The organism is Pseudomonas sp. UF-293 (assembly GCF_058245595.1).
The window spans coordinates 230687-393053 of the sequence record NZ_JBSICA010000003.1; the positions used below are offsets into that span (position 1 = coordinate 230687).

Consider the following 162367-nt stretch of genomic DNA (forward strand, 5'->3'; position numbering starts at 1 on the left):
GTTGTGGCGGCGTGTTCTGTGCGGAAGTCGCCATCGTTCACTCCATTGCGCGCTGCAGAGTTGATGTGGGCACGACGCCTGCTGGATCGTTTACTGCTGAATCGAAACCTGCAGCGGGGCGGGTTATCCCACCTGATCCAAATCGAAGTGTGTTGTTGGGCCGCCCCCGCTCGCAGTCCACCACTGTCCCGCCTGCGCGTTGTAGGCGGCCCGCATCCGTTGAGTGAGTTCCTGCAGGTCTTTGGGCATGGCGTCGTCGTTGGAGGGTTTAGGTAAAGGCATGCGGACTTTCCAGAGCTGCCCACCGGCCTGGAAGGAGAACATTTGCCCCTTGGGCAAACTGACGATGTGAGCAGGCTCGATCAGCGGCACACTGGTGCTGCTGACACGGTCTTGCGAGGAGGAGGTGAAGTCCGTGTTGGCTTCAGGGTCGGAGGTGTCGGTCGCACCCGACACCAGGGTCTTGGTCAGCACGTTAACTTTGGGCAACTGCTGGGTGAGCAGTTCCGCAGTGGCGGTTTCGCGCACCCGCAGCATCTGCAGAGTGTTGAAGTTACCAATGACCTGGCCAGCTTTGGCGCGGTTGCCGATACGTGCTTCGATATCGCTGAGGGTCTGGGTGTAGGCGGTTACCTGGATACCGGCACCGCCGCCCTTATTGATCAGCGGGATGAACTCATCGCCCATCAACTCGTTAAATTCATCAGCGTGCAGGTTGATCGGCAGCTTGCCGCCGGTGCCGCCCGATTGGGGTAGGCCATGGTCAATGCCATGTTTGTAGATATGGCCTGCGACTGAGACCAAATCGGCGAACATGGAATTGCCCACAGCAGCGGCGACCTCTGCATCGGTCAGCGCGTCCAGACCAACGTAGACGATGCCGCGTTTTCGGATGATCTGCATCCAATCGAAGATTGGCCGCGGGTCATCTAAATCGGTGTAGTTGGGAGCCAGTAGCTGGGCGGTCTTGCCGGTGGTAAGTTTCTCCAGTAGCGGTAATAGCGAGGCAACGATTTTGTCGAAGTAAGTACGGTCATATCGCACAGCCGAGCGCAATCCGTCCAGCACCGGATCAAACACCCGTTTCGCCGCCAGGTATTGCTCGATGGCCACCACCCGTTTTTCGCGTCCCACCATATGCCGGGGGATGTTCTTCTCGGTGAGCTTGCCTTCAAGCTGGACGATCACTTCCCACGCTTTCGGATCGGTTCTGGCGAAAAACTGCTGGGCGTATTCGATGAACAATGCATCGATGTTGACCACATGTCGTTGGATCTGTAGGTAGTCTGGGCGTCGGCCCAACTCAATTAGAGCGCGGGCGATGATGTTGACGAAACGCCAGGCGAACTCACGAAAAGCTGCAGAATTACCTTCACCACTGAGCTGTCCGGCGATGCGTGACGCCACTTCCGAAATGCGCCCGAAACGTCCCACGGCGTTGTAACGAGCGGAGATCTCTGGCCAGCCCAGATGGAAGACATAAAACTCCTTCTCTCGGCCGGCGCGTTTGGCTTCGACGTACATGCGCTTGAGCAAGTCGGCATCGCCCTTAGGGTCGAAGACGATGACTACCTCATGGTCGATGCGGTGAATGTCCTGGGTGATGTACACCTCAGCGAGTCGCGTCTTACCGACACGAGTAGTACCGAGCACCAAGGTGTGTCCGACTCGTTCACCCAGCGGCAGACCGACTTCAGTTTCATCGGGCTCGACCCCATGCAACAGCGACGAGCCACCGACCGGTGCTAACGGGCGCAACGGATTGAAAGCGCTGTCCCAGGCCGTGACACGCGCCAATGTCGAGAGTGGAAACGGTGCATGTTCCAGCCGACGTTCGAGTCCGCGGGCCAGGCGGTAACGGGGAGGTTGGTCGACATAGTGCGCGACAGCCGGATCCTGCGCCTCGACCAAGCGCTGGGTGTGCAGGCGGGTCCAGCGAAAGCCGCGGCCCATGAACAGACGCTTGCGGCTGACCGGAATCTGCCGGCTGGTCAGTTCGTAGCGGGGCAACCGACGGATATTGCGCCGATAGCGCAGCACCTCCCAGGCTTGTCGCAGTCGGATCAGGCCGAACAAGGCATAGGCCAGCGCAGCAACCAGACCGATCTCGGGTGATAGAGCTACAGCCCAGGGCGAGTACACGCACAACACCGCGGCGGCGATGCAGATCGCTACGGTGTACAGTTCTACCGCTGGCCGGAGCTTGGACTCCATCGCATGCTCAGCCATGACCTGTACTCACTGTTCCAGTGAGGTGGCGGTGATCAAGACGGGGTAGTGCTCAATCTGCAGGCGGGAGGCAATGTCGTTGCCGTTGACCGGCAGGATAGTGATGCCCGGAGCGGCTGCTCGAATCCGGGCCAGGGCTTCAGCGTCGGTCACTTCGACGGCGAGACCAGCGGCCCCCATTTCCTGCAGTTCAGCCGCACGTTGATGCAACCAAGCCAACGATTGGGGATCCTCACCGACCAGGAAAAATGGTCGTAAGCCCGGCATGTTCAGGGCACGAGACGTGATCTGGCCGGGGCTCAAGTGAGCGCTGCGGATGGGCAGTACCCAGGCTTCATCGGCATAGGTGGACAAGTCTGCATGTATGGCCCGATCAAGCTGGATCTTGTGGTTTATTGGCAGCCCGGAAACTTGAAAATGGAGGCGGGTGAAGTCGCTAGGCTGATCCTCGGCTACGGTCAGTACCGGCTGGGCGAAAGTAGCCAAGAGCAGGATGAAATAGCAGATAAGGGGTATTCGCTTCATGGTGGCGTGCCCTGTTTGAAGGAAACCTGCAATCGTTCGAGTTGTCGCGAAAAGCCGGCGCGGTAACGCGCGGCCGGCGTTCCTCCTGCCGGGCGGTGGTAGCGGCCGGCAGCTGACACCCAATCACCGGTAGCGGCGTGATGCTCCTGCAACAGCGCGGCAGTCACGGCGAGATTTCGGTAGGGATCGAGGGCTTCGCAAGGGCTGGGGAAACGTTGTCCGTGGTAACCCAGGTTGGTTTGTCCAAGACCGACATCAACTCGCTTGGCGTCATGCCGGGCGAGTGCTTGAAGCAAGGCGTGACAGGCGGCCGCTCGGGTGGTGAATCGGTAAGGTATTCCTGCGATGTTCAGGGTCCAGGGCCAGGGCAGCAGTTGATCACGGACGCGGATACCACTCTCCTGCAGCGCAATCGCGAACAGCACCTTTGAAGGGATGCTGGCGTCATGCGCCGCTAGTTGATAGGCAGGCGGCGGAAGTTCGTCAGCCTGGGCTGCGAGCATCGTCAGCATGAGCGCAAGTCCACTCAGTCTAAGCGTTGCCATTGTCCGTTCACCTGTTGAAATGTGGCGGGCAATGGCCCCGCAGCACCCAGGCTGAACCAGCGACCTCGGTCATGGTTCAGGGTAATCTGCCGGCGCTGAACCTTGGCCGGATCGATGTCCGCTTGCCGAGCCCAGCGACGGACGCGTTCATCCTCGCCTTGGCTGCCCACCAGATAAATATCAAACGCCGTATCACTGCTTTGCAGACGCTGCGCTTCGGTGGTACACGCTGGGCAATGGTCCTCGACAAACAAAGCTCGGCGCGGCTCTACCGGTGAGCTAGCGGTGGGCGGGGATGCCATACCCTGAATCGGCAACAGCCCAGGAAACAGCTTGGCCCAAGCCGCGGTGTAAGCGTTTTGGTAAGCCAACTCGCGCTCGGCGCGTTTGGCTTCCAACGCCACCTGCAATTCGGCATAGCGCTGGCGTTCTTGGTCGGTCTCTGCCTCGACGCCGAGCGCAGTCAGCGGATCGATATTCGGGCTCCAGAAACCACGTGGGCTGGCTTGGATCTGTTCGAAGCGTGTCCACTCCTGCTCCGTGAGACCCCAGCTTGTCGCCTGTTCAGGGTGCGAGCGCCCCAGCGGAGTGGACTGTGTGTCCTGGACCCGTGACGGTGTCGTGACAGGGTTAGCCATCGCAGCGGCCGTGCTAAGCAGTGAAACGAGACAGACGACGGGGGACAGTAGCGCTCGGTTCATGATCGTTTCTCAAGGGAGTTGCACGGTCTGGTCTGGCTGAGTGGTCACCGCGAAGATGGCCGTGTTCGGCTCCAGCACCTTCAGGTGCCATGTGCCTAGCTGCTCGCCGCTGTGCAGCAACTGGATATCCTTGAGCGAACGGCTATGAGGAGGAGCGACGGCCAGAAAGCGCTCGCCACCGCGAGATTCGACACCCAACACGGAGAATGGCGGTGAGAGCGGGGTAGGTTTGGCGCGAGCGGCTTTATTCGGCTTGACCGAGGAGGGCGTTGGTGGTGGGAGTGGTGGCTGGGTCTTGATGTCCAGGAGTTGCTGCTCGACGTGCTCAAGTCGTGCGCGTAGCGCGATCATGTCGGCTTCGGTGGCGCGGTCTGCCAGACCGTCGCGTAGCTCCTGTATCTCTTGCGCCCATTGATCCAGCATCGGATCGAGGGTATTGGCCTGTTGTTCACCGGTATCGACCATCTGCTTCAGGTCTTTCAGTGCGTACTGCAGCTTTTCCTGTGCATCCATGAGAGTGCTTGAATCACGTTGCAGGGTGTCCAGGGCCTGTAGGTGTTGGGTGTTCGCACTTTCCAGCTCGGTCACGCGTTGATACTGGTTATACAAACCACCACTCAGCCCGGAGACCGCCAGGCAAAGTGAGCCGACAATGAGGGTTTGAAACGTCGAGGCTTTCATGGGCGTGCCTCCGACTGATGGGACGAGGTTGGTGTGATCTGCACGGTGCCAGCGTCATTTTTCTCCCGTTCGAAGCAGACCGAACGGCTGACCTCATCGGTCGTGAGTTGCCATGCGGGGCCTGCCAGCACTTGTAGCGCGTTGCGTAATGAGATCGGGCCGAGTCGGTAATGGGCGGCGGGCAGAGCCCGGGTAAACAGTATTTTCACTGGTTCCTCGGCAGGGCAGAGCGAATAACCCGAGCGCTGCAGCACGTAGTGCATTGCTTCCTGTACCGAAGGATTCAGGTTGGACGGAATGCTCACGTCAACGATTTGAGCGAGAAGATCACGTTGTTCCGTGGTGGGCTCGGTGCTGACCAGCGTATAGCGGCCATAGCGGAGCTCTGACGGATGGCTTTCGTCGGCTGGGCTCCTCGATAACTGGGGTCGATTGGAGCCACCGTCAATCTCTGGATGAGTCGGCAATGGGGTTGGGATTGGCGCGGTGCAGGCGCTCAACAAGCCCAGCAGGCAGACAGGCGTGAAAAAACGCTCCATGGAAAAAACCTCATGTCAGATTCAGTGCAGAACCTGACATGAGGTGAAGGAGCGATTCAGTGAGGAAGTTGATTCAAGGTGGATCGTGTTAACGCTGAACTCGTTGCTATTCATCAAAAATCGCGAGCCCATCCAAGACGGCGGCGTCGGGGTCGAAGATCAACAACCTCACATCCGCCAATGCCGCTAGATACAGTACGTTGACCAAGGCTTCCGGCGTTCCGGCGTCGAGCTGTTCTTGCCTCAGCGACGAGTAAGGATTGCCCTCGATCTGCACTAAGTTATCGTCGGCCCAGGGCGTGCCGATTAGCTTACATCCGACGCCATTGCAGTCTGGCAGGGCAAAGGGTTCAAACAGCAGTCCGGTTGGCTTGGAGTCGAAATTGCCAACCCAGCTTTCCAGGTGGCGCAGCGCTTCGTCAGTGAGGTGTGCGGTACTGATCTCCCAGGCTCGACTGTAGTGTCCTGTGTCGAAGCTCAAACGATGGACCATGGCTTGGGCTTCTTCCAAGGAGTACAGGTCACCGACATGATGTCGTTCGTTGAGCATTTCGCCAGTCACGGCATAGATCACTTGTCGCACCAGCCCGATGGACTGGCAGCGTTCATTCAATTCATCCGGAATGGATTGACCCTCGCTGATCAGAGCGAAGTCGTCATTGAACAGGCAGGGAAACAGTTCTAACGCATCGTCGGGCAGGTGGGCTTGTGCATCATGTACGGGGCGAAAGCAGGGAGGGCAGTCGTTTGCGTAGGTGATCTGTAGCAGTCGTTCAATATGCAAGTAGTCGTAGCCGCGAGCAAATGGGTTTGATGTTTCCAGCAGAGCTGGGGGTTGGGGTGAAGGGTTCATGAGGGTGCTCCAGAAGGAAATGAACAAGGCGTCCGAAGACGCCTATTGGGGGGTTAAAGCCAGTCATGCTCGGCAAGGGAGAGAGGACGACCTTCGCCTACGATGAAGTGATCCAATAAGCGCACTTCGATCAAGTCCAAGGCCTCTTTCAGTCGTGCGGTCAAGGCGCGATCCGCCAGGCTAGGTTCCGTGCAACCGGAGGGGTGGTTGTGAACGACAATGGCAGCGGCTGCGTTATGTGCGAGGGAGCGCTTGACGACTTGGCGGGGGTAAACACTGGCGCCATCGATGCTCCCATGAAAGAGGATCTCGAATGCCAGAACGCGATGGCGGGCATCGAGAAAAATCACACCGAAGACTTCATGCTCTTGTTGCACAATATGAAGTTTCAGATAAGAGGCCACGGCGTCAGGTGACGTCAGGTTTGGGCCGCGAGTGAACAGCCGACGATCCAGAATATGCAACGCTTCTTTGATCAGCCGGTTTTCTTGGGCAATGCGATCAGCCTCGACATCCGAGGTTTCAATCAGTGTGAGTTGGGTGCTCATGAGGTACCTCCGAAGGGAGCAATCAGGGGCACACGCCCGAGGGGAGTGGTGTCCCCAAGGTGGATATAGAGTGACCGGCATTGCCCGACGGCGCGCCGTTTATAGCCGTGTGAATCGATGGCGTTGTCCGCGAAGATGGGAGTCACAACCGTCGCAGGGCAACGGGGAGAGGGGTCTTATTCCCCAGCCAGTTTCGGGATCGAAGTCGGCACTGAAGGGCATTAACCGAACCAGTCCGCGATGGAGACCGGCGATGCGTTTCTCGATCTCATCCGTCGAGTAGTAGAGCGATAACGTGCTGTAGTCCTCGTAAGCCGCAGCGAAGAGGCAGTCATCGCAAAGCCAGAAGGATTCCATATTGGTTCTCCTGTGCAAATTGAAGAAAAGGCGCTCGATTGAGCGCCTTGATGTAACACCTCGTGGATTGTTCAGGCGGACTGAACAGCACGTGTGGCGACACGGCGAGCTGTGCGGGGAGCGAGTGGAGATTCAGGTTCAATCCTGGACTCCGTTGGGTTGTCGGTATCCTCAGCGTCGGCATCAGCTGACGTTGGGGATGGCTCACTGTTCGGCGCTTGCTCAGCAGGTGCTGTTGCCTCCTGCCTGGCAGGTGCTTTGTACTCGAACGTGCCATTGACCTTGATCCAGTCGATGAACAGCAGACGACCTTTCAGGCTGGCACCCGGCAGGCCTTGTTTACCGCCTTTCTCATAGAGAAATGGGTCAATCCACAGGTCGCCGATACGGAACGACAGCAAGACCTTTTTCTCGGCTTTGACGGCGTCCATGTAGAGACGAATTAAGCGTTCAGCTTCACCTCCAGCGACTTTGCAGTCGAAGCGGGTGTACTCGACCGCATCGGTTGCACCGTGCAGGGCGGCGATATCGCAGGCCATGAACGGCTGGCCGCGCCGGACTTGTACTTCACGAACACGGTTGAGGTAGCCGATACCGACGGTGTGCAGATTGAAGTAAGAGGTCGCTTCTTGGGATTGGTTGGCGTGGGCCATGGTGGTTCTCCTTTCGAGGGAAAACGGCGACGCACAACCCCTGACGGGGAAGTGAGCCCCGTCAGGGTGGGTTAAGGTGAAGGCAAGCGATGACGACACGCCACCGGCAAGCCGATGACAAACAGAACGATGCGCCTGGGGAATAGCGGTGCAGCAGAAGAGAGTCCGCAGCAGTGGTCTGCGGACCTAGGGTAGTGGGCATTCATCACCGCTGAAGCGGTAATCGTGCGAGCCTCCGAACGCTGATCGCACTTGGGTAAACCACCACAAGCGTGGCGTAGCCTTGAAGGTTAAAGCTACCTGGGCTGGGCTGTCGACGACAGCAAACCACGCCCTTTGTATAAGCCTGTCATAGGGGAGCGTCAAGACGCTACAACCCGATTTTTTATGGTCGGAGTACAGTGGTAGTCACTGGACTGAAGAAAGTGAAGAGTGGGCCTGGCGGGGGGCCAGGCTAGGAAGAGAAAAGCCACCTTTAGTTGTCTGACGCAATCGGCAAGCGCCTCGCAATACTTGGCTTGACTGCGCCATGATTCACCAACCGACCCTTGTCGTGGCCTGGGTCGGAACCTGCTGGCACGCATCCGCGCACAAAAGGTACCCAGTGTTTCCCCGGCGGGCTCCGGGCCTGAATACGATCGCCGAAGCGGATGACCGCTATTGCCTGGCAGAGGCAACAGTGGTCATCCGCCACCACGATCAGGTCGAGCACAAACAGGAATGAAATTCCGCAGAAGAGAAGGCTCCGAACTCGAAGAGTCCGACCGAGCTACCCGGAGCGCATCGGTCTTGGGCCGCCGTTGGCGGTGATCCGAAAGGCACTACAGCAGAGAGGTAAGGATGACGTCAAGACAGAGGGCAACCCTCAAGTCCTCTAGATCGAATACGAGTGAATGAGCTTATTTGTTGGCGAGATGAGCAGCCAATTGCTGGACGGTAGCCAGGACAAAGGCACGGTCGCTTTCTTGAAGGCCGCTCAGCAGGCCCGCGATCATCTGGCCCTGGTCGCTGGGGCGATTGCTCGACTCCGTCAGCAGTTCATCCATCCGGCAGTCGAAGATGTCCGCAAGTTGCATCAGCTTGACCACGGAAAGCTCCACCACACCCCGCTCAAGACGCGAAATGGCTTCGCTGCCGATCCCCAGACGTTCAGCCACCTCCTCCTGGGTCAGATTACGCTGAGTGCGGTGCTTCGCGATCATGCGTCCGATTTGGGCTTGGGTTGGATGTTTATGTGCCAAGTGATGAGTTCTCCAATTCAACCCGAATGGTTGAGCAAAGACCCGTTGACATGAACATCCTTAACGGTTGAGTATCGACTTAGAGGGTTGTTATATTGACTGAAATACCTGTTTGTCGCGACGTGACATGTGTTCCTGCAGGAATGAGAGCCCGTAATGACCAGTAAGACTGAGCGGTCTGATAGGACCAAATGGAGGCAAGGTTGAGCATGGATGAGCCGCGCGAGAACGTCACGGACCTGATCTGGGATCGAACACTGGAGCTGTTCATCAAGATCCATGATTGCCCTGATAGCCCCGAACATCTCGATAGCCTTGTTCATTGGCTAAACGAAGATCCTGCTAACCTGAAAGCGTTCAACGAACTGGGGCAGATATGGATCGCGACAGGCATCGCCTTGGCCCGTGAAATCGGACAACCGCTAGACGATTTGGAGAAGGATCAGGCGCCGTTGATGATGCACTGACGACTTCCCCCGTGGTTCATGTGAGCGCCAAATGGTGCCTCATGGACGACGTATACCTTTGTTGATCGGCACCGTGCTTTTGCAGTCTGGGTAGTGGGAGCATGACCAGAACGGCCCTGATTTTCCCTTCCGCCTGAGCATTGATGCGTTGCAAATGGGGCAGACCGGCCCGGCTTCGACCGGTACCGACAAGGTAAGCGCTCCGCAGATTGCGATCAGCTGCGTAATCCAGTGCGCCTGCTTGGCAACGAATGCATCCAAGGTCAGACGTCCCGCTTCGATTTCATCCAGCGCTTGCTCCCAGATCGCTGTCATACCCGGATCGGCGACTGCAGCGGGTACCGCTTCGATCAGCGTATGGGCCGCTGCGGAGGCCGTTAATGCACGTTTTTTCTTCAGCAAGTAACCGCGATCAATCAAGCCCTTGATGATGCCGGCTCGCGTGGCTTCGGTGCCGATACCGGTGGTGTCCCGAAGTTTCTGTTTCAGACGCGGGTCATTGACCAGCTTGGCCACATTTTTCATCGCCCTGATCAGATCACCCTCGGTGAGCGGTTTGGGCGCAGCGGTGCGCATGGATTTGAGTTCGACGTTGTCCACTGCGCACCGCGTACCCCGCTGTAGGACGGGCAATACCTGGGATTTTTGACCGGGTTCATCGCCTTCGGCGCTGTCGGAGAGCAAGATTTTCCAGCCTTGGACGAGGATCTGTTTGCCAACAGCAGTCAAACGTTCGGCGCCGCACTCCAGTTCGATCTCGGTTCGATCAAACTCGTGATGCGGCAGGAATTGCGCAAGGTAGTGGCTACGAATCAGTTCGTAGACTTGGCGCTCTCGTTCTGACATCCGCCCAAGGTTCGCCGGCTCGGTGGTGGGGATGATGGCGTGGTGCGCGGTGATCTTGGCATCGTTCCATGCTCGTGAGCGCAATGATCGATCGATACTTCCGAGCGCTGGGCGTAACGCGGGATCCATTCTGAGCAGGGCATCGAATACCGCGGCTACCTCGTTAAACATGCTCTCTGGCAAATAGCGGCAATCGCTGCGCGGATAGCTGGTGGCTTTGTGGGTTTCATACAAGGCTTGGGCGATGTTCAGCGTTTCCTGAGCGCCGAGTCCAAACTTGCGTGAGCAGACTTCTTGCAGTGTGCTCAGGTCGAAGGGCAGGGGTGGCGCTTCGCGCAAATGCTCAGTCTGCAGCGAGACTACGGTGGCGGTCTTGCTGCTAGAAATCGCTTGGACGGTCTGGCTGGCAAGCGCCTGCTGCAGGCAGCGACCGGCTTCGTCACGTCCTGAGCTTGGCGGTATCCACGACGCGATGAAGGATTGCCCCATTGAAGACAGGTGCACCTCCACCACCCAGTACGGCACAGAGACGAAGCTGGCAATCGCGCGGTCTCGTTCAACCACCAAGCGCAAAGTGGGCGTTTGGACGCGTCCAACCGACAGCACGCCGGCATAGCCCGCCCGCCGTCCTAGGAGGGTAAACAAACGACTGAGGTTCATGCCGATAAGCCAGTCGGCACGGCTGCGTGCCAGGGCTGAGTGATACAGCGTTAGGGTCTCATCGTTTGACCTCAGCAAGGACAATGCCTTGCGGATTGACGCCTCATTGAGTGCCGACAACCAGAGGCGCTGAACTGGGCCACGATAGTTGCAGAGCTCCAGTAATTCGCGGGCAATCATTTCACCTTCGCGATCGGCGTCGGTGGCGATGACGACGGTGGTAGCTTCGCTGAGCAGCTGTTTGATGATTTTGAACTGCGCGACAGTCTTGGGTTTGACCTCAACCCTCCACTGCGCGGGAATGATCGGTAGGTGGTCCAACGACCAGGTTTTGTACTGATCGCCATAGGCTTCAGGTGGGGCCGTTTCCAGCAGGTGACCGATACACCAGGTGACGGTTGTCTCGCGTCCGATGAAACAACCATCGCCACGTCGGCTGGCTCCGAGAACCTTGGCGATGTCACGACCCTGGGAGGGTTTTTCGCAGAGAAAGAGACGCATAGAACTGCTCCGGGTTGAGTTCGGAGCAGCGTTGTTTGAAACAGCTGTGGCGAGATATGAGAAACCTGAATGGCAGGTTCCTCATATTAGTCGGTGAGGGCGGTCTTGATTGGGGGTGGGCTACTACCTGGTAGTCACGTGAACAACAGTGCTTCACGAGCAGCGAGTAATGACAGACCAGGAACTTCGCGCAAAGGCGCAATTTTTATGCCTCAAATCAGTCATGCCGATGGTGGCTGCCCTCTGCGCTTTTTGGACTTCGACGCAGGCGAGCTGGCTTGGTCTGTAGCCTGCCCGACGTGAGCCGCAGGTTGGGCTGGTTCACTGGAGCGCTCCCGCATGGCCACGTTCTGCACGCGATGAGGCAGGATGCCGACACGACGCGCCTCGATCTTGAAGGTGACCCGCGCATTGTCTTCACTGTCCTCCCACTCATCGCGCACGGTGCGGCCCTCTACCAACACACGCATGCCTTTCTGGTACAGCGTGCTCCAGTGTTCAGCCTCGCGGTGCCAGAGCTCGACCGGCGCCCAATAGCCGCCTCGATCCTCATAGCTTCCATCGCGTGGCACGGGGTTGTCGAAGTACACATTCAGGCGCAGCAAACGCCGTGGCTCGTCATTGCCTGACGGGAACTCCTGGAACTCTGGCGCACTACCGATGTTGCCTTCGCCGACGAAAAAGGTACTCATTGTGATATCTCCGCTGCTGGTGTGAACTGGCGCAGCAGCCGTTCGGCGCTGGCCATTTTGATCGCGCAGGTTGAAGCCTGACGGTAGAGCGAATGCACCACGCTCATCTGCAAGTTCAGTGCGATACGCTCGCATTCGAAACGGTGCAGTCCCTCGCATACGGCTTGGGGCAAGGCCTTGTTGGAGACCTGGCGTTCCCAGACCGCAACCCCCATACGAGCGAAGTCTCGGGTGCGCCAACGCAAAAAGGTGCTGCCCGCACTGGTGTTCTGCAGCACCAATCGGGTATCCAGCAGTGAGTAAGGAGGTTGTTCGGTGTGCTGCGCCACAGCCTCCATCAGGCGACGTAACTGCGCCTCGATTCCCCTCGCCACCTGCGCCAGGTGTTCTAGCTCCCCCTTACCCTTAAATGGTTTTAAAAGGCCTTTTAGGGAGGCAGCGTGTTCGAGCTGTCGATAGGCATCCGGCGTGAGTGTTTCGAGGGGCATTGGTTGAGTCGGGATCACGGGGTTCATACTTCGTCCTCCGGCTCATCGACTGTCGCAGATGGCTCTATCGCGTTCTCCGCCAACGCTTCAGCGTCATCCACCGCCACAGCACCATGACGAACGATGGGTGGCGCGAACTGGGAGCGGCGATGCCCCTCAATGATGTCCATAGGGGGTAATCCAAACTTCTCCATAGCCGCAAGAGCACGAGCGTTATTCGCCGCCATATCATCACGGGTGACGCCGGCATGCCGATAACGCTGCGCCTGGCCAAACAAGCTGCGCAGCAGATGAGCACCGTCGTCGATCCAAGCTTCCATGTCCCTACGACCGATCAAGGCGGTGTGATGAGCCAACAGCGTATGTCGCACCAAAGTGTCGTAGTCAGTCAGCAGGTAAACGGCGAGGAAGCCCAGTTGGCTGCCGATGTACAACGGTAAGGTGACGGGATGGATGTTGAGGTTGTCGCCCATGTCGATCTGCGTCGGCAGCTCTTGTCTGATCCGGTCCAACTGCTGGGTCAGTTCCAGCATCCCATCCTTGGCCTGCATCAATTTTTCTTCGAGCTGCACGATCGCCCAATCGGCATAAGGATCGTCCTGCGCTGCGGCTTGTTTGATCTGGTTGGTGACGCTGATGTAGCCGGCCATGCCCATGATCGAATGGACGCCTTCGCGTGCGGTTCGACCTTGCCAGATTCGGGCGGCGTGGTGCGTGTGCAGGGTCAGCGTGATGCTGCTGCGCAATGAACCCAAGTTGAGCTGATAGTGATCGGCCACGGTGTTGTCCTCGCATAGGCTTGGACGGGAACGTTGCGACAGATGAAGGTCAAGGACAGCCGAAAAGCTGAATGCGGTCTGTTCGATTTGGTTCGAAACGGTTGATTTTCGAGACGATCAATAGTGATGCCAGTGGCATCAAATCTACTGACGTCCAGGGCGTTTGCTACGCAGCTGGCGCAGTTCATCCAGGCACGCTTGGGCGAGAGCAGAGGCGGGTTCGCCCTTTTTCCTAAGTTGGCGCGGGGGAGCGGGTGGCGGTTTTGCAATGGGTAACGATTCAGCCTGACCTGCCCAAGGGTGGAAATCGCCTTTCAGCGCCCGCTGGATCAGGCCCATCAGATACGCCGCAGGTTTGCGGATACCGCCGGCCGCACATCGCGCCCCCGCTTCGTTGAGCACCGCCTGTCGATCCGCTGGTTTAAGCTTGCCCAGCGCCACGGTGACCGCCTGACGTTCGCTTGGACTCAATTGCAGCGGATCGGGCCAGCGCAGGTTATCCACCGCTGGGGTCGCGCGCGGTACCGTACTGATACTTTCTTTTAATACTGTACAGGCAGCGTTCGGATTCCGAACGCTGCCGGAAACATTGGCGCTCGGACCCGGTTCGGAATCCGAACCGGGTCCCGCACGATTCCGAACGAGGTGGTCGCCACCCAGTTCGGAATCGTGCAGCGCTTCATCGGGCGCCTTATCCAATCCTTGTTTTGTCCAATGGTCGCCCCAACTGTCGAGCCGGGTGGGGAGCCGACCCAAATCGATATCGGTGTCCTGACGAATTTCTTCCAAAACATGCCGAGCGACAATTCGCACAGCCTTGGTTGCATGATCGAGGGCGTGTCCGACCAGCTCCAGGTAATCCTGATCCAGCTCCATGGCTTCGGCGGGGGTTAACGGTTCATCGTGCAGGATGTACAGAGAACCTTGTAGGCGCCCGCTGAGCTGATCGCGGCCACGACTTACCAAGCTGAGCCAGCGGGTCAGCCGGAGCATCGTCAAAACGCGAGCGATGGTTTCACGAGAGGCTGACGCACCGTAGGGTACGCTCGACAAGTAAGGTTGCAGATCTTCATAGCGCGGCGTGACCACGCCCTGGCCTTGCAGCATGAGTCGAAATACTTGCCAGGCATTCCGTTCCAATGGCGTTAGCCGACTATCCAGCAGCAGTCGACGCGGCACGACTTCGTGAGATTGGCCACTGAACAAAAAGCGCGCCTGCAGGGTCTGGTTGGAAGGATGCTCAGTGGTTGAGCGTGAGGGCCAACATTCACTTAATTGCTGGGTGCATTGCTGCAGAACACGCTGCCAGCGACTGGAAGGGGCAGTGTTCATGTTCCGTTGCTGTAATGGTCGATCTGCTGCCAAACGATGGTCAAGCTGATCTGTTGCTCCTCTGCCAACATCATCATGGCGTCGAGCTGATCCTCAGCACCGTCCTCAGCCCGTAGTTGGCACCAACGCTGCCAGAGCGCATGTTCCTGCGCTTCGCTCAAGTTCTGAGGACGGCCCTTACGGGTTTCTATCTTGAGCAGACGTCGGCGCAGGGCGGTTTCCGAATGCGCCAAGCCGAAGTGCTGATACATGATGGTACTGCTGGCACCGAGCTTGAGCGCTCGGTTGATCAGGCGCTCGTTCTGTTCGTCGCGTTCGGCCTGGGCGATCAATCGATGCAGCACCGGCGAATCAATCTTGACCTCAACCCAGGGGACGGTGGCATGGGCCAGACGTGACAGTGTGCTGGGCGGTAAGGATTGCAACAGGTAGATGTCGTCTTCACCCAGTCCGAGTGCTTTGCAGCGTTGCAGATTACCCAGACGCAACTCGTGAAGGACTTGAGTCAGCATGGCCTGGTTGAGCACATTGAAGGACAGGTTCATGGCAGCTCCCTTGGTGAATCGTCTTCAGGAGTAAGCGTCAAGTCGATCAGGCGCCGGGCTAAGCGAATGAGGCGATACAGTTTGATTAACAGATAGTCGGGCAGTCGCTCCAGTCCTACGTCCACGGCGGGACGATCGGCCAGCGGGAGTTGATAGACCCCCAATAGCAGTTGCCCGAAGAGGGCTGAGGGCAATTGCTTGCGATCCTCCCAGTTCACTTCGTCTTGTGCACGCAGCAGGGCCATGAGCAATAGGTGAACGCCGGCCGCACGAGGCTCTGAAAGATCAAGTTGCTCGATGCTGAGGGCGAAGCCCAGGCCATGCTTCTGGTCGATGATGCTCTCGGGATGTCCAGCATAGGCCGCCATTTCCCGAGCCAGGCCGCCAATGGCTAAGCGCAGTTGTTCGGGGGTATCCAGTGTTGGTGCGATGATCCAGATGTCGTCGATCGGACAGGTTGCGACGGTCTTTGCTGGTTCGGATGCAGTGGCGCGATCAATCTGTTCGCGGATCTGCTGAACACGTGACGGAGGGCTGACTGCTGATACGACATTCGTTACGGGCAGCGTGAGCGGTTCCTCTCGCTCTGTTTCGGTCTGCGTCCCGGTTTCAGCTGATTTGGGATGAGGCTCGGGTGGAGGAGGCCCGGCCGCGGGCTCATCAACGCTCGGCAGTAGGTTGTTCTGCGGTGGCGTGAGGACTACGCCGGGCGCCTGGATAACCCGTTGGGTGTCGCCCAGCTCCAGGGCCAACATGCGGTAGGACTGTCCGAGTAAGCGACTCATGCGTTCTAGCAGTTCATCCTGGATTTGCTCAAGGTCAAAGGACTCTGGGTCGGTATCGAATTGCCCTAGGGTGTCGAGCCAAAACTCGGGAAAAGCGACGGCGTCGGTTGGATAACGATTCCAGGTTCGTTCAGCCTGGCTACGCAGGCCAATCAGGCGTTCAATTTTTGGTTTTCCCAACCCGGCATACAGGGTTTGTGGAATGGCGGGCAGTAAATGTTCAAGGGTGTCCAGCATCCGGCTGATGTGCGACTGCGAAATCGGATAGCCTCCAGCGGCAAGACGTCGTGCCAGCTCACGTTGCGAGAGTGGTGCTCCATCTGATTCGAGCATGGCCTTAAGTTTGGTCACTGCCAGAGCACGCTCGATGAAGGTGAGTTGGCCGTGCAGATCGCTTTCAGCCAGATGGCCGAGTAGGGCGCTGATTTCATCGGTCCAGGGTCGGAACAGGCAATGAATGCGAAAGAAGCGCTCATCGTGGGTTTCCTGCCATAGCTCACCGAGAATCGCCAATCGCGTATTACCGCCGTTGCGGATAATGAAGTAGGTTTCACCCGTGCGGCGGGTAATCGGCGGCGGTTGATCCAGTCCGCGTTCACGGATCGAGGCTTTTATATCGTCATAAAGCGGATTGCGGATGAAGCGTGGGTTGTGTTCGTAGGGCCGTAACTGCTCCAGCGTGACCAGCATGGGGGTGTCGATGACTGGATCGGACAGTCGCTCCAGTTCTGGACCCCGAGGAAAATGGTCTTGGTGCAGTTTGTCGGTGATCTCCTCCTGATTGAGCTTCTTCATCGGAACAACCTCAGTTAACGCCGATTGTGCACATGGTCACCGACCGCAAACTTGACGATCTCGGCAGTCCCCGAACCTTCGAAGTGTCGGGAAAGTTCTGCGAGGAACAATCCCATGGCCGAGCGCCCACCCTGCAGACGAAAGACCACGGTGCAGTACTCCTCGCACGGTGGATGATGTGGTAGAACGGATGGCTGAGCGGTGATGGGAAGTTGATCCAGCATTAAAAGACTCCTGGCCAAACGGTGCCGGCCTCAAGGTCGATCAAACAAAATGATCGGGTGAGAAATACCGGTTTGGTGATTTTTATCATTAAGCCTCCGCGCACCTGCCCACCGTAGAGATCGCTTCGCCCCATTCCGGAAACAACTCGATGGCCAACGCCTGCAGGGTTTCCAGTGCTGAGGGCGAGCGTCGTTCAAGAGAGCGACGCGCCTCGATTCGGTGGACTGGTAGACCGAGGGAGGCGGCATTGAGATACGCCACTCGGTCTGGAACTACGGTGTCCAGAACCGAGATATTGGTAGCCTCCACGAAAGTCTCGCGCAGGCCTCGGATGATCATCCGAGTGTCCAGCCGAATGGCATTCACCTGATTCAGCAGCAATTGCAACGGTGGTGGTGGAATGCTGAGGTGGCGGAACGGTTCGAGTTCGCTGAGCAGCTTAAGGGTGCCGCAGTGCAGTTCGCGGGCGGCGAGCATTTCCGGCGTGATGGGAGAGAGGGCGAGATCGGAGGAGAGGAGGGCCATTTCTAACAGCACGCTACGTGCGCCCTGGGTGTCGATCAAAAGCACGTCATAGGTGGGACGGAAATTATCGAGCAAATTGCGCAGACGCAGTCGACCGTCATAAGCGTGCAGCAGCAAGGTGCTCAGTCGGCTTTGATCGTAGTTAGAGCTGATTAGATCATGCCCTGCAATCACTCTCCAGGAACTAAACTGGGCAGGTATAGTTAGGTTAAGTGCGGTGAACTCGTAGGCACCTGCAGCCTTGTGGTTCAAAGCGTAATAGCTGCAGAGTCTGGGTTGGCTAACCAGGTCCAGTAGCAGGACGTGAAGGGGGGCGTCAGCCAATAGGCCGCCGAGGTTGACGGTCACCGTGGTCCTGCCCTCGTCCACTTTAGTGGAAAACATCGATAAAACACGCATGACATCAGGCCTGCGGGTCTAAGCGCTCAGCGACCCACTGCTCAATTTCCAGTGAGTCCCAGCCAACCGCACGCAGGCCGATTCGTTTGGCTTGAGGGAAGTTACCTTCTTTCATCAGGTTGTATATATGCGCGCGTTTGAAGCCGGTTTTTCGCTCGACCTCGTCACGTCGCATGATGTGGCGTTCAATATTGTCTACGCGCCTAGGCGAGTTGTGGGCCAATTGATTAGTCATGTGGAGCACTCCATAGCGCTTTGCTGGGGAGTTGCCATTCAAGAACAGGATGGGTAAATGAACACCGAAAAATGCGATAGTGGGACTCGCGGTTTTCGGTATCTACGCTGAGTCATCAATGCTGCGCCTAGCTGCTGCGAACTTTTCTTCAAGAGTACGCTGGCTGAATCCAGCTTTGTTTCGATTGTGAGCCATCAGAGCACTGATGATGGACGCCTGGCTGGTGAAGGGGGAGTAGGGTTTGCCACTCGGTGTTTTCGCTAAAAATAGGTTAATTAGAGTGCCTATCAGTTGAAGGTAGGCTCGTTCATTCCGAGCGTTTGGTTTTTTATTTTGATGGACTAGGTCTGTAAGCTTGGTGTTGTCTCTGCGAAGGGCTTGGGCTTCTAATTCCAGATTTTCGCAATGGTCTTTTGCATTCTCGTAAAGTGCCTTTAGAGCGTTATTTTCTGTGATAAGTGCATTTACTAAATTAATATTGTTGCCGTAAAGGATTTTGCTTTCCAACGTACTGAATAAAAAATTTGGTTTTTCCAGAGGGTAAAATTTTATAAACCAGTTCTTTAGATCTACATGTCGTATTGTAATCAGAGAGGGTTCAATGACAGCTGCGGCGGGGGTTGTAATACCGTAGTATCCGTAAACTAACTCTCCATGAAGAATGGCATCCCAGAGAATATCAAGCTTTTCCTGAATGCATGCGGGAACCGCATGCTTCTTGGGCTGAAAAGCAGACAAGGACTCCTCACGTAGTATTCTAGATTCAAATTCTTCAAGGCCGCACCATCGCACCGCTACCTCGATAGGGCGGTAAAAAATTTTAGTGCTTGGGGGTTTAGGAATATTATCTTCCATGAGGGCTCCACGCCGTATCCACTGGCTGTCTATATTTTCTCGTGCTTTTAACTTTTCTATTAATTCGCCGGGATTTTTGTAATGCTTTTAATGGGGGTGTTGCTTCCACCTTGCCAAGCTCAGCCTAAGTTCAGAAATGCACATACTTACCCGGAATATCACTTTTTCTCATATGTGCTAAAAATAAACTCTGTTTGCTGGTTCTGCACTTACAAATTGGCGGTTCGGTGCTGTCTTACAACTAGGTCCTGCAGTTGCGCTCAGATATTGAATTAGTGGTTTTGCATATCCGAGCTCCACCGGAGGTCGATATAATTTTTTCTAATTAAGGGGCCGGTCTTCGATCTAGAGGCTTGGATGATTGATTTCCGCGCACGACGTTTAGTGCGGATGCTCACTTGAACTCAGTACCTCTCGATCATGTCAGCCGCTTGTTGGGTTGCTTGGCTTGTTCGGGTGGCCAGCTTCCGAACTTCGTCGGCCCCTACCGCAAAACCCCTTCCGGCCTCTCCGGCTCTGGCCTCTATGGCCGCGTTCAGAGCCAGTAGATTGGTCTGTTTGGCGATGCTTTGTATGGCGGCGACGATTTGCGTCAACTGATCGAGGTTTTCCTGCATAGCTTGATGCTGACGTTCCTGAGTCTGACGCAACAGGCTTTCTTCATGGAGGGTGTGCACGTCTGTGATCGCCCCTACAGTATGTAAGGGCGTGCCGTCGCTGCTTCGCTGGGTCTGTCCTTTGCCTGTGAACCAGCGATACTCATCGTTGCGGTGCCTGAGGCGGTAGGTTACATGGAAGGGTGTCTGGCCGGAGCGGTCGGCGACATGTTCGACAAACGCCTGTACGGCACGCTGGCTGTCTTCGGGATGCAGGCGAGACAACCAGCTTTCGAATACATTGGGAAACTCTTCGATGGTTTCGTAGCCGAGCAAGCGGCGCATCTGTGATGAGAACCAGATGACATTGTGCGGATTGGCTGGATCGCCTGCGACGATATTGATGTCCCAGAGTGCGTCCTGAATGCATTCGCGGAAAATATCGAAGCGGGCTGAAAGTATCGCGAACTCTAGTTCTCGCACGCGCTGGGTATGGATGTCACGCACAATACCGACGCTGACCTGTGGCATTCCCCGTTTGTCCCGGAGCGTATCACCGGCAACTTGGACCCAGCGGTATTCTCCCGAGTGGTTAGCGAGGCGCACATCCACCTGGTACACAGTATGTCCGTTGCGATCGGAAAGATGACCAGCCAGGGCATCCAAGTTGGCCTGTCGGTCATCAGGGTGGAGGCAATCGTTCCAAGGGCCGAGACATGTGGGGAGGTCCGTTTGGGCGGGCAGGTTGCCGAACCATTGCAGTACTGCATCGCGGGTGGGCTGCAGACTGCCATTGAGCTGCAGCTTCCAGAGCAAAGTCCCTGACCCGCATACCGCCAATTGCAAAAGTTGCTGTTGATCGTGCAACTGTGTTTCGTATTCACCTAGTTGACGCTTGATGCCTTGCTGCTCTGCATTAAGGTCGTCTACGTTGGCCCGGAGCGCCGTGCGATCGGCGAGCAGGCGTTCGATGCCGGCCAGAACCCGCCGCAGTGACGAATCCTTCGCCGCTACCGATACACTCTCGCCTTGCTGTCCCAGCCTGTCGCCAAGCAGCTTCAGTTCCTTGCGGATGTTATTTCTGAAAAACATCAAATACCTCTGGGGTTGCTCACGAGGATTCGGGGTGGTTTTTTCTCGATGGCGCCGGGCATTACGGTCTTCGAATGCCCGGGGGACAGTCCGCTATGGACGGAGTACGTCTACTCAGGCGGCTTGGTACAGTCGACGCTCGAGCAGCGTGCTACCACGAAGGCGATGGGTTGCCTTGACCCCGGCCAGCACGGCGAGGTCCAGCAGCGGTTCGAGAGCGATGACGGTCATGTAAGCACTGCCGAAGGTCAGAATTGACATGGCGTTTTCGGCTGTGAAGCCTTGTCCGTAGAAGGCCCAGAAGGCAACCCAGGCGACAATGCCCACCTGGAAGGCGGTCGACAGCCCCAGAGCTTGTCTGTAGCTCAGCGCCACATACGGCGTGTCTGGCGCGATGATGTGTTTCGCCAGGGCAGCGACTGCGAACAGTGGTACCAGAAGGGTGGTGACGTTCATACCGTATTGCGGTAGATCGAATGGAGCGAAGAACAGGCTCTGGATCAGCAGCCCCAGGGCGAGCCCCGCCGCTGCGGGGGCGGCGCCCAGCAGCAGAAACAGCGTTGATCCCAGGATGAGATGTACTTCGGAAACACCGACTGGATAGTGCGGTAATAGCTCGAAGAAGCTGAATACCAGGGCCGTGGCGGTGATTGTGCGAGCCAGCAGCGAAAAGACACCACGCTCACCGATGGCTTGCGCAGCGAGTTTGAGGGTGTAGGCGCCGACACCTGCGGCAGTGACATAGCTCAGCCAGATTTTTCCAGCTTCCACCAGATTCGGTTCGATATGCATGACGATTGCTCCTTGGACGCTTCGCGACCTCGAAAGTAAAAAATCGGCTGACTGCGGCGTCAGTTTGCGACACGGCTGATCGCTACCGGCTCGCGCCGTGGGAGGTGTTCGTGCTCGTGTCCATGAGGCGGTGGGCAACTCGCATTGAGCAGCGTGACCGGTTGTCCATGGGGGGTGTTCAAGTAAGCTTGGTGCCATTCCTCGCTGCGCTGGGTGATGTCTTCCATACCCGCTAAACCGAGTGTGGTGACCATTCTTTCCATGGCTGCGATCCATTGCCGGTAGTAAGTGTCGTTCACGCTTTCTCCGGCCTGCGCCGGGCTCGCCTTGATCTCGTCGCTGAACACCTGCACCCAGTCCTTCCAGGGAAACAGACCGATTTGGTGCAGGTGTAGCAGCAGGGAAAAAGCCTGGGCCTGCCAAGGTTTGTCGAACACCGGGCCTTCATCGTCGAGAGACAGGCCGGCTATTGGGGGGATGTGACGCATGCTGGCGTTCATACGGCCTCCAGATAGTTGTCCCAAAGATCAATGCAAACACTGTCCGGTCGCGCCACTCCCCACAATTCTGTAGCGCTGAAGCGAACGGCATAGACCTGTTGGGGTTGCTCGCCTAGACCGTGGGCCATCGTGTCTGGGGTGGCAAACGCGCCATGTGCAATCTCGATGGTCCCGACCTTGCCGCGCGCGTAGCGCGGCAGTCGGGTGTGGGTCGTTGGATTGAGGTTCTTCGTCCGCACCCGGTCACCGACCCGGAAGCGGCCGCTGACAGCTTCCTTTGCCCTGGATGAAGCGCCTCCAAGGATCACCGCCTCGACGATGTCCGGTGTGAGCACCGTTGGCGGCTGTGCCGGTAAGGTCGGCTTGACCGTACCCTGCAGTTCGGCAGCGCTGATCACGCCTTTTTCCTGCAGCAGGGTCTCGAAGGCGTGAAGCCAGTGTGCGTAGTAACTCGACTGCAAGTATTCAGCCGGTTCCATGCGTTCAATGGAGTGTCGGAACTCGTCGACATTGAAGTGTCCGCCGACGAAGAGCGAAGCGAACAGCGGAAAGATCCTGCGCTCCCAGTCGTGATGGAAGACGGGTTCATTTTCTTCAGTGAGCACTGGGCCGAAACCGTGCATACCGCCTAAGTCGTGTACACCGTTCATGGTTTTCTCCTTCTCAGGTTCAGGCTTCGTCGCCCGGCGTCTTCGGCAGGCCAGTGCCGATCATGGCGTCACGCGTCACCAGCTCGACCAATCGTTCCTCGCTCCAGCCGTCAGTGCCCGCCGGCGGTTCCGGCAGTACTAGGTAGCGCAACTCCGCACTGCTGTCCCAGACGCGAATTTCCTTGTCGTTGGGAATAATCAAACCGAATTCGGCCAGCACCCCGCGCGGATCGATGACTATCCGTGACCGATAGGGCGCGGATTTGTACCAGACCGGTGGCAGACCCAAGGTCGGCCAGGGGTAGCAGGAGCACAGCGTGCAGACCGTCACGTTGTGCACGGTCGCGGTGTTTTCCACCACCACCATGTCTTCGCCCTGCACGCCGGAAAAGCCCAGTTCGGCAATCGCCGCGGTGGCATCTTCCAGCAGCCGATGTTTGTAATCGGGATCGAACCAGGCCTTGGCGACCACCCGAGCGCCGTTGCGCGGGCCGATCTTGTGCTGGTAAGTGTCCACCAGAGCATCCACGGCGGTTGGGTCGACCAAGCCCTTTTCGATCAACAGGGATTCGAGCGCCTTGACACGCAAGGCGATGGATTCAGGAGGCTGGGTGTGATCGTGGTCGTGGTGATGTTCGTGGGTGTGGCTCATGTGTTGATTCCTCTGAAGTTGATACTCACTTTCAGTGCTACTTGCCGGTGTTTGCTCGCCAATGCGATACGCAGGTTCACAACGTCCGCCAATCAACAGAAGCCTCGAATGCTGCAGCAGCCTGATAGAGAGTGCCTTCGGCATAATGTTTTCCGACTAACATCAGTCCCACGGGCAGTCCGTCCACCAAGCCACAAGGAATCGACATGGCGGGGTGCCCCGTAATGTCTTGAGCGGCCGTATTTCCAAGCATCTCCAACGCCCGCGTGACGGTATCGATGATTGAAGCACCCGGTTCAGGGAGCGGCTGGGCGGTGATTGGCACGGTCGGCATGACGAGCAGGTCATAGGTGTTCAACGCCTTGTCATAGGCCGCTCGGGCAAAGCGCGCAATGTTCTGGGCCTTGGCGTAGTAGCGACCGTTGTAGCGCTCCAGACCGAACTGACCCACGAACATGCAAAGCTTGAGTGATGGCGACAACGCGTTCGCCTGATTGCGCCAACCGGCCTGTTTGTCCAGCAGGCCCACGTCGTAAAGCCCCTTCCAGTTAAAACCCGCTCCGTTACCGTGCATCATTTGCATGGTCAGGCCTTCACAGCCGATGGGGCTCCACAACGATCCCGCCAGGATGTGTTCGGGAACCGATACCTCCTCGACCCGCGCGCCCAAAGCCTCGAGCCGGGCGATAGCGGCGCGCACCTTTTCTGCGATACGTGGATCCTGGTTAGCGAGTTGGAAGCCTTCCTGGAGGATCCCGATCCGGAGTTCGGTCACGCCTCGTTCTAAGTAATCGCTATAGGCATCGATCTCGGGAGCGGTCTGGCGGGGGTCGAGTCCGTCCGCTCCAGCCATCGCTTCAAGCATGAGAGCGTTATCGCGTACGTTGCTCGTCATGGGGCCTACATGGTCGAAAGTTGCCTCGATCGCCATGACGCCGGTATAGGGAACCAGACCGAAGGTGGGCTTCATTCCGTAAATGCCGCACCATGCTGCCGGAATGCGGATGGAGCCGCCCTGGTCTCCTCCGACAGCCAGATCGACCTCGCCCGACGCCACAAGCGCCGCGCTGCCGGAAGACGAACCGCCGGTCGCGAAACCATGACGAAAAGGGTTGTGCACAGGCGCTGGGTCTGAGGTATGGCTACCACCGGAGAGGCAGTAATGTTCACAAGTAGCTTTGCCGAGGATGGTTGCTCCAGCGTCGAGCAGACGCGTCACCACGGTGGCATCAAACGACGGTACGAAGCCCTCCAGTGGTGCGGCGCCGTTCATCATCGGGACACCGGCCAGAGAGATATTGTCTTTGAGCGCGACTGTCTTGCCAGCGAGCTTGCCCGAACTGGCGCCCATCAACTCAGTTCGGTAATACCAAGCGTTCAGCGGATTTTCCGTGCTTGAAGGGCGATAACCAGAGCTGCGCTCGTAGCGCACTGGAGGGATGAAATCAGGCAACTCATCGACTAGGTCGTAGGCATCGAAACTGGATTGCATCAGTGCCAGGTATTCGCTGGCTTGCTCGGGTGTCAGTTGTATGTGCAGGCGGCTGGCGAGATCTTGCACTTGTTCGAGCGTCGGGCGAATGATGGCCATGGGGGTGTCCTGTTTCCTGTGCCAACCCGCAGGATTGGCAATGTCTGTTCAAACGTCATCTGGGGACGCCCGGGCACGGTGCGCACTGTCGGCGAAGTCGCGGCTGGGCCGGTATAAAGCTATCTCCGCACATTGAGCGGTGCTTGGCTGAGGAGGACATTCGCTTGGTTGAGCGGGACTCGGGTGCCCGTTTTTTTATAGCCACACCACGGTAGACGCCGGCTGCCAGAGCGAGCTCTCGGCAGCCTGGAGGGCATGTATACGCCTCAGGGGTGTGGCTCAGGTCGTTGAATAACGTATCAACTCCCTGATTCAGGCGTGGCCGGTTTCTCAGATGACTTCCCGGGTTTTGGCCAGACAACCCCAACGCTTCTCATGCCTTTGGCGGGGTCCATTTCCGGGTGCGCGAGTACGACGTCCCGATAGGAGGGGCTCCCGATCACGGTCGGTTTGAACTTGATGAGGAAGTCATTGACCTCTTTGCGCAGATCCGGGGCCAGCCTGTAGTCGTCGTAGCACGCCTCGAGACAATCGAGCACGGCTTGCCAGTGCACCTCGGTCAGACCCATCCCGCGATGCGCGGCGACCATGTCTCTACCCCGGTATTTGGCGCTTCCACCCCAATGCTCGGAAAGGAAATCGACAAAATTGATGTGTTCCTTTTGGAACGTCGATTCCGACATATGGGCCCAGATGTGCCCGATGGCGGGGTGCCCCATTGTTTTTCTCAACACTGCGCCGGCGAACTGATAAATAGCGTCGTAGCCGCCAAGACGGGTATAGAGGGAGGGTTGTTGTTCCAGGGTGGGTTGCTGGTCGGTCATTGTCTGGTTACTCCGTTTCGGGTGAGAGGCATCTCATTAGCCAACTGTCGCGTTGGCACGATTGATACGGGATGCGAGGTCTTGCGACGGATCCAGGTTGAATTCGCCGTTGGGCGCACGCTTGGTTGATAAGGAAAACGGGTGGTAGAGACGGGCGGGTCTAAAAGACCCTGACGTAGCGCAGGTTCATGCGAAAGTCCTCTTTGGGGCCGTTCTCCACCGCAAGGTCGCGTCCAAGTTGCACCTGGAGCTGGTCCTTGGCGGTGAAAAACTTTCTGGCCGTGACACGGAAGTTGGTGGTTTCCATCCTGTCGTCCTGGTTGACGCCATCGATCTGGTTTTCCCCGCCCCAACTGTGGCCGAAGCCAATAGCCAGCGCAGTGGTCTCGTCGGGCATGTAGCGCCCCATTAACTGAGCGCCGTAGGAAACGTCCTGCTCCCGGCGGGCAGAGCTGGCGCCGAAGTCGTTGTTGTCTCCGTACCAGATGGCGTCACCGACGAGGTCGATGGCCCACTTCTCCGTGAAGTGCTTGACGTAAGCGGCCTGGAGATCAACCTTCCAACGGTTCTCGCCAAGGTTGAGCGCGTCGTCTTTGTCATAGTCACCAGTCGGCACGTACAAGTAAGCAGTCGCGCCGAGGGTGTCGTTGGCGTCGTTGAGACGGTACTTGAGCGGCGCTGTAAGAATGAGGTCGCCGATGCCGCTGGCGTCGCCCAGACCAGAAGCGTCACCACCGCCTGAGACATGACCGAAGGGCAACAGGAATTGCGGCTCGATGGTCAGCCGCTCGCTCAACTGGTAGATGTGTAGCAGACGCAGGATGCCAACATCGGACGTCAGGTTGAAATCGGAACTGGTCTTGTGCCCCTGGGAGTAGGCATTGTCCGTGGTGGAGTGCTGGTAGTAGAGCACGCCGATGGTCGCTCCAACGGGGAGCGGCTCGTAATCGCCAGGATCCACCTCGAGAGCGTGAGAGGAAAGGCTGGGGAGGAGGGCTGCGAGCGACAGGTAGCGGAACTGTTTCATGATCGAAGAACCTTTTTTCGGGCAAAAAGAGCCCCGCTATCGCCAGTCAGGCAACGCGCAGGGCTAAAAGTGGAGTCAGCGATGAAGTCAGGTGGGCGACACTTGCGCGTCGCGCATCATTCCAGTCTGCGGGTGGCAGTTGATGTACTCGAACAGTTGCTGGCTACCGTCCGCTACCGAGACCTCGTGATACAGCCGCAGCTTCGAAAGGCCTCCGATCACTCGGAAAAAAGTGGTGAAAATACGTAAGTGAGTGGGATGGGATTCTGCCCAGCGCTCCAGTTTGTCGAGCGATCGCCAGTGACCGATGTCATAGGCGATGTCGAGGAGATTGCCATCAAGGTCGATATTGCGTACGAAGCGGTTGCTATAGCAGCCCAGCGCCTGCCCCTCGTCACGCAGGAAGTTCATGCCGTCTTGCAGTGGCGGCAGCATCTCGTTGAAATAGAGCGCGCGCTCTTCCTCGCCGGCCTCGACCCAGTCTTGCCCAGAGCGGATCAGCGTCAGGTTGTCGTGGCCGCGTACCACGACCCTACCGCCTTTGGCGGGATCGCCTGAAATGACTTGCAGTTCGCTGGTCGGCTGCATCCAGTCGGTCTGTGAGATAGCAAAGCGGTCGCGCGCCGAGCCCCAGTAGCCGTGCTCCTCAATCTCGCCGCTGATGCCGTCCATGACCGCGCCGACACCTGGCAAATCGTCCTTGAATGCATACAGCGTCTCGAACTGCTCGGCACGTGGTGCGATGACCTCGCGGAAATACCCCAGCCCCTCGTTCAGGCGTGCCTCGTCGCCCCACCAGTCGGCTACAGGTGCTGAAAGTAACCAGCGGTGATAGGCGGCGGGATCACGCCAGTAGCCCACGGCGATGAAGTTTCCATAACCCTGATTGTCGAGGTGGTAGGTCAGGTCATGATTCCCAGGGCCATCGGCGAGGGCAAAGCTGGCGTCTATGTAGCGCATGGCCTGCAGGGCGGCGGCGCGTTGTTCGTCGCGAAATTGCACCCCGAGGTAGGCCATCACAACTTGCTTCACGTTTTCGTCAGCTCGCCCCACAAACATCGGGAAAGGTGGCTTGTAATCGTCGTGAACACGACGGGACAAAGTCCGGGGACATTTGAGATGTTTATCGATTGCAGATTCCATGGGGGGCTCCTTTATTTCCGTCTCAAACGGACGGTTCGCTGTTCTACATTCCAGTGGCTGTTGTTGTTTTGCGGTGGGTATTACTCCATCGGCGTTGCAGCACCAAGGTCCCGAGCTGCACCAGGTAAGTGGCAAACTCTTCGGGTGCCATGTCCCATCGCTGTAAAAACCAGGATGAATCGGACAGCCGCTGCTGTTCTCGTAGTTGCATGACCCACCTCGTCATTCGTGTTTGTAGGGACTACGGCATGGAGTGAAAATTATCGAGGGGAGATGGAATGCGCTTGGCTCGAATGGACAACCGTTTGGTTAAAAAGGACAGGTGTAAATGGCCGGCATATCTATGCCCAGCAATGGTGCGGGGCTCGTGAAATAAGGGGCGATTCGCCCCGAGAAGTTGCAAGGAGACTGTCTAGGAAGATCTACCCACTCATACGCCAGCCAAGTATTTCGGTTGCCATCGTGTAGTGCGTCTGGCAGCTGGAATAAGGCCCTGGGGTGGCCTGCTAATTGCTTGGCTCGCAAAAACGTTACCCCGCTTTTTTGTTGAATCGCTGCCGATAGGTGAATGCAATGAGCCAGACATGTCACTATTCGACCCTTGCCGTAACGGCACCACTCCGCTTCGATTACTGGAAAGATGTGGTCTGTCATCACTGCCTGGACGCCGACAGCAAACTGCTGGCGCAGAGCGATTTCGATGGGGTGTTGGAGGTGCATAGCATGGGGGCATTGGACATTTGCACGTTGTCCGCACCCTTGCACTATTGGGAGCGGTCCGCCCAGCACCTACGCAGTGATCCTAATGACGATTTGTGGTTGGGCTTTACCAGGAGCGGTTATGGCGAACTGGAACAGGCTGACCGACGGACGAAGCTCACCGCGGACGATCTGTTTCTTTATGACGCATCCCAGCCGTTCAGATTCAGCTTTGGTGGTACCGACAACCACCTTGTGCGCATTCCGCGACAGTTGGTGAGTCAGCGATTGCCCGGCATAGCCGATTGCACAGCTTTGGTACTGGATGATCGTCGCCCTGGAGTGATTCCGTTACGCGAGATGTTACGTCAAGCCGCAGGTATGCCTTCAGGGTTCCCTAGCACGGGGGCATCCAGTCGTTATTCCAGTACGTTGATCGACCTTCTAGTGGTCAGCCTGGAACTCCAGGATTTAAAGCAGACTCATGATGAGCTGGACCTGTATGGCCGAATAATGAATTACATCCACCAACACATGACTGAGGTGGACTTGTCGCTCGAACGCATTGCTCAAGCTCACCATGTCTCCACGCGCACTGTGACGCGCGCTTTTGCTCGTCATCAGAAATCGCCGGTCGCGGAAATTTGGAAGGCGCGATTGCTCGCGAGCCGCGACGCTATTGAGCGCGGTCAAGTTCGCAGTATTTCTCAGGCGGCGCTGGATTTCGGCTTCTCCGACTTCTCTCATTTCAGCCACGCTTTTCGCAAGGCATTTGGCATTGCACCTCACACTCTCATGCGGCGAGAGTAACATCGGGTAGCCTTATCGTTTCTGAAATGACAGACAGTTGAAAGTGATCATTTACCGAAGCGTAGTACCAGCGCTGATAACAGCTTCGCATGCGCTGCTGCATGACAAACCAAGTGAAAACATTTCAACCTCGCTCGTGATTGACATTGGACACTCTTGGGAAACTGAATTAACGAGTATCTTGAGCCCCGCCTGCTGATCGAAGGCGGTACTCTATGCGAGCTTCCGCACTAGTGGCGCATGTGACTTGACAGCAAGTTGTTCACTTCTTCACGGCCAGGCGCGTAAGACCCTGCATGTGAGCAAGACACCGACGCACAAGCCGCGGAGAACTCCAATCGTGCACGCGGCTCTTGAAAGCCTAGAAGTGTCGAGGCGAGCCAGCCGGCCATACTCGAATCGCCGGCACCCACCGTATCAGCGACTTCAACGGCGATCGCGGGCTGTTCAAACTTTAGATCGGCGTCATACAACACCATGCCTTTCGCTCCACGGGTGAAAAGAATCTGGGCACGAGTATTCATTGTTCGCAATTCTCGAAGGGCCTGTTCTTCGTTCAATCCAGGGTATATCTGGCGAAGATCCTCATCCGAGAGCTTGATGATGTCTGCAAGCTCCACCATGGACGGGAAAGTCAGCTCGCGGTAGCGGGTGTCCATCAGGTTGCGCCAGTTCGGGTCATAGCTAATCAGCTTGCCTTCTTCCTTGGCCCTCCTGGCCACCTCAACAAGCCTGTCCCCCAATGGCTGACGGGCAAGGCTGATACAGCTGAAGTGACAGAGTCGAGCGGCATCCAACCAACCTGCCGGAAGTTGGTCGACATCAAAAAGAAGATCGGCCTCGCCCGCAAAGAAATACCGGGGAGGGTGGCTGGATGGCACGATCGCTACCAGAGGGTCAGCGTCAACTCTCTGGAGGAATCTCATGTCCAGGCCGGCCGCTTTCGATTGTTGTGCGATCTCATCGCCCAATGAGTCGGTACTGATCGAGCCGGCGAATGCAGTGGGCACGCCGAGGCGGCTCATCGCGCGGGCCACGTTCCAGGGGGCGCCACCCGGATAGCCCTGCCACCGTCCGGGCGAGTGTTGAACCACGTCGGTCAGTGCTTCACCAAACACCACTACGCTCGGCAATTGCATATTCATTCTCTCTTGTATCGGGCTGGGGACACTCTCGTGTGTCACATCGATAGACTTGGTCTCACCGCACCTGCGTGATCGGTAGCGGTGGGTGAGCACTGTCTCGGTTGAAGAGCTTCACGGTAGTGATACGCCGGTAGTCGCTCGGGGTCTGATGCATTTCATGACGGAAGTGGCGATTGAAATTGGAGACGTTTTCGTATCCGACCTCAAAGCAGATTTCGGCGACCGAAAGCTGTGTCTGGACGAGTAGCCTACATGCACGCTGGATACGCAGCTTGCGCATCAGGTCCATGAATCCGTGGCCAGTGATTCGTTTGAAAAAGCGCGAAAAACCGGCCTCACTCATTCCAACCCGCTCTGCGATGACGGTTAGCCGGACGTCGGACGTGAGCTCATTGATCAGGTAGTCGAATGCCTGATTGATTCGCTCCGAGCTGCGTTCGTTCAGTGAAGGCGAGTAGCAGGCGCTGGCCAATATCCGAATTTCGCGCTTTGGCGCTCTTGCGAGGGTACCTATCAGTTGCAGGAACATGACCAGGCGCTGAAGCCCCGTCGCCTCGCCGATTGCCTCAAGCAGCAAAGCCGCTTCGATGGCTGTCCTCCCAGTAAATTCGATACCGCGTCGTGCCATCTCAAACAGCGTTTTCAGCTCCGATAGCTCAGGCAATGAACCTCGGAGGTCGAGCAGGGCGGCGCCATCAAACTGCAGCACCACGTCGCGGCCTGCGAGCTGTTCTCCCGGCGCGATATCTCCCATCCAGTCATGGGGAAGACCTGGGCCGATCAGTGCGACATGACCTTCGGTGAAGGGTCCGATGTAATCGCCAGCCAAAAGCTTGCCGCTTCCTTTTCGAATCAGGTGGATTTCATATTCCGGATGGTGGTTCCAGCGGGCGAGGGCGTATGGATAGTCGTGCTCGTACCATCGGAAGCTCTGATCGGGTTCGGGAAGAATGACTTCAAGGTCGGCGGGTCGGTGCTCGAATAAAGCAGCGCGGTTATCAGGCATCTCGTGCCCCTTTTTATAGTTATGCGGTGGATCGAATGCGCCAACCATACGCCGAATTCGTCCAGGACTGCTAGCCCAGCTATTGCAGCTTGTTGATACTTTTTTAACCCTCGTGGCTGTCGGTTATCGCGATCAAAAAAGTATCGATCCGGCGTCCGCGATTCGTTTGAGGGCGGGGCGCGCAGGTGATCTAATCAATTCGCCCACCACTGCAATGCGGTCGTGTTTTGCTCACAAGTGGTGAACAACAACAATAATAGCTCCGGTCATCTGGCTTGGAGTGGAGAGCCCCATGAAGATTACGAATGCGCTAATTCTTTCTACTGGTCTGTCATTCGCCCTTGCCAGCCATGCCGCTGAGACGCTGACCATCGCGACGGTCAACAACGGCGACATGATCCGAATGCAACGGCTATCCAAGATCTTCGAGCAGCAGCATCCCGACATCAAACTGAACTGGGTCGTGCTCGAAGAGAACGTTCTGCGTCAGCGCCTGACCACTGACATTGCCACTCAAGGTGGCCAGTTCGACGTGTTGACCATTGGTACCTACGAGACCCCGATGTGGGGTGCCAAGAACTGGCTAGAGCCGATGAAGGACCTCCCGGCCGGCTACGAAGTCGACGATATCTTTCCTGCCGTGCGTCAGGGCCTTTCCGTTAACGATACGCTCTACGCATTGCCGTTCTACGGCGAAAGCACCATCACCTACTACCGCACCGATCTGTTCAAGGGTGCAGGATTGACGATGCCGGAACAGCCGACCTGGTCGCAACTGGGCGAGTTTGCTGCCAAGCTCAATGATCCTTCGAAGGATCAATATGGCATGTGCTTGCGTGGCAAAGCTGGCTGGGGCGAAAACATGGCCTTGCTTACGACGATGGCCAACGCCTTCGGGGCGCGTTGGTTCGATGAGAAATGGCAGCCTGAATTCAGTGGTCCTGAGTGGAAGGCAGCAGCGACGTTTTATATTGATACTCTGAAGAAATACGGGCCTCCGGGAGTATCCAGTAACGGGTTCAACGAAACACTGGCCCTTTTCAACAGTGGAAAATGCGCGATTTGGGTTGATGCAAGCGTGGCTGGATCTTTCACCACCGATAAGGAGCAAAGCCGGGTAGTAGACAGCGTAGGTTTCGCTCCTGCGCCTATTGAGGTTACCGACAAGGGGTCCTCGTGGTTATATGCCTGGTCATTGGCAATTCCCGCCACCTCCAAGCACAAAGAGGCTGCCAAATCGTTCGTCACCTGGGCCACCTCCAAAGAGTACATCCAACTCGTGACCGACAAGGATGGCATCACGAACGTGCCACCCGGTACACGCATCTCGACCTACAGCGACGCTTACCTCAAGGCCGCGCCGTTTGCTCAGGTAACGTTGCAAATGATGAAGCACGCTGACCCCTCGCAGCCTTCAGCCAAACCTGTTCCCTACGTAGGCATTCAGTACGTGGTGATCCCCGAGTTTCAATCGATCGGTACATCTGTAGGCAAGCTTTTCTCCGCAGCATTGACAGGACAAATGTCGGTTGAGCAAGCGCTGGCTTCTGCCCAGTCCACAACCGAGCGCGAGATGAAGCGTGCGGGCTATCCCAAAAAATAAATAGCCCCTTACCTCCGCCGGCTTAGCGCCGGCGGTCACAGCCGCACAGGTAAATAATCATGAACACTTCCATTATTCGAGCCCAGCTTGCGGCCTCGGCGCCATCACGCGCACGCCGTTTGATCAATCCAGGATGGTTTCTGGTGTCGCCATCGGTTGCACTTTTATTGCTCTGGATGATCGTGCCGCTGGCCATGACCGTTTATTTTTCGGTGATTCGGTACAACCTGCTCAATCCAGGGGAAAACGAGTTCGTTGGCCTGGAAAACTTTGCCTATTTCGTGACAGATTCGGGTTTTCTTCCCGGAGCGCTTAACACGTTGATATTGGTGGGCAGCGTGCTGATGATCAGCGTAATTTTTGGTGTCTTGATTGCAGCCTTGCTTGAGGCGAGCGAGTTCTTTGGACGCGGCATAGTCAGGGTGCTGCTCATTTCGCCGTTTTTTATCATGCCGACCGTGGGTTCGCTGATCTTCAAGAACCTGATCTTCCACCCTGTCTCCGGGATCCTCGCGACGGTATGGAAATTCTTCGGGGCACAACCCGTCGATTGGCTGGCTCATTACCCACTTTTCTCGATCATTGTCATCGTTTCCTGGCAGTGGTTGCCTTTTGCGATCTTGTTGCTGATGACCGCTATGCAGTCGCTCGATCAAGAGCAGAAGGAGGCCGCTCGCTTGGATGGGGCGGGTGCCCTGGCCATCTTCTGGCACTTGACCCTGCCACATTTGGCCAGGCCCATTGCCGTGGTGGTGATGATCGAGACGATTTTCCTGTTGTCGGTTTTTGCAGAAATCTTCACCACGACAAATGGCGGACCTGGGTTCGCTTCGACCAACCTCGCCTATCTGATTTACAACCAGGCACTGGTGCAGTTCGATGTGGGCATGGCCTCGGCCGGTGGCCTGATTGCGGTGGTGATCGCCAACATCGCGGCGATTGTGCTGGTGCGCATGATTGGCAGGAACCTGACCGACAAATCCTGAGGACAACGCCATGATGACGCTCAAACAATCCCGGTCCCTGCAAAGCGTACTGCTCGGCACCTTGGCCTGGGTCACCGCTTTGCTGTTGTTCTTTCCGATCTTCTGGATGGTGCTTACCAGTTTCAAGACAGAGATCGACGCCTTCGCTACGCCGCCACAGTTCATCTTCATGCCTACGCTGGAGAATTACTTGCACATCCAGGAGCGCAGTGACTACTTCCACTTCGCGTGGAACTCGGTGCTGATTTCCTTCTCTGCTACAGCGTTGTGCATGCTGATCGCGGTGCCGGCGGCCTACTCGATGGCGTTCTATGAGACCAAGCGCACCAAGCAGACGCTGCTTTGGATGCTATCGACCAAGATGCTTCCTCCAGTTGGGGTGCTCATGCCTATTTACCTTCTGGCGAAGGGGGCGGGGTTGCTGGATACCCGGATCGCGCTGATCGTGATCTACACCCTGATCAACCTGCCAATCGTGGTGTGGATGATTTACACGTACTTCAAAGACATCCCCCGCGAGATTCTGGAGGCGGCCAGACTGGACGGCGCGACCCTGGGGCAGGAGATGCTGCGCGTGCTGCTGCCCATTAGCAAGGGTGGGTTGGCCTCGACCATGCTGCTGTCGATGATCCTGTGCTGGAACGAGGCCTTCTGGTCGCTCAACCTGACGAGCTCCAGCGCCGCGCCTCTGACCGCGCTGATCGCTTCCTACTCGAGCCCCGAGGGGTTGTTCTGGGCGAAGCTTTCCGCGGTTTCCACGTTGGCTTGCGCACCTATCTTGATCTTCGGCTGGATCAGCCAGAAGCAACTGGTTCGTGGGCTGTCCTTCGGTGCCGTCAAATGATGACGTCGAGCATCCACTGAATTCGCGAAGGCTCAAATTTCATACAGGACTTTACGCATGGCCACTTTGAAAATAGAAAATCTCAAGAAGGGTTTCGAGGGACTGTCCATCATCAAGGGCATCGATCTCGAGGTTAAGGACAAGGAATTTGTGGTGTTCGTAGGGCCTTCGGGGTGTGGAAAGTCGACCCTGTTGCGCCTGATTGCAGGTTTGGAAGACGTCACGAGCGGTACGATCGAGCTCGACGGCCGAGACATCACTGAGGTGACTCCTGCCAAGCGAGACCTGGCCATGGTATTCCAGACCTATGCTCTATATCCGCACATGACGGTACGCAAGAATTTGTCATTTGCCTTGGATCTGGCCGGTGAGAAGAAGCCGGATGTGGAAAGGAAGGTCGCTGAGGCCGCAAGGATTCTCGAACTTGGTTCTCTACTCGACCGCAAGCCTAAGCAGTTGTCAGGTGGTCAGCGCCAACGAGTCGCCATTGGACGTGCGATTGTCCGAAATCCGAAGATTTTCCTTTTCGACGAGCCTCTGTCGAACCTTGATGCTGCCCTTCGTGTACAGACGCGCCTTGAGCTGTCCCGACTGCATAAGGAACTGCAGGCAACCATGATCTACGTGACCCATGACCAGGTCGAGGCCATGACGCTCGCCACCAAGGTGGTTGTGCTTAACGCAGGACGGATCGAGCAGATTGGCTCGCCGCTCGAGCTCTACCATCATCCTGCCAACCTATTCGTTGCCGGCTTCCTTGGGACACCAAAAATGGGATTCTTGCAGGCGACTGTGCATGCCGTGCATGCATCGGGGGTTGAGGTTGGATTCGCCTCTGGAACCACTTTGCTCATTCCACGCGACAGCAGTGCATTGTCGGTCGGGCAAACCGTGACGATCGGGATACGGCCGGAGCATTTAACCCTGGGCGCTGAAGGCCATGTGCCGGTCACGACGGATGTCACCGAGCGCCTGGGCAGCGATACTTTCTGCCACGTAAATGTCGATTCAGGAGAAAGCCTGACGGTACGTGTCCAGGGGGATTGCGAAGTGCCGTACGCCGCCCGGCGCTATCTCACCCTCGATGTCGCTCATTGCCATCTATTTGATGAGAGCGGTCTTTCGGTAAGCCCTGCGGCATCACGCGCAGCCTGACTTCCATCAGGCGCGTTCTTTCGATGAAGCGCGCCACGAACCACAAAGGTAGATTCAATGAAACGTCTCGAAGGTAAAAGCGCTTTGATCACTGGTTCCGCGCGCGGTATTGGCCGCTCGTTTGCCCTGGCCTATATCGGTGAAGGCGCTACGGTCGCTATCGCCGACATCAATCTGGAAAGAGCTCAAGCGACAGCCTCCGAGCTTGGGCCGCAAGCTTACGCGGTGGAGATGGACGTTACCCGCCAGGCGTCCATAGATGCAGCAATCGCCGAGGTTGTTGCCCACGCAGGAAAGCTGGACATCCTTGTGAACAACGCGGCGTTGTTCGATCTTGCACCGATCACCGAGATCACTCGAGAAAGCTACGACAAGCTTTTTGCAATCAATGTCAGCGGGACGCTGTTCACGCTTCAGGCAGCAGCGAAGCAGATGATCATTCAGGGGCATGGCGGGAAGATCATCAACATGGCCAGCCAGGCGGGTCGCCGCGGTGAGGCGCTGGTAGGCGTCTATTGCGCCACTAAGGCGGCCGTCATCAGCCTTACGCAGTCTGCTGGCCTCAACCTCATCAAGCACAATATCAATGTCAATGCGATCGCCCCGGGGGTTGTCGATGGCGAACACTGGGACGGTGTCGACGCGCTCTTCGCCAAACACGAGAACCGACCACTAGGTGAGAAGAAGCGGCTGGTCGGCCTTGAAGTTCCGTATGGGAGAATGGGTACGGCAGAGGATCTGGTAGGAATGGCTATTTTCCTGGCGGGCTCGGAGAGCGATTACGTCGTCGCACAAACGTACAACGTCGATGGCGGGAACTGGATGAGCTGAGTCAGAAGGAGGGGCGGGCGACAGGAGAGCAGCACATTTTCCGATCAACCGGCGGTTCGACTGATCATACTGCCCGACTCATGATAGCCGGGCAGTGTGAATCACCCACCGATAGATGCCATGTGTCATGTGCGCAATGGCGCCTTCGCAACGAGGTATCTGGCCCAGATGAAACCATCCTCGATTGTTTGCGTACTGATATGGCGTAGCGACTGGCCGGACGCAGGGCGTTCATCTGACTGGCCGTGGTATTCAAATATGCTGGGTACCCCGCTCAAGCCATCTATTCCAGGGTAAATCAAAAGGCTGATCTCATCGATCAGGCCGGCCTTCAAAAAAGTCCCGTTGGTCACGCCGCCGCCTTCGAGTAGCAGGGTCTTCAGTCCAAACTGAGTGCCTAGCATCGCTAACGCTTGCTCAAGGTTTATACAATTAGGGCCTGCGAAGAGGTAGGAAACGCCCTGATTTCGCAACGCCTGCAAATAGTCATCCGATACCGAGTCTCCGAGAATGGAGATAATCCGATGCCCGCCATCGATGGTATTCGTCTGGTAGTGCAGCTTCCCGGAGGGGTCAATCACGATTGCAACCGGGGCCCCTGGTTCATGCGCAATGGAGTGGCGCCGCGTGCCACCGCTGTGTTCCACAACTAGCGGTGGTTTTGAAGAGATGCCATCGAATGCTTCCATGGTCGTTCGACCTATGATGAAACCGTCGCCGCGCAAGCGGTCGGCAATGAACTCGTAGTGGTTGCAAATGGTTTGCTCGCTGCCCCCGTTCGGGAGAGGTGTCCATCGAGAAGACACGAGGCGGCCGTCCAGTGAGCTGATCATGTGGCATATGATTCGAGGGGGCATGAGTTGTAAATCCCATCAGAATTGATATGCGGTCTGCTATCAGGATAGGTTAATGACAGCGTGACCGTAGTTATTGTTGTCGTGTTACCGGGGTGTTTCTGATGACCGATGGAGACATGCTTTGTCCGCAAGGAACTTGCAGTTGATCAAGGTCATCAGGTTTGCGGCTTGAGGCTACATAGAACGTTTCAATATCCCGTCATCTCTTGCGCAATACATACACTCGCCACATGGCGTAGTACGGTATGAAGTCCAATGACTTTTGGATGCAGAAACCGGCCTGCTCAAACTCTGCCTCTACGGTAGCAGCAGGTAATACGAACCTGTTTTGATAACCGTCCTGTTCACCTTTGTTGCGACGGCGCACTTCGGCGCGTTTGCGTTTCCAAGCCTTGAAGTTGCCGTCCACCCATAGCGAGATAATCACGCTGTCGCGGGTGACACGGTGAAATTCACGCAATATCGCCATCCTGTGCTGGGCGTCTCCGATGTGATGCAGCAAGCGCATGCAGAATATGCTGTCGACCGAATTGTCCGGCAGATCGATATCAAAGGCAGACGTTTGCAACGGGCGTACCCGCTTCACCACATCGGCAGGCTGAGCGACAGTTGCGACTTTCAACATGGACGCTGAGTTGTCGGCACCGATGATCACCCGACTGGATTTCTGCGCCAGCAAGGGCCAAAAACGCCCGGCTCCACAAGGCAAGTCCAGGACCAGCCCAGGCTCACCCGCTAAGGTCAACGCCAACCTGGCCAGTTGTTCATCGCGTCTGTGGGATAACCGCCGAGCCAGATTATCCTGATGCTTGAGCAAATAATTCCGTGCGTGCTCATCGTCGTACTTTTCGGAAAATTCAAGCTTGATCGGAGATGGCATCAATGGGACTCCACTTGTTGAGAAAAATCTTTCACGGGACTGGAGCAGTAGATCCTTGTTCCGACATGGGGCAGTCAAGGCTTTGGAGGCACAGCCCGAGGGGCCGTGGCGTGATTTTACGACAGGGACAATGGAGCACTAGCGGCATGGATTGCATATAACCATGAGCTGGATTGATGGGTGGCCGCCCGGAGCACCACGGCAAGGCAGGAGAATTGATAAATCTCATTCATGGCTTCAATCGCTGCGCGGTATTTCAGTTTTATCGTCAGCTGATACCTTGGCAGGCATCAATTTTGGGGTGTCGGCTTAAAAGCAGGGCGGCTCGTAACGTAGACAGTGAAGCAAGCAAAGAGACCTGACGGATGAAAAGAAAGGTTTGGCAGTTGGGGTTTGGCACTCTGCTTCTGACCTTCGGGTTGTCCCCGGATGGAACAGGCCCGACATTGGCCTGGGCCGAACCGAATGCCGTGACGTTTCCACCGCTCGATCAATTGGAGCATTACACGACTGTACGACGCGGCGTGACCAGGGAGCACATGCTCACCAGCCAGGCCGCGCTTGATGCTCTTCAAACGGGTCAACCTGTCCCTGCGGGGTCACATGTCGTCTTGGTGGATTACCAGAGTGATGTTCTCGAGCGGTATCTGGTTGCGCAAAAAACGGGCGCCGGAATTGACGACTGGGCGTACCAATGGTTCTGGCCGGATCAAACGGTGAAGGTCGACGAGAAAGTGGGCCAATGCTATGCCTGCCATCAGCGGTCGCGCAGGGAACAGAGTTACATGTTCACCTTGGACGAGGCGCTGAATTTCAAAGTTTCTGCTGGACACGAAAAACTTCAGTCGAGCACTTCCCCTTGAAAATGGCCCTTATCAAACGCTTCGCGCTTCCGCTCGTGATGACCACGCTGCTGTTGTGTTCGCTCGCCTATTGGTGGCTCGATAATCTGGCACACGAGGTCTTTGGTGCTGTCCTGTTTTCACTGATCGGCTGGCACGTCGTCGGGAACCGAAAAGGGCTTATACGAATGTTTAAGGCCCCTTATGACCTAGGTGGCGTCGTCTCTCTTGTATGGCACTTATTATTAATCGTTGCTGTCGTTACGTTGCTGGTGACAAGTGCTCTGATTTCAAAATCGGTGATTACTCTTTTTACTTTCCGAGAAAACTTTTACATACGTGATGTTCATTGGTTCGTAGCTTACTGGGTGGTCATCTTGGTAGGCAGTCATGTGGGCGTGCACTGGGCGCGAGTCATGGCCATATTAGGTTCGGCTTTGAAATTGAATTATCAAAGCACGCCAAGAACAATGGCACTTCGTATTGCAGCAGTTTTGATGGCGGAGTACGGAATCTGGAGTTTCTCGGTACTGGGCGCGTGGACTAAATTAACGTTCAATCCCAGCTTGGACTTCTGGGATTTCACGGTCGCGGTTGCCCCGTTTTTCGAGCATTGGGTTGCGGTACTCTGCCTCGTCGCGATCACCTCTCATTATGTGATGGTGGTTGCGCGAGCGGTCGTGCGGCGCACCGCGTTAACGATTGAAGCCGATTCTCCAGCGAATAAAAAGTTATCCGTTGACCCTCAACTCACCAGTTTGAGAGAACGTTAACCACGGTGACCGACACGCGAGCATCCTGGTTTTTAACATTTCCGAAGGTGATCAATCCAATGCAGGTCACCGCAGGCGGTGCCCATCGGACCCAAGCAGAGCCATTATGAAAATACGTATCGATCACGCAGACGGTCCGGTTACGGCAACGCTCGACAACAACGATGTCTCCAAGGATTTCGTTAAGCAGCTTCCGATGAAGCTGACACTGGAAGACTACGCCTCGACCGAAAAAATCAGCGACCTGCCCAAGCCATTGTCGACACAGGGCGCTCCAGCAGGCTTTACCCCTTCGGCGGGGGACCTCGCTTTTTATGCGCCGTGGGGAAATCTCGCGATTTTTCTTAAGGGCTTCAAGTATTCGAGTGGCCTTATCAAACTTGGCAGGATTGATTCCGGTCTGGAAATACTCGCGCGACCCGGGCCTCTAAAAGTGACGATCACTCTGGTGCGTGATTGATCCATCCCCAAAACATCAAATCCACGCTGATAAAGCTGCCTTTGGTGTCTGAGTGGCGGTTCGGTCCTGTGTTCACACGTTTCACACTAACGGCAGAGAACTAATGCAGCTGACCCGTGCCAACTTTGGCGATTTTATCTACTTTCTAGCCGTCGCCCGCCATTTAAGCTTCAGCCGCGCGGGCGTTGAAGTAGGGATCAGCGCATCTGCGCTAAGCCATGCGATCAAAGGGCTGGAGGCGAGACTGGGTGTACGTTTGCTCAATCGCACGACTCGAAGCGTCACGCTGACGGCAGCCGGTCAGGAACTGCTGGCGTTGATAAGCGAACCGGTCGACAAAATTGATCAGGCCATTGAGTTGTTGAATAAGTTTCGTGACGAGCCCACGGGTCGCATACGCCTGAATGTTTTCAGTGACGCGGCGCTCCTTTTGTTGGCCCCCGTGTTATCGACATTTGCCCATCGTTATCCCGATATCGAAGTCGAAGTCTCAACGACCAACAGCATGGTGGATATCGTAGAAGGAGGCTTTGACGCCGGGATCAGGTATGGCGCTACAGTACCTGAAGGCATGATTGCCCAAAGCCTTTCGCCCCCTGTTCGATGGGTCGTGGTCGGAGCCCCCGATTACCTCGAAAGATGTGGCACGCCGCTGCATCCAGAGGATCTGAAGCAGCACAGTTGTTTAAGGTTCCGGCTAGGCAACGGTCGGATGTACAACTGGGAGTTCGAGAAGGAGGGGGAAAAATTAGAGATTCCAGTGTCTGGAAGTGTCGTGCTGGATGAAACGCGGATGATGCTCGCCATGGTCACCCGAGGAGCGGGGCTGACCTACTGTGCCGAACCCATTGTTGCGCCGCTGGTCGCGGAAGGGATTTTACAAATGGCTTTAGAGGATTGGGTCAGTGAAGGTCCAGGTTTCCATATCTATTACTCAAGCTACCGGCAAGTGCCCATTGCTCTACGTTTGCTGATTGAGTTGATCAAAGAGCTGCGCCCGCTTGGATAGTTGGCGGTGGCCAGTAGTTTTGACTGATTCGATTTGGGGAGAGAAGTCTGATATGTCCAGCTTGAACGCATTGCTTGACGTCATCGAATGCGAACAAATCGAGGCCCGGGAGTCTGTACTCGCCACTGTTGTGAAAGTCGAGGGTTCAGCTTATCGCCGTCCGGGTGCGCGCATGCTCGTGTCGCAATATGGGCGTCCCGAGGGCACTATCAGTGGCGGCTGTCTGGAGGGTGACGTAGTACGAAAAGCCTGGTGGTTGAGTGAGACGGGCCCGGTGATTCGTAGCTACAGCACTGCCGAGGCTACAGACGAAGAGGGTGGTGAAGACGCGCTCGGTTTCGGGCTGGGCTGCAACGGTAAAGTGTATGTCTTGTTTGAGCGAATACCAGCACAAAAGCAATGTGCTCTGCTTGATGCGTTGCGCAATGTCAGGAACAAGCAAATACCCGTGGCAATCGCCACAGTGATAGCGTGCTCGCGCAACAGCCGAGCAGATGTCGGAAACCGCGTGTTCCTGGAACCTGGTGCTGCGCCCCTCGGAGGCCTCCACCATCCTGGACTGAATGAGCGAATTGCCGCGGATCTGCGTCTCACCCTCGATCGGCAAAAGTCTTCGCTTCAGCACTACGCCGAGGGTCCTACAGAGATAGAAGTGTTTCTTGAGTACATCGCTCCCGCACCGAGAGTGATAATTTTTGGTGCCGGTCATGATGCGCAACCGCTGGTGCGTATGGCGAAAATCCTCGGCTGGCATGTCACAGTTATTGATAGCCGTTCCCATTTCGCCCGCCCGGAACGTTTTCCCGAGGCGGATTCGGTATTGAACGCCCATATCGGCGAATCTTTCGAGTTTCTGGAGTTAGTGGAGGGAGCATTTGTCGCGGTGATGTCCCATAGCATCAGCCAGGATGCTCATTGGTTGAAAGGCTCATTGCAAGGAAACCCCCGTTACATCGGTCAGCTTGGACCGCGTGCCCGGACCGAGCGTTTGCTTGATGAAATAATCAGACAGACAGATCAACTGCCTGCGCGTGACCGATTGCACTACCCCATGGGTTTGGACATAGGTGGAGACACACCAGAAAGCGTAGCGATGGCGGTGCTTGGGGAGATGCAAGCGGTCATGCACGGGCGAGCGGGGGCGAGTTTGAAGTTGCGGGCTTCAACGATTCACGAAAACGATCGGCTTGAATCGAGTTGTTCTCGGAGCACTTTTGCGTCTGAACAGCAGAGGTCTGGAGTTGACGGTCCTGCTGGTGTTGGGTTCGCATAAGTGTAACAAAGCACTTGAGTCAGACCTGACCCAAACTCACTAATTGCCATGCAATGATGTGCTGATTACTCGATATAGAGCATTGTCGAAATGCCGCAAAACATTGAAAACATTTTATTGCTGAATATCCCTCATTGGTGATTTCAGTAAAGGTGGGCTAATCCCCAGGCATCTCGATTGTTAGCATGGCCACATAACAATCCAATGCGCAGCGCATTGGCTCATCGGGTTATTAACCCGGCCAATAAGCTTGATCTCGCACCGCGCCTCTTGCGCGTACTTGCCGAACTCTTTCTTCCATTGCCACCAGCAGCTGTTTCAGCCTGTGCTGCGGCAGTTTGCAAACTCCTGCGCGCATTTTTTCAGCGCTGTGTTCGAGGACATTATGCCATTCAAGCCTATCTTTCCTGCTTTGGTAACCGCCATTGCTTTTGCCACGATGCTCAGTGGATGCAACAAGAAGCAAACTGCCGCTACCCCGGCGCAAGCACCTCAAGTCAGCGTGGTGACTCTGAAACCCCAGGCTGTGACTCTGTTTAACGACCTGCCTGGGCGTACCAGTGCCTATCGCCTCGCCGAGGTTCGGCCGCAGGTGGATGGCATCGTCTTGAAACGCTTGTTCAAGGAAGGTGCAGATATCAAGGCTGGTCAGCAGCTTTATCAGATCGATCCGTCGACTTACGAGGTGGCGCTCGCCAGCGCGCAGGCCAGTCTGGAGCAATCTCGATCGCTCAGCACTCGGTATCGGCAACTGATTGACGAGCAAGCGGTGAGCAGGCAGGAGTACGACACCGCCCGATCTCAGCAGATGCAGGCGGAGGCCCAAGTCAAGGGCGCCCAGATCAACCTGAGATACACCAAAATGTTTGCTCCCATCAGTGGACGGATCGGACGTTCCGCTGTGACCGAAGGTGCGCTCGTCTCCAATGGCCAGGCGGCTCCGCTTGCGATCATCCAACAGCTCGATCCCATCTATGTCGATGTCACTCAGCCGTATGGCGAGGTGCTTAAGCTACGTCGGGCTCTGGAAAGCGGGCAGTTGCAGAAATCCGCTGACAAGGCTGCGAAAGTCAGCCTGACACTTCAGGATGGTAGCCAATATCCCCTGCCGGGCTCTCTGGAATTTTCGGAAGTTTCGGTGGACGAAGCCACCGGCTCGGTCACCCTGCGCGCGGTCTTCCCCAACCCGGATCACTTGCTGCTTCCCGGGATTTTTGTACATGCACGGTTGCAGAAGGGAGTTGCCGAACAGGCCATTCTTGCACCGCAGATTGGCGTGACTCGGGATCTCAAAGGAACGCCGACCGCCATGGTCGTTACCTCAGATAACAAAGTCGAGCAACGTGAGCTCAAGGTGGGCCGCACCGTCGGTGCGAATGTACTGGTGGAAAGCGGTTTGAGCGCCGGGGACAAAATCATCGTCGAAGGGCTTCAGTTCATCAAGCCGGGCGTCACCGTAGTCGCTCAGGAAGCGATGACAGATGAGGCGAACAGAGCTCCTGTAGCGGTAAACACCAGCGCTAAGGCGGAGTAGACGATGTCGAAGTATTTTATTGATAGACCGATCTTCGCGTGGGTGCTTGCACTGATCATCATGCTCGTGGGGGCATTGTCGATCCTCAAGTTGCCGATCAATCAATACCCTGACATTGCACCACCCGCGGTCGCGATTCAGGTCTCTTACCCCGGTGCTTCCGCACAGACAGTGCAAGATACGGTCGTGCAAGTAATCGAGCAGCAGATGAACGGCATCGACAATCTGCGCTACATCTCTTCGGAGAGTAATGCTGATGGCAGCATGCGAATCATCGTGACCTTCAACCAGGGCACCAACCCGGATATTGCCCAGGTTCAAGTGCAGAACAAGCTGAATCTGGCCACGCCGCTGTTGCCGCGTGAAGTGCAGCAGCAAGGGCTTCGTGTCACAAAATTCCAACAAAACTTCATGATGTTCATTGGCCTGGTTTCAACCGATGGAAAACATACCAAGGAGGATCTATCCAACTACATCGTCTCAAATATCCAGGACCCGATTTCGAGGACTTCAGGCGTTGGTGACTTTCAGATCTGGGGTACGCAATACGCCATGCGAGTCTGGCTGGACCCGGCCAAACTGAACCAGTTCCAGTTGACGCCAGTCGACGTAACCGAGGCGATCGAGGCCCAGAACGTGCAGGTGGCTTCGGGCACGATTGGTGGACTTCCGGCGCGCAAGGGTACGGTGTTTACCGCAACTATCATCGGCAAGACGCGGCTGCAGACCTCCGAGCAATTCGGTGACATTTTGCTTAAGGTCAATAGCGACGGCTCCCAGGTGCGTCTGAGTGATGTGGCTGATATCAGTTTGGGCGGCGAAAACTACAGCATCAACGCCCAAGCCAATGGCAAGCCTGCCTCGGGTATCGCCATTCGCTTGGCCACCGGCGCCAATGCCCTTGATACCGCCAAGGCCATTCGCGCCACGGTGGACCGACTGAAACCATTCTTCCCGGCCGGGATTGAAGCTGTGTACCCGTATGACACGACGCCGGTCGTCACCGAATCCATCAGCGGGGTGATGCATACGCTGGGCGAGGCGGTGGTGCTGGTCTTTCTGGTCATGCTGCTGTTTTTGCAAAATCTGCGCGCCACCATCATTACGACTTTGACAGTGCCCGTTGTGTTGTTGGGTACGTTCGGTGTCCTCGCAGCGGCCGGCTTCTCCATCAATACCTTGACCATGTTCGGGATGATCCTGGCGATCGGATTACTCGTCGACGATGCGATTGTGGTGGTTGAAAACGTCGAGCGGGTGATGGCGGAGGAACACCTTTCACCCAGGGAAGCCACGCGCAAATCGATGGGACAGATTCAGGGTGCGCTGGTGGGGATTGCCTTGGTGCTCTCGGCGGTGCTGTTGCCCATGGCTTTTTTTGGTGGCTCCACTGGCGTGATCTATCGGCAGTTCTCGATCACTATCGTATCGGCGATGGCGCTTTCGGTATTTGTTGCCCTGGTATTCACGCCGGCGCTTTGCGCCACACTGCTCAAACCAATCGATCCGACGAAACATGGCCAGCCCAAGCGCGGTTTTTTTGGATGGTTCAACAGAAAGTTCGATGCCTGCATCAACGGGTATGAGCAGGGCGTAGGACAGATCATTCGGCATAAGATGCCGGGCTTTATGGTTTACCTGGTAATCGTCGCCGGCACGATCTGGATGTTCGCCCGGATACCGACCTCGTTCCTGCCTGATGAGGATCAGGGTTTGATCTTTACGCAGGTGCAGACACCGGCCAACAGCTCGGCTGAGACCACGCAAAAAGTGCTTGATCGCATGACTCAATACCTACTGGACAAAGAGCACGGAGAGGGTAAGGCCGTTGCTACAGTCTTCACTGTTAACGGCTTCAACTTTGCCGGACGCGGGCAGAACTCAGGGATCGCATTCGTCAATTTGAAGCCATGGGATGAACGAGACAGTGACAATACTGTGTTCAAGATTGCCCAGCGTGCCCAGCAAGAGTTCCTGAAGTACCGTGACGCCCTGGTATATGCAGTGGTTCCGCCATCGGTTCTGGAGTTGGGTAACGCCACCGGCTTCGATTTCTACTTGCAGGACCAAGACAGCGTAGGTCATCAAAAACTCATGGAAGCGCGCAGCAAGTTTCTTGAGTTGGCAGCCCAGAGCCCGGTCCTTGCCGGCGTTCGCCCCAACGGATTGGCCGACGAGCCACAGTACCATCTGACCATCGACGACGAGCGCGCGCGAGCGATGGGCATTTCTCTGACCGATATTAACACCACGCTGTCAGTGGCATACGGCAGCAGTTATGTGAACGACTTCGTTGATCGCGGCCGAGTCAAACGGGTTTACGTACAGGGCCAACCTGACTCGCGCAGCACCGCAGAGGATCTGAGCAAATGGTTCGTGCGTAACAATCAAGGTCAAATGGTCCCGTTCTCGGCATTTGCGAGTGCCGAGTGGGTCTTCGGCTCACCAAAACTGTCACGCTATAACGGCGTCCCTGCCGAGCAAATTCTCGGGACTCCCGCGCCGGGTTACAGCTCTGGCCAGGCGATGGCGGAAGTCGAGCGAATTGCAGCACAGCTGCCGCCCGGCGTAGGCATTTCGTTTAACGGGTTGTCCTATGAGGAGCGTCTTTCAGGTTCACAAGCGCCTGCTTTGTATGCATTGTCGATTCTCGTAGTGTTTCTTTGTCTGGCGGCACTCTATGAAAGCTGGTCGATACCGATTGCGGTCATCCTGGTCGTGCCTCTTGGGGTAATTGGCGCGCTGATGGCCACGGCATTGCGGGGACTTTCCAACGATGTGTTTTTCCAGGTGGGTCTGTTGGTGACAGTGGGGTTGGCGGCAAAGAATGCGATCCTGATCGTCGAGTTTGCCAAGGAGTTGAATGAAAAAGGTAAACCGTTGCTTGAAGCGACGATTGAGGCATGCCGTATGCGTCTGCGTCCGATCGTGATGACGTCCCTGGCCTTTATCCTCGGCGTACTGCCACTGACGATTTCCAGCGGAGCCGGCTCTGGCAGTCAACACGCCATCGGCACGGGGGTGATCGGCGGCATGATAACGGCCACCGTACTGGCGATTTTTTGGGTTCCGCTGTTTTTCGTTTCCGTTTCGACCTTGTTTAAAGGCAGCCGCAAGAAGCAGGACGAAACAGCTATGCGTGAGGAGGCAGGCCAATGACTCGCTCTCTAATCGGTCTCGCGATCAGCGCCGCTGTTCTGAGTGGTTGCTCGCTGATCCCTGAGTATCAGCGACCGCAGGCACCGGTTGCTGCGCAATATCCGCAGGGTCCTGCTTATCAGGCGACCTTCGCTGCCGACCAGGCCGCTGTGGAGCAGGGGTGGCGTGAGTTTTTCCACGATCCGGCACTGCAGCGATTGATCCAGACTGCCTTGATCAATAATCGCGACCTGAAGGTCGCGGCACTGAACATTGGTGCTTATCGAGCGCAATACCGGATCCAGAGAGCTGACTTGTTTCCGGCGATTGACGCCAACGCCAGCGGAGTACGGCAGCGACTGCCAAGCGCTCAGGCGCAGCCCGGTCAGGCCAGTATTTCCAGCCAATATGACGTCAATCTGGGAATGAGTTCATACGAACTGGATCTGTTTGGTCGCATCGCCAGTCTCAGTCAGCAGGCATTGGAAAATTATCTCTCCACCGCTCAGGCCCGACGCTCGACCCAGATCAGCATCGTTGCGAGCGTGGCCAATGCCTACCTCACCTGGCAAGCTGACCGTGAGTTGCTCAAGCTCACCGAGAATACGTTGGGCGCTTATGAGGAAAGCTTGCGTCTGACCACACGGAGCAATCAGGTGGGTGTGGCTTCGGCGCTTGATCTCGCACAGGCGAGTACATCGGTGCAAGGTGCGCGGGCGAGCCTGGCAACCTACCAGCGCCGAGTGGCAGAAGATGAGAATGCGTTGGTGCTTCTTCTCGGCACAGGACTGCCCGCTGATTTGCCCGAGCCCCAGCCCTTGAATGGCGATCTGCTCGCCAGCGTACCGGCCGGTCTGCCAAGTGATCTGCTCGCCCGTCGGCCCGACATCCTTGCCGCCGAGCATTCGCTCTTGGCCGCTAACGCTAACATCGGCGCGGCGCGGGCGGCGTTCTTCCCCAGCATCAGCCTTACGGCAAATGCTGGCACCTCGAGCGCAAATCTGGATGGGCTTTTCAAGAGCGGCTCAGGCAGTTGGACGTTTATCCCTAATATCAGTCTGCCGATTTTCAACGCAGGCGCGTTAAGCGCCAGCCTGGATTACGCGAAGATTCAGAAGGATATTGGCGTGGCCAACTACGAGAAAGCCATCCAGACGGCTTTCCAGGAAGTCTCCGACGGATTGACCGCACGCAAGACCTACGTCGATCAGTTGCAGGCACAGAATGACCTCGTCAACGCCAGTCAGGATTACTATCGGCTTGCCGAGCGTCGTTATCGAATCGGTGTGGACAGCAACCTGACCTTTTTGGACGCGCAGCGCTCGCTGTTCAGCAACCAACAAAGGCTGATCAACGATCGCCTTGCGCAGTTGCAGGCTGAAGTGAACCTGTACCGTGCACTGGGTGGCGGATGGAACGCGCGAGGCGCGCAAAAACTCTAAGAATGACGACTAAACAAAAACGCCCGGCGGTAGGCCGGGCGTTCTTGTTTTAGTGTTGACTGACACTACCATGATATTTACGTACTGATGGGTGGCGCCGCACGGTTATTTGCCGGGCGAATGATTACAAGCAGGGCACTTTGTCAGTTTGAGCCAAAGTGTTGCCTTTACTGTCGATCAATTCAATCTTTACTTCCCTGCCTGCACTGCTTTCCAGCAGCGTGTAATGTTCATTCGGTAAAAAATTATCATAGGAGAGGGTAGCGATACAGCGGTGTTGGCTTTCCTGATAGCTCTTGGTAACAATGCCGAGCTCCATCGTATGCGGGCCGGGCGATACTTTGAAATAAGTCAGGTTCTCTGCGCGTTGCGTATCCAGGCGCCGGGCCAGCATTTCATCACCGATCTGCTCTTGGAGATTGACAATGGATTCGCCATCCTTGAGCTTCGGAATTTCAGTCGCACAGCCAGCCAGGCCGGCGATTAAGATGATAGAGGCCGTAAGTTTTGCAATGTTCATAAGTGTCCTGAGTTCTCTGGGGGCGAGAATAGCTATAAGCTTGTTCTGAGCCGTTGAATAGATAAGTATTTAAGTAGGCTGTTTGAGTCTAATAGTGCATGGGCTTGGGAGCGTGCACTCATTAGTGTTATCTGCAGATAACGCAAGATTATCGAGGACGGCAAGGACTAAGATGCCTGTTCGATATCCAGAATGATTTTGTTGTCGGTATGAGGATATTCTACAGGCTATTTTTTAATTGATTAGCCGGTGAGCTATTGATGCAGTGCTGAGCTTTATTCACCAATGATGCGTCATCCACGACGCCGAAGGCCTGAAGCGCTCAGGTACCGCGCATTATCCAGGCGGCATTCATAACTGGATCACCCACTCCCTAAGCGCCTGTAAACAGCCTCAGTAGCCGTGATCGCGCTTGATCAGGCCTTGTAGCGGCTCGCCGACCTGATGACGTCTGATATTGGCCAACAGTCCCTCAAACGCGCTGTGCGGTGCCGTCATAGCGCCAATGTGCGGCGTCAGCCAAACTTGCGGGTGCCGCCAGAATTTGTGATTCGGCGATGGCGGTTCCTCGTTGAGCACATCGAGAATGGCGTGGCTCAGTTGTCCACTATCCAGCGCTTGAAGTAGATCATCTTCCTTGAGATGACCGCCCCGGCCCAGGTTTATAAGACTCGCACCTTTTGGCAGTGCGGCCAGTGCCTTGGCGTTTAGTATGCCGCGCGTCTTGTCGGTCAGGGGCAACAGGCAGATTAGAATGTCGCACTGTTTGAGAAATGTCTGGAGCTGGTCGTCTCCGGCGTGGCATTGCACGCCGTCGATGCATTTTTGCGAGCGTGCCCAGCCATGCAGCTGGAAGTTGAACGCACGCAGGCTTTGCAGCACCGCGACCCCCAGGTTGCCCAGGCCCATGACGCCGACGCGACGGTGCGCTGCCGGGGTCAGCGCATGGTCCCGCCAGCGGCCGGCCTGTTGCTGATGCAGGTAAAGCGGGATCTGGCGATGCAGGCTCAACACCGCGAAGCAGGCGTACTCGATGATGCCTTGAGCGATGCCGGGGTCGAGCATGCGCACGACCTGGATGTGGTCCGGCAACTCGCCGAGGTCAAATTGATCCACGCCCGCCGAGGTGGCGAAGATCACTTCCAGGTTCGGGAAGCGTTCATGCAGCTGCCGTGGCGGTTGCCAGGCGGCGAAGTAGCGCACTTGCGATGGGTCGCCGATGTCCGGCCAGAAACGTACTTCGATGTCCGGCGCGTGTTTTTCGAACAGCGATTTCCAGGCGCAGCCACGGGCATCGTCGACTTTGAACAACAGGGTCATGGGGCTCTCGCAAGCGCTGTAAAGGTGTTCACACAATGTCAAAGTCAGGCGCAACAATCTTCCGTTTTACGGCCCGCGAACGGAAGATTGCGCGTTATTGGCCGCGTCAGACAGCAGCGGCAATGGCCTTGCCCAAGGCTTCGGTGTTGCCTTTGCCGCCGATATCGGCAGTCAATGGCGCGTGTTCCGGCCCCATGGACAATACTGTTTCGATCGCGGTCAACACCGCCGCGCCTGCCTGCGGGTGGCCGAGGTGTTCGAGCATCATCGCGCCGCACCAGATTTGTCCGATCGGGTTGGCGATGCCCTTGCCGGCGATGTCTGGCGCCGAACCGTGCACGGGCTCGAACAGGCTCGGGAAATTGCGCTCCGGGTTGATGTTGGCAGACGGCGCAATACCGATGGTGCCGGTGCAGGCGGGGCCGAGATCGGAAAGGATGTCGCCGAACAGGTTGCTGGCGACCACCACGTCGAACCAGTCCGGGTGCAGGACGAAGTTCGCGGTGAGAATGTCGATGTGGTACTTGTCGACCTTCACATCAGGAAACTGCTTGCCCATCTCGGCGACGCGCTCATCCCAGTACGGCATGGTGATGGCGATGCCGTTGGATTTGGTGGCCGAGGTGAGGTGTTTCTTCGGCCGGCTCTGGGCCAGGTCGTAGGCGAACTTGAGGATGCGGTCGACGCCGACGCGGGTCATGACGGTCTCCTGCAACACGATCTCCCGGTCGGTGCCGGGAAACATCTTGCCGCCCACGCTGGAGTATTCACCTTCGGTGTTTTCCCGTACGACCCAGAAATCGATGTCACCGGGCTTGCGATTGGCCAGCGGCGCCTTGACGCCCGGCATCAGGCGGCACGGGCGCAGGTTCACGTACTGGTCGAATTCACGGCGGAACTGCAACAACGAATCCCACAGGGAGATGTGGTCAGGCACGACGTCTGGCCAACCTACTGCGCCGAAGTAGATCGCGTCGTAGCCCTTGAGAATCTCGAACCAGTCGTCGGGCATCATTTTGCCGTGGGCCACGTAGTAATCGGCGCTGGCAAAATCGAACCAGTCCCACTGCAGCTCCAGGTTGTGTTTGGCGGCCACGGCGTCGAGGACGCGCACGCCTTCGGGCATGACCTCCTTGCCGATGCCGTCGCCGGGGATCACTGCAATTTTGTACTTGGTTTTGCTCATGGATTCGACTCCTGGGATTGATGTGGACTGATTGCCAGTGTATGCAGTAGCCCTGTATTAATAATTAGCCTTGAGTGAAAGCCATTCTTAGTTTTAAGGAAACAATCCGTGGCGATGATCGATGACTTGAGCTTCTTCCAGCAGGTGGCGACGCGCGGCAGTCTGACCGAAGTGGCGCGCCACCTCGGCCTGTCGTTGCCGGCGGTGAGCAAACGCTTGAGCCAGCTTGAAGCACGGCTGGGGGTGCAGTTGCTGCAGCGCACCACCCGCCGGTTGTCGCTGACGCCGGAAGGGACCTTGTACCTGGAAGGCGGGCGACCGATCCTGCGGCAACTGGAGGAGCTGGAGAGTGCGCTCAACAGTCGGCAACCGACCTTGCAGGGGCGTTTGCGGATCAACGGCACCCTGGGTTTCGGCCGGCAGCACCTGGCGCCGGTGGTCTCCAGTTTCGCCCGGTTGCACCCGGAGCTGGAGCTTTCTCTGGAGCTGTCCAGCCAGCCTTCCAGCCTGCTGGACGATCAGTTCGACCTCAGCGTGTGCATGGGGGAGCCGCCCGATTCGCGTCTGATCGCGATGCGCCTGCTGGAAAACCCGCGCATTCTCTGTGCCTCTCCACAATACCTTGAAGCTATGCCTGAGCTGACAGGGGTGGGGGATCTGGTCCGGCATAACTGCATTGTGCTGCGTCAGTTCGGCAGTGATTACGCGATCTGGCGTTTCAGCAAGGATGGCCAGGATTACTCGCACAAGGTCAGCGGTACATTGTCGAGCAACGATGGAGAAGTGGCGTTACGCCTGGCCCTGGACGGGCATGGGCTGATCCTGCGTTCGCGCTGGAATGTTCAGGAACACCTGGAAAACGGGCGCTTGCGCGCGGTACTGAGCGATTACCAGGCCCCCAGGGCCGATATCTTCGTGGTCTATCAGCACCGCCGGCATATTCCGCAACGCATCTCGGTATTCGCCCGGTATCTCTCCCAGGAACTGGCCAGGCGCTTGCCGTTTGCCGCGCTCAAGTGAGCCTGTGGCACGGGAAAGCCACTGGCGGGTGCTCGGTGAAATAAGCATGATCTGAAGTTATGGTGGTCCTGACTATTCGTGCATTGCCCCCGGGTGTCATGCTCTTGTAACGTCGAAATGTCCCGCTCGGTCGAACAATAAAATCAAACCTGAGCAAAGCACATGGGTGCAGGGTGTTCAGTCGAGGTTTTAACGCTGCCGAATTAATCTACGTCCAGGATGATTTGCCATGAAAACCTTGTCTGTTGCTCAAGTGTTCGGTTCCGTCATTTCCCTGTTGAGTCTTTCGGTGGCGTGCGCGATGCCCGCCATGGCCGAGGAAATCACCTTCGTCTCCCAAGGCGGTGCTTACCAGGAGGCCCAGACCAAGGCCATTCTGGATCCGGCGGCCAAGCGGCTGAACATCACCATCAAACAGGACAGCGCCCCCGATGCCTGGCCGATGGTCAAGGCCCAGGGCGAGGCGAAGAAACCGGTCTGGGACGTGATCGATACACCACCGTCCAACTGCCTGCGCGGCGGCAAGGAAGGGCTCATCGAACCGCTGGACCTGAGCAAGCTGCCAAACGTGCAGAACATGCCGGCGGCCTATCGCACACCGTACTCGGTGGCCTACGAGTTCTATTCGTCGGTCATTGGCTACAACAAGAAGAACCTGAAAAAAGTGCCGCAGACCTGGGCTGAATTCTGGGACGTGAAGAACTTCCCCGGCGTGCGTGCCTTGCGTAACGACCCGATGAGCACCCTGGAAGCGGCGCTGCTGTCCGATGGCGTGCCTCGCGACAAGCTGTACCCGCTGGATGTCGACCGTGCCTACAAGCGTCTGGAACAGATCAAGCCGAACATCGCCGTATGGTGGACCTCGGGTGGTCAGTCGGCGCAATTGCTCGCCGATGGTGAAGTCGACATGTTGATGATCTGGAACGGCCGCGCCAGCGCCGTGCAAAAGAGCAACCCCGACGTGGCCTTCACCTACAACGACGGTCTGTTGCAAAACACCCAGCTGTGCATCCTGAAAAATGCGCCTAACTATGCGGCGGCCGTGAAGTTCCTCAACGAAGCGGTATCGCCTGAGCTGCAGGCCAACCTGCCGCTCTACATCGACTACGGTCCGGGTAACCCGGCGGCGTTCGCGACGGGCAAAATCACCGCCGAGCGGGCCAAGGAACTGCCAAGCTCGCCGGACAACGCGGCCAGGCAAGCCCTGATGTCGGAAGAGTGGTGGGCTTCCGCCGAAGGGATTGCCGCCAAGGATCGCTGGCTCAAGTTCGTTCAGTAAGGTGTCGGCATGATCGATTACTTGATTCTGGGCGGTGGGTCGGCCGGCTGCGTGCTGGCCGCCCGGCTCTCCGAGGACCCCGGCAAACAGGTGTGCCTGATCGAGGCAGGGCGCGATATTTCCCAGCAGACGATGCCCCCCGAGATACGCAGTCGGTATCCGGGGCGCGCCTATCTGGATGTCAGCAATATCTGGCAGCGCCTGACCGCGTTGATGGGCCAGCGTGCCAGCGCCGCGCGGCGCTACGAGCAGGCGCGGATCCTCGGTGGCGGCTCGGCGATCAATGCCCTGATGACCAACCGTGGCGCGCCGGCCGACTATGACGAATGGCAGGCGCTGGGCGCCGAGGGCTGGAGTTGGCAAGCCTGCCTGCCGTACTTTCGCAAACTGGAAAACGACACCGACTTCTGCCGCCCGCAGGACCAGGCGCTGCATGGCAGCGACGGCCCGGTGAGGATCCGGCGTACGCCATCGGAGCGCCTTTCACCTTTCGTCAAGGGTGTGATGAAGGTCCTGGGCGGGCGCGGTCTCGAGCACAAGGCCGACCAGAATGGCGCCTGGGAGGAGGGCGTGTTTGTCGGCGCCATTGGCGTCAGCGAGCAGGGCGAGCGAATCCCCACCTCGGTGTGTTATCTGACCGATGAGGTGCGCCAACGCAAGAACCTGAGCCTGCGCACCCGCTGCGTGGTGGATCGGGTGTTGACCGAGGCGGGCCGTGCGACGGGCGCCAGGATTATCGACCGTCAGGGCGTCGTCGAGACCTTGCTGGCGCGTGAGGTCATTGTCTGTGCCGGTGCGATCCACAGCCCTGCGGTGCTGCTGCGCAGTGGCATCGGCCCGGCGGATGAGCTGGCGTCGCTGGGCATCGCTTCGGTTGCGGACCGTCCCGGGGTGGGCGCCAACCTGATGGAGCATCCGTCGATTGCGGTGTCTGCGCTGCTCAACCGCGAAGGTCGCACGGCGTTTCCCGAGGAGCACCATGAACAGGCCATCGTGCGTTTTTCCTCCGGGCTGGCCGACACGGTGCCCTGTGATATGCACGGTGCAATCCTTTCTCGATCAGGCTGGCATTCGATCGGTTATCGATTGGGCACGATGTTTTTCTGGGTCAACAAATCCTACTCCCGTGGCCATCTGCGCTTGGCGTCCAGCGATCCCTATGACGAACCGCAGGTACGCTTTGACATGCTCAGCGATGGCCGCGACCTCGAGCGCCTAAAGCAGGCGTTGCGCTTTGGAGCCCAGACGTTATCGGCGCCAGCCTTGAACCGAGAGTGTGCCGTTGTGTTTCCATCGAGCTACTCGCCACGTGTGGCCAGGGTTGCGATGCCGGGCTGGATCAATGCCCTGCAACGCGGCGCCCTGAGCCTGTTGCTGGACATCGCCGGGCCCTTGCGGGGCTTGCTGATTCATGGCCTGGTGACGCACGGCGTCACCCTGAACAAACTCCTCGCCGATGACCAGGCCCTGACCGAGTTCGTGCAGCGCAATGTCGGCGGCACCTGGCACCCGTCAGGCACCTGCCGCATGGGGCGCGCCGACGATCCGCTGGCTGTCACCACCGGTGATGGCCGCGTGATCGGCGTCGCCGGGCTGCGTGTGTGTGATGCTTCGCTGATGCCTTCGATTCCCTGCGCCAACACCAACGTCCCGACCCTGATGATCGCCGAGCGCATGGCCGATCTGATCAAGGCCGAGGCGAAGGTGCAGGGCGGCGAGGCCGAGGTGGCAGCGCCGCTGTAGAAAGCGGCTTGCCTGTCCGTTTGGGGGCATCAAGCCCCCCAGCCGACAATTCCCTTGACCTCCAGAAATGCCTCCAGCCCCCATTCCGCGTATTCGCGACCATTGCCCGATTGCTTGTAGCCACCAAACGGCGCGCCGGAATCCCAAGCCGGATAGTTGATGTAGACGCTGCCGGCACGCATTTGCAGGGCGACATGGCGAGCACGCGCCCGGTCCGCCGATTGAACGTAGGCGGCCAGGCCAAACACGCTGTCGTTGGCCATCTCGACCGCTTGCGCTTCATCTTCGTAGGCCTGGATGACCAGCACCGGACCGAATATTTCCTCGCGGGCGATGGTCATGTCCTGGGTGACATTGGCGAAGATCGTCGGCTGCACGTAATAACCCCGGGGCAGGTGATCAGGGCGACCCGGTCCGCCGCACACCAGCTGTGCGCCTTCGTCGATGCCAATGGCAATCATCCGCTGGATGCTGTCGTACTGACGCTCGCTGATCACCGGGCCCATGGTCGTGGCGGCCGCATCGGGCGCGCCGACGATGTGTTTTTGCGCGGCGCGGCGGGCAATGTCCACGGCCTGATCATGCCGGGCAGCCGGCACCAGCATGCGCGTCGGCGCGTTGCAGGACTGCCCGCTGTTGCCAAAGCAACTGTCGACACCGCTAGTCACAGCAGCTTGCAGATCGACGTCGTCGAGCAGAATGTTGGCCGATTTACCGCCCAGCTCCTGGTGTACGCGCTTGACCGTCGGTGCGGCCAGGCGCGCGATTTCCGTCCCGGCGCGGGTCGAGCCGGTGAACGAAACCATGTCCACGTGCGGATGGGCCGAGAGGGCGGCGCCGACGCTCGGGCCATCGCCATTGATCAGGTTGAAAACCCCCGCCGGTACGCCGGCCTCGTGCATGACCTCGGCAAACAGCAAGGCATTGATCGGTGCGATTTCACTCGGCTTGAGCACCATGGTGCAACCGGCGGCCAGGGCCGGCGCGACCTTGCAGACGATCTGGTTGATCGGCCAGTTCCAGGGGGTGATCAGCGCCACCACGCCCACGGGTTCATGGGCAATCAGCGTGGTGCCACGGGACTTCTGGAACTCGAAGGTGTCGAGGGTGCGCAGCAGTTGCTCCAGGTGACGCCTGCCGATTCCGGCTTGCCAGTCGTGGGACAAGGCTTTCGGGGCGCCGACTTCCCGAACGATGGCGTCGGCGATGTCATCGTAGCGCGCCATGAACACCTCAAGAACCCGCTGTAGCAGTCGTTTACGCTGTGCCGGCGAAGTCCGGGCGAACGCTGGAAAGGCGCGTCGGGCGGCCATGACGGCAGACTCGACATCGGTCAGGTCGCCCATGGCAATTTCGCAGAATGCCTGCTCGGTGGCGGGGTTGATCACCGGCAGCCGATCGAAGCTGTGAGGCTCCACCCAGCGGCCGTCGATGTAAAACTTCAGGTTGTTGTTCATAGCAGGGAGGGTCTCGTGAGGGGAGGAGTGCCGCGCCGAATAGCCGTGGATCGCCTTGCGCAGGCGCTCACCAGAATAGGCGGGGTATTTTGTTCGGGACAATTTACTAATAGTTGTGCCAGGCATAAAATCAGGTTATGTCCAATCTTCGCCGCAAGGTCCCCAGCTCCAGCTCCCTGTTCGTCTTCGAAGCGGCTGCCCGATGTGGCAGCTTCACCCGGGCGGCGGATGAACTGTGCGTCAGCCAGCCGGCCGTGAGCCGCATGTTGTCGCGGCTCGAAGAGCACCTGGGCGTGCAGCTTTTCGAGCGTGTTCGCGGCGGCGCGAGGCTGACCGAGAGCGGCAGCATTTTGTATCGCCGCGTGCAGGAAGGCTTCAGTACCATCGAGTCGGCAATCAGTGAAATCGAAGTCCGGGCGACGGGGATCGAGACCGTGACGCTGTCGGTGTCCACCGCGTTCACCACCCATTGGCTGATGCCGCGCATGAGTCGCTTCAGCCAGCGATTCCCCACCGTCGACATGCGCTATCAATTGATGTCCGGGCGGATCGGCGGGCCCCTGGTGGACGTCGACCTGGGTATGCGCTACCTGGAGGCCGGCAGCCTGAAAGCCACGGATACACTGGTGATTCCGGAAATTACTCTGCCGGTGTGCAATGCCCAGTACCTGGCCGATGTCGTTCAGGGCAAAGGCAAAAAACAAGTGCCGACGCTGATCAGCATGGACAATCAGGATCGCGGCTGGGCCGCCGCTTTCGAGGCACCGGGGCGCGCCGACAATGCACTGGTGTTCTCCGATTATGCCGTGGTGGTCCAGGCCGCCTTGTTGGGCCAGGGCATGGCGCTGGGGTGGTTGAACGTGGTGTCGAACTCCTTGTGCAAGGGTGAGCTGGTGCCGGCGACGGACGCCTTTCGAGTCAATTCCCGGCGTTGCTGCCTGGTGGTTCCGGCCAACCGTCAGGTACGTCCGATCGTGGAAAGCGTGCGTGACTGGATCATCGAAGAGATGCGCGAGGACATGCTCAGGATTGACACGCTTTACCCGCATCTGGGGTTGCTCGCGACCCTGGAATCGACCCGTTGAGCACAGGTGCGTCACGTCGAGTAAAAAAACAGTAGGTTATGCCTCTGGGGTAGGGCATAACAGAATATTTCGCGAGAAGGCGGGCAGATAATGGGCCTGTCCAGTCAGTTTCACCCTTATGACTTTTCTTGCGGAGCGCCCTATGTCTTTCAAGCAGTTCAAAGCCCTGACGTTTGACGTTGTCGGTACCCTGATCGATTTCGAAGCCGGAATCCTGGCCCATGTCCGCGAAGTCGCGGGTGAAGCGGGCAAGGCTCGCAGCGACGACGAGATTCTCAAAGCCTATCGCGAGGCCCGCGCCTCCACCGATTCGGGCTGGTGGCCGGATGACCTGGAGCGTTGCTACCACGTCATCGCTTCCAAGCTGGGGCTGCCGGACAACGATGACTATGCCAAGGGCTTGGCGCAGGCGGTGAAAAACTTCCCGGCGTTCCCTGATTCGGTCGAAGCACTCAAGCGCCTGCGCAAGCACTTCAAACTGGTGGCCACCACCAACTCGCAGATCTGGGCCCTGAACTACATGGCCGAAACCCTCGACCGGCCGTTCGACGTACGGGTCACCGTCGACGATGTGCGTTTCGAGAAACCTGATCCGCAGTTCTTTGCCTACACCCGGGGTGTGCTGGCGACCCAGGGCATTCTGTTCGAGCACATCCTGCACGTTGCCCAGAGCCAGTATCACGACATCGGCGTGGCCATGCGCCTGGGTTATCAGACTTGCTGGATCGAGCGTCGTTTTGCCCAGAAAGGCACCGGTGGCACCCTGGAATCGGAACGCACCGAACCGCATTACCACTTCACCTCGTTGGCGCAATTGGCTGACGCGGTCGAGAAAGAGCTGGGTTGATCCCCTCGGCGCTCGGGCCCTGGCCACGAGCGCCTATCCCTATTGAGTCGAGAGGCTGGCATGACTGTTCAGAGCTTATGGGCGGCCACCGCCCAACCGGCACCTGCGCTGCAATCCCTGGAAGGCGAGCGGCAGTGCGACGTGGTGATCATCGGTGCGGGTTACACCGGCCTCTCGGCAGCCCATCACATCGCCCGCAGTGGTCGCGAGCCCCTCATCGTCGAGGCCAATACCCTGGCCTGGGGCGCCAGCGGACGTAATGGCGGCGTGGTGTCACCGAAGTTCCGGGTGGGCTTTCCCGCGCTCATGTCGCGCTTTGGTCGCGACACGGCGTTGCAGATGTACCACAGCGGTTATGCCGCGGTGGATAGCCTGGTGGAGATGGTAGAAACCCTTGGCCTGACCGGTGCCGAGCTGCACCTGGGTGGGCATATCGCCGCGGCGCACAACGTCCACGCGCTGGGTGCGCTGGAGTCGACTGCCGACTGGATCAAGCGTGAAACCGGCGGTACGTCATCACGGATGATCTCGGCCGAGCAGGTGCGGGAAATGACCGGCTCGACGATTTTCGCCGGCGGCCTGCTGACCCCCAAGGCCGGCGGTATCCACCCTTTGAATTACGCGCGCGGCATGGCTCGTCACCTGGTCGAGCATGGTGTGAAAATGTTCATCAACAGCCCGGCCGAGCAAGTGCGTCATGAAGGCGGCCGGGTGATCGTGCAGACCCCGCAAGGGCGGGTCAGTGCCCGGCAAGTGATCTACGCCACCAACGGTTATTCCGACCAGACCCGAGCCACCGATACCTTGCATCGACGGTTGATTCCGTTTCGCAGCGCGATCATCGCCACGCAACCCCTGCCGCCGGATACCCTCGCCGCGATCATGCCGGGCGGGCAGGTGTGTGGCGACACCAAGCGCATGTTGCGCTGGTTCCGCGTCATCGGTGATCGCCTGATTTTTGGTGGGCGGGGCGCGTTCGGCAAAGGCGATTCACAAAGCGCATTCGACGCGTTGCAGCGCAGCATGGGCGATGTTTTCCCGATCCTGCGGCACCAGCCCATCGCCTATCGCTGGTCGGGCCTGGTGGCCATGACCCTGGATTACCTTCCCCATGCCGGGCAGCTCGATGAGCGCAGCTACTACGCCATCGGCTACAACGGTGGCGGGGTCGCGATGTCGACCTGGATGGGCAAGCAACTGGCCGCCATGACGGCGGGCGAGAAGGTCGAGCTCGGCTTGCTCGCGGGCGAGCATTTCAACCCCATTCCTCTGCATGCCTTCCGGGCGCCGGGCGTTCGCCTGGCGGCGGGCTGGCAGCAATTTCTAGACATCATCGGCCGATGAGCGAGCGTTAAGCGTATGCCACCGATTCTGCATTACTCCCACCCCCACACTGATCGTCAATTGCCCTGCGCCGCGTTCGCCCTGCAGGGCGATCCACTGGCGGCCGGGCGGGTCATCAACTTCCACGACCCCGTCCAGGGCTATGCCGCCGGCAGCAGCGTCAGCACCGGTGCGAACCAGCTGATCGAGGCATTTCCCTGGGTTGAACTGGGTGTGGTTGAAGCCGGAGAACTGCGTTTGCAGGGGGAGGGTTTCGACCTGCAACTGACGGCGGGGGATTGCTTCGTCATGCCCCGTGGCGTCCGTGTGCGCTGGCAACATCACGGACAATTGCGCCGGCTGTTCGTGGTGTTTCCGGGGCTTTCAGCTTCTACGCAAATGCCCAGCCGTCCCCTCAAGATCGATTTGTCTCAGTCGCTTTCGCCAGCGAGCCCGCCGGCAGCCAGTGTGCTGTTGACCGCGACGCCCAGAGCCTGGAGTGAAACCCTGTTCAGCGCGGGTCACCTGCGTATCGGGCTGTGGCAATGCGAGGCGTACGCTCGCCAGCAGGTCGAGCCCGGTTACAGCGAGCTGATGTTTATCCTCGAAGGCTCGGTGACGCTGCAGGCTGAACAGGGCGACCGCCATCATGTGCGGGCCGGAGAAACGGTGATCGTACCGAAGGGCGCCACCAACGCGTGGGTCAGCGAGGAGACCGTGCGCAAGGTGTTCTGCATCTTGTCGTGAGTTCAGCAAAGGCGCTTGAGGATTCATCCGACCTGCAGCGGTGCGGTTGGCCAGCGACAGGGCCCGCCGCACCGCTGCAGGTTTTGTTTCAGACCGCCCGGACGAGACTGCGCAACGGCACGGTGCTCTTGACCACGGGGGATTTGATCACGATGTAGCTGAAGTACTTCTCGATGCCGATGTTCTTGTCGAGGATCGATTCCATCAGTTCCTGATAGTGCTGAATGCTGCTGCACAGGAAGCGCACCAGGTAGTCGTAGCCGCCACTGATCAAGTGGCACTCCAGCACTTCGTCGATGTTGCGGATGCTTGATTCGAACTTCACGAAGTCGGCACGCTTGTGGTCCGAGAGGGTCATTTCGGTGAACACGGTTACCGAATTGGCGAACTTGGCCAGATTGACGTGGGCCTCATAGCCGCTGATGTAGCCGGCGGCCTCCAGGCGTTTGACGCGTTGCAGGCAAGGGCTGGGCGACAGGCCAACGGCTTCGGCGAGGCTAACATTGGTCATGCGCCCGTCCTTTTGCAATTGGACCAGAATGTTGATGTCGATTCGGTCGAGCTTGGTTGCAGCGTCCATTGATCAGTCCTCGCAATATCAAATCAGGGCCGTCGCTCTCAGGCGTGCAATGCCCTTTGATGGGCATGGGCCAGGTCAGCGAGGCTGGCGTATTCGCAGCGCTTGCCGTCCATCGCCTGAGGCGAATGGTTCCACGGCTGGTCATGGCCGCGACGGATTGTGCAGACCGGAAAGTCCACCCGCTGATTCCACGGGTCATCGCTTTCCGTGCTGCGCACCGGTAACAGTTGCGAACGCTCCAGCCCCAGGCGATTCAACTCGCTGTCCAGACTGTTGTGCCAATCCGCATCGCTCGGTTCGACAATCGCATCGAATTCGGCCGGCAGGCGACGGACCAGGGCAAGTACATCGATACCCTGGGGTGGGGCGATCAGTATCAAACGGTAGAACTTGCCCAGGTACTGAAGGGCACCAGGGGCGTCTTCGAAAATAGGCCACAGGGCAGAGGAGCTACTGAATGCCACACTTTCATCCCAGCCCGGAATGATTTGCAATTGTTGCGCCACACGTTGGTAGAGCTGGCCATGAAAAGCCGCTGCGCTGATCTGCGGCGCTTGGCTTGCCAGCGCCTGCGCCACTTGTCTGTATGCGCTGAGCAGCTGCGCGTCGCTGGCGCTTGTTTCACTCTGCACCGCCAACGGTCGCAGGCCCTCGAGAATGCCCCGTTCGCGGTCAACCAGCGTGCCGAAGGACAGACCCAACGCGTTGTAATGGGTGACTCTCATGAGTTGCTCCTGAGTAGGCCATGCCGGCTCCATGATGATTCGACCCACGGCCCAACACTGCCGAGGCAGGCCGGGCCGGGTGTTACCGTCGGCGCGTTCAGCAGGCGACGGCCAATGCTTTTTCAAGCATCTGCAAGGCTTCTGTCACTTGCTCCGGCGTGGTCACCAGCGGCGCAAGGAACCGCACCACGTTGCGATGCACACCGCATTTGATCACCAGCAAACCGGCCTGACGGGCTTCATCGATAACCTTTTGTGCCAGTGCCGCATCCGGAATGTGAGCGGCATCGTCGGCGACCATTTCAATCGCCTGCATGAAGCCCAGGCCGCGCACGTCTCCGATCCTCGGATAACGTTTCTGCAGGGCTAGCAACCCGTCGCGCAGTTGAGTCGCCAGTGTCTCGCCCTGAGCCAGCAGATCCTGCTCTTCGAACAGGTCCAATACGGCCAGCGCTGCGGCACAAGCGACTGCGTTGCCGCCGTACGTGCCGCCCAGGCCACCCGGGGTCGGCGCGTCCATGATCTCGGCGCGACCGACCACGCCGGACAGCGGCATGCCACCGGCCAGGCTCTTGGCGACGGTCACCAGGTCGGGCTGAATGTCGGCATGCTGGAAACCGAACATTGTGCCGGTTCGGCCAAAGCCCGCCTGGATCTCATCGAGGATCAGCACGATGCCGTGCTGGGTGCAGCGGGCACGCAGGGCTTGCAGGAATTCCCTGGGCGCTGCCAGGAAGCCGCCATCACCCTGGACCGGTTCGATGATGATTGCGGCGACACGATCCGGTGCAACGTCGGTGGCGAACAGCTCATCAAGCTCGGCCAGGGCATCATCGCTGCTGACACCGCGATAGGCGTTGGGGTAGGTGGCGTGATAGATCTCGGCGGGGAAGGGGCCGAAGTTCTGCTTGTAGGGTTGGCTCATGCCCGTCAGGGTCACGCCCAGCAGCGTGCGTCCGTGAAAACCGCCGCGGAAGGAAATCACCGCAGTACGGTTGGTGTGGCTACGGGCGATCTTCACCGCGTTTTCGACGGCTTCGGCGCCGGAGGTGAACAACACGCTTTTGTAGTGGGCGTCGCCGCCGACCAGCTTGTTCAGGCGAGCGGCCACTTGAATGTAGTTCTCGTAGGCCACCACCTGGAAGCTGGCGTGGGAGATCTCGCCCACCTGGCGTCGCACGGCCTCGACCACTTTCGGATGGTTATGGCCGACGTTGAGCACGCCAATGCCGCCGACAAAATCCAGGTAGCGCTTGCCGTCGACGTCCCACAGTTCGGCCCCCTGCGCGCGCGCCGCGACCACCGGGTGGGCGGTGGCGATGCCACGCGGCACATGCTGTTCGCGCAGGGCCAGCAGACGTTGGTTTTCAGTCAGTGCAGAATTCATCTCGATCTCCGTGAACGCCAAAGGTGGCGGGTGGGTGTCATCAGGATAAGGATTGCCCGGAACCACAAGCGCTGAACTTGGGGTGCCAGGCGCTTTGATCGACTGTTTTGCAGGGGTGTGACGAAATATTTCGCTGCGCAGGGCTCTGGGTATCGTTTGCACCGGAAACGACAGCGGCCCGTGGCAGAGCGGTTGGTCGGCGTGACCCTGGATTGCTGATGCCGACAAACCGTGCTGCTACGGACCGAAATGTTCCGGGTGAATCAGACTCCGGCGCGGGGGACGACGATGGTGTCTTCCGGGTGCAGGCGCATCATCATCGGCGCGCCAATAGGCGGCAGGTTGAGGTTGCCTTCGTGATGGCTGGGCTGGCGCAGGCTGACCGTTGGCCCGCCTTCGAGGTCGACGAACACCTTCAGGCTTTCACCCTGGAACACGATATCGGCCACGCGGCCACGCAGACGATTCCACTCCGGTCCCGAGCTGCCGTTGTCCAGCAGCAGTTTTTCCGATTGCAGGGCCAGGAACACGTCGCCGGACGCCGGCACCGGGCGGGTGGTACGCAGGGTCGTGGCGCCCAAGGTCAAGCCGTTGTCCGAACCGCGTTGCAGCGGCACCAGGGTGCTTTCGCCGATGAAGCTGGCGACGAAATCGTCAGCCGGGTGATCGTGCAGACGACGCGGTGTATCGACCTGCACCAACTGACCGCCGCGCATGATCGCGATACGGTCGCTCATGGTCAGGGCTTCGCGCTGGTCGTGGGTCACGTAGATCATGGTGGCGCCCAGGCGCTTGTGCAGGGCACGCAATTCGATCTGCATGATTTCACGCAGTTGCTTGTCCAGGGCCGACAGCGGTTCGTCCATCAGGATCAGCTTGGGTTCGAAGACAATGGCGCGGGCCAGGGCCACGCGCTGACGCTGACCGCCGGACAGCGCGGCGATGTTGCGGTCTTCATACCCCGACAGCTCCACGGTCGCCAGGGCGTTCTTGACCCGGTCGCGGCTTTTGCTCGCGCTTTCGCCACGGGCACGCAGTGGAAAGGCCACGTTCTCGCCGACGGTCATGTGCGGGAACAGTGCGTAGTTCTGAAACACCACGCCGATTTCACGCTTGTGCGGCGGCATCAGAGTGACGTCGCGTTCACCGAATAAAATGCTGCCGGAGCTGACCCGGATGAAACCACCCAGAATGCTCAGCAAGGTGGTCTTGCCCGAGCCGGACGGTCCCAGCAATGACATGAATTCCCCGGCTTCGACCTTAAGGTCCACGTTGTTCAAAGCCTTGAGGTTGCCGTAATGCTTGCACACCTTGTTAACGCTGACCGATTCAAAACCTTCAGTGAAATTCATGAAGCGTCGTCCTCTGTGGAACCAGGGATTGCCCGATAAGCCTGTCGGTTATCTGAACACAGGCGCGGGCCTGATTCGTGCCGTTTTGGGGCGCCGGACCAACAGGATCTGCTGTCCGGCGCGAGTGGGGGATCACAGGCGGCTTTGGGCCGACCTCGATCAGCCCAGGCCGCCGATGTGCCAGGCTTTCACCTCGAGAAATTCGTCCAGGCCATACTTGGAACCTTCGCGACCGGTGCCCGATTGCTTCATGCCGCCGAAGGGCGCCACTTCCATGGAAATGATCCCGGTGTTGAGCCCGACCATGCCGAACTCCAGGCGCTCACCGACGCGCCAGGCGCGGCGCATGTCCTGGGTGAAGTAATACGCGCCAAGGCCATAGGGCGTGGCATTGGCCAGGGTCAGCGCCTCGGCCTCATCCTTGAAGCGGAACAGCGGGGCGACCGGGCCGAAGGTTTCTTCGGTGGCCAGTAGCATGTCGGCGTTGGCATCGCGCAGCACGGTCGGTTGCACGTACAGCCCAGCGCCTCGAGGTGCGCCACCGATGGCGATGCTCGCGCCTTTCTCCAGCGCGTCGTTGATGTGCCGCGCCACTTTGTCCACGGCAGCGGCGTTGATCAGGGGCCCGATGGTGACGCCGCTTTGCAGGCCGTCGCCGACTTTCAATTCGGCCACGGCGGCGCTCAGGCGTTCGGCGAAACGGTCGTAAATACCGTCCTGCACCAGGATGCGGTTGGCACAGACGCAGGTCTGACCGGCGTTACGGAACTTGCTTTGCATGACGCCGGCGATGGCCAGGTCAAGGTCGGCGTCGTCGAAGACAATGAACGGCGCATTGCCACCCAGTTCAAGGCTCAGGCGCTTGATGGTGCTGGCGCACTGGCTCATCAGCAACTGACCGATCCGGGTGGAACCGGTAAACGACAGCTTGCGCACATCGGGGTTGGCGGTCATCTCGCCGCCGACCCCGGCAGGGAGGCCGGTCAGGACGTTGAACACGCCCGCCGGGATGCCCGCGCGCTCAGCCAGTACCGCCAGTGCCAGGGCCGACAGAGGGGTCATTTCCGAGGGCTTTACCAATACCGTGCAACCGGCCGCCAAAGCGGGGGCGCATTTGCGGGTGATCATCGCGTTCGGGAAGTTCCAGGGGGTTATGGCCGCGACGACACCGATGGGTTGCTTGAGCACCAGAATGCGCCGGTCGGCGGCAGGCGAAGGGATCGTGTCGCCATAGATGCGTCGGGCTTCCTCGGCGAACCATTTGACGAAACTGGCGCCGTAGGCGATTTCGCCGCGGGACTCGGCCAGCGGTTTGCCTTGTTCAGTGGTCATGATCAGCGCCAGGTCTTCCTGGTTTTCCATGATCAGGCTGAACCACACCTCGAGATAGCGCGCGCGTTCGGCGGCAGGCACTTCGCGCCAAGTGACGAATCGCGCTTGCGCCGCTTCGATCGCACGGCGGGTTTCAGTGGCCTGCAACGCCGGGACACGGGCAATCAGGCTGCCATCGGCGGGGTTGGTCACGTCGATTTTCCCGCCGTCATCGGCGTCGATCCAGGCGCCGTTGACGTAGGCGCGTTCGACAAGCAGGGAAGGGTCACGTAGTTGGTTTTTCAACATGATCAGGGCCTTGAGGGTGCGAACGATGGGTCCATTGTAAAAGGCCCCGTCCAGTGGGCGATGCCGAGATGGGCCTGTGTACGGGTGATAGATGCTGAAATCAGGCGCGTGACGGCAGGCTGTGCTGGCACTGGTGATGGCCGGATGGAGTGTGATCGACAGGGGCGGGGCGATACCCGGAAATGGCTTTGCCCGCTTGGGCGGTGCAGCTCGGACTTGATGTTGTCCGGCGTACCGCCCAAGCGGGCAAAGGTGTTTTGAGGAAGGTTTACTGCTTGTTGCGTCCGGCGATCAACACCAGGATCAAGGAGGCCAGGATCAGGATCGAGCTGATCGCGGCAATGGTCGGATCGATCTCGTCACGCAGGGCCGTGAACATGCGTTTGGTCAGAGTCTGATTGTCGCCACCGGAGATGAACAGGGCCACTACGGTTTCATCCAGCGAAGTGATGAAGGCGAACAGCGTGGCAGACACCACGCTTGGTTTGATCTGCGGCAGGGTTACGGCCATGAAGGCCCGGAAGCGGTTCATGCCCAGGCTGCGCGCCACCATTTCCTGCGACATGTCGAAGTTACGCAAACCGGCCAGCAGCGCGATGATCACGTAGGGCAGCGCGAGCATGATGTGCGCCAGCACCAGCCCGGTCAGCGTGCTGATCAGGCCGACCCGGGCATACACGAAGAACACGCCGGCGGCGATCAGGATGATCGGCACCATCATCGGCAGCAGCAGAATGATCTGCAGCGTTCGCACTACCTTCAAGCTCGAGTTGTTGATGGCGTAGGCCGCTGCCATGCCGATCGGCAGGCTGATCGCCATGGTAAAGAAGGCCGTGATCAGGCTGACCCGTGCCGCCGACATCCACTCCGCGCTGTTGAAGAACGCCTCGTACCAATGGAAGGACCACTGCTTGGGCGGGAACTGTAGGAAGCGGGCTTCGGAAAACGACATGGGTACCACGATCAATACCGGGATGATCAGGTACAGCAGGATCGCCGCGACCACCACGGTGAACAGCACGTGGGACAGGCGCAGGTGACGCAGGTTGGCAAGCAGGTTCATTTAGCGTGCTCCCAGAATGCGTTCGATGGGTATGAAGCGGTTGATGCCCCAGAAAATCAGGAACACCACGAACAGCAGCACCAGGCCGACCGCACTTGCGGCGCCCCAGGCGTGATAAAGCTCGACGTTGCGTTGCACCAGCATCGACACCAGGATCGTGCGGCCGCCACCGAGCAGTTCAGGGGTGATGAAGAAGCCCAGGCAGATCACGAAGACCAGGATCGAACCGGCCATGATCCCCGGTGCTGCCATCGGCAGGAACACACGGCGGAAGGTGTAGAAGGGTTTCGCGCCCAGGCTCTCCGAGGCTTGCATGAGGTCCTGGGGGATTTTCTTCATGACCGAATACAGCGGCAGGACCATGAAGGGCAACATCACATGCAAGGTGCCGATCACCGTGCCGGTGGTGTTGTGCATCAGGGTCAGGGGCTGGTCGATGATGCCCAGGTCCATCAGCGTCTGGTTGACCAGCCCGCGGCGTTGTAGCAGCACCAGCCAAGCATAGGCCCGCACCAGCACACTGGTCCAGAACGGCAAGATCACGCAGATCAGGATCAGGTTGGCCCAGAAACCCTGCAGGCGCGAGGCGGCGTAGGCGATGGGGAAGCCCATCAGAATCGACAGGACGGTCACCATGAAGCTGATCTTGAAGGTCAGGACAAAGGTGTCCCAGTAGATGGTTTCCTGGAATATCCGGATGTAGTTTGCCAGGGAAAATCCGTCTTCGGTCTGGACCGACTGAAAGGCCAGCCAGCAAAGCGGCAGAATCAACAGCACTACCACCATCACCAGGGCGGGGGTTAGCAGCAACAGCATCGAGGTGTGTTCCTTGCGTTCCTCTCGGGCCAGGGCCTCTTCGCTGGTCAACGGCGGTTGGGGCTTGTCGCTGGAGTCGGGCATCGATTTAGCGAGATAGGCGTTTGACATAAAGACCTCTCGTCAATGCAGAGCGCTGGAGGGAACCCAGCGCTGGTGCACATTGCTGGTGGTGACGATTGTCCTCGCGGACGGCGAGGTGCGGTGCTCGGAAACTGTCATGTAAGGAACTCCCAATGGTGGGCACGTACTTAAGGCAAGCGCGAGGGATAGCACGGGTCGCTCTGCGGGCCCCTCAGGCCTAATGTACCGGGATGCCAACGAACGAAGCAGGTGGAATTGGCCGGTGCCGAAGCGCTTTATGTCGAAATCGGGGAGGCAGACGGCATGTCCTGCGCCGAGGCACCTGGCCCGCGGCGCAGCGCAAAGCGGCCGTTATTTTTTCTGGACGAAAGCCAGCCAGCGTTCTTCTGCCTTGATCCCGGCTTCCGACGCCCACCACTGCGCCGAGAGCAGGGCCTGGCGGGAGATATTCTCGGGAGAAGACGGTAGTTTGGTCTCGCGCTCGGCCGGGATCACCCCGGTCTTGAACGCCTCGGGGTTCAGCGGGCCGTAGTCGATGATCATCGGCAACGCCGCCTGAAGTTTGGCATCGATGGCTTCGTTGACGAACTTCATAGCTGCCACCTTGTGCGGGGAACCCTTGAGGACGCACAGCGAGTTGGTTTCCAGCACGCCCTGATTGTAATCGAACGCCACCGGCGCGCCGGCGGCCTGTACGGCGGTGATCCGGCCATTCCACGCCTGGATCATGTCCACTTCACCGTCACTGATCAACTGCGCCGACTGTCCGCCGGATGTCCACCAGGTGGCGATGTCAGGTTTGATCTGTTCGAGCTTCTTGAAGGCGCGCTCAACGTCCAGCGGGTAAAGTTTGTCCACCGGTACGCCATCCGCCAGCAAGGCGATTTCCAAGGTAGGGCGCGGCAAGTTGCGCAGGGAGCGTTGGCCCGGAAACTTTTTGATGTCCCAGAAATCGGCCCAGGTTTTGGGGACGTTGTTGCCCTTGAAAGCGTCGGTGCGATACGCCAGCACCGTGGAGTAACTGATGTAGCCGACGCTGTATTCGTCCTTGAGGCTGTCAGGGATCTGCGCGGCGTTGGGAATCAGCGACAGGTCGAGCTTCTCGAACAGTCCTTCGGCTTCACCGCGGATGCAGTCGCCGGTGGGCAGGTCGACCACGTCCCAGGTCACCTTGCCGCTCTCGACTTGGGTCTTGATGATCGGGTAGGCCTTCGGTGAACTGTCTTGCTTGAGCGTCAAACCGAGTTTTTTCGCGGCTGGCTCGAGAATGGCCTTGCTCTGGGCTTCCTGGTACGCGCCGCCTTGGGAAACGAATGTAATGTCCTCGGCCATGGCCTGGGTGGTACCACCTATGAACAGGGCCAGGCTCGCGAGTTTGAAAACTGTGATGCGCAATGTGCTCATGGAAAGACTCCGAATGGTTGGCAGATTTCTAAGGCGAGCTGTAGGTTTTGTTGTCGGTCGCTCTGCGGGACCATGGAGATCTACTGTACCGGCTTGTCCATGAACGAAGAGGCTACAAATGCGCCGCTGAAAAGTTGTTTGTTGCGAAATTCGAAACGGTCACGGTATTTCGTGCGTCTTGTGTGTGGGGTGGGGCTGGGTCCGCTCACGAGAACCAATAGCCCTTATAGCCGGTACCGTTATCCGAAACGAACGGTTATCAGCCAGTCGTTTCTGACTCTGAGCGGCTCAGCCGTGCGTGAAGATGCGCGAGTTTCGTTCATTGCGAAAGGCTCATAGTTAAGCGGTGTGCGAGGCGCTCAAGGCCGATCCAGTGACCACTTTGATTCATGGGAGCATTCACTGGCACGGGCGTTTCCCTATGCACCTTCCTGCTAAGGTCGGAATTTTTTTGATGCGCAAGGCATCAGTGCGCCTTCGCAAGAGCGCATCCGACTAAGGAGTCTGCCCATGAGTGCAAATAACGGTCGCCTGCCTGTCCTCGGGCTACTTGCCCTGTCCACTACGGCATTTCTCACCATTCTGACCGAGACGATGCCGGCAGCGGTTCTGCCTGCAATGGCGCAGAGCCTTGAGCAGCCCCCTGCCGGTATCGGTTTATTGGTTTCCATCTATGCATTGGCCTCCGCTGCGGCCGCAATCCCCATTGTGGCGCTCACTCGCGGGGTGCCTCGCAAATCGTTGTACATCATGCTCGTGCTGGGCTTTGCAGTGGCTAACGCTATTACCGCCATCTCGACGTCTTATGCGGTGACGGTCGCTTCACGGGTGGTGGCCGGCCTCGCCGCAGGGGTGGTCTGGCCAGTTATCTGCAGTTATGCCATCCGCCTCGTCGATCGCAAAGACATGGGACAGGCCGTCGCAATTACCCTGGCTGGGAGTACCGTGGCCATGGTCGCCGGTTTGCCTTTGGGGAGCCTGCTGGGCTCATTGCTTGGGTGGCGTTTCAGCTATGGACTGCTTTCGTTGCTAGCGCTGCTTGTCATCGTCTGGGTTCTGCTGGTCGTGCCGTCCATGCCGGGCGAACGGCACAAGGAGGGCACTTCGATTCGTGACGTCATTCGCACCCCGGGGCTGAAAGTGATCTTGCTGTCGGCTTTTTGCGCAATCCTGGCTCATTACACGCTGTACACCTACATGGCGCCGCTCGCGGAAAAAGCCAGGCTGTCAGGCGGCACCGCTCAGGGCCTGTTTTTGTTCGGTACGGGCGCCATCCTGGGTGTACTGATCGCCGGACGGTTGGTCGATACGAGGCTTCGGCTTATAGCGACCACCGCATTGACCTGCACAGCTGTGACGATGGTTGTGCTGATAGCGGCTCCGTATCAAATGATCGCTTCGGCTGCGATTTTTGTGTGGGGGGCTTCGTTCGGGGGCATGCCGACAGTCTTCCAGTCAGCGACGGGGCGAGTGGCGGAAGATAATGCTGAGCTGGCAACGGCGATATTGACGACCATCTACAACTTGGGGATTTTTGGTGGAGGTGCCGTGGGTGGTTTGCTCCTGAGCTACTTCGGAACCGTAAGTCTCTCGGGTTTTGCGCTGCTCATCGTTAGCGCTTCCCTCGTGGTGGTCATTAGAGGGAGACGTCACGCGTTTCCACGGCGGTAAATTATTGCGGGATATATCTCCTTGGAGGAACGCACGGTGTAGATGCAATCCTCACGACCGCGTTTCACTTCTGCCTTACTCTTGGTCGGCAGTCACCTAATCGCAAACCAGACGATGTTCGAATAATGCCGTTCTGTTCACCGCAATATCGGATAACTAATTGTTTTAAGTGGTTATTTTATATTTTTGCGACATTTGCATTTGCAGGACATGCTGTTCATGGCTTAGCCACGGTTGTTCAACGGTACTCGTGGTGGCGCGGTTCTAGTACAAGCATTGTTGAGAAATGCTCATGAGCGTATCAACCAGTTGCCGTATAGCCATGGAGTCATCGCAGGGCTAGGTTTGTCTCGCTGCTGCAGCACAAATGCTTTCGTTGGATGTGGAACTTGACCGCGTGCAACACAGGCATTGCACGCAGTTGTCATTTAATTTTATTACCCAAGCGAAGCAGGGCCGGATATGAATATCGCCGCAGTTAATACCTTGGAGATCCGAGTCATCGAAGAGGTTGACCAACACTTTGAACAGCGTTTAAAGGCGTACGCGGAGACTTTTGAAAAGGTACACGGATGCCTGGGCTATAGCTTGATTCGTAGCTCCCGCGATCCTGCTCTGTGGGTCTTCAGTGGCTACTGGAGCGCGGCATCGATGATGACTGAGCACTTTGAAAGCGAGTCGATGACGGCGTTGGTCAATCATTTGGTAGCATCATGTTCCAACTTGAGGTTCGCCAGTTTCACGCCCCAAATCGAAAGGGGGCCGCACGATGAAGCTTGATGAAGGGCTATTCACGGCGATCGATCTCAATGCCTTGTTCATTCTGTGGGTGGTCTATCGCGAGCGAGGCGTGACGCGGGCAGCCGAACGATTGAACGTAAAGCAGCCAGCGGTGAGCAACACGCTGGCGAAGCTGCGAGTCCACTTTAAAGATCCCTTGTTTATCCGACGTTCGAGGGAGCTGGTGCCCACGGCCAAGGCCAACGAAATAGTGCGGGGGTTGGCGCCAGCATTGATGAGCATCCAGGACGTTATACGTCCCTCGGAAGGATGATTGCGGCGCTGCGGTTGCCCGAGGTGCTGTCTGAAATCGAAACGAAAAAGTCGACAACCAGGTTTGCATTATTCTGTTACATTAATAGTTGGTGCAGTATATGTTTCTTTTGGTGAATGAAGGACAGGTCGATGAATCTTGTGGCGAGCCCCGAGCTGCTGCTGATGAAGTCATCACCGCGCCAGACCCGATCTCAGGCGATTCGATCTTTATTAATTACTTTTATGCATGGTGCCTTTCAATTGTATGTGGTGTTTTTCGGGCAGTGCCTCGAATACATTGACGTCGACGAATTGATCCTTCGTGGGCTTGGACGTAATGCCATAAGGGAAGTGCCCGGCATAGAAACCCAGCGCCTCGTTCTGCGTAGCTGACCACATGGATTGGACTCTACTGGCGTTCATCGAGCCTGGATCAGACCACAGTCGTTTCTGGACGTCTACACATCGGTTCTTAATCAGGAACAACATTATGAAGAAATTATTTTTAACGCTGGCCCTGCTGGCGAGTTCGGTTACTGCAATGGCCGCCGATATGTCCAACGGCGCGGACAACTTTTTCAAGAGCGATAAGGTGACTGAGCAGAAGGTATCCTTCAATAATCAGTACAAGATGAAAGTCGTCGGGAATCTTTTTGTTCCGAAGAATTTAAATAAGGCTAACAAAAATCCTGCGATTATCATTGGCCATCCTATGGGAGCCGTCAAAGAGCAAAGCTCAAACCTTTACGCTCAGAAACTCGCTGAACAAGGCTTTGTGACCCTTGCGATAGACCAATCATTCTGGGGCGAAAGCGAGGGGCAACCGCGTAATGCCGTGGCGCCCGACATTTACTCAGAAGCGTTCAGCGCAGCGGTCGATTACCTTGGCACGCAGTCGTATATTGATCGCAACCGCATCGGCGTGCTCGGCATCTGTGGCAGCGGCAGCTTTGTCATCAGTGCGGCAAAAATCGACCCTCGTATGAAGGCGATTGCTACGGTCAGTATGTATGACATGGGTGCAGCCAACCGCGACGCGCTCAACCATTCGCAAACACTTGAACAGCGCAAGCAGATCATCGCAGAGGCGGCTGAACAGCGTTATACAGAGTTCACCGGTGGTGAGACCAAGTACACCAGTGGCACGGTACACAAGCTGGACGCCAACACCCATCCGATCCAGCGTGAGTTCTACGATTTTTATCGCACCCCGCGCGGTGAGTTTACCCCAGCAGGGTCGTCACCTGATTTGACGACGCATCCAACATTGACCAGCAACGTGAAGTTCATGAACTTCTACCCCTTCAATGACATTGCGTCGATTTCGCCTCGCCCAATGCTGTTCATCGCAGGCTCTGAAGCGCACTCACTGGAATTCAGCCAAGAAGCCTTCAAGCTGGCTGGTCAGCCCAAGGAATTGGTCATCGTGCCAGGCGCAGGGCATGTTGACCTCTATGATCGGGTGAACCTTATTCCTTTCGACAAGCTGACTTCTTTCTTCCGGGCCAACCTGAAGTAATCAACCTTTGAAGCCGCAACTGGGTGTCCAAACACATTGCGGCTTCAAGACTGAGCGCAGGTCGTTGCGCGCATCGCTCGACTTGCGTTTTCCGGGACGTTCATCCCTTGAGTCCTCATGACTCCTTCAGGCTCTGCACATTGCAGGGCCTTTTTTTGTCATGACTCATGTCGCAAAGCGGCGATCAATAACGCCATAGCTCCCGACGGTTGCCGGCGGCTTGGGTAGTAGAGGTGAAGCCCTGCCCATAGTGGGCACCAGTCTTTCAATACCGGAATCAGGTGCCCTGCGGCAACGTACGGCTCCGCAATGTCTTCAGGCACATAGGCGATACCCAAGCCAGCAATGGCAGCGTCGAGACAATCATAGATGCTGTTATAAATGAGCTGGCCATCAACACGTACATTCAACTGTCGGCCGTCTTTCTCAAATTCCCACGGCCACAGTCCTCCGTGAGTAGGAAGCCGCAGATTGATACAGTTATGCTGCATCAAATCCTCCGGTCTCTCAGGTTCCGAGCGGTTGGCGAAGTAGCGTCTGGTGCCCACCGCAGTAAATCGCATATCGGGACCGATACGGACGGCGATCATGTCTTGGGCTACGGACTCGCCCAATCGAACGCCAGCATCGAAACGATCCGCCGCGATGTCGATGAGTCCATTGTCAGCGAATAGCTCAACCTTGATGCCTGGGTATTTAGGTAGGAATTTTTTCAGCTTTGGGGATATGACCGATCGGATAGGGTGGTCCGACGCCGTTATTCGAATCGTCCCGGTGGGGCTTTCCCCTAATTCTGAGAGCGCCAGCAATTCAGCATCGATCTCTTCAAATCGAGGGCCAATAGTTGCGAGTAGTCTTTCGCCGGCTTCCGTAGGTGAGACGGAGCGGGAGTTGCGTGCGAGCAAGCGTGTGCCCAGGTTTCGCTCGAGCGAGCTAACGGCATGGCTAACCGCGGACTGAGATAAGCCGAGATGCGCTGCCGCTCGAGTAAAACTCTTTTCCCGGGCAACGGCGATCAAGGCCATTAGTCCGCCAAAGGATTGTTTGAGGATGTCGTCTTGCATGGCTTCGATAATCAGTGTGGAGGCGCAGGAACAATAACATTCTGGTGCATTGTTCGCAGAGCTTACAGCGCCGGCCTTGCTATGCGCTGAGATGACCGTGGTTAGGCAGCAGGACTATTCCCGATCTTCGATATGGTCGATGTGTTTGAAGCGTTCAATCAGGAAATCGATCAGGTGCCGGACTCGTGCCGAGAGATGCAGTTGCTGCGGATAGACTGCGTAGACGTCAGCGTGGGTGGGCATATGGTTTTCCAGTACGAGGCGCAGTCGTCCGCTACGCACGTAACGAGCTATATCCCATTCGGCTCTGAGCAATAACCCATAACCTTCCAGGGCCCAGTTGAGGGCAACCTCGCCGTCATTGCAGCACAGGGCGCCGTGTACCTTGATATTTTCCGTGAGTTCACCGTTAGCGAATCTCCACACGCCATAGGGCGATTCATTCTGACGAATAAAGATGCAGTTGTGGTGTTGCAGATCCGTCAGTTTTTGCGGCGTTCCGTACTTTTCGAGATAGATAGGGGAGGCGCAAAGCAGGCGGCGGTTGGAGGCTATTTTACGTGCATGGAAGGCAGCGTCTGGCAACGTGCCGAAGCGAATGCCCAAATCAAAGCCATGAGTGGCCAGGTCCAAAGGATGGTCGCTGATCTCTAGCTGAATCTCCACTTCCGGGTACAGGGCGTAGAAGGCGGCCAAGGCGGGTCCGATGTGGCGACGGCCGAAACCGAGCGATGCATTCACCCGTATCAGGCCCTTGGGCGTAGCGCGGCGGCTGCTGACGAGCTGTTCTACCTCGTCGATCTGGGTCAGAATGCGGGCGACGTGGGTGTAATACAGCTCACCTTCTGCAGTAAGGCTCATCGAGCGTGTAGTTCGATTAACCAGCCGCACCCCCAACCTCTTCTCCAGCGCGGAAAGTCTTTTGCTGATTGCAGGAGGGGTAACGCCAAGTTCCCTGGCGGTTGCGACAAGGCTGCCTTGTTTCGCTAGCAAGTGAAAAAAAGCCAGGTCTTGGGCATTGTTCATGCTTGATTCCAAAGTGTCTTCTGACAAAGAACGGCCGCCACGGTGCCAGTCGCGGCCGATCTACCAAGTCACTTGATGAAGCGCACCTGGGCGTTGATTTTATCGATGATTGCACCTTTGCGTTCGTTAAATCGCGCTTTGTTTTGTTCGAAAAGGTTATTGCCTTTGGTGTCGATGGAGATGATCAGCGGACCGAACTCCCGGACCCGGTTGACCCAAAGGGTTTCCGGCATGCCAAGATCCTGCCACTCAGCCCGTTCGATCTCCTCTACTTTGGTGGCTGCAAGGACCGCACAACCGCCAGGGAATACGGCATGCACGGCCTTGTTCTCCAAGCAGCCTGCGGTGGTTTCGGGCCCCATGCCACCTTTGCCAATAATCATCTTGACGCCGGTTTCCTCGATGAACTGCTTTTCAAATTTCTCCATTCGCATGCTGGTAGTCGGCCCGATGGATACCATCTCAAAGCTGCCATCGTCTTTTTTACGCACGATGGGGCCAGCATGGAAGATTGCCCCACCGCGCAAATCCACCGGCAGTTCACGTTTGAGCTCGATGAGGCGTCGGTGAGCCACGTCGCGGCAAGTGACTAATTGCCCCGTCAGGTAAACCACGTCGCCGACGTTGAGCTCTGCGAGATCTTCATCCTTGATAGGCGTGTTGAGGACTTTAATCACAGGACTACTCCTTCATGGGAGAGGATGTCGTAGGACAGGTCGGCATTGATGCGGATTTTGCCGCGACGGTGTGCCCAGCAACCGGTGGAGACCGCAACACCGATAGTCGATGGGTGGCGTGCTGAAGACTCGATGTTTACACCCATTACACTGCTGTTGCCGGTCAGGCCTTGTGGTCCGATGCCGACCTCATTGAGGCCTTCCTCAAGGAGTCGTTCCATCAAGGCGGCATTTTCGTTGGGATGGCTGGAGTCGACTGGTCGCAGAATGGCGCGCTTGGATAAGCGGGCGGCTGTCTCTACGGAAGTGGACACGCCGACACCCACCAGCAGGGGTGGACAAGCGTTCACACCGCGGGAGGTAATGACGTCGAAAACGAATTCCGTTACGCCCTCATAGCCTTGACCTGGCATCAAAACCTTTGCGGAGCCCGGCAGTGTGCAACCGCCGCCAGCCATGTAAACATCGATCACTGCGTAATCGGCGTCCGGGATAATCTCCCAGTCAAGCCACGGAATTTTGGAGCCGGTGTTGGTCCCAGTGTTCTTTTCGACGAAGGTCTCTACGGCGTTATGACGTAACGGGCCTTTGATGGTTGCTTCCAGAGTTGCATTTTCGAGAATGTTTTCAAGTTCCCCCAATAACGGGAACCGGGCACCTGCTGCGATGAAGTACTGAATCACGCCGGTGTCCTGGCAGCTCGGTCGATCGAGCTTGTCAGCATAATCCTGGTTTTCCGCCATGGAGTCGTAGACGGCAATGGCCAGCGGATTGGTTTCCGCTGCGCGTAGTTGGGCAGTCTTCTTTTTTACATCAGTCGGCAAGCGTTTACCAATATAGGCAGTAAACTTGGCCATGACGTCAGTCAACGATTCAACAGCTGTTTCTTTTTCCACTTATATTTTCCTCATCGTATTACTAGGCTCTTTGGTTTGTATGGCAGGTAGGCCTATTGAAGAGTTCCTAAGTATCTTCAGTTGCGTAATTGAGAATTAAACCAGCGCGTTGTGCTGGTTTAACTCTTTCGTCTGGCTTCAGGTTTGGATTACAAGCTGGTCTCAAACTTCAGGCCTGCGACCCAAGCGTCCTTAACTTCGCTGACTCCCCCGGGGTTGCCAACAAACTGGATATTGGGGCGAACGGTCAACCATTTGGTCACGCCAAAGCCATAGTAGATCTCCATATTGGTTTCTGAACTTTGCGTTGGCGTGTAGCGAGGGTCGTCGTAATCGCTGACGCCCGCCCGGTCATTCAGTTGGCGCTGATGATCTGTGAAGCGGTTATTCACATGGAGACTGGCAATGGCGACACCGATCTCGTCATTCGGGCGAGATTTGAAGGGGGCCGTGTAGTAAGCGCCTACCTGTGCATAGCGATCGATCATATTGGTGGCTTTGTCATGTACCGTGGCATAGGCAAACACCGTCAGCCCGCGAGCGGCGAAGTCCGGATCTCTCCAGACTTGTTGTTGCCCCGCAATCCATGCGCCATGTTTACTGTCGCGGGATTTTGCTATGCCATTTTCTTCTGTATTGACGTCGTTAGCGTCACGGCTGCTGTAATACGCGCCCAGGCGGTATTCCCCTGGCAGCCGTCCTGCGCCCAGCGATGTGGTATGGACCAGCTCGACAGGTACCAGCGTACCCTCATTGCCGCTGCCGCTGAGTTTGAAACCGTTACCTATTTCCAGGTAGGAGGGGTTCTGCTCGTAAGCACCAATCTGCGCATAAGTGTCATCGCTCAGCGCGACCTTTGCACGGCCCGCCCATTGAGTGATTGGCCAGTTATAAATGATATCGCCGGCCCAGTTACCCGGTTGCGCGCCGCAGAACGCCAGGTTCTGGAACTTGCAGGGGAAACTGCCGAAATCTTCGCCAAAGTTCATCCGGCCTAACTTGATGTCTAGCCCACCATTAAAAAACTTCTGACGGTACCAGAGTTGCGTAAGGCGCCAAGTTTGGCCGCGGCCATATACCTCTTGCACTTGGCTGATCCCGCCCACCCGTGGGTCGGCGATTACATCATTGGTGAGGTTGCGTCCGTTACGATCTGTCACCGTGAACTGGAAGTCCGCGCCTTTCCAGCCGAGTATTTTCTCAAGGTCAAAATTGCTCATGAGCGCAAGTTGGTCGGTATACCGAGCTGTGGTATGCGAATCGTAGCCACCGACAAGATTCGTCGCCGCGTCGCCCGTGTAGAGCACGTTAAAGGTATAACCCTTTTCCAGTAGTTCTGAGCGTAGGCCGCCCCAATCTCCCAGCATCCAGGGAGACTCAGGATTGAAGGCTTCTTGCGCCTGACTGCTGTTCGCTCCGCAAAGCAGCAGCAGTGCCATTGGTATCTTGTTCCGGGTAGTGCGGTTCGAGTGAGTAATCATCTTGATCTCTGCTTTTATTTTTGTTGGTCAGATAATTGAGCGCACCCCGCTGTCGACCAAATACTGAGTATTGGCCTAAGGGTGTTGTGCAGCGGTATTGAGTAGTACGACGCGTCTGTTGTTTTTCGGCGATAGCGACCTCTAAGGTTATTAAATGGATATTTTTAGGGACGAAACGCTTGACTAGGCGGGCCACGGAAGAAAGGTGGGATACTTCAGAATTAGCTTTGATGGGGTAGGGGGCAACAGCTCACAGAGGTCGAAAGAACGTGTACTCGTGTTTGCTTTGATCATGTAGCGACTCTCCGATTCTGATTGTTATGGAGAAGATTCATTTATGACCTCTTTGTAACTACCTGTGAACTATCACGTCGTGCTGGGTAGCGTTATTAAAACTCCCAGGACAGTGTCTTTATTTCCGAGTTCTGCTGAATTCGCGCTCATGGACCCCTGGTGGTCGGGCAAGAACGGAGTGGATCAGTCGGCATTGGGCGTGCGCCCAGGCAGCATTGCTCGCTTTGCTAGATCGGGCTGTCACCAGTCATTTGCACAGGCTTGTTTTGCAAATATGCACATGGTGGGATTTATAGTCAATAAGATGTTTTTTGTCATGTTCGCGTTTTTTACGGATTTCCTGGGTTTTTTACTGACCGAATAGACAATAAAATATCGTAAGACATTGATATATATATCTAATATGGTAAGTATGGTGTGGCGGATGGATGTCTAAAAAATAACGCCTCTGCAATGAATATTTTGAATAGGGTCTTATTGTGGGATTTGTTTGATGAAACTTATGCGAAGATTGCTGAGCGGGACTACAAAGAGATAATTGTGCCGCGTCTTACCCAAGGTGCTCAGTCGTTGGCGATGCTCCGTCATCGCAAAGCGCAGCTTGGCACGCAGTGGCTGATACCTCGCCCAAACGGATTTTTCAATGAGGCGCAAGAGCGCTGGATGTGCGGCAGCTATGCGTTGCCATCTCTTGAAAAAGATCTGGAAGGTAAGACCCCCGGACGCTGGCTTCCGCGCTAGAGATCGTTGCAGTGGGGGGCTAGCCTATATCGTTATCCGACGGTAACTGCCCAAGCGAATAATCAATCGGGCCACAAAAGCCCCCGTCAAGATGACCGCAAACAGTCGTAGAGTCTGCATGGCCAATACCAGACCTACATCGGAGTGCGTTTCCACCGCGATGATTGCCATCGTATCGAGCCCCCCTGGACTTGTGGCCAGGTAAATCGAGAGGAAGTCCTTGTTCAACACGGCTGCCAATAGCCACGCAGACAATGCGCACAAAGCGATCATCAGGAGCGCTCCCAGTATCATCGCCGGTAATCGCCGCCAGACGTATTTGACGGTCGTTCGATCAAAGCGCAAGCCAACGTAGCAACCAATAACGCCGTAGGCGATAGCGAGTAACCAACTGGGCAGGGTGATATGCAACAGGCCGCTGATCTGTAACGCTCCGCCCAACATCAGCGGCATCAGCAGCGCACCGGCTGGCAATCGATTTCCCAACGCCACACCGATTAGTAGGGTGACGATTGTGAGGCCCAGATGCAGCAGGCCGAAGCTTTGCAACGCGACGTCTGCAGCATGTACCTCGCTTCCTCCGACCGGTGCTTCCAGCAAGTTGCTCACCAACGCACCGATCATTACCACGCACACCACGCGCACATATTGCATCGTGGCGACCACTCGGGAATCGGCGCCGTATTCGTCAGCCATCAAGACTATGGCAGAAGCTGCGCCTGGCGATGTACCCCAAGCTGCGGTACTGGCTGGGATGCCCATCCACACCAACGCAAGCCCGACCAGCGCGCTAAGGCTGACCGTCACCACTGTCGCAAACAGCATCATTGGCCAAGACTGTGCTATCGAAACGAGTACGGCGAGTGTCATCGAATGAGCGACAAGAATGCCGATGCAGCCCTGGCCAAGCTTGAAGGCGTAGCGGTGCAGTCGAATGCTCGCACCGCATACGCCGAACATGATGGCAATCAGCATAGGCCCCAGGAATTGGCCTGCTGGTACCTCTAGAAACATCAGCAACTGACCAGCCGCTCCAGCCGCTAGGGCAAGCGCCAACCATTGAAGCGGCGCGGGATAGACATGCAGGGAAAATCTGGCGGTAGAAGACAAGAGTCGTACTCCAAAACGCTGTTCGCCGCGAGGGCGTGGCATCGCTATCGATGTGCTGATAATTATTGATACCTAGTTTGATAAAGTCTATTTTCTAATATCGATTGATTGATAACTTTGGTTGATGGATATGGACCTGCGTGATCTTGCCTATTTTGAAATCATCGCCGAGTTGGGGCACCTGGGGCGGGCTGCGCAAAAGCTCAACCGCAGTCAGCCAGCGCTGACTAAAAGCATCCAGCGGCTTGAGGAGTCTCTAGGGACCCGGTTGTTCGAGCGCGATGGGCGGCGGATTAAGCTCACACCAGTGGGGGAGTTGCTGAAAGTGCGTGGCAAACAGCTGCAGCAGAGCGTTGCCGAAACCCAGCGAGAAATACGTGATTTTGCAAACGGTGTGATGGGAAACATCCGCTTGGGCTGCGCAGCCTCTATGGCTGATCACCTGCTTCCACACCTGACCGCGACGCTGCTTTCGCGTGCGCCGCAGATCACCTTGAACTTGGTGATCGGCCAAGACGATTTACTGCGCGAATCACTGTTCTCCGGGAGGCTGGATATGGTGATTTGCCCACAATACGAAGCGGATCCGTTATTGCAGTTTCATGCCTTGTTCGACGATGAGGCGGTGGTGGTCGCCAGCCGTCATCATCCATTATTCAGCGCCGGCTATGAGTTACGCGATTTGTGTCAGTATCAATGGGTGTTGCCGGCCTCCACTGTGCCGGCGCGGCGCTGGATAGACAATGCGTTCCAATCCAGGGACCTGCCTTTACCTCAGGTACAGATCGAAACCACCTCAATCTCTTTGTTACCACGCCTGATTGGCGAAACCAACCTGCTGAGCTTTCTAGCCAGGGAGACCCTCGAAGACGTCAAGGGGGTCACGCACCTTCGTGAGGTGAGACTGAAGGAAACCACGATGAAACGTACTATCGTCGTGTTCGTCCGCGCGGGCGCCTATTTATCGCCGGCCGCACAAATGTTGCTGAGCGTCCTTAAAGACGATGGAACCATTTTATTGGGCTAGCGGATGCTCTTGGCAACCGCTTGCATCGATCGGGCCTATCAAGCCGGCGAGGACTGGGTGAGCCGCTCACCGTTTCCAACCACCAGTGCTGCCAGGATGAGCAGCGCGCTGCCGCCGATTAGAGGGGCAGCCACCGACACATGATCCAACAGGCTCCCGCCGAACGCGCCGCCGACCATGATCGCCATCTGAATAGCTGCAACCATCAACCCACCGCCAGTTTCTGGCTCATCGCTCACTTCTTTGGCCAGCCAGGTCGACCAGCATACCGGGATGGCTGAGTACAGCATCCCCCAGCCAAACATCATGATGGCGGCGGCAGCGAAGATGTATCCGAGCTCGGCCAAAGCTACCGTCATGACAGCCAGGGCCACTGGCAACCAGCGCAACAGTTGAAAGAGAAACTGTTTTTCCAGCAGCCGACTGACGAGGTATGTACCTCCGAAACCGGCGATACCCAGGCTTAAGAGCAAAACCGACAGTTGGGTCGAGTCAACGCCAGTGACTTGTTCCAGAAATGGGCGCAAGTAGGTGAAGGCGGTAAACGTACCACCGAAAGTCAGCATGGCGGCCAGCAGACCGAACATTACATTTCTGCGTTTCAGTACGCCGAACAGCCTGGAAAGGGGAATGGTTTTTTCTGGCTGCATCTTGGGCAAGCTTTTGTATTGCCAGATCACGTTAACGATGACAATCGGCACCAGCGCAGCGAACACGAAGCGCCATCCCAAATGGCCTCCCACGTAAGCCCCAATCGGCGCGGCAAATGCAGCGGCCACCGAATGCCCCATGTAAATCATGCCTAAGGCTTTAGGCACCGAATCCTCGGGGACTATTCGCAGGACAGTGGCAGTGGATAGAGCCCAGAAGCCGCCGATGGCGACCCCCAAGAAGGCTCGGGCAATCATCAACCAAGTGAAGCCAGGCGCCAGAGCGATGACTACCAGCGAAACAAGCATCAGCACGGTCATTGAAATCAGGACATGACGTCTATCGAAGCGTCCGGCGATAGAGGCGATGCAGAGGCTTGCCACCACCGCAAAGAAACCGGAAATGGAAATCGCCTGCCCAGCCATCCCTTGGGAAGTATGAAGGTCGTTGGCGATTGGAGTCAGCAGACTCACGGGCATGAACTCTGCCGCGATCAACAGAGCGACGCAGAGTGTCAAAGACCCCACGGCGCTCCAGATCCGGCTATCGACCTGAGCCGAAGTAAAAGTTGAGGTAGTCATCGTTGTTCCCATGAAATAGCCAATACACAACGCCCCAAAGGATTGGGGCACTGCGCAATGGACGAATGAATGCAAGGAAATAAAAACGCCAGGAATTGACCCAGCGGGCGATGGGGCAATCCCTCATCGCGAATTGTTTGAGTTGGAATGATAGGGGGCTAAGGACGAACTGTAATGACCTGAAATCCGAAAGCACCTATGAATGCCGGCGCATAATTCATTTGCGTAAGGAGCGCTCAGTGCACCGTCGCTTAATCTGGATACCGCAGTTCATCGATCAGAACCTGCATCGCCCGGGATTTTTCGCGTTCACTGGAGTAGTACAGATGCAGTCCCGGGAATGTCCTGCACCACGCCTCCATAACAGGGATTAAATTGCCCGCATCGATATGGGGTTGGGCGATATCCTGCGGAACGTAGGCCAGCCCAAAACCCGATACGGCTGCATTCAAAATCTGATTGATGCCATTGAATATGAGTTTGCCTCTAACTCTCGTATTGACTTCCTGGCCGTCCTTCTCGAGCTCCCACGCGTACAGGCCGCCACGCGTCGGTAGGCGCATATTTATACATTCATGACCCTGAAGATCCTGCGGCTTGATCGGTACGTCACGGGATTCCATATAGGACGGTGCGCCTACCATGACAAAGCGCATGTCCGGTGCAATACGAACGGCCTCGATCCCGTTAGCCAGACCGTCCCCGAGACGGATACCGAAGTCAAAATGGTCGGCCACAATGTCCGTCAATCCATAGTCGATAGACACTTCTACACTGATCTGTGGGTATTTCGGCAGGACTTGGGCCAACCTCGGCCAGAGCACGGTATCGATCACATGATCGGTCGCTGTGATTCGAATATTACCAGCGGGGGTGTCACCGAGCTCAGTCACAGCAATCAGCTCGGCCTCGATTTCCCTAAGACGGGGTTCCACAGACTGAAGCAGTCGTTCTCCTGCCTCAGTGACGGACACGCTGCGGGTCGTTCGTGTGAGAAGGCGAACGCCGACCCGGGCTTCCAGTCGTTGGATGCTATGACTGAGCATCGATTGAGATATTCCCAATTGGGAGGCCGCGCGCGTGAAGCTCTGTTCCCGAGCGACAGCAATAAGAGCGAGGAGGTCGCTGTAATGTTCCTTTGCCATTCATCAATTCTCTGCATGGAAGCGGGTACTGTATCGGGCTCAAGCACGCGATAAAAGGTTTGGAGTCTATGAGCTTCACAACAGTTGTTGTGCGGTATTGATCAATGCTGATCATACCTTCATTCACGGTCGAGCCTTCCTCTTGGTGGCATCCCGGTTTCTAATGAAGCCCAACTCACTGGAGATCTATCATGAAAATTGGGATTCTTGGCTCCGGCCGAATGGGTAGTCATCTCGGCACGATGTTCGCCAAAGTTGGTCATGAGGTCAGCTTCAGCTACTCCCGTAGTCAGCAGAAAATTCTCGATTTGGCTGCGTCGGCGGGCAAAAATGCACGAGCGAGCACACCGGCAGAGGCAGCGCTAAACGCTGATCTGGTCCTCTTGGCCGTGCATTGGCTTCAGGTACCTGACGTGCTTGGCCAGGTTGGGGACCTGAGCGGGAAGATAGTCATGACCTGCTGCAACCCGTTAAACGCAGAGGACACAGAACTCGTTATCGGCCATACGATGTCCGGTGCCGAAACGCTGGCACGAATGATTCCTGACGCTCATGTTGTCGCAGCCTTCCAGTCGACGCCCAGCGAGCTATTGTTCGATGTATTTGCGGCCAGAGGCGAGGCGTTGCGTCCCAGTTTGATCTTCTGCGGCGATAACGCAGCCAGTAAAGCCCAGGCTGCTGGTCTCATCAGCCAGGTGGGATTCGATCCGGTAGACGCAGGGGCTCTGAAAATTGCTCGTTACATTGAGCCTTTCGGAATGCTCTCTGGTGTGTTGGCCTACGAAACGGACCAGGGGCCGGACTGGGCTTATCGCTTTGGGCGTTTCGACAGGTTGTTCAAAGGCACCTCCCGCATTGGAAAGTAGCTTCACTTGCGCCTACCGGCATCTCATCGACGTTCTGATTCGTAACTCCAAGTTATGTATGTAGTGATTTTGAGTCGACTCTGCTTCTTTTTGCGCTCCATATAATTGGTTCACGACCCCGCCTGGCCAGTCCGGTATGGCGGGTTGCAAGAGCCAAAACAAGAGCGGAGATGAAAATGAGCGCGTACAAAATTGCTGCAGTTCCCGGTGATGGCATTGGTATAGAAGTCATTGCAGCGGGTGTCGAGGTGCTCGAGGCACTGTCGAAAAAATCCGGTTTCGATTTGCAGTTCAAACACTTCGATTGGAACTCGGACAACTACCTGAAAAACGGTTACTACATCCCTGAGAACGGCCTTGAGGAATTGAAGACATTCGACGCCATCTTCTTTGGCGCTGTCGGTGCGCTTAATGTGCCTGATCACATTTCTCTCTGGGGCCTGCGCCTGCCGATTTGCCAGGGCTTTGACCAATACGCCAATGTGCGTCCAGCCCGTGTGTTGCCAGGGGTAAAAAGCCCGCTGATCAACGGCGACCAAATTGATTGGGTGGTGGTCCGGGAAAATTCTGAAGGCGAGTACTCCGGCAATGGCGGTCGTGTCCACCGTGGTCTGCCAGAAGAAGTGGCCACTGAAGTATCCGTCTTCACGCGGGCCGGCGTAGAACGCATCCACCGCTTTGCCTTCCAATTGGCACAGAGCCGTCCACGTAAGCACCTGACAGTGGTCACCAAGTCCAATGCCCAACGTCACGGGATGGTGTTGTGGGACGAGATCTTCTACGAAGTGGCTAAGGATTTCCCTGACGTAAGAATCGACAAGGAACTGGTCGATGCCGTAACCACTCGCATGGTTCTCAAACCATCGACCCTGGATGTCATTGTGGCGACCAATCTGCACGCCGATATCCTGTCCGATCTGGCCGCGGCATTGTCCGGTAGCCTGGGCATCGCTCCGACGGCCAACCTTAATCCTTCACGCAAGTTTCCATCGATGTTCGAGCCTATACATGGTTCTGCCTTCGACATTACTGGCAAAGGCGTGGCCAACCCGATTGCAACGTTCTGGACGGCAGCGATGATGCTCGAACATCTGGGTGAAGTGGATGCCGCCAACCGCTTGATGTCGGCCATCGAAGCGGTAACTGAAAGCGGGCTGCATACACCAGATCTCGGTGGTAAAGCCACTACTCGGCAGATCACTGACGCTGTACTTGAACTGATCAATCGCTGATTTCATTACTGATCAAACTGCGGATAAGCCGAGGGCGGATCATCGATCCGCCCTCGGCTTATCCGCAGTTTGATTTATATGCTCCTCGCTCAAGTCTCCACTAGCCTACCTCATGGCATTAATGTGTAGGCGCAGTATCTCTGGAGCGACAGGGCTAGAATTCGTAAGAATAAAAGAAGGGGTGGGCCAGCAATCCATTCGCGTGGCAAGCGTCGCGCCGGATTGTGTTCAGGCACAACGCAAATGAGGAGTCAGCCCGTGGCATCGACGAGCTCTATATGGGCAAAAACCGCTGGCATGCGTTGATAAAGGTCAGGGATATACTGCGGCGGGACGTTAGCGTTTTCAGATAAAGGGGGCGAGATTCAGGAACGGTCTGGGACGGGGGGCATGTGAGTTCTGGCGAACGCGACGTTGGGTTATTCGTTATGTCGCTGCCGAACCATACGGCCCGGCAGCGAATTCTCAATGGAACGGTGTCTGAGCTTCAGATCCCGGCAGTCTGTCCGCCGTCAATAACCATGGCGTGGCCCGTGACGAAGCCTGCCTGCTCGGAGCAAAGCCACAGGACGGTATTGGCGATCTCCTCGGGGCGACCCATACGACCAATCGGTTCCTGTGCAATCACGCGAGCGCGGCCTTGTTCGGTATCGCCAGTGAAGCGAGAGATCATGTCAGTATCGATAATCCCAGGGCACAGGGCATTCACTCGAATACCTTGGGACGCATGTTCCAGAGCTGCGCATTTGCTGATGGCGGTGACGCCGTATTTTGAAGCGCAGTATGCCGATTGCCCTTGGATCGCCAATATTCCAGCCCCGGAGGAGGTGTTAACGATCGCACCGCCTCCATTCTTCAGCATAATATCGATCTGGTGCTTCATGCACAGATAAACACTCTTCAGGTTTACCGCCAGCACGCGGTCCCAGAGGTCCTCGTCGATATCTTTGAGCTTGTTCACTGGCTGCTCGATTCCGGCGTTATTGAACGCGCAGTCGAGCCCTCCAAAAGTCGCCACGGTTTCATCCAGAGCCGCTTTGATAGCTTTGCTGCTCGTCACATCGCAGGGGATGGTGAGGACACGACCACCAAACGCGTCGATGAGTGCGGCGGTTTCCTCAAGACCTTTTTCGGAAATGTCTACAGCCGTAACGCTGGCGCCGGCTTTTGCGAATGCGATGGCCGTGGCTCGGCCGATGCCGCTACCGGCGCCGGTGACAAATGCGACTTTGCCGGTATAGGTTCCTGCGGTAGATAGGGTCATGATGCTGTCCTCTTGATTGTTTTTACTGAAGGATTCGAGCAGAAATTGGGTCAATGCCTCGCCTTCTGTTAAGGCGGCGGGGCATCGGTCTTAGTCATGGGGTCACTTGGATTTGACTTTGCTTCGGCTGTTGCCAACGGTGTATAGCGCGGCAGCACCAATGAGCACGATGCCTTCGATCAACCCTTGATAGTTCGCGCCCAGATTCAAGATGTTGAAGCCGTTGGTGAGCGAGTAGAGCAGCAGTGCCCCAGCCAGCGTTTTAATAACACTGCCGGCGCCGCCAAATAGCGAAGTGCCGCCCAGAATTGCCGCGGCGATAACAGCCAATTCAGCACCACTCAGGGCTGCGGGGTTGATGGAGCGCAGGCGACTCGCAAAAAGGATCCCGGCAAAGCCCGCCGCGGCGCTGCACAACACGAAAGCAACCAACTTGTAACGTACAACATTGATACCGGAGAGGCGGGCGGCTTCGGCATTGCCACCTACGGCGTAGAGGCGACGGCCTACCATGGTGAAACTCAGCGTCACCCAAACGATGGTGGTGAAAATCGCCATGTAGATGACCGGTTTCGGCAGCATGATTTTGCCTCCGGCGCCCCAGCTCATTGCCAGCAGGCAAAGGCCGCCCAGAGCCATTCCGAGCATGGCTGGTGTCAGGGGGCTCGCCGCTTTTCGTGCACGTACCGCTTGCAGAAGACTAATGCCCAGCAGTACCGCACCCAGGAGAATTGCTACCACGCCAGCGTCCAGTCGACCCGACTCGAACGCTTTCATGGCTTCGATGACTTCGGGTTTTTGCACAGACAGAGATTGGCCGTCAGTGAAAATCAAAACCGCGCCGCGTAGCGCAGTCATGGTGCCGAGGGTAACAATAAACGCATTGATACCCACGAATTGCACGATGGATCCGTTCAGCAGGCCGGCGCAAATGGCGACCGTCATTGAAAAGGCGCAGGCGGGCCAGAAGCCCAACTGATCGGCGAAACCGATAAGAATCGCGGCCGAGAGAGCCGCGACCGACGCGACTGACAAATCGAAATTACCGCTGATCAATATGACCGTCATGGCCACGGCCATAATGGCGATGAGTGAGGACTGATAGACGATATTGGTAATGTTCAGAACGCTGAGGTAGTTGGATTTCCCCAAGTAAGTCGTGATGCACGACAGACCAACCAGTAGCAGCAGCAATGCATAATAGACCCCCATTTCACGCAGGCTGAAGAGGCGTCGCCAATCTACCTGACGATACACAGGCGTGGGCGCGGGCGGTGGCGGTGTTACATTTTGACTGGCAAGCCGCACCGATTCGATTTTTGGTTGAGTTGTGGTACTCATTGTTTTTATCTCTATAGCTAGATTATCCATTGCTCAATGACCTCTGCTTTCAGGAGTCACGCATTTACCGCCTGCGAGCAGGAGCAGTTCATGTTCCGATGTTTCATGGACGGGGCGCTCCGCGACGCAGCATCCATCGCGCATGACAATAATGCGATCGCTTACGGCGAGCAGTTCTTCAAACTCTGACGACACGACGATGATGGCTTTGCCTTCTGCGGCAAGCCGACGGATCAGGAAGATGATCTCGGTTTTTGCACCGATATCGATGCCGGCGGTTGGCTCGTCCAAAAGAAGAACCTTGACGTCGCTGAATAACCACTTCGCGATTGTCACCTTTTGGGCATTGCCGCCGCTGAGTTCGCTGACGAGAATGTCAGGCGAACTGGCCTTGATGGAGAGTTGTTGGATGGCATCCCAGCCACGGTTCAGTTCACGTTGCTCGTTGGGAAGGCAATTGAATGCCGACACGGAATTCAAGGCGGGCAGGGAGGTGTTACGCCAAATCTCGAAATCCGGTACCAGGCCCTGCTTTATACGATCTTCCGGCACCAGGCCTATGCCGGCTTTGACCGAGGCGCCAGTGCTACGCCCAATCTCCCGGCCGTTGAGGATGACCTTGCCTGATGCATTCGTGTCAGCGCCAAATGCTGCGTGCAGCAATTCGCTTCGACCTGAACCCAACAGGCCCGCTATGCCTATGACTTCGCCAGCCGCGAGTTTCAGCGATGTCGGGTGCAGCTTGCCCGAGGAGGAGATGTTCTGCAGTTCCAGCACGGTTCGGGATGGATCGGAGGAACTGCTGCGTTGAGTCGTCGCACGCGCTTGTTTGGCGATTGGCTTGCCTACAATCGCTTCGGCCAAGAGATTTTCGTCCAGATCACAGGTGTTGGCTCGCATGGCTGCGACCCCATCACGCAGGACCGTGACACAGTCTGTCAGGGCTATGACCTCGTCCAGGAAGTGCGAGACAAAGAGAATGGCTTTATTTTCGACTTTTGACAGGCGTCGGACAGTGTCATAGACAATTTCTCGCTCCTCTGTCGCCAGGGAGGCGGTTGGCTCGTCCATGACAATCAAGTCCGCACCCGTGGCAAAGGCTTGATAAATCGCTGCCATCTGGCGCTGGCCTATCGAGAGGTCGCACACCTTGCTATCGGCATCCAGTCTGTAACCGACGCGCTGGCAGAGCTCATCGAAGCGTTCGCGCATCGAATTGGGGTAGCGCCACGTGCCGTTCTTTCCGAGAAAGACGTTTTCAATCACTGAGAGGGTGGGCACGAGCGGTATATGTTGGTGGATGGTGGCTACGCCCATGTCGTTGGCCACCTTCGGACTCGCCCACGTCACTGGCTTACCGCGCCAGACAATTTCACCGCTCGTGGGAGCATTAGCGCCGGACAGGATCTTAATCAGGGTCGACTTGCCAGCGCCGTTGGCGCCAAGCAATCCGTGAACTTTGCCCCGCGCAATGTCGAGATCGACGCCGCGCAGTGCGACAGTACCGTTTGGGTATTCTTTCGCAACCCCTTGGAGCCGCATGAGAAGCGTTTCTTGATGAGTCATCTCGATAATCCGTTTTTGTTTTTTGTTATCGGCTTATATAAAGCGCCTTACCACTTGTCGGGGCAGGCGTTGAGCGTGTCTTTGGTGAGCAATGGCAACTCGTAGGTCACGTACTTGCCTTTCGGTGTTTCCGGATGGGTCACAGACTCATAAAGAGACTTGAAGAGAAGTTCACCAAGCAGCTTGGGACGCACACACACAGACGCAGTGATTTCGCCAGCCGCGATCCCGGTAGACCCGACCTTGGAGCCGCCTCCTGTTGCCACCAAGGCGATTTCTGAACCTTGGGCTGCCAAGGCGCGAGCGCAACCAATGGCCATGTCTTCGGCCTGACTAAAGATGAGGTCGAGGTCTGGATGGGCAGTCAGCATGTTCTGGCAAACGCGCTCGCCCTGCTCAGGCGTCCAGTCGGTGGGCTGAGACGCGACAATTTCATATTTCGCGCCAGCTTTTTTCAGGCCCGTCTTGAAGCCCTCGGTGAGCTGCTTGACTACGGCGTAGCCAGGTACGCCTTCGACGACTGCGATTTTTGCCACACGGTCTTTAGGCAACAGCGTCGCTGCGTGCTCGCCGGCCACTTCGCCAGCGCGGATGTCATCGGTAGTAACCAAGGCAACAAGTTGTTCGTAGGGCTTGTTGATCGCCCGTTCCTGAGGGTCACCTACCATCACAGCGACCGCAGCCACGGGAATATTGTGATCTACGATCTTGTCGACGAAAGATTGCGCAACCACCGAATCCAGGGGCAGAAAACCGATAGCATCGACGCGCTGCGCGATCATGTCGTCGAGCGCATTGCCCTGCTTCTCGACGCTGCCTCGCGGGTCGATGATGACGGCTTTGACGCCGGCAGCTTTGGCTGCGGCTTCGAAGCCTTTAGCGGTCGCTACGTTGTAGGGATAGGCGAGGTTGCCGGGAACATAGCCGAAGGTCAGCTCGGCAGCGTTACTGACGGTGGCAGTCACTGCCAGGACGGCGGGGATCATGTGTTTGAAAAGTGCACGGATAGCGTGGTTTTGGCGCACGCTGAAATTCTTATTCGGCATTTATAGCTCCCTGAAACTTGTCGAAACGTTGTTGTTTTTGTGTTTTGCGTCAGGTCTTTCTTGGTTTTGCCTTGGTAAAGCACGCATTTCCAATCACGAAACTCAGGGGGCGAATCGCCGTGATGCGCACGACACATTCATCCGATCTGCAGGCGCTTTGCGTGAATACCTGCCCGACCGGTTGGAGGGTGGGTTTCTCGCTAGGCACATTCGAGTCAATTTTGCGTTACTTAAAATCAACATATCCCTGATTGTGGGATTGCGCAACAGATTTTGATTTGGTCATTTTCTGATTCGGGTCTACCGTCTGGCGCGGCACAGCGCCGTGCCGAATCGCTGCGCCATTGGAGCGCGCGCTATTTGTAAGGGGCGGTTGGCGTCGGGAGGCCTACAGTCATGCCCAACGATTAGGGTGCCAAGCCTTGGGAGCAGGCCACCCAATCATGTTTTACGATCACACCGAAGCACGAGTGATGTGTGGCTTCAGGCGTCTCGACGGGCCTTTGAGGGCGATGACAATGAGCCGTCCACGATGCCAATAACCTACGCAGAACCCACCTGCTTACAGGATTTACAGGCCAGCTCTAGATGCCTGTAAATTAATTAATCCCATTTATTGACACATTTTTTATTGTTCGATAGGGTTTGTGGCAGCAGGTGACTTTCATTGGGCTTCGCTCGGTGGTCTGCACAGATCGCATTCGCTCTACCGTTTTTCATCTAAAAATAAAAGAAAGGGCAGGCAGAACATGCAAGAGCTAAAGGCGCATCGCTTCGCTGATGATTTCGTCTTCCTTGAGGCTCCTCGGTGGTACGACGGTTGCCTGTGGGTGCCAGACGTCTTTGACTCGATTCTCTACCAAGTCGACGTGAGCGGGCGCCGGGTTGTGCTGAAAGACAATTTGCCACCGCGGCCTAATAGTCTCGGATTCCTGTCTGATGGAACTCCTCTTATCGTGTCATCCGTCGCTCGCCAGATATTGAAGCTGGTGGATGGAGAGTTGCTTGTACACGCTGACCTCTCGAAGTGGGCCACTGGTGATTTGAATGATTTCGCGGTGGCCGACAATGGCTGTCTCTATGTCGGCAATTTTGGCTATGACCTGTTCATGGGCGAAGAGAAGCGCGAAACCTCTGTCCATATCGTCGAGCTGGATGGCACCGTCAGCCACGGTAGCGATGGCGTCGAATTCCCCAATGGCGCGGTAATTCTTAATCATGGGCGAACGCTGGTGGTCGCAGAAACCTGGCGCGGCCGGCTGACGGCATTTGATCGTGCGCTGGATGGATCTCTGTCCAATCGCCGGCTATTTGCCGACATCGCAGGACGACAGCCGGACGGTATGTGCGCCGATGCAGAAGGCGGCGTTTGGGTTTGCTCGTTCAATACAGGGGAAGTTTTGCGGGTCTTGGAAGGAGGGGAAATTACACATCGTCTGCATTTCCCAGGTAGCGCCGTTGCTTGCGAACTGGGCGGGGATGACGGTCATACCCTTTTTATCACTACCTATGATGGCACGATCCCTGACCAGCAAGCGCGCAAGCGACTTGGGGCACTTAACCAAGTGCAGGTCGACATTCCTCGTGCTGGATCCTGAACAACGAAGCCAGATCGGCTGCTGATGACAACGGTTTGCGGTTAGGGCATCCCATGGTTGAGCCCGGGCAGGTATCGCCTGTTCGTTGCTACCAGGTTTGAAAGAGCGAGGAATAGGGTCAATGCAGATTTATGATTACATCGTCGTCGGTGCTGGATCTTCCGGCTGTCCGGTTGCGCGCGGCTTGTCTGACGACCCACAGAACAGCGTCCTGCTCATCGAGGCGGGTCCTGCGGCAGATCGTTTTTGGGTCAACACGCCCGCGGGAATGGGCAAGCTGTATTTTAACAAGCTGTTGAACTGGAACTTTCGCACCGCGCCGATGGACAAGCTCCAAGGGCGTGAAATGTACTGGCCTCGGGGCAAATTGCTTGGTGGGTCCAGCTCCATCAACGGCATGGTATTCATTCGCGGGCATCAGAAAGATTTTGATGGCTGGCGTGCCCTGGGCAACCCAGGCTGGGGCTATGAAGATGTTTTGCCCTACTTCAAAAAAATGGAGCATTTCGAGCGGGGCGGCGACCAATACCGGGGAGCGAATGGTCCGCTGTGTATCAGCGATCCGATCGTCAAGGAAAAGAGTAGCTACGACTTTATAGAAGCCGCGAACCGTATCGGCATCCCGGTGACCGAGGACATGAACGGCGCTGTGCACGATGGCGTGGGTTTCATGCAGCACAACATCCAGGACGGACAGCGGATGTCGACTTACCGGGCATTTATCGAGCCGGTCATTGAACGACCGAACCTGACGATTCGAACCGGATGCGAACTGCAGCGCGTTTTATTCGATGGGCGAACCGCCGTCGGCGTAGAGGTTTTGAAGGGCGGTCGCTTGGAGAGGATCTATGCGGCGCGTGAGGTGATCTTGTCAGCGGGTTCACTGAAGACTCCGCAGATGCTCATGCTGTCGGGTGTTGGCCCACGGGCTGAACTGGAAAAGCACGCGATACCTGTGGTCCTGGATTCCCCGGGGGTGGGGCAGAACCTGCAGGATCACTTCTATATCCACACAGGTTGGCGTTGCACCCCGGACAGCTCGTACAACGCCAACCTTGTCGGTCTGCGTAAATACTGGGAAGGCTTTCGTTACCTGATGACCCGCAAAGGTTATCTTTCCCTCGGCTCTTCCCAGGTAGCGGCGTTCGTTAAAAGTAGGCCGGACGAGGACTATGCTGATCTCCAAATCAGCTTCAGGCCCATGACCTTTCAGTACTTTCCCGACGGCACGGTTGACGTTGAAAAGCATCCTGGGCTCGGGGTGTCGGTCTATCAGTTGCGTCCCAGCACCACGGGAACAGTGACGCTGCGTTCGACCAACCCGTCGGACCCGGCCGATTACACACCCAATTTCCTGAGCAGTGATTACGACGTCAATGCCGTGATCAGTGGTGTGCGCTGGATACGCAAAATCATGAACAGCGAGCCCATCAAATCCCGGGTGGTCGCCGAAGAACTGCCCGGGCCCCACGTCCGTACGGATGAAGATATTTATAACTACCTGGTCGAAACCGGCAACTCGGCCCACCACCAGGGGGGCACCTGCAAGATGGGTAACGACGCCATGGCGGTGGTGGACGAACGACTGCGTGTTCGTGGTATCGAGCGACTGCGGGTAGTGGATGCTTCGATCATGCCATTTATCACGTCGGGCAACACCAATGCCCCGTCCATCATGATCGGAGTGAAGGCCGCCGACCTGATTCGTGAAGATGCGCTGGCGCGCCGCGCAAGCAGCTCCCTGGCCGAAACTAATTGAGCGAGTCGGTGAACACCGTGTCGCCACTTGCTGAGGAAAACCTCATGTCCACAGAAACTCAAAGTCACGTCGCCGACGCTACGCATCCACGCGTTGGCTTGTTCATCGATGGTGAATGGATTTTTGATCGCCCATCATGTTTCGAAGTCCGCAATCCGAGCACCGAAGCCGTGCTCACTACGGTACCCGGCGCCAACTCCGAAGATTTGAAGCGCGTATTGGTCGCTGCGGAGCGGGGATTCAAGGTATGGCGAGCGACGCCACCGGTGGAGCGCAACCTTATTATTGCTCGTGCCATCGCTGGTGTGCGTGAGCGCGGCGAGGAAATCGCACAGATCATTACCCGTGAGAATGGCAAGTTGATCGCAGATGCTCGGGCCGAAGTTGAACGCTCGGCGAGCTTCTTTGATTGGGACATGGCGCAGGCGTTGCGTGCTTACGGAACCATTGTCCCGGGCGAAGCGCAGATGCAAAAGCTCATTCTACGCCAACCGATCGGGCCGGTAGCTGCCTTCACCCCTTGGAATGTGCCCCTTAGCGCGCCAGGTCGAAAAATCAGCGGCGCGTTATGTTCGGGTTGCTCGATTATCCTGAAGGCACCAGAAGAAACGCCTGGGGCGGCTGTCGCCATGGTTCAATGTTTCGAGCAGGCCGGCTTGCCCAAGGGGGTGCTGAATCTGGTGTTCGGTAACCCCGCCGAGGTTTCCCAGGCGCTGATTGACTCTCCAGTGACTCGCATGGTCACACTGACTGGCTCGGTCGGCGTGGGTAAACGCCTCAGCGCCTTGGCGGGAGCCGCCATGAAACCGGTGCTGATGGAGCTTGGTGGTCATGCGCCGGTGATTATCTGTGCTGGGGTTGATGCGACCGAAATCGGCAAGATGGCGCTCAAAAGCAAGATCCGTATCAATTCTCAGTGGTGCGCCGCGCCGGGACGTTTCCTGGTTCACGAAAGTCTTTACGAGGAATTTGTCGCTGGGTTCGTTGCAGCGGCGCAGCAGGTGCGTGTCGCTGATGGGCTAGATCTCAAGGCAGATATGGGCCCCGTCACCAGCGGGCGACGGCTGGCGGCAATGCAGCATTTCGTCGATGACGCGCTCGAGCGCGGTGGCAAGGCTGCCGTGGGTGGTCATCGCGTCGGTGATCGTGGCTACTTTTTTGCGCCAACGCTGCTGGTCGATACCCCACTCGATTGCGAAATCATGCGCGAAGAGCCGTTTGGTCCGGTGGCGGTGGCCGTCCCGTTCAAGACCCTTGATCAGGCGATCGAAATCTCCAACAGCCTCTCCGTGGGCTTAGCCGCGTTCGCTTTCACCAATACTCTCGAGGAGGCCGAGCGGCTGAGTCGCGAATTGGACCTGGGGGTTCTGTCGATCAACCATTTCGGTGCGCCGGATCCCGATACGCCGTTCGGGGGTATGAGGGACAGTGGGATCGGTCGAGAAGGGGGGCCGTGGAGTCTCGAGTCCTACATGGTCAGCAAGACAGTGCTGCAAAAGACAGTCCGCGTCTAAGCAAGGGGCCCCGGAATGTGATCAGCCTCCGGGGCCGTGATTTTAGTTGCATCGACGGGAGACCGTTTCATGTCAGAACAGATATTCAATTCGAAACACGTGGCCATAAGCGCCGACATCGTCCATCACTTCTCTGCATTGGCGGCCGGGCTGCGTTACGAAGACTTGCCTGAGGCCGCACGCGAAGCCGCGAAGAAAACCATTCTCGATACCTTTGGGGTAATGCTCGCCGCGAGCGGGATGGAGCCTGCGGTATTGGGGGTCATCGAGGTAGTCAAGGAGTCTGCAGGTACCCCCCAGGCGTCGATTCTGGGCTTTGGGGGGCGCGTCCCAGCGACGATGGCGGCCCTGGCCAACGGGGCGCTGGCGCACTGCCTGGACTACGACGATCAAACACCTTGGGGGCAGCACGCGGCGAGCTCGATCATTCCAGCGGTGTTTGCCTTGGCCGAACGTAAGGGGGGCGTGACTGGCAAGGACATGATTGCCGCCGTGGCTGCCGGGCAGGACATCTTCGCGCGACTGCGGTGCAATGTCGGTTGGAAGAAAGACTGGAACCTGTCCACTGTTATGGGGGTGTTTGCTGCCACCGCGGCTGCCGGGCGCGTCATGGGCTTCAATGCGAAGCAGACCGCCAACGCCCTGGGCATCGCCAGTATGCAGTGTTCGGGCATCATGGAGATGGTGTGTGGTACGGGGAGCGACCTGCGCGGCTTATATGCCGGCTTTTCGGCCAAAGGCGCAGTGCTGGCAGCGCTCATGGCGGAAAAAGGCGTGCCTGGTATCGATTGTCTTTTTGAAGGCGGGTACGGGTTTTTCAACACCTATTTCGACGGCCGTTACGATCGCGACAAAATCCTTGAGGATATCGGTGTCGACTACAAGGGTAGCGTCACCTTGTACAAGCGCTGGCCCTCGGTGGGTACCGCGCACAGTCATATGAAAGCAATTATCGACATTGTTTCGGACAACGATCTTGCGCCGGACGATATCGCCGAAATCCGGTTGTTCGTGGGCGACTATCACGCGCTCATGTGCGAGCCGCTGAACGTACGCAAGGCGCCGGCGACGTTGGCGGATGCGAAGTTCAGCCTACCTTTTCTCGTCGCGGTTGCAGCTGTGCGTCGTGGCATGAGTGTGCTGGATTTCACCGAGTCGGGCCTGCGTGATACGAAGGTCCTGGCCACCGCCAACAAAATTTCCTTGGTCGCCGATGCGTCACTGGACTGGAAGCTGGAACTGCCACTAGGGCGTGTCGAAGTGGTAGCAGCGGACGGTCGTCGCTGGGAAAGGTCCGGTACCCATATTCCCGGTAATGCGGACAACCCAATGACCTGGGCCGATCTCTGTTCGAAATTCGCCGAATGCGCAGCGGTGGCGGTGAGTCCGTTGAGCTCTAACAGGATTGCAGAAGTCCTGCAGCTGGTGCAGTTACTGGAAGACGTCGAGGATGTTGCCGAGTTGATGCGCACGTTGCAATGACGGGTTGATACCTGCGCAGCCTATTTTGAAGAACCACAAAAATGAGGTCCGTACGATGGAAAGAGTGCACTGCGTAGCTGTAACGCTGGCCAAGCCTGAACATCTGGATGCGGTAAAGGCGGCGCTTGAAGCGTTGATCGAGCCTGTTCATCAGGAAAAGGGCATGATCCAGTATGAAATGTACTGTGATCGCACTGAGCCGAGACGCTTCGTGTTCATCGAGGAATGGGAAACCTACGAGGATTTCGAGGCTCATGTGCACGCACCGCATGTGAAAGAGTTTCTGCGAAAAACAGAAGGCTTGATCGAAGAAAACTTCTTTCATCCTTTGTCCTTCCACAAATAGGCAACAGGTCAAACGAGCCGTTAAGGACAAGCCCGATGACGTTGAATTGTCACTTCGGGCTTTTCTTATAAAACCCAAATTTTATTCATATTGTGGGATTAACGTTTTTGTTTCTTGTCTGTTTATTGCTCGATCCTACAATTTGAGACTATGATTAAAAGCCAGCGCACTCCGAATTGCGCGCAACGCAATCATGGTTTTTCACGGGGGCCTGAGGTATTCCGAGGGACCCTTTAACGTAGGATAGAGTGGGTAATGGACATAGAAGCGCTTCATGGGGAAAACCCGGCCATTGAAGACGAGAGAGAAGAGCATGCTCGCGACGGCGCGAGCAGTCTTACAAAGATGCTCAGCATCCTCGATCTGTTCAGTTCCAATCAGGCTGTGTTATCGACCACTGCCATCATCGAAGCACTCGAAACCTCTCGGTCTACAGGGTATCGCTACATCAAGGCGCTGCACTCTGCAGGTTTGCTAAGTACCGTTGGAAATGGCAACTACGTATTGGGTTCGCGCATTATCGAGCTGGACTTACAAATCCGTAATACCGATCCGCTGCTGCAGGCCAGTAAGGGGGTGCTGGAGGAACTGGTCGATACGATCGGTCACTCGGCGCTCTTGTGTACGGCGTTTAGGGACTCGGTGCTATGTATTCGGGAGCATCGTGCACCTCTGAGCCCCGAAAATCGATTTCGACGTGGACAGCGCAGGCCGCTGTTTCAAGGTGCCGTGTCCAAGGTCATCCTGGCTTATTTCCCTCATCATCGGCTAAAAAGCCTTTATAGCCGTGCGCAACCCGATATACAGCGAGCGGGCCTAGGCGACACATGGGAGGAGTTCCGGAGCACGCTCAGCAAAATCAAAAAAGACGGCTATCTCATCACCAAGGGCGAATTCAATCCCGGCGTCTATGGTGTAGCGGCACCTATTATCAATGAGAGCAACATCGTCTTAGGCAGTATTGGCGTTGCTTGGGATGAAAAGGAGCGGCGCGATGTCGACGTCAAGCGTGCGGTGGTATCTGTCAAGCGCGCGGCGCGAGAGATCTCCAATCGCCTTGCCCAGGCAGAAGTAAATATCTAGCGGTTCCCACCCGGAGTGAATTGTCTCTCCAGCCGGCCAAGGTCATCCTTCCTGCGTGAATCCAGGCGCCTGATTCTGGCCGCCTGGATGGGCCGTTATCACTCAAAGAGTTTTGCTCGTAATCCGCCGTCTGTCGGTTTACATCCCTCCTACTGATCGCCTTTCCCGCCCTCCGGCCCACCGAATCTTCGGGGTGTCATCGCGTCCTTGCACCTGTCTTCAACGTGGTTGGACAGGTTCGTTCCTGTCTGATCCTACGATATTGAACTCAAGGGCAATAAAGACGGATATAGATTTCCTGTTGATTTATCCCACTATGCGAGATAGTTTAATTTTGCTGTGCGGCAATTCGGCGCACCTTTGCAAGTGCGCAAACCAGCAGAAAGGAGAATGGCAGTTGAAGACCTACGCACATTGGATTGATGGAGCTTACCAAGAGCCGGCGGGGCGCGAATGGATGGACACCCAGGACCCTTATCTGGGGGAGGCATGGGCAAGAATCCCCCTGGGAGTGGCAGTTGATGCCGACGCGGCGGTGTCTGCGGCTAAACGCGCGATGACGTCCGGGCCCTGGGCAAGCATGAGCGCAACCCAGCGTGGAAAAATCATGCGGCGTATCGGTGACCTGACCTTGGAGAATGCTGATCGTCTGGCCGAACTTGAGGTGCGCGACAACGGCAAGTTGCTGGCGGAAATGCGCGGCGCTATCAGCAACGTGGCGGAGATTTGGTATTACTACGCGGGCCTTGCCGACAAGATCCAGGGTTCCGTGATGCCGATCGAGAAAGAAGGCATCGTCGCGATGACTACCCGGGAACCGGTTGGGGTGGTGCTTGCGTTGACTGCTTGGAATGCGCCTTTGAATTTTTTGGCGCTCAAGTGTGCCCCCGCATTAGCCGCAGGTTGCGCAGTGGTGGTTAAACCCTCGGAGTTTTCTTCGGTCAGTTCGCTGGAGTTCGCAGCGCTGACCAAGGAAGCCGGTCTGCCGGACGGCGTCCTGAATGTGGTCACAGGCTTGGGCCTTGGCATTGGCGCTCCGCTCGTTGAGCACCCCGACGTTGCGATGGTCACCTTTACCGGATCTGACGCAACGGGCGCCAAAGTTTACGAAACCGCGGCTCGCCATATGAAACGAGTCGCGCTGGAGCTGGGCGGCAAATCACCCAATATCGTTTTCGCCGATGCGGACCTGGAGCTAGCTGTGGCCGGAGCTGTCTCCGGTATCTTCGGCGGCGGCGGCCAGATGTGCACGGCCGGCTCCCGGCTATTGGTTCAAAATTCTATCTTGGAGGCTTTTACCGAGCAGTTAATTGCCGGGGCGCGTTCGGTAAAATTGGGCAATCCGATGGAGCCGGCCACCCAGATGGGACCCATGTCCACCACTCCGCAATATCAGAAAGTGCTCGATTACATCGAGATAGCCAAGGCAGAAGGTGCGCGCTGCGCATTCGGCGGCCAGCCTGCCAGTGGGCCGGGCATTCGCGGCGGTCAGTTCATCGAACCGACGATTTTTACCCACGTATCCAATTCGATGCGCATTGCCCAAGAAGAGGTATTTGGCCCGGTGCTGTCCGTCATCGGCTTTGAGGAAGAGGCTGAAGCTGTCTCCATCGCCAATGACATCGCCTATGGGCTGGCAGCCGGGGTGTGGACCCGTGACATTGGCCGGGTGTTTCGCATGGCCAAGGCGCTGGAGGTCGGAACGGTCTGGGGCAACACGTACCGTACCTACAGCTACACGATGCCCTTCGGCGGCATGAAAAAGTCCGGCATAGGACGGGAGATGGGCATCGAGGCGGTGGATGAGTTCCTCGAAACCAAAAGCCTGATGATTTCCATCGCAGATGCACGCCCGCGAAACAACTTCATTCCGCGTTGAGCCGGCTGATAGCAGCATGAGCGAGTGACGACATCAGCGCTCATGACTGTTTGTCCTTACAGAACAAAAAAGGGAAAACAAGAAAATGACCGATAAGGCTTCTCATCAATCCAGCCTCGCCCGTCTGGATGGACGGCGAATCGTAATCACTGGCGCTGCATCGGGTATTGGACGAGCGACAGCAGAGCGCTTTCTAGCGGAAGGGGCCAGCGTCGCGTTGCTTGACAGGAATGGCGAGGCATTGAACGCGGCGTTCAAGGGCAGGGGCCATTGCTTCGCAGTCGATATCAGCGACGAGAAGGCTGTAGCGCAAGTCACTGAGCAAGCGGCGCGGGACATGGGCGGTATCGACGGCGTGGTCAACGCCGCCGGGATCATGGGCAAGGGCTCCATCCTTGAGGTACCTGCCGATGAGTTTCGTCAACAGATCGAGATCAACCTGGTGGGCACCTACATCGTTTCGCGCAACTGCCTGCGATGGATGACGGATGAGCCCTTTGCAACGATCGTGAACATTGCCTCAGCGGCGGGCCTGCTGCCCAATGCGCCGGGCCTTACCGCCTATGCGGCATCCAAAGGTGGAGTGATCAACCTGACACGATGCATGGCAGCGGAGTTGGCGCCACGGGTGCGGGTCAACAGTGTCTGCCCAGGCATGGTGGACACGCCGATGGCGGACGGCTACCGGGCCAACGTCAGCAATTACGCACTCAAGCGTTTGGCTGATCCGTCGGAGATCGCGGCGGCCATCCTCTTCTTGACCTCTATGGAGTCTTCCTACGTCACCGGTACGGCGCTGGCCGTTGACGGTGGCCGTTCTTTTCATTGAGAGGCAGCGACATCAGGGCACGCGGGTGCCGGCTGGCAACGTGCCCGTCAGCTGGATCGATCATCAGTGAGTGAAGTATCCCTGGCTGCCGTCTTTCGCGATGGAAGGCGGCCGTCTTACGGTCATCACAAGGACAATAAAAATGGCAGGTACAGACTCCTTTGGCCAGACGGCCGACTCATCTCCGCGTTACGCCAAACCTATTGGAGAACAACATCCGATTCGCACGTCGGACGCAACCTTGTCGTCTGAAAAGGCTCGTCGAAAATCGCTGATTCGAGGCGTGCTGGGGGTTTCGTTCGAGTATTACGATTTCGTCGTCTACGCGACATTCGCACCCTATTTTTCCAGGTTGTTTTTTCCTCAGGACAGCGCGCTTGCCGCGTCGCTCAATGTGCTCGGAATTTTCGCCATCGGCTTTCTTGCTCGGCCGGTTGGAGCGATGCTGGCCGGCAGACTGGCGGACCGCTTCGGACGCAAGCCGATCATGCTGTGCGCCTTGATGCTTGCCACCCTGGGCAGCTTGGTCATCGCCTGCGCCCCGACCTACAGTTCCATCGGGGCCGCCGCGGCTTTTGTGCTTGTGGCGGCTCGGCTGATGCAGGGGCTTGCCCATGGGATGGAGAGTATCTCGGCGTTCGTCTATGTGGGCGAAATGGCCGATCCTAAATGGCGAACGCTGCAGAGTTGTGCTTATCCCATCGGATTGATTCTTGGCATTATCCAGGGAACGCTGTTCGGCGCGATCCTCAGCTCTGTTCTCAGCGCAGAAGACATGCAAGGGTGGGGCTGGCGAATTCCCTTCGCGATTGGCGTTCTGTATGGGCTGTTAACGGTATTCCTGCGCCACGGAATGGACGAATCTTCCACCTACGAAGATGCCAAGCACCAGGCGAACCTCGAGGATAACGGCTACTGGCGAAACGTCTGGCGATACAGAAAGACAGTGCTGATCCTGTTTCTGATCTGGCCGGCCAATTATGTTGCTTCGTACACCATGCTCGTAACCTTTGGTGATTACGCCATCACCATGCTTGGGGCCAAGCCAAAGGATGCCTATTGGGCGGTCCTCGTCGCGCAGGTCATGTACCTGTTCATGTTGCCCGTCTGGGCTTATATCTCTGACCGTCGCGGGCGGCGCTTCAACTACACAGTTGGATTCGGGGCCATTTTCCTGCTCGTTTACCCGCTGCAACATTTTTTACTGGGGCCAAGCTTTCTGCAGATTCTGCTACCCATGGCGATCGGCTTGTTCTTTTTCGCGGCGGTGGCCTCCACTGAGGTCGCCTTCATGAGCGAACTGGTCCCCAACCGGGTCCGGGCACAGGTGATCAGCATTCCGTCGTCTGTTTCGGCCGTCATATTCGGCGGAACCGCGCCCTACATGAAGTCGTGGTTGACCGCATATATCTCGCCCAATGCCTTTATTTTTTACTTTATGGCGCTGGCGCTTATCGCGGTGTTGGCTGTTCGGTTCCTGGTTAAAGAAACCCGCGGGCGGGATTTGGCAAGCTGAACGAACGGGAAGTACTTGGGGCGGTGGTGTATGTCAAAACGCCTACGTCCCTGTGTTTTATTCACTCATATCCAAAGCACGCAGGCCCTAGCACTCCACTCCAAAAATAAGTACAGAGGTGTTGTTCCATGCAGAAAGCGACCTTAGTAGCCCTCGCCATAGCGCTGAGTTCCAGATTGTCACTGGCAAATAATTCGAACACCCTGCCCACGTTGAACTACCCGACCCAGGGCCAACAGCTCTACGCGACAGCCGCAGCAGAAAAAGATCTGCTTACAGTCACCGCGCAGCCTTGGTTCAAGGTGACGGACGAGGCATGGCAACTTGAAGGACCCGCCTTTGACCGGCAAGGCAATCTGTTATTTGTGGAAGTATTAGGCGGACAGGTACTGAAGGTCGACACTCAAGGCCAGCTTCAGGTGGTGGTGGCGAAAAACGCGCGTGGTTCTGCAGGCCTCGCCATACACAAGGACGGGCGCTTGTTTGTCGCCGGGCTGGGGAATTACGTCGATACAGGCAATCTTACGGTCTACGATGCCAACGGTAAAAAACCTGAGGTGATTATCGACACGAATAATGGTTTCCTGGTCGATGATCTGGTATTCGATGCTCACGGCGGTTTCTACTTTACCGACCTTAAGGGCACCTCCACGGAGCCTACTGGCGGCGTATATTACGTGCCAGCCGATCACAAGAGCATTGTGCCAATCCTGCCTAATATGGCGAACGCCAACGGCATAGCTCTCTCTCCGGATGGGAAGAGATTGTGGGTCACAGAGTTTGGTACGGGGTTGCTGCACCGCGTCGAGCTAAAGGACGCACAGTCAATTGCGCCGTTCGGGGCGGTGGTGGTTTACCGCTTCCATGGGCCGTCGCCTGACTCGATGCGGGTGGATGCAGACGGCAACGTCTATGTCGCGCAATACAGTCAAGGGCGCGTACTGGTGCTTAATCCCAACGGTCTACCAATCGGACAGATTCTGCTACCGGGTAGGGAAACGGGGCATTTCCTGTTTTCTACCAGCATGGCTCTCAAGCCAGGCACCCGGGAAGTGTATCTTGTGGCGAACGATGGTGATCGGGGACAAGGGTCGATGATTTTCCGGGCGCGAGGGTTTGCGCAGGCACTTCCACTGTTTTCCCATCAGTAACGAGGGAGGGCATGGGCTGGAAGCGGCTTTGTTGAGTGCCCGCTTCCAGTTTGACTAGCGTCCCAATGAGTGGGTAAACAGCAACTTGGCGATGCCTCAGCGTGGGATGAAGTTGTTACCCGGACGCGCGTCTGCAATCGAGATCATGAGGCTTTTCGTCTCCAGGAACTCGTCGACGGCTTCGATCCCCATTTCGCGACCGATGCCTGAACGCTTCATTCCTCCAAACGGCATCATGTAGCTGTAAGTGCGGTACGTGTTACCCCAGACGGTTCCAACCTCCAGTGCTTTGGACATCCTGAACAATCGTCCAGTGTCGCGCGTCCAAACGCCTGCAGCCAATCCGTAAGGGATGTCGTTCGCGATCGAAACAGCTTCGGCTTCGTCTTTGAAGGCAATGACGGACAAGACTGGACCGAATACTTCTTCCTGGGCGATACGCATACCGTTTGAAACACCGACAAATATTGTGGGCTCGACAAATTGGCCGCCCGTTAGGCCGGGTCCGGTTGCGGGCTTGCCACCCAGAATGCAATGCGCCCCTTCGCCCTGGGCGATCTCGATGTATTCCAGTACTTTTCGGTATTGTGGTGCGGTGGACATTGGACCCATTTGGGTGGCTGGATCCATGGGGTTACCGAGCCTCACGGACCGAGCGCTTTCGAGCAACCGCTCCGTGAAGGTTTCAAGAATCGAACTCTGCACCAATAGGCGTGAACCTGCCGTGCACATTTGACCTCCGCCACCGAAGATACCGGAAACCGCCCCGGCAACGGCCAGCTCCAGGTCAGCGTCTTCGAAGACAATATTAGGCGATTTACCGCCCAGCTCCATGGCGACTCGTTTCATATGGCGAGCAGCAGTTTCGTATACCTTTGTCCCGGTCAGATCAGAGCCGGTGAAGGTGACCATCGCAACGTCCGGGTGTTCGACGAGGGGCGCGCCGATATCCGAACCAAGTCCGGTTACCACATTGAGGACGCCATCCGGCAATCCGGCTTGCCTGGTCAGTTGGGCAAATTCGAGGGAGCTGATCGAGGAGTATTCGGAAGGTTTTACGACTGCAGCGCAACCGGCTGCCAACGCGGGGGCACATTTGAGTGCCATGAAGTTCAAGGGGGCGTTCCAAGCGGTCAACGCAAGTACCACCCCAACCGGTTCCCGGGTGGTCATTGCGACTATTCCCGTCTTCTCGATCGGCATCACGGAGCCCTGAATTTTGTCGGCGAGCCCCGCGTAGTAGTTCCAGATATCCGCGACGCTTTTTATCGCCCCGCGCGTCTCGGCGAACAGTTTGCCGTTGTCACGCACTTCGAGCTCCGCGAGCAGGTCAATGTGTTCTAGCGTAAGGTCGCCAATCCGCCGCATGATCTTGCCACGCTCGGTTGCGCTCATGCGTGCCCATGGGCCCACTGTCATGGCGCGTTTGGCACATGCGACCGCAGCATCCGCGTCGGCAGCAGAACCCAGGGGGATTTTTGCCCACGGCTCGCCGCGATAAGGATCGACACTGTCCATCCATTGCATGCAGGTCGGATTTCGATAACTGCCGTCAATCCAATGCGCGTAAGTTTTCACGGAAATCTCCTAACTGAGTGATGTTTCAGGCTGTACGGCCGGGACATGATTCGTGCGCGTTCGGTTGATAAACAGCACGATTGCCGCGGCACACAAATTGATGCCCGCCAGGATCAGCAGGCCCACGGTGAAATCACCGGTGCGGTCGCGGAAGAAACCCATGATGGCGGGACCCGTGAAGCCTCCCAAGTTGGCTATCGCATTAATGGCTGCGATCGCGCCGGCAGCGAATTTCGTGGGGATCTGACTGAAGCACAACGACCAGAATGGCGAGATCGAAGCCCAACAGCCTATCGCTGCGCAGGAAAAAGCCGCCATCCGGGCAAGTGGATCGCTCAGCAAGGCCGCCGCTGTTAAACCCAGCGTTGCGAGTACTATCGGGGCGGCGGTATGAAAACGGCGTTCCAGCCTGGCATCGGATCGTTTTCCCCACCAGATCATGGCCATTGCGGCCAGAGCATAAGGCACTGCAGAAATTAATCCGGTCTGCAGATCGCCAAGGCCAAATTCCTTGATGATCCTGGGAAGGAAAAAGCTTACGCCATAGGCGCCTACGACGATCGCGAAGTTGGCCAGCCCCAGCAGCAGAACCCGTGCGCTGGTCAATGCACGAAACAGGCTGTCGTGCGGCAAAGGAGGGCAGGCGTCGGCATCCTCGGCCAGACGTGCAGCCAACGCTTGTTTCTCTTGTGGGGATAGCCAGGTTGCATCGTGGGGGCGATCGGTCAAATACCGAAGAACGACGAACGAAAGAACAATCGCTGGCAGCGCCTCGAGAAAGAACATCCAGCGCCAGCCAGGAATGGCGAGGGTTCCGTCGAGCTCCAGAAGCACACCGGAGACCGGCCCCCCGAGTGACAGCGATATTGGAGCAGCGCACAGAAACGTTCCCATAACCCGGGCGCGATAACGGGAGGGGAACCAGAGCGTCACGAAGTAAGTGATTCCTGGGAAAAAACCTGCTTCTGCTGCGCCTAATAACAGGCGCAGAGCATAGAACTCCGTATCCGTGGTAACGAAGGCCATGGCCCCGGACATCAGGCCCCAGGTAAATAATATTCTCGCGATCCAACGTCGTGCGCCATAGCGGGCCAGCATCAGATTGGAGGGAATCTCGAATAAAAAATAAGTCAGGAAAAACAGCCCGGCACCCAGCCCAAACGCGGCAGCGGTGAGGCCGATGTCCTTGCTCATGTGAAGTGCGGCGAATCCTACGTTTGCGCGATCCAGATAAGCGACGAAATAGCAGACAATCATCAACGGCATCAGTCGCCGAAATGCCTTTTTTGCCGCGGTGTCATCGGCGGTTGTCATGTTGTTCTCCCTTATTATTATTATTCAGCGTTGTTCTGCGCAGCGCCTGGTATTGCGAGGCCTGTTAAAGCTTTTTTGGGGCCGCGATTCACATGCGTGTTGTTCGCCGGGCTGACGGCACTCTCCCTGCGTTTCGGTTAAATAAACGCCGTCGGGAGGTGCCGGTTCTAGCCCCGCGTTACACCGGCGGGATGCAGGCGGTCTGGCCTCCGTCGACGCTGATCACCGCTCCAGTCATGAAGCTTGCGTCATCGGTCAGCAGGAACGCGGCGACTGCTGCGATCTCTTCTGGTTCGCCTTCGCGACCGATCGCGTGCGCTGCCCGAATGCGTTTGGTCTTCTCGGGGTCTTCGAACATATAGGCGGTAAACGGAGTGCGGATCATCCCGGGCGCAATGGCATTGACGCGGATTCCGAAACTTCCGAGTTCCGCGCCCATGGTGCGGGTGATGCCGGAAACGCCAAACTTCGACGCGACATAGGGCAAACGATTCGGAACGCCGAGGATGCCAGCACCCGAGGAAATGTTGACGATCGCCCGCGAGCTTTTGTCGTCTCGGACGGCGCGTGCGAAGGCTTGGCACATCAAGAACGTGCCATCCAGATTCACCGCCATCACTCTCTTCCAGTTTTCCAGATCGCAGTCAAGAACGTTGCCGACGCCTTTGATGCCGGCACAGTTGATCAGCCCATGCAGGTTGCCCAACTTGTTTTGCGCCTCAGCGACAAATGTTTTCGCCTGCTCGGGATCAGATACATCGAGTGCTGCTGCGTAAACCCGCTCGGGTTCATCGAACCCAGCCGCTATATCGTTGATTCGAGCCTGATCAATGTCCGCAATTGCAACGCTTGCACCTTCGTCGTACAAGCGTTGCACGCAAGCCGCGCCAATCCCGCTGGCTGCGCCCGTTATCAGAACTGCTCTGCCTTCGAACCGTTTCATGAATGCACCTCTTATTGTTGGATGACTTCGGTAAGTTTCAACGTCGTGGAAAAAAGCAGCCGAACATACCCGGCCGCCTGAGAGGAGTCCTTGCGGTCAAGTCAGGGCGTGCAGCAATTTCGCGCAGTCGTCTAGGGATTCCAGATTTCGCGCCATCTGCACGGCAGCATCGATGGCATCCGGTGCCAAAGGATGTGCAGCGACCGACGCGCAGTCCCGGAATTTTGAAATCAGTCGATCCCAGGACAACGGCGTTTCCGGGCTGCCCGGGACGTTGTCGCCCTTGCGCTGAAGCCGCCGGCCATCACGCATGAGGATTTCCAGGCGGCCATCGGGAATCGTTACTTTCCAGTCCAGATCGCTGTCTTCAATCGGAACGACTTTTTGTGCCAGCGCAAGCACCTCAGAATCGACCAGTGCGGCGGAACTGAAATCGCTGATGCGAATTTCTCCGCGTGCCAGGGCCAAGGCAACGCAGTAAGGAAGACTGAATTTGGCATCCACGAGGGTTTTCGGGGCGCGACGCACGTCGAGGGGAGTGCACATGCGCATATGGAAGTCGCCGACGTAGGCGTAGATCTGCTCGATCTCGCTGGCCTTGAGAGAATGTTCACGCATCATTTCAATCGCTGCGTGAATATAGGTATGCACGTTGCCGACCGCAGGCCAGGCTTTGTAGATCATCGATGCGCCAAGATAAGTCTTGCCCAGACCTTCAACCATTTTGGCGCGATCGTATTCACCGCCAAAGTAGACGTTGAAAATACCGGCCTTGCCTTCGAACAGATCGTTGATTCCGGTAATCCCTCGCTGCGCCATCAACGCTGCAAGCACGGCGCCTTGGGCGGTGAAACCGGCGTACATTCCTCTCAGGTCGCTGCCGATACCGAAGATGACTTCCATTGTCCCGGCTGACTGCATGCTCGCAATGCCGAGGGCATGAGCAAGCTGTTGCGCGTTCAGCCCCAGGATGTGACCCGCAGCCGCGGCAGCGCAATACACCCCGAGGACTGAGGAGAGATTCCAATCCTGCTTCCAACGCACATTGCATCGCAGGCGGACGAAAAGGTCCTCGCCCAGGGCTACAGCAGTGATTAGATCCTTGCCGCTGACACCGCCCTTGTGCTGTGCGATGGCGAGCACGGCAGGTACCACGGAACTGTCAGGGTGCGCACCCCATGGGGTCTGGTTGTCATAATCCAAGCAGTGGGCCATTACCCCGTTGGCGAAGGCGGCCATGGGGGCAGGAACTTTGCTGTTGAATCCCAGGACGGAGCAATCCGGACGTCCGCCGCCGTTTAGCACGATATCGGCTACTCCTTGGACTGCAGGCTCCATACCGCTGCCGGCAAGAATGACGCCCAAGGTGTCCAGAATGGATTTTTTCGCCGCCTCAATAGCTTCGCCAGGGAGATTCTCATAGCGGGTATTAGCGACATGACGCGCAATTTCATGGCTTAAATCGATCGTTGACATAGTGGCGCTTTCACTCGGAGAAATTGTTATTGGGACCTTCCTTGAGCACCTGTCCAGCCCGTCCGTGGGCTTAGTGAGCGCCTTCAATCTGCCGGTGAGACTTACAATCAACAAGCGATGAATTGCGGACTATCATTAAGCAAAACTGGATAATCAAAGGGCCGTCCGATGCCGCATCCACGTTTCACCCCGCGTCAGCTGGCTGCGTTCGTTGCAGTGGCGCAGGCAAGAAGTTTTCGCAAGGCTGGCGAGCAGTTGAGTCTTTCAAGTTCTGCGGTCAGCCAGTTGGTAGGGGACCTGGAGTTGGCGGTGGAGCTTCGTTTGTTCGATCGAACGACGCGCAGCGTCGTCCTTTCCCCGGCCGGAAGGGAGTTTCTCCCTTCGGCGACGAGCGTTCTCAAACACATGCAATTGGCACAGAACTCCGCTGACGACATCTGCAATAGAGCGTCGGGGGTCGTTCGGATTGCGGCTCCACTGATCATGGCCAGTTCGGTGCTTCCGGCGCTGATCAAGGAGTACACCCGAACGCGGCCCAAGCTTGTAATCCGGATACGCGACGCACCCGTGGATGGCCTGGTGGATAGGGTGAGCAATGCAGACGCCGACTTTGCTATTGGCGCAGATCAGCCGGTGGGGGATGACATCGTGCGCAAGGATCTTTTCAAGAGTCCCTGGGTGCTGTGGTGCTCGGCAAGCCATCCGCTCGCCGGATATCAAAGCATTCCGTGGAGCCAGTTAAGGCACCAACCACTTGTTGTCGCGGGTCGCGACTATGAGCGCACCGTCGCGCTCACTCACGGGGGAGAGTTCGAGCAGGGACGAATCATGCCCGTAGACATTGTCGAGAACGTCAGTACGGCGTTGGGGATTGCAGCACAGGGCATGGCAGCCACACTGGGCCCAGCATACGTGGGATTACTGGCCCGACTGCTCGGTTTGACGATGCGGCCAGTTGTTCAGCCAGAAGTCACCAGACAGGTATGTATTTACCATTCAAGCACACGTGCGATGTCTCCGGCAGCACAAGGTTTCTGTGAGTTTTTGGAGGAGCAGCTCAAAGGCAACGACGAGCTGGGGGTAGGAGGTGTCTGGCGATTGAGGTGACGCGTTTACGAGGCGAACATGAGCCTTCGCGCATCACGAATTGGCAGGGTTGATATGTGGTCAGCAAAATAGCCGTCGTAGGGCTTCGGGCGCATAACGCGCCCGCGCTTTTAGAGAATGGCGAGGCCTGTTGGCTTACAGGCCGCCCAGCGCCATGTATTTAATTTCGAGGTATTCCTCGATACCGTTATGGCCGCCTTCCCGACCCAGGCCGCTTTCCTTGACACCACCAAAAGGTACTTCGGGGGTGGAGATCAAGCCTTCGTTGATACCGACGATGCCGTACTCCAAGGCTTCCGCCACACGGAAAACGCGGCCCAGGTCCCGGGCGTAAAAGTAGCTCGCCAGGCCAAACGGGGTGTCGTTGGCGAGGTCGATGGCTTCTTTCTCAGTCGAGAATCGGAATAGCGGGGCGACCGGACCAAAGGTCTCATCGCGGAAAATCAACGCGTCTTTCGGAACATTGGCCAGCACGGTAGGTTGGAAGAAATTGCCGCCCCTTGCGTGTCTGGCACCGCCGGTGATGACCGATGCCCCTTTGGCCAAGGCATCGTTGATGTGCTGTTCGACCTTAAGCACGGATGCCTGGTTGATCAGCGGTCCTTGGGTGGCTCCCTCTTCCATGCCGTCCGCCACGAACAAGGCTTCCACGGCGACTTTCAATTTTTCGGTGAAAGCATCGTAAACGCCATCCTGAACCAGAATGCGGTTCGCACACACACAGGTTTGCCCGGTGTTACGGAACTTGGACGCCATGACACCTTTAACTGCCTCATCCAAGTTTGCGTCATCGAAAACGATGAAGGGCGCATTGCCGCCCAGTTCCATGGACGTTTTCTTGATGGTCTTGGCGCATTGCTCCAGCAGCACACGGCCTACTTCGGTCGACCCGGTAAAGGACAGCTTGCGTACGATCGGGTTGCCGGTCAGTTCGCCACCGGTTGCACCTGAAGGGCCGGTGATGACATTACAAACGCCTTTGGGCATGCCGGCGCGCTCGGCGAGCACTGCAATGGCAAGGGCAGAAAAAGGCGTCTGCGAGGCGGGGCGAATAATACCGGTGCAGCCTGCCGACCAGCCGGGGCCAGCTTTACGGGTGATCATCGCTGACGGGAAATTCCACGGTGTGATGGCAGCGAAAACCCCGATCGGCTCTTTGGTGATCAAGACACGCCGGCCCGGCACGTGCCCAGGCATGGTTTCGCCATACACGCGGCGCCCTTGCTCGGCAAACCACTCCAGGAAACCAGCCGAATATTCGATCTCTCCCTTGGCTTCCGCCCAGGGTTTGCCTTGCTCGGCCGTCATGATGGTAGCCAGGTCGTCTTTGTGGATCAGCATCAATTCGCCGATTCGACGAATGATTGCGCCACGAGCCTTGGCAGTCATGGCGCGCCAGGCCGGGAGCGCTGCTCCGGCGGCCTCGATTGCCCGGCGGGTTTCTTCCGCGCCCATGGATGGGACAGTGCCTACGAGCTCACCTGTCGAAGGGTTGCGTACCTCAATCACGGCACCGCTATCGGCGGACACCCACTGACCGTTGATGTAGTTTTGGTTTCTCAGCAGCTCAGGGTCGTTGAGGGTGATCTTATTATTTGCATTAGACATTGGAGTATCCCTTGAATAATTATTTGCAGTCCTACCCGACCGCGGCGCTGTTTACGATGTGCTCACAGCACGGGGCGCTATCGAAACGGCGCGGCTAACGTCTTTAGAATTGCGGGAAGACCACACAAAGCAGCTCGGTTGGCTCGAGCGCGCGCATGGCGACGGGACCTTCGTTTGCCAGCAATTCGAAGCCGGTCTCAGGGCCATATTCATCATTGCCAACGGCGAGTCGGCCTTTTGTGAGGTAAAGAACCTGGAGGGAAGGGTGCTGGCCGGCCCCGAACACAGCGTTTGCGTCTAGTCGAACAAAACCGATGCGCATGTTCCGTTCGGTAAAGGTGCCGAGCCACTTGACCGAGACACCTTCCGAACCTTCTGGCAGCCAGTCAAAGGCATCGGGGTTCATTGCGATCACATCGGTATAGCGAGGCTCGGCGAACTGCAATTTGCGCCCGGTCGCATGTTCGAAGCAGGCATCGGAGCCGTCCATGCTCTGCTCGTTGCCGTTCTCATCCTTCCAGTAGTAAAGGCCTTTCCTGAACTCGCCTTTCTCGTTGAGGATCGCATTTGTCGCTTCACGCTGGGCGACGCTCAGGTAGCCGAAGCCGCTGGCGCCGCCGAGTTGCAACACCAGCGTCTCAAGCCCCTCGGAACGATCTTGGGGGCCGTAGGGAACGCTTTCCGGGAAGTAACCCACCCAGCCTTGTTTAAGAAACTGGTTCTCGCCGTAAGGCAGGACGCCTTTGATGACGTAGCGGATCTGATCGAAATTATGGCGATGACGCGGCGTTCTCCAGCCCCCGGAGCCAGCCCGACCCATGTTCAAGTCGTAGTTGTTGGGTGAACCGTCTTCGCCAAACAGCAGATGCTTTTGCGCGAGCTTGCCTTCACGCATGGTTCCAACCATTTCACTGTTCGTGTCTGCAGCCTTGCCTACTCGCATTTTTCATTCCTCGTTTAACTGAATGTTGGTCGTGGCTGGATTATTCAATCCTGTCAGCGGGATGTTTTTCGGCGCCCGTGTAGTGCAGGGAATCCCAAGATCGATTTGTGACCACCAATTAAATATATCCCGCACTGTGAGATATGGTCAAATTTTGAATTGAGCGGTATGCCGCGCTGACGTTGTCGGCTTTTTCGTTGGCGTTTCACGGTGGAGATGAGTTTAAGAAAAGGATATGAGCGAGAGGAGGGGCGTTATTGAAGCGTTTTTAGTCGTAATCCATGGATGTCGATTGTCTTGACAAATCCCACAATTCGACATAATTCTATTCGCAAGTTGATGGTTTCATCGTTTTGCGTCAGTCGTCGATGACCGGGGCTTATGGGGCAGGGCGGGCAGTTGCCGGTCACGCACCTTGATCAGCGGTTGAGGGCGAAGAGGATGTTTGTGTTCTGCCAGGGCCAAGCGTGACTCACAGCAACTTAAAAATAAGGTCCCTAAGGCCTCACAAAAAATTCAATCCAGGAATAGATATGAGCGAATCATCCATTACCCACGCCCCCGCCGACTCCGGCGTTCCGCTGCAGGCCCGTGATTTCAGCGTCAAGGAACTGGTTGTGATCATCACCGGTGCGGGCCAGGGCATTGGCCGAGAACTTGCCCGGCAGTACGCGGCGGCAGGTGCCTTTCCGGTTATCGCTGATCTGAATCTCGACAAGGCGGCTTCGGTCGTGCAAGAAATTGAGGTTGCGGGCGGTCAGGCGATGGCCGTGCAAGTCGACGTGGGTGACAAGGCCTCGGTTGACGCCATGGTCGCGCAGGTCCTGAAGGTTCATGGGCGTATCGACGTCTTGATCAATAACGCATCCATTTTCGCAGCCTTGGAAAAATGCGCGTTCGATCAGATCCCCTATCAGCAATGGCAGAAGGTCCTGCACGTCAATATCACTGGGACCTATCTGTGCGTATGTGCCGTTGCTCAGGCCATGCGTGACGCGAAATTCGGCCGAATCATCAATATTTCCTCAGACGCCGTGCCCCGCGGCACGATGAATTACCTGCACTACGTCACGTCGAAATCGGCGCTGATCGGCATGACCAACTCGCTTGCTCGAGAACTCGGACCACACGGCATCACTGTGAACTGCATTCGTCCCGGTAGCGTTGCCACGGAAGTGGAGCGGGTCGCCAATCCGACAGTTGAGCTGCGTCAGCGCGCGGCAGCGTTGCAGTGCATTCCCCGTGGAATGCTGCCCACCGACCTTGTCGGAATCATGTTGTTCCTGGCCACCCCGGCGGCGTCGTTCATCACCGGCCAGACCATCGCCTGTGATGGCGGCTACACCCACAGCAGCTGATTCCAGACGCTCGCCGCATAACAGTTGGAGGCACCCGCAAGATGAAGGATTACGCCAAGTTCTATATCGACGGTGAATGGGTAGAGTCCGCAACGCCCCATCGGCAGGAGTTGATTGACCCGACCACTGAAGAGGTGTTTGCGACAGTCGCCATGGCGACCGTTGAAGAAGTGGATTCCGCGGTTGCCGCGGCTCGACGGGCATTCAAAAGCTACTCGCAGTCTTCCCTTGATGAGCGTTACGACCTTATCACCCGCATCATCGAAGCCTACGAGCTGCGCGTCGATGATTTCGTCCAGGCCATTGCGCAGGAGGTAGGCATTCCTCGTAGTGCCCGGGCTCAGGTCATGGGGCCAATCGAACATATGAAGGTGGCTCGGGACCTGCTTAAAACCTACGAGTTCGAAGCTCGGATAGGCAACACGATCGTCCGTCGCGAACCCCTGGGCGTGTGTGCGCTGATCTCACCGTGGAACTGGCCAGTCCAGACAACCGTCATCAAGTTGATCTATGCGTTGGCCGCAGGTTGCACGGTTGTGTCCAAGTCCAGCATCAACTCACCTGTCAGCGCAATTCTGCTGGCAGAGGTGCTGGATAGCGCGGGCGTACCCAAGGGCGTTTTCAACATGCTCAATGGCTCGGGCCGTGTGATCGGCGAGGCGATGTCGAGGCATCCCGATGTCGACATGATTTCCTTTACCGGATCGACTGGTGCAGGTGCCCAGGTAGGCGAAGCAGCGGCACGCACCATCAAGCGCGTGTGTCTGGAGCTGGGCGGGAAGTCAGCCAATATTGTGCTTCGAGACGCTGATCTGGAAAAGGCCGCACGTTGGAACGTGCAGCGCTGCTTCTTCAATACGGGGCAATCGTGCCACGCACCGAGCCGCATGCTGGTGCATGAAAGCCAAGTGGAGCAGATCATTCCGTTTCTGGCTGACGAAGCAAACCAGTTCCGTCTAGGGGATCCGCGTGATCCTTCCACAACGATGGGCCCGATTGTCAGCCAGGCTCAATTCAATAGCATTCAGCGTCACATCCAGGCGGGAATCGATGAAGGTGCACGGTTGATCGCTGGCGGTCCGGGACGCCCCGAAGGCTTTGAGCGTGGCTTCTTCACTCGCCCTACCGTGTTTGTCGACGTGAGGCCGGACATGAGTATTTGCCGCGAAGAGATTTTCGGACCGGTCCTGGTGGTGGTGCCCTATTCCTCCGAGGCGCAGGCACTAGAAATCGCCAATGACTCGCCTTATGGATTGGGTGGCTATGTATTTGGCGGGGACCGGCGCAAAGCCTATGAGTTTGCCAGCGGCCTGCGGGCCGGGCGTGTTTGTTTCAATGGCGCGGCGACTAACTCTTTGACCCCAATGGGGGGTTACAAGCAATCCGGAATCGGTCGCTCGATGGGGGTATTTGGGTTGGAAGAGTACCTGGAAATCAAGTCGGTCTATGGATTTGAAGAAGAGGCCGCGACGCTACCGTCATTGAAGGCCTGATACCCATGCTCCATCCAGGGCCACGGCACTACAGTGCACAGCCTGGCAATAGTGCAGTGCTTGCCTATGAATCTTTTCAGAGAACAAAAACATGAATGCTTCGAATGCGTCACTCAGAAACGGGGTCAAAGAAAAGCTCGCCAGGGGCGAGACGGTGTATTCGATGACATCTCGGCTCGTCAGAACCTTTGACATCGCCAGCATTGCCTATACGGCAGGTTTCGATTCGATCTACATCGACATGGAACACAGCAGCTATTCCCTGGAAGCTGCTGGGCAAGTATGCATGGCGTGTCTCGGTCTGGACGTAACTCCATTCGTGCGCGTGCCCAACACAGACCCGCACTTCATCGCGCGCGTGCTTGACTCCGGCGCCTTGGGCATCATTGTTCCAAGTGTGCAGTCGGCGGAAGATGCCAGGGCTATCGTACGAGCGGCCAAGCATGCCCCGCTGGGCGAACGGTCGGTGGCCGGCGCGCCGCCGCAATTTCACTATCGATCCCTGCCCGCAGTAGACGCTACGCAGCAACTCGACGACGCGACGATGATTATTGCCATGATCGAATCGTTGGAAGGTCTTGAAGCGGTTGAGGAAATCGCAGCAGTAGAAGGCGTCGACATCCTGCTGGTGGGGGCCAACGATCTCAGCAGCGCCCTCGGTGTGTCTGGCGAGATGGACCATGAACTGGTGCGTAACGCCTACAGGCGCGTGTTGAATGCCTGTCTGGCGAACAATAAGGTTCTCGGTGTAGGAGGGTTGGGCAGCCGGCCTGACTTGATCAAAGAGCTTGTGGCGCTGGGCGCACGGTATGTTTCAACCGGCAACGACATCTCATTTCTTCTTGCGGCAGCGATCCAGAAACGCCAACAGTTTGTGTAACCCGGCCGATCTGCAACCAAGCCTCAACTACTATTGGTACTGCACGAGGGTAGGGTGACTCAGGGGTCGTTGCGATTGCCTTTAGTCGCCCACCGGAGTGCGTTCAGCGGAGCTGAAGAATGAAAGTTTGCGTTTACGGAGCCGGCGCTGTCGGCGGGCATATTGCAGCGAGACTTGCTGAGGGTGGGGCTGAGGTTTCCCTGGTCGCCCGCGGTGAGCATTTGGCGGCCATCCGCGCAAATGGATTGCGGGTGGAAACAAAAGACGGCGTTTTCGAGAGTCGGCCAGTCGCCACCGATGATCCTGCATCGCTAGGGCAGCAGGACGTTGTTATCGTGTCGGTCAAGGCTCCGGCACTGCAAGGGATCGCGGCGGGAATCAAGCCTTTGCTGGGTGGCGATACGCTAGTTTTGTTCGCCTTGAACGGTATTCCGTGGTGGTACCTGCAAGGCCAGGCCGGCATGCTCGAAGGCGCATCGCTTCCACGAATAGATCCAGAGTCACTCTTGTCAAACGCAATTGGTCCGGAGCGCACAGCGGGCGCAGTGGCTTATACAGCGTGCACGGTGATTGCGCCCGGCGTGATCAAAGCTGAAAATCCACGTAACCGCCTGATTCTCGGGCGTCCAGACGGAAAGTCGGATGAGCGCCTGGTTGCTTTAGCAGCGTGTTTGGTTGCGGGGGGGCTGGAAATTGAAGTCACTGACAGGATCCGGGACGCTATCTGGACCAAGTTGGTCATCAACTTGACGGGTGGGTCGCTGGCCATTTTGACGGGATCGACGATGAAGCAGGCCCTGGCAAGCCCGGCGATAATCAAGACTGCCCAAGCGATGGCTCACGAGGCCGCCGCGATCGCCCGCAAGCTGGGTTGCGATCCGGGAGATGTCGAGGAGGGGCTGCGTCGATTGGCCGTTTCAACGCATAAGCAGAGCATCCTGCAAGACCTTGAATTGGGTCGCTCGATGGAAGTCGACACGATACTCAGGGCCCCGCTGGAGCTCGCACGGCTGGCAGGCGTCGAGACCCCTGCTCTTGATCTGGTGGTTGACATGGCGGTGCAACGGGCGAGAGCTGCCGGTCTATACGACAACTAAATCCGAAAAGCCGCGCCGATGGTCGGTGCGGCGCTCCCGTCAGCAAAGAACCTCCCCGCCGGTTGATTGATCAGCTACATGCATAGCACCAATTGCCCTGGGCGACCTGTTTGAGAGTCGTTACCTGATACCGTGTTTGCTTGCCCGAAAATTATTTCTGACACGCTCCCCCACGGATCAATATTGCGTCTCTCAATGAATAGGACACCCATGAAAATACGTGCACGCCGGGTACTTTTGGTATTTACGGCTCTCATCGCCATGTTTGTCATCGGTGTGTATGTTTTTCTTCAATCGCCTTTGTTTGGAAAATTGCCCGAAGGCGAGCGCCTTGCCCGTATCGAGCACTCGCCCCATTACACCGACGGGGCGTTCCGGAACCAAGTAGCCACGCCGCTGCACACGGCCGGCAGTTCAGAGCTTTCCATCTGGATGGATAGTTTTTTCGGCGAGAAGGGCAAACCGCGCCCCAGCAGCGTGTTGCCTTCGGTGAAAACAGATCTCAAGACACTGGATATCAATCAAGACCTCGTAGTTTGGCTCGGGCATTCGTCGTACTTTGTCCAGCTCGCGGGCAGAAGGATCCTGATCGATCCGGTCTTTAGCACTAATGCGGCACCGATTCCCTTGGCGAACGAGGCTTTTGAAGGCACCAGCGTCTACTCGGCAGACGATGTGCCCCAGATCGATGTCCTATTGATTACCCATGATCACTACGATCACCTGGACTACCCGACCATCACGGCGCTCAGGTCCAAAGTCGACCATGTCGTGGCGGGGCTGGGCGTAGGGGCGCACTTTGAAGCCTGGGGATATGCGAAAGCGAAGGTAAGTGAGGCCGACTGGTATGAGTCGGTCTCCATCGATCGGAACCTGACCCTTTACGCGACCCCTGCCAGACACTTTTCCGGACGTACGTTTACCCGGGATAAAACACTGTGGGTTGGTTACGCGCTGGTGTCACCGCAGCGACGAATCTTTTTTAGTGGCGACTCCGGGTACGACAGTCACTTCTCAGAGGTCGGTCGGCGGTACGGTCCCTTTGACTGGGTGGCATTGGATACCGGGCAGTACGACCTGCGATGGGCGAACGTCCATATGAATCCCGAACAGGCCGCTCAAGCCGCTGATGATCTTGATGCCAAAGCGTTCACGCCGGGGCATGTAGGCAGGTTCAGCATTGCACCTCACGACTGGGATGATCCGTTCAAGCGCGTAACGGCTGCAAGTGAAGGCCGTGATTATGCACTCTGGACCCCTATCATCGGTCGTGCGCTCTATCTCGACGGCCGTCCGCAAGCATTTGAACGATGGTGGGAAACGCTCCAGTAAACCAGGGGCGTCCAAATTGCCATTTATTTATCTCATTAATAGGACCTAGCGAACTGGCTCACGTGGTTCGCTTGCGATTCCGCAAACGGGCCCAGTAGGGTAGGGACTTGTCAAAAAACCATGTTCAGGCGGGTCTCTTTCGCGAGAGGTGACTTGCCAATGACTGTCTGTCGGGCGCGCTCGTCCGGGATATTTACACTGTTTCAGATCGAGGCATTTTTACAATGGAACTCAACGTAAATGGCACTGTGTACGAGGTTGAGGCGGACGCAGATACTCCGTTGTTATGGGTGATTCGCGACGAAATTGGCCTCACCGGGACCAAGTACGGATGCGGATTGGCTCAATGCGGTGCCTGTTCGGTAATGGTGGACGGCGTGCTGATTCGCTCATGCGTTACGCCGGTTGAAGGTGTGAAGGGCAGACAAATCCGCACAATCGAAGCTATTGAAGACGACGAATTGGGCAAACGCGTAGTGACTGCCTGGGTCAAGCATCAAGTCGCCCAGTGCGGCTATTGCCAGTCTGGCCAAGTGATGGCTGCGACTGCGTTATTGCAACGCATTGCCAAGCCTTCACAAAGCGATATTGCCGCGGCGATGACGAACCTTTGCCGTTGCGGCACCTATAACGCGATCAAGGCCGCCGTCGATGAGCTTGCCGGTGCTTGAGCTCCCGCAATCAGATTGAGCTGCGGCGTGCCTGGCGATAATTCAGGCAGCCAATCCTGACGTCCTTGAGCGAGGGCGAGGTAGGTCTGCGGTCAGGCCGAGCATTGAATGCAAACAGAAGGGAACACCATGTCAAAACTGGATGATTCAATCGCCGAGCACGGCGTACTCTCCGGCGCGCAACCCGTGAACGTCTCTCGCCGTCGTTTTTTGCAGGCGTCCGCTGGCGTCACGGCAGGTGCGCTGGTTATAAGCTTTGGCATTCCTCTTGGCGCGTTGCGGGCTGCCGAGCGCGCCCCAGCGTTGCCGCCTGGCACTCGTGTACCGGCGTTCCTGGAGATCCGCCCGGATAACACCGTTCGCTTGCAGAGCCCCTTTATCGAGGGCGGGCAGGGTATTTTCACGGGCATGGCACAGGTCGTGGGAGAGGAACTCGATGTAGACCCAGCCAATTTTCTGGTGGAGAACGCAGCGCCCGGCAATGACTTCAAAGTCATGGAGGGGGGCATGCGCTTCACGGGCGGTAGCCGGTCGATGCGCGCGAGCTACATGACCATGCGCCGACTGGGCGCATCGGCGCGCCTGATGCTATTGCAAGCCGCGTCGTCCCACTGGAAGGTGCCTCTGGCGCAACTGACTACTGAACCAGGGCGGGTCATTCATGCTGCTTCCAATCGATCGATCACCTACGGTGAACTCGCGCCGCTAACGCTCGATTTGCCCACTCCCGATCCGCAAACCGTTACCCTGCGCGACCCTGCCACATTCCGCTGGATCGGTAAGCCGGTCCAACGAATAGACGTCTACGACAAATCCACTGGCAAGGCGCAATACACCATTGATACTCGTGTCGATGGCATGCTCCACGCTGCGGTGCAGCATGCGCCGCGGCTGGGGCTGCAAGTGGGGCAGGTGCGCAACGAGGACCAGATCAGAAACCTCAAAGGCGTTCACTCGGTGCACCGTCTTGAAGGGGCAGTGGCGGTGGTTGCGCAACGCTGGTGGGTTGCCAAGCGCGCTGTCGAGGCTCTGCAAGTGGAGTGGACCGAGCCGAGTGGCGATTCAAAAGTGCGCTACATGCCAGCTGATTTCGACACTCAGGCCTACGTGGAGCAGTTGAGTAAAACCACCGCCGCTGGGGATGAGGCCGAACGTGAGGGCGACCTGCAGCAAGGGCTGGCCGGTGCCAAAAAAGTCGTCAGTGCGACATACCATACCCAGTATCTCAACCACGCCCAATTGGAGCCGCCGTCGGCGTTGGCGCGCTTCGACGATCAAGGCAAGCTTGATCTGTGGTTGCCTAATCAGGCTCCCGATCTGTTTTTGGCGGATGTCGCCAAAATCACCGGTCTCGACCCTGCTGCAATTACTCTCCACTCACCCTTGTTGGGTGGTTTTTTTGGTCGGCACTTTTTGTACCCGCATGCATCGCCTTATCCCCAGGCGATCCAATTGGCCAAAACCACAGGCCGTCCGATCAAGGTGATCTGGAGTCGAGAGGAAGAGTTCTTGCGCGATGTGCTTCGGCCTTCAGCGGTCGTGCGTTTTCGCGGCGGACTGGATGAACAAGGCATGCCCGTGGCTCTGGAGGCGATCAGCGCCACGGAAGGGCCCACCGAGGGCATTGCAAACAAGCAAGGGGAAAAAATCGACCCTACTGCCGTCGAGGGGCTGACAGGAAAAAAATACGCCATCCCTCATCGTCGGATCGCCCAACTGTATTCGCAGACCCCGATCATGCTGGGCTACTGGCGCTCGGTAGGGAATTCCATCAACGATTTTCTTTATGAAGCGTTTTTGGATGAGCTGGCGGATGCCGGCGGCCAGGATCCGTTTGAGCTAAGAGCCAAGTTGTTACGGGATGACAAGCGGTTGAGCAACTTGCTGCAAGCTGTGGCCGAGCTGTCTGGCGGCTGGAAGCGCGGGCCATTCATAGCTGCAGATGGTACCAAGCGAGCGAGGGGCGTCGCGATGGCGTCCCCGTTTGGTACGGAAACCGCAGTGATCGCTGAGGTATCCATCAGCAACGGAGGGGTGAAAGTTCACGACATCTGGCAGGCCATCGACCCGGGTAGCATCGTCAATCCCGCCATCATCGAGGCCCAAGTCAACTCCGCCGTGGCGCTTGGCTTGTCTCAAACCCTGATCGAACAAGCCATTTACAAAGATGGGACGCCGGTAGCGCGCAATTACGACCTCTACCGCATTCTCACACCGGAGATGATGGCCAATGTCCATGTCCGCGTGGTTGAAAGTGGCGCGCCAATGGGCGGAATCGGCGAACCGCCTCTGCCTGCGGTGGCACCGGCGGTTGCTAACGCCGTCTCGCGACTGACCGGTCAACGAATTCGCAGCATGCCTCTATCGCAGTACCGCTTCGACACCTGATGAGGAATGGTTCGTGAATAAAACTATAAAGTATCTGCTGCCAGCAGGCATCGTCGTGGCAGCTGGCTTGGGCTGGTTTGTCAATCGCACGCCATCTTCGCCTTTTGCTGATGAGACAGCTCCCCCTTCGACAGATGCACAACTTGTCCAACGCGGTGAATATGTTGCCAGGCTGAGCGACTGTGTGGCCTGCCACAGCACGCCAAAAGGTGCGCCGTTTGCCGGCGGGTTAGAGATGGCGACCCCGATGGGGTCGATCTATGCCACCAACATTACCCCGGACAAACAAACGGGCATCGGCAATTACAGCCTGGCCGACTTCGATCGCGCAGTACGCAGCGGAGTCGCGGCTGACGGGCACAGGCTATATCCGGCTATGCCGTACCCATCCTATGCCAAGCTCAGCGACGATGATGTGCGGGCGCTTTATGCGTTCTTCATGGCCGGCGTTAAGCCGGCGCAGCAGCCGAATCAGCAAAGCCATATCCCTTGGCCGCTCAACATGCGCTGGCCGCTGGCTTTGTGGAATACCGCGTTTGTCGATGACGGTGCCTATCAGGCTAAGCCGTCAGAGGATGCGCTGTGGAACCGCGGCGCCTACATCGTTCAAGGCGCGGGGCATTGTGGCAGTTGCCATACCCCGCGCAGTTTGACGATGAACGAGAAGTCGCTGGACGAAAGCAGTTCCACTTTCCTGAGTGGTTCGCTGCTCGATGGCTGGTACGCGCCGAGCCTGCGCCAGGATCCGAACACTGGATTGGGTCGCTGGAGTGAGCAAGAGATAGTCGACTACCTGAAAACCGGGCGTAACGCTCACAGCGTGGTTGTGGGCACCATGGCTGAGGTCTTCAACAACTCGACGCAGTACATGTCTGATCCAGACCTGAAGGCTATTGCGCATTATCTGGTGTCGTTGCCGGGCGACCCAAAGCGTGACGGGCCACCATGGAATCCCGCTGCCAAACAGATGGCTGAACAACCTCAGTTGTCAGCACCAGGGGCAGGCAACTATATGGCCAAGTGCAGCAGTTGCCATGGAATTGACGGCAGCGGGCAGGCGCCATGGATACCTCCTTTGGCAGGCGCATCTTCATCGATGGTCAAGGAAAGCGCGACGAGCATTAATGCCACCTTGAACGGTTCCGAACGTGTCGTTGCCAATGGCATTCCGGATTCGTATCGCATGCCCCCGTACCGCAACCAACTCTCTGATCAGGAAGTCGCCGATGTACTGACGTTCGTTCGCACCTCTTGGGGAAATCAGGGAGGGGCAGTGAAGGCTGACGAGGTGAAGGAGTTGCGTGAGCGAACCAATCCGGCCAGTAGCAACCCGATCATTCTGCAGATGCGCTAAGAGAGAGTTGGGCGAGGGTCTGACCAAGATCCTCGCCATAGACAAGGGAGTCAGCGGGCTATGAGTTACGAGTTTGTGTTTATTCGCTCGGTCGTGTTGACGATCATCATAGGCTTATTTCTACTGGTCACGGGCCGTGCGGCGCGTAAACGGGGTTGCATCGTGGCGTTTTGGGTTTTCGTCGCCGTGGTACACCTGATCTGGTGGGGGCTACCTGAACTCAAGGGAGCATGGAGCGAAGCTGGGCGCTGGATTGTCAGTGCCTGGGTAGGCACGGTGCTGACGGCAGCGTTACTGATTCTGCCAGTCGGGCTGTTTCTCATTGGGCGTCGCCTGTTCGGTCAACACTCGACCACCGGCGTACGCGTACCTCTGATTTTCGTCACAACTTCAGTGATCGCTGGGGTCGGTGTGAGCTTTGGCACCGTAGGAGGGCCAGTGGTTCGTGAAGAGGTGGTTCAGGTGAATGGACTGCCTGAAGGTTTGGACGGACTGCGAATTGCTAACATAGGTGATGTCCATATCGGTCATTTCATCGTACCCGAGGACTTCGCCCAGGCCATCGACATCGTCAATTTGCGTAAGGTGGACTTGCTGGCGATTACGGGGGATCTCATCGACGATCTCAGCCAACTGGAGCCGACGCTGGACGCCTTGGAGAGAAGTAACGCTCTGCCTGTGCTCTCCATCCTGGGCAATCATGACAAGTACCCTAACGAAGCCGCCGTAGTCGCCGCCTTGCGTGCGCGCAACCCTCGTATCCAGGTACTCATCAATGACAGTGTTGTAGTGCACCCGCGCGGCGTGCCGTTGCGCATCGCCGGCGTCGATTACCCGCTCGCCTCGGATGGACGACACATGCTTCCACGGGACGAGCAGGATGCTGCCATGCGCAGGTTCGCAGACCAGGCGTTCGCCGAGGCGTTGCCTGGCGATACGCTCATTGCGCTGTCGCACCACCCCGAGTTCTTTCCTATCGCGGCTGCGCGGGGTGCTGTATTGACCCTGGCCAGCCATACGCACGGCGGACAGGTACGGCTTTTCGGGCGGCCCGTGATCGTCGCTTACGACTATATGCATGGGATCTATCGCGACGGGGCGGCGTCCCTCGACGTCACTTCCGGATTGGGCCACTGGCTACCCTTGCGTATCGGTGTACCGCGGGAAATTTCGATCATTACGCTTCGGCGGGCATGATCCAGGCGGAACTCGAGTCAGGAGAGCTGAGAGGCTCGCATCAGGAGACGGGCGCCGATTTGGACGCCCGGGCAGTTCAGGGAACGTTGTGACCTGCCGCGCGGATCAGCCCGTACCATTCGGGGCGGGTGAGCGGGATATTCGAGCCCGCAGCTGCCTCGACGAGGCGCTCGGGTCTCGTGGTACCCAGCACTACTTGGATGTTGGCGGGGTGACGAGTTATCCAGGCTGTCGCGATCGCGGTCGGAGTGACGTCGTACTTCTCAGCCAATCGTCTGAGTTCGGCATTCAACTGCGGGTAGTCGGGAGAGTCGAAGAACACCCCATCCTGAAAAGCTTTCTGGAATGGTGACCACGCCTGCAGAGTAATCTTGTTGATCCTCGCATAGTCGACGATGCCGCCGCCGTCACGAGTGATTGAGTCGTCGAAGCCGGTCATGTTCGACGATAGACCCTGTGCGACGATCGTCGAGTGCGTCAGCGAAAGCTGGACCTGGTTCGCCAGGATCGGCTGAGTCACGGCAGTCTTGAGCAAATCGATCTGACGGGGAGTATGGTTGGAAACGCCGAACGCGCGAACCTTGCCTGTGGACTCCAGATAGTCGAACGCGCGGGCGACTTCTTCCGGCTCCACGAGTGCGTCAGGACGGTGCAGCAGTAGTACATCCAGGTAGTCGGTACCCAGCGCTTTCAGCGACCTTTCGGCCGATTCCACGATGTGCCCGTAGGACTGATCGTAGTGCCACGGGTCGTCCACGATGCTGGTCTTGGACTGGAGGAAAATCTGCTCGCGCTCAGCACTGCTGAGTCGCAGCGCCTCGCCGAATCGGCGTTCGCACAGATGCGGGCCACCGCCGGGATGGTTGAATCCGTAGAGGTCAGCGTGATCGAAAAAATTGACGCCCGATTCGCGCGCCGTGGTGTAGAGCGCGCGGATCTGGTCATCGGTGCTGCCGGCGATGCGCATCATGCCCGCGACGACGTTGGGAACCCGAGTATTGGTTGATCCTAGTAGTACGGTCTTCATGAAAGCTCCTTATCAGGGCAGTTGTGGGCTGTCGGACACCTTGCGTGACTGCAATGTACTCACCAAGGCTGGTTCGCAGGGCCAACTGTGAACTCGTTGATTGTCGTGTCATCGGGCTGGTCGATTGCGAAGGCGACAATGTTGGCGATCCGGTCTGGAGAAATGCCGTACTTGTCGTAGATGTCCTGCATCTGGTCTAGCGCCTGCTTATCGCTGATTGTCGCCAGCAGTTCAGTGTTGACTGCGGCCGGGTAGATCGTCGCGGTGCGAATGTTATTGCCCTCCATGGCGGACTCCATGCGCAAGACTTCCATGAAGTCGCGCACGAACCACTTCGTCCCGCCGTAAACGGCACCGCCCGGATAGGCCTTGAGCCCCGCTACTGACGAGGTGGTGATGACGTGCCCGGACTTCCGTGCCAGGAACTCGGGCAGCACGGCCGCCACGCCATTCAGAACACCTTTCACGTTGACATCAATCATCTGGTGCCAGTCTTCGGTCTTCAGGGCGGACAGCGGCGAGTTCGGCATCAGTCCTGCATTCAAGAAAATGACGTCCACACGGCCGAATGTGTCTTTGGCCAGTTGAACGATGCTGTCGTTTTCGTCTTGCTTCGTCACATCCAGCATCTGATAAACCACCTGGCCTCCGCTCAGGAGAATCTCGTCCGCGATCTGCTTGAGCTTGTCTTCACGTCGCGCGCCGAGCACGATTTTGGCGCCTTTGCTCGCGAGCAGCTTGGCGGTTGCCTCGCCGATTCCGGATGATGCGCCGGTGATGATGACTACTTTGTCTTTGATCATGATTTCTCTCTCTGGATTCGGGCTGCGAAGGAGGTGCCCAGATGATGAGGCGGTATTTCAGGTCGGTGTTGAGCGCGGAGGATTACTTTGTTAGCGCACGCGCTCTTGGGAGAACACCACCCGAACATCGCTACGGCCGAGCGCCTGGGCCAGGCCAGTCGGATCGTCCACGCGGCCCAGACGCGTGTATGAGTAAGCTGAGTCGAAGGTCTTGTAAAAGATGACCACCGTGCGCGATCCCCAAAGCATCAGGTCTCCGTTGCGGATCGTGCCGGGCCGGGTCTCACTGGTGGGCAGCGCGTCAGGCAGTTCTTTTTTCTTCTCGTTGCCGTGGAGGTCCTCCATGTCCAGTGTCAGCGGCAGCGTGGCGGCGAATGCGCGAGTGGCCTCGTTGTCGGCCAGCGTGATGGCGAAGCGACGTTCCCCGACGGTCATCCACAGCCTTGATTCATCCGATTTCTTGGGTGCCTGAGTGACATCGTGCTCAGCGGCCACAGGCGGTGCAGTGCTGGCGGCGTAAACGGGGTGACCACTGCACAGGGCAAGGAGAAGCAGCGGCGTTCCAAGCTGTTGCATGGCTCGCCGGAACCAGTAATGCCTGCGGCTTGCAACTCCAAGAGAGGAGGGAGTGCAGCCTGCACCGACGTCAACTTTTTTGCTCTGCATGTTGTTCTCCTTGCAATGCGGAAATGGCCAAACACGTTGCCGCGTCTGCACTTGAATTCGTAGCTTGGAGCGCGAGTTCGCGCAGCAGTTTGGCGCAGATGCCCCTCCGCGAGTGGTCTATAGCCAGTTCTGATTGCGATCCTCTAGAAAGCCAGAACTGCTGAGTGGCATGAATCCATCCATAGGGCGCGTCACCCCGCTCGGTCGCATCCAGGCGCATTGTCCGCCTGGATGCGACTGCCTCAAGACGTCAAACGGCGCTTGCCGCCGTGGCCAGGTGCTGCTTGAAAAAGGTCGTCAGCTTGTCGAAAGGAATCACGTCCACTCGGTCGTACAGGTCGGTGTGGCTGGCCTCTGGAATGATCATCAGCTCCTTCGGCTGCGCCGCTGCCGCGTAAGCGGTTTCGCTGAAGTAGAGCGAGTGGGCGTTTTCACCGTGGATGAACAGGACCGGGCGTGGAGAAATTTCCGCGATGTAGGTCAGGATTGGCATGTTCATGAACGACAGAGGGGTAGTGATCGTCCACGAGTTGCCAGAGTTGACCGCGCGCGGATGGTATCCGCGGTTCGTGCTGTAGTAATCGTGATAATCGACCATGAACTGGGCTTCACCACCCTTCAGTTCGTTGTAGGGGGGCTGGTAAGCAGGGACTCCATTTTCCGCGTCGACCCAACGCTGTGCGTTCAGTTGTTCGAGCCCTTGCGTGCGCTGATCGAGGGTTACGCTATCGTTGTAGCCCTTGGACATGACGCGCGTCATGTCGTACATGGTGCTTGCGACAACTGCCTTGACGCGCTTATCCAAGGCCACGGCATTCAGCGCCATGCCACCCCAACCGCAGATGCCGATGACGCCAATCCGCTCGCGATCAACGGAGGGTTGCAAGCCAAGAGCATCAACTGCCGCGCTCACATCCTCGGTGTTGATGTCTGGCGAGGCGACGTTGCGCGGCTCGCCGCTGCTTTCCCCGGTGTAGGATGCATCGAAGGCCAGCGTGACAAAACCGCGCTCGGCCATGGTGTGCGCATAGAGCCCGGAGGACTGCTCCTTCACCGCGCCAAACGGGCCACAGACGACGATAGCTGCCAGCTTTGCGCTGGTGTTTTTCGGTTGGTAAAGATCGCCTGCCAGGGTGATGCCATAGCGGTTTGTGAAGGTGATCTTCTTATGGTCCACGTTGTCGCTCTTGGCGAAGGTTTTGTCCCATTCCGGTGTCAGTTGCATGTGCTTGCCTTACATGTAGTTGAGATTGTTCCTGCCAGCCTGAATACCCGTCGAACAGCGGAGGCTTGTCCTGTGCGTCATAGGCTTTTGAACCATGGGGAACATGTTTCGCAAATGACGTCGCCCGTCGGGATCGGCTTTGCCAACTAATGTATGCCTGTCACTGCCCCAAAACATCGCAGGAAATTGCAAGCATCTATGCATGCTATTGGATAATCGAATTTTGTAACCCAAGCAGTTCCGAATGGGAATCTAGCGGCGAAGATTTGGATTGGCATAGGGTGGCCCGGTGAGTTGTTGACCTTCGGACAGACCGAGTGGCGTTGGCTAATGAACAAGTCACTCCGGCTCGCCTCCGACGATATAGGCATCGGTATGGCCTGATTGCTGCCGGAAGGGCCGGATCTTGGCGTACTCAGGTGAGTTATACCAAGCACGAGCCAGTTCAAGGCTATCGAACTTGATGATGATCAAGCGATGACTCGGTGGATTGCCCTCAAGCGGACTAACTCCGGAAGCGCGCACTATGTATCGTCCGGTGTAGCGCTCAAACGTTGCATCCACTTGCTCACGGTATGGCTTGATTCCCTCCGGGTCGGTCAGTTCGAATTCAGCAACATAGTAGGCAGGAGCGCTTCCTTTAGACTGTTGGGCCAGCGGAGTTGGCGTCTGAGCTTGGGTAATGGAAGCGCCAAGTGCCAAGATTACAGTCGCGACGGCCATATGAAATGCGCACTTATTCAACTTCATGGGTCATGCTCCTTCACCAAATTGAGGTGACGTTGATCGTCAGTCAGGTTGTAGTGCTTTTGCGCTGAGTTGGATGGGCTGTGTTTCGATCAGCTTGCGCGACATGATCATTGGCTGTGTGATCGCTACGTATTTCTTGAAGTGCGGGGATTCGATGTGTGCTCGATAGGCTTCTTCACTGGCGTAAATCTCGAAAAAACGAAGACTATTGGGCTTTCCCCTTTCCGCCACTGAGTAGATGGCGAGCACGCCGGGTTCAACACGGATGGATTCTTCCATCTCTTCCCTGACGGCCACCTTGTAGGCTTCAAGCTGTGTCGGATCTATCACTAATTCGGCAATGCGTACAACGGTCGTGGAAGCCTCTTGTGCCTGCACCGTATATGCTCCGAGGCTACCTGTCATGCCAGCGAAAAGTACTGCCTGCAGGAGTCGGTTTCTGTTCTTTGTCATCTGATATCTCCTTGGGTCAATGGCGGCTGATAGCTGCGCCGGGTTAACTTTTCGATCATCGAGAGTGTTATCAGTCTTGCGGGTATTTCTCCAGCTCGCAAACAATCCGGCGGGTGCCGCTTCGCTGCTATTTGACGTTGCGATGGTACCGTCCCCGAAGGCATGGCGAGCCGGCGCCTCTCAGCCGATATTCGCTGGGTTGTCGCGGCGACGAGTTATCTGGAGTGGTTCGGAGCGCCCAAACATCCGGGTGGCCTGTCGAGTCACCGAGGCATCAGCAGTCTTTTGAAAAAATTATTGGGTTATCGGTGGGAATCGTGAAGGACGGATGGCTCCGCCTGGCGCTTTCGAAATAGGACTCGTTGGAAGATAGCTTTCATTTACTATTCGAGCCGACGACAACTGCCAACGGGATTGCGCTTACTTATTGATTTCATTAGTGAGGTTAATCCCCTGAGCTTGAAGGTCAATCCGACGCGACCCGCTCTGCATTTTGCCGCAGCTGGTCTAAGTAGTTCGCCCACTCTTGGGCAGCCTCCCTGCGTTGCGCTAACAGTTGCGCACGTGCATACACAGCTCCAAGGGCTCCTGGCATTCGGTGAGATAACGAAAGTTCGAGCACGATTGGATCGATACCCAAGTGCTCGTGGGCAATGGTTCTGTAGGTCGCGCGAAAGCCGTGGGCAGTGATGTCGTACTCTGGCCAGATGCGCTGAAAGGACTTGAGCATAGAGGTCGGATTTATGGGGCGTCCCGGATAGACCGGCGAGACGAACACCCAGCCTTTTCCTTCTTCATCCACCACGCGGGTTTTATGTAGCTCGCGTAACAGAACCAAGGCTTGTTCAGGCAACGGCACGATGTGTTTGCTCTTGTCCAGATGCTTGGTCTTGCTCACCACATAACGCCAATCGGCGCCCACCAAGTCGACATCTTCCCAGCGCATCTGCACCAGTTCGCCTGGGCGGACCGGCAACATAACCAGCAGGCGCATTGCGGCGGCAACGCTGCCGTCGTTGCAGTCATCCAGACGCAGGAGAAACCTGCCTAGGTCGGCTGGCCTTTCAATCGCTGGGTTGCTAGTCACGACATGGCGGATCTTCAACTCCTCAATGTTGCTGAGCGCTACATTGCGTTCTACCCAGCCGCGCCCCTCGGCAAAGCCCAGAACGGCACGGATGATGGTACGCACGCGCCGGGCCATTGCCATGGTGCGCTGGCGGCGCAAATCGGTAATGATTGTGGTGATGTGCTCCAGCTTGATCTCGCTGATTGGTTTTTTACCAATCGCAGGCAAGATGTGGTTGTTCAGCGCTCCGTTAAACCCCGAGATGGATTTGGTCACCAGTTCGGCAGACTTGAATGCCAACCATTGCTTGGCCACGTATTCGAAGGTGCGCACCTCGTTGAGGAGTTGCGCCTCGATTTTGGAGGTCTTGGCCTTGAGCGGGGCGGTGTGGTTCGCCACGTCGCGGCGTGCGCCGCGGGCAATGTCGCGCGCTTCTTTCAGACCGATGTCAGGGTAAGCGCCGATTGAGAAACGGTTTTCCTTGCCATGCAGCCGATACTTCAATCGCCAAACCTTGGACGGGGATTTGCCGACCTTACTTGACGCCCTTACCTCCAAGTAGAGGCCAGGGACTTCGCCATCGGCGTGTTTGCCGGGTTCGGTCAGTGAGCGGATCAAGGCATCGCTGAGTTTTCGTTTGAAAACAACCGCATTATCTGGGGGCATCGGTGGGGGCATCCGTTTTAAGGAACCGAAATTTGCCCCCAATTATGCCCCCATGAGCCGTGGAATTCATTGGATTTCGACAGGCGGCAGTAGACTTAAATTATCAATAACTAGTTGTTATAAAACGGGTTTATGGAATTTAGTGGAATTCAATCACAGGCTATCGGGGTCCCCAAAAAACATCTGAATCCGCGACCTCAACCACCGCTCCCCCGGGTCGTTGTCCTGCGATCCGCGCCAGGCCATATGCAATTCAAACGTACGCGTCGGCAGCGGCGGGTCTTCAGCACGCAGGCCGCCAGCCGCTGTCAGTGCGTCCGCCGTGTAATCCGGCACTGTCGCGACGATATCGGTGCCTGCGAGCAGCGTGCCTAATCCGTTGAACTGCGGTACCGCCAGCACGACGTGGCGTTTGCGTCCGAGTTTTTCCAGTTCTTCGTCGACGAAACCACTGAGATCGCCAGCAAACGACACCAGCGCGTGCGGTCGCGCGCAGTAGTCGTCCAGGCTCAGCGGCCCCGGCACGGTGTCGGCGCGCAGCAGCTTCGGTGCGCTGCGGCGCAGGACCTTGCGTTTGGCGTTGGCCGGCAGGTCGGTGGTGTAGCTGACGCCGATCGAAATCTCGCCGGAGGCCAGCAGGCCCGGCATCAATATGTAATTGACCCGCCGCACCACGAGGACGATGCCCGGTGCTTCGGCGCGCAGGCGCTTGAGCAGCATCGGCAGCAGGGCGAATTCGACGTCGTCGGACAAACCAATGCGGAATACCGACGTGCTGGTGGCCGGATCGAAATCGGCGGCACGACTGACCGCTGTAGAGATCGAATCAAGGGCGGGCGAGAGCAGGGCGAAGATTTCCACCGCGCGGGCAGACGGTTCCATGCTGCGGCCGGTACGGACAAATAGTGGATCGTCAAACAGGCTGCGCAGACGCGACAGCGCCGCACTGATAGCCGGTTGGCCGAGGAACAATTTTTCCGCGGCCCGAGTCACGCTGCGTTCGTGCATCAATGTTTCGAACACGATCAGCAGGTTCAGGTCGACACGACGCAGGTCATTACGATTCATCTGGAGTCCTGGCAGAGTCATCAAACTTGACGAGGGCGGCCATATGAGAACAATGGCCGGCATGAATCTTACGGGGAAAGGCTGGTACTCTGCACCGGAAAATTCAGCTTTACTGCGACGGTGGCAGGCCTTTTTTCATGGATTTTGCCAATGCCGCCCTTGATGCGGAATCAATGACAGGCATGTCGACTATTAATAGCCACTGATGGTCTTGGGTCAAAAGCCCAGATAGAGTTCATGGCATTAGAGGTTACTTTGACGAGGTTTGCGATGTCCCGCACGATCCGTTTTCACAAGTTTGGTCCGGCCGAGGTGCTCAAATGCGAAGAGCATGCGGCTGCTCAGCCAGGTCCTGGCGAAGTGCAGGTGCGTGTCGAGGCAATCGGCATCAGTTGGTACGACACCCTGTGGCGCCAGAACCTGGCGTCGTCCCAGGCACGTCTGCCTTCGGGCCTCGGTCACGAAATGGCCGGCGTCGTCACGGCGGTGGGTGCTGACGTAGATGACCTGTCCGTCGGCGACAAAGTGGCCAGTTTTCCGGCTGAAAGCCCGAACGATTACCCCGTGTACGGTGAGGCGATCGTTCTGCCCCGCACGGCGCTGACCCGCTACCCCGACGTGCTCAGCCCGATCGAAGCCAGCGTGCATTACACGCCGCTGCTGATCGCCTACTTTGCCTATGCCGATCTGGCGCGGGTCAAACCCGGGCAATTTGCGCTGGTGACTGATGCCAGCCACTGCGCCGGTCCGTCGTTTGTCCAGTTGGGCAAAGCGCTGGGTGTGCGAGTGATCGCGGCGACCAAATCGGCGGAGGAGCGTGAGTACCTGCTGTCCCTGGGCGCGGAAAAAGTCATCGTCACCGAAGAAGAAGACCTGTTGATGCGCATCAACAAGATCACCGATAACCGCGGCGTCGATGTGGTTTTCGATGGTCTGGGCGGCCCGCAGATGTCCTTGCTCGGCGATGTACTGGCGCCGCGCGGCAGTCTGGTTCTGTATGGTTTGCAGGGCGGTAACCAGACACCGTTCCCGGCGTGTGCAGCGTTTCAGAAGAACATCCAGTTCTTCGTCCACTGCATTGGTAACTTCACCGGCAAACCGGAGTTGGGCATTGTTCAGGACCATGTCGCTCTGCAACGTGCCTTGCGTGACATCAACCAGTTGACGGCCGACCGTGTGTTGCTGCCGTTGAAGACCCGAGTATTTCCGTTCAACGAGTTCGTCGAAGCGCATCGCTACATGGACGAATGCCCGTGCCGCGAGCGGGTAGCCTTGCAAGTTGAGCCAGCGTAAATCCGGCCATCAGAGTCCGTGGCCTCACGGACTCTTTTTGTTTATTTCTGTCCAGTCTGTAAACCTTTCCTGCTATCGCGCTCTTGACCACTTCAGCAACTGAACTGGTTTTTGCTCTATATCTGTATCTTCCAATCGTATTCCAACTGCTGATAATTGAATGATTACTTTCATCTCAAGGAATGAGCTATGGCTGTGCATTCAATTTGTCTTCGGCAATATCAAACGGCTAGCCCGCTTGGCTTCGTCAATTTCTGTTTAATTGCTGTAGGGCGATTCCGAAGTTGCGTCTGTTTTTCTTGTAATGAATCTTCGTGGGACGTTGTGGGAAGTTTCCTCAGATTAGTTGTCGCTAGAAAAATGCATGCAAAAACAACGTGTTAGGAAATTAGCTTGACCGCAAACGGTTTTTTCGCAGGTCAAGTGTTTCAAATAACTACAACTTTGTAAGTGTTAGCATTTCAGCGTCTATTACTTATTGATCCAATTTGTCGGGCGCACACTGTCCAGTGCATGCGACATGAAATTTTCTATACCGGGTAAATACCGATGAGCACGATCCACGATCAGGCAATGAATTATGTCTATCAGCAAGTTTTGCAGCGTTTGCTGAGTTTCTTTTCCCGCGCCGAGCGCACAGCCTTGCAGTTACTGATCCAGCGCCTGGTCGTGGCGGCCGGCGGAATGGACAACGTCGGACAGTTCAAGGTGCTTGTGCATCAGTCTGGCTCGCGTGACAGCTGCTACACCCTGGCTTTGCTTCGTGCAGCGCAGTTGACCATTGCCAGTCGCGCCCCTGCTACATTCCAGCTGCGCGTTGCTACCCTGCGCTGGAACGGTGACAGCCCAGGCAACCTGCAAAACCTGCATCGCAGCTTCAGCGCACTATTTCTCTATGACGACCCCCGGGTCGAGTTGCTGATGGTGGATAACCGCGAGGTGTTGCCATTCGACCATCGCACGGCCGTCAGCAACGACGGTCATGAAGCCAGCCGGGTCAATCTGCTGCTCGTAGGGCACTGCCGTACCTGGATTGAGACCCCCGAATTGTGGGATGACGCTTACCTGGCCACTGCCGAGTACTACAGCCAGATCGCCCGCTGGAATAATGGCGTCGACGCCATGATCAGCACTGAAACCAGAAGCAGTCAGCGGCATTTCCTCGAGGGCCTGAACCGTGCGATGCAGAGAGTGGCGATTGCAGGCCCCGGGCTGGTTCAGAGCGGATTCGAAGCGCTTTTTCCATTGCTCGACGGGCTTGGTGACGATTTCTATCGCGAGCTACGTTCAGATGATGAGCGCACCGTCTGGCGCCCTGAGGGTGAATTCGAAGCCTGCCGTCGCACCAGTTTTATCGACATCAACGACATGATGGTTGGCAAGCTGGAGGATCGCTGGCCGTTATTGGGCGAATTTCTTGGGTTTGAACCGGATGATCTCGCGCTGTATCAGGGCGAAGCGTTATTTGCCGATCCGCTGATTTCAGCCCATGTAAGAGGCTTGTACGCGCAATTCATCGAGGGGAGAGCATATCAAGCGGGAGTCGACGACTACGCCCGCAATACCTTGGCCGACCTGCGCCAAAAACAAGCGGCCGAGCCCGTCTGCGAACACTTGATGTGCAGTTTTGAAAATGTCGGCGGGCCAGAGCAACTGCGAATACTGGCAGATGATTACCTGCTCAATGGTTTCGGCTTGAACGAAACTCAGTTGGTCTGCCTGTTATTCGCACCGTTTATCGACGGCGGCAAAGGTCTTGAAAGGTTTTTGCGTAATTGTCATCCAGGCATGCTGGTCGCGATGCCGGATCTGCACCGGGCCATGCAGGGCTTGCATGCTCCCGAGCAGGTGTTGAAATGGATGACCGAAGTCAGTGGGTTGCCCGTCAGGCTGATCACCCGTCTCTATGCGATGGGGCCTGTTCAGTTGTGCTCGCCGACCGAATTCGCCTCTGACGACCTGGAAGCCTGCGAGGTGGGCGCCGTGTCACACGTCGAGCGGTCGACGGAACGCTGACGGTGAGACAAAGGTCGGGCCGAAAACCCCTGTCCATGGAATCGAGGTTGTGAAGGGCGCACGGGAACATGATTTTGTTTACCAGTCGGTTTATCGGTATCTGACAACGCTGATTGACGATGCCGCTGGGCATGCAGCAGTGCGCATGCCCTCGTTACGCCAACTGGCCGACCGGCTGAATGTGTCGATCTCGACTGTGCAATACGCTTATGCGTTGCTCGAAAAAGAAGGCCGGGTCTATTCCATAGCCAAATCAGGTTATTACGCTCAAGCGCTATTCAGCCTGGACGTGCCCGATGATGGCAGTGATCTGCTGGAGACTGTTTACGTCAACGCGAGACGCCCCGGCATGTATGTTTTGAGCGCTGACGAACCGGCGTCGTTACAACCGCTGGACAGTCCTTTGATGACGTTGGAGCGTGAACTCTTGCGCCAATACCCTCGCCAGCTTCAGACCCTCGTGCAGCCTTGCGGGGAACTGGAGCTTCGAGTTGCCCTGGCAGCGCGGTACACCTGTTCAACGGCGAATTATTGGCATGCCGATGATGTTTATATTGGTGCTGATCTGCGCGGAGTTCTGGAAATTCTTATTTCGGTGCTCGAATTGCGTGAAGCCGTCGTCGTTGTTGAATCGCCCTGTGACTGGGTGATCTTGCGTCTGCTCGAGTCGTGCGACGTGCGTGTGATCGAGTGGCCTTCGCTGGTCGAGGGCGAGGTTGATCTGCGGGCACTGGAAATGTTGCTCAGGCACGAGCCGGTCCGTCTGGTCGTTCTGTCTTCGGTGTTGAGCCTGCCCCAAGGCTGCGGTTTTAGCCAGGCGCATCAGCAGGCGATCGCGAAGATGCTCGAGCGATATGGCATCTGGGTGCTGGAAAACGACTGCTACAGCGAGCTTGATGAGCGCACCGATTCGCAAAGGTTACGTAACTGGCTGGATCCGGATCGCTTGCTGGTGTTTTCCAGCTTCGAGAAATTCATTGGTGCGGAAGCGCCATTCGGCTTCGTTCTATCGCGGCATTGGCGCAACGAGTTGCAACGGCATTTCCTGTTCCGCGCGTTTCGCCTGTCGCCTATTCGACAGAAAGCGATTGCCAGGCTGTTGAGCGGGGGGCGGCTCGATCAGCATCTCTTGGTGCTGCGACGTATGCTCCGCGAGCGCCGTTCCTTGTTGATCCATGTGTTGCGTGAACGGTTGGGCGATGCGCTGCAGATTGTCGAGCCACAGGGCGGGGCGACGGTGTGGGTGCGTTCGGTGCGAGCGGTCGATATGGCAAATGTCTTCCAGCGACTGCTCAAACAACAAATCATCGTGGCGCCGGGCGAGCTGTTCAGTCTGCACGGCTTGCATGCCGATCATCTGCGGTTGAGCGCGCTGAATCACGGCGAGCGGGATTTACCGGATGTCGTCGGTTTGCTCGGCGACGCCTTGCGCCTGTCTGGCGCTCGATAACGTTAAAAAACATCGGAAGTGTTTCGGATACATCCCGTCGCACAGTGGTCAAACTGCCAGTAAACTGCGCAGCATTTCCTGAACCACTCCGATTTCAGAGGTTTTTGCATGACACTCAGTCCTTTTGCGGGCAAACCGGCACCGGCAGAACTGTTGGTCGACATCCCGCGACTGGTTACGGCCTATTACACCGGCCAGCCTGATGCATCGATTTCGACCCAGCGAGTGGCGTTCGGCACCTCCGGCCACCGCGGCAGCTCCTTCGATTTGAGTTTCAACGAATGGCACGTTCTGGCCATCAGCCAGGCGATCTGCCTGTATCGCGAAGCCCAGGGCATCACCGGCCCGCTGTTTGTCGGCATCGACACCCATGCATTGTCGACCCCGGCCGGTGCCAGCGCACTGGAAGTCCTCGCCGCCAACGGCGTCACCGTGATGATCGCCGAAGGCGATGAGTACACGCCGACCCCGGCGATTTCCCACGCCATTCTCTGCTACAACCGCGGCCGCACTTCCGGCTTGGCTGACGGTATCGTCATCACGCCGTCGCACAACCCGCCACAAAGCGGTGGCTACAAATACAACCCGACCAACGGTGGCCCAGCCGATACCCACATCACCAAGTGGATCGAAGCCAAGGCCAACGAACTGCTGGCGAACAAACTGGCCGGGGTCAAACGCATCAGCTACGAGCAAGCGCTCAAGGCCAGCACGACCCATCGCCACGATTATGTGAACACCTACGTTGCCGACCTGATCAACGTCATCGATTTCGATGCGATCCGCGACGCCAAGCTGCGTTTGGGTGTCGATCCGCTGGGCGGAGCAGGGGTGCGCTACTGGTCGGCCATTGCCGAGCACTACCGTCTTGACCTGGAAGTGGTGAATAAACAGGTCGATTCAACATTCCGCTTCATGACCGTCGACTGGGACGGCCAAATCCGCATGGACCCATCGTCCAGCCACGCGATGCAGGGCCTGATCGGCCTGAAAGAACGTTTTGACGTGGCGTTCGCCTGTGACCCGGATCACGACCGCCACGGTATCGTTACGCCGTCCGGCGGCCTGCTCGCACCGAACAATTATCTGGCGGTGGCGATCGATTATCTGTTCCAGAATCGTCCGCAATGGCGCGCTGATGCCGCCGTGGGCAAAACCGTGGTCAGCAGCGGCCTGATCGACCGCGTGGCCAAGCGTCTGGGCCGTCGCCTGTACGAAGTGCCGGTCGGTTTCAAATGGTTCGCCGACGGTCTGTTCGATGGCTCGCTGGGTTTTGGCGGTGAAGAAAGCGCTGGCGCCTCGTTCCTGCGCAAGGATGGCGGCGTTTGGAGCACTGACAAGGACGGGCTGATTCCAGCCTTGCTCGCCGCCGAAATGACGGCGCGCACCGGCCGCGATCCGAGTCAGGCCTACCGCGCACTGACCGAGGAACTGGGCGAACCGTTCTCGGTGCGTGTCGACGCCAAGGCCAACCCGGAGCAGAAGGCGCTGCTGAGCAAGCTGTCGCCGGAGCAGGTCACCTCGACTGAGCTGGCAGGCGAGAAGATCCAGAGCATCCTCAGCCATGCACCGGGCAACGATCAGGCGATTGGTGGTCTGAAAGTCATGACCGAGAACGGCTGGTTCGCCGCGCGTCCTTCGGGCACTGAAGACATCTACAAGATCTACGCCGAAAGCTTTATCGGCGATGACCACCTCAAGCAACTGGTGGCCGAAGCGCAGACGTTGGTGGATGGCGCTATTTCCACTAAGTGATGCGCACATAAGAAAGGGCAACCGTAATGGTTGCCCTTTTTTATTGCCTGCAGATCAAGCCAGGTCGACCAGTACGATTTCGCTGTCCTCGATCGCCGTGACTGTCAGCACTTGCTCGTGGGCCACCGCCACACCGTCACGCGCTTGGGCACGCAAGCCATTGACCTCGATCACGCCAGTGGCCGGAACCAGATAGGCGCGACGTCCCTCGTCCAAACGGTATTCGGCTGTTTCACCGGCCTTGATGTTCGCCGCCACCAGACGCGCATTTGCCCGAATGTGCAGGCTCTCATCGTCGCCGTCCTTGCCGCTGGCCAATGTGACAAAACCTTCGCGCTCGCCTTTGGGAAACGGCTTGGCTCCCCACGACGGCGGTGCACCGGTTTCGGTCGGCAGAATCCAGATCTGGAAGATCTTGGTTTCCTTGTCTTCCAGGTTGTACTCGCTATGAGCGATGCCGGTGCCGGCACTCATTACTTGGACATCGCCGGCTTCGGTGCGGCCCTTGTTGCCGAGGTTGTCCTGGTGGGTGATGGCACCTTCACGCACGTAAGTGATGATTTCCATGTCGCGGTGCGGATGCTGCGGGAAACCGGTGCCTGCGGCGATGATGTCATCGTTCCACACGCGCAGGTTGCCCCAGCTCATCCGCTGCGGATCGTAGTATTCGGCAAAGGAAAAGTGGTGATGCGCGTCCAGCCAGCCATGATGGGCGCCGCCCAGCGAACTGAAGGGTCTGAGTTCAAGCATGATCGTCTCCTAATAAGGGTCGTCAGGGGGCGGACCCCGTGGTTGATGACGACGATCATCTATCAGCCAATCATCGATAAAAAGCGCAAAAACTGCCGCATCATGATCAGATTATTTGATGGGAATATGCCTCGAAATCGTCTCATCCGACTTTCAATTCGTCGCCTAAACCGATGACCTGTAAGCATTTCGCTAGAACTGGACGGCAAATCCAGACACCATAGCCGCCAAAGCCTCACACCCTGGAGTCCGTCAGCGTGGCGCACCACACCCCCGATCTTCCTCCCGAACTTCGTCCACTGGCCGAGATGCCCTGGTTCAAGCGTCTGGCCGCGCGATTCTTTGGTCACGGCCTGACAAAACTGCGCGCCCAGCACCGGGCATCGTGGCTGCACGGGCAAGCCGACGGATTCCGCAGTGGCCACACCGCTGGTGTCGAATACGGTTTCAAGGAGGGCAAGCTTGAGGGATTGGAGGAAGGCCGTCAGGTGCTGCTGATTCGCGACAGCCGCAACACAGAGCATCGCGCACCCGGCGTCGATAACAACCTGTTCGATGACTGGCGCCTGCCGCTGACGGCGGAGCTGAAGAAGCGCATCAAGGCTGATGTCGCCCGTTTGCTCCCGGCCCACGCCCAGCCCAGCGCGGCACAGTGGAAAATGATTTTCAGCGATACGCCGTCCACCTCGGTGGTCGCCGGTGCCGGCGCCGGCAAGTCGACCACGCTGGTGCTGCGCATTCTGTTGCTCAGCCATTATCTGGGTTTTGAGATGGATTCGATGACCGTGGTGACCTTCACCCGCGAATCGCGCAAGGACTTCATCAATAAACTCATCGAAATCTTCACGTTGTGGGGCCAGCCGGTGAACCTCAAGCAGGCCCGCGAGCTGGTTAGAACCTTTCACTCACGCATCCTGCCGATGGTGCGCAGCCTGCCGGGCTTCGAGCGTTTGCAGGCCTTCGAAAACCTCAATGATCGCCCGCAAAGCGGCGCAGAGGAAGTCGACAGCAATCCGTTTGACCTGCGCATCAACGACGCGCAGCGGCAGCAACTCAATGCCTGCTATCACCGCCTGTTCAAAGAAGACGAGCGTTTCCGCGAGTTGATCCAGCCGCTTTCCCGTGCCGGATTACAGTTGAAGGAACTGGAGCGCGATCACCCTGATGTGCAGAAACGCATGGCGGTTACCGAACTGGCGGCCAAGCGCGATGAAGAACTCTGCGATGTGATTGAAGATTTATGGTTTCGTGCAGGGGCGTGGCCCATCAAAGGCATCGAGCCGAATCGGCAGGCCTTCGAAATCAATGGCTCGAAGTTCCACGCTCATGGCTATATTCCCAGCCTCGATGCCTGGGTGGTACTCGGCTTTGATCCCAAGGAAAACGCCCAGCTGACTCGGCCCAACGCCAAGTTGAGTATCCGCGCAGAATGGGCCGTCAAGCGCACCCTGTTTCAAGCTTTCTGCCGTAAGCCATTGATATGGATAGATAGTTACGAGTCATCCAGACGCGTTCTTGCCACGTTGGCCGGCGATGCCAGTGCCGGTCCCGGCTTTGATTACAAGGTCAAAGGCGAGCTGGCATCCGCGCCATTGCTCGATTGTTTCGTCGGCGCAGCAGGCTTTATCGAAAACCTGGGCCTGGATGTGCCGGACGCGGTCAGTCGGATGAGCTTCGCCAAGGACGATCCCGATCGCTTTTTCTTTGAAGCCTTGAGCCTGTTCTGGCGTGCATTTGAAGATCACTTGCTCGATCAGAAACCGCCAGTGATGACCTACAACCGCATGTTCGCGTTGTTCAGCGAGCACTCGCCGGAAAACCTCAAGTTGCTCAGCGACGATCTGCTGCGACCGATGGCGCATTTGATGATCGACGAATTCCAGGACGTATCGCCGCAGATCGTTTCGTGGATTCGTGCCAGCCTCAATGAAATCCGCAGCCGTGGTCCGGCCATGCACGTCGGGCGAGGGGCGCAGCGTTCGTCGCTGTTGTGTGTTGGCGATGACTGGCAATCGATTTACGGTTGGCGCGGCAGCTCACCGAGCTACTTCATGGAGTTCAACAAGGAGTTTCCCTCGCCGAGCACCACGCGGGTGATGCTCAGTGACAACTATCGCAGCCATCAGCACATCATCGACGCCGCCGAACACATTGTCCGTGCAGCGCCGGCAATCGCAGGCAAGAAGGCCAAGGCCAGTGGTGAGCCCAAGCCGCTTCACCCGGTCAATGTGCTTGAACGGGATGATGAAGCATTGGCTCAGCGCCTGGCCGAGCATTACCGGCGGGGCGATTCAATCCTGATGCTGTATCGAAAAAGCAGCGATAAGTTATTGATTGAAAAGCATATTCAGCCATTACTTAATGTGGATTCGAGCTTGCCCTATGAGGCGCGGCGGCTGAAACAGCTCACCTATCACAGCGCCAAAGGCTTGCAGGCTGATGCGGTATTCCTGCTGGGTGATTGCCAGCATCTGACCAGTTCACCGTACAAGAACCAGGTGTATCGCATGGCGGGACTGGGCAAAAGCGGCGATAGCGAGCCGTACGACACTGCGCAAAAGGATGAAATCCTGCGCCTTGCCTACGTTGGTATCACACGCGCCGTCAGCCATTGCTATTGGTACGTCGAACCGCAGGAAACCCAAGCGGTAAACATGCCCAGGGCATCGGATCGAGTTGCCAAGGGCAAGCCCTTCTTCGTCGACCATCGAAGCGAAAAGGCCAGCGCCTGAGCAATAAAAAGCCCGCAATGCTGCGGGCTTTTTGTTTTAAATCAGATGGTTATGCGTAGTTCTTGAGAGATTCCGGAGGAGTGAAGGCTTCCAGCTCATCCTCGATGGCTTCGATCATGCGCTCGACGTCCGCCGCGTTCATCACCGTTGCGCAGGGTATGCCGGCGATGGCGATCATGGTTTCGCCGCTGGCACGATCGAACAGACGGGCGATCATGCTGCCCGGCGCATCCATCGTCGCCTCAAAACCCATGGGATGAAAATGCCAGCGCATCAGTTGGCATGCATTTGGAAAGGTGACTTTGCTGAACCCTTTATTCATGGTGTTGCCCGCCTGCTTCATCGAGCGCTTCCTTTTGCTCATGTTAGGTGGGAAGAGCCTTCATTGGCTCAACCAGTGCTTGAGCTTTAAAAGTAGCATCCGTGTATGAAAAAACTGTGAGTTTTTTCAGTCCGTTTAGCGATTGATTCGCATTTTTTGATGTAAGTCACTGGCTCATCGAATATCGCCAAAACGCCACCATGGATTTTTCATTGAAGCGGCAGAGGAAGTTGGGCAAGCTCGGTTCTTTTTTGCCGAGCCGCTTATGCACGCCGATGACGACGGCCCAGAACAGACCCAGGCCACGGCCGCCACGGTCATGCGCTATCACCTGAGCTGGAAACACCGGGATCTGGACAGCGTGATGGCGCTTTATCACGCCGATATCCAGTACAACGATTTCTTTCAGAACCGCGTACTTGCTCTGGATGAGCTGCGCGAATATGTGCGCGTGAGCATGCCGCGAGAATCCGACGAACTGCTCGAGCATTGCGACCGAATCCGGGTGGATGGCAACACCGCGTTCATTCAGTACGAGGTGACCTTGCGCGGCGGCGATGGTCTGGTGTCGTTCCGTTCCAGCGAAGCGATCACGGTCAAGGACGGTTTGATCTGGCGCGTCAACGAATACGCCTCGCTGGTGCGTACCCAAGCCGACGGCAGTTCGGCACCGAGTCAGCGGCCGGCGGTCAGTCGTCTCGGTCTGTCACCGCGCCAGCTGAGTTTCATGGCCGAAGACCTGCAGCAGTATTTCGAAAAGCAGCAACCTTATCTGGATCCAGAGCTTGACCTGCAACGGGTGGCGAAGGAGTGCGGGTACAGCCGCAATCAGATTTCCTATCTGCTCAATCAGGTGCTCGGGCAAAGCTTTTATCGCTACGTCAATCAGGCGCGCCTGCAGCATTTGCTGCGGGCGCTGGACAGCGCCACGCCGCCGCTGCGTGTCGACGAGCTGGCGTTTGCCGCCGGCTTCAACTCGCTGTCAGCGTTCTACAAATGCTTTCGCGAGCACACCGGTCAGTCGCCCAAGGCCTACGCCAAACAAATTTCTCTGCGGGCACGCGCGCAAGACATCCACTGAAGGCAGCCACTAGGATCGACGCCATCGAAGGTTTTCAGTGGCGGAGTCTGGCATGTCGGCGTGGCGCACGATCAGTTTATGGATGGATCAGCTCGATGAGCCCCTGCTGGCGCGGCCTGCGCTGGAGCGGGACCTGGACGTCGACGTGGCGATCATCGGCGCCGGTTACACCGGATTGTGGACGGCGTATTACCTGAAGAAACACGCGCCAGGCCTGGATATCGCCATCATCGAGGCGCAAACCGCCGGGTTTGGTGCTTCCGGACGCAATGGCGGCTGGCTGATGGGTAACTTGCTGGGCGAGGATCGCTTGCTCGCAGGCTTATCGCCGCAACAGCGGCGGGCTTCGTTCGATCTACTGCACAGCATTCCTGACGAGGTAGAGATCGTCCTTGAACGCGAAGGCATCAACTGCGATTACCGCAAGGGCGGGGTGCTTTACTGCGCCGCGCGATACCCAGAGCAGGAAGCCGTTCTGCGCGATTACCTGAGCAAGCTGCACGCGCAAGGCCTGACTGACGACGATTACCGCTGGCTCAGCCCCGAGCAACTGGCCCAGCAGATCCGTGTGGCGAAACCCTATGGCGGCATCTTCGCCCCCCATGTCGCGACCATTCACCCGGCGAAACTGGTCCGTGGTCTGGCGCGAACTGTGCAGAACATGGGCGTGAAGATCTACGAAAACAGCCCGGTCACCCAGTGGCAATCCGGCAGTTTGCGCACTGCCAAGGCCAGCGTGCGCAGCCGCTGGATCGTCCCGGCCGTGGAAGGTTATTCGGTGACGTTGCCGCCACTCGGCCGTTATCAATTGCCGGTGCAGAGCCTGATCGTCGCCACCGAGCCGCTGTCCGCTGCGACATGGGACGAAATCGGCCTCAATCGCGGGCAGGCCTTCAGTGAATTCAGCCGTCAGGTCACCTATGGCCAGCGCAGTGCCGACAACCGCCTGATTTTCGGCGCCCGTGGCGGTTATCAGTTCGCCGGCAAGCTGCGTCACGACTTCAACTTGACCCGCGACGAAGTCGAACTGCGCCGTTATTTGTTCGGCGAACTGTTCCCGCAACTGAAAAACGTGCAGATCACCCACGCCTGGGGCGGCAACCTCGGCATGTCGCGGCATTTCAAGCCACACATGCTTTGCGACCGCGCCAACGGCATCGCGTTGTCCGGCGGCTACGGCGGCGAGGGAGTTGGTGCCAGCAACCTCGGCGGCCGGACGCTGGCCGATCTGATTCTTGAGCGCGACAGCGAGCTGACCCAACAACCGTGGGTCCTGCCCGACGGTGGCATTCATGCGCTGCGTGCCTGGGAGCCAGAGCCATGCCGCTGGCTCGGTTACAACGCGATCATCAAAAGCTTCGTGCACGAAGACCAGACCCTGGCCAATCCCGCGACCGCACCCTGGCGGCGCAAGCTCGCCAGCCGGGTGGCCGGGTTCATGGAAGGTTTCATGCACTGAACTTCGTTTACCTCAATAAACAGGACACGCCATGAGCATCACCCAATTCAAGAACACCGCCACGCTTGAGCTCGAGGAATCCAACCCGGTCGCCGTACCCCTCGGCGAACCCGTCGCCATTGCCTCGACCACCAGCGTCGAGCGCGACGACGGCGTGGAAACCGGCGTCTGGGAGTGTACCCCCGGCCGCTGGCGGCGGCAGATCACCGCGCAGGAGTTCTGCCATTTCATTTCCGGGCGTTGCACCTTCACCCCCGACGGTGGCGGCGAAACCCTGCACATACAAGGCGGCGATGCACTGATGTTGCCAGCCAACACGCTCGGGATCTGGGATATCCAGGAAACCGTGCGCAAGAGCTACGTGCTGATTTTCTGATTGTTTGATCCTTTGATTGCCTGCCAACAAAAAAAGCCCATACAGGAATCGCCCCATGATCCAGAAAACCCTCGCATTGGTGCCGCTGCTGCTGGCCGCTTCCGTCAGTCACGCGGCCGAGACGGTCAAGGTCTACAACTGGTCCGACTACATCGCCCCGGATACTACGAAAAATTTCCAGAAAGACACCGGCATCGGCGTCACCTATGACGTCTACGACAGCAACGAAACCCTCGACGGCAAGTTGATGACCGGCAAATCCGGTTACGACGTGGTTTTTCCGTCGAACCACTTCATGGCGCGGCAGATTCAGGGCGGGGCGCTGAAGAAACTCGACAAGAGTCAGTTGCCGAACTGGAAGAACCTCAACCCGGCGCTGCTCAAGGCCTTGCAGACCAACGACCCGAACAACGAGCACGGCTTCCCGTATCTTTGGGGCAGCACCGGTATCGGCTACAACATTGCCAAGGTCAAAGCGGTGCTGGGCGACAACGCGCCGGTGGATTCCTGGGATCTGATCTTCAAGCCTGAGTACATGGAAAAACTGCAGAAGTGCGGCGTGGCGATCCTCGACAACGGCCCGGAACTGCTCCCGGCGGCGCTCAACTATCTGGGTCTGCCGCACCACAGCAAAAATCCTGAAGACTACAAGAAAGCCGAAGCCCTGCTGATGAAAGTGCGGCCCTACGTCAGCTACTTCCATTCTTCGAAGTACACCAGTGACCTGGCCAACGGCGACATCTGCGTAGCGGTGGGCTTTTCCGGCGACATCCTGCAAGCCGAGAACCGCGCCAAGGAAGCCAAGAATGGCGTCGAGATCGGTTATGCGATCCCCAAGGAAGGCGCGGCGATCTGGTTCGACATGGTCGCCATGCCCGCCGACGCACCGGACGAAAAGGCCGGCTACGCCTTCATGAATTACTTGCTGCGTCCCGATGTCATGGCCGGCATCACCAACTACGTGCACTACGCCAATGGCAACGAACAAGCCGACAAGCTGATCGACCCGGCAATCAAGAACGACACCAAGGTTTACCCGAGCGCGGAAATGATGGGCAAGCTGTTTGCGCTGGAGGCGATGCCGCTGAATATCGACCGAATCCGGACACGGGTTTGGAACAAGATTCGTACCGGTAGCTGAACCTCCGTCCTCTGTAGGAGCTGACGAGTGCAACGAGGCTGCGATCTCTTGATCTTGATCTTAAAAAGGTCAAAGTCAAAAGATCGCAGCCTCGTTGCACTCGTCAGCTCCTACAGTCCGAATAACGTCATAGAGTTGATATCAAAGCACTGGCACCGCTGGCTGAAAGTGTGACTTGCGCAACAAATCCAAACTTACCGATATTTAATATTTAAATAGAAAATCGTCAGACAATTTCATTCCGCGCTGCAACTAATAACAATCTTTCATGCCCGCACGCTTTGTTTACGGCAGTTTCCTGATACAGCCAAATTGGATCGCAAAAAAACTCTTTACGACAGATTTCCAATTGTGTCAGGTTCGTTACGCCTTCATTGGGCGAGTGATAGGACGATCTCGCCAAAGATCGTCCTGTCGGACAAAAACTGTTCCATTGCTAAACAAGGAAGTGTGTTTATGTCGAAAGTTAAAACCAATGCTGTTGATTCCGCCGAACAGGCTTTCCAGCTGGCTGCCTTCAGCTCGGCGTATAACCAGATCAATAGCTTCAGCCATCAATACGATCGTGGCGGCAACCTCACGGTCAATGGCAAACCCTCGTACTCCGTCGACCAGGCGGCTACGCAATTGCTGCGTGACGGCGCTGCCTACCAGGACAAGGACGGCAGCGGCAAGATCGAGCTGACCTATACGTTCCTGACCTCGGCCTCGAACAGCACGATGAACAAGCACGGGATCAGCGGATTCAGTCAGTTCAGCGCGCAGCAGCAGGCCCAGGCCAAGCTCGCCATGCAGTCCTGGGCCGACGTGGCCAATGTCACCTTCACCGAGAGAGCCTCGGGCGGTGACGGGCACATGACCTTCGGTAACTACAGCGGTGGCCAGGACGGCGCTGCGGCATTCGCCTATCTGCCGGGGACCGGCGCTGGTTATGACGGTACTTCCTGGTACTTGATCAACAGCGGTTACACGCAAAACAAGAATCCGGATCTGAACAACTACGGGCGTCAGACCCTGACCCACGAAATCGGCCACACCCTCGGCCTTGCTCACCCTGGCGACTACAACGCCGGCAACGGCAACCCGACCTACAACGATGCGACTTACGGCCAGGACACCCGTGGCTACAGCGTCATGAGTTACTGGAGCGAGAGCAACACCAACCAGAACTTCAGCAAGGGCGGCGTCGAAGCCTATTCGTCCGGCCCGCTGATGGATGACATCGCCGCGATCCAGAAGCTCTACGGCGCCAACACCACGACCCGCACCGGCGACACTACCTACGGCTTCAACTCCAATACCGGTCGCGACTTCCTCAGCGCTTCGTCGTCGAGCGACAAAGTGGTGTTCTCGGTCTGGGATGCCGGCGGCAAGGACACTCTGGACTTCTCCGGTTTTACCCAAAACCAGAAGATCAACCTCAACAGCGCTTCGTTCTCCGACGTTGGCGGCATGGTCGGCAACGTGTCGATTGCCAAGGGCGCAGTCATCGAGAACGCGATTGGTGGTTCGGGCAGCGATCTGTTGATCGGTAACAGCGTGGCCAACGAACTGAAGGGCGGTGCCGGCAACGACATCCTCTTCGGCGCTGGCGGTGCCGACAAACTGTGGGGTGGCGCCGGCTCGGACACTTTCGTGTTCGCCGCCAGCTCGGACTCCAGGCCAGGTGCGATCGATCAGATTCTCGATTTCGTCAGTGGTCTGGACAAGATCGACCTGACCGGCATCACCAACGGCGCGGGCCTGCACTTCGTCAACAGCTTCACCGGTTCTGCCGGCGATGCGGTGCTGACCTCGTCGGGCGGCAACAGCCTGTTGTCGGTGGATTTCTCCGGGCATGGCGTGGCTGACTTTATTGTCAGCACCGTGGGCCAGGCAGCGACCAGCGACATCGTCGCGTGATGTGAGAGGAAAGCGGCGCCTCGTGCGTCGCTTTCTTCGCTTGCATCGGCCTGAGCGCCGGGCAAGGCTACGAACGGAAGCGATATTTCTTATGCGTGGATATGTTTTTACTTACACAACGATGGCATGGCTGATGGCAGTCACGCTGATGATGAGCGGAGCGACAAGCATGGCAAGCAGCCTCAGACTCGAAGAACCCTCGGCATTCGCCGGGCGCTGGCAGGCCACATTGAGCGGCCACAATGACACCGCCGAAACGCGCTCGCTGCAGGACAAACCGTCGAACACTTGCCTGGTCGAGCTTGCGCCGAACCAGACCTTGGGCGCCGGCGCCGATTGCCTGGGCGCGTGGTTGAGCGAAGCGCCGATCGGCTGGTTTCCCGAGCCAGATGGCATTTCCATCACTGGCAAGGAAGGTTCGAGAATTGCCTTTTTCAGCCGTCAGCGTAATGGCGTTTATACGCAAACATTGACTGCAGGACTGCTTATTACGCTAGAGCGTACGGCGCAGTAAGCAGCGTCTGGTAGTTGCGATGAGTTGATATAAGGCAGCGAGTACAGGTTATAAGCGCAACGCCTGATCAACTTGTTATGAAATTGTAAGCGCTACTTGCAAGTCATCTTTGAGCAGGTGGGCGGAATATCAATGGAATGCTCGTCCGTTAATGACGAGACTATGAATTCAGGAAGAATCAATGAAGATGGCGAGGTCTCCGGCCGCTCCGTTAGTCAAGGCACTGGGCGACTATAAAAGCGTTCTGATCAGCGTCGGTTGTTTCACTGCGCTGATCAACGTGTTGATGCTGGTGCCGTCCATTTACATGCTGCAAGTCTATGACCGGGTGCTGTCGTCGCAGAATGAAACCACCCTGGCAATGCTGTCGTTGATGGTGGTCGGCTTCTTCGCTTTCATCGGCCTGCTGGAAGTGATCCGCAGCTTTATCGTCATCCGTATCGGCAGTCAGCTCGAGCGGCGCTTCAATCTGCGCGTTTATCAGGCGGCGTTCGAGCGCAATTTGTTCAAGGGCGAGGGCAACGCCGGACAATCGCTGGGTGACCTGACCCATATCCGCCAGTTTGTCACCGGCCCGGCGCTGTTCGCCTTCTTCGATGCGCCGTGGTTCCCGGTCTATCTGTTTGTCATCTACCTGTTCAACGTCTGGCTCGGCGTGCTGGCGACGGCGGGCGCGCTGTTATTGATCGGGCTGGCCTGCCTCAACGAATACATGACCAAGAAGCCGCTTGGCGAAGCCGCCGGGTTTTCCCAGCAGTCCAGCCAGTTGGCCACCAGCCATTTGCACAACGCCGAAACCATTCAGGCGATGGGCATGCTCGGCTCGCTGCGCAAACGCTGGTTTGCGGTGCATTCACGTTTTCTCGGTTTACAGAACCAGGCCAGCGACACCGGCGCGGTGATCAGTTCACTGAGCAAGACCTTGCGCCTGTGCCTGCAATCCCTGGTGCTGGGCCTGGGCGCGTTGCTGGTGATCAAGGGCGACATGACTGCGGGGATGATGATCGCCGGTTCGATCCTGATGGGCCGCGTACTGAGCCCGATCGATCAGTTGATCGCCGTGTGGAAACAGTGGAGCGGGGCGAAGCTGGCTTACCGCCGTCTCGATGCGTTGTTGCAGGCGTTTCCACCCAGCGACGAGGCGATGGCCCTGCCGGCACCGAAGGGCCAGATCACCTTCGAACAAGTCAGCGCCGGCCCGCCGGGGAAGCGTGCAGCCACTTTGCACATGGTCAATTTCAATCTGGGTGCTGGCGAAGTACTCGGCGTGCTTGGCACCTCCGGTTCCGGCAAATCAACCCTGGCCCGGGTGCTGGTCGGCGTGTGGCCAGTTCTGGGCGGCACGGTGCGACTGGACGGCGCCGATATTCATCGTTGGAACCGTGATCAGCTTGGTCCTTACATCGGTTATTTGCCGCAAGACATAGAGCTGTTCAGCGGCACCATCGCCGAAAACATCGCGCGATTCAGTGAAGCCGACGCGCAGAAAGTCGTCGCCGCCGCGCAACAGGCCGGTGTGCACGAGATGATCCTGCGCTTGCCTCAGGGCTACGACACGCAGCTGGGCGAGGACGGCAGCGGCTTGTCGGGTGGCCAGAAACAACGCGTGGCCTTGGCCCGCGCGCTGTACGGCACGCCGAGTCTGGTGGTGCTTGATGAACCCAATTCCAACCTCGACACCGTCGGCGAAGCGGCACTGGCCAGCGCCATTGCGCAACTCAAGGCGCAAGGCACGACGGTGATTCTGGTCACACATCGCTCTTCGGTATTGGCTCAGGCGGACAAACTGCTCGTGCTCAACGACGGTCATTTGCAGGCGTTCGGCGCGAGTCAGGATGTGCTCAAGGCACTTTCCGGTCAGCACGAACAGCAACGCGAAAAAGCTGCACAAACACCGGGCGGGCTCAGCATGAGCCGGCAGTATCAGCCCTCGACAAGGAATTCGGGTGTATGAGCAGCGTCAGCATGAACACGCAAAACGAAGCGAACATGGAACATGCCTACATCACCGAGCGCCCGGAACGCGACGCGAAATTCTTCGCGCGCATGGGCTGGATTCTGGCCATCGTCGGCGCTGGCAGTTTCTTCACCTGGGCGGCACTGGCGCCGCTGGATCAGGGCATTCCGGTGCAGGGCACGGTGGTGGTCTCGGGCAAGCGCAAGGCCGTGCAGTCGATGAGCAGCGGCGTGGTCAGCCGGATTCTGGTGCGCGAAGGCGAGATCGTGAAGCAGGGCCAGCCGCTGTTTCGCCTCGATCAGACGCAGGTCGCCGCCGACGTGCAATCGCTGCAGGCGCAGTACCGCATGGCTTGGGCCAGCCTCGCGCGCTGGCAGGCCGAGCGCGACAACCTCAAGCAAGTGAGCTTTCCGGCCGAGCTGAGCAACGATCCGGACCCGCGCCTGGCGCTGGTGCTGGAAGGCCAGCGGCAACTGTTCAGCAGCCGCCGCGAGGCGTTCTTCCGGGAGCAAGCGGCACTGCGCGCCAACATCGAAGGCGCCACTGCACAACTGGCAGGCATGCGCCGCGCGCGTAGCGACCTCAATACTCAGGCCAGTTCCTTGCAACAACAGTTGAGCAACTTGCAACCGCTGGCCGACAACGGCTACATCCCGCGCAACCGCTTGATGGACTACCAGCGCCAACTGTCGCAAGTGCAGCAGCAATTGGCGGAAAACACCGGTGAAAGCGGGCGCGTGGAGCAGGGCATCCTTGAATCGCGCCTGAAGTTGCAGCAGCACGGCGAGGAATACCAAAAGGAAGTGCGCACGCAACTGGCCGATGCGCAGCTCAAAAGCGTAACCCTGTCCGAACAGCTGACCTCCGCCGGTTTCGACCTGCAACACAGCGAGATCCTCGCCACCGCCGATGGCGTGGCGGTCAACCTCGGCGTGCACACCGAAGGCGCTGTGGTGCGTCAGGGCGAAACCCTGCTGGAGATCGTTCCGCAAGGCACCACCCTGGAAGTGGAAGGGCACTTGCCGATCAACCTGATCGACAAGGTCGGCACGCATTTGCCGGTGGACATTCTGTTTACCGCGTTCAACCAGAGCAAAACCCCGCGCGTGCCCGGCGAAGTCAGCCTGATCTCCGCCGACCAGATGGTCGATGAGAAAACCGGCGTGCCGTATTACGTGTTGCGCAGCAGCGTCAGCGATCAGGCCATGGAAAAGCTCAACGGTCTGGTGATCAAGCCCGGCATGCCGGCGGAAATGTTCGTGCGCACCGGTGAGCGTTCACTCCTCAACTACCTGTTCAAACCGCTGTTTGATCGCGCCGGTTCTGCGTTGACCGAGGAATAAGGATGTTCGGCTGTATGAAAAAGCTTTCCATACTGGGGGCCGCAGTGATGCTGCTCGCAAACCACTCGGCCATCGCGGCCATGGGGCCGTTCGAGATTTACGAACAAGCACTGCGCAATGATCCGGTGTTCCTTGGCGCGATCAAGGAGCGTGATGCCGGCCTTGAAAACCGCGTGATTGGTCGCGCCGGGCTGCTGCCTCGGATCGGCTACACCTACAACAAAGGCCGCAACTCGTCCAAGGCTACGTCTCTGGATGAGCGTGCGCGCAACCGCACCGACGAGCGCAACTACAACAGTTACGGCTCGGCGCTGACGGTGCAGCAACCGCTGCTCGATTACGAGGCTTACGCGGCGTATCGCAAGGGCGTCGCGCAGTCGTTGTTTGCCGACGAAGCGTTTCGCGGCAAGAGTCAGGAGCTGTTGGTGCGCGTGCTGGACAACTACACCAAAGCCTTGTTTGCCCAAGACCAGATCGACATCGCCCAGGCGAAGAAGAAGGCCTACGAGCAGCAGTTTCAGCAGAACGAACACATGTTCAAGCAGGGCGAGGGCACGCGTACCGACATTCTCGAAGCCGAATCGCGCTATGAGCTGGCGACTGCCGAGGAAATCGAAGCGCGTAACGAGCAGGATGCGGCCCTGCGTGAACTGGGGGCGCTGGTCGGCGTGCCGGCAGTGGACATCAGCGATCTGGCGCCGCTTGGTCAGCAATTCCAGACCTTCATCCTGCAGCCGGCCAATTTCGATACCTGGCATGAACTGGCGATCAGCAACAACCCGAACCTCGCTTCGCAGCGGCAGGCCGTGGAGGTGGCGCGCTACGAAGTCGAGCGCAACCGCGCCGGGCACCTGCCGAAAGTCAGTGCCTACGCCTCGATGCGCGACAACGAGTCTGAAAGCGGCAACACCTATAACCAGCGCTACGAAACCAACACCATTGGCCTTGAAGTCAGCGTGCCGCTGTATGCCGGCGGCGGGGTATCGGCCTCGACGCGGCAGGCCAGCCGCACCATGGAACAGGCTGAATACGAACTGGATGGCAAGACCCGCGAAACCTTGATCGAACTGCGCCGACAGTTCAGCGCGTGCCTGTCCGGGGTGAGCAAATTGCGCGCTTATCAGAAAGCCTTGAAGTCGGCCGAGGCGCTGGTGGTCTCGACCCGACAAAGCATTCTGGGCGGCGAACGTACCAACCTCGACGCGTTGAACGCCGAGCAGCAACTGTTTACCACCCGCCGCGACCTGGCCCAGGCACGTTACGACTACCTGATGGCCTGGACCAAATTGCATTACTACGCCGGGACGCTGAATGAGCAGGATCTGGCGCGGGTGGACGAAGCATTTGTGGTCGCGCAACAGCCCTCACCCTGACCAAGGGGGGAACGGGCGAAACCGCTATCAGCCCTGAACAAAACTACAAAAACGAGAGTGATGACCATGGACGTACGCATCAAACCGATTTCGCTCGGCACGCTGTTGCTGGTGACCTCGGCGACTCAGGCGCAATACCTGGAATCAGGCCAGCCCGGCGCCCCATCCAGTTGGCGCAGCGCCGAGTTCCTGCGTGACTGGGGCCTGCAACGCATGCAGGCCGATCAGGCCTACGCAGCCGGCATCACCGGCAAGGGCGTGAAAATCGGCGCACTCGATTCCGGTTTCGATGCCGCCCACCCGGAATTCGCTGCCGATCGTTATCACCCGGTAACGGCCAGCGGCAGCTACGTCGATGGCTCAGCGTTCAACGTCGACGGCACGCTCAACCCGAACAACGACTCCCACGGCACCCACGTCGTCGGCACCATGGGCGCAACCCGTGATGGCAGCGGCATGCATGGGGTGGCGTACAACGCGCAGATCTACGTCGGCAACACCAACAAGAACGACAGTTTCCTCTTCGGCCCCAGCCCTGATCCGCGCTATTTCAAAGCGGTGTACGACAGCCTCGCCGATGCCGGGGTGCGGGCGATCAACAACAGTTGGGGCAGTCAGCCGCCGGATGTCAGCTATCGCACGTTGGCCGACCTGCACGCCGCCTACGCGCAACACTGGAACAAAGGCACTTGGCTGGACGCCGCTGCTGACGTTTCCCGGCGCGGCGTGATCAATGTGTTCAGCGCTGGCAACAGTGGCTACCCGAATGCCAGCGTGCGCTCGGCGCTGCCGTATTTTCAGCCAGATCTGGAAGGCCACTGGCTGGCGGTGTCCGGGCTCGATCAGAGCAATCAGCAGAAGTACAACCAGTGCGGCATCGCCAAATACTGGTGCATCACCACGCCGGGGGCGAAGATCGACAGCACCATTCCTGGCGGCGGTTATGCGATCAAGTCCGGCACCTCGATGGCGGCACCGCACGCGACCGGGGCCCTGGCGCTGGTGATGGAGCGTTATCCGTACATGAACAACCAGCAGGCGCTCGAAGTGCTGCTGACCACTGCCACCCAGCTCGATGGCTCAAGCACAGACGCACCGAACGAGCGCGTCGGCTGGGGCGTCGCCAATCTAAACCGGGCGATGCGCGGGCCGGGGCAATTGCTGGGTGCGTTCGATGCCAACCTGGGGGCAGGGCAGCGCGATGTCTGGAGCAATGACATCTCCGACAAGGCGCTGCTCCAGCGCCAGCGCGAAGACCTCGCCGAGCACAGCGCCTGGCAGCAAACCCTGCAGGACAAGGGCTGGCAGAACGGTGTTCCGGCCGGCGCCAGTCAGCAGGACCAGACCGATTACGCCGTCGGCATGCTCCGTGATGCGGCAGCGGCGAACCGGGTGTATCAGGGCAGCTTGATCAAGTCCGGCGCCGGGCAATTGTTGCTCAGCGGCGCAAACACCTATCGCGGCCCGACCACCGTCAACGGCGGTCTGCTGATCGTCAACGGTTCGCTGACTTCAGCGGTCACCGTCAACGACAGCGGCACCCTCGGCGGCTCGGGAAGCATCGGTGCGTTGACCGCCAACAGCGGCGGCCGGGTCGCACCGGGCAACTCCATCGGCACCTTGAGCGTCGCCGCTGATGTGACACTCGCCCCGGGCTCGACGTACGCCGTTGAGCTGTCGCCCACCAGCAGCGACCGCATTGTCGCCGGCGGCACGGCAACCGTGAGCGGCGCCAACGTCAGCCTGGCGCTGGAAAACAGCCCGACCTTGCTCAGTAGCGCCGAAGCGCAAAGCCTGCTCGGTCGTCAGTACAACATCCTGCAAGCGGCCGGTGGCGTGCAGGGGCAGTTCGCTGCGGTGGTGCCGAACTACCTGTTCATCGGCGGCGCCCTCGACTACGCCGCAAGCGGCATCCAGCTGAATATCCAGCGCAATGCCACAAGCTTCGCCAGCGTCGGGCAAACGCCAAACCAGCGTTCGGTGGCGGCGGCAGTCGAAGCGCTGGGCGCCGGCAATTCGGTTTACGAAAGCGTGCTTCGTGCACCGACTCAGGCTTCGGCCCAGCAAGCCTTCCAGCAACTGAGCGGCGAGATTTATCCGGCGCTGGGGACAATGCTGATCAACGACAGCCGCCAGTTGCGTGATGCGGTCGGCGAGCGGCTGCACGATCAATCGGCGACCCGCAGCAACGGCTGGATCAAAGCCCTCGGCGCCTGGGGCAGCACCGATTCCAGTCACGACACGGCCGGGTACAACACCTCGATCGGCGGTCTGCTGGCGGGTGTCGACGGCGCGCTCGATGAGCAGACCCGCATCGGTCTGGTCACCGGCTACAGCGATAGCTCCTTGAGCATGGGCTCGGGCACGCATTCCTCGGCGAAAGTCGACAGCTACCACCTTGGCGCTTACGCCGGACACGACATCGGCGCCTGGCGCTTGAGCAGCGGTGCGGCGTACAGCTGGCATCGCGGCGATGTGAAGCGCGATCTGCAATACGACGAGGTCAGCGCCAAGCAAAAAGCCAAGCTAGATGCGACCACCACCCAAGTCTTCGCCGAAGCAGCGTATCGCTTGCAGCTGCAACCTTTGGCGCTGGAACCGTTCGCCAACCTGACTTACCTGCATCTGGACACCGAAGGCTTCACTGAGAAGGGCGACGCCGCTGCGCTGAAAAGCGCTGGGGATCAGCGCGATGCAGTGTTGAGCACCTTGGGCGTGCGGGCGAGCAAAACCTTCAACCTTTCCAGCCAGCAAACGCTGGACGTCAGCGCTCGGCTCGGTTGGCAGCACAGCCTCAGCGATATTGAATCGCAGCAGCATTTGCGCTTTGCCAGCGGCGGCACGCCGTATTCAGTGGAGAGCTCGGCGCTGGTGCGCGATGCCGCACTGGTTGGCGTGCAGGCCAGTCTGGCGTTGAGCAAGGACGTGCGGGTCAACCTCGATTACAACGGCCAACTCGCCAGCCGCGAGAAGCTGCATGGCGTTGGGCTGAGTCTGAACTGGCAGTTCTGACACAGGATTTTTTGCAACATCACTAAGGAAGGTCGTGGATGGATAACAACAATACCCCCGCGCAATCGGGTGGCCGCTTTGCCCTGAAAACCCTGACAGTCGCCATGCTGTGTGCCAGTGCGATGGCGCAGGCAGCGCCTTACGTGGAAAACGGCCGCAACGGCGATCCGTCGAGTTGGCGCAGCAGTGAATTCAAGGCCGACTGGGGCCTGGGGGCGATCGGCGCGGATTACGCTTACGCCGCTGGCTATACCGGCAAAGGCGTGAAGCTGGGGGTCTTCGATCAGCCGGTCTACGCCGCGCATCCGGAGTTCTCTGGCAGCAACAAAGTCGTCACCCTGGTCACCAGCGGCATTCGCGAATACACCGACCCGTACATCCCGGTGAAGGCCGGCGATGCGTTTGTCTATGACGGTTCGCCCTCGGTCGGCTCCAACGGTAAGCTCGGCGCCCACGGCACTCACGTCGGCGGCATCGCGGCGGGCAGTCGCGACGGTGGGGTGATGCATGGCGTGGCATTCGGTGCGCAGATCATCAGCGCCGACAACGGCGACCCAGGCCCGGAAGATGGCATCGTGCGCGGCAACGACGGCGCGGTGTACAAGGCCGGTTGGGATGCGCTGATCGCCAGCGGAGCGCGGATCATCAATAACAGCTGGGGCATCGGCATCACCGACCGCTTCGACCTCGGCGGCCGCGATCCGGCGTATCCGCACTTCACCGTCAACGACGCGCAGTTGCAGTTCAACGAAATCCGCACCTTGCTCGGCACCAAACCCGGCGGCGCCTACGACGGCGCCATTGCCGCCGCACGCAGCGGCATCGTCACTATTTTTGCCGCTGGCAACGATTACAACCTGAACAATCCGGATGCCATCGCCGGCCTCGGCTACTTCGTCCCGGACATCGCGCCGAACTGGATCACCGTCGCCGCCTTGCAGCAGAACCCGGACACCGCCAGCGCCAATCCGTATGTGATCAGCACGTTCTCCTCGCGTTGCGGCTATACGGCGAGTTATTGCGTCTCGGCGCCGGGCACCAAGATCTACAGCTCGATCATCGAAGGCACCAACGCCGGCAACCTGACCACCAGCTACGCCAATTACAACGGCACGTCGATGGCGGCACCGCACGTCGCCGGTTCCATCGCCGTGCTGATGGAGCGTTTTCCGTACATGAGCGGCGATCAGGTCGCCAGCGTGTTGCGCACCACCGCCACCGACCTCGGCGCGCCGGGCATCGACGCCTTGTACGGCTGGGGCATGATCAACCTGCGCAAAGCCATCGACGGCCCGGCGATGTTCGTCACCGAGCAGGACATTCCCGAGGAATTCCGCGTGCAGGGCGCTTATGGCTCTGGCCAGTTCGTTGCTGACTTGCCGGGCATCGGCGCGATCATCGATCAGGGCAAACCGACCGAGCGCGTGTGCAGCGACATCACGTGCGGCCTCGATACCTGGCGCAACGACATCGGCGGCCATGGCGGTCTGACCAAGCAAGGTATCGGCACCCTGGTGCTGACCGGCAACAACACTTACAGCGGCCCGACGCTGGTCAATCAGGGCCGCTTGGCCATCAACGGTTCGCTGCAATCGGCGGTCACCGTCAACAACGGCGGCATCCTCGGCGGCAATGGCCGCATTGGCGCGCTGGCGGTGAGCAGCGGCGGTACGGTGGCGCCGGGCAATTCCATCGGCACCCTGAACGTCGCGGGTGACGTAACCTTCGCGCCGGGTTCGACCTACGCCGTAGAGCTGTCGCCGACCAGCAGCGATCAGATCGTCGCGGGCGGCAAAGCGGTCATCGACGGCGCCACGGTGAGCCTGTCGCTGGAAAACAGCCCGACCCTGCTCAGCACCGGCGAAGTGCAGAGCCTGCTCGGCACCCGCTACAACATTCTGCAAGCGGCGGGTGGCATTGAAGGGCGCTTCGGCCAGGTCTTGCCGAATTACGCCTTCCTCGGCGGCACTCTGGATTACTCGGCGGGCGGCATTCAGTTGGCGGTCGGGCGCAATGAGGCATCGTTTGCCAGCGTCGGGCTGACGCCGAACCAGCGCGCCGTTGGTGCGGCCGCCGAGCGTCTGGGCGCGGGCAACGCGCTGTTCGAAACCCTGTTGCTGTCGCCCAACGCGGCGTCGGCGCAACAGGCCTTTCAACAGTTGTCCGGCGAGATCCACCCGGCCATCGGCACGCTGCTGATCAACGACAGCCGCTACCTGCGCGAAGCCGTCGGCGAGCGTCTGCGTGAGCGTGATCTGTTCAACGCCGATGCGCCGACTGATGATCGCAGCAACGCCTGGGTCAAAGTCCTCGGCTCGTGGGGCGAGAGTGACGGCGGCCATGACAATGCCGATTCCAACAGCTCCATCGGGGGGCTGCTGGCCGGTGTCGACGGGCTGATCGCTGAAGATACCCGTCTCGGTTTCGTCACCGGTTACAGCGACAGCTCGTTGAGCATGGGCAGCGGCACGCATTCGTCGGCGTCGGTCGACAGCTACCATTTGGGTGCATATCTGGGCCATGAGATCGACGCGTTGCGCCTGACCGTCGGCGGCGCCTACAGCTGGCATCGTATCGATGTGAAACGTGACCTGCAGTTCGGCGACGTCAGCGGCAAACAGAAAACCAAACGTGACGCGACCACCGCGCAACTGTTCACCGAGGCCGCTTACGATCTGGGCCTGCAACCGATGAACCTGGAGCCGTTCGCCAATCTGTCCTACGTGCACCTCAACACCGACAGCTTCACCGAGAAGGGTGACGCTGCCGCGCTCAAGGGTGGCGAAGACAACCGCGACGTGGTGCTGTCGACCCTCGGCGTACGCGGCAAGCGCAGCTTCGCCTTGTCGGATAAGCATCAGCTGGAACTGGGCGCCAGCCTCGGCTGGCAGCACAACCTGAGCAGCGTCGATGCCGACAGCCATCTGGCCTTCGCCAACGGCAACAGCGCGTTCACTGTGCAGAGCGTGTCAATGGATCGTGACGCCGCCGTGGTCGGCGTGCGCGCGGGTCTTGCGCTCAATCGCGACGTGCGGGTCAACCTCGATTACAACGGCCTGATCGGCTCGAACGAGAAGGATCACGGCGTCGGCCTGACCCTCGACTGGCAGTTCTGAGGCGTAACCGGCAGCGCTTCACGGGCTGCCGGTTTTTCCAAAAAAAGGAGCGCTGCACATGGGATTGTTCGATTACAAAAATCCAACTGTGCAGGAGATCCAACTGGGCAGGAGATTTTAATTGTGCAGGAGATCCAAATGTGGGAGCGGGCTTGCTCGCGAAAGCGGTGTGTCAGTCAAGAAGGTGCCGTATGACACTCCGCTTT

General features: G+C 57.6%; 143 protein-coding genes (1 of these 143 only partly in view). 67 read left to right on the plus strand and 76 right to left on the minus strand.

The window, feature by feature from the left end; all coding sequences use genetic code 11:
- The 12 genes from AC4IHP_RS05770 to AC4IHP_RS05825 all read right to left on the minus strand — a co-directional run.
- Nucleotides 1-34: the start of a TIGR03747 family integrating conjugative element membrane protein gene (locus AC4IHP_RS05770; RefSeq protein WP_490831121.1), read on the minus strand. It extends 698 nt beyond the left edge of the window; 34 of the gene's 732 nt are visible here — the first part of the coding sequence; the start codon lies at nucleotides 32-34; the stop codon falls past the left edge of the window.
- A gap of 89 nt (nucleotides 35-123) precedes the next feature.
- On the minus strand, nucleotides 124-2229 hold the full coding sequence (traD, locus tag AC4IHP_RS05775; RefSeq protein WP_490831122.1) for a type IV conjugative transfer system coupling protein TraD: 2106 nt from the start codon (nucleotides 2227-2229) through the stop codon (nucleotides 124-126).
- Nucleotides 2230-2238: 9 nt separating this feature from the next.
- Nucleotides 2239-2754: an integrating conjugative element protein gene (locus AC4IHP_RS05780; protein ID WP_490831123.1), complete on the minus strand. Its 516-nt coding sequence runs from the start codon at nucleotides 2752-2754 to the stop codon at nucleotides 2239-2241.
- The gene (locus AC4IHP_RS05785; RefSeq protein ID WP_490831124.1) at nucleotides 2751-3299 is read right to left on the minus strand and encodes a lysozyme family protein; all 549 of its coding nucleotides are present in this window, start codon (nucleotides 3297-3299) and stop codon (nucleotides 2751-2753) included. Before AC4IHP_RS05785 ends, AC4IHP_RS05780 begins: the two co-directional genes overlap by 4 nt.
- Complete coding sequence (locus AC4IHP_RS05790; RefSeq protein ID WP_490831125.1) at nucleotides 3281-4000, minus strand: TIGR03759 family integrating conjugative element protein; 720 nt, start codon at nucleotides 3998-4000, stop codon at nucleotides 3281-3283. Before AC4IHP_RS05790 ends, AC4IHP_RS05785 begins: the two co-directional genes overlap by 19 nt.
- Nucleotides 4001-4009: 9 nt before the next feature.
- Nucleotides 4010-4681, minus strand: coding sequence for a chemotaxis protein (locus tag AC4IHP_RS05795; protein WP_490831126.1), 672 nt, complete (start codon nucleotides 4679-4681; stop codon nucleotides 4010-4012).
- A complete protein-coding gene (pilL2, locus tag AC4IHP_RS05800; RefSeq protein ID WP_490831127.1) occupies nucleotides 4678-5220 on the minus strand; it encodes a PFGI-1 class ICE element type IV pilus protein PilL2 in 543 nt (180 codons plus the stop codon). The genes AC4IHP_RS05795 and pilL2 overlap by 4 nt, the downstream gene beginning before the upstream one ends.
- Nucleotides 5221-5326: 106 nt before the next feature.
- Nucleotides 5327-6073 (minus strand): DUF5983 family protein, encoded by a 747-nt coding sequence (locus tag AC4IHP_RS05805; RefSeq protein ID WP_490831128.1) that lies wholly within the window; start codon nucleotides 6071-6073, stop codon nucleotides 5327-5329.
- A 53-nt stretch (nucleotides 6074-6126) separates the two neighbouring features.
- Complete coding sequence (gene radC, locus AC4IHP_RS05810; RefSeq protein ID WP_490831129.1) at nucleotides 6127-6621, minus strand: RadC family protein; 495 nt, start codon at nucleotides 6619-6621, stop codon at nucleotides 6127-6129.
- Nucleotides 6622-6720: 99 nt separating this feature from the next.
- Nucleotides 6721-6978: a hypothetical protein gene (locus AC4IHP_RS05815; RefSeq protein ID WP_490831130.1), complete on the minus strand. Its 258-nt coding sequence runs from the start codon at nucleotides 6976-6978 to the stop codon at nucleotides 6721-6723.
- A gap of 71 nt (nucleotides 6979-7049) precedes the next feature.
- Nucleotides 7050-7631 (minus strand): STY4534 family ICE replication protein, encoded by a 582-nt coding sequence (locus AC4IHP_RS05820; RefSeq protein ID WP_490831131.1) that lies wholly within the window; start codon nucleotides 7629-7631, stop codon nucleotides 7050-7052.
- An 899-nt stretch (nucleotides 7632-8530) separates the two neighbouring features.
- Nucleotides 8531-8872 (minus strand): helix-turn-helix domain-containing protein, encoded by a 342-nt coding sequence (locus tag AC4IHP_RS05825; protein WP_490831132.1) that lies wholly within the window; start codon nucleotides 8870-8872, stop codon nucleotides 8531-8533.
- Nucleotides 8873-9081: 209 nt separating this feature from the next.
- Here AC4IHP_RS05825 and AC4IHP_RS05830 point away from each other — a divergent pair, with 209 nt between their 5' ends.
- Nucleotides 9082-9339 carry a hypothetical protein gene (locus tag AC4IHP_RS05830; protein WP_104996133.1) on the plus strand — a complete coding sequence of 86 codons (258 nt, stop codon included), beginning with the start codon at nucleotides 9082-9084 and terminating at the stop codon, nucleotides 9337-9339.
- 39 nt (nucleotides 9340-9378) lie between these two features.
- Here AC4IHP_RS05830 and AC4IHP_RS05835 read toward each other — a convergent pair whose 3' ends face one another.
- The 20 genes from AC4IHP_RS05835 to oxdA form a co-directional block, all read right to left on the minus strand.
- Complete coding sequence (locus AC4IHP_RS05835; protein ID WP_490831133.1) at nucleotides 9379-11346, minus strand: DNA topoisomerase III; 1968 nt, start codon at nucleotides 11344-11346, stop codon at nucleotides 9379-9381.
- Nucleotides 11347-11567: 221 nt separating this feature from the next.
- Nucleotides 11568-12038 carry a single-stranded DNA-binding protein gene (locus tag AC4IHP_RS05840; protein ID WP_490831134.1) on the minus strand — a complete coding sequence of 157 codons (471 nt, stop codon included), beginning with the start codon at nucleotides 12036-12038 and terminating at the stop codon, nucleotides 11568-11570.
- Complete coding sequence (locus tag AC4IHP_RS05845) at nucleotides 12035-12553, minus strand: DUF3158 family protein (protein WP_490831135.1); 519 nt, start codon at nucleotides 12551-12553, stop codon at nucleotides 12035-12037. The genes AC4IHP_RS05840 and AC4IHP_RS05845 overlap by 4 nt, the downstream gene beginning before the upstream one ends.
- Nucleotides 12550-13305 (minus strand): PFL_4669 family integrating conjugative element protein, encoded by a 756-nt coding sequence (locus AC4IHP_RS05850; RefSeq protein ID WP_490831136.1) that lies wholly within the window; start codon nucleotides 13303-13305, stop codon nucleotides 12550-12552. Before AC4IHP_RS05850 ends, AC4IHP_RS05845 begins: the two co-directional genes overlap by 4 nt.
- Nucleotides 13306-13449: 144 nt before the next feature.
- A complete protein-coding gene (locus AC4IHP_RS05855) occupies nucleotides 13450-14637 on the minus strand; it encodes an STY4528 family pathogenicity island replication protein (protein WP_490831137.1) in 1188 nt (395 codons plus the stop codon).
- Nucleotides 14634-15182 (minus strand): DUF2857 domain-containing protein, encoded by a 549-nt coding sequence (locus AC4IHP_RS05860; RefSeq protein ID WP_490831138.1) that lies wholly within the window; start codon nucleotides 15180-15182, stop codon nucleotides 14634-14636. Before AC4IHP_RS05860 ends, AC4IHP_RS05855 begins: the two co-directional genes overlap by 4 nt.
- On the minus strand, nucleotides 15179-16762 hold the full coding sequence (locus AC4IHP_RS05865; protein ID WP_490831139.1) for a ParB family protein: 1584 nt from the start codon (nucleotides 16760-16762) through the stop codon (nucleotides 15179-15181). The genes AC4IHP_RS05860 and AC4IHP_RS05865 overlap by 4 nt, the downstream gene beginning before the upstream one ends.
- Before the next feature lie 14 nt (nucleotides 16763-16776).
- Complete coding sequence (locus AC4IHP_RS05870) at nucleotides 16777-16986, minus strand: hypothetical protein (RefSeq protein ID WP_490831140.1); 210 nt, start codon at nucleotides 16984-16986, stop codon at nucleotides 16777-16779.
- A gap of 88 nt (nucleotides 16987-17074) precedes the next feature.
- A complete protein-coding gene (locus AC4IHP_RS05875; RefSeq protein WP_490831141.1) occupies nucleotides 17075-17911 on the minus strand; it encodes a ParA family protein in 837 nt (278 codons plus the stop codon).
- 4 nt (nucleotides 17912-17915) lie between these two features.
- On the minus strand, nucleotides 17916-18146 hold the full coding sequence (locus AC4IHP_RS05880) for an AlpA family transcriptional regulator (protein WP_490831142.1): 231 nt from the start codon (nucleotides 18144-18146) through the stop codon (nucleotides 17916-17918).
- Nucleotides 18147-18248: 102 nt separating this feature from the next.
- Nucleotides 18249-19001: a hypothetical protein gene (locus AC4IHP_RS05885; protein ID WP_490831143.1), complete on the minus strand. Its 753-nt coding sequence runs from the start codon at nucleotides 18999-19001 to the stop codon at nucleotides 18249-18251.
- Between the two features lie 404 nt (nucleotides 19002-19405).
- Nucleotides 19406-20689, minus strand: coding sequence for a methyl-accepting chemotaxis protein (locus tag AC4IHP_RS05890; RefSeq protein ID WP_490831144.1), 1284 nt, complete (start codon nucleotides 20687-20689; stop codon nucleotides 19406-19408).
- A gap of 114 nt (nucleotides 20690-20803) precedes the next feature.
- The gene (locus AC4IHP_RS05895; RefSeq protein WP_490831145.1) at nucleotides 20804-21481 is read right to left on the minus strand and encodes an energy-coupling factor ABC transporter permease; all 678 of its coding nucleotides are present in this window, start codon (nucleotides 21479-21481) and stop codon (nucleotides 20804-20806) included.
- Nucleotides 21482-21540: 59 nt separating this feature from the next.
- Nucleotides 21541-21981 (minus strand): nitrile hydratase accessory protein, encoded by a 441-nt coding sequence (locus AC4IHP_RS05900; protein WP_490831146.1) that lies wholly within the window; start codon nucleotides 21979-21981, stop codon nucleotides 21541-21543.
- Nucleotides 21978-22631: a nitrile hydratase subunit beta gene (nthB, locus tag AC4IHP_RS05905; protein ID WP_490831147.1), complete on the minus strand. Its 654-nt coding sequence runs from the start codon at nucleotides 22629-22631 to the stop codon at nucleotides 21978-21980. The genes AC4IHP_RS05900 and nthB overlap by 4 nt, the downstream gene beginning before the upstream one ends.
- A gap of 19 nt (nucleotides 22632-22650) precedes the next feature.
- On the minus strand, nucleotides 22651-23283 hold the full coding sequence (gene nthA, locus AC4IHP_RS05910) for a nitrile hydratase subunit alpha (RefSeq protein ID WP_490831148.1): 633 nt from the start codon (nucleotides 23281-23283) through the stop codon (nucleotides 22651-22653).
- A gap of 76 nt (nucleotides 23284-23359) precedes the next feature.
- Nucleotides 23360-24874 carry an amidase gene (locus AC4IHP_RS05915; RefSeq protein ID WP_490831149.1) on the minus strand — a complete coding sequence of 505 codons (1515 nt, stop codon included), beginning with the start codon at nucleotides 24872-24874 and terminating at the stop codon, nucleotides 23360-23362.
- A 299-nt stretch (nucleotides 24875-25173) separates the two neighbouring features.
- Nucleotides 25174-25698, minus strand: coding sequence for a group I truncated hemoglobin (locus tag AC4IHP_RS05920; protein WP_490831150.1), 525 nt, complete (start codon nucleotides 25696-25698; stop codon nucleotides 25174-25176).
- A gap of 160 nt (nucleotides 25699-25858) precedes the next feature.
- The gene (locus tag AC4IHP_RS05925) at nucleotides 25859-26725 is read right to left on the minus strand and encodes a transporter (protein ID WP_123412564.1); all 867 of its coding nucleotides are present in this window, start codon (nucleotides 26723-26725) and stop codon (nucleotides 25859-25861) included.
- A gap of 87 nt (nucleotides 26726-26812) precedes the next feature.
- On the minus strand, nucleotides 26813-27868 hold the full coding sequence (gene oxdA / locus AC4IHP_RS05930) for an aliphatic aldoxime dehydratase (RefSeq protein ID WP_085530704.1): 1056 nt from the start codon (nucleotides 27866-27868) through the stop codon (nucleotides 26813-26815).
- A gap of 573 nt (nucleotides 27869-28441) precedes the next feature.
- On the opposite strand from oxdA, the gene AC4IHP_RS05935 reads away from it, so the two are divergent.
- Nucleotides 28442-29377 (plus strand): AraC-like ligand-binding domain-containing protein, encoded by a 936-nt coding sequence (locus tag AC4IHP_RS05935; protein ID WP_490831151.1) that lies wholly within the window; start codon nucleotides 28442-28444, stop codon nucleotides 29375-29377.
- A gap of 230 nt (nucleotides 29378-29607) precedes the next feature.
- Here AC4IHP_RS05935 and AC4IHP_RS05940 read toward each other — a convergent pair whose 3' ends face one another.
- Both AC4IHP_RS05940 and AC4IHP_RS05945 read right to left on the minus strand, forming a co-directional pair.
- Nucleotides 29608-30516 (minus strand): carbohydrate kinase family protein, encoded by a 909-nt coding sequence (locus AC4IHP_RS05940; RefSeq protein WP_405123612.1) that lies wholly within the window; start codon nucleotides 30514-30516, stop codon nucleotides 29608-29610.
- A gap of 61 nt (nucleotides 30517-30577) precedes the next feature.
- Complete coding sequence (locus AC4IHP_RS05945; protein WP_490831234.1) at nucleotides 30578-31528, minus strand: AraC family transcriptional regulator; 951 nt, start codon at nucleotides 31526-31528, stop codon at nucleotides 30578-30580.
- 292 nt (nucleotides 31529-31820) lie between these two features.
- Between AC4IHP_RS05945 and AC4IHP_RS05950 the strand changes: the two genes are divergently transcribed.
- From AC4IHP_RS05950 to AC4IHP_RS05970, 5 genes are read left to right on the plus strand one after another with little or no spacing between them, the layout of a single operon-like run.
- The gene (locus AC4IHP_RS05950) at nucleotides 31821-33131 is read left to right on the plus strand and encodes an ABC transporter substrate-binding protein (RefSeq protein WP_490831152.1); all 1311 of its coding nucleotides are present in this window, start codon (nucleotides 31821-31823) and stop codon (nucleotides 33129-33131) included.
- 59 nt (nucleotides 33132-33190) lie between these two features.
- Nucleotides 33191-34117 carry a carbohydrate ABC transporter permease gene (locus AC4IHP_RS05955; protein ID WP_490831153.1) on the plus strand — a complete coding sequence of 309 codons (927 nt, stop codon included), beginning with the start codon at nucleotides 33191-33193 and terminating at the stop codon, nucleotides 34115-34117.
- 10 nt (nucleotides 34118-34127) lie between these two features.
- Complete coding sequence (locus AC4IHP_RS05960) at nucleotides 34128-34961, plus strand: carbohydrate ABC transporter permease (RefSeq protein WP_013692786.1); 834 nt, start codon at nucleotides 34128-34130, stop codon at nucleotides 34959-34961.
- Between the two features lie 57 nt (nucleotides 34962-35018).
- Entirely contained in the window at nucleotides 35019-36116 is a 1098-nt protein-coding gene (locus AC4IHP_RS05965) for an ABC transporter ATP-binding protein (protein ID WP_405123616.1), read from the plus strand.
- A gap of 57 nt (nucleotides 36117-36173) precedes the next feature.
- Nucleotides 36174-36947: an L-iditol 2-dehydrogenase gene (locus tag AC4IHP_RS05970; RefSeq protein WP_490831154.1), complete on the plus strand. Its 774-nt coding sequence runs from the start codon at nucleotides 36174-36176 to the stop codon at nucleotides 36945-36947.
- Nucleotides 36948-37072: 125 nt separating this feature from the next.
- Here the strand turns inward: AC4IHP_RS05970 and AC4IHP_RS05975 are convergent, their stop codons facing one another.
- Nucleotides 37073-37804, minus strand: a complete 732-nt coding sequence (locus AC4IHP_RS05975) for a RibD family protein (protein WP_490831155.1) — start codon at nucleotides 37802-37804, stop codon at nucleotides 37073-37075.
- 199 nt (nucleotides 37805-38003) lie between these two features.
- Nucleotides 38004-38684 (minus strand): class I SAM-dependent methyltransferase, encoded by a 681-nt coding sequence (locus tag AC4IHP_RS05980; RefSeq protein ID WP_490831156.1) that lies wholly within the window; start codon nucleotides 38682-38684, stop codon nucleotides 38004-38006.
- A 365-nt stretch (nucleotides 38685-39049) separates the two neighbouring features.
- Here AC4IHP_RS05980 and AC4IHP_RS05985 point away from each other — a divergent pair, with 365 nt between their 5' ends.
- The 8 genes from AC4IHP_RS05985 (at nucleotide 39050) to adeC (ending at nucleotide 49155) form a co-directional block, all read left to right on the plus strand.
- Complete coding sequence (locus tag AC4IHP_RS05985; RefSeq protein WP_405123620.1) at nucleotides 39050-39547, plus strand: hypothetical protein; 498 nt, start codon at nucleotides 39050-39052, stop codon at nucleotides 39545-39547.
- The gene (locus AC4IHP_RS05990; RefSeq protein WP_405123621.1) at nucleotides 39544-40299 is read left to right on the plus strand and encodes a hypothetical protein; all 756 of its coding nucleotides are present in this window, start codon (nucleotides 39544-39546) and stop codon (nucleotides 40297-40299) included. Before AC4IHP_RS05985 ends, AC4IHP_RS05990 begins: the two co-directional genes overlap by 4 nt.
- 106 nt (nucleotides 40300-40405) lie before the next feature.
- A complete protein-coding gene (locus AC4IHP_RS05995) occupies nucleotides 40406-40759 on the plus strand; it encodes a cyclophilin-like fold protein (protein ID WP_405123622.1) in 354 nt (117 codons plus the stop codon).
- A 103-nt stretch (nucleotides 40760-40862) separates the two neighbouring features.
- Complete coding sequence (locus tag AC4IHP_RS06000) at nucleotides 40863-41768, plus strand: LysR family transcriptional regulator (RefSeq protein ID WP_405123623.1); 906 nt, start codon at nucleotides 40863-40865, stop codon at nucleotides 41766-41768.
- A gap of 52 nt (nucleotides 41769-41820) precedes the next feature.
- Entirely contained in the window at nucleotides 41821-43041 is a 1221-nt protein-coding gene (locus tag AC4IHP_RS06005) for an XdhC family protein (RefSeq protein ID WP_490831235.1), read from the plus strand.
- A 385-nt stretch (nucleotides 43042-43426) separates the two neighbouring features.
- Nucleotides 43427-44575, plus strand: a complete 1149-nt coding sequence (locus tag AC4IHP_RS06010; RefSeq protein WP_490831236.1) for an efflux RND transporter periplasmic adaptor subunit — start codon at nucleotides 43427-43429, stop codon at nucleotides 44573-44575.
- Nucleotides 44576-44578: 3 nt separating this feature from the next.
- Complete coding sequence (locus tag AC4IHP_RS06015; protein WP_490831157.1) at nucleotides 44579-47734, plus strand: efflux RND transporter permease subunit; 3156 nt, start codon at nucleotides 44579-44581, stop codon at nucleotides 47732-47734.
- Nucleotides 47731-49155 carry an AdeC/AdeK/OprM family multidrug efflux complex outer membrane factor gene (gene adeC / locus AC4IHP_RS06020; RefSeq protein ID WP_490831158.1) on the plus strand — a complete coding sequence of 475 codons (1425 nt, stop codon included), beginning with the start codon at nucleotides 47731-47733 and terminating at the stop codon, nucleotides 49153-49155. The genes AC4IHP_RS06015 and adeC overlap by 4 nt, the downstream gene beginning before the upstream one ends.
- 124 nt (nucleotides 49156-49279) lie before the next feature.
- Here adeC and AC4IHP_RS06025 read toward each other — a convergent pair whose 3' ends face one another.
- From AC4IHP_RS06025 to AC4IHP_RS06035, 3 genes are all read right to left on the minus strand, one after another.
- Entirely contained in the window at nucleotides 49280-49675 is a 396-nt protein-coding gene (locus AC4IHP_RS06025; RefSeq protein WP_490831159.1) for a PA0061/PA0062 family lipoprotein, read from the minus strand.
- 393 nt (nucleotides 49676-50068) lie between these two features.
- The gene (locus AC4IHP_RS06030; RefSeq protein ID WP_490831160.1) at nucleotides 50069-50995 is read right to left on the minus strand and encodes a 2-hydroxyacid dehydrogenase; all 927 of its coding nucleotides are present in this window, start codon (nucleotides 50993-50995) and stop codon (nucleotides 50069-50071) included.
- A gap of 106 nt (nucleotides 50996-51101) precedes the next feature.
- Nucleotides 51102-52181: a tartrate dehydrogenase gene (locus AC4IHP_RS06035; protein WP_490831161.1), complete on the minus strand. Its 1080-nt coding sequence runs from the start codon at nucleotides 52179-52181 to the stop codon at nucleotides 51102-51104.
- 108 nt (nucleotides 52182-52289) lie between these two features.
- Between AC4IHP_RS06035 and AC4IHP_RS06040 the strand changes: the two genes are divergently transcribed.
- The 3 genes from AC4IHP_RS06040 to AC4IHP_RS06050 all read left to right on the plus strand — a co-directional run bounded on the left by AC4IHP_RS06040 (nucleotide 52290) and on the right by AC4IHP_RS06050 (nucleotide 56223).
- Nucleotides 52290-53201, plus strand: a complete 912-nt coding sequence (locus AC4IHP_RS06040) for a LysR family transcriptional regulator (protein ID WP_490831162.1) — start codon at nucleotides 52290-52292, stop codon at nucleotides 53199-53201.
- Nucleotides 53202-53430: 229 nt separating this feature from the next.
- Nucleotides 53431-54480 (plus strand): ABC transporter substrate-binding protein, encoded by a 1050-nt coding sequence (locus tag AC4IHP_RS06045; RefSeq protein ID WP_490831163.1) that lies wholly within the window; start codon nucleotides 53431-53433, stop codon nucleotides 54478-54480.
- 9 nt (nucleotides 54481-54489) lie between these two features.
- Nucleotides 54490-56223 (plus strand): GMC family oxidoreductase, encoded by a 1734-nt coding sequence (locus AC4IHP_RS06050; protein ID WP_490831164.1) that lies wholly within the window; start codon nucleotides 54490-54492, stop codon nucleotides 56221-56223.
- Between the two features lie 29 nt (nucleotides 56224-56252).
- On the opposite strand, the gene AC4IHP_RS06055 is transcribed toward AC4IHP_RS06050, so the two are convergent.
- Entirely contained in the window at nucleotides 56253-57680 is a 1428-nt protein-coding gene (locus AC4IHP_RS06055; protein WP_490831165.1) for an aldehyde dehydrogenase family protein, read from the minus strand.
- A 137-nt stretch (nucleotides 57681-57817) separates the two neighbouring features.
- Here AC4IHP_RS06055 and AC4IHP_RS06060 point away from each other — a divergent pair, with 137 nt between their 5' ends.
- The 4 genes from AC4IHP_RS06060 (at nucleotide 57818) to AC4IHP_RS06075 (ending at nucleotide 61682) form a co-directional block, all read left to right on the plus strand.
- A complete protein-coding gene (locus AC4IHP_RS06060) occupies nucleotides 57818-58765 on the plus strand; it encodes a LysR family transcriptional regulator (protein WP_490831166.1) in 948 nt (315 codons plus the stop codon).
- Nucleotides 58766-58907: 142 nt separating this feature from the next.
- Entirely contained in the window at nucleotides 58908-59612 is a 705-nt protein-coding gene (locus tag AC4IHP_RS06065) for an HAD-IA family hydrolase (RefSeq protein WP_490831167.1), read from the plus strand.
- 60 nt (nucleotides 59613-59672) lie between these two features.
- Entirely contained in the window at nucleotides 59673-60956 is a 1284-nt protein-coding gene (locus AC4IHP_RS06070; protein WP_490831168.1) for an NAD(P)/FAD-dependent oxidoreductase, read from the plus strand.
- Nucleotides 60957-60971: 15 nt separating this feature from the next.
- Nucleotides 60972-61682 carry a cupin domain-containing protein gene (locus AC4IHP_RS06075; protein ID WP_490831169.1) on the plus strand — a complete coding sequence of 237 codons (711 nt, stop codon included), beginning with the start codon at nucleotides 60972-60974 and terminating at the stop codon, nucleotides 61680-61682.
- 88 nt (nucleotides 61683-61770) lie between these two features.
- On the opposite strand, the gene AC4IHP_RS06080 is transcribed toward AC4IHP_RS06075, so the two are convergent.
- From AC4IHP_RS06080 to AC4IHP_RS06115, 8 genes are all read right to left on the minus strand, one after another.
- On the minus strand, nucleotides 61771-62262 hold the full coding sequence (locus tag AC4IHP_RS06080) for an Lrp/AsnC family transcriptional regulator (RefSeq protein ID WP_081567735.1): 492 nt from the start codon (nucleotides 62260-62262) through the stop codon (nucleotides 61771-61773).
- Nucleotides 62263-62300: 38 nt separating this feature from the next.
- Nucleotides 62301-62987, minus strand: coding sequence for an HAD family hydrolase (locus tag AC4IHP_RS06085; RefSeq protein ID WP_490831170.1), 687 nt, complete (start codon nucleotides 62985-62987; stop codon nucleotides 62301-62303).
- Nucleotides 62988-63084: 97 nt separating this feature from the next.
- Entirely contained in the window at nucleotides 63085-64374 is a 1290-nt protein-coding gene (gene gabT, locus AC4IHP_RS06090) for a 4-aminobutyrate--2-oxoglutarate transaminase (protein WP_490831171.1), read from the minus strand.
- Between the two features lie 263 nt (nucleotides 64375-64637).
- A complete protein-coding gene (locus AC4IHP_RS06095; protein WP_490831172.1) occupies nucleotides 64638-65726 on the minus strand; it encodes an ABC transporter ATP-binding protein in 1089 nt (362 codons plus the stop codon).
- Nucleotides 65727-65885: 159 nt separating this feature from the next.
- Nucleotides 65886-67346, minus strand: a complete 1461-nt coding sequence (locus AC4IHP_RS06100) for an NAD-dependent succinate-semialdehyde dehydrogenase (protein ID WP_490831173.1) — start codon at nucleotides 67344-67346, stop codon at nucleotides 65886-65888.
- A gap of 268 nt (nucleotides 67347-67614) precedes the next feature.
- Nucleotides 67615-68409 (minus strand): ABC transporter permease, encoded by a 795-nt coding sequence (locus AC4IHP_RS06105; protein WP_490831174.1) that lies wholly within the window; start codon nucleotides 68407-68409, stop codon nucleotides 67615-67617.
- Entirely contained in the window at nucleotides 68410-69336 is a 927-nt protein-coding gene (locus AC4IHP_RS06110) for an ABC transporter permease (protein ID WP_490831175.1), read from the minus strand.
- Nucleotides 69337-69660: 324 nt separating this feature from the next.
- Complete coding sequence (locus AC4IHP_RS06115) at nucleotides 69661-70713, minus strand: ABC transporter substrate-binding protein (protein ID WP_490831176.1); 1053 nt, start codon at nucleotides 70711-70713, stop codon at nucleotides 69661-69663.
- A 510-nt stretch (nucleotides 70714-71223) separates the two neighbouring features.
- On the opposite strand from AC4IHP_RS06115, the gene AC4IHP_RS06120 reads away from it, so the two are divergent.
- The 5 genes from AC4IHP_RS06120 (at nucleotide 71224) to AC4IHP_RS06140 (ending at nucleotide 74938) form a co-directional block, all read left to right on the plus strand.
- Nucleotides 71224-72384, plus strand: a complete 1161-nt coding sequence (locus AC4IHP_RS06120) for an MFS transporter (protein ID WP_490831177.1) — start codon at nucleotides 71224-71226, stop codon at nucleotides 72382-72384.
- Between the two features lie 462 nt (nucleotides 72385-72846).
- Nucleotides 72847-73164: an antibiotic biosynthesis monooxygenase family protein gene (locus AC4IHP_RS06125; protein ID WP_490831178.1), complete on the plus strand. Its 318-nt coding sequence runs from the start codon at nucleotides 72847-72849 to the stop codon at nucleotides 73162-73164.
- Nucleotides 73154-73438, plus strand: a complete 285-nt coding sequence (locus tag AC4IHP_RS06130; RefSeq protein WP_490831179.1) for a helix-turn-helix domain-containing protein — start codon at nucleotides 73154-73156, stop codon at nucleotides 73436-73438. Before AC4IHP_RS06125 ends, AC4IHP_RS06130 begins: the two co-directional genes overlap by 11 nt.
- 131 nt (nucleotides 73439-73569) lie before the next feature.
- Nucleotides 73570-73812 (plus strand): hypothetical protein, encoded by a 243-nt coding sequence (locus tag AC4IHP_RS06135; RefSeq protein WP_490831180.1) that lies wholly within the window; start codon nucleotides 73570-73572, stop codon nucleotides 73810-73812.
- A gap of 97 nt (nucleotides 73813-73909) precedes the next feature.
- Nucleotides 73910-74938, plus strand: a complete 1029-nt coding sequence (locus tag AC4IHP_RS06140; protein ID WP_490831181.1) for an alpha/beta hydrolase — start codon at nucleotides 73910-73912, stop codon at nucleotides 74936-74938.
- Between the two features lie 158 nt (nucleotides 74939-75096).
- Here the strand turns inward: AC4IHP_RS06140 and AC4IHP_RS06145 are convergent, their stop codons facing one another.
- The 5 genes from AC4IHP_RS06145 to AC4IHP_RS06165 form a co-directional block, all read right to left on the minus strand.
- A complete protein-coding gene (locus AC4IHP_RS06145) occupies nucleotides 75097-76002 on the minus strand; it encodes a LysR family transcriptional regulator (RefSeq protein WP_490831182.1) in 906 nt (301 codons plus the stop codon).
- A gap of 114 nt (nucleotides 76003-76116) precedes the next feature.
- The gene (locus tag AC4IHP_RS06150; protein ID WP_490831183.1) at nucleotides 76117-77028 is read right to left on the minus strand and encodes a LysR family transcriptional regulator; all 912 of its coding nucleotides are present in this window, start codon (nucleotides 77026-77028) and stop codon (nucleotides 76117-76119) included.
- 68 nt (nucleotides 77029-77096) lie between these two features.
- Nucleotides 77097-77705 (minus strand): L(+)-tartrate dehydratase subunit beta, encoded by a 609-nt coding sequence (gene ttdB / locus AC4IHP_RS06155; protein ID WP_048392943.1) that lies wholly within the window; start codon nucleotides 77703-77705, stop codon nucleotides 77097-77099.
- Nucleotides 77702-78601 (minus strand): L(+)-tartrate dehydratase subunit alpha, encoded by a 900-nt coding sequence (gene ttdA / locus AC4IHP_RS06160; protein WP_490831184.1) that lies wholly within the window; start codon nucleotides 78599-78601, stop codon nucleotides 77702-77704. The genes ttdB and ttdA overlap by 4 nt, the downstream gene beginning before the upstream one ends.
- Before the next feature lie 149 nt (nucleotides 78602-78750).
- Nucleotides 78751-80040: a carbohydrate porin gene (locus AC4IHP_RS06165; RefSeq protein WP_490831185.1), complete on the minus strand. Its 1290-nt coding sequence runs from the start codon at nucleotides 80038-80040 to the stop codon at nucleotides 78751-78753.
- 789 nt (nucleotides 80041-80829) lie between these two features.
- On the opposite strand from AC4IHP_RS06165, the gene AC4IHP_RS06170 reads away from it, so the two are divergent.
- Entirely contained in the window at nucleotides 80830-81117 is a 288-nt protein-coding gene (locus tag AC4IHP_RS06170; protein ID WP_490831186.1) for a hypothetical protein, read from the plus strand.
- Between the two features lie 24 nt (nucleotides 81118-81141).
- Here the strand turns inward: AC4IHP_RS06170 and AC4IHP_RS06175 are convergent, their stop codons facing one another.
- Complete coding sequence (locus AC4IHP_RS06175; protein ID WP_490831187.1) at nucleotides 81142-82227, minus strand: AbrB family transcriptional regulator; 1086 nt, start codon at nucleotides 82225-82227, stop codon at nucleotides 81142-81144.
- 130 nt (nucleotides 82228-82357) lie between these two features.
- Here AC4IHP_RS06175 and AC4IHP_RS06180 point away from each other — a divergent pair, with 130 nt between their 5' ends.
- On the plus strand, nucleotides 82358-83254 hold the full coding sequence (locus AC4IHP_RS06180; protein ID WP_095058187.1) for a LysR family transcriptional regulator: 897 nt from the start codon (nucleotides 82358-82360) through the stop codon (nucleotides 83252-83254).
- A gap of 38 nt (nucleotides 83255-83292) precedes the next feature.
- Here the strand turns inward: AC4IHP_RS06180 and AC4IHP_RS06185 are convergent, their stop codons facing one another.
- Together AC4IHP_RS06185 and AC4IHP_RS06190 are read right to left on the minus strand one after the other, a co-directional pair.
- The gene (locus AC4IHP_RS06185) at nucleotides 83293-84486 is read right to left on the minus strand and encodes an MFS transporter (protein WP_088500315.1); all 1194 of its coding nucleotides are present in this window, start codon (nucleotides 84484-84486) and stop codon (nucleotides 83293-83295) included.
- A gap of 251 nt (nucleotides 84487-84737) precedes the next feature.
- Nucleotides 84738-85631 (minus strand): LysR family transcriptional regulator, encoded by an 894-nt coding sequence (locus AC4IHP_RS06190; protein ID WP_490831188.1) that lies wholly within the window; start codon nucleotides 85629-85631, stop codon nucleotides 84738-84740.
- Nucleotides 85632-85822: 191 nt separating this feature from the next.
- Here AC4IHP_RS06190 and AC4IHP_RS06195 point away from each other — a divergent pair, with 191 nt between their 5' ends.
- Together AC4IHP_RS06195 and AC4IHP_RS06200 are read left to right on the plus strand one after the other, a co-directional pair.
- Entirely contained in the window at nucleotides 85823-86497 is a 675-nt protein-coding gene (locus tag AC4IHP_RS06195) for an NADPH-dependent F420 reductase (protein ID WP_490831189.1), read from the plus strand.
- Between the two features lie 176 nt (nucleotides 86498-86673).
- Nucleotides 86674-87729, plus strand: a complete 1056-nt coding sequence (locus AC4IHP_RS06200) for a tartrate dehydrogenase (RefSeq protein ID WP_490831190.1) — start codon at nucleotides 86674-86676, stop codon at nucleotides 87727-87729.
- A gap of 487 nt (nucleotides 87730-88216) precedes the next feature.
- Here AC4IHP_RS06200 and AC4IHP_RS06205 read toward each other — a convergent pair whose 3' ends face one another.
- Genes AC4IHP_RS06205 through AC4IHP_RS06220 form a run of 4 tightly spaced genes read right to left on the minus strand, consistent with a single transcriptional unit; the run spans nucleotide 88217 to nucleotide 92946 of the window.
- Nucleotides 88217-89047: a glucose 1-dehydrogenase gene (locus AC4IHP_RS06205; protein WP_490831191.1), complete on the minus strand. Its 831-nt coding sequence runs from the start codon at nucleotides 89045-89047 to the stop codon at nucleotides 88217-88219.
- Between the two features lie 48 nt (nucleotides 89048-89095).
- A complete protein-coding gene (locus AC4IHP_RS06210) occupies nucleotides 89096-90334 on the minus strand; it encodes an ABC transporter permease subunit (RefSeq protein ID WP_490831192.1) in 1239 nt (412 codons plus the stop codon).
- Between the two features lie 33 nt (nucleotides 90335-90367).
- Nucleotides 90368-91900: a sugar ABC transporter ATP-binding protein gene (locus tag AC4IHP_RS06215; RefSeq protein ID WP_490831193.1), complete on the minus strand. Its 1533-nt coding sequence runs from the start codon at nucleotides 91898-91900 to the stop codon at nucleotides 90368-90370.
- 47 nt (nucleotides 91901-91947) lie between these two features.
- On the minus strand, nucleotides 91948-92946 hold the full coding sequence (locus tag AC4IHP_RS06220) for a sugar ABC transporter substrate-binding protein (protein ID WP_490831194.1): 999 nt from the start codon (nucleotides 92944-92946) through the stop codon (nucleotides 91948-91950).
- 749 nt (nucleotides 92947-93695) lie between these two features.
- On the opposite strand from AC4IHP_RS06220, the gene AC4IHP_RS06225 reads away from it, so the two are divergent.
- The 10 genes from AC4IHP_RS06225 to AC4IHP_RS06270 all read left to right on the plus strand — a co-directional run bounded on the left by AC4IHP_RS06225 (nucleotide 93696) and on the right by AC4IHP_RS06270 (nucleotide 106103).
- Entirely contained in the window at nucleotides 93696-94544 is an 849-nt protein-coding gene (locus AC4IHP_RS06225) for an SMP-30/gluconolactonase/LRE family protein (RefSeq protein ID WP_490831195.1), read from the plus strand.
- A 121-nt stretch (nucleotides 94545-94665) separates the two neighbouring features.
- On the plus strand, nucleotides 94666-96303 hold the full coding sequence (locus AC4IHP_RS06230; RefSeq protein WP_490831196.1) for a GMC family oxidoreductase: 1638 nt from the start codon (nucleotides 94666-94668) through the stop codon (nucleotides 96301-96303).
- Nucleotides 96304-96347: 44 nt separating this feature from the next.
- Complete coding sequence (locus AC4IHP_RS06235) at nucleotides 96348-97817, plus strand: NAD-dependent succinate-semialdehyde dehydrogenase (protein ID WP_490831197.1); 1470 nt, start codon at nucleotides 96348-96350, stop codon at nucleotides 97815-97817.
- A gap of 69 nt (nucleotides 97818-97886) precedes the next feature.
- A complete protein-coding gene (locus tag AC4IHP_RS06240) occupies nucleotides 97887-99299 on the plus strand; it encodes an MmgE/PrpD family protein (protein ID WP_490831198.1) in 1413 nt (470 codons plus the stop codon).
- A gap of 55 nt (nucleotides 99300-99354) precedes the next feature.
- The gene (locus AC4IHP_RS06245) at nucleotides 99355-99645 is read left to right on the plus strand and encodes a putative quinol monooxygenase (RefSeq protein WP_048392967.1); all 291 of its coding nucleotides are present in this window, start codon (nucleotides 99355-99357) and stop codon (nucleotides 99643-99645) included.
- Nucleotides 99646-99900: 255 nt separating this feature from the next.
- The gene (locus tag AC4IHP_RS06250) at nucleotides 99901-100728 is read left to right on the plus strand and encodes an IclR family transcriptional regulator (RefSeq protein WP_095973892.1); all 828 of its coding nucleotides are present in this window, start codon (nucleotides 99901-99903) and stop codon (nucleotides 100726-100728) included.
- 397 nt (nucleotides 100729-101125) lie between these two features.
- Nucleotides 101126-102607: an aldehyde dehydrogenase gene (locus tag AC4IHP_RS06255; protein WP_490831199.1), complete on the plus strand. Its 1482-nt coding sequence runs from the start codon at nucleotides 101126-101128 to the stop codon at nucleotides 102605-102607.
- 85 nt (nucleotides 102608-102692) lie between these two features.
- Nucleotides 102693-103436 carry an SDR family NAD(P)-dependent oxidoreductase gene (locus AC4IHP_RS06260; RefSeq protein ID WP_490831200.1) on the plus strand — a complete coding sequence of 248 codons (744 nt, stop codon included), beginning with the start codon at nucleotides 102693-102695 and terminating at the stop codon, nucleotides 103434-103436.
- Between the two features lie 142 nt (nucleotides 103437-103578).
- Entirely contained in the window at nucleotides 103579-104952 is a 1374-nt protein-coding gene (locus AC4IHP_RS06265) for an MFS transporter (RefSeq protein WP_490831201.1), read from the plus strand.
- Nucleotides 104953-105080: 128 nt separating this feature from the next.
- On the plus strand, nucleotides 105081-106103 hold the full coding sequence (locus AC4IHP_RS06270) for an SMP-30/gluconolactonase/LRE family protein (RefSeq protein WP_490831202.1): 1023 nt from the start codon (nucleotides 105081-105083) through the stop codon (nucleotides 106101-106103).
- A 96-nt stretch (nucleotides 106104-106199) separates the two neighbouring features.
- Here the strand turns inward: AC4IHP_RS06270 and AC4IHP_RS06275 are convergent, their stop codons facing one another.
- From AC4IHP_RS06275 to AC4IHP_RS06290, 4 genes are all read right to left on the minus strand, one after another.
- Nucleotides 106200-107681 carry an aldehyde dehydrogenase gene (locus AC4IHP_RS06275; protein ID WP_490831203.1) on the minus strand — a complete coding sequence of 494 codons (1482 nt, stop codon included), beginning with the start codon at nucleotides 107679-107681 and terminating at the stop codon, nucleotides 106200-106202.
- Nucleotides 107682-107690: 9 nt separating this feature from the next.
- Nucleotides 107691-108995 carry an MFS transporter gene (locus AC4IHP_RS06280; protein ID WP_490831204.1) on the minus strand — a complete coding sequence of 435 codons (1305 nt, stop codon included), beginning with the start codon at nucleotides 108993-108995 and terminating at the stop codon, nucleotides 107691-107693.
- A 178-nt stretch (nucleotides 108996-109173) separates the two neighbouring features.
- Nucleotides 109174-109938 carry an SDR family NAD(P)-dependent oxidoreductase gene (locus AC4IHP_RS06285; RefSeq protein WP_490831205.1) on the minus strand — a complete coding sequence of 255 codons (765 nt, stop codon included), beginning with the start codon at nucleotides 109936-109938 and terminating at the stop codon, nucleotides 109174-109176.
- Nucleotides 109939-110034: 96 nt separating this feature from the next.
- Nucleotides 110035-111414 carry an MmgE/PrpD family protein gene (locus tag AC4IHP_RS06290; RefSeq protein WP_490831206.1) on the minus strand — a complete coding sequence of 460 codons (1380 nt, stop codon included), beginning with the start codon at nucleotides 111412-111414 and terminating at the stop codon, nucleotides 110035-110037.
- 168 nt (nucleotides 111415-111582) lie between these two features.
- Here AC4IHP_RS06290 and AC4IHP_RS06295 point away from each other — a divergent pair, with 168 nt between their 5' ends.
- The gene (locus AC4IHP_RS06295) at nucleotides 111583-112521 is read left to right on the plus strand and encodes a LysR family transcriptional regulator (protein WP_490831207.1); all 939 of its coding nucleotides are present in this window, start codon (nucleotides 111583-111585) and stop codon (nucleotides 112519-112521) included.
- Between the two features lie 135 nt (nucleotides 112522-112656).
- Here the strand turns inward: AC4IHP_RS06295 and AC4IHP_RS06300 are convergent, their stop codons facing one another.
- A complete protein-coding gene (locus AC4IHP_RS06300; RefSeq protein ID WP_235868230.1) occupies nucleotides 112657-114108 on the minus strand; it encodes an NAD-dependent succinate-semialdehyde dehydrogenase in 1452 nt (483 codons plus the stop codon).
- 124 nt (nucleotides 114109-114232) lie between these two features.
- Nucleotides 114233-115024 carry a hypothetical protein gene (locus AC4IHP_RS06305; RefSeq protein WP_197679442.1) on the minus strand — a complete coding sequence of 264 codons (792 nt, stop codon included), beginning with the start codon at nucleotides 115022-115024 and terminating at the stop codon, nucleotides 114233-114235.
- 581 nt (nucleotides 115025-115605) lie between these two features.
- Between AC4IHP_RS06305 and AC4IHP_RS06310 the strand changes: the two genes are divergently transcribed.
- The 9 genes from AC4IHP_RS06310 to AC4IHP_RS06350 all read left to right on the plus strand — a co-directional run bounded on the left by AC4IHP_RS06310 (nucleotide 115606) and on the right by AC4IHP_RS06350 (nucleotide 126842).
- A complete protein-coding gene (locus AC4IHP_RS06310) occupies nucleotides 115606-116430 on the plus strand; it encodes an SDR family NAD(P)-dependent oxidoreductase (protein WP_490831208.1) in 825 nt (274 codons plus the stop codon).
- A gap of 41 nt (nucleotides 116431-116471) precedes the next feature.
- Entirely contained in the window at nucleotides 116472-117923 is a 1452-nt protein-coding gene (locus AC4IHP_RS06315) for an aldehyde dehydrogenase family protein (RefSeq protein ID WP_490831209.1), read from the plus strand.
- A gap of 91 nt (nucleotides 117924-118014) precedes the next feature.
- Nucleotides 118015-118803, plus strand: coding sequence for an HpcH/HpaI aldolase family protein (locus AC4IHP_RS06320; RefSeq protein WP_490831210.1), 789 nt, complete (start codon nucleotides 118015-118017; stop codon nucleotides 118801-118803).
- A 119-nt stretch (nucleotides 118804-118922) separates the two neighbouring features.
- The gene (locus AC4IHP_RS06325) at nucleotides 118923-119900 is read left to right on the plus strand and encodes a ketopantoate reductase family protein (RefSeq protein WP_490831211.1); all 978 of its coding nucleotides are present in this window, start codon (nucleotides 118923-118925) and stop codon (nucleotides 119898-119900) included.
- A 210-nt stretch (nucleotides 119901-120110) separates the two neighbouring features.
- A complete protein-coding gene (locus AC4IHP_RS06330; protein WP_490831212.1) occupies nucleotides 120111-121232 on the plus strand; it encodes an MBL fold metallo-hydrolase in 1122 nt (373 codons plus the stop codon).
- A 224-nt stretch (nucleotides 121233-121456) separates the two neighbouring features.
- Nucleotides 121457-121903, plus strand: a complete 447-nt coding sequence (locus tag AC4IHP_RS06335; protein WP_490831213.1) for a (2Fe-2S)-binding protein — start codon at nucleotides 121457-121459, stop codon at nucleotides 121901-121903.
- 129 nt (nucleotides 121904-122032) lie between these two features.
- Nucleotides 122033-124291, plus strand: a complete 2259-nt coding sequence (locus AC4IHP_RS06340; protein ID WP_490831214.1) for a xanthine dehydrogenase family protein molybdopterin-binding subunit — start codon at nucleotides 122033-122035, stop codon at nucleotides 124289-124291.
- 13 nt (nucleotides 124292-124304) lie between these two features.
- Nucleotides 124305-125645, plus strand: coding sequence for a c-type cytochrome (locus tag AC4IHP_RS06345; protein WP_490831215.1), 1341 nt, complete (start codon nucleotides 124305-124307; stop codon nucleotides 125643-125645).
- A gap of 60 nt (nucleotides 125646-125705) precedes the next feature.
- Entirely contained in the window at nucleotides 125706-126842 is a 1137-nt protein-coding gene (locus AC4IHP_RS06350) for a metallophosphoesterase (RefSeq protein ID WP_490831216.1), read from the plus strand.
- Nucleotides 126843-126918: 76 nt separating this feature from the next.
- Here AC4IHP_RS06350 and AC4IHP_RS06355 read toward each other — a convergent pair whose 3' ends face one another.
- The 8 genes from AC4IHP_RS06355 to AC4IHP_RS06390 form a co-directional block, all read right to left on the minus strand.
- Nucleotides 126919-127869 (minus strand): aldo/keto reductase, encoded by a 951-nt coding sequence (locus AC4IHP_RS06355; RefSeq protein ID WP_490831217.1) that lies wholly within the window; start codon nucleotides 127867-127869, stop codon nucleotides 126919-126921.
- 59 nt (nucleotides 127870-127928) lie between these two features.
- Nucleotides 127929-128672 (minus strand): SDR family oxidoreductase, encoded by a 744-nt coding sequence (locus AC4IHP_RS06360; RefSeq protein ID WP_490831218.1) that lies wholly within the window; start codon nucleotides 128670-128672, stop codon nucleotides 127929-127931.
- A gap of 90 nt (nucleotides 128673-128762) precedes the next feature.
- Nucleotides 128763-129338: a cyclophilin-like fold protein gene (locus AC4IHP_RS06365; RefSeq protein WP_490831219.1), complete on the minus strand. Its 576-nt coding sequence runs from the start codon at nucleotides 129336-129338 to the stop codon at nucleotides 128763-128765.
- Between the two features lie 250 nt (nucleotides 129339-129588).
- A complete protein-coding gene (locus AC4IHP_RS06370; protein WP_490831220.1) occupies nucleotides 129589-130563 on the minus strand; it encodes an alpha/beta hydrolase in 975 nt (324 codons plus the stop codon).
- Nucleotides 130564-130902: 339 nt separating this feature from the next.
- Entirely contained in the window at nucleotides 130903-131313 is a 411-nt protein-coding gene (locus AC4IHP_RS06375; protein WP_490831221.1) for a DUF1330 domain-containing protein, read from the minus strand.
- A 39-nt stretch (nucleotides 131314-131352) separates the two neighbouring features.
- Nucleotides 131353-131766 carry a putative quinol monooxygenase gene (locus AC4IHP_RS06380; RefSeq protein WP_490831222.1) on the minus strand — a complete coding sequence of 138 codons (414 nt, stop codon included), beginning with the start codon at nucleotides 131764-131766 and terminating at the stop codon, nucleotides 131353-131355.
- A gap of 466 nt (nucleotides 131767-132232) precedes the next feature.
- Entirely contained in the window at nucleotides 132233-133501 is a 1269-nt protein-coding gene (locus AC4IHP_RS06385) for a tyrosine-type recombinase/integrase (protein WP_490831223.1), read from the minus strand.
- Nucleotides 133502-133654: 153 nt separating this feature from the next.
- Nucleotides 133655-134569 carry a LysR family transcriptional regulator gene (locus tag AC4IHP_RS06390; protein ID WP_225926638.1) on the minus strand — a complete coding sequence of 305 codons (915 nt, stop codon included), beginning with the start codon at nucleotides 134567-134569 and terminating at the stop codon, nucleotides 133655-133657.
- A 270-nt stretch (nucleotides 134570-134839) separates the two neighbouring features.
- On the opposite strand from AC4IHP_RS06390, the gene AC4IHP_RS06395 reads away from it, so the two are divergent.
- The 4 genes from AC4IHP_RS06395 to pgm all read left to right on the plus strand — a co-directional run bounded on the left by AC4IHP_RS06395 (nucleotide 134840) and on the right by pgm (nucleotide 141083).
- Complete coding sequence (locus AC4IHP_RS06395; protein WP_460119398.1) at nucleotides 134840-135862, plus strand: zinc-dependent alcohol dehydrogenase family protein; 1023 nt, start codon at nucleotides 134840-134842, stop codon at nucleotides 135860-135862.
- 549 nt (nucleotides 135863-136411) lie between these two features.
- Complete coding sequence (locus AC4IHP_RS06400; RefSeq protein ID WP_460119396.1) at nucleotides 136412-137878, plus strand: hypothetical protein; 1467 nt, start codon at nucleotides 136412-136414, stop codon at nucleotides 137876-137878.
- Between the two features lie 49 nt (nucleotides 137879-137927).
- Nucleotides 137928-139328 (plus strand): aminotransferase-like domain-containing protein, encoded by a 1401-nt coding sequence (locus tag AC4IHP_RS06405; RefSeq protein ID WP_490831224.1) that lies wholly within the window; start codon nucleotides 137928-137930, stop codon nucleotides 139326-139328.
- A 108-nt stretch (nucleotides 139329-139436) separates the two neighbouring features.
- Nucleotides 139437-141083, plus strand: coding sequence for a phosphoglucomutase (alpha-D-glucose-1,6-bisphosphate-dependent) (gene pgm / locus AC4IHP_RS06410; protein ID WP_460119392.1), 1647 nt, complete (start codon nucleotides 139437-139439; stop codon nucleotides 141081-141083).
- 54 nt (nucleotides 141084-141137) lie between these two features.
- Here pgm and AC4IHP_RS06415 read toward each other — a convergent pair whose 3' ends face one another.
- Nucleotides 141138-141833 carry a pirin family protein gene (locus AC4IHP_RS06415; protein WP_016774845.1) on the minus strand — a complete coding sequence of 232 codons (696 nt, stop codon included), beginning with the start codon at nucleotides 141831-141833 and terminating at the stop codon, nucleotides 141138-141140.
- A 257-nt stretch (nucleotides 141834-142090) separates the two neighbouring features.
- Here AC4IHP_RS06415 and AC4IHP_RS06420 point away from each other — a divergent pair, with 257 nt between their 5' ends.
- Complete coding sequence (locus AC4IHP_RS06420) at nucleotides 142091-144565, plus strand: UvrD-helicase domain-containing protein (protein ID WP_490831225.1); 2475 nt, start codon at nucleotides 142091-142093, stop codon at nucleotides 144563-144565.
- Between the two features lie 49 nt (nucleotides 144566-144614).
- On the opposite strand, the gene AC4IHP_RS06425 is transcribed toward AC4IHP_RS06420, so the two are convergent.
- Nucleotides 144615-144887: a DUF1652 domain-containing protein gene (locus AC4IHP_RS06425; protein ID WP_038862172.1), complete on the minus strand. Its 273-nt coding sequence runs from the start codon at nucleotides 144885-144887 to the stop codon at nucleotides 144615-144617.
- Nucleotides 144888-145152: 265 nt separating this feature from the next.
- On the opposite strand from AC4IHP_RS06425, the gene AC4IHP_RS06430 reads away from it, so the two are divergent.
- From AC4IHP_RS06430 to AC4IHP_RS06480, 11 genes are all read left to right on the plus strand, one after another.
- The gene (locus AC4IHP_RS06430) at nucleotides 145153-145968 is read left to right on the plus strand and encodes a helix-turn-helix domain-containing protein (protein ID WP_460119388.1); all 816 of its coding nucleotides are present in this window, start codon (nucleotides 145153-145155) and stop codon (nucleotides 145966-145968) included.
- A 52-nt stretch (nucleotides 145969-146020) separates the two neighbouring features.
- Entirely contained in the window at nucleotides 146021-147427 is a 1407-nt protein-coding gene (locus AC4IHP_RS06435; RefSeq protein WP_490831226.1) for an NAD(P)/FAD-dependent oxidoreductase, read from the plus strand.
- Nucleotides 147428-147458: 31 nt separating this feature from the next.
- The gene (locus AC4IHP_RS06440; protein WP_024013066.1) at nucleotides 147459-147803 is read left to right on the plus strand and encodes a cupin domain-containing protein; all 345 of its coding nucleotides are present in this window, start codon (nucleotides 147459-147461) and stop codon (nucleotides 147801-147803) included.
- A gap of 55 nt (nucleotides 147804-147858) precedes the next feature.
- A complete protein-coding gene (locus tag AC4IHP_RS06445) occupies nucleotides 147859-148944 on the plus strand; it encodes a polyamine ABC transporter substrate-binding protein (RefSeq protein ID WP_460119384.1) in 1086 nt (361 codons plus the stop codon).
- A 456-nt stretch (nucleotides 148945-149400) separates the two neighbouring features.
- Nucleotides 149401-150846 (plus strand): serralysin family metalloprotease, encoded by a 1446-nt coding sequence (locus AC4IHP_RS06450; protein ID WP_490831227.1) that lies wholly within the window; start codon nucleotides 149401-149403, stop codon nucleotides 150844-150846.
- A 91-nt stretch (nucleotides 150847-150937) separates the two neighbouring features.
- On the plus strand, nucleotides 150938-151360 hold the full coding sequence (locus AC4IHP_RS06455) for an AprI/Inh family metalloprotease inhibitor (protein ID WP_490831237.1): 423 nt from the start codon (nucleotides 150938-150940) through the stop codon (nucleotides 151358-151360).
- Nucleotides 151361-151541: 181 nt separating this feature from the next.
- Complete coding sequence (locus tag AC4IHP_RS06460; RefSeq protein WP_490831228.1) at nucleotides 151542-153314, plus strand: type I secretion system permease/ATPase; 1773 nt, start codon at nucleotides 151542-151544, stop codon at nucleotides 153312-153314.
- Nucleotides 153311-154660 (plus strand): HlyD family type I secretion periplasmic adaptor subunit, encoded by a 1350-nt coding sequence (locus tag AC4IHP_RS06465; protein WP_460119378.1) that lies wholly within the window; start codon nucleotides 153311-153313, stop codon nucleotides 154658-154660. Before AC4IHP_RS06460 ends, AC4IHP_RS06465 begins: the two co-directional genes overlap by 4 nt.
- A gap of 2 nt (nucleotides 154661-154662) precedes the next feature.
- Nucleotides 154663-156033, plus strand: coding sequence for a TolC family outer membrane protein (locus tag AC4IHP_RS06470; protein ID WP_490831229.1), 1371 nt, complete (start codon nucleotides 154663-154665; stop codon nucleotides 156031-156033).
- 66 nt (nucleotides 156034-156099) lie between these two features.
- Nucleotides 156100-159045 (plus strand): autotransporter serine peptidase EprS, encoded by a 2946-nt coding sequence (gene eprS / locus AC4IHP_RS06475; RefSeq protein ID WP_490831230.1) that lies wholly within the window; start codon nucleotides 156100-156102, stop codon nucleotides 159043-159045.
- A gap of 38 nt (nucleotides 159046-159083) precedes the next feature.
- Complete coding sequence (locus tag AC4IHP_RS06480) at nucleotides 159084-162161, plus strand: autotransporter domain-containing protein (RefSeq protein WP_490831231.1); 3078 nt, start codon at nucleotides 159084-159086, stop codon at nucleotides 162159-162161.
- Nucleotides 162162-162367 lie beyond the last annotated feature (206 nt).

What these genes read in the sequence shown, in the direction of transcription:
- AC4IHP_RS06340 (WP_490831214.1), top strand. Translation starts at nt 122,033, where the DNA reads ATGTCAAAACTGGATGATTCAATCGCCGAGCACGGCGTACTCTCCGGC.
- AC4IHP_RS06125 (WP_490831178.1), top strand. Translation starts at nt 72,847, where the DNA reads ATGAATATCGCCGCAGTTAATACCTTGGAGATCCGAGTCATCGAAGAG.
- AC4IHP_RS06335 (WP_490831213.1), top strand. Translation starts at nt 121,457, where the DNA reads ATGGAACTCAACGTAAATGGCACTGTGTACGAGGTTGAGGCGGACGCA.
- eprS (WP_490831230.1), top strand. Translation starts at nt 156,100, where the DNA reads ATGGACGTACGCATCAAACCGATTTCGCTCGGCACGCTGTTGCTGGTG.
- AC4IHP_RS06315 (WP_490831209.1), top strand. Translation starts at nt 116,472, where the DNA reads ATGAAGGATTACGCCAAGTTCTATATCGACGGTGAATGGGTAGAGTCC.
- AC4IHP_RS06430 (WP_460119388.1), top strand. Translation starts at nt 145,153, where the DNA reads ATGCACGCCGATGACGACGGCCCAGAACAGACCCAGGCCACGGCCGCC.
- AC4IHP_RS06185 (WP_088500315.1), bottom strand. Translation starts at nt 84,486, where the DNA reads ATGACTACCTCAACTTTTACTTCGGCTCAGGTCGATAGCCGGATCTGG.
- oxdA (WP_085530704.1), bottom strand. Translation starts at nt 27,868, where the DNA reads ATGGAATCTGCAATCGATAAACATCTCAAATGTCCCCGGACTTTGTCC.
- AC4IHP_RS06280 (WP_490831204.1), bottom strand. Translation starts at nt 108,995, where the DNA reads ATGACAACCGCCGATGACACCGCGGCAAAAAAGGCATTTCGGCGACTG.
- AC4IHP_RS05835 (WP_490831133.1), bottom strand. Translation starts at nt 11,346, where the DNA reads ATGCGTCTCTTTCTCTGCGAAAAACCCTCCCAGGGTCGTGACATCGCC.
- AC4IHP_RS05945 (WP_490831234.1), bottom strand. Translation starts at nt 31,528, where the DNA reads ATGCCTGATAACCGCGCTGCTTTATTCGAGCACCGACCCGCCGACCTT.
- AC4IHP_RS06400 (WP_460119396.1), top strand. Translation starts at nt 136,412, where the DNA reads ATGAGCACGATCCACGATCAGGCAATGAATTATGTCTATCAGCAAGTT.
- AC4IHP_RS05795 (WP_490831126.1), bottom strand. Translation starts at nt 4,681, where the DNA reads ATGAAAGCCTCGACGTTTCAAACCCTCATTGTCGGCTCACTTTGCCTG.
- AC4IHP_RS06260 (WP_490831200.1), top strand. Translation starts at nt 102,693, where the DNA reads ATGACCGATAAGGCTTCTCATCAATCCAGCCTCGCCCGTCTGGATGGA.
- AC4IHP_RS06355 (WP_490831217.1), bottom strand. Translation starts at nt 127,869, where the DNA reads ATGAAGACCGTACTACTAGGATCAACCAATACTCGGGTTCCCAACGTC.
- AC4IHP_RS06270 (WP_490831202.1), top strand. Translation starts at nt 105,081, where the DNA reads ATGCAGAAAGCGACCTTAGTAGCCCTCGCCATAGCGCTGAGTTCCAGA.
- AC4IHP_RS06365 (WP_490831219.1), bottom strand. Translation starts at nt 129,338, where the DNA reads ATGCAGAGCAAAAAAGTTGACGTCGGTGCAGGCTGCACTCCCTCCTCT.
- AC4IHP_RS06140 (WP_490831181.1), top strand. Translation starts at nt 73,910, where the DNA reads ATGAAGAAATTATTTTTAACGCTGGCCCTGCTGGCGAGTTCGGTTACT.
- AC4IHP_RS05805 (WP_490831128.1), bottom strand. Translation starts at nt 6,073, where the DNA reads ATGAACCCTTCACCCCAACCCCCAGCTCTGCTGGAAACATCAAACCCA.
- AC4IHP_RS06035 (WP_490831161.1), bottom strand. Translation starts at nt 52,181, where the DNA reads ATGAGCAAAACCAAGTACAAAATTGCAGTGATCCCCGGCGACGGCATC.
- AC4IHP_RS05965 (WP_405123616.1), top strand. Translation starts at nt 35,019, where the DNA reads ATGGCCACTTTGAAAATAGAAAATCTCAAGAAGGGTTTCGAGGGACTG.
- AC4IHP_RS06350 (WP_490831216.1), top strand. Translation starts at nt 125,706, where the DNA reads ATGAGTTACGAGTTTGTGTTTATTCGCTCGGTCGTGTTGACGATCATC.
- AC4IHP_RS06380 (WP_490831222.1), bottom strand. Translation starts at nt 131,766, where the DNA reads ATGACAAAGAACAGAAACCGACTCCTGCAGGCAGTACTTTTCGCTGGC.
- AC4IHP_RS06150 (WP_490831183.1), bottom strand. Translation starts at nt 77,028, where the DNA reads ATGAACAATGCCCAAGACCTGGCTTTTTTTCACTTGCTAGCGAAACAA.
- AC4IHP_RS05845 (WP_490831135.1), bottom strand. Translation starts at nt 12,553, where the DNA reads ATGAACCCCGTGATCCCGACTCAACCAATGCCCCTCGAAACACTCACG.
- AC4IHP_RS06070 (WP_490831168.1), top strand. Translation starts at nt 59,673, where the DNA reads ATGACTGTTCAGAGCTTATGGGCGGCCACCGCCCAACCGGCACCTGCG.
- AC4IHP_RS06395 (WP_460119398.1), top strand. Translation starts at nt 134,840, where the DNA reads ATGTCCCGCACGATCCGTTTTCACAAGTTTGGTCCGGCCGAGGTGCTC.
- AC4IHP_RS05860 (WP_490831138.1), bottom strand. Translation starts at nt 15,182, where the DNA reads ATGAACCTGTCCTTCAATGTGCTCAACCAGGCCATGCTGACTCAAGTC.
- AC4IHP_RS06135 (WP_490831180.1), top strand. Translation starts at nt 73,570, where the DNA reads ATGAATCTTGTGGCGAGCCCCGAGCTGCTGCTGATGAAGTCATCACCG.
- AC4IHP_RS05935 (WP_490831151.1), top strand. Translation starts at nt 28,442, where the DNA reads ATGAGCCAGACATGTCACTATTCGACCCTTGCCGTAACGGCACCACTC.
- AC4IHP_RS05840 (WP_490831134.1), bottom strand. Translation starts at nt 12,038, where the DNA reads ATGAGTACCTTTTTCGTCGGCGAAGGCAACATCGGTAGTGCGCCAGAG.
- AC4IHP_RS06295 (WP_490831207.1), top strand. Translation starts at nt 111,583, where the DNA reads ATGCCGCATCCACGTTTCACCCCGCGTCAGCTGGCTGCGTTCGTTGCA.
- radC (WP_490831129.1), bottom strand. Translation starts at nt 6,621, where the DNA reads ATGAGCACCCAACTCACACTGATTGAAACCTCGGATGTCGAGGCTGAT.
- AC4IHP_RS05920 (WP_490831150.1), bottom strand. Translation starts at nt 25,698, where the DNA reads ATGACCGACCAGCAACCCACCCTGGAACAACAACCCTCCCTCTATACC.
- AC4IHP_RS06435 (WP_490831226.1), top strand. Translation starts at nt 146,021, where the DNA reads ATGTCGGCGTGGCGCACGATCAGTTTATGGATGGATCAGCTCGATGAG.
- AC4IHP_RS05830 (WP_104996133.1), top strand. Translation starts at nt 9,082, where the DNA reads ATGGATGAGCCGCGCGAGAACGTCACGGACCTGATCTGGGATCGAACA.
- AC4IHP_RS06240 (WP_490831198.1), top strand. Translation starts at nt 97,887, where the DNA reads ATGTCAGAACAGATATTCAATTCGAAACACGTGGCCATAAGCGCCGAC.
- AC4IHP_RS05900 (WP_490831146.1), bottom strand. Translation starts at nt 21,981, where the DNA reads ATGAACGCCAGCATGCGTCACATCCCCCCAATAGCCGGCCTGTCTCTC.
- AC4IHP_RS06310 (WP_490831208.1), top strand. Translation starts at nt 115,606, where the DNA reads ATGAGCGAATCATCCATTACCCACGCCCCCGCCGACTCCGGCGTTCCG.
- AC4IHP_RS06065 (WP_490831167.1), top strand. Translation starts at nt 58,908, where the DNA reads ATGTCTTTCAAGCAGTTCAAAGCCCTGACGTTTGACGTTGTCGGTACC.
- gabT (WP_490831171.1), bottom strand. Translation starts at nt 64,374, where the DNA reads ATGAATTCTGCACTGACTGAAAACCAACGTCTGCTGGCCCTGCGCGAA.
- AC4IHP_RS06320 (WP_490831210.1), top strand. Translation starts at nt 118,015, where the DNA reads ATGAATGCTTCGAATGCGTCACTCAGAAACGGGGTCAAAGAAAAGCTC.
- AC4IHP_RS06015 (WP_490831157.1), top strand. Translation starts at nt 44,579, where the DNA reads ATGTCGAAGTATTTTATTGATAGACCGATCTTCGCGTGGGTGCTTGCA.
- AC4IHP_RS05875 (WP_490831141.1), bottom strand. Translation starts at nt 17,911, where the DNA reads ATGCGTGTTTTATCGATGTTTTCCACTAAAGTGGACGAGGGCAGGACC.
- AC4IHP_RS06250 (WP_095973892.1), top strand. Translation starts at nt 99,901, where the DNA reads ATGGACATAGAAGCGCTTCATGGGGAAAACCCGGCCATTGAAGACGAG.
- pilL2 (WP_490831127.1), bottom strand. Translation starts at nt 5,220, where the DNA reads ATGGAGCGTTTTTTCACGCCTGTCTGCCTGCTGGGCTTGTTGAGCGCC.
- AC4IHP_RS05915 (WP_490831149.1), bottom strand. Translation starts at nt 24,874, where the DNA reads ATGGCCATCATTCGCCCGACGCTCGAACAAGTGCAAGATCTCGCCAGC.
- AC4IHP_RS05790 (WP_490831125.1), bottom strand. Translation starts at nt 4,000, where the DNA reads ATGAACCGAGCGCTACTGTCCCCCGTCGTCTGTCTCGTTTCACTGCTT.
- AC4IHP_RS05885 (WP_490831143.1), bottom strand. Translation starts at nt 19,001, where the DNA reads ATGGAAGATAATATTCCTAAACCCCCAAGCACTAAAATTTTTTACCGC.
- AC4IHP_RS06455 (WP_490831237.1), top strand. Translation starts at nt 150,938, where the DNA reads ATGCGTGGATATGTTTTTACTTACACAACGATGGCATGGCTGATGGCA.
- AC4IHP_RS05895 (WP_490831145.1), bottom strand. Translation starts at nt 21,481, where the DNA reads ATGCATATCGAACCGAATCTGGTGGAAGCTGGAAAAATCTGGCTGAGC.
- pgm (WP_460119392.1), top strand. Translation starts at nt 139,437, where the DNA reads ATGACACTCAGTCCTTTTGCGGGCAAACCGGCACCGGCAGAACTGTTG.
- AC4IHP_RS06080 (WP_081567735.1), bottom strand. Translation starts at nt 62,262, where the DNA reads ATGGACGCTGCAACCAAGCTCGACCGAATCGACATCAACATTCTGGTC.
- AC4IHP_RS06170 (WP_490831186.1), top strand. Translation starts at nt 80,830, where the DNA reads ATGAATATTTTGAATAGGGTCTTATTGTGGGATTTGTTTGATGAAACT.
- AC4IHP_RS06330 (WP_490831212.1), top strand. Translation starts at nt 120,111, where the DNA reads ATGAAAATACGTGCACGCCGGGTACTTTTGGTATTTACGGCTCTCATC.
- AC4IHP_RS06440 (WP_024013066.1), top strand. Translation starts at nt 147,459, where the DNA reads ATGAGCATCACCCAATTCAAGAACACCGCCACGCTTGAGCTCGAGGAA.
- AC4IHP_RS06145 (WP_490831182.1), bottom strand. Translation starts at nt 76,002, where the DNA reads ATGCAAGACGACATCCTCAAACAATCCTTTGGCGGACTAATGGCCTTG.
- AC4IHP_RS05855 (WP_490831137.1), bottom strand. Translation starts at nt 14,637, where the DNA reads ATGAACACTGCCCCTTCCAGTCGCTGGCAGCGTGTTCTGCAGCAATGC.
- AC4IHP_RS05890 (WP_490831144.1), bottom strand. Translation starts at nt 20,689, where the DNA reads ATGTTTTTCAGAAATAACATCCGCAAGGAACTGAAGCTGCTTGGCGAC.
- traD (WP_490831122.1), bottom strand. Translation starts at nt 2,229, where the DNA reads ATGGCTGAGCATGCGATGGAGTCCAAGCTCCGGCCAGCGGTAGAACTG.
- AC4IHP_RS06375 (WP_490831221.1), bottom strand. Translation starts at nt 131,313, where the DNA reads ATGAAGTTGAATAAGTGCGCATTTCATATGGCCGTCGCGACTGTAATC.
- AC4IHP_RS06450 (WP_490831227.1), top strand. Translation starts at nt 149,401, where the DNA reads ATGTCGAAAGTTAAAACCAATGCTGTTGATTCCGCCGAACAGGCTTTC.
- AC4IHP_RS05975 (WP_490831155.1), bottom strand. Translation starts at nt 37,804, where the DNA reads ATGCCCCCTCGAATCATATGCCACATGATCAGCTCACTGGACGGCCGC.
- AC4IHP_RS06370 (WP_490831220.1), bottom strand. Translation starts at nt 130,563, where the DNA reads ATGCAACTGACACCGGAATGGGACAAAACCTTCGCCAAGAGCGACAAC.
- AC4IHP_RS06010 (WP_490831236.1), top strand. Translation starts at nt 43,427, where the DNA reads ATGCCATTCAAGCCTATCTTTCCTGCTTTGGTAACCGCCATTGCTTTT.
- AC4IHP_RS06210 (WP_490831192.1), bottom strand. Translation starts at nt 90,334, where the DNA reads ATGAGTACCACAACTCAACCAAAAATCGAATCGGTGCGGCTTGCCAGT.
- AC4IHP_RS06120 (WP_490831177.1), top strand. Translation starts at nt 71,224, where the DNA reads ATGAGTGCAAATAACGGTCGCCTGCCTGTCCTCGGGCTACTTGCCCTG.
- AC4IHP_RS05785 (WP_490831124.1), bottom strand. Translation starts at nt 3,299, where the DNA reads ATGGCAACGCTTAGACTGAGTGGACTTGCGCTCATGCTGACGATGCTC.
- AC4IHP_RS06195 (WP_490831189.1), top strand. Translation starts at nt 85,823, where the DNA reads ATGAAAATTGGGATTCTTGGCTCCGGCCGAATGGGTAGTCATCTCGGC.
- AC4IHP_RS06445 (WP_460119384.1), top strand. Translation starts at nt 147,859, where the DNA reads ATGATCCAGAAAACCCTCGCATTGGTGCCGCTGCTGCTGGCCGCTTCC.
- AC4IHP_RS06055 (WP_490831165.1), bottom strand. Translation starts at nt 57,680, where the DNA reads ATGAACAACAACCTGAAGTTTTACATCGACGGCCGCTGGGTGGAGCCT.
- AC4IHP_RS06050 (WP_490831164.1), top strand. Translation starts at nt 54,490, where the DNA reads ATGATCGATTACTTGATTCTGGGCGGTGGGTCGGCCGGCTGCGTGCTG.
- AC4IHP_RS05955 (WP_490831153.1), top strand. Translation starts at nt 33,191, where the DNA reads ATGAACACTTCCATTATTCGAGCCCAGCTTGCGGCCTCGGCGCCATCA.
- AC4IHP_RS06470 (WP_490831229.1), top strand. Translation starts at nt 154,663, where the DNA reads ATGTTCGGCTGTATGAAAAAGCTTTCCATACTGGGGGCCGCAGTGATG.
- AC4IHP_RS05880 (WP_490831142.1), bottom strand. Translation starts at nt 18,146, where the DNA reads ATGACTAATCAATTGGCCCACAACTCGCCTAGGCGCGTAGACAATATT.
- AC4IHP_RS05970 (WP_490831154.1), top strand. Translation starts at nt 36,174, where the DNA reads ATGAAACGTCTCGAAGGTAAAAGCGCTTTGATCACTGGTTCCGCGCGC.
- AC4IHP_RS06325 (WP_490831211.1), top strand. Translation starts at nt 118,923, where the DNA reads ATGAAAGTTTGCGTTTACGGAGCCGGCGCTGTCGGCGGGCATATTGCA.
- AC4IHP_RS05820 (WP_490831131.1), bottom strand. Translation starts at nt 7,631, where the DNA reads ATGGCCCACGCCAACCAATCCCAAGAAGCGACCTCTTACTTCAATCTG.
- AC4IHP_RS05780 (WP_490831123.1), bottom strand. Translation starts at nt 2,754, where the DNA reads ATGAAGCGAATACCCCTTATCTGCTATTTCATCCTGCTCTTGGCTACT.
- AC4IHP_RS06415 (WP_016774845.1), bottom strand. Translation starts at nt 141,833, where the DNA reads ATGCTTGAACTCAGACCCTTCAGTTCGCTGGGCGGCGCCCATCATGGC.
- AC4IHP_RS06110 (WP_490831175.1), bottom strand. Translation starts at nt 69,336, where the DNA reads ATGTCAAACGCCTATCTCGCTAAATCGATGCCCGACTCCAGCGACAAG.
- AC4IHP_RS05815 (WP_490831130.1), bottom strand. Translation starts at nt 6,978, where the DNA reads ATGGAATCCTTCTGGCTTTGCGATGACTGCCTCTTCGCTGCGGCTTAC.
- AC4IHP_RS06465 (WP_460119378.1), top strand. Translation starts at nt 153,311, where the DNA reads ATGAGCAGCGTCAGCATGAACACGCAAAACGAAGCGAACATGGAACAT.
- AC4IHP_RS06180 (WP_095058187.1), top strand. Translation starts at nt 82,358, where the DNA reads ATGGACCTGCGTGATCTTGCCTATTTTGAAATCATCGCCGAGTTGGGG.
- AC4IHP_RS05980 (WP_490831156.1), bottom strand. Translation starts at nt 38,684, where the DNA reads ATGCCATCTCCGATCAAGCTTGAATTTTCCGAAAAGTACGACGATGAG.
- AC4IHP_RS06460 (WP_490831228.1), top strand. Translation starts at nt 151,542, where the DNA reads ATGAAGATGGCGAGGTCTCCGGCCGCTCCGTTAGTCAAGGCACTGGGC.
- AC4IHP_RS06115 (WP_490831176.1), bottom strand. Translation starts at nt 70,713, where the DNA reads ATGAGCACATTGCGCATCACAGTTTTCAAACTCGCGAGCCTGGCCCTG.
- AC4IHP_RS06025 (WP_490831159.1), bottom strand. Translation starts at nt 49,675, where the DNA reads ATGAACATTGCAAAACTTACGGCCTCTATCATCTTAATCGCCGGCCTG.
- AC4IHP_RS05870 (WP_490831140.1), bottom strand. Translation starts at nt 16,986, where the DNA reads ATGCTGGATCAACTTCCCATCACCGCTCAGCCATCCGTTCTACCACAT.
- AC4IHP_RS06425 (WP_038862172.1), bottom strand. Translation starts at nt 144,887, where the DNA reads ATGAATAAAGGGTTCAGCAAAGTCACCTTTCCAAATGCATGCCAACTG.
- AC4IHP_RS06165 (WP_490831185.1), bottom strand. Translation starts at nt 80,040, where the DNA reads ATGGCACTGCTGCTGCTTTGCGGAGCGAACAGCAGTCAGGCGCAAGAA.
- nthB (WP_490831147.1), bottom strand. Translation starts at nt 22,631, where the DNA reads ATGAACGGTGTACACGACTTAGGCGGTATGCACGGTTTCGGCCCAGTG.
- AC4IHP_RS05865 (WP_490831139.1), bottom strand. Translation starts at nt 16,762, where the DNA reads ATGAAGAAGCTCAATCAGGAGGAGATCACCGACAAACTGCACCAAGAC.
- AC4IHP_RS06130 (WP_490831179.1), top strand. Translation starts at nt 73,154, where the DNA reads ATGAAGCTTGATGAAGGGCTATTCACGGCGATCGATCTCAATGCCTTG.
- AC4IHP_RS06215 (WP_490831193.1), bottom strand. Translation starts at nt 91,900, where the DNA reads ATGACTCATCAAGAAACGCTTCTCATGCGGCTCCAAGGGGTTGCGAAA.
- AC4IHP_RS06225 (WP_490831195.1), top strand. Translation starts at nt 93,696, where the DNA reads ATGCAAGAGCTAAAGGCGCATCGCTTCGCTGATGATTTCGTCTTCCTT.
- AC4IHP_RS06100 (WP_490831173.1), bottom strand. Translation starts at nt 67,346, where the DNA reads ATGTTGAAAAACCAACTACGTGACCCTTCCCTGCTTGTCGAACGCGCC.
- AC4IHP_RS06095 (WP_490831172.1), bottom strand. Translation starts at nt 65,726, where the DNA reads ATGAATTTCACTGAAGGTTTTGAATCGGTCAGCGTTAACAAGGTGTGC.
- AC4IHP_RS06480 (WP_490831231.1), top strand. Translation starts at nt 159,084, where the DNA reads ATGGATAACAACAATACCCCCGCGCAATCGGGTGGCCGCTTTGCCCTG.
- AC4IHP_RS06085 (WP_490831170.1), bottom strand. Translation starts at nt 62,987, where the DNA reads ATGAGAGTCACCCATTACAACGCGTTGGGTCTGTCCTTCGGCACGCTG.
- AC4IHP_RS05940 (WP_405123612.1), bottom strand. Translation starts at nt 30,516, where the DNA reads ATGCAATTGCCGAGCGTAGTGGTGTTTGGTGAAGCACTGACCGACGTG.
- AC4IHP_RS06045 (WP_490831163.1), top strand. Translation starts at nt 53,431, where the DNA reads ATGAAAACCTTGTCTGTTGCTCAAGTGTTCGGTTCCGTCATTTCCCTG.
- AC4IHP_RS06075 (WP_490831169.1), top strand. Translation starts at nt 60,972, where the DNA reads ATGCCACCGATTCTGCATTACTCCCACCCCCACACTGATCGTCAATTG.
- AC4IHP_RS06265 (WP_490831201.1), top strand. Translation starts at nt 103,579, where the DNA reads ATGGCAGGTACAGACTCCTTTGGCCAGACGGCCGACTCATCTCCGCGT.
- AC4IHP_RS06005 (WP_490831235.1), top strand. Translation starts at nt 41,821, where the DNA reads ATGTCCAGCTTGAACGCATTGCTTGACGTCATCGAATGCGAACAAATC.
- AC4IHP_RS06245 (WP_048392967.1), top strand. Translation starts at nt 99,355, where the DNA reads ATGGAAAGAGTGCACTGCGTAGCTGTAACGCTGGCCAAGCCTGAACAT.
- AC4IHP_RS06285 (WP_490831205.1), bottom strand. Translation starts at nt 109,938, where the DNA reads ATGAAACGGTTCGAAGGCAGAGCAGTTCTGATAACGGGCGCAGCCAGC.
- AC4IHP_RS06105 (WP_490831174.1), bottom strand. Translation starts at nt 68,409, where the DNA reads ATGAACCTGCTTGCCAACCTGCGTCACCTGCGCCTGTCCCACGTGCTG.
- AC4IHP_RS05950 (WP_490831152.1), top strand. Translation starts at nt 31,821, where the DNA reads ATGAAGATTACGAATGCGCTAATTCTTTCTACTGGTCTGTCATTCGCC.
- nthA (WP_490831148.1), bottom strand. Translation starts at nt 23,283, where the DNA reads ATGAGCCACACCCACGAACATCACCACGACCACGATCACACCCAGCCT.
- AC4IHP_RS06000 (WP_405123623.1), top strand. Translation starts at nt 40,863, where the DNA reads ATGCAGCTGACCCGTGCCAACTTTGGCGATTTTATCTACTTTCTAGCC.
- AC4IHP_RS05925 (WP_123412564.1), bottom strand. Translation starts at nt 26,725, where the DNA reads ATGAAACAGTTCCGCTACCTGTCGCTCGCAGCCCTCCTCCCCAGCCTT.
- AC4IHP_RS06235 (WP_490831197.1), top strand. Translation starts at nt 96,348, where the DNA reads ATGTCCACAGAAACTCAAAGTCACGTCGCCGACGCTACGCATCCACGC.
- AC4IHP_RS06305 (WP_197679442.1), bottom strand. Translation starts at nt 115,024, where the DNA reads ATGCGTGAAGGCAAGCTCGCGCAAAAGCATCTGCTGTTTGGCGAAGAC.
- AC4IHP_RS06220 (WP_490831194.1), bottom strand. Translation starts at nt 92,946, where the DNA reads ATGCCGAATAAGAATTTCAGCGTGCGCCAAAACCACGCTATCCGTGCA.
- AC4IHP_RS06190 (WP_490831188.1), bottom strand. Translation starts at nt 85,631, where the DNA reads ATGGCAAAGGAACATTACAGCGACCTCCTCGCTCTTATTGCTGTCGCT.
- AC4IHP_RS05995 (WP_405123622.1), top strand. Translation starts at nt 40,406, where the DNA reads ATGAAAATACGTATCGATCACGCAGACGGTCCGGTTACGGCAACGCTC.
- AC4IHP_RS06230 (WP_490831196.1), top strand. Translation starts at nt 94,666, where the DNA reads ATGCAGATTTATGATTACATCGTCGTCGGTGCTGGATCTTCCGGCTGT.
- adeC (WP_490831158.1), top strand. Translation starts at nt 47,731, where the DNA reads ATGACTCGCTCTCTAATCGGTCTCGCGATCAGCGCCGCTGTTCTGAGT.
- AC4IHP_RS05985 (WP_405123620.1), top strand. Translation starts at nt 39,050, where the DNA reads ATGAAAAGAAAGGTTTGGCAGTTGGGGTTTGGCACTCTGCTTCTGACC.
- AC4IHP_RS06360 (WP_490831218.1), bottom strand. Translation starts at nt 128,672, where the DNA reads ATGATCAAAGACAAAGTAGTCATCATCACCGGCGCATCATCCGGAATC.
- AC4IHP_RS06200 (WP_490831190.1), top strand. Translation starts at nt 86,674, where the DNA reads ATGAGCGCGTACAAAATTGCTGCAGTTCCCGGTGATGGCATTGGTATA.
- AC4IHP_RS06385 (WP_490831223.1), bottom strand. Translation starts at nt 133,501, where the DNA reads ATGCCCCCAGATAATGCGGTTGTTTTCAAACGAAAACTCAGCGATGCC.
- AC4IHP_RS05960 (WP_013692786.1), top strand. Translation starts at nt 34,128, where the DNA reads ATGATGACGCTCAAACAATCCCGGTCCCTGCAAAGCGTACTGCTCGGC.
- AC4IHP_RS06290 (WP_490831206.1), bottom strand. Translation starts at nt 111,414, where the DNA reads ATGTCAACGATCGATTTAAGCCATGAAATTGCGCGTCATGTCGCTAAT.
- AC4IHP_RS06030 (WP_490831160.1), bottom strand. Translation starts at nt 50,995, where the DNA reads ATGACCCTGTTGTTCAAAGTCGACGATGCCCGTGGCTGCGCCTGGAAA.
- AC4IHP_RS06060 (WP_490831166.1), top strand. Translation starts at nt 57,818, where the DNA reads ATGTCCAATCTTCGCCGCAAGGTCCCCAGCTCCAGCTCCCTGTTCGTC.
- AC4IHP_RS06390 (WP_225926638.1), bottom strand. Translation starts at nt 134,569, where the DNA reads ATGAATCGTAATGACCTGCGTCGTGTCGACCTGAACCTGCTGATCGTG.